Source organism: Lysobacter sp. SCRH-1R, from assembly GCF_057747855.1.
The window spans coordinates 2720057-2944103 of sequence record NZ_CM173227.1 but is presented as its reverse complement, the minus strand read 5'-3'; the positions used below and the strand labels follow the sequence as shown (position 1 = coordinate 2944103).

The following is a 224047-nucleotide window of genomic DNA, read 5'->3' as shown; positions in this document are numbered from 1 at the left end:
CCGGACGATTCGCTTTCCAGCTCGAACTCGTCGTAATCGCGATCGAGCTGGTCGGCGGCGTTGTCGAACTTGTGGAAGGCTTCGTCCTTGTTCGCATCGAGCAGGTTCGAGCCGGTCAGGCGCAGCGAGAGGTTGTCGCCGAAGCGCTTCTCGACGAACACTTCCAGGTCGCCGTCGTACGTCGTCGTCACTTCCTCGGCGAGCAGGCGCGCATACGCGTCGCCCTGGCGGCGATAGCTCGCACCGAACGACATGCCCCAGTCGCGCACGTCATGGATGAAGCCGACGTTGTAGACGTACTTCGCCTGGTTGTTGAAGCGGCGCTCGCCGAAATCGTCCTCGACGTCGCTGTCCAGCCACGAGTAATTCACGAACAGGCCCGTGTCCGGCAGGCCCAGCGCGGTGAGCGGCGTGGACAGGTCGAACTCGATGCCGTACACGCTGCCGTCGCCGACGTTGCGCGCGGTGTAGACGAAGCTGTCCGGATCGAACTCCGGATAGCCCGGCGTGGTCGGCGTCGCATCGGGATTTGCGTCGAGGAACTCCTCCACCTCGTCCTCGTAATCGCCCAGCGCGGTCGAACTCGGCTCGCCGGTGTTGACGATCTCGATCAGGTCCTTCACGTCGCGATAGAACACGTTCACGCCGAACACGCCGCGCGTGCCGAGGCGGCGCTCGTAGCCGAAATCCACGCCCCAGGCGCGCTCGGGATCGAGCGTGGGATTGCCGGTGAAGTCGTTGTCGCCGAACTCCTCCTCCAGCGTGAGCGGCAGGATCTGGTCGAAGTTCGGGCGACGCACCGTGCGGCCCACCGAGAACAGCAGGCGGTCGGCGCTGGTGAAATCCCACTTCAGGTGCGCCGACGGCAGCAGCGTGTTGTAGTCGTTGCTGGCCGCGTCGTCGTCGAAGGCGATGTCGACGTCGGTCGTCTCGTAACGCAGGCCCGCTTCCCATGCCAGCGCGCCGACCGTGCCGGTGAACATCAGGTACGGATCGACGCGGGTTTCGTCGATGCGGCTGTCGCTGCGGTCGAACTCGTCGTACGGCGGCAGCGCGGCGCCTTCCTCGTCGGTGTCGACCTCGCTGACCTGCAGCGTGGTCTCGCGGCGCTTGTCCATGAAATCCACGCCGAATTCCATCGTCGCACCGCCCACGCCGCGCTTGTGCGCGAGCTTGAACGTGCCTTCGCTGTCGCGCGTCCCGGTCAGCGTGCGCGTGCCTTCGCGTTCGTCGAACGAGGGCGGCGTGTCCTCGTCGTCGAAACCGCTTTCCTCCTCGGTCGAGCGCGTGTCGTCATCGAAGCGCGCGTAATCGATGTCGAATTCCGTACGGCCGCCGGCCATGTCGAACGCGTATTCCACGCCGAGCGACCAGTTGTCCTGCCTGATCGTCTCGACCTGGTCGTTGATCGACAGCAGGTTGTCGCGGCTGGTGCTGCCCGGATCGTTGTACTCGACCGAATGCTCGGTTTCGGTGCGGTCGGTGCGCACGTAGAAGCCATCCACCGAAAGCCGGCTGGTGCCGATGTCGCGCGTGTACGACAGGTTTGCGGAGTAATCGTCGCCGTCGCGCGTGTCGTCCTGGTCCTCGCGATCGACGAACCCGCCGCCGGGTTCCTCGAAACGGTCGCTGCGCTTGCGCTTGGGGTTGTAACGGCCCTGCACGTTGAAGCCGCCGAGCAGGCGCCCGCCGCCGAGTTCGCCGCTGGCGACCGCGCCGTAGGTCGGCTTGATCTCGCCGTCGTCGAAGCGCAGCGCGCCCACGCGCACGTACTTGCCGTCGAACTCGTAGGCGTCGCGCAGCACGATGTTCAGCGCGCCGGCGACGGCGTCGCCGGAACGGTTCGCGCTGGTGCTGCGCACGATCTCGATACGTTCGACCAGTTCGGCCGGGATGCGGTCGACGAAGAACGAGCGGTCGTTGCCCGCGCCGGGCACCTTCTTGCCGTTGATGAGGATCTGCGTGTAGCCCGGATCCAGGCCGCGCAGCTGCGCGCCGTCGTATTCGAGCACGTCGGACACGAACACCACGCTCGGCACGCGCTTGAGCATGTCGCCGACGGTGAGCGGTTCGAAGCGTTGGAAGTATTCCAGATCGTACGACAGCACCGGCGCGACCGAATCGGTGCGATTGCGGTAGGCGATGTCCGCCTGCACCACCACCGAGTCGAGCTGCTTCGGATCGGGCGAGGCATCGGCCGGCGCCTCGTTGGCCAGCGCGGTACCGAAGGAAGCGGCCAGGCCCACCGGTGCGACGAGCGCGCACCACAGCGCCCGCGACATCGTCGCGGCGAGCACGTTACGTTTCATCGAAGTTGCATCCCCATGCATGGCAAGCGAGTGCTTGAACGGCGCTTTGTACGCATGCGGCATGGCGGAAATATGACGACGCGTGCCTGGCGCCGTGACACGCGACGGTCACAATCGGTGCGTACAAACTCGCGCTTTGTCGAACCGACTCCAGGGGAATCCATGTCGCTGCGATTGGCCACGCTCGCTTTCGCGTCCTGCCTTGCCGCCTGCTCGGCCACCGGGAACGCACCGGTCGCACCTGCAACGCAGCACGATCGCGAGCCCGACGAAACGATGGAAGTCGATCCGCTGCTCGCGCAGGCGAACATCGCGCATCAGGTGGTGGCCGAGGCGTTCCTCACCGCCGCGACGCCGGAGGACAACGTCGATTCGCCCGCCAGCTGGCGCACGTCCGATGGCAAGCGCTGGCTGATCGCGACCGGCAAGGCGAGCGACCGGCTGATCGTGTACGACGGCGACACCGGCGCGACGCTGCGCACCGTCGGCGGCCCCGGCACCGCGCTCGGCCAGCTGCAGCGTCCCAACGGCATCGCCGTGATCGGCGATCACGTGCTGGTGGTCGAACGCGACAACCATCGCGTGCAGATGTTCCAGCTACCGGATTTCAAGCCGCTGCTCGTGTTCGGCGCGGAAGATCTGAAGCAGCCTTACGGTCTTTGGGTGCGTGCGCAGCGCGACAGTTATGAAGTGATCGTCAGCGACAACTACATGTCGCCGCAGAACGAGGACGTGCCGCCGCCGCTGGTCGAACTCGACAAGCGCTTCAAGCGTTACCAGCTGCGCCGGGCGGCGGAGGGCTGGGAAGCGCGCTTGATGGAAACCTTCGGCGACACCGGTGAGGCGGGCGCGATCCGCATCGCCGAGTCGGTGTTCGGCGATGTCGATCACGACCGGCTGCTGCTCGCCGAGGAAGACGTCGCCACCGGTACGCGCCTGCGGGAGTACGGCCTGGACGGCAGGTATCGCGGTCGCGACATCGGCGCCGACCTGTTCAAGGCGCAGGCCGAAGGCATGGCGCTGTACCGCTGCGAGGGCGGCGCGGGTTACTGGATCGCGACGGACCAGTACAAGGACCGCAGCCTGTTCCACGTGTTCGATCGCGCGACGCTGAAGCACCTGGGCGCGTTCGCCGGCAACAAGACGGCGAACACCGACGGCGTGTGGCTCGACCAGACGGCCGGCAAACGCTTCCCGAAGGGCGTGTTCTACGCGGTGGACGACGACCAGGCGGTGGCGGCGTTCGACTGGCGCGACGTGGCGCGTGCGTTGTCGTTGCCGGCGTGCGAGGGAAAGTAACGCGTTAGTGCCTTTGTGGCCCGGGTAAGCGAAGCGCACCCGGGATCACGCGTGATCGGCCGTCAACCCCGGGTGCGGCCTCCGGCCTTAGCCGGGCTACCAAGGCCATGCGCCGATCGACGCGACAAAAAAATCAGGGGAGTGGCGTTACAGAAGGCGAAGACGGCGGGTGTGGGGGCACCCGCCGTCTTCGCGGCGGCGTCGGGGGAGGATCAGGCCGCCGCTGCCTGCTGCGCGCGCGGACCTTCGCGCAGCGCACGCGCGATCATCGCGACGAGCAGGTCGATTTCCTCGCTCGCGATGGTGAAGGTCGGGGTGAAGCGCAGCGAGTTCACGCCGCCGTGGATCACGCCGATGCCGTGCTCGCGCAGCCATTCCTCGGTGGAATTGGCGCCATAGCACTTGAACTGCGGCGAGAGTTCGCACGAGAACAGCAGCCCCGTGCCCTGCACCTTGGTGATCAGACCGCCGAGTTCGCCCTTGAGCTTCTCCAGCTTCTGGATCGCCTCGGCGCCGCGCGCGCGGATGTTCTCGCGAAGCTGCGGCGTCACCTGCGACAGCACCGCGCACGCGACGTCGAGCGCGCGCGGGTTGGTCGTCATCGTGTTGCCGTACAGGCCCTTCTTGTAGAGCTGCGCGGCCTGCGCGCCGACGGCGAGCACCGACAGCGGGTACTGGCCGGCGTTGAGCGCCTTCGAATAGGTTTCCATGTCCGGCGGATCGAGCTGCTCGAAGCCGGGGTAGTCGATGATCGACAGCACGCCGTGCGCGCGCAGGCCGGCCTGGATCGAGTCCACCAGCAGCAGCGCGCCATGCGAACGCGTCAGTTCGCGCGCGGCGGCGTAGAACGCCGGCGGCACGCTGCGGCCCGGATCGCCTTCGCCCATCACCGGCTCCAGGAACATCGCCTCGATGAACCAGCCGTTCGCGTCGGCATCGACGAAGACCTGCTTCAGCGCGTCGACGTCGTAGGGCTCGACGGTGAGCAGCGAATCCTCGCCGCGGAAGCTCGCCAGGTGCTGCAGGTAGGTCTTGCGCGAGGAATCCGAATACAGCGCCGGGCGTTCGGTGCGGCCGTGGAAGCTGCCCTTCACCACCACGCGCTTGATCGTGCGGCCGGCGTGGCGACCGCCGGTGTCGGTCATCAGCTTGGTGTTCGCGTCGGCGATGCGCGCGGCGAGCGAGACCGATTCGGAACCCGAATTCAGGCAGAAGAACTTCTCGTACGGGCAGCCGCCGCGCTCGGCGCCGATCGCCGCGCGCAGGGCGCGGTCGAAGCGCAGTTGCGAGAGCGACGGGGTCATGATGTTGGCCATCGCCTGCGGGCGGGCCATCGCGGCGATCACGTGCTTGGGCGCGTGGCCGAAGCCGAGCATGCCGTAGCCGCCGGAATCGTGCAGCACGGCGCCCTTCAGCGTGACCACCCACGGGCCGCGCGCGGCGAGGGCGACGTACGGGTTCACCGCGTCGTCCGGATAGAAGTTCACGTAGCCGCCCTGCACGGCGTGCACCTGGGCGTCCTCGTCGAGGTCGAGCAGATCGGCGAATTCGTCCTTCACGCGCTGGTATTCCTGCTCGGCGGCCTCGATGGCCTCGATCAGTTCGGCATGCGTGTGGGCGAAGCGCGCGATGGTCGCGTCGTCCAGTCCATGGGTACGGCGGCGGCCTCCGTGGGCACGCAGGGGGGCGAGACGGTCGATGACGGCCATGGGGTCCTCCGGGGTCGAATCTGGCGACAACCCGTCCATTATCTGGATTAATTCGTCGATCGACAGTGCGGATTTGTACGAAATTATGGATAATTTCGTCGTTTCGACGAAATCGGAGGGCGGAACGTGAAGATCACCGACGCCGACCAGCAACTGCTCTCGGTCCTGCGCGAGAACGCCCGGGCCTCGACCGCCGACATCGCGCGACGCCTGAAGCTGTCGCGCACTACCGTGCACAGCCGGATCGAGCGCCTGGAGCGCGAGGGCGTGATCCAGGGCTACACGGTGCGCGTGCACGACGCCGCCGAACGCGGGCACATCCGCGCGCACATCATGATCACCGTGCTGCCGAAGCGGGCGCCGTCGGTCGCCGCCGCGCTGCACGCGATGCCGGAAGTGCGGGCGCTGCATTCGGTGAGCGGCCCGTTCGACCTGGTGGCGCTGGGCGTGGCGCCGTCCGTGGAGGCGATGGACGAGCTGACCGACCGCATCGGCGCCATCGACGGGGTGGAGCGGACGACGTCGGCGATTGTTCTTTCGGCGAAGTTCGAGCGGTGAGAGCCGGTTGAGCGCTCGTGCAGGAATGGCGTGGCGGTCGTGAGCCGGGCAGGGCGTGCGGCGTTGGCCCCTCTCCCGCCGGGAGTGGGGTGAGGGTCGGGATGCGCGGCGACGCCGGCGCCCGCGGTATCCGCTCCTGCAGCCCGGACAGGCGAAGCGTGGCGGCTGAGGGTTCCTTCTACAATGTCGAATCCCGCCCGCACTCCGACCGGCCTGTCTCGCCGGCCTCACGCCTTGAAGAAATCCGATTTCCACTACCACCTGCCGCCCGAGCTGATCGCCCAGGCGCCGCTGCCGGAGCGTTCGGCCAGCCGGCTGCTGGTGGTTCCGCCGGCGCATGGCGACGCCTTCGATCGCGGCTTCCAGGATCGCGTCTTCCGCGAACTTCCCGAGCTGCTGCAACCCGGCGACCTGCTGGTGTTCAACGACACCCGCGTGATCCCGGCGCGCCTGTACGGACAGAAAAGCACCGGCGGGCGGGTGGAGATCCTGATCGAACGCCTGCTCGGCGGCCATGAGGTGCGCGCGCAGCTGGGCGTGAGCAAGTCGCCGAAGGAAGGCGCGCGCATCGCGCTCGACGCCGGCGGCGAGGCCGAAGTGCTCGGCCGCGAGGGCGAGTTCTACCGCCTGCGCTTCCACGTCGCCGAATCGCTGGAGAAATACCTGCTGCACGCCGGCCGCCTGCCACTGCCGCCGTACATCCAGCGCGAAGCGGGCCACGACGACGACACGCGCTACCAGACCGTGTTCGCGCGCGAGGTCGGCGCCGTCGCCGCGCCCACCGCCGGGCTGCATTTCGACCAGGCGCTGCTGGATGCGTTGAAGGCGCGCGGCGTCGACTTCGGGCACGTGACGCTGCACGTCGGCGCCGGCACGTTCCAGCCGGTGCGCGTGGACGAACTGGACCAGCACGTCATGCACAGCGAATGGCTGAACGTGGGCGCCGCGCTGATCGAACAGATCGGCCGCACGCGCGCGGCCGGCGGGCGCGTGATCGCGGTCGGCACCACGGTCGTGCGCGCGCTGGAAAGCGCGATGCACGAAGGCGAACTCCATCCCTACGCCGGCGAAACCCGGCTGTTCATCCTGCCCGGTTACCGCATCCGTTCGGTGGACGCGCTGATCACCAACTTCCACCTGCCCGAGAGCACATTGCTGATGCTTGTTTCCGCCTTCGCCGGCAAGGCGCGCGTGTTCGCCGCCTACGACCACGCCATCGCGGAGCGCTACCGCTTCTTCTCCTACGGCGACGCGATGCTGCTGTTCCCGGCGAATCCAGGAGCGCACGCATGAGCCGCCTGTCCTTCGAACTGCTGCGCACCGACGGCGCCGCGCGCCGTGGCCGGCTGACCTTCCCGCGCGGCACGGTGGAAACGCCGACCTTCATGCCGGTGGGCACCTACGGCTCGGTGAAGGGCGCGTTGCCCGAGCAGGTCCGCGAACTCGGCGCGGAAATGATCCTGGGCAACACCTTCCACCTCTACCTGCGCCCGGGGCTGGACGTCATCGGCGACCACGGCGGCCTGCATGGTTTCACCCGGTGGAACGGGCCGATCCTCACCGACTCGGGCGGCTTCCAGGTGTTCTCGCTCGCGCACAAGCGCAAGATCACCGAGCAGGGCGTGACCTTCGCCGCGCCCACCGACGGCAGCAAGGTGTTCCTCGGCCCCGAGGAAAGCATGCGCATCCAGAAGGTGCTGGATTCGGACGTCGTCATGATCTTCGACGAATGCACGCCGTACCCGGCCACCGAGGAGGTCGCGCGGCGCTCGATGGAACTGAGCCTGCGCTGGGCCGAACGCAGCCGGCGCGCGCACGAGGGCAACGACGCGGCGCTGTTCGGCATCGTCCAGGGGGGCGTGTACCCGGAACTGCGCACGCGTTCGGCCGGCGCGCTGATGGACATCGGCTTCGACGGCTACGCCATCGGCGGCCTGGCCGTGGGCGAACCGGAGGCCGAGCGTAACCACATGCTCGAACACACCTGCCCGCAGCTGCCCGCCGACCGCCCGCGCTACCTGATGGGCGTGGGCCGGCCGGAGGACCTGGTGGAAGGCGTCGCGCGCGGCATCGACATGTTCGATTGCGTGATGCCGACCCGCAACGCGCGCAACGGGCATTACTTCACCTCATTCGGCACAGTGCGCGTGCGCAATGCCAAATACGAGCGCGACCTGCGCCCGATCGAGGAAGGCTGCGACTGCTACACCTGCCGCAACGGCTTCAGCCGCAGCTACCTGCGCCACCTGGACCGCTGCAACGAAATGCTCGGGCCGATCCTGGGCACCTTGCACAACCTGCGGTATTACCAGCGCCTGATGGCGCAGATGCGCGAGGCGATCGGGCAGGGAACCTTCGCCGCCTTCCGCGAGTCCTTCTACGCCGCGCGGGCGCCGGAATAGGCGATCCGCCCGGGCCCGGGCGGAGCGGCGCAGGGCAGGGGACGGGGCGGATCTGCCGGCCGGACCGGGCCCGGCTGCCGCCCCGTGGCATAATCCCCCGCTATTTTTCGATCAGGACGACCGTCATGAATCTGCTCGACCTCGTGATTTCCCCCGCCTACGCGCAGGCCGCCCCGCAACCCGGCGCCGGTGGCTTCGGCATGTCGCTGCTGTTCCCGATCCTGCTGATCGCGGTCATGTACTTCCTCATGATCCGCCCGCAGATGAAGCGCCAGAAGGAACACCGCGCGATGCTGGAGAAGCTCTCCAAGGGAGATGAAGTGATCACCAACGGCGGCATCGCCGGCGTGGTCAGCGACATCGGCGAGAACTTCATCACCGTGGAGATCGCCGACAACGTGCGCATCCGCGTGCAGAAGGGCGCCATCGCCAACGTGCTGCCCAAGGGCACCCTGAAGTCGGCCTGAGGCCGCTTTCCCGATCCCACCTGAGCGTGCGCCGGCCGGCGCGCGCGGAATGCCGCGATGCTTGAATTTCCTAAGTGGAAATATTTCCTGATCCTGCTCGTCCTGGGCTTGAGCGTGCTGTACGCACTGCCCAACGCCTACCAGAAGGATCCTTCCGTACAGATCACGGCCAACCGTAGCGGCCAGCTCGACGATGCCCTGCGCAGCCGCGTCAAGGCCGAGCTGGCCAAGGCCGGCGTCACGCCGCGCTCGGTGGAGATCGAGGGCGACAACCTGATGGTGCGCCTGACCTCGCTGGCCGAGCAGAGCAAGGCGAACAACGCCCTGCGCACCACGCTGGGCGAGAACTACACCGTCGCGCTGAACCTGGCCTCGACCGTGCCGGACTGGCTCGCCAACCTCGGCGGCAAGCCGATGGTGCTGGGCCTGGACCTGCAGGGCGGCGTGCACTTCGTCATGCAGGTCGACCAGCGCGCCGCGCTGGACAAGCGCATGGACGCCTACGCCGAGGACATGCGCGTCAGCCTGCGCGACGCGCGCATCGCCTACCAGTCGGTGGAGCGTCGCCCGAACAACACCATCGTCGCCACGCTGGCCGCCGAGGCCGGTGCGGACGCCGCCGGGCGCGCGCGCGACGAACTCGCCCGCCTGATGCCGACGCTCAGCTACGACGTCAGCGGCAACACGGTGGTGGTGACGATCCCGGAAGCCGAACTGCGCCTGATCGCCTCCAGCGCGATCGAGCAGAACATCACCACGCTGCGCAACCGCGTGAACGAGCTGGGCGTGGCCGAGCCGATCATCCAGCGCCAGGGCGAGGACCGCATCGTCGTGCAGCTGCCCGGCGTGCAGGACACCGCCGAGGCCAAGCGCCTGATCGGCGCCACCGCGACGCTGGAATTCCGCGCGGTCGTCGATGGCGACGCGATGGACGCCAAGGCCACCGGCCGCGTGCCGCCGGGCGCCAAGCTGTTCACCATCCGCGACACCGGCGCCCCGGTGCTGCTGAGCAAGCGCGTGCTGGCCTCCGGCGACCAGATGGTCAACGCCAAGGTCGGCGTCGACCAGAACGGCCTGCCGGCGGTGGACATCACGCTGAACAGCATCGCGGGCCAGCGCATGTTCGACTTCACCAGCGAGAACGTCGGCAAGCTGATGTCGGTGGTCTACATCGAGCGCATCCCCACCGTGACCATGGTCGACGGCAAGGAAGTGCGCGGCGTGCGCGTGCGCGAGGAAGCGCTGTCGCCCACGCGCATCGCCGGCGTGTTCGGCAAGAACTTCCAGACCACGGGCCTGGAGAAGACCGAAGCCGACAACCTCGCCAAGCTGCTGCGCGCCGGCTCGCTGGCCGCGCCGATGGACTTCGTCGAGGAGCGCATCATCGGCCCGAGCCTGGGCGCGGAGAACGTCGAGCGCGGCATCACCGCGGTCGTCTACGCGTTCGTGTTCACCCTGGCCTTCTTCACCATCTACTACCGCATGTTCGGCGTGATCACCTCGGTCGCGCTGCTGATGAACCTGCTGATCGTGGTGGCGGTGATGTCGATGTTCGGCGCGACGATGACGCTGCCGGGCTTCGCCGGCCTGGCGTTGTCGGTCGGTCTGTCGGTCGACGCCAACGTGCTGATCAACGAGCGAATCCGCGAAGAGCTGCGCCACGGCGTACCGCCGAAGGCGGCGATCGCGGCCGGTTACGAGAAGGCGGGCGGCACCATCATGGACGCCAACCTCACCGGCCTGATCGTGGGCGTGGCGCTGTACGTGTTCGGCACCGGCCCGCTGAAGGGCTTCGCGCTGACGATGATCATCGGCATCTTCGCCTCGATGTTCACCGCGATCACCGTGTCGCGCGCGCTGGCGCAGCTGATCTACGGCAACCGCAAGAAGCTCAAGTCCGTGGCCATCTGACCGGGTGAGAACGAAACAATGAAACTTTTCCCGCTTCATCTCATCCCGAACGACACCAGGATCGACTTCCTGCGTACGCGCTACGTGTCGATGGCGATCACGGTGCTGCTGTTCGTCGCATCGCTGGTGATCATCGCCACGTTCGGCTTCCGCAAGGAGGCCTACGCGCTGGAGTTCACCGGCGGCACGCTGGTGGAAACCACGTTCGAGCGTCCGGCCGACGTCGACAGCGTCCGCGAGCAGCTGGCCACCGCCGGCTTCGAGAACGCCCAGGTGCAGGCCTTCGGCGGCGGCAACGGCCTGATGATCCGCCTGCAGCCGCATGGCGAGAGCAACAACGCCACCGGCAGCAACTCGATCGCCAACCAGGTGGTCAAGGCCGTGTCCACCGCGGAGAACCCGGCGCGCGTGCTGCGCAGCGAGTTCGTCGGCCCGCAGGTCGGTGCCGACCTGGTGCGCGACGGCATCTACGCCACGCTGTTCATGCTGATCGGCTTCCTGATCTACATCGCGTTCCGCTTCGAATGGAAGTTCGCGGTGGTGGCGAGCCTGACGGCGTTCTTCGACCTGATCGTCACCGCCGCCTACGTCTACGGCACCGGCCGCGAGTTCGACCTGACCGTGCTGGCCGGCCTGCTGTCGGTGATGGGCTTCGCGATCAACGACATCATCGTGGTCTTCGACCGCGTGCGCGAGAACTTCCGCACGCTGCGCGTGGACTCGATGGAAGTGCTGAACCGTTCGATCAACCAGACGCTGTCGCGAACGGTGATCACGGCGGTGATGTTCTTCCTGTCGGCGTTCGCGCTGTACCTGTACGGCGGTTCGTCGATGGAAGGCCTGGCGCTGACGCACATGATCGGCGCGGTGGTCGTGGTGGTCTCCTCCATCTTCGTCGCGGTGCCAATGCTGTCGCTGGGGCCGTTCAAGGTCAGCAAGCAGGACCTCATGCCGAAGGCGAAGGACGAGGCGGCGCTGGCGCGCCGGCCGTAACGGATCCATCGCAACGTGGTTTTGGAAAGGGCCGCATCGCGGCCCTTTCTCTTTGGCGTGCCGGAGCCGGCTGGAAAGGCAAAGCGCGGCTGCGGGACAATCGGGCCATTCCCGCGAACGGAGCCCCCCGCATGGCCAACGACGACCTCGTCTTCTACGTGAAGCTGCACGTGAAGCCCGAATGCGTGGACGCATGGAGGCGCGCGTTCGACGACATCGCGCAGGCCATGGCGAAGGAGCCTGAATTCGTGTCCTGCCACCTGCACGTCGATGCGTCCGATCCGAACCAGTTCACGCTGTACGAGCGCTGGGCCGAGCCTGGTGTCGAGGCGTTCCTGCGCAACCAGATGAAGCCGTATCGCGTGCAGTACGACGCGCTCATCGAGCCGCTGCTGCAACGCCCGCGCGAGGCACAGGTGCTGGTGCCGCTGGGCGAATGGTTCGGCGCGCGCTCGTGACGCACGAAGCGAACGACGCGCTGTGAGCGGACCGCATCGCGACGTCCTGATCGACACGGGCGAAGGCCGCGTCTTCTGCCGTGGATGGGAACCCGAGACGGGCAGCGTCGAAGCGCGGCCGCCGATCGTGCTGCTGCACGATTCGTTGGGCTGCGTGGAGACCTGGCGCGATTTCCCGCGACGCCTGTGCGATGCCACGGGGCGGCGCGTGATCGCCTACGACCGCCTCGGTTTCGGGCGTTCGGATCCGCATCCGGGAACGCTCGCCGCCGACTTCATCGCGCGCGAGGCGACGGCCACCTTCGCGCGCGTGCGCGAGAGCCTGGGGCTCGACCGCTTCATCGCCTTCGGCCACAGCGTCGGCGGCGGCATGGCCGTGGCGTGCGCGGCGACGCATGCCTCGCACTGCGACGGTGTCGTCACCGAAACGGCACAGGCCTTCGTCGAGGACCGCACGGTGCAGGGCGTCGTTGCGGCGAAGGCGGATTTCGCGCAGCCCGGGCGCATCGAACGCCTGCGCCGTTACCACGGCGACAAGGCGGAGTGGGTGCTGCATGCGTGGACGGACACGTGGCTGGCGCCCGGCTTCGCGACATGGACGCTGGACGGGGAACTGCGTCGCGTGCGCTGCCCGCTGCTCGCATTGCACGGGGATCGCGACGAATTCGGTTCGATGCGACATCCGGAGCGCATCGTCGCGCTGTGCGGTGGGCCGTCGGAGATCGAAAAGCTCGAGGGCTGCGGCCATGTGCCGCACCGGGAACATGCCGATCGGGTCATCGCGCGGGTGCGGGAGTGGCTGGACGGAATCCGGCTTCGTGGCGTGCGGGTCGCCTCGTAACGCGTGCGCACTGCCCCTTGCATGGGGCATTCCGTCTCCGGCGCAGTACTTCACCTTCGCCGGGATGACGGTTAAGCGAAGCGCACGCGGGGAGGCTGCCGCGCGTCCCGGGTACGCTTCGCTTACCCGCGCTACAACAGCAAGGCGCGGGTGTCGCAGGACGCAACGCGGCCATTTCCCCCCCACGAAACAGAAAAGCCGCGCATCGCGCGGCTTCTCCGTGACGCATGCGACACCGAGCGGCGATCAGGCCTGATCGAACGCCGCCGCATACCCCGTGTTGACGATCTTCTGCTGCAGGGCGTCGCACACCTTCAGGTTCGCGGCGACGATCTGGCGCGTCGCCAGGCCGCGGTTGTCCATCGGGCCGGTGCTCCGGCCGCGGAAGTCGGTGACCTTGCCGCCGGCCTCACGCACCAGCAGCACGCCGGCGGCGATGTCCCACGGCTTCACGCCGGCTTCGAAATACGCATCGGCGCGACCGCAGGCGACGTAGGCCAGGTCCAGCGCCGCCGAACCCGTGCGGCGGATGTCCTCCGCCTCCAGCAGCAGGTTGTCGATGGTCTTCAGCTGCGCGGACACGCGCGCGCGCTCGCGCGGCGGGAAGCCGGTCAGCACCATCGCGCCATTGAGGTCCTTGCGCTCGGTCACGCGGATGCGGCGCTCGTTGAGCGTCGCGCCGCTGCCGCGGCTGGCGGTGAACAGGTCGTTGCGCAGCGGGTCGAAGATCACCGCGTGGATCGGCTCGCCGTTCTCCACCAGCGCGATCGACACGCAGAAATGCGGAATGCCGTGCAGGTAGTTGCTGGTGCCGTCGAGCGGGTCGATCACCCAGGTGAAGCGGTTGTGGCCGATCGAACCGCTTTCCTCGCCGAGGATCGCGTAGTCGGGCGTGGAGCGGCGGAATTCCCGGATGATCTCCTTCTCCGCCAGGCCGTCGACTTCGCTGGCGTAGTCCATCCGGTCCTTCTCGACGACGTTCAGCGCGTCGAGCTTGTTCATGTGGCGCAACAGGACGTTGCCGGCGGCACGGGCGGCCTTGACCATGAGGGTGACGGCGGGTTTCTGCATGGGCGAAGGGCCTCGTTCGGGGGACGGGGAGAGGATGGACTGGCGGGGGTGAAAGAGCGGCACCGGCGCTGCGGCCGGGGCGCGGAGTTTACCATTGCGCGCCATGAGTTCCGAATCCAGATCCGTGAATCCTTCCCATCCGGCCGCGCAGCGCCTGCGCATCGTCCTCGTCGGCACCCAGCACCCGGGCAACATGGGCTCGGCCGCCCGCGCCATGAAGACCATGGGCCTGGCGCGCCTGGTCCTGGTGGCGCCGGAAAAGCGCCCCAACGAGGAGTCCTACGCCCTGGCCGCGGGCGCCGACGACGTCCTGGGCGATGCCCTGATCTGCGAAACGCTGGCCGACGCCGTCGCCGATTGCCGCCTGGTCCTGGGCTGCACGGCACGCAGCCGGCGCGTCCAACTGGAGGAACTGCTGCCCCGCGATGCGGCGGCCCGCAGCGTGACCGAGGCCGCGGCCGGCGCCGAGGTGGCGCTGGTGTTCGGCCGCGAGCGCACTGGCCTGACCAACGACGAGCTGCAGCTGTGCCATGCGTCGGTGCACATTCCGGCCAACCCGGACTACAGCTCGTTGAACCTCGCCGCCGCCGTGCAGGTGCTCAGCTACGAGTTGCGCCTGGCGCTGCTGGACGCGTCGTCGGGCGATGCCATGGACGCAGCCGGCGAACGCCGCGATCCGCCCGCCTCGCACGCCGAGATGGAAGGCTTCTTCGCGCAACTGGCGCAGACGCTCGACGCGATCGATTTCCACAAGGGCCGCGCGCCCGAATCGGCGATGCGCAAGCTGCGCCGGCTCTACCTGCGCGCCGGGCTGGACGCGCGCGAGGTGCGGATCCTGCGCGGCATCCTCGCCGACGCCCAGCGCATGGCGATGCTCGCCGGATCAAAACGCTGATCTGCGTGACGCCCGTCGGTTTGCCGTTCCGGCCCGGCGGGCTTTCGATTACGCTGCCCGGCGGCATCCCGATGGATCGTCGTTCTTGATCGCCAGCCTGCGCCGTAACGTCCTGCTGATCCTGTGCTTGCTGGCCACCGCCGCCGTCGCGCTTCCGGCGAAGGCGGCCGACGACGCGGGCGTGCTCGTGCTCGGCCGCATCAGCGACGATCCCAAGAAACACTACGAGCAGCTCAAGCCGCTGCTGGACTACGTGGTGCCGCGCCTGGCCGACGTCGGCATCCGCGAGGGCCGCATCCTCATGGCCAAGGACTCGCAGCAGATGGCCAGTTATCTGCGTCGCGGCCGGGTCGACTGGGTGACCGAAACCACCGGCACCGCGATGCTGCTCCGCCAGCGCGGCGGCGCGCGGACGCTGGCGCTGACCGAACGCGATGGCGTCAGCCACTACCACAGCATCTTCTTCGCGCGGCGCGACAGCGGGCTGTCCTCGCTGGACGACCTGCGCGGCCACAGCATCGCCTTCCAGCGCCCCAGTTCCACCAGCGCCTACTTCGTACCGGCGGCCGAACTGCTGCGGCGCGGCTTCGCGCTGGAGATCCTGCTCTCCCCGGAAGACCGCATCGAGCGCGACGCGGTCGGCTACCTGTTCGCCTGGTCGGAGCTGAACATCTCGACCTGGGTGCACAAGGGGCTGGCCGACGTCGGCGTCATGAGCAATCTCGACTGGGCGAACCCGCAGCGCATGCCGCCCGCGTTCCGCGACGACCTGACCGTGATCGGCGCGACCGCCGACTACCCGCGCGCGGTGGAGATGGTGCGCGACGGCCTCGATCCGCGCGTGGAAGCGCGCCTGCGCGAAGTGCTGCTGGACGCGGCGGGCGATCCGGACGCCGGCGACGCGCTGATGCGCTTTTTCAACACCACGCGCTTCATGCCGGTGGATGCCGGATCGCGCAGGGCGCTCGACCGCATCTCCGACGGCGTGGCCCGCGTGCGCGCGGAGGTCGAATGAAACTGCGCATGGGCCTGCAGGCGCGCTTCCTCGTCCTGATGGGCGTGGCGCTGCTGGTCGTGTTCGCGCTGGTCGCGCTGCTGCTCAACCGGCAGGAACAGATGCGCCGCGAGGTCGAGGGCGTCAGCCGGCAGGCGATGCGCACGATGATCGGCGAGAACCTGCGTCGCCATGGCGAGGTCGCGGTCACGCAGCTCGCGAGCGCGCTGACCAATCCGCTGTATTACTCCGACCTGGACGCGGTCGGCGCGCTCGCGCGTTCCGCGCTGGCCGCGCCGGACGTGCGCTACGTCATCGTGTTCGACCGCGACGGCAAGGTCGTGCACGACGGCAGCGAGGACATCGCGCCGTACGGCCATCGCATGGACGATGCGATGGCGGACGAAGTCATCGCGTCGCGCGCGCTTCACACGCAGTTCGACGAACAGGTCATGGATGTCTCGATGCCGATCCTGATCGGCCAGCAGCGTGTCGGCGGCGTGCGCATCGGTTACGACATGCAGGCGATGCGGCGCCTGCACGACGATGCGGTCGGCACGCTGCGCGGGCGGCTGGACACGCTCGGCCAGCGGCACGTGATCTGGATCGGCCTGCTCGGCACCGGCCTGCTGGTGTTCGGCGCGCTGTCGCTGTGGCTGATCCAGCGTCTGCTGGTGCGGCCGATCCGCCGCCTGGCCGAATCGGCGCAGGAAATCGAAGCCGGCCACTTCGACACCACCACGCCCGCCGACGGCCGCAACGACGAAGTCGGCGACCTGATGCGCGCGTTCGACCGCATGAGCCGGAGCCTGGCGCGGCACGATCGCGAGATCCGCCGCATGGCCTACACCGATGCGTTGACCGGACTGGCGAACCGCCTCGCGTTCCGCGAAACGCTGGACGAACGCCTGGGCCAGAGCAACAACCGCCAACTGGCGTTGCTGTTCGCCGACATCGATGACTTCAAGCGCGTCAACGACACGCTCGGCCACGACGCCGGCGACGAGGTGCTGCTGCAATGCGCGCACCGCATCGAGGACGCGGTCGCGCGCGTGGGCGGCGAGGGCGCGCTGCTGGCGCGCTTCGGCGGCGACGAGTTCGTGATCCTCGTGCAGGCCGCGGACGATCCGCACGATGAGGTGCGCACGCTGGCGACGAAGCTCGCCGAGGCGCTGGTGGTCGATCTGGGCAAGCCGGTGGACGTGCAGGGGCGGCAGGTGTTCCTGGGCACGTCGATCGGCATCACGCTGTTCCCCGAGGACGCGGCCAGCGGCACCACGCTGATGAAGAACGGCGACATCGCGATGTACCAGGCGAAGGTCGCCGGCAAGAACTGCTTCCGCTTCTACAGTCGCGCGATGAACCAGGCGGTGGAACGGCGCGTGCACCTGGAGCAGGAACTGCGCGGCGCATGGGATCGCGGCGAACTGAGCCTGGTGTACCAGCCGGTGTTCCGCCTCGTCGACGGCGCGATGATCGGCGCCGAGGCGCTGCTGCGCTGGCGCCATCCGGAACTGGGCTTCGTCGCGCCGTCGGTGTTCATCGACGTGGCCGAGCAGAGCGGACTGATCGAAGCGCTCGGTCCGCAGGTGCTGCACGCCGCGTGCGCCGACGCGGTCGCGTGGCAGAAGACGCGCAGGGATCCGGAGCCGATGTTCGTCGCGGTGAACGTCTCACCGCGCCAGCTGCGCAGCGGCGACCTGCCGGAAGTGGTATCGGCCTGCCTGCGCGACACCGGCCTGGCCGCCGACCTGCTGCACCTGGAACTCACCGAGACGGCGGTGATCGGCGACGAGCTGCACGCGAGCGCGCTGCTGTCGGAACTGCGCGGCATGGGCGTGCGCGTGTGGCTGGACGATTTCGGCACCGGCTTTTCCGGCCTGAGTCATCTGCGCCGCGTGCCGGTGGACGGGGTGAAGATCGACCGCAGCTTCGTCGCCGACGTGCTGCGCGACCCGGACGACCTGGCGCTCACCACGGCGATCATCGCGATGGCGCATTCGCTGGGCATCCTGGTGGTGGCCGAGGGCGTGGAGAAGGAAGGCCAGTACGCGATCCTGCGCGAACGCGGGTGCGATTTCGCGCAGGGCTACTGGCTGGGCCATCCGGTGACGGCGGAGGAGTTCACGCAGCTGCGGGCGTGAGGTGCGCTCGCGTTTGTAGCGCAGCCGTTGTAGCCCGGGTAAGCGAAGCGCACCCGGGTCAGGCGTCATCGCAGCGTTGCCCCGGGTGCGCTTCGCTTACCCGGGCTGCAACGGCCAAGGCAACGGCATACGCGACCGCGACGCCTTGCGCCGCACCCGCTCAGAAATCGAACAACTCCCCAAGAAGGTTCTTCTTCTTGCGGTACTTGTAGTCCGACTTGTATTCGCCCTTGTAGCGATCGTCGTGATGGCCATGGCCGCGCGGGTCGTGCACCGGCGGCGGAGGCGGCGCGGCACGTGTTACCTGCGGAGCCGTATCGGCCGACGCACGCTCGATCAGCTTGTCGAGTTCGCCGCGATCCAGCCAGACGCCACGGCATTGCGGGCAGTAGTCGATCTCGATGCCCTGGCGATCGGTCATCGCCAGCTTCACGCCACGGCAGACGGGACAGTCCATGGTGGTTTCCTCGTTCGGGGGAAACCCATGTTCTCAGGGCGCCGGGCCGATGAGTCAAGTCGCTTCCGGAACGCCTCGTTCAGCATGGCGGGCGATGAAATCGCGCACCTGCGGGTACACCTGCGTGCGCCAGCGTCGGCCGCTGAAGATGCCGTAATGGCCGGCGCCCTGCACGGTGAGGTGTTCGCGATCAGCCTCGGCGATGCCCGTGCACAGTGTGTGCGCGGCGCGCGTCTGGCCCTGGCCGGAGATGTCGTCGAGTTCGCCCTCGATGGTGAGCAGCGCGGTCCGCCGGATCTTCGACGGGTCCACGCGCTCGCCGTCCACGTCCCACTCGCCGCGCGGCAGCAGGTGGTCCTGGAAGACCACGCGCACGGTCTGCAGGTAGTACTCGGCCGGCATGTCGAGCACGGCGTTGTATTCGTCGTAGAAGCGGCGGTGCGCGGCGGCGTCTTCCAGGTCGCCCTTCACCAGGTGCATGTAGAAGTCCCAGTGCGACTGGAAATGCCGCTCGGGGTTCATCGCGAGGAAGCCGCCGTGCTGCAGGAAACCCGGATACACGCGACGCCCGTGGCCCGGATAGTTCGCCGGCACTTGCTGGATCAGGTTGTCCTCGAACCACGACAGCGGTTCGTGCGTGGCCAGGTCGTTGACCTTGGTCGGATTCTGGCGCGTGTCGATCGGGCCGCCCATCATCACCATCGAACGCGGCGTGGTCTCGCCGCGCGCGGCCATCAGCGAGATCGCCGCGAGCACCGGCACCGTCGGCTGGCACACGCTCACCACGTGCAGCGTGTCGGCGCCGATCTGGCGGATGAAGTCCTGCACGTACGCGATGTAGTCGTCGAGCGAGAATTCGCCGTCGGCCACCGGGACCATGCGCGCGTCGATCCAGTCGGTGATGTAGACCTTGTGGTCGCGCAGCAGCGTGCGCACGGTGTCGCGCAGCAGCGTCGCGTGATGGCCCGACAGCGGCGCGACGACCAGCACCGGCGGCTGTTCCTTCAGGTCGCGCAGGTTGCCGGCATCGTCGGCGTAGCGCTTGAAGCGCAGCAGGCGGCAGAACGGCTTGCGCGCCATCTCGCGCTCGATCACCGGATACACGGTGCCGTCGATGTCGATGGAATGGATGCCGAACTCGGGCTTCTCGTAATCCTTGCCGATGCGGTACAGCAGCTCGCAGCCGGCCGCGGTCTGCGCGGCACCGGGCAGCGACGACAGCCAGCCGCCTTGCTGGCCGAACATCTTGGCGCAGGCTTCGGCCCAGTACGTCATCGGGGCCATCCACGCGCGGCCCAGTTCGTGCATCTGGTAGAGCATCGGTTCGAATCCGTGGCGGGCCCGGGCGGGCCGCATGCTGCGGCGCAGCATAGCGGAACCGCCGGAGCGGCGGGTTAACAGGCGGCGTCCGGCTCGGGCAGGGCGGTTCAGGCGGGTCGTTCCAGCGCGACCAGCCGGTCCGACAGCGCCGGGGAGAGCCACAGGTGCGACCCGAGCGGCACGAAGCCGGCCTTCGCGAAGCGCTGCCGGTAGAAGCGCGCCGGCCGGGGATGGAAGCCGACGTCGTCGCCGTCGGTCTCGTCCTCGCCGGTGAAGGTTTCCAGGAACGCGACGCCGCCACACAACTCGGCCACGCCCGGCAGGCCGCGATCGAGTTCGCGCGTGTCGAGGTAATGCATGACGTCGCTGCACACGAGCAGGTCGACCGGCGGGCAGGGGCGCAGCCGGGCGAAATCGGCGAAGCGCGCGAAATGCACGTTGCGCCGCGCACCGAAGCGACGCACCGCGTACTCGCTGCTGTCGAAGCCGAGGTAGGACGCCTTCGGCCGCAGTTTCAGCAGCGGCGCGCGCCATGCGCCTTCGCCGCAGCCGATGTCGAGGACGGTGCGGATCGGGCGTTCGAGATGGTATTCGGCGGTGGCCACGGCGAGCGCCACCTTGCGGGTGAGCCGCGCGGCGCTGCCGACGGCGTGGTCCTTCTTCGACGGATCGCGGTACCAGCGTTCGAAGTAGGCCTGGTCGTAGTGTTTGCTCATGGCCGGATTTTACCGTCCGACCACCGCGACGCCGGCGGCTCGAGCACCTCCACCCTGTGCAATCCTATGCGCCGTTCGCGAATCCGCTCCCGTCGAGGAACCCATGGCCTATTTCTGGATCAAGACCGCCCACCTCGTGTTCGTGATGGCCTGGATGGGCGGCGTGTTCTACCTCCCGCGCATCCTGGTCAACCTGGCCGAAGCCGGCGACGAACCGGCGGTGCGTGCGCGGCTGGTGCTGATGGGCCGGCGGCTGTACCGCTTCGGGCACATGATGTTCGGAATGGCCTTCGTGTTCGGCCTGGTGCTGTGGCTGGGCTACAGGGTGTTCCCGGGCTTCCCGACGATGGTCGGTCCCGGCGCCGGATGGCTGCACGCGAAGCTCGCGCTGGTGGTGCTGATGCTCGTGCATTTCACCGTCGCCGGGCGCTGGCTGAAGGGCGTCGACGCGGGCCGCGCGCTGCCGTCGTCCAGGGCGCTGCGCTGGTTCAACGAACTGCCGGTGCTGCTGCTGGTGGCGATCGTGTTCCTGGTGCTCGCCAAGCCGTTCTGACGGAAGGCCGCGGAAAAGCCCGCTTCTCACGCCCTCCACCCGCGCCTGCTACTGTTCGCCGCAATCCACCCGTAGACGTGGGAGCGCCATGGACGAGCGTTACTCGTTGATGCGCGGAGGGCTGCTGTACCGGCTCACGCATGCCGGCGGCGCGCCGTGGACCGAGCGCGCCTACGCGCCCTGGGTCGCGTTCGCGCTGCTGATGGTCGTGCTGGTGCCGGTCGCGGTGCTGTCGGCGCTCGACGGGCGCCTGCTCGCCGGTGCGACCGTGCCGCTGGGGCGCGACTACAACGTCTGGGCACGCTTCGCCATCGCGATGCCGGCGCTGGTGCTCGCCGCGCCGCTCGCCGACGAACGCATGTGGCGTGCGCTGGACCATCTGCGCAGCCTGGTGGAACCCGGCGACCAGGCGAAGTTCGAGCGCGCGCTGGAACGCCTGCGCCGCTGGCGCGATGCGGTGTGGCCCGAACTGCTCCTGTTCGCCATCGCCGTCTCGGGTGCGTTCATCGCGCCGACGTTGCCGCTGTACGAACAGGTCACCAGCTGGCGCAACGACGGCGCGCAGCTCACGCCGGCGGGGCTGTGGCTGACGTGGGTCGGCTTCCCGGTGTTCCGCTTCCTCGTGCTGCTGTGGCTGTGGCGTTTCACGCTGTGGGTGTGCCTGCTCGCGCGGTTCTCGCGGCTCGAACTGGCGCTGCACGCGGCACATCCCGACGGCTGCGGCGGCGTCGGTTTCCTCGGTTACGCGCACGCGTCGTTCCTGGTGCTTCCGTTCGCGGGCGGGCTGCTCGTCGCCGGCAGTTGCGCGGTGGAGATGGACTACCTCGGCGTGCGCCTGAGCGCGCTGCACGTCGTGCTCGGCGCCTACGTGGTGATGGCGATCGCGCTCCTGCTCGCGCCGCTGCTGTTGCTCACGCCGAAACTCGCCGCGCTCAAGCGCAACAGCCTGCTGGCGTACGGCGCGCTCGGCACCGACACGGCAGAGGAATTCGAGAACCGCTGGCTGGGACGCGCGCGGCGCGATGCGGCGCCGATCCTCAACGCGGGCGACTCCTCCGCGCTGGCCGATCTCACCGCCGTCTACGCGACCGCCAACCGCATGGGCACCGTGCCGGTGCAGCGCTGGATCCTGCTGCAGTTCGTCGGCGCGACGGCGCTGCCGCTGTTGCCGCTCGTGTTGCTGGTCATGCCGATGGACGAGCTGCTGCAGAAGCTGCTTTCGATGCTCGTGTGAGTGGAGCAGGAGCGAGTGTGGAGGAGCGGGAAGCGAGGAGGAACAACTCGCTCACTTCTCCCTTCTCGCTTCTCACGCCTGCACCACGCGGATTTCCACCTCGTCCACGACCACCACCTGGCCCGCGCGGATCTTGCAGGTCTTGCGCAGCTCGACTTCGCCGTCCACCGTCACCGCACCGCTGGCGACGATCGCCTTGCCCGCGCCGCCGCTGTCGCACAGGCCCACCAGCTTGAGCAGCTGGTTGAGTTCTACGTGGTCGCGGTCGAGTTCGAAATCGATGTGCTGCATGGAACGGGCCGGCGGGCGAGGGCGCTCAGGATACGCCGCTCATCCGCCCGCGCACAGCGCGCGCTTCTGCTCGGGCCGCAGCTGCTTGATCGCGTGTTCGGCGCGGCTGGCCGATGCGCGGTCCGGATGCGGGAACTGCCCCAGCAACCGCACCGGCGGACGCGATCGCGTGTATCGCGCGCCCTTGCCGGCCACGTGCTGCGCGTAGCGGCGCGCGACGTCGGTGGTGATGCCGGTGTACAGACTGCCATCGCGGCATTCCAGCAGGTAGACGAACCAGGGCGCGGCGATGTCGGTGGTCATGGCAGGTAATCGTACAGCCGGTAGATCCACGACAGCTCGTAGACGATCGCGAACGCCACGAACGCCCGGTGGAACCGTTCGTTCGACACCTTCATCGCGACCAGGCACAGCACCACGAGCAACCCGTTGCGGATCGGGTATTCGATGCCGAAGTGCTCGTAATACGGCTTGCCCTTGATCAGCGTGTCGATGAAGTCGATCACGTACAGCGCGGCCATGATCCCGAAGAACCAGCTGCGCCGGGACTGGAAGTAATCGCGCCAGCCGCTGTAGTCGGCCAGGTCGTCGGGAAACAGCAGCGTGCACAGCAGGAACAGCACGACCACGTAGAGGATCAGGAACGCGTACGAGGTGAAGCTCCACGGGTGCACGCGCACCAGGCCGAATTCCCACCACCAGAAGTGCACCAGCAGGATGAACATCGACAGCGCCCATGCCAGGTGCACGCCGTAGATGCGTTCGCGCCCGGGATGCTGCACGAACTTCGCCATGCCCTTGAGCAGCGTGGTGAGCGCCAGGCCCAGCACGATGCCCAGCACGATGCGGATGTGCGCGAACTGCGGGTCGTTGGCGACGGCGGTCGTGTCCATGGCGCGCCCCGGAGAGCCTTCTGGCCGATGCCGCGAGCATAGTCATCGCCGCGGCGTGGCGCATTCACGCCGGCAGCTGCGATCATGGCGGCATGACCGAGTCTCCCCATTCCGCGGCCTCCGACGCCGCGTTCGACCGCCTCCCGCTGACGCCCGCGCTGCTGCAGGGCGTGCAGGCGCTGGGCTACGCGAGGATGACGCCGGTGCAGGCGCATGCGCTGCCGGCGATCCTCGACGGCCGCGACCTCATCGCGCAGGCGCCCACCGGGAGCGGCAAGACCGCCGCGTTCGGCCTGGGGCTGCTGCACCGGCTCGATCCGGCCGCGAACGCCACCCAGGCGCTGGTGCTGTGCCCGACGCGCGAACTCGCCGACCAGGTCGGCCGCCAGCTGCGCAAGCTCGCCTTCGCGATCCCCAACCTGAAGCTGTCGATCCTGTGCGGCGGCATGCCGCTGCAGCCGCAGCTGGACTCGCTGGCGCAGCACGCGCCGCAGATCGTGGTCGGCACGCCGGGCCGGTTGCAGGAGCTGCTGCGCAAGCGCGCGCTGGACCTGTCCGCGCTGCGCACGCTGGTGTTCGACGAAGCCGACCGCATGCTCGACATGGGCTTCGAGGAGCCGATCCGCGAGATCGTGCGCGCCACGCCCGCCTCGCGCCAGGGCCTGCTGTTCTCGGCGACCTTCCCCGATTCCGTGCGCGAAATCAGCCGCGCGATGCTGCGCGATCCGGCGGAAGTCACCGTCGAAGGCGGCGAACGTCACGCCGCGATCGAGCAGCGGTTTTACGAAGTGGACCCTCCGCGCAAGACGCAGCTGCTGGCCGCGCTCCTGCTGCAGGAGAAGCCCGAATCGTGCGTGGTCTTCTGCAACATGCGCCGCGACGTGGACGAGGTGGCCGGCTCGCTCTCGCACTACGGCTTCACCGCGCTGGCGCTGCATGGCGACATGGAGCAGCGCGATCGCGACGAGGTGCTGGTGCGTTTCGCGAACCGCAGTTGCAACGTGCTCGTCGCCAGCGACGTCGCCGCGCGCGGGCTCGACGTGAAGGAGCTGGCGATGGTGGTGAACTTCGACGTCCCCAGCGACGCGGACACCTACGTGCATCGCATCGGCCGTACCGGTCGCGCCGGCCGCGACGGCCTCGCGCTGACGCTGGTGGGGCCGCGCGAGCAGGGACGCGTGTCCGCCATCGAGGAACGACAGGGCGCGCCGCTCGCCTGGTACAAGGCGACGCCGCTGTCGGGCAAGCCGTCGAACGTTCCTCCCGCGGCGATGGTGACGCTGCGCATCGACGCCGGCCGCACCGACAAGCTGCGCCCCGGCGACATCCTCGGCGCGCTGACCGGCGACGCCGGCTTGAAGGCCGATGCGGTCGGCAAGATCGATGTATTCCCGACGCGTTCGTACGTCGCGGTCGCACGCGCGCAGGCGGCGCAGGCGTTGACGCGCCTGCGCGAGGGGAAGATCAAGGGAAGGAAGTTCCGGGTGGGGCGGATGTAAGGCGAACCGCCGCCGTCATCCAGCTTTTGTAGCCCGGGTAAGCGAAGCGCACCCGGGTCGGGGAAGCCGCGAGCTCCCGGGTGCGCTTCGCTTACCCGGGCTACAAGAGCCCGGTGTTTTTCGGCCGACTATCGCGGTGCGATCACCGCTGGTTGAACGCCCACCTTCCCGGTCCCAGCAGCGCGATCGCCGCCGCGGTCGCCATGAACATCACCTGCAGTTCGATCGCCCAGCCGCCCTGTTCGTTGAGGTGGCCGATGCCGCCAGGCACACCAGGTACAGCTTTTGTAGCCCGGGTAAGCGAAGCGCACCCGGGTCGGTGAGGCGGCGAGCTCCCGGGTGCGCTTCGCTTACCCGGGCTACAAGAGCCCGGTGTTTTTGGGCCGACTATCGCGGTGCGATCACCGCTGGTTGAACGCCCACCTTCCCGGTCCCAGCAGCGCGATCGCCGCCGCGGTCGCCAGGAACATCACCTGCAGTTCGATCGCCCAGCCGCCCTGTTCGTTGAGGTGGCCGATGTCGCCAGGGCACCAGGTACAGCTTTTGTAGCCGGGTAAGCGAAGCGCACCCGGGTCGGGGAAGCCGCGAGCTCCCGGGTGCGCTTCGCTTACCCGGGCTACAAGAGCCCGATGTTTTCGGGCCGACTATCGCGGTGCGATCACCGCTGGTTGAACGCCCACCTTCCCGGTCCCAGCAGCGCGATGGCCGCCGCGGTCGCCAGGAACATCACCTGCAGTTCGATCGCCCAGCCGCCCTGTTCGTTGAGGTGGCCGATGTCGCCAGGCACACCAGGTACATCTTTTGTAGCCCGGGTAAGCGAAGCGCACCCGGGTCGGGGAAGCCGCGAGCTCCCGGGTGCGCTTCGCTTACCCGGGCTACAAGAGCCCGGTGTTTTTGGGCCGACTATCGCGGTGCGATCACCGCTGGTTGAACGCCCACCTTCCCGGTCCCAGCAGCGCGATCGCCGCCGCGGTCGCCAGGAACATCACCTGCAGTTCGATCGCCCAGCCGCCCTGTTCGTTGAGGTGGCCGATGTCGCCCAGGTGCACCAGGTACAGCGCGAACAGCATGTTGATGACGATCAGGATGCCACCGATGCGCGAGAAGAAACCGGTGATGACCAGCAGCGGTGCGATCACCTCGCCGATGATCACGCCGTAGGCGAAGAACGCGGGGAAGCCCTGCGTTTCGACCAGCTTGAAGATGCCGTCGAGACCGCCTTCGAGCTTGCTCAGCCCATGCAGGAAAACCAGTACGCCGAGCGCGATGCGGAGGATCAGCTTGCCGATGTCTTGCTGGGTGCTGCTGTTCATGGCGGTACCCCGGGTTGGTCGGACAGGCGGATGGTCCGCTGCCGCCGCGCCCGGCGCAACCGTCAGCGCAGGGGCAGGGACAGGCGGCGGCCGTGCCAGTTGAGGACCACGCCATCGGGCGCGATCTCCTCCACCACCGCTTCGCCGACACGATCGCCCACTCCCACGCGCGCCCCGTCGATGATCGCGAAGCGCTGCGCCGGCGTCGGGCCGAACATGTGCATGCTGATCTTCAGCGCCGGCAACTGCTCGCGTTCGCCGGGCGACAGGTCCGACAGACCGACCGGCGCACCGGTGGCGGGCGGCGGCATGGGCATCGGCTCGACCGGTGCCGGCACGGCTGCGGGCGCGCGCGCCGGTTGCGAGGCCGGCGTCGCATTCGCGATGGCCTGCTCGTAGCGATCCACGGTCCCCGCGGGTGCGACCGGTTCCGGCGTGGAGGGCGCGGTCGGTGCGGTGGTCTGCGGCGGCGTCGGGCGGACCGTCGCGATGTCGGACGCGCCGGCATACACGTCGCCTTCGACGGGCTGCACCGGTTCCGGCGGAGCGCCCGGCACCGGGCGTCTGGGAAGCGGCGCCGGCGCGGGCGCGTTCGTTGGCGGCAGGGTGGCGACTTCCGACGGCGCTACGTCCGTCATCGCCGTCGGCGCGGGCGCTTCGTCCTGCGTCACCGCGGGCGCGCTTTCGGGCGCGGACGCGGGGCGGTCCCACAACCACCACGCCACCGCGATCACCACGACAAGCGCCGCGATCCCGGCGAACCAGAACGGCCCGCGACCGCGCGGTCCACCTGGCGGCCGGCCCGGCGGCGGGAGTTCCGCGCGCAGGTCGGGGACTTCGCCGCGGCGGCGTTCGGCTTCGGATTTGCGCAGGGCATCGAGGATCAACGACATCGCGTCACTTCACTCCCTGCGCAGGCGTGGTGTCGAGCGAGCCCAGCCGCTGCGGCGCGTCGTCCCGCGCCGCCAGCGCCATCAGCGTGGCGGGGCCGACCACGCCATCGGCGACCAGGCCGGCGTCGTGCTGGAAACGCCGCACCGCGTCCTGCATCGCCGTGTCGAACACCGCCGGCGCGGTCGAGGCCGGCAGGTACGCGGGCCGCAGGCGGCGTGCGATCCACTCCACCATCACGCCCGTCGCGCCCTGCCGCAGGGGCGCGTCTCGCAGCGCGGCGGCGAAGGTTTCGGCGTCCAGGCGCATGGTGGTGTCCGCGGGCGTCGTCGCCGCGACCGTGACCGGCCTGGCGGGCGCGGGCGTGGGTTTCGCGACGGCGTCGGCGCGGACCGGCGCGCGCGTCCACCATCCGCCGGCGAAGGCGAACGCCGCCGCGGCCAGGACCGCCGCCGCCGGCAGCGCGAACATCCACGTCCGGCGCGTGCGCGGCTTCGATGCCGGCAACACTTCGGCCGCCGCGCGATCGACCCAGCGCGCATCCAGCATCGCCACGTCGTGCGCGTAACCGGCGAGCAGGCTGCGTTCGGCGATCACGTTGATCAGGCGCGGCACGCCGCCGGAATGCGCGTGGATGCGCTTCAGCGCCGAGCCGTCGAACGGAAACCGCGTGCCACCGGCGACGCGATAACGGTGGCGCAGGTAATCGCCGGTTTCCGACGCATCCAGCGGCGTGAGGTGGAAGCGCGCGGTGATGCGCTGCGCGAGTTGGCGCAGGTCCTCGCGCGCGAGCATGCGGCGCAGTTCCGGCTGCGCGAGCAGCACGATCTGCAGCAGCTTCTGCGTCGGGGTTTCCAGGTTGGTGAGCAGGCGCACCTGTTCGAGCGCCTCGACCGACAGGTTCTGTGCCTCGTCGATCACCAGCACCACGCGCAGCCCCTGCGCGTAGGCATCGAGCAGGTAGACGTTGAGCGCATCGACCAGCGCCTTCGTGCTGCCGCGCCGGCCGTCCAGGTCGATGTGCAGTTCCTCGCAGATCGATTCGAGCAGTTCCACCGGCGTGACGCGGGGATTGAGCACCAGCGCGACGCGCGCGTTCTCCGGCACCTGTTCCAGCAGCAACCGGCACAGCGTGGTCTTGCCGGTTCCGACCTCGCCGGTGAGTTGCACGAACCCGCCGCCGCCGCCCTGCGTGATGCCGAACAGCAGGTGCGCCAGCGCATCGCGGTGGCGTTCGCTGAGGAACACGAAGCGCGGGTCCGGCGTGATCGAGAACGGCGGCTCGGTCAGGCCGTAGTGCTCGAGGTACATGGGCGGCGGGCGACTGCGGAGTTCCGGGCAGGGTAAGCGAGAAACGGGCGGCGAGGAACGAGAAACGAGTTGCGGCCGGCGCCTTCACTCGTTTTTCGTTCCTGTTTCACTCGTGCCTAGCCCTTCGCCTCTGCCGTCCCCAGCACCTCCGGATCGACCGGGTGCGGCCGGCCCAGCAGCGGATGGATGAACACGGCGGCGAGGATGATCGCCACGCCCACGTAGAACAGCGTCGTGAGCTCGCGCTGTTCGCCCAGCAGCAGCGCGGCCAGGACGATGGCGTAGACCGGTTCCAGGTTCACCGCGAGCTGCTGCGCGAACGCGCTCATGTGGCGCAGCGCCACCAGCGACAGGCTGAACGGGAGCAGCGTGCACGCCAATGCGAGGCCGAGCAGCAGCGCGGCGTCGTGCGCGCCGGGCGTCACCAGCAGCGGGCCGGCGAAGGCCGGGAACAACAGTGGCATCAGCGGCGCGAGCAGGGTCAGCATGAGCACGCCGGCGCCGAGTTCCAGCGCGGTGACGGTGAGCGGGTCGCCATGTTCGACCATGCGCTTGTTGAGCGAACCGAACACCGCCACCAGCAACGCCGACACCGCACCCACCGCGATGCCCGCGCGCATGCCCGCCGGCACGCCGCCGACCACCAGTACCACGCCCGGCAACACCATCAGGCCCAGCGCGAGTTCGCGCTTGGAGAACCGAGTGCGCGTCAGCCAAGGTTCGATCATCGCCACGAACACGGTGCCCAGCGCCATGCAGGTCGCGCCGACGGAGGCGTTCGACAGCTTGATCGCGCCGTAGAAGGTGAGCCAGTGCAGCGCGACGAGTGCGCCGATGCCGGCGTAGGCGAGCATCGTGCGCGGCGACATCGCGCGCAGTCCGCGCCACACGCGCGGCACCAGCGCGAGCGCGGCGACCACCAGCAACATCCGCCACCACACCAGCGGCAGCAGCGGGCAGGGTGATGAGCTTGCCCAGGATCGCGGTGAACCCCCACAGCAGCACGCAGAAATGGATTTGCAGTTGCGCCTTGCGGGTCGGGGTCATGCGGTGCGGCGGCGGCGGCGGAGGGCCGGCCATTGTCGCCGGTGTCATGGGGCGGATGTCACGACGCGCGGTTGCCTTTGCAGCCCGGGTAAGCGACGCGCACCCGGGGCCCGTCGCGCATCCGGGCGCTTGTCCGGGCACCGCGCTCCGCAAAACGAAAAAACAAAATTGGCAAATTCTTAACATTTCGTTATAGGCTCAGGGCACGCCAACGCCGGGAGTGCCCATGAGCCAGCACCGCAGCCGTCTGTTCCGCGCAGTGACCACCGCACTCTGGCTGGGAGGCGGGCTGCTCGGCAGCAGCGCCGCGCTGGCCCAGCAGGCTCCGCCGGTCACCGGCGAGCCCGAAACCGCCGCCGAAGCGCGTGCCGAGGAAACCGGCCGCGCGACGACCCTCGAAACCGTCTCCGTCCTCGGCTCGCGCCGCGTGCAGCGCTCGTCCGACACGGCATCCATGTCGCCCGTGGACGTGTTGCCGATGGACCAGGCGGTCGAGGAAGGCGCGCAGTTCGACCTCGCGCAGACGCTGCAGTACGCCTCGCCCTCGTTCACCTCCACCCGCCAGACCGGCGCCGACGGCGCGGACCTGATCGACGGCGCCGCGCTGCGTGGCCTGGGCTCCGACCAGACCCTGGTGCTGGTGAACGGCAAGCGCCGCCATACCGTGTCGCTGGTGAACATCTACGGCGCGCGCAATCGCGGCAACACCGGCACCGACCTCAACTCGATCCCGCTGATGGCGGTCGATGCCGTCGAAGTCCTTCGCGATGGCGCCGCCGCGCAGTACGGTTCGGACGCCATCGCCGGCGTCATGAACATCTCGCTCAAGCGCGACAAGGGATGCGAAGCCGTCGCCGGCTACGGCGAATACACCCGGGGCGACGGCGAGAACTGGCTCGCAAGCGCGTACTGCGGCGCGGAACTCGCCACCGGCGGCATGTTCACCGTCACCGGCGAATGGCAGGACCGCGGCCGTTCCGACCGCTCCGTGCCCAAGGGCAGCCCGCGCATCATCGGCGACTCGGAAGTGACCAATCGCACGGTCTACCTCAACGGCGATTCGCCGCTCGGGGATGCGCCCGCCGAGGTGTACTTCACCGCCGGCATGCAGTCGCGCGATGCGTCCTCGGCCGCGTTCGCGCGCGAGGGCATCGGTTCGGAGGACATTCCCTCGCGCAACTCGGCGGCGATGTATCCCGACGGCTTCGTGCCCTTCATCGACGGCGAGCTGGAAGACCGCTACGGCATCATCGGCGCGCGCGGCGACATCGCGCAGTGGCATTGGGATCTGTCGCACACCTACGGCTACAACGAGCTGCGCTACACGATCAACAACACGTTGAACGCGTCGCTCGCGAACCTCGACCTGCTCAACGGCGGCGCCGGCATCAGCCCGGCGAGCTTCGACGCCGGCGGTTTCTCGTTCCAGCAGAACACCAGCAACTTCGACGTGTCGCGTTACTTCGACGGCCTGCTGGCCGGCGTCAACATCGCCTTCGGCCTGGAACAGCGCGAGGAACGTTACCGCATCCGCGAAGGCGAGGAAGGTTCGTACCTCGATTACGACGGCGCGGGCGAGGGCGGCAATCCGGGCAGCCAGGGTTTCCCGGGCTTCCAGCCGGGGGACGTCACCGACAAGTCGCGCGACAGCACTGCCGGTTACGTCGACGTGGAAGTGAACTACACCGACCGCTTCATGATGGGCTACGCGGTGCGCTACGAGGACTTCAGCGACTTCGGCAGCACGCTCGACGGCAAGATCGCCGCCGCCCTGCGCGCGACCGACACGGTGATGCTGCGCGGTTCGGTGAGCACCGGCTTCCGCGCGCCGTCGCTGCAGCAGAAGTACTTCTCCTCGACCATCACCGATTTCATCAGCGGCGAGCCGGTGGACGTGGTGATCGCCTCCAACGACAGCGAACTCGCGCGGCTTGCGGGCGTGCCGAACCTCACCGAGGAGACCTCGCAGAGCGCGACGCTCGGCCTGACCTGGACGCCGCGCGACAACGTGTCGATGACGCTGGACCTGTACCGCATCGACATCGACGACCGCGTCGTGCTCAGCGGCGATTTCGACACCAGCGACCCGTCGATCGGGCCGATCCTGGAAGCGATGGACGTGGGCCTGGCGCGCTTCTTCTTCAACGCGGTGGACACGCGCACCGAGGGCGCCGACCTCACGGTCAACTACGACTTCGACTGGGCCGACGCGAAGTGGAGCACGTACCTGGGCGCGAACTACAGCAAGACCGAGGTGACGCAGGTGAACACGCCGCCGGCGCTGGTGGGCCGCGAGGACGTGCTGCTGCCCGAACGCGACCGCCTGTTCATCGAGAACGGCGCGCCGCGCAGCAAGGCGGTGCTGGGCGTGGATTACGCGCGCGGCGCGTGGGAGGCGAGCGTGAAGGGCATCTACTTCGGCGAGCAGGAGCTGGGCACCTTCTCCGGCACCGCCGCCGGCGTGCCGAACCAGCATTACGCGAGCAAGGCCTCGGCCGACGTCAGCCTCACCTATGCCTTCGCCGGGAACACCAAGCTGACCGTCGGCGGCGCGAACGTGTTCGACAAGTTCCCCACGCGCCAGAACCCGGATGAAACCGACAACGGCCACATCTACGAGAGCGTGCAGTTCGGCCTCAATGGCGCCTCGTGGTACGTGCGCCTGTGGCATCGGTTCTAGAACGAGTGGACAGGAGCGGGAAACGGATGGGACGGCTCGTTTCTCACTCCTAATTCCCGGTTCCTCGTTTCTCGTTTCTCGTTCTTGGCAACTTCCATGGCCAACGCACTGCTCGCCCACCTCCACGACCTGCTCGATCCACTCGGCAGCGTGACCTCGCGTGCGATGTTCGGGGGACATGGCGTGTACCTCGACGGCGAGCTGATCGGCGTGGTGATGGAAGACGCGTTCTACCTGAAGGTGGATGCCGAGACGCGCCTGCATTTCGAAGCGGCCGGCAGCGAACCGTACGTCTACCTGGGGCAGGCGGAGCCGATCACGATGAGCTACTGGTCCGTGCCCGGGGAGGCGTTGGAATCCGCCGAGGCGATGCGCCCATGGGCGGAGCTGGCGCTCGCGGCGGCGCGCAGGGCGGGGCGGGGGAAATAGGCCGTAGCCTCGCGCTGCAACGACCGCCGTGCTTCGGGCGGCCATGTCGATTTCCCGATTCCTCATTCGTCGAACCCATGAAGGCCGCCAGACCGCCGCGGCCACGACGACCCCGAGGAGCCACCCGATGTCCACCCGCCGCCCCCCGTTCCCCCGCGCGCTGCTCGCCGCCGCGCTGTCGCTCACCGCCGCCGTGGCGACCGCCGCGCCGGCCGTGTACGAGATCGACCCGGCCCACACGTTCCCCAGCTTCGAAGCCGACCACATGGGCATTTCCGTGTGGCGCGGCAAGTTCAACCGCAGCAGCGGGCAGATCACCCTCGATCGCCAGGCGCAGACGGGCACGGTCGACGTCGTCATCGACACCACGAGCATCGACTACGGCCTGGACGCGATGAACGAGCACGCGCGCAACGACACGCTGCTCGATACGGCGAAGTTCCCGCAGGCCACGTACAAGGGCACGCTCGCCGATTTCCGCGATGGCGCGCCCACGCGCGTGAAGGGCGAGCTGACGCTGCACGGCGTGACGAAGCCGGTGGACCTGACGATCGGGCGCTTCAAGTGCATCCCGCATCCGCTGAACAAGCGCGAGCTGTGCGGCGCCGATGCGTACGGCGATTTCCAGCGCGATGCGTTCGGCATCGATGCCGGCAAGGACTACGGGTTCGACATGACGGTCTCGCTGCGCATCCAGGTCGAAGCCACGCGCACGCCGTGAGGCTCGCCGCTTCGCGGCTTCGTACCGCTCCCCGACCCTCCCCTGCGAGCCGGGGGAGGGAGCAGAAGCAGAAAAACCTTCCGCTAACACGCCATTCCCCATCCTGCGGCTTCCCGCCGCCACCACAGGAGTGAACGCATGGCCTTCTATGTCGATGGATTCGTCCTTCCCGTCCCGCGCGACAACGTGGACGCCTACAAGAAGCTCGCGCGCATGGCGGGCAAGATCTGGCTCGAATACGGCGCGCTGGAATACCACGAGTGCGTCGCCGACGACGTGCAGCCCGGCAAGACCACCTCGTTCCCGCAGGCGGTGAAGCTCAAGCCGGACGAGGTCGTGGTGTTCTCGTGGATCGTCTACAAGTCGCGCAAGGCGCGCGACAAGATCAACGCGCAGGTGATGAAGGATCCGCGCCTGGCCGGGATGGATCCCAAGTCCCTGCCGTTCGATGGCCGCCGCATGTTCTGGGGCGGATTCAAGCCGATCGTTTCGATGACGGCCGAGTAACCGCCGTCGCATCGTCCGCACCGGCCGCCGCCGCGCATTCGGCGGCGCGCCGGTGCAGCAGCGCCTGTTCGCGCGCGTTGCGGGTCATCTGCGCGGCGCGTTGGAACTCGTCGCGCGCCTCGCTCCAGCGTTCCAGCTTCCTCAGCAGATCGCCGCGCACCGCCGGCAGCAGGTGGTAGTCCTTCAGTGCGGGCTCGCCGGTCAGCGCGTCGACCACCGCCAGGCCCGATTCAGGACCGAACAGCATCGACAGCGCGACGGCGCGATTGAGTTCGACGACCGGCGACGGCGTGATGCGTGCGAGTGCGCCATACAGGCCGACGATCGCCGCCCAGTCGGTGTCCTCCGCCGTGGCCGCGCGTGCATGGCAGGCCGCGATCGCCGCCTGCAGCGCATACGGCCCGCCGGGCGCGGTGCCGCGTGCGGAGCCGAGTTTCTGCGCGCGTTCCAGCGCGCCAAGGCCGCGATGGATCAGCAACTGGTCCCACCGCGCGCGGTTCTGTTCGAGCAGCAGCACCGGGTCGCCGTCGGGCCCGATGCGCGCGGCCGAGCGCGACGCCTGGATTTCCATCAACGCGACCAGCCCGTGCACTTCCGGCTCGTTCGGCATGAGTTCGGCGAGCATGCGGCCCAGCCGCTGCGCGTCCTCGCACAGGCCAGGGCGCATCCAGTCGTCGCCGGCGGTGGCCGCGTAGCCTTCGTTGAAGATCAGGTAGATCACCGCGAGCACCGAGGAAAGCCGCTCGTTCAGCTCCTCGCCGCGCGGCATTTCGTACGGCACCTGCTTCTCGGCCAGGGTGCGCTTGGCGCGCACGATGCGCTGGGCGATGGTCGGTTCGGGCACGAGGAAGGCGCGCGCGATCTCGTCCGTGGTGAGGCCGCCGAGCAGTCGCAACGTCAGCGCGACCTGCGCGTGCGTCGGCAGCACGGGATGGCATGCGGTGAACACCAGGCGCAGCAGGTCGTCGTTGAACGGATTGTCGAGCGCGTCCAGGTGCGCGTCGTCGGCGTGCGCCTGTTCGTCCTCCAGCTCGCGCGCGATCTCCTCGTGCTTGCGCTGCTGCAGCTTGCTGCGGCGCAGGCGGTCGATCGCGCGGTGCTTGGCGGTGGCCATCAGCCACGCGCCGGGCTGGTCGGGAACGCCGCTTTCGGGCCATTTCTCCAGCGCCGCGACCAGCGCGTCCTGGGCCAGTTCCTCGGCCAGCCCCACGTCGCGCAGCATGCGCGCGAGCGCGGCGATGAGCCGGGCGGATTCGATGCGCCAGACGGCATCGATGGTGCGATGGATGTCGGTCGCCGTCATGGCGACGGATGAGAGCATCGGTGCGACGACGGTGCAAGTGCGAAAGGCGTCGTCTAGGTTGCCCGGAGGGCGGATGAAGAGCACCGGAGCGATGGCGCGGGACCGGCAGTGCGGCTGTGCACGGGCGGTTTCTATTGACGCTTCGTTGCCCCTCGCCCCACCCCTCTCCCGTCGGGAGAGGGGCTCGACAGCCCATCGCGGGCTCAGCCCTTGCCCTCGGCCACGCTCTTCAAACTCACCAGCCCCCGCTCGAAATCCTTCCCGAGCATCCGGTCCATGCTGAACACGAGCGACATCAGCTTGCCGATGTAGGGCTGCGGGCCGTGCATCGCCCAGGTCACGCGGCTGGCGCCGTCGCCTTCGGGGGCGATGAGGAATTCGGCCGTGTTGTGCGCTTCCATCGGGCGGGTGAAATCCAGGCGGATGCGCACCGCCGAGGCGGGCACCGATTCCACGATTTCCATGCGCCCCGCGCCCGCCTTGGAATTGCCGTCCCACGAGTACACCGCGCCGACGCCCTGCGGATTGCCCGCGATCTCGCGCTTCATCGCCGGATCCAGCGTCTCGAACGGCGACCACGCGCGCCAGCGGTTGAAGTCGTTCAACTGCTCGAACACGCGTTGCGGTGGCGCGTTCACCACGATGCTGCGCTCGACGCGGAAGGTGTCGGGGCGCGTGGTCGCGTACAGCAGCGCGGCCACGATGACGATCACTACGATCAGTCCGATGATCTTGAACATGGTCTTCCTCAGTGGTTGGGCTTGTTGCTTTGGGATTGCAGCATCTGTTCGAAGCCGGCGGCGGCTTCCTGCACGTCGGCGGGGAAGTCGTCGAATTCCTGCACCTGGCGCACTTCGATCACTTCGTTTTCCGAGGCCGGGCAGCGCGAGGCCCATGCGATGGCGTCCTCGCGCGACTTCACCTGGATCATCCAGTAGCCGCCGAGCACTTCCTTCGCTTCGGCGAACGGGCCGTCGGTGACGTGCGGCCGGCCACCCTCGAAGCTCACGCGCGCGCCCATCGACGGCGGGTGCAGGCCGTCGAGCGCGAGCAGCACGCCGGCCTTCTGCAGCGATTCGTTGTATTTCATCATCGCCGCCACGCGGTCGGCGGGCGGCATCGTGCCGGGCCTCGCGTCCTCGTAGCCCCTGGGGATCATCAGCATCATGAAACGCATGGCATGTCTCCTGTGCGGGTGGACGATCAGGCGGCGGCGTCGGGCATGCCGCTCATGTGCACGAATTCCCAATGGTGGCCGTCGAGGTCCTCGAACGCGCGCGAGTACATGAAGCCGTGGTCCTGCGCGTCGCCGGCGGATTTAGCGCCGGCCTTCACCGCCTTGTCGTGGATCGCATCGACGGCCTCGCGGCTGTCCAGCGACATGCAGTTGATGGCGCCGACGACCGCGCGCGTGTCGGCGACCGGCTTGCTGACGAACGTGCCGAAGAACTCGCGCGTCAGCAGCATGACGTGGATGCTGTCGTTGACCACCATGCAGGCGGCCTTGTCGTCGGTGAACTGCGGGTTGTTCTGGTAGCCGATGGCTTCGAAGAACGCCTTGGAGCGGGGGAGGTCGTGGCAGGGAAGGTTGACGAAGATCTGGGTCGACATGTCCGGGTTCCTGGTGGGGTTCACTGTGCGCGGGCTTCGAGGTGCTCGCGGATGCGTTCGTTGCGTGCGTGCGATTCGGCCGGGAGTTCGCCGCCGCAGGTGCCGTCCTCGTATACCTGGCGGATCTCGATCTGGCTGGGACCGCAGCCTGGATTCGGACAGCGCTTCACCCATTCGATCGCTTCCTGCAGCGATGCGGTGCGGAACAGCCAGAAGCCGGCGACCAGCTCCTTGGATTCGGTGAAGGGGCCGTCGATCACGCTGCGGCGGTCGCCGTCGAAGCGCACGCGCGCGCCCTTCGCGCTGGCGTACAGCCCGGCCGCATCGAGCAGCACGCCGGCCTTGGCCAGTTCCTCGTTATAGCGGCCCATCTGTTCGATCAGTTCCGCGCTCGGCGGGGCGCCCGCTTCGCTTTCGGGCGTGGCATGGACGATCACCATGAATTTCATCGTCGTCTCTCCATGTTCGCGCGCGGAATTGCGCGCTCTTGTGGAGACGACGAAGGAGCGCGGGGGAAATCGACACGGGGGCCGGAAAAATTTTTCCGGGATTCGGGATCGGCACGGCAACGCGCTCTTGTAGCCCGGGTAAGGCGAAGCCGCACCCGGGATGCTCCTGCGCATCCACGCGGATACGCCCACCCGGGTGCGCTTCGCTTACCCGGGCTGCAAAGGCCTTGGGCGACTCACCGCTGCAGGCTTCCCAGCAGCCAGTCCACGAACGCCCGCGCCGCCGGCCGCAATCGCCGGTGCGCCGGATACACCACGTAATACCCCCAGCGCGCCGGCATCGCCGGCACGGGCAGGCGGACCAGCTGGGCGCGTTCGAGGTACGGCACGGCGATGCGCGACCGCGCCAATGCGATGCCGAGCCCTTCGGCGGCGGCCTTCATCGCGTCGGTGGTGTCGCTGAAGGTGTAGCGCTCCTCGAACTTCGCGCCGTGCACGTGCGCGGCACGGAACCAGTCGTGCCATCCCTGGCGCGCGTGGTCGGCAATGAGCGGGTGCGCGGCGACGTCGCGCGCGGACGCGATCCCGGCCGCCGCCGCATACGCCGGCGAGGCCACGGGGAACAGCGATTCGTCCATCAGGAAATGCGCCGTCAGTCCGGGCCAGTGGCCGGGTCCGTGGCGGATGCCCAGGTCGGGGCCGCCGTCGTCGAAACGGGTCAGGGCGATTTCGGTGTCGACGTTGAGCCGGACGCCCGGGTGCGCGTGCGCGAAGTCCGGCAGGCGCGGCAGCAACCAGGTGTAGGCGAGCGAATGCAGCGTGGTGATGCGCACGCGGCCCTCGTCCTCGCGCGCGCCGCGCAGGCTGCGCAGCACGCCGTCCACGTCGGCCAGCGCGGTGCCGGCGGCGTCGGCGAGCTGGCGGCCTTCCACGGTCAACGAGACCCCGCGCGCATGGCGCTGGAACAACGCCACGCCCAGCCGCGCCTCGAGCTTGCGGACGTGGTGGCTGACCGCGCTCGCGGTGAGGTGCAGTTCCTCGGCGGCGTGGGCGAAGTTCTGGTGGCGGGCCGCCGATTCGAACGCCGTGAGGGCCGGCAGCCAGTCCGCGCGCAGGGCCATGTGAGCCTCAAATCCTGTTTTTGTCTGACCGCGAAAGTATGCGCTTGTAAGGCTTGGCGGCTGAACGAAAATAGCCGTTCCGGCAAAAGTCCTGCTTTCCCATCCGATCCCAGATCCCATCGCCCGCCCCCGCCCGGGCGATGCAGCGGAGCCCCCATGGACCGAAACGACATCGCCTTCGACGACACCGCGTATGAGGCCGAGGCCATCCAACGCGTCGCCGCGCCCGTGCCGATGCAGGCCTGGAACGTCGACGCGATCCCCGCGCTCGAAATAGGCGAAGGCTGCACGCGCCGCGACCTTCCCGCCGGCCCCGGCGTGCGCGTGTGGATCGTCGACATGGCGCCGGGCGCGCAGTGGCCGGTGTTCGACCACCACGAGACGGGCGAGTCGTATTACGTCATCGAAGGCGAGGTGATCGAAGGCGACGCGCGCTTCGGCCCGGGCACCTACGTGTACTTCGCGCCCGACAGCCGGCACCGCCCGCACACCGAAACCGGCGTGCGCCTGATCGGCCTGAACCTGGGCGACGCCGCGTTCCTGGCCGCCGGGGGCAGCCCGGAATCGATCGCGCACTGCTACCACCCCACGCAGGGTTGACCCCGCGTCCGACATCCTCACCCCACGAGGTTTTGCGATGAACACCGCTGTGACCGCTCCCGCACTGCCCGACTCGCGCGAACGCGGCTGGCTCACCCCGCTCGAACTGGCGCTGCTGGGCGCGATCTGGGGCGCCTCGTTCCTGTTCATGCGCGTGGCCGCCAAGGACTTCGGCGCGCTGGCGCTGGTGGAAGTGCGCCTGGCGCTGGGCTCGCTCGTGCTGCTGCCGTTCCTGTGGCGCGCACGCGCGCAGTTCCCGCTGCGGCTGTGGCCGAAGCTGGCGATCATCGGCGCGATCAACTCGGCCGTGCCGTTCCTGCTGTTCGCCTGGGCCGCGCAGCGTGCGCCGGCCGGCATCGGCGCGATCGCCAATGCGATGACCGTGCTGTTCACCGCGCTGGTGGGCTTCCTGTTCTTCCACGAGAAGATCGGCGCGCGTCGCGCGGTGGCGCTGGTGGCCGGTTTCCTCGGCGTAGTCGTGCTGGCCGGCGACAAGACCGCCGGCGGCGACCAGGTCGGCTGGGCGGTGGCGGCGGGCGCGACGGCGTCGTTCCTGTACGGCATCGGCATCAACCTGGTGCGGCGTCATCTGACCGGGCTGCCGCCGGCGGCGGTCGCGTCGGCGACGCTGGGCGCCTCGGCGCTGCTGACGCTGCCGTTCGCCATCGCGTACTGGCCGACGAACCCGATCCCGATGAAGTCATGGTTCTCCGCCGGCATGCTTGGCGTGGTCTGCACGGGATTGGCGTTCGTCATGTATTACCGGCTGATCGCCCGCATCGGCGCGAGCCGCGCGTCGACCGTGACGTACCTGATCCCGGTGTTCGGCGTCGCGTGGGCGTGGCTGCTGCTGGACGAGCCGCTGACGATCAAGATGGGCATCGCCGGGGCGATGATCCTGGGGAGCGTGGCGTTCAGCCAGCGTGCTTCCCGGTGAGCATGGTTCTGGCCCCTCTCCCGTCGGGAAAGGGGTTGGGTGAGGGTAGGGCGTGCGATGCAGCGATGCTGATGCTTGCGTCGAGGCACCCGCGCTGTGCATCCCTTCCCGGCCCCGCGGCCATCGGGCATGGTCCGATGGCCATCGTCGGGACGCGCGCCACTGGGGCGCAAACCTTCCTCCTCACCCCTGCATTCGCAGGAGTGGGAGTTCATTTCGCGGCGGTATGAGCCATGACCGAAAAACGCGTCGTCTTCGACTTCGAAATCGAGTTCACCAACGGCGGTGGCATCCAGGGGCAGGACTTCCGCCTGGACATCGACGGCGACGACATCGACGACGCCGCGCTCGTCGACTACATCGTGCGCGACCTGCGGCTGCTGATGGTCGGCCCCGCGCGCATCCTCAACAGGAAGATCATCGTCGAGCCGCACAAGCGCAAGGCGCAGGACGCGCCCGCGCGCCGTGGCTACTTCGAACTCAGCCACGTCATCGAGGATGGGCTGGTCACGTATCCCGGCCTGCCCGCGGCGCGCATCTGCGATTACCTCAGCCGCGGGAAGTCGCGTGAGGTGTACGAGGCGGGCACCGAATTCCAGATCGCCAGGATCGAGATGGTTGCCAACACCGGCACGTACCTGGATTGCCCGTTCCATCGTTACGAACATGGGCACGACCTGTCGCAGATCGGGCCGGAGGCGTTCTGCGATCTCGACGCGATCGTGATCCGCGCGGACCACCGGCAGGTGCGCGCGATCGACGCCTCCTGGTTCCGCGAGCGCGAGCTGCGCGGTCGCGCGGTGCTGGTGCACACCGGCTGGGACGCGTACTGGCGCCAGGCCTCGTACGCGGTGGAGCATCCGTTCCTCACGCAGGATGCGGCGGAGTACCTGCGCGATTGCGGCGTCCGGCTCGTCGGCATCGATTCGATGAACATCGACGACACCAGCGGCAAGTCGCGTCCGGTGCATTCGGTGCTGCTCGGCGCGGACATCCTGATCGTCGAGCATTTGTGCAACCTGGGCGCATTGCCCGACGAGGGCTTCGAGTTCAGCGCGATGCCGCCGAAGGTGCGCGGAGCGGGGACGTTTCCGGTGCGGGCGATGGCGCGGTTGCGGTGATGACGCGCGGGCACGCCCGTACCGGCCCGCTACCTCACCGTCTCTGCCTTTGTAGCCCTTGTAACCCGGGTAAGCGAAGCGCACCCGGGCAGGGGAGGCGACTGCGTTCCCGGGTGCGCTTCGCTTACCCGGGCTACAAAGGCGACAACGCAATCCTCAGCGCCGAATCCCCTCACCCGCCACATCGATCCCCTTCGGCAGCGCATCCTTCTCCGCAACGCGCGAATGCGCCCGCGCCAGCCCGGCACCCGTCAGCGCCCATGCCAGCGCGATCGCCGCACCCAGCAGCGCGGCGATCGCCGGCTGCTGCGCGAGCATGTCGATCAGCGCCTTCGCCCAGCCGCTCACCGCATCGGCGCCGCGATACACGACCGAATCGATGAAGTTCTTCGCCTTGTACTTCGCTTCGATCGGCACGACGGTGAACAGCATCTCGCGGCCCGGCCGCACGAAGGCGTATTCGCCGAATCGCCGCACCACCATCACCACCGCCAGCACCGCGAAGGTCGGCGCGAACGCCAGCCACACGAAGCCCAGCATCATCACCACCGGCACCATCACCAGCAGCGCCGCGAGGCCCAGGCGCTGCACCAGGCGGCCGGTGATGAACAACTGCGAGAGGATGGTCAGGCTCTGCACGATCGCGTCGATCGTGCCGAACACGCGCGTCTGGTCCTCGCGATCGGGGAACTTCAGCTCCACCAGCCGCGCCTGTTCGAAGTACAGGAACGTGGTCACGCTCGCCAGCAGCAGCACGAACAGCGAGAGGGCGAGCAGGTACGGCGAATGCAGCACCGTCGTGACGCCGGCGAAGGGATGCCCGCCCAGCGGCCGGGCGCGCGCCTGCGCGGTGAGTTCGTCGCGCACCGGCTGCGCGTCGCGCCAGCGTTGCAGGTGCCGTGCGATGCCGATGCCCACCAGCAGCAGCGCCGCCGCGAGCCACAGCAGGCCGGCGTGTCCGATCGGGCCGACCAGCGCGATGCCCAGCAGCGGCCCGACCAGTCCGCCCAGGCTCGCGCCGGCGGCCATCAGCGCGAACAGGCGCTTGGCCTGCGCGCTGGGGAACAGGTCGACGCACACGCTCCAGATCACCGAGATGGCGATCAGGTTGAACACCGAGATCCAGATGTAGAACGTGCGCGCGATCCACGCGTTCTCCGGATCGCGCTGGAACGCGATCGCGAACAGCGCCAGGTTCACCGCGAAGAAGCCGAACGTCCACGGCAGGATGCGCCGGCGCGGCACTTTCGACGCGATCCAGCCGAACAGCGGCATCGCCGCGAGCGTCGCCAGGAACGTACCGGTGAACAGCCATTGCAGGTTGTCCACGCCGCCGGCGACGCCCATCGTTTCGCGCACCGGCCGCAACATGAAATAGCCGGCGAACATCACGAAGAACAGCGTGGCGCCGGTCAGCACCGGCTGTGCTTCGCCCTCGGCGATGCCGAAGGTGCGTGCGATGCGCGCTCGCCAGTCCATGCCGCCGCCGCGCTCAGGCCAGCGCCGCGATCAGCGCCTGGCGCTGCTTCGCGTCCAGCAGCGCGCCCGTGCCCGCACGCAGGTTGTCGACCTGGTGCTTCACCTTCGACGTCGCGGGAATCACCACCGTCACCGCCGGATGGCTCAGCACGAACTTCAGGAACAGCTGCGCCCACGAATCCGCGCCAACCTCATTCGCCCACGGCGGCAGCGGTTTGTCGCGCACCTGCGAGATGAGCCGGCCGTCCTCGAAGGCGCGGTTGATCATCACCGCGCAGCCCAGCTCCTGCGCGAGCGGGAACACCGTCTGCTCGGCGCCGCGCGACACGGGCGAATAGTTGATCTGGATGAAATCGGGCTTGTGTTTGCGCATCTCGTCGGCGAGCTGCGCCTGGCCGTCCTCGCGGTAATGCGTGAGGCCGGTGTATTTCGTCTTTCCCTGCTGCTTGAGTTCGCGGATCAACGCCATCTGCGTCGCGGTGTCGCGCAGGTTGTGCACCTGCAGCAGCTCGACCTGGTCGGTGCGCAGGCGGCGCAGCGTGTCGTTGAACTGCGCGAGCCCTTCATCGCGCCCGGTGACGCCGGAAAGCTTGGTCGCGATGAACAGCTTCCCGCGCGTGTTCGTCTGCGCGATGAGATCGCCCAGCACGTCCTCGGCGGTGGAGTAGGTGGGTGCGGTGTCGATGAGTTTTCCGCCCGCGCCCACGAAGGCTTCCAGCACGTCGCGCAGCGGTGCGCGCTCGCCGGCGTCGGCGCCGACCTCGAAGCTTCCCGACGTGCCCATGCCGATGACGGGGATCTTCTCGCCGCTGGAGGGAATCGGCCGCGTAATCAGCGTGCCGCTGAACGGCTTCGCAGGCGCGGTGTTCGCGGCGGCCGGGGCGGCGCGCTCCTGGCTGCACGCGGCGAGCGGCGCCAGTGCGACGCCGGCGGCGGCCAGGGTGGCGGTGGAGATGAACTCGCGACGGCTGGTCATGGCGGTCTCTCTCTTCACGGCGAAGGGGAAGCACGATTCTGACGTTGATAGTGTCGAGAGCGCGCGCAGGGGAGTGCCATCCGACATGGTCCCCTGTCGGGGTTTGCGGTGAAGCGCGGGGTTTGTGCGGCGAAGCGTGGCGCGGGGCGATCCGCGTCCAGGCGTTACAGGAGCCGCAGGATCGTCACAGCCGCCCGATCAGCTCCATCGCCGCCGCCGGGTTGCGCTCCTTCGCCGCGCTGATGAAGAACACGTACACGTCGCGCCTGCGCTTCGGCGCGGCCTCCTTCGACAGCGTCGGCAGCGCATCCGGTTGCCCGCCCTCGGCCCATTCGTGCGCGCGCCTGGCCCACATCGACAGCTCGCTGTCCGTGTAGCCGGTCGGCACGTCGCTGCGCGAACGCATCAGCCGCGCATAGACGAAATCGGCGGTGACGTCGGCGAAGGACGGGTGTTCGTCCGAATCGGTGAACACCGTCGCCATGCCGTGCCTTCGCGCGAGCGCGACGTAATCGGCATCGACGAAGTCCGGATCGCGTACGTCCAGCACGTGGCGCAGCGGGCGGCCCTCGACGCTCGACGGCAGCAGCGAGAGGAACGCGGTGAAGCTCTCGCGCTGGATCCTCTGGTTGGCATCGAACTGCCACACGATCGGCCCGAGCCGGTCCCCGAGCGAGGCGATGCCGCCGAGGAAATCCTCGATCTGCGGGCCGGTCTTCGCGAGCGCGCGCGACTGCATGATCCGCATCGGCGCTTTTGCCGAGAACACGAATCCCTCCGGCGTTTCGGCGGCCCATTTGGCGTACGTCGCCGGCTTCTGCGCGCCGTAGTAGGTGCCGTTGACCTCGATGGCGGTGAGCTTGCGGCTGGCGTATTCCAGCTCGCGGCGCTGCACCAGGCCCTTGGGATAGAAGTTGTCGCGCCACGGCGCGAAGGTCCATCCGCCGATGCCGACGCGGATGCCATCGACGGGGCGCGGGTGCTCTTCGAACAGTTCCATGGATCGTCCAGGTGCAGATGCGGTGGCGAAGCATAGCGCCGACGGGTTAAGCCGATGTCGCCCCGCGCACGACGGACGGACGGGGAGTGGGGCACAATCGGCGCTTTCCGACGGAGGACAGCGCATGGCCCGTTACAGCGGAGGTTGTCATTGCGGCGCGATCGACTACGAGGTCGAAGGCGAGATCGAGCAGGTCCTGGACTGCAACTGCTCGCTGTGCGGCAAGCGCGGCGGCCTGCTGTGGTTCGTGCCGCGCACGGCGTTCGAGCTGAAGACGCCCGAGTCGAACTACCGCACCTACACCTTCAACACGCACAAACTGCAGCACCACTTCTGCCCGGAGTGCGGGATCTCGCCGTTCACCGAAGGGCAGATGCCGGATGGCACGCCGATGGTGGCGATCAATGCGCGTTGCCTGGAAGGCGTGGAGCCGGCGTCGCTGAAGGTGGTGCATTTCGATGGGCGGTCGCGCTGAGCTTTTGTAGCCCGATAAGCGAAGCGCATCCGGGGTTTGTCTCGCGATCCGGTCGCTGCGTCGTTGATCGCTGAAGGCTCCGGGTGCGGCTTCGCCTTGCCCGGGCTACAAGAGCGGCATGCGGGATTACGCGGACGACAGCATCGACTCGGATGCACCGTCGGCCTGGGTGCCGGCTTCGCCAATGACGCAATAAAGAGCCGCGACTGCAAGCAGCCGCGGCCCTGAACGCGATACGTCGAACGGTTGGATCCCCGCCTTCGCGGGGATGACGGTCCGGCAAAGGCGTGGCCGCAAGAGCGGCCACGCGCCGGCACGTCACTTGATCGGCTCGTCCAGCATCATCTCGCGCACGAACCGAACCGGCGGGGCGCCGTAGCTCAGCACCTGGTCGTGGTAGGCCTTGGCGTTGAACGTGTCGCCGAGCCTGGCTTCCACCGCCTTGCGCATGTCGAAGTGTTCCTGCGCGCCGACGAAGTACGTCGGCAGCTGCGCGCTGGTCAGCTGCGCGCGCACCCACTTGCCGGCCGCCTCGCGCTCCTGCTGGAACGCCTGCCTGGTCATCAGTTCCATCGCCTGCTCGCGGGTCCAGTTGTCCACGTGCACGCCCTGGTCGAGGATCGCGTTGGCGATCGTGCGCAGGTAGAACTTCAGCTGCACCAGGCGGAACAGCGGATCGTTATCGAGATATCCGGCGTCGGCGATCATGTCCTCGGTGTACACCGCCCAGCCCTCGGCGAACAGGCCCGAGCGCAGCACCGAGCGCAGCGTGGAATGCGACTTCACCGAATGCGCGCCTTCCAGGTAATGGCCCGGCATCGCCTCGTGGATCGACAGCAGGTGGATCATGCGGCTGTTGTATTCGCGCAGGAACGAATCGACCTGCTCGGCGCTCCAGTCGTCCGGGATCGGCGAGATCGCGTAGTAGGTGTCCAGGCCCTTGTCGAGCGGGCCCGGCGAATCGCAGTACGCCACCGCGACCCCGCGCTGGAATTCCGGCATCAGGATGATCTTCACCGGGTCGTTCGGCACGGTGACCAGGTCGTGCTTGCGCGTGAAATCGGTCGCCTGCTCAAGCGTCTTCTTCGCGAAATCCACCACCTGGTCGCGCGCGGGCTTGTCGGCGTAGGCCAGTTCGAGCGCGGCTTCGATCGCCTTCTGCTGCTGATCAGGCGACGGATTGGCCGGCATCTCCGGCGCGTTCGGCTTGTCCTTCAGCACCGTCTGCGCGATGGCGTACATCTCGCCGCGCACGCGGGTGAGTTCGGCTTCGGCGCGCTGCTTGATCTCCGCGCGCGACAGCGAGGAATTCAGCGAGAACTGCAGCTTCTCGTCGTACAGCTTCTGGCCGATGCGGAAGTCGCCCTTCGCGTTCGGCACCAGCGTCCTGTCGAGCCAGGTCTGCTGTTCGGCGACGGCCTTGCGCAGGTTCGCGACGGCGTCGTCGAGCGCCTTGCGGTCCTCGCCCTGCAGCTGGTCGGCGTTGGGGGTGATGAAGGTGTCGATCAGGCTGAGGATGCCGGCGTTCTGCTTGGCGACGGTTTCGGCGTGGATCTTCGGCACGCGCGCCGGATCGATGTTCTCGCGCATCTGCGCGTAGATCGCCGGGATCTTCTGCATGCGAGCGGTCGCCGACTTCAGGCGCTGCGGCATCGGCGCGAATTCGCGCGCCATCAGGTTGTAGATCGCGCCGCCGGCGAGGCCGCTGTACACCTGCGGATCCCACGCCCAGCTCTGCAGCGTCTCGATGTTCCAGATGTCGCCGCGCACCTGGTTGCGCAGGATCAGCGCGTCGATCTGGTTCTCGCGCGACAGCTTCGCGGTATCGATGCCGTCGAGCTGCGCCAGGATCTTCTTCGAGAAGTCCACCTGCGCCTGGCGGCCGGCGGCGCTCAGGTCGTCGACCTCGCCGTCGAAATCGTGCTTGCCGATCTGCGTGGCGGCCACCGGGTTCAGGCGCAGCCAGCCGTCGAGCCATTGCTGGGAAACTTCGGCGAAGCGCGCATCGAGCGCGGCATCGGAGGCCGGTGCGGCGGCCGTGGTCTTCGAATCGGCGGGCGCGGTCTGCGGCTGGCAGGCGGCGAGGCCGACGCTCAGGATGGCGGCGGCAAGCAGATAGGGACGCAACGAGGGCATGGACTTCTCTTCGGCTCGGATCAGGCGGCAGGACCGCGGTCGGCCGAGGATATCGCCTGCGCGGCCCGCTCCGCATGGGCCTTTGGGTGGGCGGCGGCTTGCCGGATCTGGCTGGTGGCCGGCCTAGCGCGAGGCCGCGATCCGTTCCGGATGCGCGTACACGTTCAATGAATCCCCGCGCGCGAACGCGGCCAGCGTCATCCCCGCCGCGTCGGCGGTGCGGATGGCCAGGTCCGTCGGTGCGGAGATCGCCACGACCAGGCCGATGCCGGCGGTCGCCGCCTTGTGCACGATCTCGTACGAGGCGCGCGAGGTGATGACCACGAATCCCGCATCGGGCGCGATCGCCTCGCGTGCCATCGCGCCAATGAGCTTGTCGAGCGCGTTGTGGCGGCCGACGTCCTCGCGCACCAGCAGGCCGCCGTCGTGCGCGAAGCCGGCCGCATGCACGCCGCCGCTGAGCGCGTTCAGCGGCTGCTGCATGGCGAGCGCATCGAGGACGAGGCGGATCGTCTGCACGTCCACGCGCTTCGTCGAGCTCACGCGCGGCACGGGACGCAGCGCCGCCTGCAGGCTTTCCACGCCGCACAGGCCGCAGCCGCTACGGCCTTCGAGCGCGCGGCGCCGTTCGCCGAGCGCATCGAAACGCGCCTGCGGAATGGCCGCGTGCAGCGCGATGCCCTGCGCGTGCCGCACCACGTCGACGAGGCGGAACTCCGAAGCGTTCGCGACGATGCCTTCGCCCAGCGCGAACCCCAGCGCGAAATCCTCCAGCGATCCCGGCGTCGCCATCATCACGGCGAACGGCTCGCCGTTGTAGAGCAGCGCGATGGGCGCTTCGACGATCACGCGATCCTCGTGCGGCGCGCGATCATCGGCGCGCAAACGCAAGGCCTGCACCGGTTGCAGCGGTTCGTTCATGCCGCGTCCACCAGCCGGCGGCCCTTCTGCGTGAGCCACAGCAACGTGCGTTCGCCGTCCTGCCGGCGTTCGACCAGATCGAGCCCGAAGCGCGGATCGTCGCCCAGCGCGGCGAGGACGCGCTGCAGCTCGCTCAATCCGAGCTGCAGCCGCTTGGCGACGCGATGGATCGACTGCCCGTCTTCCTCGCGCAGCAGGCGCAGCACCGCGAGCGCCGCGTCCTCGCTCATGCGGGCGCGCTCCGGTGCAGGCGCACGGGGATCGACTTCGACGCCGGCGTGCGCGCGCGTTCGGCGTGATGGTCGAGCGGGACGAGCGGGTTGGTCTCGGGAAAATACGCGGCGAGGCAGCCGGCCGGAATGTCGTACTCGACCAGCCTGAAATCGCGCACCACGCGATGGCTGCCGTCGTGCCAGACGGTACCGATGTCGACGTGTTCGCCGTCGCGAAGCCCGAGGCGCTCGAGGTCGGCGCGCGAGATGAACACCACGCGGCGCAGCCCGTGCACGCCGCGATAGCGGTCGTCGAGGCCGTATACCGTCGTGTTGTACTGATCGTGCGAACGCACGGTCATCAGCTGCAGCACGTCGCTGCGTTCGTCGCGTTCGTCCAGCGCGTGCGGATAAAAGCCGGCCTTGCCGCTGCTCGTCGGGAACACGCGCTCGCGTCCGGGATGGTGCAGGTGGAACCCGCCGTCGGTGCGCACGCGCGCGTTGAAGTCGGCGAAGCCGTCGATCACCTTCGCGATGCGGTCGCGGATGCGGTCGTAGTCCTCCACCAGCCACGGCCACGGCGTGCGGCTGCCGGGCAGGGTCGCGGCGGCGAGGTGCGCGACGATCGCCGGCTCCGACATCAGGCGGTCCGACGCGGGCGGATTCATGCCCGACGACAGATGCACCATGCTCATCGAATCCTCGACCGTCACCGCCTGCGGGCCCGCGGCCTGCAGGTCGATCTCGGTGCGGCCCAGGCACGGCAGGATCAGCGCATCGCGCCCGTGGACCAGGTGCGAGCGGTTGAGCTTGGTGCTCACGTGCACGGTGAGTTCGCAACGCCGCAGCGCCTCGTGCGTGCGCGCGGTGTCGGGCGTGGCCGCGGCGAAATTGCCGCCCATCGCGAAGAACACCTTCGCGCGACGCTCGAACATCGCCTCGATCGCGGCGACCGTGTCATAGCCGTGCGCGCGCGGCGGGGCGAAGTCGAACACGGCGCCGAGCCGGTCGAGGAACGCGGGCGAAGGTTGTTCGTAAATGCCCATCGTGCGGTCGCCCTGCACGTTGGAGTGCCCGCGCACCGGGCACGGCCCCGCGCCGGGCTTGCCGATGTTGCCGCGCAACAGCAGCAGGTTCGCCAGCATCTGGATCGTCGCCACGCTGCGCGGATGCTGGGTGATGCCCATGCCCCAGCAGACGATGGTCGCGTCGCTGTCGATGTAGGTGCGCGCGGCGTGTTCGAGATCGGCGCGCGACAGGCCCGATTCGCGTTCCAGCGCATCCCACGACGTCGCGAGTACGCTCCGCACGAAGTCGTCGTGGCCGTGCGTGTGCGAGGCGATGAAATCCCGATCCACCGCGCCGCTTTCGATGACCACCTTGCACAGTGCGGTGGCGACGGCGAGGTCGCCGCCGATGCGCGGCTGGTAGTACTCCGAGGCGAGCTGCGTGCTGCCGCCGGCGAGCATCTCCGTCGGCGATTGCGGGTTCGCGAAACGCTCGAGCCCGCGCTCGCGCAGCGGATTGAACGCGACGATGCGGCAGCCGCGCTTCGCCGCGGTGCGCAGTTCGCCGAGCATGCGCGGATGGTTGGTGCCGGGGTTCTGGCCGAAGATGAAGATCGCCTGCGCGTGTTCGAAATCGGCCAGCGTCACCGAACCCTTGCCGCTGCCGAGCTGCTCGGTGAGCGCGACGCCGGAGGCTTCGTGGCACATGTTCGAGCAGTCGGGCAGGTTGTTGGTGCCGTACTCGCGCACGAACAGCTGGTAAAGGAACGCCGCTTCGTTCGACGTGCGGCCGGAGGTGTAGAAAATCGCCTCGTCCGGCGAGGCCAACGCGTTCAGCGCCCGTGCGATCGTCGCGAACGCCTCGCTCCAGCCGATCGGGCGATAGCGGTCGCTCGTCGCGTCGTAGGCCATCGGCTCGGTCAGCCGGCCCTGCGCTTCGAGGAAACGGTCGTCCTGTTCGTCCAGCCACGCGACGGTGTGCTGTTCGAAGAACCCGCGCGTGACGCGCTTCGAGGTCGCCTCGTTGGCGACGGCCTTGACGCCGTTCTCGCAGAATTCGAAGGTCGAATGCGGATTGCGGTCGGGCCACGCGCAGCCGGGGCAGTCGAAGCCGTGCGGCTGGTTGGCGCGCAGCAGCGTGCCGGCGCCCTTCATCACGACCTGCTGCTCGCGAAGCGCCTGCCAGGAACTGCGCAGCGCGTCCCAGCCGCCGGCGGGCTTCACGTAGAGTTCGATGGATTTCTTTTCGGACATCGGGGAATTGCAGGTCGGCCGACGGCCGCGTGAGCGCATCATAGGCCCGCGCGGGTGCGACGGCGATGACGTTCGGCGGGTGCGGGCGGGCGCGGTGCGATGGCATAGTCGCAGGCCCCGGACGGTCGCACCGTCCGCGCGGATGCACCCCGCCACGGAACCCAAGCCATGCGCCTTTCGTCGCTGCGTTGCCTGACGCTGCTTTTCGCCCTTGCAACCACCGCGCCCGCGTTCGCGGCGCCCGCGTGCCCGCCGGACGGCTGGCCGGTCGAACGCCTGGATGCATTGCGCCAGGGCGGTTTCGTCGTGCCCGATGCGGGCGAGCGCGCGACGCTGGCGTATGCGCTGGGCAACTGCCTCGCCGCGGCCGATCCGCACCTGCGCGACGAACTGGCCTTCGAGGCGCTGGCGAACTGGATGCGCAAGGGCGAGCTCGCACCGGCCACGCTGCGCGCGGTGCGCGATCGCCTGTACGCCATGCTCGGCGAGCCGGATCCGCAAGGCTATGCGTGGCCGTTCGCGGCGCTGGCGCTGGCGGAAGTGGCGCGCACCGACCGCGTATCGCCCTGGATGACGCCCGCCGAGCGCACGGCGATGGTGCTGCGCGCGCTGACCTATCTGGAATCGGTGCGCGACTACCGCGGCTTCGAACCCGGCGAAGGCTGGCGGCATGGCGTCGCGCACGGCGCGGACTGGCTGATGCAGCTCACGCTGAATCCGGCGCTGGATGCGCCGCAGCTGCACCGCATCGTGGATGCGATCGCGACGCAGGCGGTGCCGGTCGCGGGCGTGGCCTACGTGTTCGGCGAGCCGCAGCGGCTGGCCGCGCCGGTGCTCAACGCCGCGCAGCGCGGTGTGCGCGACGAGGCCGGCTGGAAGGAATGGTTCACCGCGCTCGTGCCGCGACTGGGCGATCCGTCGCTGGCGTGGAAGGATCCGCAGTGGCTGGCGCGGCGGCACGATCTGGTCGCGTTCCTGCAGGCGGTGTACGTCGAGGCCGACCGCTCCAGCGACAAACGCATGCGCATGGTCCTGCCGGGCGTGGTCGCCGCGTTGGAGGCGATGCCCTGACGGAGCCGATCGGCACGGACGCCGCACAATTCGGACCCGTCCGATTCAAGCGCCCGCGCGTTCTGCCGACCATGCCTTCTTTTCCGACAGGGACGACGGCCGGCATGCGGTACACCCAACATCGCGAGTACTGTCCGCGCTGCGGCGCCTCCGTGCGCAGCCTGCGCCTTGCCGACACTCCGGTACGCCATCACCAGTGCACCGGCTGCGGCTATCGCTACGAGAACGTGCCCGAGGGCTACGACGAGAACGGGGAATTCGACGGCCTCGCCGGCCTGGACGCGTTGCCGGAGGACGACATCGAGCCGATGGAAGCGCTGGTGCTGCTGCTGCTCGGCGGCGGCACGATGATCGGCGGCGTCGAACTCACCTCGCGCACCATCGCCGAACTGGTCGCCGAGCATGGCGCGCCGCAATCGACCTCGCGCGCGTTCGCCTGGCCGACGCACCGGTGGCTGGTCCGGGAAGCGCGGCGGTTCTCGTCGTATTTCGTGGCGATCGACCAGGGGCAGTGGCGGGTGTGCTTCAACCTGCGGCGGCTGCGGCCGGTGCCCCTGGCCTGACGCGCGTGCGGTGGGGACGTGGCGGATGCGCCGGTTCAGGAAGCCGCGGCTTCAAGCTTCGTCGTTGTCGAATTCCACCAGCACGTCCAGGTCGAACGCGAGCGCTTCGACCGCATCGCGGATGCGGTTGGCGGTGGACTGGTTCGGCGCTTCGATCTCCAGCGCGTGTTGCCCCGGGCCCTGGTCGTCGGGCAGGCCCGCGGAGCTGGAATCGTCGTCGTCCATGTGCGGCATCAGGTCGTCGACTTCCTCGATGTGCTCCACGCCGTCGAGGCTGGTGAGCAGGTTGCTGATGGCGCGGACGTCGTCGTCGCTGCCGGTCACGCGCAGGCGCAGCAGGGGCATGGCATGGAACCTTCTATCACTGGACCGGTTGCAGGCAGGCTATTGAGCGGCCGGGCAAGGCCGTGTGATGGCGCGGCGTGCGGCCGTCATGTGCGTGGAGTAGGGTGGCGGTCATGAATGCGAAGCTCCCGGTGCCCGGCGTCACCCTTCGCCCGCTCGAGCGCGGCGACCTGCATTTCGTCCACGTGCTGAACAACAACCGCAGCGTGATGGGCTACTGGTTCGAGGAACCGTACGAGTCGTTCGTCGAACTGGAGGAGCTGTACCGCAAGCACATCCACGACCAGTCCGAGCGCCGTTTCATCGTCGAGGACGCGGCGCACGAACGGGTGGGGCTGGTGGAGCTGGTGGAGATCGACCACCTGCACCGGCGCGCGGAATTCCTGATCATGATATCGCCCGACCAGCAGGGTCGCGGTTATGCGCGCGCGGCGACGCGGCTGGCGATCAACTACGCGTTCCGCGTGCTCAATCTCTACAAGCTGTACCTGCTGGTGGACGTGGACAACACGCGGGCGATCCGCATCTACGAGGACGCGGGCTTCCGCCGCGAAGGCGTGCTGGCGGAGGAGTTCTTCAGCGATGGCCGCTACCACGACGTGGTGCGGATGTGCCTGTTCCAGCGCGATGCGCTGCGGGAGGGTGGGGAGCGCGTCGGGAGCGGGGAGGATGTGGTGGAGCGGACGGCGCCGCCTTGAGCGGTGGTGTGGATGATTGAGCGGTGTGGGTGAGTGGGGATGTGGAGTTGTCGGCGAGCCGATTCATCCTCGCCCGGCGAGGTCGAGATGCAAGCTCGTGACTCATGGGCACTCCCTCATCGGTGAACCACCCGTCATTCACGCGAAGGCGCGCGCCTTCGCCATCCATGGTTCAGTGCCACCGCCCGCACATTCTGTGTGGCGTGCTTTGGCGCTGGTGGCTGTTGGGCTGTTCGAAAGCAGCAGCAACAGACGTTGTGGCCCGGGTAAGCGAAGCGCATCCGGGTTGGAGAAGCGGCCGCGTCCCCGGGTGCGCTTCGCTTACCCGGGCTACAACGCCGACCGCAATCGCACGACAACCGCAATGGCGAACGACACCGCGAGGCCCTACGCCTTCCCGCCCCCACGCGCAGCCGAAGTCCGCGTCCTCTTCTTCGCCTTCGACTTCGCCTTCTTCTCCGCCACCGGCTTCGGCGGCGGCGCGCGGGTGGGCAAGGGGACGTTGCACAGGTCGATGTGGCCGGCCATGTGCTTGTACCACTCGTCGCGGCGGTTGCGACGCGCTTCGACGAGTTCGGCGAACAGCGGCGTGTCGGTGCGCAGGACTTCGATGCCGACGCGTTCCTTCTTCGGCACGTCCGACGCCAGGCGGATCGCCTTGATCGGCGTGCGCTGCGACGGCTGTTCGTAGAAACCGAGCGGACCGGTGCCGCGCGGCAGCACCGAGAGCAGTTCCATGCCCTGCAGCACGCGGCCGACGACGGTGATGTTGCGGTCGAGCTGGCGCGGCGACTGGCCGATCACGACGTACAGTTCGGTGCCGTTGCTGGAATCGGCGGCCATGTCGCGGCCGGCGCCGACGGTGCCGTAGCAGTGCGCCATCCATGCGGTGTCCGCGGTCTGATCGCGGCCGGCCGGGAAGCCGCCGGAAAAGCCGACTTCCGGCGCCCAGCCGTCCACGTCGGGCAGGCGGTCGAACGGCAGACCCTTGGCCTTGCGCGCGAATTCCGCCGGCAGCTTCGCCTTCGCGCCGCGGCCGAGCGGCTTGCGGTCCTTCTCCTCCTGCGCCGGATCGCCCCACTGCACGACGAAGTTGTCCTGCGAGCGGTTGATGCTCATGCCGCTCCAGTAGCCGTTCTTCGCGAGCGCGCGGATGTTCGCCACGTGCGCGGGCGCGAAGCCGGGAGCGAGTTCGATCAGGACGCGGCCGGATTCGAGTTCCAGGTACAGCAGGTTCTTGTTCTCGGGCGTGCGCCAGTCGGACGGCCGCGAGGCGTCGAGGATCTCCTGCATCGAGCGCGGCTTCGCCGGTGCCGCATCCTCGGCGGCGGCCTGCGCGAGGGGCAGGGCGGCGAGCAGGGCGCACAGCAACGTGCGGCGGAGGCGATTCGCGCCGGATTCGAACGCGGGCTTCGACAGGACGGACTTCGGCACGACGGACTCCCCATTGATCCGGATCGCTTGAGGCGCAGATTCTGGCCCACCGCGCGCGGGCGCGGCCAGCCCCATGCCGTGGGAACGTGATGGCGGTTGCGCGACCGGACACCGCGATCCGCCCGAAGGCGGGCCGCGGCGCCCTGTCAGGACGACGCGCTCAGCGCGAGGCGCTCACGGCGAGGCGCCATTGCCCGCGCGCTTGCGGGCGCGCGTGCGTGCGGCCTTCTTCGCCGCGGCGCTGCGCGAGGCCGAGGTGCGACCCGACTTCTTCGCGGCCTTCTTCGCGGTCTTGCGCCCGCCGGTGGATGTCTTCGTCGCCTTCTTCGTGGCCTTCCTTGCGGTCTTCTTCGCGGTCTTGCGGCCAGCGGTCTTCTTCGTGGCTTTCTTCGTGGCCTTCTTCGTCGTCTTGCGACCGGTCGTCTTCTTCGTGGCCTTCTTCGCCGCGCTCTTGCGGCCGCCCTTCTTCGCCGCTTTCTTCGTGGCCTTCTTCGCCGATTTCCTCGCGGTCTTCTTCGCGCTCTTGCGGCCCGAACCGCTGCGCTTGCCGCCGCCACTGTGCTTGTTCACCGTGGCCCAGGCGATGCGCTCGGCGGCCTCCTCGGAACGGCCCTGATCGCGTTCGCTTTCCTCGATGTGTTCGGCCTGGCGCTGCTGCTTGTCGGTGTACGCGGATTTGTCGCCTCTGGGCATCGCTGCACTCCTCGCCGCGGGACCCGTGCGGCGTCGAGGCCCGTGATAGCAGCCGCACGGTGGAGATGCCGGCAAGGCGCGTGACTAATGGCAGGTTCGGTATATGGAACTTCACAGTAGTGTTGAGTCCAGCCTACCGGCCCGACCGACATGACCGACATGACCGACCCCGACATCCAGCTGCGGAAATTCCAGAAGGAGCTCAGCGCAGGCACCGTGTCGCTGGCGCTGCTGGCGGTGCTCGCCTGCGCGGGCGAGCCGCTGTACGGATACCAGATCGCCAAGCAGCTCGAACGCATCGGCGGCGGCGTGCTCGCCGGCAAGCAGAGCGCGCTGTATCCGGTGCTGCGCAACCTCGAAGGGGCGGGGTTGCTGGACAGCCATGTCGAGCCGTCGATGACCGGCCCGCCGCGGCGTTATTACCGCATCACCGATGCCGGCCGCACGGTGCTGCACGAATGGGCCGCCGCCTGGCGCGCGACCCGCGACAGTGTCGATTCCGTCCTGGGGGGACTTGAGCCATGAACGCCTTCAATCCGAGCATCGATGCCCGTCCCGGCGGACTGCCGACGACGATTCCCGAATACCTCGAACACCTGCGCCGCTCGCTCGCCGGCGCCGATCCCGCGCTGGTGCAGGACGCGCTGTACGACGCCGAGGAATACCTGCGTTCGGAACTTGCGGAAAACCCCGGGAAAAGCGAGGCGGACGTGATCGTCGCCGTCGCCGGCAGCTACGGCGCGCCGGACGAAGTGGCCGACATCTACCGCGATACCGAAGTGAAGGTGCAGACCGCGCTGCGTCCGCCGGCGCCGAAGCCGCGCCGCTCGTGGATGGGCCATTTCTTCGGCGTGATCGCCGAACCGCGCACGTACGGCGCGCTGTTCTACATGCTGCTCTCGCTGGCGATCGGCATTTTCTATCTCACCTGGGTGGTGACCGGGCTGTCGCTGTCGGCGGGCCTGGCGGTGCTGATCATCGGCGTGCCGTTCGTGATCCTGTACTTCGGTTCGATCCGCGTGCTGTCGCTGGTGGAAGGCCGCATCGTCGAGGCGATGCTCGGCGAACGCATGCCGCGACGTCCGCTCTACAGCAGCCGCGGACAGCCGTTGCTCAAGCGCATCGGCGAGCTGTTCACCGATCCGCGCATCTGGGCGACGCAGTTGTATTTCCTGTTCATGCTGCCGCTGGGCATCGCGTACTTCACCATCGCGGTGACCTGCCTGGCCGTGTCGCTGTCGCTGATCGCCGCGCCGGTGGGGCTGATGCTCGGCTTGGGCAGCGACCTGGTGGTCGACAACTGGTATCTCGCCGTCGACGGCGAACCGTGGATGTGGCCCTTCGTAATGCTGGCCGGCGTGCTGCTGCTGTTCGTCACGCTGCACGTCGCGCGCGGCGTGGGCTACCTGCACGCGCTGCTCGCCAAGCACATGCTGGTGAAGACGGCGCAGTACGACTGAAAGCGCTTGCCATGTGAAGAAGCATTCACGCGCGGACTGCGGGCTGGTTAACAAAACCGGCCCGCGTCATCGCCTACGGTGCGCGGGCGGAACCTTGCCGCGACATCAAAGGAGATGAGCATGCGTCGTTTCAGGATCCTCGCGTTGGCTGCGCTGGTGGGCCTCACCTCGTTCGGCGCCAGCGCGAACTGGCAGGGCACATGGCTGTATTACGACGACGAGGGCGTCCTCGTCGGCTCATGGACCGCCGGCTGCCGCGAGATGGACGGCCGCTGGGGCATCGAGACGGACAACAAGGTGTTCGTGCAGGGCTGCCGCGTTTCGAGTTGAGTCGAAGACGAGCGACCTGCCGGTTCGATCGGAACACGAAGAAGCCCCGCGATGCGGGGCTTCTTCTTGCGCGCGTCACGCCTTCTTCCGCGCCCTCGGCCGACCGCCCTTCGACACATGCGGATCGGCCGCCACGTGCCATCGCCAAGGCTCGTCCACCGCCTTGCTGATCCCGATGCGCGGCGACGCCACCGGCTCGCGCGGCGGCGGCGTGCCATCGTCGCCGAACCACACCGGCGAGGAAACGTCGGTGATGTCCACGCCGTTATGCACGCCGCTCAGGCCCATCGCCTGCGCGAGGCGGCCGGGGCCGCTGGCGAGCAGGCGGACGTCGTCCATCCCGCGCGCGCGACGCATGCGGTCGACGCCTTCCAGCGGCGACAACGCACGGATCAGCACCGCATGCCCGACCGGGCCGCCGCAGACGGCGTTGATCGCCCAATGCATGCCGTAGATGAAATACACGTACAGATGCCCGGGCGGGCCGAACATCACCTGCGTGCGCTTCGTCGGGCCACGGAACGAATGCGCGGCCGGGTCCTCGCCGCCGCGGTAGGCCTCGACTTCGACGATGCGTCCGATGCGGCCGTCGGCGGTGACGATCACCTTGTTGAGCAGTTGCGGGGCGACATCGCGGGAGTCGTGGGCGTAGAAGCGGCGGGGCAGGGGTTCGATGGGCATGAGGGCATCGTAGCGGCGGTCGCGTCGCTGCCTGATCTCGGCGCGTTCTTGTAGCCCGGGCAAGGGCGAAGGCCCCCCGGGGACACGCGAGATCCCCCGGGTGCGCTTCGCTTACCCGGGCTACAACGGCCGGAGCGTCCTTACGGTAAACACACCGGTCGGCATACGGACTTCACGCCCGCCGCGCTATTCCTCCCGTGATGGCAGAAAACACCGAGAAGACCCCGGTCGAGACCACCGCCGAAAAGCTCGACCCCACCGCGCCGCGACGCACCGAGCCCGACCGCGGGCAGTCCTTCCGCCGGCCCGCGATGCAGGCGCTGGTGCGGCGCGCGCAGGGCAGCCTGCCGGCCGACCTCATCCGCCGATTCGTCGACACCGAACTGATGGCGCAGGCCGCCGCGCTCGCGTTGTACGCGATGCTGTCGCTGGCGCCGCTGCTGCTGATCCTGGTGTGGCTCACCAGCGCGCTGCTGCCGGGGGCGCAGGAATCGCTGATGCAGCAGATCGGCCTGCTCGCCGGCGGCGAGGCGGAGCGGGTGGCGCGCACCGTCGTCGACAACGCGCGCGATCGTCCCGACACCGGTTCGATCGCCGGCTGGTGGAGCGTCGCGTTGCTGTTCATCGGCGCGACCGCGGTGTTCGCGCAGTTGCAGGACGTGCTCAACAAGATCTTCCGCACCGATGCGACGCGGCTCGCCGGTGCGATGGCGTGGCTGCGCAAGCGCGTGTTCTCGATGGGCCTGGTGCTGGCGATGGGATTCCTGCTGCTGGTGTCGATGACGGTTTCGACGCTGGTGCAGCTGGCGTTCTCGCGGGTGGAGTGGGCGCTGCCGATCGTGATGAATGCGGCGACGTGGTGCGTCTACGCGCTCAGCTTCGCATTGATGTACCACTACCTGCCGGACCGCTCGGTCGGCTGGAAGCGCGCGTTCGGCGGCGGCGCGATCACCGCGCTGCTGTTCGTGTTCGGACGCTGGCTGATCGGCTGGTACCTGGAACGGTCGAACCCCGGTTCGGCCTACGGCTCTATGGGCGCGCTGGTGCTGGCGCTGGTGTGGGTGTACTACGCGGCGCTGATCGTGTTCGTGGGGGCGCTGATCACCGCGGTGATCGATGAACGGCGGAAGGGGAGGGTGAAGCCGAAGCCGCTCAACCAGCCTTCGTCGCCCTTGTAGAAGCGGATATCGTGAGCGCGAACGTGATCGCACGTCCCCTCTCAGCTCTGCACTCCCTCCGGTCGCCGGAGGGAGAGGGGCTGAAAGAGGGGCTCAACGCCCCGCCGCGGCGAACCGTGCCCCACCGCCGATGAGCCGTTCCCTCGCGCGCCCGCCGACCGGCTAGGATCGCCTGACGCGTCCCAAGTTCCTGCGGCACCCATGGCCATCACCGCGACCCATCCGCTGGACCTGCCCCGCCAGCACCTGTTCTGGATCTTCCACGGCGCCGGCTGGCTCGGTTATTTCGGCCAGAGCTGGCTGGCGGCGATCGCCTACGGGAAACCGTCCGGCTACTGGATCGTCCCCTTCACCGCCGCCTGCACCGGCTTCGTCGTCACGCTCGGCCTGCGCTACCTGCTGCGCGCGTGCTGGGGGCTGTCGCCGAGCAAGCTGCTGATGACGATGATCGTGCCGATCCTCGCCTGCTCGGCGGTGATGGACCTGACCACGCGCGCGATGCTGGTGCGCTTCTGCGACACCTGCGCGCCGACCAGCCGCGTCGCCTACATCGCCTATTCGCTGACCTACATCTACGTGGTGCTGGCGTGGGTCGGGCTGTACCTGGGCATCAAGTACTACCGCCAGCTGCAGGACGAAACGCAACGCGCGCTCGCCGCACGCACGATGGCGCACCAGGCGCAGCTGAAGATGCTGCGTTACCAGCTCAATCCGCATTTCCTGTTCAACACGCTCAACGCGATCTCCACGCTGGTGCTCGATCGCGACAACGCCACCGCGAACCGGATGGTGCAGGGGCTTTCGGCGTTCCTGCGGCATTCGCTCGACAACGATCCCATGCAGCGCGTCACCCTGCGACAGGAACTGGACGCGCTCACGCTCTACCTGGACATCGAGAAGATCCGCTTCGCCGAGCGCCTGCGCATCGAGACCGACATCGACGAGGACTGCTGGCGCGCGCTGCTTCCCAGTCTGCTGATGCAGCCGCTGGTGGAGAACGCGATCAAGTACGCCGTCGCCAAGCAGGTCGCCGGCGGGCTGCTTCGCATCGAGGCCGAACGCGATGGCGACCAGCTGGTGCTGCGCGTGATCGACGATGGCCCCGGGTGCTCCAGCCTGGAAGGCAACCAGCTGCCGCCCGGCAAGGGCGTCGGCCTGCGCAACACGCGCGAGCGTCTGAACGTGCTGTACGGCGACGCCAGCAGCTTCGCCGTGCGCAATCGCGAACGCGGCATCGAAGTCGAACTGCGGCTGCCGTTCGACACCCGCGAACTGGGCGGAGAATGAATATGGACCGGGCCGTTCATGGTCGTGCCGCAGGCGGTCGTGTCGCCGAACGCGAACACCCGCTCGATCCCGCGCAGCGCACGCCGCTGCGCGCCTTGATCGTCGACGACGAACCGCTGGCGCGACGCGGGCTGGAAATCCGCCTGCAGGCGCATCCGGAAGTGGAGATCGTCGGCCAGTACGGCGACGGCCACGCCGCGATCGCCGGCCTGCGCGAGCATCGTCCCGACCTCGTCTTCCTCGACGTGCAGATGCCGGGCATGGACGGCTTCGAGACGCTGCGCAGCATCCCGGCGCACGAGATGCCGCTGGTGGTGTTCGTCACCGCGTACGACCACTACGCGATCCGGGCGTTCGAGGCCTCGGCGACCGACTACCTGCTCAAGCCCGTCGAGGAAACGCGCCTGGCGCAGGCGCTGGCGCGCGTGCAGCAGGCGCGTTCGCAACGCGAGGCGAGCGGTCATTGCGCGCACCTGCTGGGATTGCTGGGCGAGTTGAGCGGCCGGCCGCTGCTCGACCTGGACGAAGCGCTGAAGCCCGATGCGCTGGAACAGCTGCGTCGCGACGACAAGCTCGCCGTGCGCGACGGCGGTCGCACGGTGCGCGTGGACCTGGCGAGCATCCGCTGGATCGACGCGGCCGGGGATTACATGTGCATCCACACCGACGCCCCGGCGGACCGCAACGCACAACAGGGCGAAACGCTGGTGCTGCGCGCGACGATGCGCGAGCTGGAGAAACAGCTGGACCCGCAGCGGTTCCCGCGCATCCATCGTTCGACCATCGTGAACGCACGCCGCGTGGTCGAGCTGCGACCGCATACGAACGGCGAGGGCTTCCTGCGGCTGGATTGCGGACAGGAGCTGAAGCTGTCGCGGACGCACCGGGACAAGCTGGCGTTGTTGATCTGAGCGGGGCTTGTGTTTCCGGCTCGCGTTGTTCGCCTGATGTTGTAGCCCGGGTAAGCGCAGCGCACCCGGGAACGCGGTTGCTTCTCCGCCCCGGGTGCGCTGCGCTTACCCGGGCTACGGAACCATCGCCATCGTCGCGAGAAGATCGTCATCCGGGCCTCCGCCGGGATGACGACGAGCGTGGGGTGCCGCCATGGACTACCCACGCGCAGCGCACCGTGCCATTGGTTGGGTTCCCCCCAACGCACGCACGTTGCACCAACGAAACGCCCCACCGCACGCCCAACGCTTCACCGCGACCACTCAACCACTGATCGCAAACCTCCCGCACGCGTGACTTCCGGACCATCCCGGCAAAGTCCGGCGGGCGCATCGTGCGGCGGCATTCGACTGGAGCCGCGCCATGAACCTCACGCAAGCCTCGCTGCGCAATCCCGCCGCCGTCGCGGTGGCGGTCGCGATGGTCTGCGCGTTCGGGCTCATGAGCCTGCTCAAGCTGCCGTTGCAACTGTTTCCCGACATCGAACGCCCGCAGATGTCGATCCAGACCGGCTGGCGCGCCGCGTCGCCGCAGGAGATGGAATCGGAAATCGTCGAGCCCATCGAAGCGGTGATGCAGGGCCTGCCGGGGCTGGAGGAAATCGAGTCGAACATCAACGCCGGCAACAGTTTCATCAACCTGACCTTCGCCGTCGGCAGCGACATGGACGCGATGCTGGTGGAAGTGCTCTCGCGCATGAACCGCCTGCAGCCGCTGCCGCGCGACGCCACGCCGCCGGTCGTGCAGGCCGGCGCAGACAACGCGAACAACTCGCTCACCTATTTCTTCGTGCAGAAACTGCCGGACACGCCCGGCGACATCCTCGATCGACGGCAGATGATCGAAGACCGCATCGTGCCGCGCCTGTCCGCGGTGGAAGGCGTCGCCGGCGTGGAGATCAACGGCGGCGCGCCGGAAGAACTCACCATCACCATGAACCTGGAACGCGCCGCCGCGCTGGGCATCCAGGTGCCGCAGGTCGCCGACGTCGCCGCGCGCGCGACCGACGTCTCCGGCGGCGTCGTCGAGGCCGGCCGTCGCGAATACGTTCTGAGGTTCGCCGGGCGCTATTCCCCCGAAGCGCTCGGCAACCTCATCCTCGCCTGGCGCGACGGCCGGCCGGTGCGGCTGGGCGATGTCGCCACCGTCGAAGTGAAACGCCCCGAGCAGCGTTTCTTCGCCTACCAGAACGGCAATCCCGCGATCGGCCTGCGCATCCTGCGCGAGAGCGGCGCGAACGTGCTCGACACGCTCGATCGCGTGAAGGCCGTGGTCGAGGAAATCCGCGTGAAGGAACTCGCGCCGCAGGGCCTGGACATCCGCCAGAGCTTCGACGCGTCGGTGTTCATCAATCGCGCGATCGGCCTGTTGTCGGGCAGCCTCGGTGCCGGCGTGATGCTCGCGGTGGGCTGCCTGTGGTGGTTCCTGCGCGACGTGCGCGCCACCGCGCTGATCGCGTGCGCCATTCCCATCTCGCTGCTCGCCACGTTCATCGTGCTGCAGCTCACCGGCCGCAGCCTCAACGTGATCTCGCTCGCGGGCCTCGCGTTCGCGGTGGGCATGGTGATGGACGCGGCCGTTGTCGTCGCCGAGAACATCGTGCGATTGCGCGAGGAGGGCATGTCCGCCACGCAGGCGGCGCTGGAAGGCACGCGCCAGGTCGGCGGTGCGCTGGTCGCCTCCACGCTCACCACCATCGCCGTGTTCCTGCCGGTGATCTTCATGGACGACGTCGAAGGCCAGCTGTTCGCCGACCTGGCGCTGACGATCTCGATCGCGGTCGGCATCTCGCTGCTCATCGCGATCACCGTGCTGCCGGCCGCCGCGAGCTCGTGGCTGCGCAAGCGCGAGGACGCGCACGAGCAACAGCAGCACCGTTTCTGGGTCGGCGTCAGCGACTGGGCGATGCGCGTGACGAGCGGGCGCCGCAACCAGCTGGCGTGGATCGGCGCGCTGGTCGTCGCGCCCATCGTGCTCACCCTCGTGTTGATGCCGAAGATCGACTACCTGCCGCCGGTGAAGCGCGCGGCGGTGGACGCGTTCTTCAATTTCCCGCCCGGCATGAGTCCCGAGCGCGTCAACGCCGAGATCGCGCCGACGCTGCTCGCGCGCATGCGGCCGTACATGGACGGCGAGAAGGGCCCGCAACTGAGCAACTGGTACCTCAACCTGTGGCCCGGCGGCGGCACGCTCGGCGCGCGCGTGGTCGATCCGGACGACATCGGCGAACTCGAACGCATCGTGCGCGACGAAGTGTCCGTCGGCTTTCCCGACACGCGCGCGTTCGCCAGCGAAGGCGAGCTGTTCGGCAGCTTCGGCGGTTCGGCGCGCGCGATCGCGATCCACCTGCAGCACGCCGATGGCGACGCGCTCACGCGCGCGGCCGAAACCGGACGCAAGCTTCTGACCGAAAAGTTCGCCGGCGCGAACGTGCAGGCGTGGCCGAACGCCGACGCCGGCACGCCGGAGCTGCGCATCAATCCCGACGATCGCCGCCTCGCCGAGGTGGGCTGGCGCCGGCCGGATCTCGCCACCGTCGTGCGCGCGCTCGGCGATGGCCAATGGCTGGGCGAATACTTCGATGGCGATCGTCGTCTTGCGATCATCCTTCGCAGCGATCGCGAGGACGACGTGGAGCGCCTCGGCGCCGCGCCGCTGGCCACGCCGAACGGCGGCGTGCTCAGCCTCGCCGAACTCGCGCAGGTCGACACCGTGCTCGCGCCGAACCAGGTGCGGCGTGTCGATCGCCGCCGCACGGTGACGCTCACCGTCGATCCGCCGCCGGCGATGTCGCTGGAGGAAGCGCTCGGCATCGTCGAGGACGACGTCGTGCCGGTGCTGCGCGACGCATTGCCGGACGATGCGGCGATCCGCGTGTCGGGCAGCGCCGACCGCCTCGGCGAAGTCGTGCGCAGCATGGGCACCAACTTCGCGATGGCGCTGGTGGTGCTGTTCCTGCTGATGGCGGCGATGTTCAAGTCGCTGCGCGATTCGGCCTACGTGATGGCGACGTTGCCGATGGCGGTGCTCGGCGGCGTGATCGGCCTGCGCGTGCTGGACCTGTTCGCGGGACAGACGCTCGACCTGTTGTCGATGATCGGTTTCATCATGCTGCTGGGCATGGTGATCAACAACGCGATCCTGCTGGTCGCGCAGGCACGCGAAGGACAGGCGGCGGGCGCGACGCTCGAGGATGCGCTGAAGCAGGCGCTCGACCAGCGGCTTCGGCCGATCCTCATCGGCGCGCTCACCGGCGTGCTCGGCGCGCTGCCGATGGCGATCAACCCCGGCCCCGGCGCGGTGATCTATCGCGGCCTCGCGGCGGTGTCGGTCGGCGGCGTCGCGTTGAGTCTGGTGTTCATCGTCGTGCTGGTGCCGGCGCTGCTGCGGTTGCTCGAAGGCGCGGTGCGAGGCACGAGCGCAGAGGAACCGGAAACGGGTGACGCTGCGGCGTCCCGGTCCGCGCCTCCGCTTACCCGCTCCTGACGCCCCGCTTCTTCTCCTTCCTCTCCACTCGTTCCTCGTCCTTCCCCCGGAGGCATGCAATGAAGACCCCGTCCCGACTGCCCGGCAGGATCATCCTGCTGCTCGCGCTGGTTCCCGTGCTGCTCGTGCCGCTGATCCGGTGGGACGCCGACGCGACGCCGCCGGAAAAGCCCGACGAACCGCCCGCCGTGGTCGGCGTGGCGAACGCGGTAACCACCGAGCTCGCGCCGGTGCACTGGGCGCCGGGCAGCGTGATCAGCCGGCGCGACGCGAAGGTCGCCAGCGAACAGGACGGCCGCGTCGTGCGCGTGGTCGAAGTCGGGCAGAAGGTGCGTGCGGGCGAGCCGCTGGCGGTGCTCGACGACACCGCGCTGCGCCTGCAGGAGCAGCAGGGCGAGGCGGACCTGGCGCGCATCCAGGCGCAGCTGGACCTGGCTGCGCGGCAGGAGCAGCGTTACGCGCAGCTCGCCGCGCAGCAGAACATCGCGCGTGCGCAGTACGAACAACTCCGCGCCGACCGCGACATGCTGGCGCAGGAACGCGCGCGTGCGCAGGCGCTGCTCGCGCAGACGCGCCACAAGCGCACGCAGATGGTGGTGCGCGCGCCGTTCGACGGCGTGGTCGCCGAGCGTTCGGTGCAGCTGGGCGAATACGTCGAGACCGGCGCCGCCGTCGCGCGCCTCGTCGACACCGGCGCGCAGGAGGTGCGCGTGCGTGCGCCGGTCGATCTGGCCGAGCACCTCGCCGTCGGCACGCCGGTGCAGGTGCGCGCCGGTGCGAAGACGCGCGACGCCGACGTCCGCACGCATCCGGTGAGCGCGCTGGTGCCGGTCGGCGACGAGGCTTCGCGCCAGTTGGAACTGCGCATCGCGATGGACGTCGGCGAGCTTCCCGTCGGCAGCGCGGTGGACGTCGGCATGCCGGGCGCGCGCAAGCGCTCGGTCGTCGCGGTGCCGCGCGATGCGGTGATCCTGCGTCGCGAAGGCGATTACGTGCTGCGCGTGGCGGCCGACAACAAGGCCGAACGTCTGCCGGTGTCCACCGGGACCGAAGTCGATGGCCTGGTCGAAGTGGCCGGCGCGGTGAAGCCGGGCGACCGGCTGATCGTGCGCGGCGGCGAGCGGATCGAGGCGGGACAGGCGGTGACGGTGCAGCAGGATCTGTCGCGGGCGACGGCGTTGCGGTGAGTCTGCACGCACGGCTCCTGTAGCCCGGGTAAGCGCAGCGCACCCGGGTTGCCTGTGCTCGCATTCGCGAAGGGTCGATGCAAGGATTCGCTGCGCTCATCCCCGGGTGCGCTGCGCTTACCCGGGCTACAACGGCAGGGGGGATTACCGCTCCGTTGCCGACGCCACCCAGGGTCCGTCCAGCCACTCGCGCATCTGGCGCAACTGCTCGATCGTCTGCACCAGCGGCGCCGGACGGTGGATGCCGAAACCCTGCACCTGGTTGCAGCCGTGCATGGCGAGCCATTCGTATTGCGCCTGGGTTTCCACGCCTTCGCCCACGACCTTCAGGCCCAGGCCGTGACCCAGCGCCAGCAGCGCCTGGCAGATCGACGCGCTGCGTTCGTCGCGATGCACGTCGTGCACGAAGGACTGGTCGATCTTGATCGCGTCCAGCGGCAGCTGCTTGAGGTACGACATGCTCGAATACCCCGTTCCGAAGTCGTCCAGCGACAGGCACACGCCGAACGATCGCAGCCGCCGCAGCGTGTCCAGCGCCTGCTCCGGGCGCGTCATCAGCACGCTTTCGGTCAGCTCGATGTGCAGCGCACCGCGCGGCAGTGCGTATTCGCGCAGCACGTCCTCGATGTCGTGCGCGATGTCGCCGTCGAGGAACTGCATCAGCGACACGTTCACCGCCACCGGCAGGCCGGCGAAGCCCGCGCGTTCGAGCAGGCGCTGCGCGGCGGCGGCCTCGCGCAGGGCCCAGCGGCCCAGCGGCACGATCAGGCCGGTGTCCTCGCAAAGACCGATGAACTGCGACGGCGGCAGGTAGTCGCCGGCGCCCTGCGGCCAGCGGATCAGCGTTTCCAGCCCGGCCGGACGCGAATACGCCACGTCCCACAGGATCTGGAAGTGCAGCTCGAATTCGCCCGCGTCGATCGCGCGATGGATGCGTCCGGCCAGGCGCAGGCGGTCGCTCGCGTGGCGCGCCATGCCCGGTTCGAACACCACCAGCGGACGATGCTCGGTGCGCGCCACGTGCGCGGCGAGTCCGGCGTTGGCGATGGCCTGCGAGGCGTCGCCTTCGCCGATGCGCAGGTCGGCCACGCCGATCCACGATTCCAGCCGGTGCAGCGTGTCCTCGCCGGGGATCGGGCGCACCAGTTCCTGCAGCAGGCATTCCAGCGCTTCGTCCCATGACGACGCCGGGCATACGACGAGCGCGAACTCGTCGCCGCGCACGTGGCCGGCGGCGCCGAAGCGTTCGCCCAGCCGCGCGATGCGCGTGGCCATCACGCGCAGCGTGTCGTGGCCCGCTTCGCGGCCGAGGCTGTCCTCGATCAGCTCCAGCCCGCGCAACTGCACGCACGCGATGCGGCAGGGACCGGCGGGCATGGCGCCGACGCGACCGGCCAGCGCCTCGGCATTGAGCAGGCCGCTGGTCATGTCGTGGCTGGCGCGGTAGGCCAGTTCGCGCTGCTGCGCCATGCGGTCGGTGACGTCCTCCGACAGCACCAGGCGGCAGGGCCGCCCGCGAAAATCGATGTCGCTGGCGTGCACGCGCACTTCCAGCAGGCGGCCGTCCTTGCGCCGGTGCACCCACAGCCGCACTTCGTCGCGCTCGCCGGCGTGGTGGCGGGCGAGGTCGGCGACGACTTCCTGGCGATGCTCCTCGGGACGGATGTCGAAGATGGTCATGGCGAGGAATTCCTCGCGCGTGTAGCCGTACTGCTCGATCGCCGCCTGGTTCACCTCGACGAAGCGCAGCGTCTGCACGTCGAACACCCAGAACGGTAGCGGGTTGCGCTGGAACAGCATGCGGAACTGGCGTTCGGTCTCGGCCAGCGCCGCCTGCGCCTCGATGCGGTCGGTGACGTCGGCGACGGTGCCGGCCATCTCCAACGTGCCGTCGGCATCGAGGGTGGCCGCGCCGCGCGCCGACATCCAGCGCACCCGGCCGTCGTCGGCGCGGATGATGCGGTAATCCAGCGAATACGGCTGGCCGTCGCGCCAGGCCCGGTTGAACTGCTCGCGCACGTGCTCGCGGTCGTCGGGATGCACGATCCGGTAGAACTCCTCGACCGTCGCCGCCGATTGCCCCGCCGGCAGGCCGAGCAGGTCGGCGATGGCTTCGGACCAGCACACCGTGCCGCTGCGATCGGCGATCCACGTGCCGGTGCGGCCGAGCTGCTGCGCGCGGCGCAGGCCCTCGGCGGCTTCGGTCAGGCGCTGCACCATCTGCGCGTTGGCGCGCGCGTTCCGCCGGACCATGCGGACCAGGTAGACGAGCCCGACCAGGTACAGCGCGTACAGCACGACGCCCGTCGCGACCAGCCACCACCACGGCGCGAGCACGCGGGCGCGCGCGATCGCCACGTCCACGTGCAGCGGATAGTCCGGCACCGCGCCGGCGACGGTGATGCGTTCGATGCCGTCGCGACGGTCGTCGTCGTCGACTTCCATCGGCATCGGCTCGACCTGCGTCGGCACGGCGGTGTCGTCGGGCTCGCCGATGTAACGATCGCCGCGGCTGTCGGCGACCAGCCGGCCATCGTTGCCGGCGACCTGGATCAGGCGCGTGCGGTCGGTGTCCAGCAGCAGGATCATCCGCTGCAGCTCGCTGGTGCGCAGGCGCGCGACGATCCAGCGGTCCTGGTCCATCGGCACGGCCAGCGGCAGCAGCCACTGCCCGCCGCGTCGTTCCAGGGGACCGACGAACATCGTCTGCGGATGGGGCTGCGCGTTGCGGCGATCGGGCCACCGCGGCAGGCCGGGCTCGCCGCGGCCGCCGCTGAGCGGACGGCCCTGCGCGTCGGTGAGCTCCAGGCTTTCCAGTTCCCGCTGGCGCTGCGCGACGCCTTCGAAGAACGGGCCGATCAGTTCCGGCACGTGCTCCGGCGCCGCCTCGCTCACGCGTGCAACGTCGCCGGCGATGCCGCGCATGGCGCGTTCGAGGTTGCGCAGTTGCAGCCATACCAGCCGTTCGGCGCCGGAGGCGAGGGCGACGTTCTGCCGCTGCGCGGCTTCGAGCCGGTGGCCGCGATCGGCCACGACCACCGCGAACAGCGTCGCGGCGAGCACCACGGCCAGGCCGAGTCCGAAGGCCAGCACGGCCGCGGCGGACTGCGTGCGGCGACGGGCGGGACGGGAACGTTCGCTTGTGGGCATCGCGTCGCGGTCGGCGTGTCCGGAATCGATCCTATTCAGTGCGCCCCCCGGTGACAACGTTGTGAGCGCACGGCGCAGGCGACGTCCGCGCCCTGTTCCGGTATCGGCCGCGACGGCCCGACCTTCAGCTTCCGGCCAATGCCGCCTCGTCGCCCGATGCGGCGCGCTGCGGAAGCAGCGCCAGCAGTTGCGGGATGCGGTAGGGCTTGGGCAGGAAGATCACGTTCGAGGGCAGCACCGGCAACTGCGCGCGGGCGAAACCGGACGCGAGGATCACCCGCGCGTGCGGCTGCAGGCGCGCGGCATGGCCGGACAGTTCGATCCCCGACATGCCCCTGGGCATGCTCACGTCGCTGACCACCACGTCGAAGCGCTCGCGCTCCATCGCCTCGACCGCTTCCGGTCCGTCGGCCGCGGTGCTCACGCTGTAGCCGGTGATGCGCAGCGCCTCGCCGACGAGCAGGCGCAGGTCGGCCTCGTCGTCCACCAGCAGGACGCGCACGTCACACATCGCCGCGATCCCCGCCATCGGCGTTGCGTGCCGCACGGGCGGGCAGGTGGATGGCCACCTTCGTGCCCACGCCGGGCTCGCTGTGCAACTGCACGAAGCCGCCCGACTGCGCGGCGAAACCGAACACCTGGCTCAGGCCGAGGCCGCTGCCCTTGCCGACTTCCTTGGTGGTGAAGAACGGCTCGGCGGCGCGCTCGACGACCTCCGCGCTCATCCCCGATCCCTGGTCGACCACTTCCACCACCACGTAATCATGCTCGCCCTCGTCCAGCGCTTCCGGCACCGGACAGCGCGCCCGGCGCGTGCGCACGGTGATCGTACCGCCGGCGGGCATGGCGTCGCGGCTGTTGGCGACGAGGTTCAGCACCGCCGCCTCGAACTGGGTGGCGTCCACGTCCAGCATCGGCGCGTCGCCGAGTTCGAATTCCACCTGGATCGTCGCGCCGCACGCGCGGCGGTAGATCTCCGCCGAGCGCCCCAGCAGCGTATTGATGTCGTGCGGTTCCGGCACGACGTGCTGCCCGCGCGCGAAGGTCAGCAGCTGGCGGGTGAGCAGCGTGCCGCGATCGGCGGCGCGCTGCGCGGCCTCGATCCATTCCAGCGTGCGCGTGTCCTGCGCGCTGGTCAGGCCGATCAGGTCCAGGCTGTTGACGATCACGGTGAGCAGGTTGTTGAAGTCGTGGGCCAGGCCGAGGGTCAGCTTGCCGATCGCCTCCAGCTTCTGCGACTGCGCCAGCGCCTTCTGCGCGGCCTGCAGGCGCACCTGCGCCTCGTAGCGCTCGGTCACGTCGCGCGTGATCTTGGCGTAGCCGATCAGTTCGCCGTCCTGCCAGATCGGATCGATCACCACGCTGGCGCGGAAACGCGTGCCGTCCTTGCGCAGCCGCCAGCCCTCGGCTTCGAACTTGCCCTGCGTGCGCGCGCATTGCAGGCCGCGCTGCGGTTCGCCGCGGACCACGTCCTCGGGCGTGTAGAAGCGCGAGAAATGCTGGCCGACGATCTCCAGGTCCGTGTAGCCCTTGATCCGCTCGCCGCCGGGATTCCAGCTGCGGATGAAGCCGTTGGCATCGAGCATGTAGATCGCGTAATCGGTGACGCTGCCGATGAGCAGCGCCAGCTGGCGGGCCTCGTCATCGAGCCTGCGCACGGTCGGATCGTCCGCCGGACCACCCATGCCGCCTTGCCGCGGCGGGCGCGCGGGAATTGCGTCAACCAATGTCACTCCCCCTTTCGGCCGACGAGCCTAGTGGGCCCGCCGTTAAGTTAGCGTGCAACGCGGCGCCGTGGGGTTCAGCGCGGCGCCTGCGTATCGGGCGATTCATGGCCCGCATCGCGTGCGGTGTCGCGCAGCGGCGGCGTCAGGTCCGCGCCCTGGCCGGGCTGGTCGTCGCGGTCGTCGGGCTTGCGCAGCTCGCCCTTGCGGGTGTCGGCCTCGTCCAGGCCGGGGTGGTCGCGATGGAGTTTGCTCATGGCGTGCGTCCACGGTGTGCAGGGAGGAAGGGGACCACACGTCGCGGCCACGAAAAGTGAAGCACCGGCGTCCCGACCTGCGATCGGCCTGATCGCGCCGGTTCCGCAAGATCCCGTCGCCTTCACCCGACGCACGCAAACCCATCGGGTAGCATCGGCCGCTGTCGCCGGCCCGCACCGCCGGCACCGGGGACGAATGGAACCAGACACGACTCGCTTCAGGTGGGGACGATGGGGGCTGGCGCCGGTGGCGTCCGGCCCATCCGGTCACGGGCCCGTGGACGCGGCGGGACCGCGGTCCGTCGCCGCTGTCGGGGAGATCGCCTGACATGCAGCCCAACGGCGCGGCCTCGCTGGGGCCCTTGAACGTGCTCATGGTCGAGGACTCCCCCGACGATGCGGAGCTGCTCCGCGAGCACCTGCTGGCGTCCGGGCTGGAAGCGCGGTTCCAGCGCGTCGACAGCGAGCACGGCCTGCTCGAGGCGCTCGAACGCGAGCGATTCGACCTGGTGCTGTCCGACCTGTCGCTGCCGGGGTTCTCGGGCATGGAGGCGCTGCGCATCCTGCGCGAGCGCGACGCGGAGCTCCCCTTCATCCTCGTGTCCGGCACGATCGGCGAGGAAACCGCGGTGGATGCGCTGCATCGCGGCGCGAACGACTGCGTCCTCAAGCAGAACCCCGCGCGCCTGCCCAACGCGGTGGTGCGCGCCGTGCGCGAGGCCCGCAACGCGCGCGAGCGCGAACGCGCCGAGCAGGAACTGATGCGCTCGCAGCGGCTCGACTGCCTGGCGATGCTCGCCGCCGGACTCAGCCACGACCTGCGCAACGTGCTGCAGCCGCTGCTGATCGTGCCGGACCTGCTCAACGCCTACAGCGACGATCCGAACGTCCGCCGGCTGTCGTCGCTCATCGCCGAGAGCGGCCGGCGCGGGCACGAGATGGCCGAATCGATGCTCGCGTTCGTGCGCGGCACGCATCGCGCGAGCGAGGACGTGCCGGTGGCGCAGCTGTTCCAGGCGGTCGCGCTGCTGTTGCAGGGCACCCTGCCGCGCAACGTCGTGCTGGTGTGCGAGCAGCTGGAGGAGGAACTCGTCGTCCACTGCAACCACATCGAGTTCCAGCAGTGCCTGGTCAACCTCGCGCTCAACGGCGTGCAGGCGATGGACGAGCGCGGCGGCGAGCTGCGCCTGTCCGCGCGCCGCATCGCGCACGACGACGGCGACCGGGTGTGCGTGCGCGTGTCCGACGACGGCTGCGGCATGGACGAGCACACGCGCGCGCAGCTGTTCACGCCGTTCTTCACCACCAAGCCCGAAGGCACCGGGCTGGGCCTGCTGTCGTGCAGGCGCTTCGTCGACGGCCTGCACGGGCACATCGTGGTGGAAAGCGAGCCGGGGCAGGGCACCACGTTCGAACTGCACCTGCCGCTGAGCACCGCGGTCGAGCCAGGCGATGCGCCGGGCGAGCGTTTCGCGGTGGGCAATGGGCAGCGCATCCTGCTGGTGGACGGCGATGGCACGCGCTTGTCGCTGCTGGCGAACGCGCTCGACAGCCAGGGCTTCGATCCGCGCGTCGCCGTGGACGGCGCCGCCGCGCTGCGCCTGATCGCGCGCGAGGGGCTGCCGAAGCTCGCGATCATCGACAGCGAGATCCTGATGCTGTCGGCGGTGAGCCTGTTGCTGGCGCTGCGCGATGCGGGCTTCGATGGGCCGGTGATCACCCTGGGCGACCCGACCGACCCGCTGCGCCACGACGCCCTGCCGCCCGACGCGGTGGCGGCGGTGTTGCGCAAGCCGTTGCAGATGAGTGCGGTGTTCCGGGCGGTGGAGGGGGCGTTGGGGATTGGGGGATAGTCGCGCGTGCGGTGAGTCGCAGCGGTTGCAGCTCTTGTAGCCGTTGTAGCCCGGGTAAGCGCAGCGCACGGGTGACGCCGCTGGGCCCACGAACGCTGCGGAGCACTCCAGCGCAAACCCCGGGTGCGCTGCACTTACCCGGGCTACAGAAGCGGCGGATTTGCCGTTCGCGAGAAGCGACAGCCTGCTTCCGACGCGATACCGCCGCCCTCCACGGCGCAGCCTACGCGACAGTGTCGCGTGAGCAGGCTGCCTTGCCTCACCCCCTGACCCTGGCCACCACCCCTTCCGAATCCGGCCCCTCCACGAACACCGCCACCCGCTCGCCCAGCCGCTTGAGCACCAGGTGCGCGCGTCGCTCGCCAAGGGCGAGGTTGCGGATCGACAGCTCCTCCACGCCGATCGGCAGGCGCGGATGGTCCAGCACGATCTCCGCCGCCGGGCCGTCGATGTCGATGCCCAGGCACGCCTGCAGCGACATGAACGCCGAACCCGCCGCCCAGGCTTGCGGCAGGCACGCGACCGGATACGCCACCGGTGCGCCGCCGGGCACGCGCGGGAAGCCGCAGAACAGCTCCGGCAGGCGCATGTCGAACGCGACCGCCGCTTCGAACGCGCTGCGCAGCAGGCGCATCGATGCCTGGCGATGGCCATAGCGTGCCAACCCGGCCGCGCACAGCGCGCTGTCGTGCGGCCACACCGAACCGTTGTGGTACGACATCGGGTTGTAGCGCGCCTCGCCGACGGCGAGCGTGCGGATGCCCCAGCCGCTGAAGAAATCCTGCGACATCAGCTGTTCGGCGACGGCCTGCGCGCGCGGATGCTTCGGCAAGCCCATGTAGAGCAGGTGGCCGGGATTGCTCGCGCGCACCGCGCACAACGCGTTCTCGCCATCCACGGCGATGCCGTAGAAGCCCGATTCCATCCAGAAGTGCGTCTCCACCGCTTCGGCGATGCGCTCCGAACGCAACAGCCATTGCCGCGAGGAATCGTCCTCGCCCAGCGCCAGCGCGAGCCGCGCCATGCCGCGCATCGCGGCGAACACATAACCCTGCACTTCGACCAGCGCGATCGGTCCCTGCGGCGAACGCCCGTCGGCATGGAACACCGAATCGAAGCTGTCCTTCCAGCCCTGGTTCGCTAGCCCCGTCGCTTCGCCGCGCGCGTAGTCGAGCAGGCCGAGCGGATTGGCGTCGCACACGCGTTCGATCCACGCCGCCGCGGCCTTCAGCTCGGGCCAGATGCGGCGGATGAACTCGACATCGCCGGTGCGCCGCGCGTACTCGGCGGCGAGGACCAGGAACAGCGGCGTCGTGTCCACGCCGCCGTAATACAGGCCGAACGGAAGCTCGCGCAGGCGCGCCATCTCGCCCTTGCGCGTCTCGTGCATGATCTTGCCCGGCGATGCGTCCATGAAGGACGACTCTTCCTTCGCCTGGTTGCGCGCGAGGAAGGCGAGCACGCCGCGCGCGAGCGCCGGATCGAGCCACAGCGTCTGCAACGCGGTGATCACCGCATCGCGACCGAACGGCGTGGAGAACCATGGAATGCCCGCATACGGATACGGCCCCGTGTCGAGTTCGCTGGTCAGGAGCGCGAGGTCCGCGCGCGAGCGTTCCATCCACGAATTGAACAGCGGCGCCTCGCTGCGCACGCGCGAAAGCCGCCGCTGCCGGCGGCGCATGCGTGTGCGCGCGACGCTCGCCGCGGCGCGATAACGCGAGCGCGTGGCCGGCGGCGGATCGTCGTCGGCGCTGACTTCCAGGTGCATCTCTTCGCGCGCACGCGGTTCCAGTGCGATGTCGAATGCGAGGCGTCCGTCGTCCATCCTGCGCGGCGCGCGCGAGAACACGATCGATGCGCGGCACGGCGCGCCATCCAGGCTGACGTAGCCGAAGGTGAGGCCGTCCTCGCGCGGATGCGGCGGCAACTGCTGCCCGCGCGCCGCGCGATGCGTTCCGCGCACTTCGAACATGTCGCGGAAGTCCGCGTCGCAATCGAACACCAGCGTCAGGCGGACCGCTTCGGTGCCGTAGTTGGTCAGCGCCACGCGCTCGAACAGCCGGTCCGCGCACAGGAAGCGCGTGCGCTTCACATGCACCAGCCCGTGCGGCGTGGCGTCGCCACCGAGCGGCGGGAGCGCGCGGTTGGTCAGGTGCGCGACGAAGAACACGTTGTCGCGCGAGACCATCGAACTGAGCAGCGCGGGCGTGGAATCGCCCAGCGTCATGCGGTAACGCGAGAGGATCCGCGTGTCGTTGTGGAACTGGCCATCGCCCTCGCCGACGATGTCACCGGAACCGTTGGCGATGAGGAAAGTGTCGCCGTCCTTGAGGACGTAGCTGGAGAACAGCGTCGCGGCAGCAGCCGGATCCATGTGTCAACGCCCGGTGGTGGAAGGCTTCAAGCGGTGAGGCGGATGCGCGTGCCTCCCTGTTCCAGCACGCGCCAGTACAACTCGACGTAACGGCGCGCCATGGCGCTGGCGGAGAAACGCTGCTCGAAGCGCGCGCGGATGCGGCCACGGTCGTAGCGCGCCACCGACTGCACGGCCTGTACCGCCTCGTCCATGCCGTCGACGATGAGGCCCGTCGCGCCATGGTCGAGCACTTCCGGCACCGAGCCGCAGTTCCATGCGATCACCGGCGTGCCGCAGGCCATCGCCTCGATCATCACCAGCCCGAACGGCTCGGGCCAGTCGATCGGGAACAGCAGCGCGACCGCGCCGCCGAGGAACTCGCTCTTCTGTTCGTCGTTGATCTCGCCGATGTATTCCACGCCGGGGCCTTGCAGGAGCGGTTCGATCTCGTCGTGGAAGTACGCACGGTCGACCGTGTCGATCTTCGCCGCGATGCGCAGCGGCAGGCCGGCGCGGCGCGCGATCTCGATGGCGCGATCCACGCGTTTTTCGGGCGATATCCGCCCCAGGAAGGCGAGGTACCCGCCACGTGGCGTCGGGCTGAACTGGTACAGGTCCGACGGCAGCCCGTGATGGACCGTGCCGGCCCAGTTCGCCGACGGCAGCGGCCGGCGCTGGTGGTCGGAGATCGACGCCAGCGGGAACTGCGGCCAGCACGCGTAGGCCTGCGGCAGGTCCTTCAGGTCGAGCCGTCCGTGCAGCGTGGTCAGCGTGCGCCACGGCATGTCCTGGAAGAACGGGAAATGCAGCAGGTCGATGTGGAAGTGGATGATGTCGAACTCGTCCGCGCGCTGGCGCACTTCGTCGAGCATCGCCAGGTGCGCGGCGAGGTCGCTCTTCAGCGGCGCCGGATCCAGGCGGATGGCCTGGTCGCGCATCGGCGCGAGCGTGGCGGTGGTCTGCGCGTCGCCGCTGGCGAACAGCGTGACGTCGTGGCCGGCCTGCACCAGCGCATCGCACAGGTGCGCGACGACGCGTTCGGTTCCCCCGTACAGCTTCGGCGGAACCGCTTCATACAGCGGGGAAATCTGGGCGATTTTCATGCGTGCGGGTTTTCTTCGGGGACGCCTCGAGCGGGCGGGGCGCGCATGAACGGGCGCTCCGGCCACCGGCTCCAGCTGGCGATGGATCGACCTTATGGCAGGGTTCTTCAAGGCGGCGTGATGCGTGCGCGGGCACGGCGCGGAGCGCCGACGAGGCGATCACGCGCGGCTGGCGAGGATCGGCGCATGAAGGAAGCAGCGGGCACGGACAGGCGTGGCGGGGCGGCGTTCGCCAGCGGCGTTTCGCCGGTGGAAGCGCGCGTGGAATCGCTGCGCCTGCCGGTCGCGGACGACCATTTCTGCGCGACGTTCGCCACGCCCTTGCCGGCATTGCCCGCGGTCATCTTCGTGCACGGATGGAACGGGACGCAGGAATTCGACCTGGGCCATCTGCGCGATGCAGTGGCGGTGGGCTGCGCGGTGCTCACGGTGGACCTGCGCGGCCATGATCGCGACGACCCGCGCCATGACCACGTCAGTCGTGAAGACAACCTGCGCGACCTGCTCGCCGCGTACGACTGGCTGGTCGCCCGCGACGACGTGGACGAGCGCGCGATCGCGGTGGTCGGCTTCAGTTATGGCGCGTACCTGGCGACGCTGCTGACGGAGCGGCGTCGCGTGCAGTGGCTCGCGCTGCGTTCGCCGGCGCTGTATCCGGACGAGGGCTGGGACGTTTCCAAGCACGCGCTCGAAGAACGGGTCGAACTGGCCGAATACCGCCGCCACGTGCAGGCGCCCGGTGGCAATCGCGCGCTGACCGCGCTGGCGGAATTCCGCGGCGACGTGCTGCTGGTGTGCTCGCAGGACGACCAGGTCCTGCCCGCTGCGGTCGCCGAAAGCTTCCGCGGCGCGCTGGTGCGTGCGTCGTCGATCACGACGCGCACGATTTCAGGCGCGGACCATGAACTGTCGCATCCCGACGCGAAGCGCGCGTGGGCCGACCTGCTGCAGGACTGGCTCGCCGCGATGATCGGCGGCGCGCGCCGGCAGGCGGTGGTGTCGGCGCTGGAGGCGCGGCATGAGGAGGTGGATGGCGCGGGGGATCCGCATGAGCGGGCTTGACGGGGCGTGGGCTCCTGGTGCGCTTCCTGGGACCATTTCACCGTCATCCGTCATCCGGCCTTCGCCGGGATGCCGGCCTTTCTGGTGAGATGACGATCCTTTCGGAAGCCATGCTGCTCTTGTAGCCCGGGTAAGCGAAGCGCACCCGGGTCGGAGAAGCGACCGCGCCCCGGGTGCGCTTCGCTTACCCGGGCTACAAAAACGCCGGAACATCCCAAAAATCCGACGCGCCCACCCGCATCACGGCATCTCAAACCCCACCGCATCCATCTCCATCGCACTCAACCGGGACAGATGCAGCAGCAGTTCCGCCAGCGTGGCCACGTCGCGATCGTTGTGCGCGAGCACGCGGCGCAGGTTGAACGCCGATCCGCCGCGCAGGTACGACAACCATGCCGCCGGCGCTTCCGAACCTGGCAGGTCGTCCTCGCGCACGACGTTCAACGCGCGGCGCTCGATCGTCGCCAGCCGGCAGTTCTCCCAACGCCCGCGATAACGCCGCCGCGTGGGATACAGCAGGTCCACGTGCACCAGGTCCGCCAGCGGCGTGCCCATGCGGTTGAGGCGGTAGCGTGTCGCGAGCAGCGGCGCGTCGTAGCACTTGCCGTTGTAGCTGACCAGCACCGTGTCCGGGCGCAGCCACTGGCGGAACACGTCGAGCATCGCCGCTTCGCCCGACATCGTGGTGATCAGCAACTGCCGCACGCGCAGCGCACCCTCGAACCAGTCGGCGGCGCCGATCATGAAGGCGCGCGTGCCGCTGCCGCCGGCCAGGCCCGTGGTTTCCGTATCGAAGAACATCAGCCGTTGCGCATCCAGCGCATCGCGGCGATCGAAACGCCCATCGATCCATGCCTGCGGCGGCGCGAACGGCAATCGTGCTTCGACCAGGCGCAGACCGCGTGCGATCTCCACGCCCGGCACGTGGCGATCGTCGGATGCGATGCGCAATACCGGATCCGGCGCACGCCGCCGCAGATGACGTCGCAGGTCGTCGATGCTCGGCGTGCGCGCAACCTCGACCGGTTTGGAAGGCACCGCCGCGCCGGCCTGGCGCTTGAGCTGTTGCAGACGCGCGAGGGTCAGGCTCATGCGGGCGCCAACGCCTTGAGCACGCGCAACGCGAGCGCGCGTGGCGCGATGCTGGCATCTTCATCGATCGCCAGCACCGGCCCCACGCACGCCGGGCAACCGGCCTTGCAGTCGCAACGTTCGACCAGTTCCACCGCGCGCTGCACGAGTTCGCGCTGGCGGAAATGCAGCGGCTCGCTCAGGCCGACGCCGCCGGGATAGTTGTCGTAGAGGTAGACGGTTGGTACGAAACGTTCGCCGTCTTCCAGCGACACGGCGTCGTCGCCCGCGCCGCGCAACTGCCCGCGCCCGCGCCCGTCCGCGCTGGCGAACCATGCGCCGTTGCCATCGCCGACGGCCTTCTGCAGATCGACGCCTTCGGCCATCACCGCGAGCTTGGCGACGACATGCAGCGCGTAACCGGCACCGAGGAAGCCGTCGAGCGCTTCCTGCCGCGATGCGAATTCCGACTCCAGCACCGCCGGCGGCAACTGCCACCACACGCTGGTCGTATGCAGTTCCTGGTCGGGCAAGGTCACCGGGCCGTAGCCGATGTTCTCGTGCGTGTAGTAGCGGATCTTCTTGTAGCCGGCGACGCGCCGCACCACGTGCACCTCGCCGTGGTGGCAGGTGCCGCGGCCGGCGGGCGAACCGTCGAAACGTTCGAGCACCTTCAGCTTGGTGTAGTCGATCGCGTCGGTGTAGTAATCCACGTGCGTGCGCGTGACAAACGCCTTGCGGCCGTCCCAGTCGAGTTTCTCCACCTGGTAGGGCGTGGCCTGCACCATGTAGATCGCGCCTTCGTACAGCGTGAGCGGCGCGGAGGAGAAATCGACTTCGGCGATGATCGTCTGCCGGCCTTCGGTGCGATCGACCACGACGAAGTTACCGTCGGCCACCGAACGCAGGCTTACGGCATTGGCCGGATAGCTGTCGGCGATCCACTCCCAGCGGTCGTTCTCGTTGTGGACCACGCCGTCTTCGGAAAGCAGTTGCAGGTAGACCTGCGGATCGACCGGGCCGAACAGCTCGCGCGCCTGAAACGGTAGCTCGAACGCCGCGCAGCGGATGTGGTCGAGCAGGATCACCGGCTGGTCGGCGTGGATGCGCGCGTGCTCCGGCGATGCGTTGGCGAAGAATTCCGGATGCCGGATGACGTATTGATCGAGCGGATCGGAACTGGCGACCAGCACGCCGACCGACGCCTGCTTGCGCCGACCGGCGCGGCCGAAGCGCTGCCATGTCGCGGCGATCGATCCGGGGTAGCCGTTGAGCACCACCGCATCGAGCGCGCCGATGTCCACGCCGAGTTCCAGTGCGGAGGTCGAGACGATGCCGTCGATGGTGCCGGCGCGCATGGCGCGTTCGGTCTCGCGGCGTTCGGTCGGCAGATAGCCACCGCGATAGCTGCGGATGCGCGCGGGCTTGCGCGGATCGCTGTCGAAGACGTCCTTGAGGTACTTGGTCAGCACTTCGACCATCAATCGCGACTGCGCGAACACCAGCGTCTTCAACCCGGCCTTGATGGTCAGGCGCGCGATGAGGTTGCTCTGCGACCGCGCAGAGGCGCGCAGGCCGAGGTCGGGGTTGACCACCGGCGGATTCCACAGCAGCACGTGCTTGTCGCCGCTGGGCGCGCCGGATTCGGTGACGGCGGTGACGTCGCGCTCGGTCAGCGCTTCGGCGTGCGCCTTCGGATTGCCGATCGTCGCCGAGCACAGGATGAACTGCGGCTTCGACCCGTAGAACGCGCAGATGCGCTGCAGGCGGCGGATGACGTTCGCCACGTGCGAGCCGAACACGCCGCGGTAGCTATGCACTTCGTCGATCACCACATAGCGCAGGTTCTCGAAGAACTGCGCCCATTTGGTGTGGTGCGGCAGGATGCCCTGGTGGAGCATGTCGGGATTGCTCACCACGATGTCGCCATGCAGGCGGATCGCCTGTCGCGCATCGCCCGGGGTGTCGCCGTCGAAGGTGAAGGTGCGCACGCCGAGGTTGCCGGCGGCGTTGAGTTCCAGCAGTTCGGCGACCTGGTCCTGCGCGAGCGCCTTGGTCGGGAACAGGAACAACGCCTTCGAACGCTGCGTCGATGCGGCGGCCAGCACCGGCAGCAGGTAGCACAGGCTCTTGCCCGACGCGGTGGCGGTGGCGATCACCACGTCCTCGCCGCGCCGCACCGCGTGCCACGCCTCGGCCTGGTGCGAATAGAGGCGGTCGATGCCGCGCGCGGCGAGCGCCTGCACGACGCCGGCAGGGACGTCGTCGGGCATCGGCACGCTGCGCTCGGGGCGCCCGGGCACGGTGTGCACGCCGGTGATGCGCGAGAGGTACTTGTTCTCCAGCCGCTGCGCGAGCGCGCGGCCATCGGCGGCGGGCCGCGGTCGTGCGACCTCGGGAAAGACGGAGAGGTCGGTCGGACTGCGCGCCGGCTGGCTCATGCGGGTTCGTTTGGCGGGAGGGCAGGGCGTTGTAGGGGAGGGGCGTCTCAGGGTTTGAGATTGGGGATGCGGATTCGGCAAAGGCAGAACCTTCATCCCGGCGAAGGCCGGGCTCCAGGCCCGCAGTGCACGGGCACTCGTTCCGGCGAACCACACGCCTTCGCGCGAGTGACGGGCAGGCGCAGAAAGGCGAAGGAGAACGGCAATGCCAAACCAGTCGCAACCACAGCCGCCACCACACACCATCCCAACCGTTGTCCTCCCGCGCGTCATCCGTCGCGCGCTAAGCTCTCGCGCGCCAGCGTGGTCGCCGGTCCTTCCACTGGAGTACGCCATGACCCGCAGTCCTCTCGCCCTTGCGGTTTCCCTGCTGCTCGCCGGCACGATGCTCGCCGGTTGCGCGAAGAAGCCCGCTTCCGAAGAACAGGCGGCAGCGCCGGCGGCTCCGGCCCCGGCGGCACCCGCGCCCGCATCGCAGGAGCAGGCCGATATCCACCGCTTCCGCATCGGCACGCTCGACGCGGTCGCGTTGCGCGACGGCACCATCGACACGCCCAACGACGGCAAGACCTTCGGCGTCGGCCAGAAGACCGAAGACGTCGCCGCGCTGCTGTCCGCCAACGGGCAGCCGACCGACACGCTGCAGTTGAGCATCCAGCCGCTGCTGCTGCGCGATGGCGACCGCACGGTGCTGTTCGATACGGGCGCGGGCGGCGAGACGTGGGCGAAGGCCGGAAAGCTGCAGGCTTCGCTGCGCGCGGCGGGCGTGGAGCCCGCGCAGGTCACCGACGTGCTGCTTTCGCATGGGCATCCCGACCACGTCGCCGGCCTGCTCGCGAAGGACGGCACGCTCGCGTTCCCGAATGCCACCGTGCGCATGTCCGCGCCGGAGTGGGCGGCGATGCAGGAGAATCCGAATGCGGCGAAGCTGGTGGCTGCGATCGGCCGGAAGGTCGCGACCTTCGAGCCGGGTGCTCCGGTGCTGCCGGGCGTCACCGCTGTCGCGCTGGAAGGTCACACGCCGGGTCACAGCGCCTACGAGATCGCGTCCGGCGACGAGCGACTGCTGTACATCGGCGATGCGGCGCACCATTACATCGTGTCGGTGCAGCGTCCCGACTGGACCGTCGAGTACGACCAGGATGCACCCAGGGCGCAGGCGGCGCGTCGCGCGCTGCTCAAGCGAGCGGCCGATGGAAACCTGCGGGTGTATGCGGTGCACTTTCCGTTCCCGGGGCTCGGTCACGTGAAGGCACAGGGAGATGCGTACGTGTGGGTGCCGGAGGGGTGACGGCTGCGGCGGTTTGCGTTGGCGGGACGTAGCAAACGCGGGCTGGTTTCGGACGCGGTGATGCTGCGATTTGCTCGTCAGCGTTACGGCGCTGTGCACGGTCACCTGCCCAACCCGCGCAGCCATCGGGCATGGCCCGATGGCGTTCGTCGGGACGCGCGACAGTGGCGCGCAAGCGTCCCGCCTCACCCCCGCAAGCAGGGAGAGGCTTTCAGAGGAGAGGGCTTTCAGGCCCCTCTTCCTCAGGGAGAGGGGTGGGGGTGAAGGTCGGGACGAGCGATGCAGTGATGCGGCGATGGTGCATTGCTTTGGTCGACGCTACGGCGCCATGCGCGTGGGCTCCCGTAAGCAGGAGGGAGGTCAACCGTCGCTCCGCGCCGGCCAGCGCCACAAACACCGCCGCGCCGTCCCGTGATTGCCGATCTGATACACGCCTACCGCCACCGGCGCGAAGGCAAAAGCGGTGAACGCAGCCGCGTCCAGTTCGCGCAGGAATCCCGCGCGCGCATGCCCCAGCGTCAGGTGCGGCGAGAAGTTCGCGCCGCTGTGATCGGGAACGAAACGTTCGACGTACCCGATCGTGGATTCGCGGATCGGCGAGCCGTCGTCGTCCGGAACGAACGCCACCGCCGTGCCGCCAGCCACTGCCAGCGCCTGCGCAGTGCCGAGGCAGTCGTCGGCCAGCGCCTGCAACGCAGGCGAATCGGCGATGCGCCATGACGCGCTGCCGGTGTCGCCGTCGATGCGAACCTGCACGCCGGTCACCTCCAGCGACAGCGCGAGCGGATTGTGCGCGGCGGCGACGCGGCCGATCGCGGCCAGCAGCGCAGGCAGATCGTGTTCGTAGAGGTAGCGCTGGACCAGCGTGACGTGGGGCAGGTGGGTGTCGTCGAAGGCGAATCCCGCCGGATGGTCGCGGCGCAGCGCGGCGTTGGTACGACGCGCACGTTCCTGCGTGGCTTCGTCGGGTTCGAGCAGGATGTCGATGGCGATCATGGGACTCGGGATTCGGGGCTGGAGATTCGGGATTCGCTGGAGCCGTCGCAGGCGCCTGGGGAGTTTCGCTCCATCGCCGTCATCCGGGCGAAAAGCAGGACGACGGAGAAGGCCTCCCGCTCCCGAGTCCCGAGTCCCGAATCCACGGACGCCGTCTCAGGAATCCCCACCCTCCGCCGATAGAATGCGCGACAAACCCGGTGCGGCGCGTCGCCGTGCCGCCACCATCACGGCAGGGAAGCCACACGCGCGTCGCGACGCGCCGGACGTCTGTCTACCCGATGATTTCCCGCCGATTCTCGGCGCTGCGTGTGTTCCTGGCGGCCACGGCGATCCTGGTCGCGCTGGGCCTGTACGTGGTCGCCAACGCCAGCCAGTTCGCCTCCGACTACCGTGCGGTGACGCACACCTACACCGTGCTGCGGCATGTGGACCGGATCGAATCGCTCCGACACCAGGCGGTGGCCGAGGCCCGGGGTTTCCTGCTCGGCGGGCGCGCGGAGAACCGCGACAGCTTCTGGCGCGTCGGCGGCGAACTCCAGCGCGAGGCCGACGTGCTGGTCGAACTGGTCGGCGAGGACGCGGCGCAGGGCGCGCGCGCGGCCGAACTGGGCCGCGCGCTCGAGGCGCGCCTGCGCATGAGTGCCGAAGCGATGCAGTCCACGCGTACCGGTGCGCGCGCCGGCGCGGATGCATCGCTGCTCGCCAGAACGCGCGCCATCGACCTCGACGTGACGCGGCGCATCGGCGAACTGCGCGCATCCGGGACCACGCACCTGGCCACGCACGCGCGGCGCGCCGAACGTTCGGCGTGGATGACGCTGCTCGCCGCCGGCATCGGCATTCCGCTGAGCCTGCTGCTGATCGGCCACGCGCAGCGCCTGCTTTCGCGCGAGAACCGCGTGCGCGAGCAGGCCGAAGCGGCGGCGTCGGCCTCGAACGCAGAACTCAACGCGACCGTCCAGCAGCTCGCGCGCCTGTCCGACAGCATGGCCGCGCTCAGCCAGTACTCGGGCATGCTGCAGGGCGCGTCCGATGCGCAGGAGCTCTACGAGATCACCGCGGCGACCTTCCGCCGCCTGCTGCCGGGGCTGGCGGGGCTGCTGTACGTGATCCGCGCGTCGCGCGATCACGCCGAACTCGTCGCGCAATGGGGCGGAGCGGTCGCGCCGAACGATCACGCGCCGGCGTCGCAGGCGTGCTGGTCGGTGCGCCGCTATGCGCCGTTCGCGATGGAGGATCTGCGCCACGGGCTGCGCTGCTCGCACATCGGCCGGCCGCACGGCGCGGAGGACGTGCATGGCCTGTGCGTGCCGCTGAGCGCGCACGGCGAAGTGGTCGGCTGGCTGTCGTTGCAGGGCGAAGGACGCGGCCGCATCCCGGACGAATCGCTGGCGATCCGCCTGTGCGAACAGCTGTCGCTCGCGCTCGCCAACATCCGCCTGCGCGAAAGCCTGCGCCACCAGGCGGTGCGCGATCCGCTCACCGGCTTGTTCAACCGCCGCTACCTGGAGGAATCGCTGGCGCGCGAGATCGCCCACTGCCAGCGCCGCGCGCAGCCGCTGGCGGTGCTGATGCTGGACATCGACCACTTCAAGAGCTTCAACGACCGCCACGGCCACGCGATGGGCGATGCGGCGCTGTCGGCGTTCGCGCGCATGCTCAAGACACGCTGCCGCCCGGAGGACATCGCCTGCCGGTACGGCGGCGAGGAATTCACCCTGATCCTGCCCGAAACCGACCTGCCGACCGCGCTGGAACGCGCCGAGGACATCCGCGCCGGCGCCGCGCTGCTGCGCATCGGCGAGCCGGGCGGGGCGATGCTGCGCATCACCGTGTCGATCGGCGTGGCGCTGATGCCGGAGCACGGCGACGTCGGCCTGGAGCTGATGCGGGCGGGCGATCGCGCGCTGTATCGCGCCAAGCACGAGGGGCGCGACCGGGTGGCGGTGGCGGACGGGCGCGTGGAGGAAGCGATGGAGATGGCGCGAGGGTAACCATCGCCCGCAAAGCAGAACCCCTCTCCCGGTGGAAGAGGGGTTCGGTCTTTCAGGCCATGCCGGGGGAGTCACTCCCCGCGATCCGCCGTACGCATCTCCTTCTCGTGCCCCGCCTTCATCTCGGCGGCGCTGAGGTTGCCATCGCGGTTGGTGTCCATCTTGGTGAACATCTGCGCCGAACCGGCGTCGTGCTCGGCGGCCGAGACCACGCCGTCGCCGTTGGTGTCGATCTTCCGGATCTTGTCGGCCGACGACATCTTCATCTTGCCGCCCTTGTCGGCCTTCGCGGCACGATGGGCGTCCATCTCGGTGGCGGTGACGTTGCCGTCGCTGTCGGTGTCCATCTTCGTGAACATCTGCTTGGCGCCCGCCGCATGTTCGGCCGAGCTGACCATGCCATCGTTGTTGGTGTCCATCATTTTGGCCTTGTCGTCGCCGGCCATGACCGCCGCCGGCGCGGCGAGCAGGATGCCCAGCCACAAGGCCCTAGAGGTACCTGATTTCATCGCGCCCTCCCAGGGTTGTTGTCAGGTAGCGCGAGGGTGCGCGCGGCGCCGTTCCGTGCCCGTCAACGCCGCGCGAAATCTTCCGGCGACGTTGAACTACGTGAACGCGAACGCCGGCGGCAAGTCTTTACTGCCGGCGGAAAACCCTGCGCGCCTCGCACGACGCGTCGAGCCCGCCGCGCGGTGGACCGCCGCCCGCACGGGTGGCACGTCTCTTGCGGCACTCCTTCCATGGAGGCCGCCGCCGGGCGCCTTGTCGCGGGGGCGCAGCGATGCGTTCCCGGCCCGGTGAGGCGGCCTCCTTCCTTCCCCATCCACTCGCGACCTGTGATCCCCGCCGCATCCGCAGCGGGCAGGACCGGCACACTGCGCCTCTGGCACTGTGCCTTTCTCCACGATCACGAGGTTGTCGAACGATGCGCCGTACCCTGGTAACCGCCGTCGCGCTGGCCCTGACCACCGCGTGTGCCGCCGCGAACGCGGCGCCCGCCGCACCGGACGCTCCCATGGCCCGAAGCCAGACCACGACGCAGCTTCCGCGCAATGTGCTCCCGACGCACTACGACGTGTCGATCACGCCCAACGCGGCGGACCTGACCCTCGCCGGCACGGCGACGATCGCGCTGCAGGTGACGCAGTCCACGCCCGGCATCACGCTCAACGCGCTCGACATGACCTTCACTTCGGCGACGCTCACGCCCGCCGACGGCAAGGGGCGCGCGCTCACCCCGAAGATCGCCGTCGACACCGCCGCGCAGACCGCGACCTTCACCTTCGACCGGCCGCTCGCGCCGGGCGCGTATCGTCTTGCGCTGGAATACACCGGGAAGATCGGCACGCAGGCCAATGGCCTGTTCGCCATCGACTACGACACGAAGGACGGCCGCAAGCGCGCACTGTTCACGCAGTTCGAGAACTCCGATGCGCGCCGCATGATCCCGTCGTGGGACGAGCCCGCGCACAAGGCGACCTTCACCCTGACCGCGACCGTGCCGACCGGGCAGATGGCGGTGAGCAACATGCCGGCCACGTCCACGAAGGACCTCGGCAACGGCACCACGCGCGTGGAATTCGCGCCGTCGCCGAAGATGTCGACGTACCTGCTGTTCCTGTCGGTCGGCGATTTCGAACGCGCCACCACGCAGGCCGAAGGCGTGGAGATCGGCGTGGTCACGCAGCGCGGCTCGCTCGACCAGGCGCGGTTCGCGCTGGATTCCTCGGCCGACGTGCTGCGCGAATACAACCAGTACTTCGGAACGAAGTATCCGCTGCCCAAGCTCGACAACGTGGCCTCGCCCGGCGCGAGCCAGTTCTTCAGCGCGATGGAGAACTGGGGCGCGATCTTCACCTTTGAGCACACGCTGCTGCTGGACCCGAGCATTTCCACGCAGTCCGACAAGCAGCGCGTGTTCGCCGTGGCCGCGCACGAAATCGCGCACCAGTGGTTCGGCGACCTGGTGACGATGAGCTGGTGGGACGACCTGTGGCTCAACGAAGGCTTCGCGACGTGGATGGCGTCGCGCACCACGCAGAAGCTGCATCCGGAATGGAACACGCAGCTGGAAGCGGTCGGTTCGCGCGAATCGGCGATGGCGCTGGATGCGGTCGCGTCGACGCATCCGGTGGTGCAGCACGTGGAGACCGTCGAACAGGCGAGCCAGGCGTTCGATTCCATCACGTACGAGAAGGGCAGCGCGGTGATCCGCATGCTCGAAGGCTACGTCGGCGGTGACGCGTGGCGCGAAGGCGTGCGCCGCTACATGAAGAAGCATGCGTACGCGAACACGGTGTCCGACGATCTGTGGCGCGAGATCCAGGCCGCCGCGGGCAAGCCGGTGCTCGACATCGCGCATGACTTCACGTTGCAACCGGGCATCCCGATGCTGCGCGTGGCGGCCGGTGCGTGCGAAGGCGGCAAGACGACGCTGACCCTCGCGCAGGACGAGTTCACGCGCGATCGCCCCGGCAAGGCGCCGTTGCGCTGGCGCGTGCCGGTGATCGCCAAGTCGGCCGGCGGCGAGCCCGTGCGCACGGTGGTCGAAGGCGGGCACGCGCGGCTCGACGTGCCCGGTTGCGGCCCGGTGATCGTCAATGCCGGGCAGACCGGCTACTACCGCACGTTGTACGCGCCGGCGCAGTTCGCGGGCGTGCGCGAGGGCTTCGCGAAGCTCGAGGCGATCGACCAGCTCGGCGTGATGAACGATGTGTGGGCACTGGGCATGGCGGGCCTGCAATCGCCGTCGGATTACCTGGACCTCGTGACGGCGACGCCGCGCGACGCCGACCCGCAGATCTGGGGCGACATCGCCGGCACGCTGCGCGCGCTGGATGCGTACTACCGTGGCGACGCCGCGCGCCAGGCGAAGTTCCGCGCGTTCGCCGTCGCGCAGCTGGCGCCGGTGTTCGCGCGCGTGGGCTGGGACGCGAAGCCGGACGAGGCCGATCCGGTGAAGGTGCTGCGCACGGACCTGATCGAAGCGCTGGGCGCGCTGGGCGATCGCATGGTGGTGGAGGAAGCGCGCCATCGCTACGCCGCCGGTGAACTGCCGGGCGAGCTGCGTCGCAGCGTGCTCGCCGTGATCGCGCGCCACGCCGACGCGGAAACGTGGGAGCGCCTGCACGCCGCCGCGAAGGCCGAGAAGACGCCGCTGGTGAAGGACGAGCTGTACATGCTGCTGTCGTCCACGCAGGACGCGGCGCTCGCGCAGCGTGCGCTGGACCTCGCGCTCACCGACGAGCCGGGCGCGACCAACAGCGCGGGCATGATCCGCACCGTCGCCGGCCTGCATCCGGACCTCGCGTTCGACTTCGCCGTCGCGCATCGCGAGCAGATCGACACGAAGGTCGATTCCACCTCGCGCTCGCGCTACTACCCGCGCCTGGCGAACAATTCGCTGGACCCGGCGATGGCCGGCAAGGTGCACGCGTACGCGCAGGCGTACGTCGCGCCGGGTTCGCGTCGCGCGTCGGAGAATGCGATCGCGAACATCAAGTATCGCGTGGGGGTGAAGAAGGATCGTTTGCCGGCGATCGATGCGTGGTTGGCTGGGTGGGGTGGGTGAGCTTGTGCGATTGAGTCCGGGCGAGTGAGTTAGAGCGGCAATCCCCTCTCGTCCGCCCCCGTCCGTCCCATCCCGTCATCCCAGCGAACGCCGGGCTCCGGGCCATTGGCGTTCGGGCACTCCTTCGAGAAGCAAGGACTCACCGGACAAGCTTCCGATCGCCCGCGGCGCCCGGGTTCACTTCTCTTTGCTCGCACAAGAAAAATAACCAAAGCAACAGCAACTGCTTTCGTAGCCCGGGTAAGCGAAGCGCACCCGGGATGCGCGTCAGAAGCAACAGCAAATGGGTTCCAGCTTTCGCTGGAATGGCGGTGATGTCGGTTCGCCGCTAACGGAGTGCCCGCACGTTGCAGGCCTGGATTCCGGCCTTCGCCGGGGTGACGATCCTCTCGGGATCACGGTGTTCCCGGACGACGATGTCTTCTGTAGCCCGGGTAAGCGCACCCGGGGAGGAGAGGCGGCCGCGCCCCGGGTGCGCTTCGCTTACCCGGGCTACAAGGCCACAAGGCGACGAGGCTACCAAGGCTGCAATGACGGTGAGAGTGGTCCACCGACGAGGAGACGTGCGTTGCCAGCATCGCCCCGCCTCAATGCGGTCGCGCCCGCTCCACCATCGACTCCACCGCCTCGATGATGCGCTCCGAGGTATACGGCTTGCGCACGAGTTCGCAGTCGTGGAAATCCTGCGGGAGCTTGTCCTTCGAATACGCGGTGGCGAACGCAAACGGAACGCCGCACTCGCGCAGGCGGTTCGCCAGCGGATACACCGCCTCGCCATGCAGGTTCACATCGAGCAGCGCGACGTCGACGCGTTCGTGGTCGGCGATCTCCAGCGCATCGGACAGCCGCGCGGCACCGAGGACGCGGTAGCCGGCGTCGGTGAGCAGGTCCTCCAGCGCCATCGCCAGGTACGCCTCGTCCTCGACCATCAACACACTGGGTTTCATGAACGCGGGCGCCGAGCCGGACCAGCGCGCATCGTGCCGCACGACGGCGTAACGGCAGTGTCATTTTTTGATGTCGCTGCGCGTTGGAAGGCGCCACGGTTCATCGCGAGGTCACCCGGCGCGCGGCGCCGCACGCGGAAAACGATCAAGCCGCTCTATGGCGCCGCGCGATCCGCAGCGCGATGTTCCACGAGCACATCGTTCACGATGTGCGACAGCTGCCCGTGGTCGATCGGCTTGCGCAGCACGGTGCGCAGCATGTTCGCGGGCAGCGAGGTTTCGCGGATGCGATCGGCCAGCCCCGTGTACAGCAGCACGGGAAGACGCGGCGCGACCGGCTCCAGCGCCTGCGCGAGCTGCACGCCCGTCATCGACGGCATCGAATGATCGGTGATGAGCAGGCGGTAGTGCTGCGGCGATTCGCGTACGCGGGCGAGCGCGAGTTCGGGCGTCGATACGAAGTCCGCTTCCAGGCCCCAGTTCGACAGCAGTTCGCACATGAACTCGCCGACGCTGTGCTCGTCGTCGACCACCAGCACGCGTCCTTCGCGTCGCGTCGCGCCGGGGCGGTCCGAACGCCGCCGCGACGGCGTCGGCCGCGCCGCTTCCGCGCAGGCGGGCAACAGCACGCGGAACGACGTGCCGCGTCCGGGCGCCGTGTCCACCAGCAGATGGCCACCGTGCTCGTGCACGATGCCGTGCACCGTCGCCAGGCCCATGCCGGCGCCTTTTCCGGGCGGTTTCGTGGAGAAGAACGGGTCGAACATGCGTTCGAGCACCGCCGGCTCGATCCCCGGCCCGGTGTCGGCGATGCGCAGTTCCACGAACGCGCCGTCCACCGGCTGCCGGCAGGCGGCGCATTCAGCCGCGTCGATGCGCGTCTCGCGCAGCGCAAGACGAAGACGACCTTCGCCCTGCATCGCGTCGCACGCATTCACGCAGAGGTTCAGCAGCACCTGTCCGAGTTGCACCGGATCGAACTGCACCGCGCACGTGCCGGCCTGAACCTCCTGTTCGATGGCGACGCCGTCGGCGAGCGTCGGGCGCAGCACCGCGAGGTTCTGCTCGATGCAGGCGGCCACGTCGATCGCCTGCGCCTGGCCCTTCTGGCCCCGGCTGAACATCAGCATCTGCTGGATGAGATCGCGCGCGCGCTCGCACGATTGCAGTGCCTGGTCGAGATAGCCGGACAGACGCTCGTCGCCACCGTCGTCGCTGCGCTCATGCGCGAGCGCGACGTAGCCCATGATGCTCGCCAGCAGGTTGTTGAAGTCGTGCGCGATGCCGCCGGTCAGATGGCCCAGCGCCTCCATCTTCTTCGCCTGCAGCAGTTGCGCTTCCAGGCGCCGGCGGCGCTGCTCGGCTTCGGTGCGCTCGGTGATGTCGCGCAGGTAGCCGATGAAGACCTTGCCGGACGGACTGTCGTCCACGCCGACGGCGAGCTCGGCCGGGAATTCGGTGCCGTCGGCGCGCTGCGCGGTGACTTCGAGCCGCTTCTTCAGCACGGGGCCCGGGCCGCCTTCGAGGTACAGCTTCAACCCGAACTGATGCCGCTCGCGGAAACGTTCGGGGATGATCGTGTCGGCGAGCGATCGTCCGAGCGCATCGCCTTCGCGAATGCCGAAGCAGGCTTCCGCGGCCGGGTTGAACTTCACGATGGTGCCGTGTTCGTCCATCGCGATGATGCAGTCCAGCGCCGCGTTCACGGTCGCGCGCAGGTGCTCGGCGTTGCGATGCGCGGCGTCCTCGGCGCGCTGGCGTTCGATCTCGGCGGCGGCGCGCACGGCGAAGATCTTCATCACCGACTCGATGAATTCCGGCTGCTCCAGCGGACGGCGCGAGACGATCGAGATGATCCCCAGCGGACGGCCCTGCGCATCGTTGAGCGGAAAGCCGGCGTAGCTTTCGGCGCCCATCTCGATGAAGTCGTCGTCCAGCGGGAACAGCGAGCTCAGGCCGGCGGGATACAGGCGGAAGCCATGTCCCACCACGGTGTCGCAGGCGGTGTTGGCGATCGCGTAATCGAAATGCTCGCGCGGTTTGTCGTCGGCGACGAAGGCGAGGATGTGCATCATCGTAGGCTGGTCCTCGCGGATCTGCGCGATGAACGCGACGTCCACGTCGAGGATGGCCGCCAGGTAACGCGACAGTTCGACGAACAGATCGCGGCCGTACGCGCGCGACACGGCGAGCGCGGAGCTGCTCAGCGCGGTTTCCACCTGCTTGCGCAGCGTGATGTCGGTGGCGATGCCGCACACCGCGTAGGGCACCTGGTCGATGTCGAGCAGCGGGAACTTCGCCGACAGGAACGTGCGTTGTTCGCCGGCGAAGACGCCGCTCTCCTCGAACTCCATCGCGCGCGCCTCCAGCAGCACGCGCATGTCGTTGCGGCGCAGCGCGGCGGCCATGTCGGGCGGGAAGATGTCGCGGTCGTTGCGGCCGATGAGCGCGTCGGCGTCGCGGCCGGTGAGGCGTTCGAACTCGCGGTTGACGAACAGGTAGCGCCCGGCCCGGTCCTTCGCGAACACCGCCGCGGAGGTGTTGTCCAGCACCTGTTGCAGGCGAAGTTCGCTTTCGCGCAGTGCGCGCTCGCGGTCGTCGACGGGGGAGGGGTCGACCTGCGGCGTGGCGTTGCCGGTGTTCATCGGCGAATCCCGTGGGGGCGGGTGGGGCGAGTATAGGTGGGCGTTTCGCGGTGGGGAGGCGGTGTTACAGGGTTGAAACAAAAAGGTCGGGAACGTCGGAACTCGTGCTCCTCTTCCTGCGCTTTGCGCCCCTCTCCGGAAGGAGAGGGGCTTGAATGCTTCGCTGCCTTCAAGGCACGAACATGTATCCCACGCCCCGCACCGTCCTGATCGCCCGCGGATTGTCCGGGTCCGCTTCCACCTTCCGCCGCAACCGCGCGATGCGGATGTCGATCGAGCGGTCGAACGGCTCCCACTCACGGTTCTTCGTCAACGTGAGGATCTGGTCGCGCGAGAGCGCCTTCCCCGCGTGTTCGTGCAGCACGCGCAGCAGGTCGAATTCCATGTGCGTGACCATCACTTCGGTGCCGTCGGCGTCGAACAGCTGGTGCGCGTCGAGGTCGAGCGTGCAGCGTCCGAACGGAACCCGTCGCGCATTGCGCTCGCCCGTCGGCGCGGCGTCCGGACGCGCCTGGATGCGGCGCAGCACGCTTTTCACGCGTGCCAGCAGTTCGCGTGGATCGAACGGTTTGGCGACGTAATCGTCGGCGCCGATCTCCAGGCCGACGATGCGGTCGATCACATCGCCCGAGCCGGTCACCATGATGATGCCGACGTCGTAGCGTTCGCGCAGGTAACGCGCCAGGGTGAGGCCGTCCTCGCCGGGAAGGCGCAGGTCGAGCAGCACCAGGTCCGGCGCCTCGCGCTGGAGTTCGCGGCGCATGTCCTCGCCGTCGGCGGCCTCGAGCGCGCGGAAGCCGTGCGTGGCGAGCGCCTCCAGCAGCATCTCCCGCGTGGAACGGTCGTCGTCGACCACCAGGACACAGGGCGTGTGGGCCATGGCTTCACCTCCGGAAACGAGGGGGGAGCGTGGGCGCGCGACGCGGCCATGGCTCCCCTCCGGTAGTTTCCCGCGCTGTTACCAACCGATACAAATCCATCATCACGCGACATCGGGCCGTTACCGGCCGTCATTAGATTGGCCCCATGCCGGCGGTGCGCCGGCGAAGAGAGGCCAAGATGAGCCGTTGCCCGCTCGTGCTGGACACGATCCACCTGAACCGGCAGGTGCGTGCGACGTACGAGCGCGTCGCGAGGGCGCCTGCGAGCGGTTTCCACTTCCGCACCGGCGCGGCCTACGCGGTCGAACAGCTCCGTTACGACGCGGCTGAACTCGCGGCGCTGCCCGCCGCGTGCACCGAGCGTTTCTCGGGCGTGGGCAATCCGCTGCGCATCGGCACGATTCCTGCCGGGGCGGTGATCCTGGACCACGCCTGCGGCGCCGGCATGGACCTGCTGCTGGCGGCGAAGGCCGCCGGTCCGCAGGGCCGGGCGACCGGCGTCGACCTCACGCCCGGCATGCGCGCCAGCGCGCTGCGTGCCGCCGCGCAGGCGGGCCTGCTCGATCGCGTGCGCCTGCACGAAGGCACGTTCGAGGACCTGCCGGCGGACGACGCCAGCGTCGACGTGGTGATCTCCAACGGCGTGCTGAACCTCGCGCCCGACAAGCCGCGCGTGATCGGCGAGATCGTCCGCGTGCTGCGGCCCGGCGGCCGCCTGTTCCTGGCCGACGTGGTGCTCGATCGCGAACTGGCGCAGGCCGCGCGCGCGAGCGCCGACCTGTGGGCCTCGTGCATCGGCGGTGCGCTGACCGAAGGCGCGCTGGTCGACCTGCTCACCGGTTGTGGCCTGCACGAAGCGCGGATCACCGAACGCTTCGAGTGCTTCGCGGGCACCGACCTGGCCCGCAAGTTCCACGGCCAGCTGCATGCCTACGGCGCGAACGTGCTCGCGTCGAGGCCCTGAGTTTCGCCGGCATCGCGCCGGCATCCCGCGCCCGCGAACGGGCGCACGCAACGGAGGGAATCGTCATGTTCAAGAAATACGTGATCGAACGCGAGATCCAGGGCATCGGTGCGCAACCGGTGGAGGCGCTGTGCGGCGTGGCGCTGCAATCCAACGGCGTGCTCGACGAACTCGGCACCGACATCCAGTGGCTGCATTCCTACGTCACCGCCGACAAGACCTACTGCGTGTACCTGGCGCGCGACGAATCGCTCATCCATGAACACGCGAAGCGTTCCGGCTTCCCCGCCAACCGCGTCGCCGAAGTGAAGTCGGTCCTCGATCCCACCATGGCGCCGGCGTGACGCCGCCATGACGCATCACCGGAGTCCTGCATGAACCTCGCAACTGCCCCGAGCCGAGCCCCGCAATGGAATGCCGACGTCGCGTCCGGCGAAAGCGCCCGCTACGCGCGCTGCGTCGAAGTGTCCAGGCGCGTGCGCTGGGAGATCGACGCCGACGTGATCCGCGGTCGCGAGTTCGATTTCGACCGCACGTTCCTGCCGGCCGGGTTGTCGCTCGTCGAACGCATCGGCTTCCTCGACGAGGCCGAACGCCGGCTCTTCAGCCAGGTGCAGGGACGCACGTATGCGTGGATGTTCGGCCTGTGCGAGCGCTTCATCGGCGCGAAGATGCTGCAGACCTCGGGGCAGCACTGGCTCGGCGACCAGAACGCGCTGGAAGCGCTGGTGCGCTTCTCGGACGAGGAGATCAAGCACCAGGAACTGTTCCGTCGACTGGAAGCGATGCTCGACGCGCGCATGCCGGCCGGCCACGCGAAGATGGCCGAGGCGAACGCGGTGGCGATGTTCGTGCTGGAACGCCGCAGCTGGGCGGTGCTGGCGCTGATCTTCATGATCGAGCTGTTCGTGCAGCGCCATTACGAGGAAAGCATCGCGCCCAGCCAGGAGCTGTGCCCGTTGTGGAAGGACGTGTTCCTGTTCCACTTCCGCGAAGAGTGCCAGCACTCCGTCGTCGACGAGCTGGAGTGGCGCGCGGAGAACGCACGCGTCGATGCCGGCGAACGCGACGCGGCGGTGGACGACGTGATCGCGCTGCTGGGCGCGGTGGACGACATCCTGCGCGCGCAGGCCGATGCGGACGCGGCGTACTTCGTCGCCGCGTGCGGACGTCCGTTCGGGATGCGCCAGCAGCGGGTCGTGCTCGATGTGCTGCGGCGCGCGTACCGCTGGCAGTACATCGCGTCCGGCGCGCGGCATCCGCGCTTCGTGCAGGTGCTGTCCGAACTGGCGACGCCGGCGCAACGGATGCGCTTCGATGCCGCGCTGATGTCGATCGTGCCCGACGACTGATTCGAGAGCCCCATTCCCCGATTGATCCGAATGCCCCACACGGCGACCGCATGCGGCCCGCCGCACTACAGGACTTGCCCAGATGAGAACGATGACCCTGATGGCCGCGCTGGCGATGGTCGCGGCGACCCATTCCATCGCCACGCGTACCGCCGCTGCGAGCGACGCGACGATCACGACCGCACCCGCGATCCGCACCTTCGACCTGCCCACCGTGCGCGTGTACGCCACGGTCGAACGCGACGACGGCGATGCCGTCGCGATGCAGGCGCCGCGCATCCACGACCTCCCCCCGGTGCGCGTGCATGCGGTTCGCGACGAGCGCGACGTGGCCGACGCCCGCGACACGGCGATCGCGATGCGCACGCCGGCCGCGCGGCGTGCCTCGCTGGCCATCCCGCGCGGTTCCTCGCGGCGCGGCATCTCGCCGGAACGCGGCGCGGCATCGCACGCGGAAGCGCGGTTCGACCGCTGGATCGCCCTGGGTTGCGTGATCCGCATGCGCCTGGCGCGCGTGTGGCCGATGCAGCACTGCAACGACGGCGCGCAAGGGGCCGGTGCCATGTCGGGCGCAGGTGCATCGCTGCCGGTGTCGCTGGTGGAACGACGACGATGACGCGACCGTTCCGGTGGGTTCGTCGAAAAGCCGCGCAACGCGCGGCTTTTTGATGCGTACGCGCCGGTGGAACGCCCACTTCGTTAACCGGCCCTATTTATTCAGAAGAATCTCATGGTTCGTGGGTAGGGGCGCACCTACATTCGCCCGCCGGCTCCGCAAAACCGAGTTGCACCATCGGTCGCGCGCTTCCGGGAACCGCGGCCGGGCCGCGGATCATCCGCCCGGAAACTGCCCGGCATCGAACGATGCCGGGTTGCAACACCCCACAAAGTAAAGAGAGTTCGCATGAACCAATTCGAAGCACGATACGAAGCCGGCACCCTGTCGGCGTCGCAACAGGCGCTGCGCGTCCTCAAGCCGACCGTCCTCGCCGTGGCGATGGGCTGCGTCGGCAGCGCATGGGCCGCGGACGGCGGCGTCGTCGTCAACGGCACCGGCCGCATCGCCACCTCCGGCGCCGCGACCACCGTCACCCAGTCCAGCGACAAGATGGTCGTGAACTGGAACAACTTCGACATCGCCCAGGGCCAGTCGGTCACCTTCAACCAGCCGACCGCTTCGTCGGCCGTGCTCAACCGCGTCGTCGGCCCGGTCAAGGCCACCGACATCCAGGGCGCGCTGAACGCCAACGGCCGCGTGTACGTCGTCAACCCGGCGGGCGTGATGTTCGGTTCCTCGGCCGTCGTCAACGCCGACAGCCTGGTCGCCTCCACGCTCGACATCAACGCGCAGCAGTTCATGGCCGGCGGTCGTCTGGCCGGCACGCAGCGCGTGCTGGACCTGACCTCGAACGCGGCGAACGCCTCGGTCGTCAACCAGGGCAAGATCAACGCCCGCCAGGTCGCCCTGCTGGGCAGCCAGGTGCTGAACAAGGGCACGATCAACGCCACCGGCGACGTGACGCTCGGCGCCGCCGACACCGCCACCGTCACGCTGACCAACTCCGGCTTCTCGGTCGCCCTGGGCGCACCGGAAGTGAACGCGCTGGTCGACAACGGCGGCGTGATCGTCTCCAGGGGCGGCGACGTCCGCCTGACCGCCGCCGCGACGGGCGACGTCCTGCGCAACGCCGTGCGCAGCACGGGCACCATCGAAGCGCGTCGCGCCACCACGGGCGCCGGCGGTTCGATCGAGCTGCGTTCGGATGCCGACGGCCAGGTCAGCCTGGGCGGCAAGATGACCGCCGACAACCGCATCAACATCGAGACCATGCCGCGCATCTCGGGCAGCAAGGGCGGCAACATCGTCGTCGAGCCGCTGACCCAGCTGCAGGCCTCGGACGTCGCGCTCAACGCGGTCGGCAAGACCGTCACCTCCAACGCCGCCTACACCGCCAACACGGTCACGCTGGCCGGCGACAAGGTCGTGGTGAACGCGCCGGTCGTCGCCGCGCGCGACGTCAACGTGTACGGCAACAGCAGCGTCGTGCAGAACGCGAACGTGTCCGGCACCGGCCGCGTGTCCATCAACGGTGCCAGCATCCAGCAGGCCGCCGGCGTGGTCACCAGCGGTGGCGCGGTCGAACTGACGGCGAACCAGGACACCGGTTCGGTCGCCGCTTCGACGATCGATGCCCAGCAGGTCCGCATCGCGGGCAAGACCGTCGCGCTGAACGGCGACGTCAAGGGCAAGTACGGCGTCGACGTGACCACCGGTCGCGGTGGCGCCATTACCGCTGCCAAGTCGGTCGCTTCCGAAGCCGGCGCCGTCAACCTCACGGCCACCGGCGCTGCCTACGGCAGCACCGGCGCGTCGAGGGTCGTCACGCGCGGTGCGGTCAACGGCAACAGCGTCACCTTCAGCGCCGATGCGGTCGAAGTCTACGCGCCGGTCACCGGCAAGTACGACGTCGTGCTGGGCGGTGGCAAGACCGGCGTCCGCCAGGAAGCCAACGTCGCCAGCCAGATGGGCAACGTGATGGAAACCGGCGGCGCGATCTACCACGCCGCCGGCGTCGGCACGACGGCCGCGCAGCGCGCCGAGTTCCGCGCTCCGGCGCAGGGCGTGCCGCTCGCGTTCAACCTGGGCGACATCAAGGCCTCGCAGGTCGTCGTCGACAACGCCGCGGGCAGCGTGAACCTCAACGGTGCGGTCTCGGGCGACGGCCTGGTCCAGGTCAACGTGGGCAAGGGCAACCTGACCACGTCGAAGCTGGTGCAGTCGAAGTACGGCACGGTCGACCTCAACGCGACCAACGTCACCGCCAACGGCGCCATCGACGCACACTCCGTGCGCGTGAACGCCAACGGCGGCGCCGTCACGCTGGCCGCTCCGGTGACCTCGGTCGGCAACATCGACGCGCAGGCCACCACCACGCTGACGCAGAAGGGCAACCTGTCCAGCACGCAGGGCAGCGTCACGCTGAACGCCGCGACCATCGACCAGACCACGTCGGCCACGACGGCGGCGGGCGACGTGCGCATGTCCGGCACGACGATCAAGTCGGCCACCAACACGGCCGGCAACGAGATCGTGCTCAACGGCGGCGACGTCACCCTGAACGGCAAGCTGACCGCGCGTCGCGTCAGCGTTCCGGCCAATGCGAAGAACACGGCTGGCAACATCGTGATGACGCAGCCGGAGCCGGTCTACCCGCAGCCGCAGCCCGCTCCGCAGCCGGCCCCGCAGCCGGCCCCGCAGCCGGCTCCGCAGCCGACCGGCGAGTACGTGACGCTGGCGCAGATGGTGCCGGGCGTGCCGTACACGAGCGTGTGGGTCAACGGCGAAATGATGTTCGTCGCCGTGAAGTAATGCGCATCCGCCGGCGGTTCATCGCCAGCGTTTGCGTGACGCCCGCGCTTCGTGCGTGGGCCGATGGGAGGAGGGCGTTCGCGCCTTCCTCCCTTTTTTCGTGTCATGGGCCGGCCTCGTGCCGCGCCAACTCCCCCACTTTTTCGCGGCCCGGCGCATCGCGCCCGGGCTGAAGGTTCGATCCAGTCGTGAATAGTTCCTCCGCTTCCGCGTTCCCGCGTCCGGCCATTTCCTGTCTGTCGTTGCTGACCCTCGCCGTGCTGCACTCGCATGCGCAGGCTGCCGAACATGGCGTCACCTCGGGCGGACTGCTGCGCCAGAATCCCGGCCTCACGCGCACGTTCGGAACGTCCGGGAAGAACGCGCCGCCCAGCACGACGAACAGCGAAGCCGGGCAGGCGGACGATGAGGGCGAACTGCGTTTCCCGGTGCGCGACTTCGAGTTCGACGGCGGGATGACGCCAGAGGAACGCGCGCGCGTGGACGCGTACATCGCGCCGCTGCGCGGTCGCGAGACGACCATGAGCGCGCTGCAGGTCATGCGCGCCGAGCTGACCGAGCTGCTGTATCACGACGGCGAATCGCTGGTACGCGTGCTGCTTCCGCAACAGACGATCGAGAAGAACGGCGTCGTGCGATTCCAGATCGTGCGCGGCCGCGTGGAACGCGTCGTCGTCGAGAACGCTTCGCAGGTGGATACCGCGCGCATCGAGGCGATCCTGCGCGGCACGGGCGTGGCCGATCCCAGGCTGCGCGACATCGACGCGCGCATTCGCCTGCTACGCGAGCTGCCGGGCGTCGGTCGCGTCGATGCGACGCTCGCGCCGGGCAAGTATCCCGGCGGCACGCTCGTCACCGTGACCGTCGCGGGCGGACCGTCGCTCTACGGCATGGTCACCGGCGACAACGCCGGGTCGGTCGAAGCGGGCGAGCGCCGCATCGGGCTGGTCGGCGGCATCAACAACCCGTTCGGTCGCGGCGATCGTCTCGAGGCGATGGTCTACGTCACGCCCACGGCATTGCAGACGCATGCGTCCGACGGCGGCCAGACGCGGCTTGCGCGCGTGTCGTACGACACTCCGGTCGGAGATGGCGCGACACGCGTCGGTGCCTCGGTATCGCACGTCGCGTATCGGCTCGGCGGCGCGTTCGACGGGCTCGGCAAGGGTTCGGCGGACGTCGCCAGCCTGTACGCGACCCGCCCCGTGTGGCGCACGCGCGACGCAAGCCTGGACGTCAGTGCGTCGATCGACCGCAAGCAGTTGCGTGACGACCGCTTCGACGGCCTGCTCGAAAGCCGTCGCAACAGCAACGTCGCCAGCGTGCGTGCCGATGGGTCGGGCGTGGCGGGGCAGGGGCGTTGGCGGCGCTGGTATCGCTATGGGCTCGGCGTGTCGTACGGCAGCATGGACCTCACCGACCTGGACCGCACGAGCGGCAACGACGCCACGCGCAGACACGCGACGTTCGTGAAGGCCGAGCCCGTCGCGAGCATCGCCGTGGCACCGGTGTCGAGCCTGCGACTGAGCGCGCAGGTGCGCGGCCAGTGGGCCAGCCGGAGCCTCGACGGTTCCGAACGCATGAGCCTCGGCGGCCCCGGCGCCGTGCGTGCCTACGACCTCAGCGCGGCGGCGGTCGACGACGGCGCCGTGGTGTCGCTGGAAGCCAGCCACGACTTCATTCTTCCGAACACGCGCATCAGCGCGTTCTACGACGGCGCGGCCGGTCGCTATCGTTCGGCGATGGGCTATCCGTCGCGCCCGGTCAACCTGCAGGGCGCCGGCATCGGCGTGAACTGGAACTGGAAGGGCGTGCAGGGGCAGGTGAGCGTTGCGCGCGCGATCGGTCACGCGGACGACAAGCCGAAGGACGACCAGGTGTGGGTGACGGTGGGGAAGTCGTTCTGAGCGACACCGCGAGCGCAACGGTGGCGTCTGATGACGTAGCAGGTGATCCGTGCCGGCGCCGGACGGCGTGTCCTTGACATGAGTCGCTCCGTGGACTGCGTGATACCTGCGCCGGAATACCGCAAGGGTGTCAGGAGACTCAAAAAAAAACCGCACGCAGACGGTGGGCAACTTTCCCCGTGGGGTGTTGCATGGCTGCCCTCCCGACGCGAAACGCTTGCGTCGAGGTTGTGCCCGATGGAATCCGGGCACGAAGAACCCACCCGTGGTACGGCGCTGGGAGCCGCTGTGTGAGAGGAGTTTTTGAGTCTCCGGCGACGAGTGTTCCCAGGCAAACCGGGCATCAATGCGACGAAGTCGCGAACCGTAGCTGCGTCTCACATTCGCGAGGAAGCCGCTCTTGTAGCCCGGGTAAGGCCAAAGGCCGCACCCGGGGACACTCAAGCGATCCGTCGCCGAGCTTCGAGTTCGGCACGCGGAGCAAATAGGTCGGCACGTGGAGCTCAGAACTCGGAATGCCGAGCTCAAAGCTCGGCACGCGGAGCAAAGAGCTCGGCCATCCGGGTTCACAGCTCGGAATGCCGGGCGGCGAACTCGACGCGCGGAGCAAACAGCACGGCCATCCGAGCTCAGAGCTCGAACCGCGAAGCTCCGAGCTCGACGCGTGGAGCAGACAGCACGGCCTTCCGAGTTCAGAGCTCGGAACTTGGCGCTCCGGGCTCGGCGCCTGGAGCAAATGGCTCGGCGAACGGAGCTCAGAACTCGAAAGGTCAAGCTCCGAGCCCCGCGCGCGCATGGAACTCCCTCAACCTCGACGACCGCACCACGGCCAACACCGATGCGCTGAACGACATCATCGATGGCGGCGCGGGCATCAAGTACTTCCACGCCAACTCCACGCTGGCCGATTCCCAGGCCAAGGGCGTCGAGTCGGTGGCCATCGGCGGCAACGCCATCGCCAACGCGAAGTACTCGGTGGCGATCGGTGCGAACACGACGGCCAACCGTGAGAACACGGTGTCGGTGGGTTCGGACACCATCAAGCGCCAGATCGTGAACGTGAAGGCCGGTACGGAGCAGACCGACGCGGTCAACGTGTCGCAGCTGAAGGGCATCGCCGACGCGACCTACGACAACGCCGAGAAGACCAGCATCACGATGGGGGGTGAAGGCGCTTCGAAGCCGGTGGCGATCCACAACGTCGCCGACGGCGTCGCCGATCACGACGCGGTGAACGTCTCGCAGCTGAACCAGCGTCTGGCCACGAACAACACCGAAGTGCTGAACCAGGCGAACTCGTACACCGACCAGCGCGTCAACGATGCGTGGCAGAACCTGGGCGACGCGATCAACGAGGTCAACCAGCAGGCCAACCGTGGTATCGCAGCAGCCTCTGCCCTGGTCAACGTGACGCCGTACCTGCCGGGCCGCACGGCCGTCAACGCCGGTGTTGCCAGCTATCGCGGCGAAGCGGCGCTGGGCGTGGGCGTGTCGCGCTGGAGCGACAACGGTCGCGTGAACTTCAACGCGGGCGTGTCCGCGGCGAAGGGCGACGAGCCGGTGTTCCGCGTCGGTATCGGCTACATCTTCTGACGAGAGCGGAGGGGAAAGGACGCTGCGGGACTTCGGGTCCCGCCGCGTCCCGACCGCTCGTCCGTCATTCATTCAAGCCCACGGCTCCGGGCCGTGGAGGTAAGAGGTCCACGATGTTCAATTTCAAACCGTTGCCGGGATTCCTCCTGGCGCTCGCCGCGGCGGCGACGTTGTCCGCCTGCGGCACCACCTCGCTGAGCCAGGTCAAGGACGGTCATACCGACGCCCCTGTCTGGCCGGCGCCCGAGAAGGCCCACCCGCTGATCGAGTCGAAGATCCACGTCGACATCGATGCCCTGAGCAAGGTGCAGCTGGGCGATTCCAAGCTGGAGATCTACCGCCTGCTGGGTTCGCCGATGTACCGCGAAGGCATCGCCGGCGTGCACGAATGGGATTACCTGTTCAAGCTGCCGACCGCGCAGGGCGAAGTGCAGTGCCAGTACAAGGTGCTGTTCGACAACGACATGCGCGCGAGCCAGACGCTGTGGAACCCGGCCGCGTGCGCGGACCTCCTCGGCGGCATGCCGGCGCAGGCTGCTCCTGCCCCGGCGGCGGGCGAGCCGCACGTCGCGCAGTCGTTCGAGGTCGAAGCCGACGCGCTGTTCGCGTTCGACAGCGCCAAGCTGGCCGACGAAGGCGCCGCCGCGCTGCAGAGCCGCATCATGACGGCGCTGAACAAGGCCGAACATGTGGATTCGCTGCGCGTGATCGGCTACACCGACCGCCTCGGCAGCGCGAGCTACAACCAGGCGCTGTCCGAGCGTCGTGCGCAGTCCGTGAAGTCGTACCTGGTCGCGCACGGCGTGCCGGGCGAAGCGATCCAGGCGGAAGGTCGCGGCGCGGCCGACCCGGTGGTCAACTGCCCGGGCGCGAAGAGCGCGAAGGTGATCGCGTGCCTCAAGCCGAACCGCCGCGTGCGGATCGAGGTCATCGCGCGTTGATGCGGGGCGTTTGACACGGGCTCCTGCAGATCCGTGTCGTACAACTTGACGCAGGTGGAAGCGCCCCGCGATTGCGGGGCGCTTTTTTTGCGAGGTGTCGCGGGAGCGGTGGCGCTGCGTGCGTCAGTACAACCCTTGCCGTCATGCCCGCGAGGGCCGGGATGCAGGCTGTCACGCGATCGGCTTTGTCACGTCTTTCCGCTGGTGTAACCCGGGTAAGCGAAGCGCACCCGGGACTGGTCGCGTCCCCGGGTGCGCTTCGCTTACCCGGGCTACAAAGGCGGGCTGGTCACCGGACCTGCACTCACGCCGGTCGCCGTCGGGAGAGGGGCTAACCGGCGCCGGCGAAAACCATCACGCCAAACGCGCGCCCAAACAAAACGCCCCGCACAAGGCGGGGCGTTCCGTAACCCATCACGACGAAAACAACAGAAGCCTGATCAGGCCTCCACCGCCTCATCGTCCTTGTACGCATCCACCGGGATGCATGCGCACATGACGTTCTTGTCGCCGTAGACGTTGTCCACGCGCGCGACCGGCGGCCAGTACTTCTGCAGGCGCAGGCTCGGCAGCGGGAAGGCGGCCAGCTCGCGCGGGTACGCGTGCGTCCACTCGCTCGCCGACACGGCCGTCGCGGTGTGCGGCGCGTTCTTGAGCGGGTTGTCCTCGCGATCGAGCTTGCCTTCTTCCACCGCGCGGATCTCGTCGCGGATCTGGATCATCGCGTCGATGAAGCGGTCGAGTTCGTGCAGCGACTCGGACTCGGTCGGCTCCACCATCAGCGTGCCGGCGACCGGGAAGCTCAGCGTCGGCGCATGGAAGCCGAAGTCGATCAGGCGCTTGGCGACGTCCTCGGCCGACACGCCGGTCGAATCCTTCAGCGGGCGCAGGTCGAGGATGCACTCGTGCGCGACCAGGTCGTTACGGCCGGTGTAGAGGGTCTCGTAGTGCGGAGCGAGGCGGCGAGCGATGTAGTTCGCGTTGAGCAGCGCGACCTGCGTCGCGCGGCGCAGGCCGGCGGCGCCCATCATCGTCACGTACATCCAGCTGATCGGCAGGATCGAGGCCGAACCGAAGCTCGCCGCCGACACCATGCCAACATCGCCGTTGCCGACGCCGTCCGTCTTCACGCCGTCGGCGTTCAGCGCACCGGGCAGGAACGGCGCCAGGTGCGACTTCACCGCGCACGGGCCGACGCCCGGGCCGCCGCCGCCGTGCGGGATGCAGAAGGTCTTGTGCAGGTTGAGGTGCGAGACGTCCGAACCCCACTTGCCCGGCTTGGCGACGCCGACGAGGGCGTTCATGTTCGCGCCGTCGGTGTACACCTGGCCGCCGTGCTTGTGGATGATCTCGCAGATCTCCACGACCTCTTCCTCGAACACGCCGTGCGTGGACGGGTAGGTCATCATGATCGCGGCAAGACGATTGCTGTACTTCTCGGCGTTGCGGCGGATGTCCTCGACGTCGACGTTGCCGTTGCCATCGGTCTTGGTCACCACGACCTGCATGCCGCACATCTGTGCGGAGGCCGGGTTGGTGCCGTGCGCCGAATCCGGGATCAGGCAGATGTCGCGATGCGCTTCGCCGCGCGAGCGGTGGTAGGCGCGGATCGCCAGCAGGCCGGCGTATTCGCCCTGCGCGCCGGAGTTCGGCTGCAGGCTGACGGCGTCGTAGCCGGTGCATTCGACCAGCATCGCTTCCAGTTCGCCGATGAGCTGCTGGTAGCCGGCGGCCTGCGCGCCCGGGGCGAGCGGATGCAGGTTGCCGAACTCCGGCCACGTCACCGGGATCATCTCGGCGGTGGCGTTGAGCTTCATCGTGCACGAGCCCAGCGGGATCATCGTGCGATCCATCGCCAGGTCCTTGTCGGCCAGCGAGCGCATGTAGCGCAGCAGCTCGTGCTCGCTGTGGTGCGTGTTGAACACCGGGTGCGTCAGGAACGCGCTGGTGCGCAGCAGGCCGTTCGGCAGCGCGTCCTCGACGGTCGCATCCAGCGCATCGACATCGACCTTCGCGCCGAACAGCGCGGCCAGCGCGACGACGTCCGCACGCGTGGTCGTTTCATCGAGCGAAATGCCGAGGCTGCGGCCGTCGATGCGGCGCAGGTTGATGCGGGCTTCGACGGCCTTGGCGTGGATCGCGTCGGCATCGACGTCGACCACGTGCAACGTGTCGAAGAAGTCCGTGCCGACGGTGATGCCGGCGTTGCGCAGTGCGGTGGCGAGGATGGACGCCAGGCGGTGCGTGCGGCGCGCGATGCGCTGCAGGCCGTCCGGGCCGTGGTAGACGGCGTACATCGACGCCATCACCGCCAGCAGCACCTGTGCGGTGCAGATGTTGGACGTCGCCTTCTCGCGACGGATGTGCTGCTCGCGCGTCTGCAGCGTGAGGCGGTACGCCGCCTTGCCTTCGGCGTCGATCGACACGCCGATCAGGCGACCCGGCATCGAACGCTTGTAGGCATCGCGGCACGCCATGAACGCCGCGTGCGGACCGCCGAAGCCGAACGGCACGCCGAACCGCTGCGTGTTGCCCACGACGATGTCCGCGCCCCATTCGCCCGGCGCGGCGATCAGCGTCAGCGCGAGCAGGTCGGTCGCCACGGCGACGAGGCCGCCGCGCGCGTGCACGGCGTCGGCGAGCGCCTTGTAATCGTGGATCTGGCCGAAGGTGTTCGGGTACTGCAGCAGCACGCCAAAGCTGTCGATGCTGGCGGCCTCGCTGTCATCGGCGACGACGAGCTCGATCTCGAGCGGTTCGGCGCGCGTGCGCAGCACTTCCAGCGTCTGCGGGTGCACGCCGTTTGATACGAAGAAGGTGTTGGACTTCGACTTGGCCGAACGCTTGGCCAGCGTCATCGCCTCGGCCGCCGCGGTGGCTTCGTCGAGCAGGGACGCGTTGGCGATCTCCATGCCCGTCAGTTCGGCGCACATCGTCTGGAAGTTGATGAGCGCTTCCATGCGGCCCTGCGAGATCTCGGCCTGGTACGGCGTGTAGGCCGTGTACCACGCGGGGTTCTCGAGGATGTTGCGCAGGATGACGTTCGGCGTGTGCGTGCCGTAGTAGCCCTGGCCGATGAAGCTCCTGAAGACCTGGTTCTTGTCGGCGATCGCGCGGATCTTGGCGATGGCCTCGACTTCCGTGATCGGCGCCGGCAGGTCCAGCGGCTTCGGGGACTTGATCGATGCCGGGACGATGGCGTCGGTCATCGCATCCAGCGAATCGAACCCGACCACGCCCAGCATCTGCGCGATTTCGGCATCGTTGGGGCCGATGTGGCGTTCGAGGAAGGCGTCGTGGTGCTCGAGGGCGCGCAGGGAGGTCTTCTGGCTCATGTGACGAGGGGCATCCAGGTTTGGCTCGAAAGCCGGGGCGTGCGCGGTCGCGCACGTGGAGTGCCCCTCTGTCCTTTTGCCTGAGAGTTTCAAAGCGCGGGGCGGGGGAGGAGACCCCGCTGGCTTCTTGCCCCTTCGGCGCCGGTTCCGGCCGAAGCGTTCGGCGCGGGCGGTCTCTCCAGAGTGTGAGCCGACGGCGGTAATGGGGCCTGAGCGATTCCGGGCGTTTGCGCCTTCGGCAGCGGCTCCGACCTGTTCAGGTTGGGCCGCTTCTCCCACCGTCTGCTGGGTGCGAATCATACCGGTCGCGGGGCGATCCTGCTCTGATCGCGGCCTTCGGGCCGCGCGCCAGGGGCCGCCCTGACCGGGCCGTGCGCGGATCCAACCGCCGCGCCCTGCGAGGGGGGGGGGCGACGTGACGGAGTGTGATTGAGCCGGGCGCCCGCCGGCGGTCGCAGGTGTCCGCACGCCTTTCGATCCCCGCTCGTCACTCCGGGAACACGGGATGCGCAGCATCGCGTTCCGTTCGCCACGCGAACCGGGTCACGTGATGCGCTCGCGTTTCTGTCCGTTGTGCAGGTGCATGCAGTCTTCTGTGTTTGCAGAAAGTGTCCAACCTCTTCAACGCATGCCGAGCGTCAAACCTGATTTCACCGTCGCGCCAAACGAGTCGCGCAACTCCTGATTTGGATGTGCCGAGTTGTTGGCCATAACGGCGCAGCGCATTTCCTGTCTTTGTCCTTCGCAATGGCATTTCTTTGCGACTTCAAAAGGTTCCCGGATTTTCGGACGAATCTGATTTGACGGAAGCGTTCCGTTCATAGGATCGCGCCGCGTTGAGAGTTTTCTCAGGGATTTATCTCAACTAATCGCGCGCATTCTCAAAAGAGACAGGTGATCCTTTGAACAAGATCTATCGGGTGGTTTGGAACGTTGAGCTCGGCCAATGGGTGGTCGCGTCGGAAGTGGCTAAGGGACGCAAGAAGAAGGCCTCCGTTGGAACAGGCGGCGCGGCCATGCTCGTCCTTGCGACGGCAATGGGCGGAGTGGGATTGTCCGGGCAGGCATCGGCAGCTATTGCCAACAGCGGTGAGCACCGCCGAGACGAACATCTCCACGCTCAACACGAACGTCAGCAACCTCGACGGCCGCGTGACGAACGTCGAGGGCTCGGTGTCCACGATCACCAACCAGCTGAACTCCGGTGAGATCGGCCTGGTGCAGTACGACGACACGGCCGGCATCGTGACCGTGGCGAAGGACAAGGCCGGGACGGCGGTGGACTTCCGCGGCTCGGCGGGCGCGCGTCGCCTGAAGGGCGTCGCCGCCGGTGGCGAGGACGAGGACGCGGTCAACGTGTCGCAGCTGAAGAAGATGGCCGATGCCATCGGTGGCGGCGCGAAGGTCAACGCCGACGGCTCGATCACCGGCCCGACGTACTACGTGACCAACGCCGACGGTTCGAAGTCGTCCGTCACCAACATGGGCGATGCGATCACCAACCTCGACGGCCGCGTGTACAACAACACCACGCAGATCCAGTCGATCAGCACGCAGATCAGCAGCGGCACCATCGGCATGGTGCAGCAGGCCGGGGCCGGCCAGAAGCTGACCGTGGGCAAGGACACCGACGGCAGCGAGGTCGACTTCGCCGACAACGCCGGCAACGCCCGCAAGCTCACCAACGTGGCCGACGGCAAGGTCGAAGCGGGCAGCAAGGAGGCCGTGAATGGCGGCCAGCTGCACGCGGTGAGCCAGTCGATGGCGAGCGCGCTGGGTGGCGGTTCTGTGGTCAATGCCGACGGCACGGTCACCGCGCCGACGTACACGGTGACCAACGCCGACGGTTCGTCCTCGCAGGTGAGCGGCGTGGAAGGCGCCATCAGCAACATCGACAACCGCGTCTATCAGAACACCACCGCGATCACCAACAACACCACCGCCATCAACAACCTTTCCACGCAGATCAGCAACGGCGAAGTGGGCCTGGTGAAGCAGGACGCAGCGACGCGCCAGATCACGGTGGCGAAGGACAGCGACGGCACGTCGGTGAGCATGGCCGGCACGGCGGGCGACCGCGTGGTGACGGGTGTCGCGGCGGCCAAGGCCGACAACGACGCGGTGAACCTGGGCCAGTTGAAGTCGGCCGGTGTGATCGGTGCGAACGGCGAGACGAAGTCGGTGGTGACCTACGACGACGCCGGCAAGTCGAGCATGACCATGGGCGGCGAAGGCGCGACCACGGCGGTGACGATCCACAACGTCGCCGACGGCGTGGCCGATCACGACGCGGTCAACGTCGGCCAGCTCAACCAGCGCCTGCAGCAGAACACGACCGAAGTGCTGGTCCAGGCCAACAGCTACACCGACCAGAAGCTGGGCGACGTGTGGACGGGCATGGACAAGCTCGCGACGGAGATGGCGAAGCAGGACAGCCGCATCAGCCAGCATGGCGCGATGTCGATGGCCGAAGCGCAGATGGCGTCCGGTGCCGCCGCGGCGGCGGTGGGCAACCCGAACGGCGCGTGGTCGGTCGGCCTGGGTTCCGAGCAGGGGCACGGCGCGATCTCCGCCGGCTACGCCAAGCCGATCGGGGCGAAGAGCCAGATCAGCTTCGGCGCGGCCTTCAGCGGCGACGACCACTCGATCGGCGTGGGGTTCGCACACCGGCTCTAATCGACACGGAAGCACGGGCGCCTCAGGGACGAGGGCACGCGAAGGACGGAGCAGGCGACTGCTTCGTCCTTTCGTGCGTGCGGTCGCACGAACAGGCGCGTCGCGCAAACGGGGGCAGTTGTATCCTGTGCGCCCGTTCGCAGGATGCCGTCGATGCCGACACCGCCCTTCCAGTTGCAGCAGATCGACCACGTCGTGCTGCGGGTCCGCGACGTCGCCGGGATGGTGGCGTTCTACTGCGACGTGCTGGGCTGCACGGTCGAACGCCGGCAGGAGGCCATCGGCCTGATCCAGCTCCGCGCCGGCGCCAGCCTGATCGACCTGGTCGACGTGGACGGCACGCTGGGCCGCAAGGGCGGTGCCGCGCCGGGACGCGAAGGCCACAACATGGACCACCTCTGCCTGCGTGCCGAACCGTTCGACGTGGATGCGATCGTCGCGCACCTCACCGCGCACGGCGTGCGCGTCGCGGAGTTCGGCTCGCGCTACGGCGCGCAAGGCGAGGGCCCGTCGCAATACCTGTACGACCCCGAAGGCAACCTCGTGGAGCTGAAAGGTCCGCCCGACGCCTGACGATCAATCGCGCCGGGCGCAGGCGCGTCCGTGTTCGCAGAATCGAAACCAACCCGAGCCGATGCCCGCACAACCCGCCACGCTGTCCATCCCCGTCCGCCGCCTCGCCCTGCTGCTCGGTGGGCTGGCGATGTTCGGGCCGTTCTCGATCGACACGATCTTTCCTGCGTTTCCGGCCATCGGCGCGCAGTTCGGCGCCGACAAGCTGGCGATGCAGCAGACGATCAGCGTCTACCTCATCGCCTACGCGGTGATGAGCATCGTGCACGGACCGCTGTCGGACGCGATCGGTCGCCGGCGCGTGATCCTCGGCGGATTGATCGTGTTCGCCATCGCTTCGGTCGGCTGCGCGCTGTCGAAGGATCTGCCGACACTGCTGGCGTTCCGCGCGTTGCAGGGGCTCTCGTCCGGCGTCGGCCTGATCGTCGGCCGCGCGGTGATCCGCGACGTGCTGCACGGCGACGACGCGCAACGCCTGATGAGCCAGGTGTCGATGATCTTCGGTGTCGCGCCCGCGCTGGCGCCGGTGATCGGCGGCTGGATCCTCGGCGTCGCGCACTGGCCGGCGATCTTCTGGTTCCTGGTGGCGTTCTCGGTCGTGCTGCTGGTGGCGACCTGGCGCATGCTGCCGGAAACGCATCCGGCCGACGCGCGCCTGCCGCTCGGCCCGCGCCGCCTGCTGCGCGATTACGCGGCCATCGTGATCAACCCGCGCTTCCAGCGCCTGGCCGCGGCCAGCGCGTTCAACTTCGCCGCGTTGTGGGTGTACATCGCCTCGGCGCCGGCGTTCGTGCTGGACATCCTCAAGCTCAACGAACGCCAGTTCGGCTGGTTCTTCGTGCCGATGATCAGCGGCATGATCCTGGGCGCGTTCGTGTCCGGACGCAGCGCGGGGAAGATCAGCGGCGCGAAGCTGGTGTCGATAGGTTTCGCGTGCTCGGCCATCGCGATGGCGCTGAACCTCGCCTACAACCTGTGGACCGACGTGCCCGTCGTGCCGTGGGCGGTGCTGCCGATGATGCTCAACGCGTTCGGCATCGCGCTGGTGTTCCCGATCGTCACGCTCGCGATCCTCGACATGTACCCGCGCCAGCGCGGCTCGGCGTCGTCGTTGCAGGCGTTCACGAGCCTGGTGCTCAACGCGGTGATCGCCGGCGTGCTATCGCCGTGGATCAGCGACCACACGCTGTGGCTGGTCGCGACCTCCATCGCGTTCCTGGCCATCGCGTACGGCTTCTGGCGCTGGGAAGCGCGCGTGTCGCGGATGCGCGACGGCAGCGGTGCGGCGTCGGCCGTGCCCGGGGAAACGCTGTAGTCAGGGCTGCGTCGCGACGCGGCGATGCCGCATCCACGCATACAGCGGCAGGCCCGAAAGGATCAGCACCGCGCCCCACGCGAGCGCTTCGGTGCCGATGCCGGACAGCGCGTAGAGGCTGTACGCCAGCGCGAGCGCGGCGATGGCGCGGCTCGCCGCACCGGTGCCACGCACCAGCCACGCGGCGCTGCTCACCACGTACGGCAACAGCGTGGCGGCGGTGGAGAGCAGGATCGAGAAGGTGAATACCTGCACCAGCGAGCGGCTGTAGTTCGCCGCGACCAGCGCGCTGGCGAGCAGGCTGCTGACGATCACGCCGACCACCGGCGTGCCGCCCTTGTCGAGTTTCGTGAACGGCGTCGGGAACATGCCGTCGCGCGCCGCGGCGAGCGGCAGCTGCGCCGACAGCAGGATCCAGCCGTTGAGCGCGCCGAAGCAGGAGATCGCCATGACCACCGCGAGCGTCACGCCCGCCGCCGGGCCCCACAGCGCACGCGCGGCTTCGGCCATCGGCGCCTGCGACTGCGCCAGCACGTCGCGCGGCAGCAGCCCGAGCACGGCGGTGCAGGCGAGGATCGTCGCCACGCCGGCCAGCAATGTGCCCAGCACCGTCGCGCGCGGCACCGTGGATTGCGCGTTCTCGGTGGAGCCGGCGGGCACGGTCGCCGCTTCCAGCCCGAGCATCGCCCACAGCGTGAGCGCCACGGCCGCGTTGGCGACCTTCGGCAGCGAATCGGCGGTCGGGTTGAACGGCGTGTAGTACTTCGCATCGACGAACCACAGCGCGACCAGCCCGAACAGCAGCAGCGGCAGCAGCTTCAGCGCGGTGGTGACCAGCTGCAGCCGGCCCGCTTCGCGCAGGCCGATCAGGTTCACGCCGCTGCATAGCCACAACGCGCCCAGCGCGCACGCCGCCGTGCGCAGCGGCGTGGCGGTGAGCGCGGGGAAGATCGCGCCGACGCTGCCGGCGAAGGCGACCGCGATCGCCGCCGTGGCGCACCAGATCGAGATCCAGTAGCTCCACGCGATCACGAACCCCGGCACGTCGCCGAACGCATTGCGCGCGAACACGTACGGCCCGCCGGTCTGGGGCCAGCGCGTCGCCAGTCGCGCAAAGGTGATCGCCAGCAGCATCGCGCCGGCCAGCGTGATGCCCCAGCCAAGCAGGCTCGCCGCACCGAACGGCGCCAGCGCCGCCGGCAACAGGAACGCGCCGGAGCCGATCATGCTGCCGACCACGAGCGCGGTGGCGGACCAGAAGCCAAGGGGGCGGTTGGGCGTCATTGGGTGGGATCGTTGTCGAGGGTGCGGAGATTACCGGTGCGGGCGTCGCTCTTGAGCCGTCGTCGCCGCGAAGGCGGGGATCCATCTGTCCGGGATGATCCTGCCTTCCGGAGAGCGTGATGCACTCACGGCTGGATTCCGCCTTCGCGGGAATGACGGCTAGGAAGCATCGGCCCGATACACCGCCCGCAGCAGCTCATGGAAATGATGCACCGCGTTCTCGCGCAGCGGATTCAGCCGCCCCGGTTCGTACGAGCCCGACGCCAGCCCGCGCTGCACGTCCTCGCAGATCGTCAGGTCTTCCAGCTGCACTTCGTCGCTGAAATCGCGATCGGCTTCGCGGCGCTGGTGTGCTTCGTCGCTTTCGTCCACCGCGTAATAGAAGTCGAACTCCACGCGGCACCGGTCCACGCCCTTGGGCACGACGCGGTTGGTCTGCAAGCGGCCGGGCAGGATGTTGAGCATCGTGTTCGGCCACAGCCAGTAGTACAGCGCGTCGCCGTCGCCGTAGAGACCGTCGCCGCTCTCGAGCGGGCTGAACTGGTACGAGTACCACTGCGCGGTCTCGGTGATGTAGCTGCGGTAATCGAGCAGCTTGTTCAATCCCGGATGGATGTGTGGGACGTGGTAGCCCTCGAGGTAGTTGTCGACGTAGACCTTCCAGTTGCACGCGACGTCGTAGCCGACGCGGCGATGGTGGCCGTAGCGTTCCAGGTGGCGGTTCGCGCCGAGGCGCGCGTCGATGCCCTCGACGAACGCATCGAAGTCCGGCGCGCGCGCTTCGTCGACGGCCGCGAACACCATCCCCTGCCACACGCGCACGGCGAGCTGCGGAAGGCGGATGTCGCCGGGCACGAAATCGGGCGCGGTGCCCATCTCGGGTGCGGAGCGCAGCACGCCGTCGAGCGTGTACGTCCAGCCGTGATAGCGGCAACGCAGCGATCTGGCGGCGAGGCCGTCGCAGCTGGCGATCGGACCGGCGCGATGGCGGCAGACGTTGTGGAACACGCGGATCGCGCCATCCGCACCGCGCACGGCGATCACCGGCAGGCCGGCGAAGTCGCCGACCACGTGATCGCCTGCGTCCTTCAACTGGCACACGTGCGCGAGCAACTGCCAGCCCGCGTCGAAGATCGCCCGCCGATCCAGCGCCGCCATCGCCGCATCCGCGTAGAAGCGGGCGGGCAGGGCGGTGGCGCGATCGAGCGGTTGGCTGGAAAGCGCGGCGGGGTCGAGCAGGTCCGGACGATTCATCAGGGCAGCCTACCGCGCGTGCAGGGCAAAGTCGCGGTTCGGGTGGGTTGCCAGATGTTCCGACGAACCCGCCTGGCACGACCTTTTCCCGCGAATGGTTTCATTTGTAACATTGGCCTTGCCGGGCTGAAGGCTGGCGGCTCGCTCCGGAAGTCGTCGTTCCGGCGAACACGGAGAACAGGGAAGGCAACATCCGCATCACGCTCTGATCGGGCGTGTCGCGCGGCGCGTCGATCGCCGCGTGTCGCGCAGCAAAAAGAAAGGCCGGCATTCGCCGGCCTTTCCTTCATCCACAAACCAGGCGAGCGCGTATCAGCCCTGCGTCGCCGGCTTTGGCGTTTCCGCCGCCGGCGTCGCCGGAGCGGCGGGCGCCGGCGTGGCGTCGGCCTGCCAGCCGCAGGTCTTGCCTTCGTTCTGCTGCTTCAACCACGTCTGCAGCGGGCCGAAGTATTCCAGCACCGCCGAGGCGTCCATCTTCTCGCCGCCGGTGAGTTCCTTCAGCGTCTTCTGCCACGGCTGGCTCGCACCCTTGCTCAGCATCGCCTGGAAGCGCGCGCCGGCTTCCTTGCTGCCGTAGAAGCTGCACTCGTACAGCGGACCCTGGTGGCCCGACGCGTCGCACAGCGCCTTGTAGAACTGGAACTGCAGCACGTGCGAGAGGAAGTAACGCGTGTACGGCGTGTTGCCCGGCACGTGGTACTTCGCGCCCGGATCGAAGAACTCCTCGCCGCGCGCTGTGGACGGCGCGACGCCCTGGTACTTCGCCTTCAGTTCCCACCACGCCTTGTTGTAGTCGGCCGGCTTGATCGAGCCGTCGAACACGCCCCAGCGCCAGCGGTCGATCATCAGGCCGAACGGCAGGAACGCCACCTTCGCCAGCGCCATGCGCATCTGCGCGTTCACCAGCGCTTCCTCGCTGACCTGCTGCTCGCCGGCCAGGCCGATCGACTGCAGGTACTTGGGCGTCATCGCCAGCACGATCGTGTCGCCGATGGCCTCGTGGAAGCCGTCGTGCGCGCCTTGCTGGAACAGCGGCGGCAGCTTGTTGTAGGCCAGGTAGTAATAGACGTGGCCGAGCTCGTGGTAGATCGTGGTGAAATCTTCCTCGTTCGGCTTGATGCACATCTTCGTGCGCACGTCGCCGGACATGTTCATGTCCCACGCACTGGCGTGGCAGACCACGTCGCGATCGCGCGGCTTGATGAACTGCGTGCGGCCCCAGTAGCTCTCCGGCAGCTTCTGCATGCCCAGCGAGGTGTAGAAGTCCTGCGCGCGCTCGGTCATCAGCTTGGCCGAGGCGAGGCGGGCGTCCTGTTCGATCTGCGCCAGTTCGGCGGTCGAACGCTTGCCCGGGTTCTTCGCCAGTTGCGCTTCCTGGGTGGCGCGGTACTGCGATTCCAGTGCGCTGGTGATTTCCGGAACGCTGGCGTTCGGATACGGCGCCAGGATGTCCCACAGGTTGCCCCAGTCCTGCTGCCACATGTTGCCCATCAGGTGCGCGGGCAGCATGTTGCCGGCGACGTGGCCGCGATCGGCGCCGTACTTCGCCTCGAGGCGCGTGCGCGCGTAGCAGTGCAACTGTTCGTACAGCGGCTTGACCTGGCCCCACAGGCGGTCGGTTTCGGTGGCCATTTCGGCCGGCGTCATGTCGTAGCCGGAACGCCACATCTCGCCGGTGTCGGCGAAGCCCATGTCGCGCGCGCCCTGGTTCACCAGTTCGACGAAGCGCGTGTAGTCCTGGCGCATCGGCTTGGAAATCGTGTGCCAGCCCTGCCAGGCCTGCAGCTGTTCGTCGTAGTCGCGGCTGTTGCGCAGCACGTCTTCCAGGTCGCCCAGCTGGCGGCACTGCTTCGCGTCGCCTTCGCCGGTGCAGTACGTGCCGGCGCCGTACATGCCTTCCATGCGCGTGGCGATCTTGGTGAGTTCCTCGAGCTTGGCCGGATCCTTCGGCGGCGGCATCGCGGTGCCGAGCTTGAGCAGCTGGATCGCGCGCGCGGTCTCGGGCGACATCTGCTGGCCTTCGAAGCGCTTGGCCTGTTCGATCCAGGCGTTGAGCTGGGCGAGGTAGCGCTCGTTGGCCTTGGCCGACAGCAGCTGGCTGTCGTCGTTGATGTAGGTGGACGACAGCCACTGCGCGGCGGTCATCTCCGGATACATCTTCCGGTACTCATCGTTCACCCGGGCGATGAACTGGTCGGCGGTCTCGCCGGCCGGCGCGGCAGGCGCTCCGGTGCTCGTGGTGGCGGGGGTCGGTTCCTTCTTGCAACCGCCCAGGCCGAGCACGGCCGCGGTGATGCTGAGCGCGAGCAGCGCGCGTACGTGTTTCATGATGGCTCTCTCCGGGATTGAACTGCCCGCCATGGATGGCGGCTCCGGAAGGCTAGAGGCCACGCAGGATGCGCGCAAGGGAAGGAAGTTTGGTGCGGTGCAGCGCGGCGCTGTTTCGCGGCGTCACCGTGCTCTTGTACCCCGGGTAAGCGAAGCGCACCCGGGTCGAGCGTGACAGATCCCGGCGCGCTTCGCTTACCCTGGCTACAACACCGGGGCGGGATCAGGCATTGCCAGGGAGCGCGACGCCGAATCCGCCAGACCGCGCACATGCAGCCATTCCCACGCGCTGTCCGAATCCCGCTCGAAATACGCCTTCGCCGAGCCCAGCCGGAACGTGTAGCCCCAGCCGTCCATGTCCGCGAGCACGCGTTCGCGTCCGACGCCCGGCAGGGCATCGCCGAGCAGCGCCTGCAGCACGCACACGGCGTCTTCTTCCTCGATGGAATCGGTCGCGTCGGTGTGCACCTGCTCGCGACGTTCCGGCGGCAGGACGATCAGGTGCGCGGCCTCGTGCAGCAGCGAATGCACCGGCGTGTCGCCACGCGCGTAGACGTTGGTGCCGATCAGTCCCGCTTCGCATTCGCCCCAGTAGCTGCCGGGGATCGGCTCGCCGTCCGCCACGCGATGCAGTGCCAGGCCGTAGCGGGCGAGGAGTGCGGCGGTGGTGGCGAAGTCGATGTCGGCGAGCGTGAGCATGGAGCTGGGAACGAGGAACGAATGGAAGCAGGAACGACAACCTGGAGAAAGCAGGCGCGAGAAACGACGACTCGTTTCTCGCGCCTCGCCCCTCGTTCCTCGTCTTCACGCCTGCGCCGGGTTCTCCGGCAACGCGACCGAAATATCCAGCACCTTGCTGTCGCCTTCGCCGATCAGGTCGACCTTGACCGCTTCGGCGTCGACATTGATGTACTTGCGGATCACCTCGAGCAGTTCGCGCTGCAGCATCGGCAGGTAGTCCGGGCTGCTGCCGCCGCGGCCGGCGCGCTCGTGCGCGACGATGATGCGCAGGCGGTCCTTGGCGATCGTGGCGGTCTGCTTCTTGGCGAGCAGGAAATCGAACAGGCCCATTCCTCAACCTCCGAAGATCTTGCTGAAGAATCCCTTCTTCTCTGCGGTGATGAAACGCATCGGCCGGGTATCGCCCAGCAGGCGCGCGACGGCGTCGTCATAGGCCTGGGCCGCGTTGGACTCGGTTTCCAGGATGACCGGTTCGCCCTTGTTCGACGCATTGAGCACGTCGGGCGATTCGGGGATCACGCCGATGGTCTTGAGGCCGAGGATCTCCTCGACGTCGCCGACCGACAGCATCTCGCCCGTTTCCACGCGGTTCGGGCTGTAGCGGGTGAGCAGCAGGTGTTCCTTGATGCGCTCGCCGTTCTCGGCGCGGCGCGTCTTGGACGACAGCAGGCCGAGGATGCGGTCGGAGTCGCGCACCGACGACACCTCCGGGTTCACCACGACCAGCGCCTGGTCGGCGAAGTACATGGCCAGGTAGGCGCCCTTCTCGATGCCGGCCGGCGAGTCGCACACGATGTAGTCGAAGCCGTCGGCGACGAGGTCGTCGAGCACCTTCTGCACGCCTTCCTTGGTCAGCGCGTCCTTGTCGCGCGTCTGCGAGGCGGCGAGCACGTACAGGTTCTCGAAACGCTTGTCCTTGATCAGCGCCTGCTTCAGGTTCGCCTCGCCGTTGACGACGTTGACGAAGTCGTACACCACGCGACGCTCGCAGCCCATGATCAGGTCGAGGTTGCGCAGGCCCACGTCGAAGTCGATGACCGCCACCTTGTGGCCGCGGCGCGCGAGGCCGCACGCGAGGCTGGCGCTGGTCGTGGTCTTGCCGACGCCGCCCTTGCCCGAGGTGACTACGATGATTTCGGCCACTAAACAATCCTCCGGTAATGCGGTCTCAATCCAGAGCCGCGATCTTTAGTTGTTGGTCTTCGAGCCAGATCTGCACGGCCTTGCCGCGCAGTTCCTTCGGAATTTCTTCCATCACTTTGTAGTGGCCCGCGACGGCGACGAGTTCGGCATGGAACTCGCGGCAGAAGATGCGGGCCTGTTCGTTGCCCTTCGCGCCTGCGAGCGCGCGACCACGCAACGGCCCGTAAATATGCACCGAGCCGTCGGAGATCACCTCCGCGCCGGCGCCCACCGTTGTAAGAACGGTCAGGTCGCGGTTCTCGGCGTAGATCTGCTGGCCCGAACGCACGGGGGCGGACTGGATCATGCCTGGCGCGACGTTCGCGGCGGGCGTCGGCGAAGGCGCCGGCGCGGGCGCGCTCTTCGCGGCCTTCGGTGCGGGCTCCGGCTCGCGGCGCGCCGGGGCCGGCGCGTCCGGCTGCGGCGCCTGCTCGTCGCGCTCGTACGAGGCGCGGAACTTCGCCAGCAGCGGCAGGCCCAGCGCTTCGGACAGGCGCTCGATCTCGCTGGTGCCGTACGCGAGCGCCACCGGCAGCACGCCGGCCGCGCGCAGGCCTTCGATCAGCGCACGCGCGGTGGCTTCGTCGGGCGTGCGCGTGAGGCCGCCGAAATCGATCACCACCGCCGCGCGGGCGAACAGCTTCGGCGCGCGCTGCACCCGGCCGCGCATCTCTTCGACGAGCTTGGCCACGTCGAGGGTGCGGATGCGCAGGTTCGCGATGCCGACCTGGCCGATCTTGAGCTCGCCGGCCAGTTCGAAGTCCATCGCGGCGCTCACAGGGCGGTACCCGTCGGGCGGTGCTTGGCCACCGGCGTGCGCGGACGGGTGATCCACGGCACCTGCGGCAGCGCGTCGCCGTAGGTCTCGCGAACCCAGCCGAAGCTGCACAGCGGCTTCATGAGCATCGCCGCGCGTACGTCGGCTTCGTCCATCACGTGCTGGCCGACTTCGTGGAAACCGAAACTGCCGTGGAAGAGCAGGGCGGGGTCGTTGGAACCTTCCAGGAACACCTCGCACGCCATCTGCGGGTAGCGCAGTTCGGCATAGCTCTGCGCATCGGCGTAGAACGCGCGGCCGACGCCGCCGCCGCGACGGCGGCTGGCCACCACGATGCGGTCGATGTAGAAGAAATCCGGGTAACGCTCGCGGAACCAGCGGAAATTGCTGCTGTCGTGGTCCGCATGGCTGCTCACGCCGATCAGGAAGCCGGCGATGGCCCCGTCGCGCTCGGCGACGCGGAAGTACTCGGCGGTATCGAAGAAGTGACGCAGTCTGGCCGCATCCAGCGGCAGGATCGCAGGGCCGGCGGCGTTGTTGAGGGCAAGGACGGAATCCAGCTCGTGCTCACGCACGTCGCGGACGACGATCGACATTCCAGGCTCCAGCTGATGCATCGGGCCGGGCGCGAGGGCACGGCGGGCCGGGCGATTATCGCATGGCTGCCTCCCCCGGGCGACCCGTCACGGCAGCGATTCCGAAGGCGTGCGAGGATGCGCGTAGCCGCTCAGACATGACTTTCGGACGGCTCCCCAGGCCCTTGATGCGTTTAGCATGCCGGCATGTTGGCCCGCCTCAATCACACCCGACTGCTGCGCTACACGGGCCTGTTCACCTGGGGCGCGGTGGGCCTGTGGCTGCTCAGCGTCTGGTTCGACCCGACCATCCTGAGTCCCGACACCGAGGGCCCGCCGGCGCTGCAGATCCTGCGCTGGCTGGTGGTTTACCTCGCGTTCGGGCTGATCTACTGGTGGATCAGCCGCCAGCTCGGCCGCACCAGCGGGGCGCTCGACAAGGTCCTGTTGCTGGTGCTCACCGGCTGCGCGATCGGCGTGGGCTACTTCTCGCGCACCGGCCTGGGCTCGATCCTGCTGATGGTGGTCGCCGGCCTGCTGCCGTGGCTCATGCCGGTGCGCTGGGGCCTGGCGCTGCTGGTCGGCGGCAACGTGGCGATCATCCCGCTGTTCGTCGAAGCGCTGGATTTCCCGCCGATGGTGGCGGTGCTGCAGTCGGTGACCTACATGGGCTTCTCCAGCCTGGTCTTCGTCACCGCGCTGGTGGCGCGCCAGCAGGCCGAAGCCCGCGAGGAGCAGCGCCGCCTCAACGCCGAACTGCGCGCCACGCGCGCGCTGCTGGGCGAGAGCGTGCGCGTGAACGAACGCACGCGCATCTCGCGCGAACTGCACGACCTGCTCGGCCACCACCTCACCGCGCTGAGCCTCAACCTGGAAGTCGCCGGGCATCTGTCCGAGGGCCGGGTGAAGGAGCACGTCCAGCAGGCGCACACGCTCGCGCGCCTGCTGCTGACCGACGTGCGCGAAGCGGTCAGCCAGCTGCGCGAGGGTGGGGCGATCGACCTCTCCGCCGCGCTGTTGCCGCTGGCCGAGAACGTGCCGGCGCTGGAGATCCACATGGACATCCAGGCGCCGCTGACCCTGGACGACCCCGAGCGCGCGCACGTGCTGCTGCGCTGCACGCAGGAAATCATCACCAACGCCGTGCGCCACGCCGGCGCGCGCAACCTGTGGATCAACGCCGGAAGGCGTTCGGACTGCATCGTCATGAGCGCGCGCGACGACGGCCACGGAAGCGACAATCTCGTCGCCGGCAACGGCCTGCGCGGCATGCGCGAGCGCCTGCAGGCCCACGGCGGGGACCTCAAGATCGAAACCCGGCTGGGAGCGGGCTTCTGCCTGCATCTGACGCTGCCGGCCTCGGCGGCTGCTGCCGCTGCCTGCGAAGGAGCCATCGCATGATCCGTGTGTTGATAGTCGACGACCAGACGCTGGTCCGGCAGGGTGTCCGCTCCCTGCTGGCGCTGGCCGAAGGCATCGAGGTAATCGGCGAAGCCGGCGACGGCCGCCAGGCGGTGGAACTGGTCCCGCAGCTCAATCCCGACGTGGTGCTGATGGACATGCGCATGCCGGTGATGTCGGGGCTGGAAGCGCTGCAGACGATGGCGCGCAACAACACGTTGCCGCCGACGATCATCCTGACCACCTTCGACGACGACCAGCTGGTGCTGGCCGGCCTGAAGGCGGGCGCGAAGGGCTACCTGCTCAAGGACGTCACGCTGGAGAAGCTGGTCAGCGCGATCCAGGCCGTCGCCGAAGGCGGCTCGCTGGTGCAGCCGGCGGTGACCCAGCGCCTGCTCTCGGGCCTGGAAAACGTGCGCAACGAGTTCGTCAGCCTCGATCGCCCCGACCCGCTGACCGAGCGCGAAACCGAGATCCTGCGCCTGATGGCCGGCGGCTTTTCCAACAAGGAAATCGCCAATTCGCTGGGCGTGGCCGAGGGCACGATCAAGAACCACGTGTCGAACATCCTGTCCAAGCTGGGCGTGCGCGATCGCACCCGCGCGGTGCTGAAGGCGTTCGAATTGCAACTGGTCTGACCTCGCCCCGATGCATCCACGAGGCGCCTTCTCCCGCGATGGGAGAAGGCGCCTTCGCAGGTGAGCGGGCATTGCCGCAGGGAAACCGGCTCCCGGCTCAAGCGTCGGGCACCGGCCCACGGGAACGGGAACGAATACCGGGTCGATGTGGTCCGACAGGCCGGCACGAACCCTGTGCCGATCCTGCTCTCCCATGTCTCGCGACCCCACTTTTCTTGCCCAGGACAGCTGCCCCGGCCGCGGCTTCCTTGATACGATTGCCGGTCTGTGTCCCGGTCCGACCGGGTCCCGGCCCTCGGAGAAACCTGAATGACCCGCCTGATCGAGATTTTGATTTCCCTGGCCATCGTGGCCGCGCTTTTCCTCATCGTAGGCATCGCGCTGCCGTCGAGCCGTCACCTCGAGCACTCGGTTGAAACCAACCGCAAGCTCACCATCGTGTTCGACAGCCTCAACAGCCTCAAGCGCTTCAAGGACTGGAACCCGCTCGTCCTGCGCGATCCGCGCATCCAGCTGAAGCTCTCCGGTCCGGAATCCGGCGTCGGCGCCCGCCTGGATTACGACTCCCAGGAAAAGGGCCTGCGCCAGGGCAGCTGGGAAATCACCGCCAGCGAACCGGGCAAGCGCGTCGCCTATGCGCTGACCGACATCGAGCCGGGTCGCAACAAGCGCACCGAATTCACCCTGAAGCCGACCGGCCGCGGTGGTCGTAACGTCGAGATCACCCAGACCTACGACGTCGACTACGGCTGGAACCTGATCGGCCGCTACGCCGGCCTGTACGTCAGCAGCAACGTGGGCGAGGACATGAAGCTCGGTCTGTCGCGCCTGAGCAACATGCTGGCCGCCGTGCCGAACTACGACTACGCGGAGCTGAGCAAGGACGATCCGGCCAAGGCGCCGAAGATCGTCGAGCGTCCGGCCGAGAACCTGCTGGTCGTCACCGCCGCGGTGGAGCGCACCAACGACAAGGTCATGGGCCAGATCAACTCCAACATGGAGTGGATCAAGAAGGTCATGGCCGCCAACGGCCTGGAGCCGGCCGGTCCGGTCCGCATCGTGACCAACGAGTTCGGTTCGGAAATGTATTCGTTCGACGTCGCCCAGCCGGTCAAGAAGACGGGCGCCGCCGACGGCGCGCAGAAGCTGGACATCAAGGTCGAGGGCCCGGTGCAGGCCGTGTTCGTCGAGCCGGCGCGCGTGGCGATGGTGCCGGGCTTCAAGGGCCACATGGCCAACCTGCCGAAGGTGCGCGATGCACTGCGCGGCTGGGCGCTGACCCACGGCTACGAGACGGTCGACCGTCCGTACGAAGCCTGGACCGGCGGCATCCCGGCGGGCTTCACCGAGGAAGGAACCTACGACGTGTTCTGGGCCGTCAAGTAAGACGCCCGGCCCACGCCGAAGACGTTTCACCGAACGCGCCGCGGACTCCGCGGCGCGTTTGTGTTTGGGCCGATGCATCGCTCCTGCGAAAAGCGTCGAGGCCGCCGAAACACGGATGACGCCACGACGAAGCGGCGGTTCGAATACGCCCGCCTTGCGCGTGTCGATCCGCGTTGTTCATCCGCAGCACCGTGTCGTTCGCGGGCACGACCGTTTGGCGATGCCACGATCAGGCGCTATCGTGCTCCCTTCGCGCAGCGCCATCGACGCAAAGGGACGATCCGCATGGGCCTCTACCCGAGCACGCACCACCTGCCGCTGTCGGCGCGGCTGATCGCCGCGGCCGGCGCGCTGCTCGCTGCGGCGGCTGTCGCGTTGTCGGCGTATGCCTCGCATGCCGCGCAGGCGGAAGACGTGCAACGGCTGCACAGCGCCGCGCTGTTCGCCTTCGGCCACGGCATCGCGCTCGCCGCGCTGGTGCCGCGACGGCCGCGTGCGTTCCGCACCGTCGCGCTCGTGCTGTTGCTGCTGGGCACGCTGGTGTTTTCCGGCAGTCTCGCCGGCGCCGTGCTCGCCGGCCTGCCGACGCGGTTCGCGCCCATCGGCGGTAGCATGATGATCCTGGCGTGGGTGCTCTACGCCGTCGATGCGCTGAGGCGCTGACGTGCCGCGTTTCTCGCGAGGATTCGACACCGGCGCCGCGCACGCGCACCTGGTCAGACGCGACCGCAGGCTCGCGCGCTGGATGAAGAAGATCGGCCCGATCGAACCCGATCCGCGTTGGCGCAAGCCATTCGATCCGGTCGATGCGCTCGCGCGCGCGATCCTCTACCAGCAGCTCAGCGGCAAGGCGGCGGCGACGATCGTCGGCCGCGTCGAAACGGCGATCGGCGCCACGCGTTTCCACGCCGACACGCTCGCGCGCATCGACGACGCGGGCCTGCGCGCGTGTGGTGTGTCCGGCAACAAGACGCTCGCGCTGCGCGACCTCGCCGCGCGCGAGGCGAGGGGCGAGATCCCCGACCTTCGCCGCATGAGCGTCATGGACAACGACGCCATCGTGCAGGCGCTGGTGCCGGTGCGGGGCATCGGCCGCTGGACGGTCGAGATGATGCTGATGTTCCGCCTCGGCCGGCCCGACGTGCTGCCCACCGACGACCTCGGCATCCGCAAGGGCGCCCAGCGCGTGGACGCCCTGGAGGACATGCCCACCCCCAGGGCGCTGGCCGAAGCCGGCGAGCGCTGGGGCCCGTACCGGACCTACGCCAGCCTGTACCTGTGGCGAATCGCGGACTTCGCGGCGGCGGCGAAGGAGCCGACGAAGCGTTCCCAGGACTGACGTCCGGCCGGCCGCGACGCCGGCGTGACGCGCCCCGTGCCTAGATTCGCGACGTGGACGGCCGCCGCGCCGTCGCTCCGAGGAGGTTCGTCATGCGATCGCTCCAACGCTCCGGCTTCATCCGCGCCCTGTCGCTCGCCGTGTTGATCCTGGCGTGCCCCGCGCTCGCGCTGGCGGCACCGTCGAACAAGTGGCGCATCCAGGTCAGCAGCGACGCCGACAGCGACGGCGTCGTGGTCTTCCGCGTCGCACCGACCGACGCCGCGCCGGTCGACATCGCCGTGCAGGTGCCCAAGGACGCCCGCGAGAACCACATCGCCCGCCTGATCCGCGACACCCTGCGCGCGCGCCTCGGCGACAGATACAGGATCGAGATCGACGACGGCGAGGACGTGCTGCTGAAGAAGCACTACGGTGGCGCCGACTTCGACCTGACGATCACGCAGAAGACCGCCGCGGGCGTGCGCATCACGCTGGATCGCGAATAGCGGTGTGGGCCGCGCGCAGGCGCCGGAAAACGATCAGCGTCCGCGATACGCCCAATGCCACGGCTCGTACACGATGCCGTGCGGGTTGTCGCGCGGATAGCTCATGACGAAGCCGTAGCCGGCGGCGTTGTCGCGCAGCCAGGCGAAGGCGTGCGTGCGTTCGAAGGACTCCTCGGCGGGCGGTTCGTCCGGCGCGCCGATGTCGAGCGCGAGGCCGGAATGGTGCTCGCTGTAGCCAGGGGCGGCGTTGACGGTGAGGATCTCCTCCACCCCCAGTCCGCGCGCGCGCTTGCGTTCGAAAATGCCGAGCTGGTAATCGTGGCTGCGATAACCGGAGATCGCCTCCAGCACCACGCCGTCGCGCAGCGCGCCTTCGCGCAGGTGCGACCACGCGCGCGCCGCATCCACGTGCAGCCACAGCGGACGGCCGTAGCGATCGAAGCCGGCGAAGGCGAGCCAGTCGGGCTCGGCGACGAGCGACAGGCCGGTGCGCTTGGCGTAGGCGTGGTCGAGGCCGAGCTGCTCGAGCCGTTCCTCGAGCCGGTCGAGCGGGAGTTCGTGGACGTGTTCGAGCCCGGCGCGGCGATGCGCCGGCGCGGCGTCGAGACGGTCGAGGGCGTCGTCCAGGCCCGGCTCGCCGCGCAGCCTGGGCACCAGCGCGAGCAGGCCTTCGGGCAGATCCGCGGCGAGGTATTGGCCGTCGCGCTTGCGCCGCAGCACGTGGCGGGCGCGCGCGAGCGCGCGTGCGTCGAAGTTGCTGCGTGCGCGCAGCAGGCCGCCCGGCCAGATCTCGATCCGGGAGGTGTTGATCAACGCCGTTTTGTGGGGGACGAGGCCGCGCATGCGGGACAGGTTAGCCGGGAGGCGGCGGCGATGCAGCCGCGCCGATCACGCCGGCCGCTTCAGCACCGCGCGCAGATGGTCGAACGGCGTTATCGGCATCACGCTGACCAGCTCCCAGCCCTCCTCGCCGAGGCGGTTGAGTTCCTCCTGCAGCCGTTCGCTGACGGCCGGGCCGATCATGCGCGGCACGATTTCCAACACCTGGTACGTCCACTGGGTCACGTCGATTCCTCGTCGGATGCGGGATGTGGAGTATGCCCCGGCAACCGCCCGGCCTTGCGCAGCGCGTCGCGCAGCACGTATTCGATCTGCGCGTTGAGGCTGCGCAGTTCGTCGTCGGCCCAGCGCTGCGCGGCGGACAGCACCTCGGCGTTGATGCGCAGCGGATAGCCTTTCTTCTCGCTCACCCGGCCTCCGTCAGCGCGGCCCGGGGCGACCGCGGCCGAGCTTGAACAGCAGCACCAGCCCGAGCCCGTTGACGGCCACCACCATCGCCACGATCACCGCCAGTCGCCGCGTTTCGTTGTCGCCCGCCCACACCAGGCCGAGCGCGCCGGCGAGGATCGCCACGCCGACCAGGCGCATCACCCGCGCCAGCGGCGGCGCCGGCGCGCCGCGCGGACGGCCGCGCGACATGAGTGCGGCGGCGACGAACGCGGGCAGGCTGCTGATCGCGAGGATCACCGCAATGACGTAATCGCCCATCGTCGCCTCAGTACAGCGTGCCGGCGTTGACGATCGGCTGGGTCGAGCGCTCGCCGCACAGCACCACCAGCAGGTTGCTGACCATGTGCGCCTTGCGCTCCTCGTCCAGGTTCACCACGCCGTTCTTCTGCAGTTCCGCCAACGCCATCTCGACCATGCCGACCGCACCGGCGACGATCCGCGTGCGCGCGGCGATGATCGCATTCGCCTGCTGGCGCTGCAGCATCGCCTGGGCGATTTCCGGTGCGTAGGCGAGATGGCTGATGCGCGCGTCGATCACGCGCACGCCGGCGTCGGCGAGGCGTTCGGCCAGTTCGTCCTGCAGGTGCTGGCTGATTTCCGCCGCATGGCTGCGCAGCGCGAGCTGGCCTTCCTCGTGCTGGTCGTACGGATAGCTGGTGGCCATCGCCCGCAGCGCCGATTCGGACTGGATGTGCACGAAGCTTTCGTAATCGTCGACGTTGTAGACGGCCTCGGCGCTGTCCACGACCTGCCAGACGATGACCGCGGCGATTTCGATCGGGCTGCCGTCGAGCTCGTTGACCTTCAGCTTGCCGCTTTCGAAGTTGCGCACGCGCTGGCTCACCTTCTTCTTGGCGAGAAAGGGGTTGTTCCAGCGCAGGCCGTTCTCCTTGACCGTGCCGACGTACTTGCCGAACAGGCTCAGCACCGCGGCCTTGTTCGGCTCGACCATGTACAGGCCGAACAGCGCGACGAAGCTCGCCAGTCCCAGCGCGAGCGCGCCGGCAACGCGCGCGCCCGAACCGTCGCCGCTGGCGACGCCCAGGCCGGACAGCAGCAACCAGCCGGCGACCAGGATCAGTGCGAGCAGCACCAGCAGGATCGGGATCCCGGGCAGGGAGTGGAGCGGATTCTCTTTCATCGCGGCGACCTCCATTCGTCGGTGGAGGTTTGATATCAGAAAGATATCAGGTTGCGCAATCGGGACGCGGAGCCGGCCGATGAGCGGCCTGAAAGAAGAGGAACTTGGAGAGAGGAACGGGAAACCAGTCCGCGGAATCCGGCCTCCAGGCGCTGCCGGAGGGGCGGCGACAGGGAAGAGGGTTGCTCCCGCTCGTTTCCCGTTCCGCCCGACGCGTTCCTCGCTTCAGGGCACGATCCGGTAAAGCGGCGCCGGAATGAATTCGCCCGTGGCGTACAGCGCGGTGCCGTCGGCGCTCCAGCCGAGCGCCTCGGCCTGCGGCAACCAGGGCAGGGGGGCGAAGCGCGGCGCGCGCGACACGGCGTCGCCCCAGCCTTCCTCGCCCAGGCGCGGGTAGAGCAGCAGCCAGCGGTAGGTCATGACGGCCATCGTGCGATGGTCGGGCGAGATGTCGGCCGCCGTGACCTGGCTGTCCAGCCGCGCGCGCTGCGGATTGCGGCGCAGTGCTTCGGGCGATGCGCGCGGCACGCCGGCCAGCGCGCCGAGCCGCTGCGCCGTCTGCAACGCGGTGCCGGACGGTTGCAGCGGCAGCGAGAACAGCTCCGGCGGCTGGCGCTTCTTCGACACCAGCAGCACCTGCCCGCGTTCGGCATCGACGGCGACGGCCTCGCAGTCGCGCGGGCCGTCGGGCCAGCGGAAGGCGATCGACCACGCCGGGCGCAGGCGCGCGTTCTCGAGCTTCTCCGGCTCCTCGATCACGTGCAGTTGCAGGCTGCGCCGCAGACCGCCGTTGTCGCCGGTGTCGGCGATCAGCAGGTACGCCTTGCCGTCCAGTTCGAAGGCGGCGATGTCTTCCCAGTCGGTCTTGGTGACGCCTTCCACGCGCAACGTCGCCAGGCGCGTGCCGTTGGTGCTGACCGCGAACAGGCGTTCGGGGTTGCCGCCGTCGTCGTGCATCCACAGCACGTCGCGATGGCGGCGCGAGGCGGCCAGGCCGCTGATCTCGTCCATCTGCGGGTCGAGGAGCACACCGGCCAGGCGCGTGCCGTGTTCGGGTGCGGGCGGCGGCTGCGCTTCGCGCGAACACGCCGAAACGGCCATCGCGAGCGCGACGACCATCCATTGGATCAGCAGGCGCGGGTGGGGGCCGGGCATCGGGGCAAGGATCGCATGCCGATACCGCGCGCCGACAGCCCGCATCGGTCGCATCGGCCCGCACAATGTGCGGCCCGCAGGCCGGCGACGAGCCGCCGCCGGTACACTGGCGGTCTTCTTCCCCACGTTCCAGGATCGCGCATGGTCACGCTCGGCACGCCCTTGTCCCCGCACGGTTTCCGCGTGCTCCTGCTCGGCTCGGGCGAACTGGGCAAGGAAGTGGCGATCGAGCTGCAGCGCTTCGGCGCCGAGGTCATCGCCGCCGACCGTTACGCCGACGCGCCGGCGATGCAGGTCGCGCATCGCAGCCACGTGCTGGACATGCTCGACGGCGCCGCCGTGCGCGCGCTGGTCGCGCTGGAACGCCCGCACCTGATCGTGCCGGAGATCGAGGCGATCCACACGCAGACGCTGGTCGAGCTGGAACGCGAATTCGAAGCGCGCGGCAGCGACGTGCGCGTGATTCCGACCGCCCGCGCGGCGCGCCTCACGATGGACCGCGAGGGCATCCGCCGCCTCGCCGCCGAAACGCTGGGCCTGCCGACGTCGAAGTACCGCTTCGTCGACACGCTGGAGGACTACCGCGCCGCCGTGGCCGACGTCGGCATTCCCTGCGTGGTGAAGCCGGTGATGTCGTCCTCCGGCAAGGGCCAGAGCCTGGTGCGTTCGGAGGCCGACATCGATGCTGCATGGAACTACGCGCAGACCGGCGGTCGCGCCGGCGCGGGGCGCGTGATCGTGGAAGGTTTCATCGACTTCGATTACGAAATCACCCTGCTGACCGTGCGCCACGCCGGCGGCACCACGTTCTGCGCGCCGATCGGCCACCTGCAGCGCGACGGCGACTATCGCGAAAGCTGGCAGCCGCAGGCGATGTCGCCGCGCGCGCTGGAGCGTTCGCAGGAGATCGCGCGTGCGATCACCGAGGACCTCGGCGGCTGGGGCGTGTTCGGCGTCGAACTGTTCGTGAAGGGCGACGAGGTGTGGTTCAGCGAAGTCTCGCCGCGACCGCACGACACCGGGCTGGTCACGCTGATCTCGCAGGACCTGAGCGAATTCGCGCTGCACGCGCGCGCGATCCTCGGCCTGCCGATCCCGTCGGTCCGGCAGTACGGGCCGGCCGCGTCGTGCGCGGTGCTCGCGCAGGGGCATGGCGTGCCGGTGTTCTCCGGCGTGGATGCCGCGCTGGCGCAGGCCGACACGCAGCTTCGCCTGTTCGGCAAGCCGCGCGTGGAAGGACATCGCCGGGTCGCCGTGACGCTCGCGCTGGGCGGGGACATCGACGCGGCGCGCGAACGCGCCCGCGATGCCGCCGCCGCGCTCACCATCGAACTGCGCTGAGGTCGCCATGGTCGAGGACGCCAAGCACGATCGTTTCCTGGGTTACGCGGTGTTCCTGTACCCGCAGGCGCTGGAGATCCTGGGCGAAGCCATTCGCCCCTACCTGCACGACGGCCCGCACGGCCCGCACGTGTTGTGCGGCGCGATCGACACCGGCGGCGCGCTGATCGAGATGACGCTGCAGGGCCGCACCGCGGAGGGCCAGGATGTCGAGATCGAGCTGATGATTCCGACAGGCATGGTCCGCATGATCGTGTCGGCGCGCAGCGATGCGGTGTTCGGTTTCGGTCCGCGCGTGTACGCACCGGAGCCGGGCACGTCCGCGCTGCCACCCGCGCCGCTGGCATCGGCGCAGCCGGTGTCGATGCCGGTGGAGTTCGCCAGGCCGGTGGCGGATGCGGTGCCGCCGGTGACCGGGAAGCTGCCGGGGACGCCGGAAGGGTGAGGTTGTTGCTCGTCATCGCGACGATGGCGATGCTCTTGTAGCCCGGGTAAGCGAAGCGCAGCCGGGTTCCGACGCGACCAAGCCAAAAGGAAGGTTGCAGTTTGAGGATGCAGCGCGCTGCGGCGCGTTCATCGTAATCGGACGCCGATTGCACCGGGGCGCGGTGCGCTTCGCTTACCCGGGCTACAACAGCCGGGCCAGCAACACCCGCGCGAACCAACGAACAGATCGCGTGATTACTCCGCCGCCCGCGACGCCGCCAGATCCACCCACACCAGGTGATGGTCGCTGCCATCGGCGATCGCCGCGTCCGCCGACGAAGATGCCGGCCAGAACACGCCGCTGTCCTTCCACGCGAAGCCCACCGACGGCAGCACGTAATCCAGCCGCATCGTGCCCGCCTTCGGGCCGAAGTCGCCGGTCGCGTGCGCGGGCGCGCCGCGATGCGCGAGGCCGGATGCGGTGTACTTCGCCGTCGTCTCCACCGCGCCGTCGCTGCGCGGCGTCGGATGGCGCAGCACGCGCGGGTGCTCGAGCAGTTCGACGATCGCTTCATGACGACCGTCGCCGTCGACCGGGTCGTTGTTCAGATCGCCCGCGATCACGAAGCGCGCATCCCCGGCGAGACCGCCGCAACGGCCGCGGTCGTCGCACAGCCAGGGCTTGTCGCCGGGCGAAAGGTATTCCGACCACAACCGGATTTCGTCCGCATTGCGCGCACCGTTGCGATCCTCGGGGCCGTCGAACACCGGCGGCGTCGGATGCGAGACGAGGAAGTGCACCACGCCCGCCGGCGTGCGCACCGGCACGTCCCAGTGCGATTTCGACGAGAGCCGCAACTGCGACCAGATCTCCGCCGGATACCACGGCGCGTTCGTCCGCGGATCGATCGGCTGGCGCGCGCCGGGCAGGGCGCTCCACTTGAGCAACTGGAACGTGCGCACCTGCCCGGCGTCGATCGGGAACTTCGACAGCACCAGCATCCCGTACTGGCCGGGATGCAGGCCATAACCCCACGCGTCGTTGCCGCGATCGCGGCCGTCGCCGCCGGCCGTGCCGTTGCGGTCGAGGTCCAGGCCGCTCGGCACCCCGGTGTTCACCGGCGCGAAGTAGCGATACGGATAGCGCAGCGGATCGCCGCCGCCGGGCTGCGCGATTTCCAGGTAATGCCGCTGGAACAGATCGGCCGCGCGGCCGTCGGGATCGAAATCGAATTCGTTGAGCAGCACCAGGTCCGGACGCACGCGCTGCAGCACGGCGGCGATCTTGCGCGCGCCGCCGTCGCCCGATTCGAGGCGGCGGACGAGTCCGCCGGTGTCGTCGTCGTAGAGCGAGGTGTTGTACGTCGCCACGCGCAGCGTCGCGTCGTCGCTCATCGCACGCGCCCACGCATCGGGATCGCCCTTGACGTTGACCTGCACGCAGGCGGTGAGGAGAAGCGCCAGCGGCGCGGCGAGGAAGAGGGGGAGTCTGGACATCGCGCGATTCTGTCACGCGTGCGCGCCAGCCGGATGACAGCGCGTGGCGACGCGATGCGGGCGATCGGGTGCGTGGCGCTCAGGGCAGGTCGTGCCATTGGCGGCCGTCGAAGGCTTCCAGCGGACGGAAGCGCCGCTTGTAGTCCATCTTCGGGTGGCCGTCGATCCAGTAGCCCAGGTACACGTGGCGGCGGCGTTCGCGGCGCGCCCATTCGATCTGCCGGAGGATCGCCAGCGTGCCCAGCCCGCGCCCGGCTTCGTCGGGATCGTAGAAGGTGTAGACGGCCGACAGCGACACATCGGTGCAATCGGTGACCGCGACCGCGAGCAGCTTGCCGGGGCCCTGCTGCGAGGGATCGCGCAGTTCGAGGAAACGGCCTTCGCTCCAGCTGCCGATCAGGAACTGGTCGAACTCCGCCGCGCCGTGGCCGTCCATGCCGCCGCCGGCGTGGCGCGAGGCGAGGTAACGCCGGTACAGCGCGAGCTGTTCACCGGTGCGATGCGCCGGCAGCACGCGCATTTCGACCGATGCGTTGCGCGCCAGGCAGCGGCGCTGGCTGCGGTCGGGCACGAAGCGGTCCACCGGGATGCGCACCGCCACGCAGGCGCGGCAGCCGGCGCAATGCGGGCGGTAGACGATGTCGCCGGAGCGGCGGAAGCCCCAGCTCAGCGCGTGCGGATACCAGTGGCGCAGGCGCGGATCGCGCGGGTCGAGCACCAGGTCGCGCGCGGCACGCTCCGGCCAGTAGCCGCATGCGTGTTCGCCCGTGTGGAACAGGCGCAGGTCGTCGCTGTCCTGCGGTTCGGTGCCCATGCACGCAGCATAGCGCTGCCGCACGTGAGGGCAACGCTGTCGCCCGACTGAACGCGGCCGGCACGACGTCAACCGGGCGATGCGGTGCGCGTTGACTGGACATCGGCGCCGCCCGGTGCCGCTCCCAGGAGCCATTCCATGACTCGCACCACCCTGTCCGTCCTGCTCGCCACCGCCGTCGCCGCGACCGTCGCCGGCGCTGCCATCGCCGCACCGCAGGGCGGCGCCACGCGCGTGAAGATCGACGCCAACAACGATGGCGTCATCGACCGCACCGAAGCCGCCGCGCATCCGCGCCTGGCGTCGTCCTTCGACCAGCTCGACAAGAACCGCGACGGCAAGCTCGACCAATCCGAACGCCCGCATCGCAAGGGCCATGGCGGCCGTCATGGCGGCCACGGCGGCGGTTACGGCCACATCGTGAAGGCCGACGCCGATGGCGACGGCCGCATCAGCCGCACCGAAGCGGGCTCGCTGCGCTTCATCAACGAGAAGTTCGCCGACATCGACGCGAACCGCGACGGCTACATCGTCCGCAGCGAGCTGACGAAGTACCACGAGCGCATGCGTCCGCAGCACGAAGCCGAACGCGCCAAGCGCGCGGAAGAGCGTTTCGCGAGCGCCGACCTCAACAAGGACGGCAAGCTCAGCCGCGTGGAAGTCAGCGAGAAGATGCCGCGCCTGGAGAAGGCGTTCGCCTTCATGGACGAGGATCGCGACGGCTTCCTGACCCGTGCGGATCTGGCGCCGCGCAAGCGCTGAGTCGTTCTGTTGCAGGCGGCGCGAGCGACCACGCTGCGTCCGCAATGCGTTTATGCCTTTGTAGCCCGGGTAAGCGAAGCGCACCCGGGTTGAGCGTGACAGATCCCGGGTGCGCTTCGCTTACCCGGGCTACAAACGCCGAGAACAGCCAACTCCCGCGTTCGCCGAAGCATCACATGGCCACGTGCTTCAACGTCCGCGCCACCTGCCACCCGCTTTCCGCCTGCTTCACTTCCAGCGTCTTGTACGACCCCGACAGCCGGTGGTGGTACGCCGTGAATTCCAGCACGCCGGTCACGCGGCCCTGGTCGTCGCGCGACTGCGGGCGGAACGCGTGCACGTCCGCGAGCAGCGCGGGCTTGCCGCTCGCACGGTGGCTGCTGCCGATCTCGTCATCCGGATTGCGCACGCATTGCGAAGCCGGCACCAGTTCGCGCCGCTGCGGTTCCAGCACCAGCGGCTGCATCGCCTGGATCAGTTCCGGCGACGCATCCTGGCCGTCGATCGACAGGCACACCACGCCGATGCGCGTCTTCGGCAGTTCCTGCGCGAACACCGCCGCCGCCAGCGGCTGCGGGATCTGCGCGGGCGTGCCGTCGAGCGGATGCGTCTTCAGCGCTTCGGTCGGAATGTCGGTCTTCAGCGCGTTCATGATCGCCAGCCCGCCGACGACCACGATGCCCGCCATCAGCACCAGCTTGATGCGCAGCGCGCGCGACTGGGCCTTCCTGCGTGCCGGCGTCTCGTCGGAACTCAGGCGGAAACTCGGCCCGGCGAAACTCTCGCGCGTGGTTTCCAGCAGCCCGGCCTCGCGCAGGATCTCGCGCGCCTTGACCGTGTCGTCCGAGCGCACCACCCACACCGCCGGCTTCGGACCGCCTTCGTCGCTGTAGCTGAAGGTGCCGCGGCGTCCGCCCTTGTACGAACGCCCGTTGGTGATGCGCACCTCGATGTCCGCATCGCGCAGCATCTGCGCGACGGATTCGACGTTTTCGAGGCGCTGGCTGGAGAAGACCTGTCTCATGGGCGCGGGATTCGGGATTCGGGATGGGGGATTCGCAAGAGCATGGCGTGGGTCCTACGTGCGTTGTCGCCGGTGCGGAAGCGAGGCGTCGTGGCGTTCACGAATCCCGGCGCCGATCACTCCTTCGCCGGCACGTGCCCCGCCGCGGCCGCGTCCTTCACCACGCGGATCAGGCCTTCCTGCGCGGTGCTGGCGACCAGGTGCCCGGCGCGGTCGAAGATCTGCCCGCGCGCCAGGCCGCGGCTGCCCTGCACGCTGGGGCTGTCGATGGAGTAGAGCAGCCAGTCGTCGGCGCGGAAGGGACGATGGAACCACAGCGCATGGTCCAGCGAAGCCATCTGCACGTTCGGCTGGTAATAGCTGATGCCGTGCGGGAAGGTCGCCGTGCCCAGCAGGTGGAAATCCGACGCGTAGGCGAGCAGGGCACGGTGCAGTTCCGGTGCATCGCCGACGCGTTCGGTCAGGCGGAACCAGAACTGCTGGTACGGCGGGCGCTTGGGCGGGTTGAGTTCGTCGCGCGGGTAGACGTGGCGGAACTCGAACGGCCCCCTGCGCGAAAGCCAGCGCTGGATCTTGATCGGCAGCGTCGCCATCACGTGCTCCGGCACGGCCGGCGCGGGATCGATGTCCTCGGGCTTGGGCACCTCGGGCATGGAGAGCTGGTGCTCGCCGCCGTCCTCGTCCTGCTGGAACGAGGCGGCCATGAAGAAGATCACCTCGCCGTGCTGGATCGCGGTGATGCGCCGCACCGAGAAGCTGCCGCCGTCGCGGGTGCGGTCGATCTGGTAGACGATCGGCGCGGCGATGTCGCCGGCGCGCAGGAAATAGGCGTGCAGCGAATGCGCCGCGCGCGGGACCTGCATCGTCGCCTGCGCGGCCGAGAGCGCCTGCCCGAGCACCTGCCCGCCGAACACGTACTTGGTGCCGATGTCGCGGCTCTGCCCGCGGAAGAGGTTGTCCTCCAGCCGCTCCAGCGAGAGCAGTTCGACCAGTTCGTGAACGACTTGCTCGTTGGCGGGCGAGGTCATGCGCAGGCTTTGTCGGAGGCGGGACGGAAGTATACCCGGGGGGTTGGTCGGCTTTTTTGCGGGTGCCTGGGCCCCTCTCCCCCGCGAGAGAGGCTGGGGTGAGGGCGGGGCGTGCGATCACGCGCGCACCCGCGGTGGCTTGACGACTCGCGCGCAGGGGGAAAGCCAAAACGGGTTCCAGCCCCCGCTGCAATGACGGCGAACGCCAGCGGGTTGTCGCCGGGGTAAGCGAAGCACGCCCGGGAGGCGCTGCGGTTCCCCGGGTGCGCTTCGCTTACCCGGGCTACAACGGCTGCTTACCCGGGCTACAAAGGCTCCGTCATTCGCAGCGAAGGATCGCTACGGCACCCGTCGCAACCCCACCGCCCCCATCACCCGCTCCCACGGAAACATCGGCCCCGGATCGCGCTTGCGATGCACCAGCACATCCGGATCGTCGGTCGCGCGCACCTGCGTCGTATCCAGGTCCTCGTGCCCCGCGATCGAGCGCAGCGACGGCAGCTCGCCTTCCAGCCAACGCAGCAGCGCGATCAGCGCTTCGATCTGCGCGGCCGTATACGCCTCGTCCATCGCCTGGCGCGATGCCGCCAGCCAGTCCGGATACCGCCCGCGGTTCACCAGCTCGATGCCGACCGCCCGCGTGTTGTGCCCGCGCACGTGATGGGCGATGCGGTCGAGCGCGACGTACTGGTGCACGCTGCCGTCGCGATCGATGTAGTAGTGGCCGCTGTTGCCGGTGCGCGAACCTTCGTACAGCTCTTCCTCGCCGAAGCGCCGCGCCATCGCGAGGTCGGGAAGTTCCGTGCAGTGGATGACGACGAGGTCGATCTGGTCCAGCGATCGCGCCTCCAGCCGTTCCTGGTAGGGCAGCGGATCGAAGGCGATGGGCGGGGCCGAAGGGGCGGGCGACATGGGGCCGGATGCTACCATTCGCCTCCCGCGCGCCATGCGCGGCGCCCCAGCCTCCGCTGGGCAACTTCCCGCCCGCGCCCGTCGCGGTCCGACCCCCGGACGGAACCGCCCATGAAACTCCCGCCGCCCGACTCCGAGCTGGGCAAGCTGATGGCCACGCTGCCGCAAACCGGCGCGGTGGAATGGATCGGCCTGCGACCGAAACGCGACGTCGAGATGGACGAAGTGGCGGAAGCGGTGGCCGAAACCGGCGCCGGCCTCGTCGGCGACCGCTACGCCGGCGGCAGCGGCAAGCGCGGCATCACGCTGATCCAGGCCGAACACCTGCCGGTGATCGCCGCGTTGTCGGGCCACACGTCCGTGCCGCCGGCGATGCTGCGCCGGAACCTTGTCGTCTCCGGCATTCCGCTGGTGGCGTTGAAGGGCCGGCGGTTCCGCGTCGGCGAGGTCATGCTGGAAGGCACCGACCCATGCGATCCATGCTCGCGCATGGAAGCCGCGCTCGGCCCTGGCGGTTTCAATGCGATGCGTGGGCACGGTGGCCTGTGCGCGCGCATCCTGCAGGGCGGCACGATCCGCCGCGGCGACGCGGTCGTCGCGATCCACGAACCAGACTCCAACGAATGAACGCACCCGGACACTGCATCCTTTCCCACGGCTTCGAGAGCGGCCCGGACGCCACCAAGGTCGCCGCGCTCGCCGACGCGGCGCAGCGGCTGGGCTGGACCCACGAGCGCCCCGACTACACCGACCTGGATGCGAAGCGCGACGTGAGCGAACTCGGCGACGTGCCCGCGCGCGTCGAACGCCTCCTCCGCCTGGCGCAGGCCGCCGCGACGCGTGGGCCGGTGGTGCTGGCCGGTTCGAGCCTGGGCGCGTACATCTCCGGCCTCGTGTCGCTGAAGGTGCCCACGCTCGGACTGTTCCTGATGGCACCGCCGGTGCGCATGGGCGAGGCGCCGCGCCTGACCGCCGCGAACGTGCCGACCTCGATCATCCACGGCTGGAACGACGAACTCATCGCGCCGGCCGAAGTCGTCGCCTGGGCGTACGCGCGCAGTGCGCGGCTGCTGCTGGTGGACGACAGTCACCGCCTTTCCAACCATGTCGAAGCGAGCGCCGAGGCCTTCGCCGCGCTGCTCGCCTCGCTCTGAGCAACATGCACATGAAGTTCTTCGCCAGCTGCGGCAAAGGCCTGGAATACCTGCTCGCCGACGAGCTGGCCGCGCTCGGCTGCGCGCGCGCCACCGCGGCCATCGCCGGCGTCAACGCCGAAGGCACGCTCGCCGACGCGCAGCGCGCCGTGCTGTGGTCGCGCCTGGCCAGCCGCGTGCTGTGGCCCATCGGCGAGTTCGACTGCCCCGACGAACACGCGCTCTACGCCGGCGTCGCCGCGATCGACTGGACGCGGCACCTCGCGCAGGGCGACACGGTCGCGGTGGACGCGCACGTCTCGGGCGAGGCGATCACGCACGCACGCTACGCCGCGCAGCGCGTCAAGGACGCCATCGTCGACGTGATGCGCGGCAAGACCGGCACGCGTCCGGACGTCGACGTCGAATCGCCCGGCCTGCGCGTGAACCTCGTGCTGCGCAAGGGTCGCGCGATCGTGTCGATCGACCTGTCCGGCGGTCCGATGCACCGTCGTGGCTGGCGCACGAAGCAGGGCGAGGCACCGCTGAAGGAGAACCTCGCCGCCGCCGTGCTGATGCGCGGGCAGTGGACGAAGGTGTACGCAGAAGGTGGATCGCTGCTGGATCCGATGTGCGGCAGCGGCACGCTGCTGATCGAAGGCGCGCTGATGGCCGCCGACGTCGCACCGGGATTGCAGCGACACGGCCACGATGCGCCGACGCGCTGGCCAGGTTTCGACACCGCTGCGTGGAGCACGATGCTGGACGACGCGCGCAAGCGCGAAGCGGCCGGCATGAATTCGCTGCGCGGGGCGTTCTTCGGCCGCGACACCGACCCGCACGCGATCCGCGCGGCACAGGACAACGCGGTGCTGGCCGGTCTGGCCGGGCTCATCGATTTCCACGTCGGCGACATCCGTTCGCTGGACCATGCGCCGGGCGCGCAAGGCGAAGACGCACGCAACGGCCTGGTCGTCTGCAATCCGCCTTACGACGCGCGCCTCGCCGCCGATCCCGCGCTGTATCGGGCGCTCGGCGATGCCCTGAAGCGCGCGACGCCGCAGTGGCGCGCGAGCCTGTTGTGCGGCGATGCGGAACTCGCGTTCGCCACCGGGCTGCGCGCGCAGAAGAAGTACCAGGTGTTCAACGGCGCGATCGAATGCACGCTGATCGTGTGCGATCCCATCGCGCCGGCGCAGCGTCGTCGTACCGACGACACCGGCGCGGAAGTGGCGCCCACGCTGTCGGAAGGCGCACAGATGGTCGCCAACCGCCTGCGCAAGAACCTGCACAAGCTCAAGCGCTGGCGCGAACGCGAAGGCGTCACGTGCTATCGCGCGTACGACGCCGATATTCCCGAATACGCTGCGGCGATCGACGTCTACACGACCCACGAGCAGACCCCGCGCACCTTCCTGCACGTGCAGGAATACGCCGCGCCGCAGGAGATTCCGGAGAACGTCCAGCGTCGTCGCCTCAACGAACTGCTGGCCGCCGCGCGCGACGTATTCAACGTGCCGCGCGAGAACGTGGCGCTGAAGACGCGCGCGCGAGGCAAGGGCGGCAGCAAGTACGGTGCGATGGATTCGCGTGGCGAATTCGTCACCGTGCGCGAAGGCGACGTCCTGCTGCGCGTGAACCTGTTCGATTACCTCGACACCGGCCTGTTCCTCGACCATCGCCCGATGCGCCTGCGCATCGCGGAGGAAGCGCACGACACGCGTTTCCTCAACCTGTTCGGCTACACGGGCGCGGCGACGGTGCACGCGGCCGTCGGCGGCGCGCGACTGACCACGACGGTCGACCTGTCGGCCACGTACCTGGAATGGTGCGCCGACAACCTGCGCGAGAACGACATCGGCGGCACGCGCCATCGGCTCGTGCAGGCCGACGCGCTGACGTGGCTGGAAGCGGACACGCACCAGTACGACCTGATCTTCTGCGACCCGCCGACGTTCTCCAACTCCAAGCGCGCGCAGGACTTCGACGTGCAGGCGCAGCACGTGCGCCTGCTGCGCGCGGCGGTGGAGCGCCTGGCCGACGGCGGCGTGCTGTATTTCTCGAACAACTTCCGCCGCTTCCGCCTGGACGAGGCGAGCGTTGAAACCTTTGCGAAGGTCGAGGACATCAGCGCCCGCACGATCCCGCCGGATTTCGAACGCGACGCGCGCATTCATCGTTGCTGGCGCATTACCCGTAGATAAGCTGACCCACGAACGGGCTCGCATCGCGGCGATGACACGAGCTGGGCGAGCGTCCTTCATCGGCATTGAACGGGCGCAGGCGTAAAGCTCAGCCCGCTCGAACGTCAGGCGCGTGATCGCGTGGTGATGCGCGCGCGCAGGGGTTCGGCGACGCCGCCATCCGTCGGCGCCGATTGCCTCGGGAGCGCGCCATGATCCGCCTTCGAACCGCATCGCCGCGTCCACTGCGACCGGCCGTGAAGTGCCTCGTCCTGCTTGCGGCCTGCTCCGGAACCTGCCTCCCGGACCGCGTCCGGGCGCAGGAAGCGTGCAACGGTCCTACCGGACAGACGGTGATTGCCGTCGGCACCGGCGCGTTCGTCTGCGGCACCGGCGCGACCGCCGGCGCGGACAACGCCGTGGCGCTCGGCACGCAGGCGCAGGCGCTGGCGACGCTCTCGCTTGCCGCGGGTTTCAACGCCATCGCCAACGCGGACGGCGCGAGCGCGCTGGGGGCGAACACGCTGGCCTCCGGCGCCAGTTCCGTCGCAGTGGGGCACGTGGCGATCGCCAACGGCGACGACAGCGTCGTCATGGGACACGAGGCGATCGCCGTGGCGGACCAGGGCATCGCCATCGGCCTGCGTTCGCGCGTCGGCCTGGACGCCTTCGCTGGCGTGGCGATCGGGCGCGATGCCTTCGCGGACCAGGAATCGGCGATCGCCCTGGGATCTGCCGCGCAGGCGTTGGGCATCGGCAGCCTGGCGCTCGGCGCGAGCGCGCAGGTCGTGCACGACGGATCGGTCGCGCTCGGACTGGCGTCGATGACCAGCGTCGGCGCGCAGACCGGATACGCCGCGTTCGCACTGGCCGCGCCGCAGACCTCCGTCGGTGAAGTGTCGATCGGCAATCCGTCGGGCAGTCGCAAGCTGACGCACGTCGCCGCCGGCAGTGCGGACACCGATGCGGTCAACGTCGCGCAACTTCGTGCGGTGCAGGTGTCCGCGGGCGATGCGTTGCTGTGGGACGCGGGCGCCGGAGCGTTCAGTGCGAACCATCTGGGCGCGGGACCAAACCGCATCGTGAACCTGGGCGCCGGGCTTGTCGCCGCGGGCAGCACCGAGGCGATCAACGGCGGCCAGCTGTACGGCGCACTTTCCAGCGTGAGCGGCGCGCTCGTCGGCGACAGTTCGCTGGTGAACGGCGGCGTCCTGCTGGCGCCTCAGTTCGTGCTCGGCGGCAACGTGTTCAACGACGTCGCATCGGCCCTGCAGTTCCTCGACGCGCAGGGTGGCGCCAGTGATGCGCGCTTCACCGCGCAGGACGCCGCGCCGGCGAGCGCGAGCGGCAGCAATTCGGTAGCCGCCGGCAGCAACGCGCAGGCGAATGCGCCCAACAGCGTCGCGCTCGGTGCCAACTCGGTGGCCGATCGCGCGAACACGGTGTCCGTCGGCGCGGCCGGTGCGGAGCGCCAGGTGGCGAACGTCGCCGATGGCGCGTCCGGCACCGACGCGGTGAACGTGCGGCAGATGCAGGAGCAGTCCGTGACCACGCTCAACCAGGCAAACGCCTACACCGACCAGCGCGTCAGCGAAATCGTCGCGGTGCCGATGCAGGCCATCGAGGACCTGCGCGGGCAGGTGGACGACCAGTTCCGCCAGACCGACCGCCGCATCAACCGCCACGGCGCGATGAACGCTGCGATGGTCCACATGGCGTCCAGCGCGGCGAACATCCAGACGACGAACCGCGTGTCCGTGGGCGCCGGCTATGCGGAGGGGCAGGAGGCGCTCACGGTCGGCTACCAGCGCCAGCTGAAGCCGAACGTGTCGGTCTCGCTGGGCGCGGCGTTCAGCGGGAGCGAGCAGTCGGCCGGCGCGGGCATCGGCATCGGGTGGTGATGGATGACGTCGCTTCCTTCTCCCTCCCCTGCGCGCAGGGGAGGGTTGGGGAGGGTGAAGCTGCGAAGCAGCGAGCTCGGCGCGTCGAGCAAAAAGCCTTGCGTCCCGAGCTCCGAGTTCGGCGCTTCGATCAAAAAGCTCCGCGTTCCGAGCTCCGGGCTCGGCGTGCCGAGCAAGAAGCTCCGCGTCCCGAGCTGCGAGCTCGGCGTTTCGAGCAAAAAGCTCCACGTCCCGATCTCCTAGCTCGGCGTTTCAAGCAAAAAGCTCCACGTCCCGAGCTCTTGGCTCGGCGCTTCGAGCAAAAAGCCTCGCGGCCCGAGCTCCGGGCTCGGCGTGTTGAGCAAGAAACCTCGGGCCCCGAGCTCCGAGCTCCGCCTGTCGGGCACGGCGCTCGGAACATGGACCGTTCCACCCACGGCACTGGCCGCGGGGCGCCTGCGGCACGACATTGTGGTGAGCAGTTACCGGAGGTTCCCCATGAATAGCCCCGACTTCGCCCACATCGGCCGCACCCTGCGCGGCATGCCCGCCTCCGACGGCGCCGGCGTGCGCCTGACGCGCGTGATCGGCACGCCGCAGCTGGAGATGCTCGATCCGTTCCTGATGCTGGACGAGTTCGGCACCGACCAGCCCGAGGACTACCTCGCCGGCTTCCCGGACCATCCGCATCGCGGCTTCGAGACCGTCACGTACATGCTCGACGGCCGCATGCGCCACAAGGACAACCACGGCAACGAAGGCGTGCTCGTCCCGGGCAGCGTGCAGTGGATGACCGCCGGCCGTGGCCTGGTGCATTCGGAAATGCCCGAACAGCAGGAAGGCCGCATGCGCGGTTTCCAGCTGTGGGTGAACCTGCCCGCGGCGGAGAAGATGAGCCAGCCGCAGTACCAGGAATTCGCGCCCGACCGCATTCCGCAGCTGCAGCCAGCCGACGGCGTGCGCGTGAAGGTGATCGCCGGGCGCGTCGGCGACGTGGCCGGGCCGATCCGCCAGCCGGCGACCGATCCGGTGTACCTCGACATCGAACTCGCACCCGGCGTGGAGTGGGACGTCGATCTGCCCGAAGGCCACAACGCCTTCGCGTACGCCTTCGAAGGCGCCGGTTCCATCGGCGAGGGCGATGCGACGCGGGCGATCGTGTCGCAGGAGATCGCCGTGCTCGTCGGTGGGCGCACGGTGCGCTTTCGTGCGGGCGAGGGCGGACTTCGCGCGATCCTCGTCGCCGGGCGTCCGCTGCGCGAACCGGTCGCGCGTTACGGTCCGTTCGTGATGAACACGAAGGAGCAGATCATGCAGGCCTTCGTCGATTTCCAGGAAGGCCGCTTCTAGGCAGCCCGTTCAAGTAGCACGCAGTTGGGAGTACATGACCGATGGCAGTACGCGAACACCGTTACCGCATCACCGTCGAGCACCTCGCCGCGCCGCGCGAGGACCAGCCGCTGCGCGGCACGCTGACGTTCGAGGACGGCAACCACGACGACCTGTTCCGCATCGTCGAGCTGCAGCGCGCCAGCGGCCGTTTCGGCAGCGACGACGAGGCGGCGGCGTTCGCCATCGGCCTGAAGCTGCTGAGCGAGGCGGTGCTGCGCGATCGCGACGATCCGTTGCTGCAGCAGTTGAAGCGGCCGATCGGCGATTTCATCAGGCAGTTGAAGGCGGAGAACGCGGCGCGTTCGAATCCGGAGCCCTGACATCGGCCTTCGCGTTTGTAGCCCGGGTAAGCGAAACGCACCCGGGAACGCGTGATGTGGACGGTGAACCCGGGTGCGGCCTGCGGCCTTACCCGGGCTACAAACGCCGGACAGCTTTTGTAGCCCGGGTAAGCGAAGCGCACCCGGGGAACGCGTGACGTGGACGGTGAACCCGGGTGCGGCCTGCGGCCTTACCCGGGCTACAAACGCCGGAAGTGGAACGACCAATGAAAAGGCCACGCATTGCGTGGCCTTTTCTCGTTGCGACCAACGCGACGATCAGCGCGGCGTGCCCGTCACATCCGGGCCGTACTGGCCGAGCCAGCGGTAGATCACGCCACCGAGCAGGCCGCCGGCGATCGGCGCGACCCAGAACAGCCACAGCTGCGACATCGCCACTTGGCCCGCGAACAGGCCCACGCCGGTGGAACGCGCCGGGTTCACCGAGGTGTTCGTCACCGGGATGCTGATGAGGTGGATCAGGGTGAGCGCCAGGCCGATCGCGATCGGCGCGAAGCCGACCGGTGCGCGTGCGTGCGTGGCGCCGAGGATCACGATCAGGAACATCGCGGTCATCACGATTTCCGTCAGGAACGCCGCGTTGACCCCGTAGCCGCCCGGCGAATGCGCGCCGTAGCCGTTGCTGGCGAACGCGCCCGCCGCATTGGGATCGATCGCGAAGCCCGGCGCGCCGTGGGCGATCATGGACAGGATGAAGCCGGCGAAGATGCCGCCGAGCACCTGCGCGACGATGTACGGCACCAGCTCGCGCGCCGGGAAACGGCCGCCGGCCCACAGGCCGAAGCTCACCGCCGGATTGAAGTGGCCGCCGGAAATATGGCCCAGCGCGTACGCGCCGGTCAGCACGGTCAGGCCGAAGGCGAGCGAGACGCCGAGCAGACCGATGCCGAGTGGATTGCCGTCGCCGCCGAAGTTGGCCGCCAGCACCGCACTGCCGCAGCCGCCGAGGACCAACCAGAACGTGCCGATGAACTCGGCCGCAAGCTTCCTGATCATGTTGTTCTCCTGCCCAGGGATTGAGGGATACCGTTTGCCCGGCGACTTCCGCAGGCAAAACGGGCACGGATCTTAGGTGCGGCAGGAGCGACGGTAACTGCGAAAGAAGCTGATTGCACGCGCAAGCCGATCAAAGGCCGGCCGGCGGCCGATCGGGATCGGAGCGCGGGATGGGCGTGCCACGGCGATCCGCCCGGACTTGCGGGCGGATTCGGACGTGCCGCGTGCGGGATCAGTTGCTGCTCAGGCGCGTGGCGGGGAAGCGGATCGACTGCACCTGGCCGAGCATCGGCGCGAGTTGCGGCGCCTGCGCCTGGAGCCAGATGTGGGCGACGCGCCCGTCCGGCAGTTCGACCAGTGTCTCGCGGACTTCCACGTCCGGCTTCGTCGCCAGCTCGCCCTTGTACCAGTAGACGTTCTGCCCATCGATCACGCCTTCCTCGGCGCGGTTGCCGCGCTTGGGCTCGAAATTCGCCTTGCGCGAGATGTACAGGCCGAACGCTTCCGAACCGTCCGCGCGCAGTGCGCGGCAGAAGTCGGAACCGCCGGTGGCCTTGTACTCCCACGTCAGCTCCGAGCCCGTGGGCAGCTGCGGGCAGTTGCCCCCGTCCTGAGAATCCTGCGCGTGCGCGTTCGCCATGCCGAACCCGGCGAGCACGAGCAGGGCCGACATACGCCATGCCGTCGTCTTCACGACTAACCCCCTGTGGTCGTAACCCCTAGCAACGAAACAGCCCATCACCCCCGGGCTGCAGGCGATCGTCGAACCGTGACCGGTTCGGCCGAACCGGGTCGAACATAGTCCAGAAAGCGGCACTTGACAAATAACCAGACTTAATAGGCGGTGCGTCCGGCTTATGGGTCGGCGTCGGGGACGGTTGGGGGCCTCATCCAACGCATCGATGCAGGCATGGTGGTTTCGCGCGAAACCAATCGATCGTGCCGCGAGCGAGCAACGGCTTGCGAAGCCCGGACGCTCACCGCTCCGGCAACGGAATGAACTCGTCGTCCCCCGGCACGCGGCCGAAGCGTCCTTCCAGCCAGTCCTGCTTCGCCTGTTCGATGCGCTCCTTCGAACTGGACACGAAGTTCCACCACAGGTGTCGCGGGCCGTCGAGCGGTTCGCCACCCAGCAGCATCGCCTTCACCGGCGTGCGCGCGCGGAGCTTCGGGCGGGTGCCGGGGTCCAGCACCACCAGGTGCATCGCCGGAATGTCCGCGCCGTCCAACTGCGCGTCGCCTTCCAGAATGTAGAGCGCTCGTTGCGGATGGCTGTCGTCGATCGCGAGCTCCGCGTCGGCGTCGAGGTCGATCGCGACGTACAGCGTGTCGGCGTACACGCGCACCGGCGATTCCTCGCCGTAGCCGCGGCCGGCGACCACGCGCAGCCAGCTGCCGTCGCGCCGCTGCTGCGGCAGGCTCGCGGCGGGATGGTGGAAGAAGCCCGGTTCGGCTTCCTCGGCGCTGCGCGGCAGCGCGACCCAGGTCTGCATGCCGTGCAGCGGATGCTCGTGCTCGCGCAGCGTCGTCGGCGTGCGCTCGGAATGCGCGATGCCGCGGCCGGCGGTCATCCAGTTCACGTCGCCCGGGTTGATGTCCTGCAGGCTGCCGAGCGTGTCGCGATGCGTGATCGTGCCCGACCACAGGAAGGTCACCGTCGCCAGGCCGATGTGCGGATGCGGGCGCACGTCGATGCCGCGGCCGATCTCGAACACCGCCGGCCCCATGTGGTCGACGAACACGAACGGGCCGACCGAGCGCGCCTGGAGACTCGGCACGGCGCGACGCACCTGGAAACCGCCGAGGTCGTGCACGCGCGGGGAAACGAGGAGGGTCATGGCCGGGCTCCGGAAAGGGCGTCCACCGAGCGTGTCACATCCGCCGGGCGACGGCACGTCCGGCCGTGGCACGGTCCGTTCGGCTCAGCGGTCGGCGCCGTCCACGCGCAGTGTCGCCGGCGGGCGCGGTCCGGGGCCCAGACCCAGCAGCGTGACGTGCCAGGCGCCGATCGGGCGCGGCGTGCCCTGTTCGGACGCCTTGAGCACCACGTCGAGCATCGCGCCGGGCTTGTGGAAGCGCAGCCGCACGTCGGCATCGCCGGCGTGGACGCATGTAACCTCCGGCGGGCAGCGCGAATCGTTGGCGGTTTCGACGTAGACCAGCCGCGCGCCCTCGGGCAGCGACATGCGCTGGCCCGGATGCAGGCGCGCTTCGACCGGCAGCGCCACCTTCGGCGCGCTGGCGCAGCCGGCGAGGATCAGCACCGAAAGGAGCGGGACGGACAGGACGGGCGCGGGACGGAACGGCATCGAATCGGATTCGTCGGCGACGGGACCGGCGCGAGTCTAGCCGCTGCGTGCATCGATGCGGTGATCGCCGGGCGTGAATGAGTCGTTGCGGCGCCCGTCGCTAGAATCGATGCAATGCACAACGCGGGATCCACATGACCCGGAAGCTGCGGTGGATTGGCCTGGCCGTGCTGCTGCTGGCGACGGCGTCGCTGCTGTCGGTCTACAGCTACGGGCGTTTCGCCCAGCGTGCGCGCGGCGCGCCCTCGCAGGCGATTCCCGCCGCCGTGGTGGAGACGCCGCTGGACCGCTCCATCGCACCGATGGAGCAGGCGCATCCCGGCCAGGCCGGGCTGTCGCTGATCGCCGACAACCTCGACGCCTTCACCGTGCGCGCGCTGACCGCACGCGAGGCCGGGCGCAGCCTCGACCTGCAGTACTACATCTGGAAGCCCGACCTCACCGGCAGCCTGATCGTGCACGAGGTGGTGCGCGCGGCCGATCGCGGCGTGCGCGTGCGCTTGCTGCTGGACGACCTGAACTCGCACGCGAAAGATTCCGTGCTCGCCGCGCTGGCGCGTCATCCGAACATCGAGGTGCGCCTGTTCAATCCCTCGCGCGCGCGGCAATCGTATTTCCTGCGCGGCGTGGAACTGCTGCTGCGGGTGTTCAGCCTCAACCGGCGCATGCACAACAAGGCGTGGATCGCCGACGGCCGCATCGCGGTGGTCGGCGGACGCAACATCGGCGACGAGTATTTCGGCGCGGCGGAGGCGTCGAACTTCCTCGACGCCGATCTCGCCGTTATCGGCGAACCGGTGCGCGAAACCGCGCGCATCTTCGACGCGTACTGGAACAGCCCGGCGGCGATTCCGCTGGACCAGCTGGTCGACGCGGACGAGCTCTCGCTGCCGCGTCTGCGGCGCGTGGGTGCGCTGGAATACCGCTCGGAAGACGCCAGACCCTACGTCGAACAGCTGCGCCGTTCGCCCAGCGTGCAGGCGCTGCTGCGCGGCAGCCGCGGGCTGCGCTGGACGCCGGACGCGCACGTGGTGTCCGATCCGCCGCAGAAGGCCGAAGGTGCACCGCGTCGCGGCGACTGGCTGATCGATGCGATCACGCCGGCGTTCGTCGACACCCGACGCGAGATGTTCATCAGTTCGCCGTACTTCGTGCCGGGCGACGACGGCGTGGCGTCGCTGCTGCGCATGCGCGATCGAGGCGTGCGCATCGGCATCCTGACCAATTCGCTGGCCGCCACGGACGTCGCGGCGGTGCATGGCGGTTATGCGCCGTATCGCGTGCCGCTGCTGCGGGGCGGCATCGAACTGTACGAACTGAAGGCGCGTGGGTCGCCGAGCGGAGGCGGCAGCGGGCTGCTCGGTTCCTCGTCGAGCGAGGCGAGCCTGCACACCAAGGCGTTCATGTCCGACGGCGACGTGGGGTTCGTCGGTTCGGTGAACTTCGATCCGCGCTCGATCAATCTCAACACCGAGATGGGCATCCTGTTCACCGACACGCAGCTCACACGCGATCTGCTGCGCCTGTACGAATGGAAGGTCGGCCACGAGAACAGTTACCGGCTGTGGCTGGAAAACGGCGAACTGCGCTGGGAAGACGCGGGCGCCGATCCCCCGCGCATGTGGACGCGCGAGCCGGACGCCGACTGGAAGCGCCGCGCGATGGCGGCGGTGGTGCGGTGGTTGCCGGTGGAGTCGCAGCTGTGAGGTGGGCGCTTCGCTGAAACACGGCCGCATGGCGCCAGCGCTTGAGCCCCTCTCCCTCCCGGCGAGGGGGTGGGGTGAGGGGTGACGGTAGAGCGAGGGGAGAGGAGTGAGCAGTGAGTAAAAGCGTCAGTGCGGCGCGGTTTGGGTCGGCGCGGAGGGAAGGGGCCGGCCCCGCCTGGTTGCTCCGTTGCCCCTCATCCGCCCTGCGGGCGCCTTCTCCCGAAAGGGGGAAGGGAGCGGCACCGCCGCCCGGCCTATCGCCGCCGCAAGGCTACTGCCGCCCAACTTCAAACGAAGCACGCCCCGACCCATCGACCCGCACCGTCATGAGCCGGTCGTACTCCGCCTCGCTCATCGGCGCGACTTCGCACGAACACAGCGCCGACGCGATATCCGGCACGGTGTTGCTATGACCCACGACCAGCACCGTCTGTCCCGCGTGCCGTTGCCGCAACCGCGTGGCGAAATCGGCGGCCGGCAGCTTCGCGTCGTAGGTGATCAGGGGCAGTCCATGTTCCTGCGCGGTCGGCGTCGCGGTCTGGCGGGTGCGCTGCAGCGGCGTGGTGTACACCGCGATCACCGGCACCGATGACAACCGCTGCGCCAGGGCCTGCGCGCGTGCGCGTCCCGCTTCGGTCAGCGGCGGATCCTTCGAACCGTCCGCGACCTTCTCCGCGTGGCGCACGATCACGAACGTCATCGACGCATGGTTGGGCGTCGCGGGCCCATCGCGATGCGCGCTCGCATCCGGAGCGGACGCACAGCCGGACAGCAGCGACAGGCACGAGGAAAGAACCAGGGCGGTGAGCGGCATCTTCATGCCGCCCACCATAGCCGACCTCACGCGGCCGGCTGAAGTGCCGTCAGGATGCCCTTGGCCGCCAGCACGCGCGACGAACCGTCCGGCAGGTCGAGCGTCATGCGCAGCTTGTCCGGCCCTTCCATCTTGTAGAGCTTCGGCTGGCCCTGGATCAGGCGGATGATCGCCATCGGATCGACGTTGGGCTTCTCGACGAAATGCACGCGACCACCGGCCTCGCCCAGGTCGAGCTTGCGGATGCCCAGTTCGGTCGCGCGCAGCTTCAGTTCGGCGACCGCGAACATGAACTTCGCCGCGTCCGGCAACAGGCCGAAGCGGTCGATCATCTCCACCTGCAACTCGCGCAGTTCGTCCGCATCGCGCGCGCCGCTGATGCGCTTGTAGAGCGTCAGGCGCGTGTGCACGTCGGGCAGGTAATCGTCGGGGATGAGCGCCGGCACGCGCAGCTCCACTTCCGCGCCGCGCGCTTCCACCGCGTCCACGTCCGGCAGCTTGCCCTGGCGGATCGAACGCACCGCGCGTTCCAGCAATTCGGTGTAGAGGCTGAAGCCGACTTCCGCCATCTGGCCGCTTTGTTCCTCGCCGAGCAGTTCGCCGGCGCCGCGGATTTCCAGGTCGTGCGTGGCCAGGGTGAAGCCCGCGCCGAGTTCGTCCATCGCCGCGATCGCATCGAGGCGCTTGCGCGCATCGTCGGTCATCGCCTTGCGATCGGGCACGACGAGATAGGCGTAGGCGCGGTGATGCGAACGACCGACGCGCCCGCGCAGCTGGTGCAGCTGCGCCAGGCCGAAGCGGTCGGCGCGGTGGATGATGATGGTGTTCGCGTTGGGGATGTCGATGCCCGATTCGATGATCGTCGTCGACAGCAGCACGTTGTAGCGCTGCTTGTGGAAGTCGAGCATCACGCGCTCCAGCTCGCGCTCCGGCATCTGGCCGTGCGCGACGCCAATGCGCGCCTCGGGCACCAGTTCGACCAGCTGGCGCTGCATGCGCCCGATGCTCTCCACGTCGTTGTGCAGGAAATACACCTGGCCGCCGCGCGACAGCTCGCGCTGGAACGCCTCGCGCAGCTGCATGTCGTCCCACGGCACGACGAAGGTCTGCACGGCGAGGCGATGCGCCGGCGGAGTCGCGATGATCGACAGATCGCGCAGGCCCGCCATCGCCATGTTGAGCGTGCGCGGAATCGGCGTGGCCGTCAGCGTGAGCAGGTGCACGTTCGCGCGCAGCGCCTTCAGCGCTTCCTTCTGGCGCACGCCGAAACGCTGTTCCTCGTCGACGATCACCGCGCCCAGGTCCTTGAAGCGCACGTCCTTCTGCAGCAGGCGGTGCGTGCCGACGATCACGTCGATGGTGCCTTCGGCGACCTTGGCCAGTTCCGTCTCGATCTCCTTCTTGGTCTTGAAGCGCGACAGCACTTCGACCCTGATCGGCCAATCGGCGAAACGGTCGCGGAAATTACGGTAGTGCTGTTCGGCCAGCAGCGTCGTCGGCACCAGCACCGCGACCTGCTTGCCGCCCATGGCGGTGGCGAACGCGGCGCGCACGGCGACCTCGGTCTTGCCGAAACCGACGTCGCCGCAGACCACGCGGTCCATCGGCTGGCTCGATGAAAGATCGCGCAGCACCGCTTCGATGGCCGCGTGCTGGTCGGGCGTTTCCTCGAACGGGAACGCCGCCGCGAACGGCTCGTACACCGCGCGGTCCACGTCGATCGCCAGTCCCGCGCGCGCCTGCCGCTTGGCCTGGATTTCCAGCAGTTCGGCGGCGACGTCGCGCACCTTTTCGGCAGCCTTGCGCTTGGCCTTCGTCCACTGCTCGCCGCCGAGCGAATGCAGCGGCGCGGTTTCTTCCGACGCGCCGGAATAGCGGTTGATCAGGTGCAGCTGCGCGACCGGCACGTACAACCGGTCGCCCTTCGCGTATTCGATTTCCAGGTATTCGGCGGGCATGCCGCCGGCTTCCAGCGTCACCAGGCCGCGATAACGGCCGACGCCGTGGTCTTCGTGGACGATCGGCGCGCCTTCGGTGAGTTCACCCAGGTCCTTGATGATCGCTTCCGGCTCGCGGCCGACGCGACGTCGGCGACGCGGCTGGCTCGCGCGTTCGGGGAACAGCTGGCGTTCGGTGAGGACGACGAAGGCGGGATCGGTGATCGCGAAGCCGTCCTCGAGCGGCGCGACCGCGATGGCGAACTTGGCGCCGTCCTCACGCTGGAATGCCGCGAAATCGGCGACGACGTCCGGCTTCAATGCGCCCGACTGCAGTATTTCCAGCAGCGCCTCGCGCCGGCCCGGCGAATCCGCCGCGATCAGCACGCGGCCGGGATAGCTCGACAGGAACGATTTGAGCGCATCGGCCGGCGCGTGATCGCGCGCGGCGACGGGCAATGCCGGTGCGGGCTGGTCGCCGAGCGCGCTCGCGCGTTCGCGCTGCGCATGGCCTTCGCCGCAGACCTCCACGCGTGCGCCGGCGTTGAGGCGCTCGCGCAGCGTGTCCGGCGGCAGGTACAGCGCGTCGGGCGGGAGCAGCGGGCGTTCCAGATCGTGACGACGCTGTTCGTAGCGCTCGCCGGTGTGCGTCCAGAACTGGCCGGCCGCCTCCATCGCGCCATCGGCGATCACCGGGAGCGTGTTCGCGTCGAGGTAATCGAACAGCGTGGACGTCGTATCGAAGAACAGCGGCAGGTAGTACTCGATGCCCGGAGGCGCCAGGCCGGCCTTCAGGTCCTGGTAGAGCGCGCTCCGGCGCGTATCGAGGTCGAACCGGTCGCGCAACGCATCGAGCGCGCGCTTGAGCGCGACATCGCTCAGCGGCACTTCGCGGCCGGGCAGCAGGTGCACCGCGTCGATTTTCTCCAGGGAACGCTGCGATTCTGGATCGAACGCGCGGATCGTCTCGATCTCGTCGTCCAGCAGCTCGACGCGGAACGGCTGGTCGGCGCCCATCGGATACACATCGAGCAACCCGCCGCGCACGGCGAAATCGCCTGGATCGAGCACCTGCGGCACGTGGCGGTAGCCGGCGGATTCCAGACGGCGTTTTTCCGCGTCGAGGTTCAGCCGCTGGCCGGTCTTCACGTCGAAACTGCCGCCGACCACGTGCTTGAGCGGTGCCAGGCGCTGCAGCAGCGTCTGCACGGGCACGATCACGATGCCGCGCTTGAGCGTGGGCAGGCGGTGCAGCGCGGCCAGTCGCTGGCTGACGATGTCCGGATGCGGGCTGAAGACGTCGTAGGGCAGGGTTTCCCAGTCGGGGAAACCGATCACCGGCAGGTCCGACTGCTGCGCGCCGAGCAGCGTGTGCAGGTCGGATTCGAGCTGGTGCGCTCCGTGGTTGTCGCGCGCGACCACCAGCAGCGGGGCGTCGTGCGCGGCAGCGGCGGCGGCGATGTGGAAGGCCAGCGCGGACGGCGAGGCCGGGGCGCGCCACCAGGCGCGCTGCTGGCCGGCGCGGGGCAGGGGGGGCGTCGGGAGTGCGGACTTCGGCATCGGAAGGATGTGGGGCGCGTGGGGCGGTGAAAACAAGGGCAGCGCCGGAAGCCGTCGCTCCCAGCGCAAAGAGCCCGCATTTTACGGAATCCCCCAATGAAGGCCGTGCCGCTGGAGGCGGTTGTGGCCCAGCTCCTGCGAGCAGGTCGCGAATAGAAGCGCGCCGCGGACATTCCGCCCGCGGCGCGCGTGCCCCCTCGCTACTGGAAAAACGAGTGATCGGGAACGGGAAACGAGCAGGCGTAGCCACTCGTTTCCCGTTCCTCTTCCCTCGTTCCTGGCCTCAAGGCCTGGCCTCGAACACCAGGTTGAACGGCGTCTGCGTCGCCCGCCGGAACCGCGTGAAGCCCGCGTCCAGCATCACCTGCCGCAGCCGCGCCTCGCCGGCCTGCGCACCGAGCGCCGGGCCGTTGCGCGCGAGCGACACCGGCACGCAGATCTGCGAGGACGCACCGTAATACACGCGACCGACCGGATTGAGGTTCTCCGCCACGCTGTCGCCGGCGAAGGGTTCGACCAGCATGCACGTGCCATCGGGCTTGAGCGCCTGCAACGCGTGCCGCGCCGCGCCGACGGGGTCGGCCATGTCGTGCAGGCAATCGAAGAAGCAGATCAGGTCGAAGTCCTTCTCCATGTAGCCGGTCGCGTCGGCCGCTTCGAACCGCGCGTTCTCCACGCCGGCCTGCCGCGCGCGCTCGCGGGCGACGTCGATCGACGGGCCGTGGTAGTCGAAGCCGTAGAACGTCGATTGCGGAAACGCACGCGCCATCAGCGAGGTGCTCGCGCCGTGGCCGCAGCCGACGTCGGCGGCCTTGGCGCCCGCGCGCAGCTTGTCGACCACGCCCTCCAGCGCGGGCAGCCACTCGGTCACCAGGTGCGCGTTGTAGCCGGCGCGGAAGAAGCGTTCGGTGCCATGGAACAGGCAGGGATGGTGCTCGCCCCATTCCATGCCCTGGCCGGTGCGGAAGTTGTCCTTGGTCTTTTCCAGCGCGTGGAAGGTCGCCTCGACGATCGAATACGCGCCGGGCAGGTCGACCGGCCCGCCGGGATCGGCCAGGCACAGCGCCTGTTCGGCGCTGAGCGAGTAGGTGTCGCTGGCGCGGTCGTACTCGACGTAGCCGCCGGCGGCCTGGTTGCCCAGCCATTCGCGGATGTAGCGCTCGTTGGTGCCGGTACGGCGGGCGAGGTCGGCCGCGCCCATCGGCTCGTCGGCGAGCGCGCGGTACAGGCCGAGCTGGTCGCCCACCAGCATGAGGGTGGCGCTGATCGCCGCGCCGAGGTCGCCCACGGCATGGCCGAGGAACTGGTTGAGGCGCTCTTCGTTGATGTTCATGGCGGGGATGTCCGGAAGCTGTCCGTTCGTGGACGCGCGCGGCTGTGCCTGCCGCGAGGCCCCCTGTCATCCCGTTCCAACGCGGCGGCCCTACGCGGCCGGCCACCCGGGGTCGCTCAGGCGGCCCTGGGCTTCAGATCGAGCCGCACGCGCACCAGCCCGGTGGCGTCCTGCCGGTTGCTGCGCTCGAAGCCCAGCGATTCGGCCAGCGACAGCATCGCCTGGTTGTGCTCGAACACGTCGCCGTAGACGCAGTCCAGCTTCTTGCCGCGCGCCCATTTCACCAGCCGGGTCATCAGGTACCGGCCCAAGCCCATGTTGGCGACGTAGTGGCTGACCAGGATGGCGAATTCGGCGTCGCGGCCGTTGTCGTCCACCGCGATGCGCGCGACCGCGCCGACCAGCGCCTCGCCCGGCGGCAGCGGCTCGGCCGCGACCAGCGCGAATTCGTTCTTGGGGTTGATGCGGGTCATCCGCTCGGCGGCTTCGGGCGTCATCTCCGACAACGCGTCGCGCTGGATGTCGGAAGAAAAGCGCTGTCGCACCTCCTCCGGCTGGAGCAGGGAAAAGCTGGCGCGGATCGGTTCTGCGTCTTCGGGGCGGATCGGACGAATCAATACTTCGCGTCCGTTGGGAAGACGCATCCGTTCGTGCCAGGGCGGGAGTCGTTCGCGCGCGGCCATGGGCGGATATTGGCACACTGCCCGTATTCACATTCTTCACGGGGCGGGCAGGCGATGGACGGCGCGAAGTTGCGGGAATGGGTGGGCGGCTGGCCGGGCGTGGAGTCCTCGATCAAGTGGGGCGAGGACCTGGTGTTCTCGGTCGCCGGGAAGATGTTCTGCGTCACCCGCGTGCACGGCACCGGCAGCCTGAGCTTCAAGGTCGAGGACGAGCGCTTCCTGGAACTGACCGGCCGCCCCGGCTTCGAACCGGCCCCGTACCTGGCGCGTGCGCACTGGGTGATGGTGGCCGATCCCGGGCGCGTGCCGGCGAAGGAACTGCAGGCGCTGCTGCGCCGCAGCTACGAGCTGGTCCGCGCGAAACTGCCGAAGAAGACGCAGCGCGAACTCGCCGATTGACGCCACCGGAAGCCGCCCGCGCGTGCCGGTTTGACGCAACCCACACGCGACGCCCGCATCGGCGCTACATGGGGCGATGCTAGACTCGCGCCGCTTTCGCAAATACCACGGCGCCACTCCCGGCGCGGCAAGGCTGGCCGGTTCAGCCCTGGTCTCACCCAACTCTTTAAGGACGACGCATGGCTGGTGGTGGTGATTCGACCCGCGCGATCTTGTTCGCGCTCGGTGCCAATTTCGCGATCGCGGTGGCCAAGGGCCTGGCCGCGTTCTTCACCGGCTCCAGCGCGATGCTGGCCGAGACCGTGCACTCGCTGGCCGACTGCGGCAACCAGTTGCTGTTGCTGCTGGGCATGCGCCAGGCCAAGGCACCGCCGTCGCCGGAATACCCGCTGGGATACGGTAAGGCGATCTACTTCTGGTCGTTCCTGGTGGCGGTGATGCTGTTCACCGTCGGCGGCATGTTCTCGCTGTACGAAGGCATCCACAAACTCCAGCATCCCGAGCAGTTGCAGGACTGGTGGTGGGCGGTCGGCGTGCTGGTGTTCGCCATCGCGGCCGAATCGGTATCGATGCGCGCATGCCTGCAGGAGGTCAACAAGGCGCGCGGCGACCGCAACCTGTGGCAGTGGTTCCGCGAAAGCCGCCAGGCCGAGCTGGTCGTCATCTTCGGCGAGGACCTCGCCGCGCTGCTGGGCCTGGTGTTCGCGCTGATCGCGGTGGTCATGGCGGTGGTCACCGGCAATCCGCTGTGGGATGCGGTGGGCACCATCGCCATCGGCGCGCTGCTGATCGTGGTGGCGGTGTTCGTCGCGATCGAAGTGAAGGCGATGCTGATCGGCCAGAGCGTGGATCCGGCGCGGCAGAAGCAGATGCGCGAATTCCTGGAGGCGCGCCCGGAAGTGCAGCGCGTGATCAGCCTGATCACGCTGCAGCTGGGCAACGAGGTGCTGGTGTCGGTGCAGGCGCAACTGCACGAGCGGCGCGACGTGGAGACGCTGGTGGACCAGATCAACGTGATCGAGCGCGCGCTGAAGCAGAGTTTCCCGGAAGTGCGCTGGAGTTTCTTCGAACCGGATTGCAAGGCGGTTTGAGGGTTCGAGGCGGGGGGCGGTTGGAGTAGTCGTCCCCAGGCATTCGCCGCATGACGGAGTTCTTCGTCCCCCGGGTAAGCGAAGCGCACCCGGGGACGCGGTCGCCTCTCCAACCCGGGTGCGCTTCGCTTACCCGGGCTGCAAAGCCGACATGAACGCAACCTACGCCGCGCGCACCAGCCACTCCAGCCGGCTTTCCGCCTGCGCGCCTTCGCCCAGTACCTTCGCCAGCAGCGGCAACACGCCGGCGAGCGTCTGGTCGAGCTGCCACGGCGGGTTGAGGATCAGCAGCCCGCTGCCGTTCATGCGCAGCGGGGAATCGTCGGCGCGCACCAGCAGTTCGGCGACGAACGAGGACTTCGCCGGCAGCGTCGCCGCACGGCGGTAGAACGGCTGCAGCGAGCGCCGCAGCTTGATCGGATACCACAGCGCGTAGATGCCCTGCGGCCAGCGCGTCAGCGCGTCGCGCAGCGCGGCCAGTGCGGTGTCGAACTCCTCCAGCTGCGCCTCGAACGGCGGATCGATCAGCACCAGCCCACGGTTGTAGCGCGTGGCACCGATGCGCGGCGGCAGCAGCGCCTTCATCGCCGCGTAGCCGTCGCGTTCGTGCACGGCGACGCGCGGGTCGCGCTCGAACACATGCCGAAGCTGTCCCGCTTCCTCCGGATGGAGTTCGCAGGCGGCGATACGGTCCTGCTCGCGCAGCGCGTGCGTGAGCAGCCAGGGGGAACCGGGGTAGGCCGTCGGCCCGTGCTCGTGACGGCACGCGCGCACCGCGGCCAGGTAGCGCGCGATGGCCGGGTGCTTCGGCGCCTCGGCCACCAGCCGCCCGATTCCACCCTCGGCCTCGCCGGTGCGCTGGGCCGAATTGCTGTCCAGCGCGTAAAGCCCGCGCCCGGCGTGCGTGTCCAGTGCGAACGCCGCCGCGGGCTTGGCGGTCAGGGTGTCGCACAGCGCGAGCACGGCGATGTGCTTGAGCACGTCGGCGTGGTTGCCGGCATGGAAGGCGTGGCGGTAGTTCATCGGGGATCGGGATTCGGGATTCGAAAGAGCCAGTATGCTCTTGCCTTCGATTTTACGAATCCCCGATACCGAATCCCCAATCCCGGCCCATGCGCATCCTCCTGGTGGAAGACGAACCCGCCATCGCCCAGGTCGTGCTGCACGCGTTGCGCGCGGACGGCTTCGAGGCGGTGCACTGCCTGACCGGCGGCGAGGCGCTGGCCGCGGCGCGCGGGCAGGCGTTCGACCTGGCGGTGCTCGACGTGGGGCTGCCGGACATCGGCGGCTTCGCGCTGTGCCGCGAATTGCGCCGCGAGCGCGACCTGCCCGTGATCTTCCTCACCGCGCAGGACGCCGAGGCCGACCGCATCCTCGGCCTGGAAATCGGCGCGGACGACTACGTGACCAAGCCGTTCTCGCCGCGCGAGCTGGTCGCGCGCGTGCGCGTCGTGCTGCGCCGGTTGCATGCGCCAGCGGCGCACGAGGATGGCGGTTTCGTGCACGACGCGGACGGTCATCGCATCCGCTACCGGGGCCGCACGCTCGACCTCACGCGCTACGAATACGGCCTGCTCGCCGCGCTGCTGCAACGCCCGGGCGCGGTGCTGTCGCGTGCGCAGTTGATGGACCGCGTGTGGGGCGATGCGCTGGAGAGCGGCGACCGCACCGTGGACACGCACATCAAGACCCTGCGCGCGAAGCTGCGCGAGGTCGCGCCCGACGCCGATCCGATCCGCACGCATCGCGGCCTGGGCTATTCGCTGGACGGTGGCGCATGAAGATCGGGCTGCGCATCTTCCTGGGCTATTTCCTGATCGTCGCGATCACCGGATTCCTGCTGGCGCAGGTGTTCGTCGCGCAGGTGAAGCCCGGCGTGCGCCAGGCGATGGAGGACACGCTGGTCGATACGGCGAACGTGCTCGCCGAACTGGCCACCGACGACTTTCTCGCCGGCCGCATCGACGACGGCGCCTTCGCCCGGCGCGTGCGCGCGATGGCCGGGCGCGATTACGGCGCGCAGATCTGGGGCTTCGGAAAGCGCACCTCGCAATATCGCATCTACGTCACCGACGCGCGCGGCATCGTCGTGTTCGACAGCGCCGGGCGCGACGTCGGGCGCGACTATTCGCGCTGGAACGACGTGTACCTGACGCTGCGCGGCCGTTACGGTGCGCGCTCCACGCGCAGCGAATACGCCGATCCGAATTCGACCGTCATGCACGTGGCGGCGCCGATCCGCGACGCGGGCGGGCGCATCGCCGGCGTGCTGACCGTTGCCAAGCCGAACCGCGCCATCGCGCCGTTCATCGAACGCAGCCAGCGCGCCGTGTGGCGCTGGGGCGCGCTGCTGCTGGGCGTGTCGCTGGCGACCGGGTTGCTCGCGGCGTGGTGGCTGTCGCGCCAGCTCGGCGCGCTGCGTCGCTATGCGAACGCGGTGACCGCGGGCGAACGCGCGCCATTGCCGCGCACGACCGGCGAGTTCGGCGAGCTCGGCCACGCGCTCGAAACCATGCGCACGCAGCTGGAAGGCAAGCAGTACGTCGAGCAGTACGTGCACACGCTCACGCACGAGATGAAGAGCCCGCTGGCGGCGATCCGCGGCAGCGCGGAGCTGCTGGAAGGTCCGCTGGACGAGGCCGATCGCACGCGTTTCGCCGCGACGATCCGCGCGCAGAGCGAGCGGCTGGCGCAGATGATCGACAAGATGCTGGCGCTGGCGGCGGTGGAGCATCGGCGCCGGCTCGAGCATCCCGAAGCGTTGTCGCTCGCGGAGGTCGTCGCCGATGCGGCGGCGCAGTGCGATACGCGCCTGTCGCAGGCGGGATTGCGCCTGTCGCTCGATCTGGCGCCGGGATTGCCGCCGGTGCAGGGCGATCGCTTCCTGTTGCGGCAGGCGGTGGTCAACCTGATCGGGAACGCGATGGATTTCTCGCCGCCCGGCGAGGCGATCGAAGTCGTGCTGCACGCGCAGGACGGCCGCCAGCGCGTGGAAGTGCGCGATCGCGGGCCGGGTGTTCCGGAGTACGCGCTGGGCCGCGTGTTCGAGCGGTTCTATTCGTTGCCGCGACCGGGGAATGGAAGCCGCAGCAGCGGGCTCGGGTTGCCCTTCGTGGCGGAAGTGGCCGCGCTGCATGGAGGCGAGGCGTCGCTGGTCAATCGCGACGGGGGCGGGGCGGTGGCGGTGCTGGTGGTGCGGGGCTGAAGCCAACAGCCTTGTGGCTTTTGTAGCCCGGGTAAGCGAAGCGCACCCGGGTTGGAGAGGCGACCGCGCCCCGGGTGCGCTTCGCTTACCCGGGCTACAAGGACTGCAAGAGCCCTGCGGCGTGACCGCATGTCCCGACCCTCACCCCAACCCCTCTCCCGGTGGGAGAGGGCTCAAACGCCGGCCACCCAGGACTTCACCCCCGCTTCACCGTCCCGCCATCGTCGCCCCACGCATTGCGCCCAAGCTCCCTGCGTCACATTCCACGGAGCTGGACCATGCGGTTGTTCCTGAAGATCGGTTTCGTCGTCGCGATGACCCTCGCGATCCTCATTCCCCTGCTGATGATCCGCGGTGTCATCCAGGACCGGCAGATGTACCGCGCGCAGGCGGTGTCCGACATCGCGCGCAGTTACGCCGGGGCGCAGTCGTTCGCCGGGCCGGTGCTGGTGGTGCCGTATACCGAAGAGGTCGAAGTCGAGGAGCCCGACCGCTTCAACGTCATCCGCAAGGTGCGCCGCGCCAAGACCTCGCAGTGGATCTTCTTCCCGACCGCGCTCGACGTGCGCGGGACGCTCGCGCCGGACACGCGCAAGCGCGGGCTGCACGAGGTGCGCGTGTACGAGTGGAAGGGCAAGGCGACGGCGAGCTTCAACGCGGTGATCCCCAGCGACGGCGATCCGGCCGCGCGCCGCATCGGCCGGCCGTGGCTGAGCTACGGCATCGCCGACGTGCGCGGCCTGCGTTCGACGCCGGTGCTGCGCGTGGACGGCCGCGACGTGCCGCTGCTGGAAGGGCAGGGCGCGCGCGACGGTTCCGGCCTGCACGCGCGGCTCGACGTGCCGCGACCGGGCGAGACGCTCGCGCTGTCCACCGAACTGGACCTGGTGCTGGGCGGTACCGAAACACTCTCGCTGGTGCCGCTGGGACGCAAGAACCGCTTCGCGCTGGATTCCAAGTGGCCGCATCCGAGCTTCGCCGGCACCTCGCCGCGCCAGGAGACCGACGCGTCCGGCTTCCGCGCCGACTGGGACATCGCGTCCGTCGCCAGCAACGCGCAGGGCCGGTTCCTGGGTGGCGCGGCGCTGGGCGAACTCGCGCGGGAGGAAGGCGTGAGCGTGTCGCTGATCGACCCGGTCGACATCTACACCCAGGCCGATCGCGCGACGAAGTACGGATTGCTGTTCGTCGTGCTCACCTTCGTCGGGTTCTTCCTGTTCGAACTCATCAAGCAGCTGCCGATCCACCCGATCCAGTACGGCCTGGTGGGCCTCGCGCTGGCGATCTTCTTCCTGCTGCTGGTGAGCCTGAGCGAACACATCCGCTTCCCGATCGCCTACCTCGTCGCCAGCGTGGCCTGCATCGGGCTGCTCGGCTTCTACCTGAGCGCCGTGCTGCGCAGCACCGCGCGCGGCATGGGCTTCGCCGCGATGCTCGCCACGCTGTACGCCGCGCTGTACGGATTGCTGGTGTCGGAGGACAACGCGCTCGTGCTCGGCGCGGGCCTGCTGTTCCTCGTGCTGGCGACGGTGATGGTGGTGACGCGCAAGGTCGACTGGTACCAACTGGCCGGTGCGCGCCCGGCGGTGCGTCAGGCATGAGTGAACGCGACCGTGGAGCGGGCAGCTCCGCGGTCGCTTTCGTCGCGCCTGCTTCCGTCCTTCGCCCAACCACCGGGGTCGCCTAACATGTACGTCATGGACGCAAAACCTGTCGAAACGCAGCGCCCGCTGCAGGTCCGCTGCTACAACGGCCTGGCGATCGAGCCCTGGCTGGGCCACCTGGCCGCGCTGCGCATCGCGGTGTTCCGCGACTGGCCGTACCTCTACGACGGCGACGAGGACTACGAAGCGGAGTACCTGCACACCTACCTGCGCTCGCCGCGCAGCGTGGCGGTGCTCGCGTTCGACGGCGATCTCGTCGTCGGCGCCTCCACCGGGCTTCCGCTGGCGGACGAATCGGAGGCCTTCACGGCGGCCTTCGCGAACATTTCGATCCCGCCGACGGACGTGTTCTATTGCGGCGAATCGGTGCTGCTGCCGCAGTATCGCGGGCGCGGCATCGGCCACCGTTTCTTCGACGAGCGCGAGGCGCACGCGCGCAGCTACGGCGAGTACGGCTGGACGGCGTTCTGTTCGGTGGACCGCGAAGCGACGCATCCGCGCAGGCCGGCCTTCCATCGCGGCAACGAGGCCTTCTGGCAAAAACGCGGCTATCGCCCGCGCCCGGAGCTGCGCGCGCACCTGCCGTGGCGCGAAGTCGGGCAGCGCGACGAGATCGACCACACCCTCACGTTCTGGCTGCGACCCCTGGAGCGCACCCGATGACCCAATCGCACGAACGCCCGGCCGCGCTGAAGGTGGCGGTGGCGAAGTACACGATCGACGCGCCGGCGGATTTCGACGCCTTCGCGCGCAAGCAGGCGCAGTGGCTGGACGAGGCGCAGGCGCTCGGCGCGCGCATCGCGGTGCTGCCCGAATATCTGTCGCTGGAACTTGCGGCGACCTTCGACGATGCGATCCGCGCCGACCTGCACGCCTCGCTCGCGGCGACGCAGCGGTATCACGGCGCGTTCGTCGAGCTGTTCTCGCGCCTGGCACGTGAGCGTGCGATGCACGTGGTCGCGGGCACCTTCCTGCTCGACACCGGGCGCGGGCGGTATCGCAACCGCAGTTACGCCTTCGCGCCCGACGGCGCGCACGTGTGGCAGGACAAGCTGCGCCTGACCGGCTTCGAGAAGCATACGGGCGTGATCGAATCGGGCGACGAGCTGAAGGTGTTCGAGACCGACGGCGTGCGCGGCGCCATCGCGGTCTGCTACGACAGCGAATTCCCGCTGCCGGTGCGCGCGCAATGCGAGGCGGGCGCGCGGTTGCTGATCGTGCCCAGTTGCACGGACACCGATGCGGGCGCGACGCGCGTGCGCGTGGGCTGCCTGGCGCGGGCGCTGGAGAACCGGTGTTTCGTCGCGCAGTCGGTGACCGCCGGCGAGGCGCCGTGGAGTCCGGCGCTGGACGTCAACACGGGCGAGGCGGCGCTGATCGCACCGATGGACGTGGGCCTGCCGCACGACGGGATGGTCGTGCAGACGCGCGGCGAACAGCATTGGGCGGTGGCGACGCTGGATTTCGGCGCGCTCGAAGCCAGTCGCGCGCACGCGCAGGTGTCCAACGATCGCGACTGGGCGGCGCAGTATTTCCCGAGCGTGGCGCGGGCGAAGGTGGTGCGCGCGGCGGCTTAGGGGCTTCGCTCTTGTAGCTTTTGTAGCCCGGGTGAGCGAAGCGCACCCGGGGCACGGTCGCCTCTCCAACCCGGGTACGCTTCGCTCACCCGGGCTACGAACGCCGCGCATCAGAACAGCGAAACGCCCGGCACCAGCCACAGCGAGAAGCCCGCCAGCGTCGTGCCGATCGCCGTCGCGGCCAGCACGTCGCTGGGGTAATGCAGGCCGAGCACCACGCGCGAGGCCGCCACGCTCGCGGTGAACGGCACCAGCACCCACGCCAGCACCGGGTAATGCGCCATGCCGACGAGGCTGAAGGCCACCGCATGCAGCGTGTGACCCGAAGGGAAGGAGAACTCGTCCAGCGGCGCGACCCACGCGTGGATGCGGCGGTCGGACGCGAACGGGCGCGGCCGGCGGGTCCAGCGCTTGAGCAGCTTGTAGAGCGTCAGCGCGATCACGCCCGTGGCCGCCAGGTGCGCCGACGCCGCCAGACCGTCCAGGCCGTCCACGACGATCAGCACGCCCATCAGCACGTACCAGAACACGCCGTCGCCCAGGCGGCTCACCGCCGCGAAGTACGAACGCGAACGGCCGCGTTCGCCCCAGCGGTTCGCGCGCAGGCACCAGCCGGAATCGCCGGCAGCGAAACGCTTCTGCAGGGACTGACGGTTCATGACGCCTCCCGTTCGGCCGTCGTGGTCATCGTGTCGGTCGCACCGCTGCGGCGCGCTTCGGACAGTTGCTGGAGCAGCGCGTCGAAGTCGGCGCTCACCTGTTCCGGGCGCAGCAGGCTCACTGCCTGCCGCGCGGCATCGCGCATCGATTCGCGGACCGTGTCGTCCGCGGCGATGCGCACGCATTGCGCGATGAATCCGCCTTCCTCGTTCGGCGCGATCGCCGCGCCATGCACGCCGTCGCGAAGGTATTCGCGCGCGGCGCCGTAATCGAACGCGACGGTCGGCACGCCGCTGGCGAGCGCTTCCAGGGTCACGTTGCCGAAGGTTTCGCTCAGGCTCGGGAAGACGAACAGGTCGCCGCTGGCGAAGTGACGCGCCAGCGCCTCCCCGCGCTGCACGCCGCAGAAGATGAAGTCGGGGTTGTCGTGCTCGAGTTTCGCGCGAGCCGGACCATCGCCGACCCAGACGAAGCGCGCGTCCGGACGCACATGCCGGATCTGCCGGAACGCGCGCACCGCGAGATCGAGGTTTTTCTCGGCAGCGATGCGGCCGACGTAGATCGCCACCAGCGTCTTCGGTCCGACGCCCCATTGCGCGCGCAACGCGTCGTCGCGGCGCGCCGGATCGAACAGCGCGGTGTCGACCGCGCGCGGCAGGCGCACGACATTCGCGAATCGCCGCGACTGCAGGAAATCCGCCAGCTCGCGCGTGGGCACCAGCGTGGCATCGGCATGGTTGTGGAAGCGTCGCATCCACGCCAGCGCGGTCCCGGTGAGGAAGGGCAGGCCGTAGTCGCGCATGTATTCGTCGAAACGGGTGTGGAAGCCGCTCGCCGCGGGAATGCCCAGCCGTCGGGCCGCGCGCAGCGCCGACCAGCCGAGCGGGCCTTCGGTGGCGACGTAGACGGCGTCCGGCCGCGCCTGCTTCCAGGCGTCGACCAGGCGCGAGGTGGCCGGCAGGCCCAGTCGCAGTCCCGGATAGCGTGGCAACGGCGCGCCACGGACCAGCATTTCGTGCGGGGCGGCCGTGTCCTGCGCGGACTGCCGGGGACGGACCAGCTGGACCTCGTGCCCACGCGAGCGCAGGCCCTGCTCCAGTCCCTGCACGGTCAGGGCGACGCCGTTGATTTCCGGCGGATAGGTTTCGCTGACGATCGCGTAGCGCATGCGCCGGTCCCCGGCCTGGGCAAGCCCGTTGCGCAATCGTGGTCGGCGGCGGTGAACCGGCGATGGCAGCGGCATGACGCGTGGATGACGCGAGGTTCGAAAAACCGCGACTGAAAACGGTTACCCGTTGCGATGCACGTGAAAGGTCCGTGTCGCCTACCACGCATGTCGATCCGATTAACAAATCCCTGCCTAGAATTAACCGCTTTGACATCCCCGAGGAGAGCGCGTGCACCGACGCGAAGTGTTGCTGGCCGGCCTGTCCTGGCCCGTCTGGGAATTGTTGGGGAGCGCGCCCGCGCGCGCATGGGCGCCGGCTGGCGCTCCCGTGGCATTCGATGCGGAATCCGTGGCGAAGATGGCCCAGGCGCTGGCCGCCAGGCCGTTCATGCCGCAGAACAAACAACTGCCGGCCTCGCTGGAACGCATCGGCTACGACGAGTACCGCAGCATCCGCTTCAATCCGGCGCAGGCCTTGTGGCGCGCCGAAGGGCTGCCGTTCCAGGCGCAGTTCTTCCACCGCGGCTTTTTCTTCCGCGATCGCGTGGACATCTACCAGGTGAGCGAGGGCAAGGCGACGCCGGTCGTCTACAAGCCGTCGCAGTTCACCTTCCAGGGCGTGAAGGCGCCCACCGAAACCGACCTGGGCTATGCCGGCTTCCGCCTGCACGCGCCGATCAACACGCCCGAGTACTTCGACGAGGTCGCCGCGTTCCTCGGCGCCAGCTACTTCCGCGCCGTCGCGAAGGGCCAGGCGTACGGGTTGTCCGCGCGCGGGCTGGCGCTGAAGACCGGCGGCCCGCAGGAGGAATTCCCGGTGTTCCGCGCGTTCTGGCTGGAGCGTCCGGCCAAGGGCGCGAAGCAGATCACCGTGCATGCGCTGCTCGACAGCCCCAGCGTGGCGGGCGCGTATCGCTTCACGATCACGCCGGGCGTGGAGACCGTGTTCGATGCGTCGGCACGGCTGTTCCCGCGCGTGGCGCTCGACCAGGTCGGCATCGCGCCGCTGACGAGCATGTTCCAGTTCGATTCCAACGATCGCGTCGGCATCGACGACTATCGCCCCGCCGTGCACGATTCCGACGGCCTGGGCATGGTCAACGGCCGCGGCGAGCAGATCTGGCGTCCGCTTTCGAATCCTTCGACGATCCAGGAAAGCGGCTTCGAGGACACCAACCCGCGCGGCTTCGGCCTGATGCAGCGCAAGCGCGCGTTCGCCGACTACGCCGACAGCGAGGCGCATTACGAGAAGCGCCCGAGCCTGTGGATCGAACCGCAGGGCGAGTGGGGCGAGGGCGCGGTGCACCTGTTCGAACTGCCGACGGCCGATGAATTCCACGACAACATCGTCGCCTTCTGGCGACCGAAGCAGCCGCTGGCCGCCGGCCGCGAGCACCGCTTCGACTACCGCATGCACTGGTGCGACCGGCACAGCTGGAAGCCGGAGCTTGCGATCGTCGCGCGCACGCGCATCGGCGGGCTGACCTTCGGCGAGAACGCGGGCAAGGCACGGCTGGTGGTGATCGATTTCGACGGCGGGCGCCTGGAGGGGCTGGGCGACAACGCGAAGGTCAAGGCCGACGTGTCCGCATCGAAGGGACGCATCGCCAACGTCACCGCGCATCCGAATCCCGGCGCGGGCGGCTGGCGCCTGGGCTTCGAACTCGTGCCCGGCAACGAACGCAGCATCGAACTGCGCGCGGTGCTCGGCGACGAGCGCGGGCCGCTCACCGAAACCTGGCTCTACCGGTGGACGCTGTGACCGAAGTGCGCGTGCCGACGATGGTGGACCTTCCGATGGGCGAGGCCGCGCCGCTGCTTCCGCCCGAATCCCCGCTGGCGATGCCGGTGCAGACCCTGCGCGAAGGCGCGCTGCGCAACGGAAGGCTCCCGACCACGCCGCGCGGCATGGCGATGCGGCGGCTGGCCGTGATCGGCGGCGCCGCGCTGCTGACGCTGATCGCCACCTACCAGATCTGGTGGGTGCTGCGCGGCGGCGGCATCGACGTGCTCGAAGGCGTCCTGCTGGTGCTCTTCGTCGGGCTGTTCGCGTGGATCGCGCAGGCGTTCGTGGGCTCGCTCGCGGGCTTCGTGCTGATCGTCGGACGGCATCGCGCGCGTCTCGGGCTGGATTCGGCGACCGAGCTGCCGCAGCTGGAATCGCGCACGGCCCTGCTGATGCCGACCTACAACGAAGATCCCGAGCGCCTGCTCGCGGGCCTGCAGGCGATCTTCGAATCGCTGCAGGCCACCGGGCAGATGGAGCGTTTCGACTTCTTCGTGCTCAGCGACACGACCCGGCCCGCCATCCAGGCGCATGAGGAGCGCGCGTTCCACAAACTGCGCGAGCGCACCGGCGGGCAGGCGAACCTGTTCTACCGTCATCGCAAGGACAATCGCGAACGCAAGGCCGGCAACGTCGCCGAATGGGTGCGGCGTTTCGGCGGCGCATACCCGCAGATGCTGATCCTGGACGCCGACAGCCTGATGACCGGCGACACCATCGTGCGCCTCGTCGGCGCGATGGAGCGCAACCCCGACGTCGCGCTGGTGCAGACGCTGCCGATGATCGTCAACGGCAACACGCTGTTCGCGCGCATGCAGCAGTTCGCCGGGCGCGTGTACGGGCCGGTGATCGCGCACGGCATCGCGTGGTGGCACGGCGCGGAAAGCAATTACTGGGGCCACAACGCGATCATCCGCACGCGCGCGTTCGCGGAAGAGGGCGGCCTGCCCGAGCTGCGCGGGCCCAAGCCGTTCCGCGGCACGGTGCTGAGCCACGACTTCGTCGAAGCGGCGCTGATGCGTCGCGGCGGCTGGGCGCTGCACATGGTGCCCAACCTCGGTGGCAGCTACGAGGAAGGCCCGCCGTCGCTCACCGACATGCTGGTGCGCGACCGCCGCTGGTGCCAGGGCAACCTGCAGCACGGCGCGGTGCTGCCGGCGAAGGGACTGCACTGGGTGAGCCGCTGGCACCTGATGATGGGCATCGGCCATTACTTCACCTCGCCGATGTGGGCGATGCTGATGCTGGTCGGCCTGGCGATCCCGCTGGTCAACGCGGGGCTGGGAAGCGATGCGTTCTCGCTGCCGGGCTTCTCGCCTTCGACCTACTGGCGCGAACAGGACCCGGAGCGGTTCCTGTGGGTGTTCATCCTGACGATGTCGGTGCTGCTGGCGCCGAAGTTCATGGGCTGGCTCACGCTGTTCTTCGACCGCGAAACGCGGCGCGGCTGCGGCGGGATCGTGCGGTCGTTCCTGAGCATGCTGCTGGAAACGCTGCTGGCTGCGTTGATGGCGCCGGTGACGATGTACGTGCAGTCGCGCGGCGTCGCCGAAGTGCTGGCCGGCAAGGACTCGGGCTGGGACGCGCAGCGTCGCGACGACGGCACGCTGCCGCTGTCCGGACTGGTGCGCAGCTACGGCGGCGTCACGTTGCTCGGCGTGATCGCCGGCGTGGGCGCGTACCTCGTCTCGCCGTCGCTGGCGGCGTGGATGGCGCCGGTGATCCTGGGTTTGCTGCTGTCGATTCCCATCGTGGCGTTCACCTCGTCGCGCGGACCGGGCATGTTCCTGCGGCGCATGAAGATCTTCTCGATCCCGGAAGAGCACACGCCGCCGACGGTGCTGGTGCGCGCGGCCGAGCTGCGCGCGCAGGTGGCCGAACATGTGGAGCCGCCCGAGCCGCACCTGTAGTTGATGTCGGCCCCTCTTCCGTCGGAAGAGGGGGGGGTGGTCGGTAGAGAGTCAACGCACGCGATCGCGGTGCGCGCGGCGCCTTCGGCAAAAGCGAAATGGGTTCCAGCTTTCGCTGGAATGACGAGATGAGGCGGATGGCGTGGCAGCCTGGATCCCGGCCTTCGCCGCGATGACGGCCAGGCTTTTGTAGCCCGGGTAAGCGCAGCGCACCCGGGTGAACGTGACAGCTCCCGGGTGCGCTGCGCTTACCCGGGCTACAAGAGCAACAGCGGATGAGGCGGAATCACACCGCTTCGAGCTTCAAGATGATCCCCAGCCCCGCGATATCGTCCGGCTCGCCTTCCAGGTCCGCGCGCACGAGCGGGCGCGCGTCGAGCCAGCGGCGCGAGACGCACAGGGTCAGCGTGTTGCCGTCGGCCTTCGCATCCAGTTGCGGGATCGGATCGGCCTCGTGCGCGCGATGCAGCAACACGGCCAGGCGCAGCAGGCAGGCGAGGCGTCGCGCCGACATCAACAGGCGGTCTGGCAGGGCGTCGAAGGCGGATTTCGGAATGTTGCGCCGATGCGTGCGCACCAGTGCGGCGAGGAACTGCTGCTGCTGGCGCGAGAAACCGGCGATATCGGAATGCTCGACGATGTACGCGCCATGCACGTGGTATTGGCTGTGCGCGATGGCGAGGCCGAGTTCGTGCAGGCGCGCGGCGCGTTGCAGCATCAGGCTGTCGTCCGCGTCCAGCGACCACGCCTGCGCGACCTGTTCGAACAGCCGCAGCGCGGTGCCGACCACGCGCCTCGCCTGGCCGTCGTCGACGCCGTAACGCTGCATCAGCGCGGCCACCGATGCATCGCGCGGATCGTCCGCGCCACCGCGGCCGAGCATGTCGTACAGCACGCCTTCGCGCATCGCCGCCTTGCTCACGGCCATGCGCTTGAGGCCGAGCGCGTCGAACGCGGCCTCCAGGATCAGCACGCCGCCGGCGATCACCGGGCGACGATCGGACGACAGGCCGGGCAGGTCGATGGCGTCGATGCGATCGGCCTGCAAAAGCCTGTCCCGCAACACGGGCAGCGCTTCGGCGGTCACCGCGCCCTTGGTCAGCTTCATCGCCGCGCAGATGTCGCCGATGGCCTTGTTGGTGCCGGACGCGCCCAGCGCCTCGTTCCAGCCGAGCGCGCGATAGGTGCCGGCGAACTGCTGGAACTCGGCGGTGACTTCGGTCAGCGCGTCCTTCCATTTCCTGCGCGAGAGCTTGCCGCTCTCGAAGAAACGCCGGGTGGTGGCGATGCAGCCCAGCTGCAGGCTCTCGCGTTCGATCGCCTCGAAGCCGGAGCCGATGATGCATTCGGTCGAACCGCCGCCGATGTCGATCACCAGGCGCAGCTCGCCCGGGCGCGCGGGCTGCGCGTGGGCGACGCCAAGGTAGATCAGGCGCGCCTCCTCGCGGCCGGCGACGACTTCGATGGCGTGGCCCAGCGCGGTTTCGGCCGGCATCAGGAACGCCTGCGGCATGGCGAGCCGACGCACGGTGTTGGTGGCGATGGCACGAACGCGCTGCGGCGGGATGTCGCGGATGCGCTGGCCGAAGCGGGCCAGGCATTCCAGCGCGCGCTGGCGCACGTCGGGCGACAGGCCGCCTTTGCGATCGAGGCCTTCGGCCAGGCGGACGGTCTCGCGCAGGCGGTCGACGATGCGCAGCTGGCCGAGCACGTAACGCGCGACGACCATGTGGAAGCTGTTGGATCCAAGGTCGACGGCGGCGAGGAGGTCGCCATCGACGAGCGGCAGTTTGCTGGTGGGGAAGGCGTCGCTCATGCGCACATGATCCCCGGTCGGCCCCGCAGCCGTAAATGGGGACGAAGTTCACGCATTGGCGCGCGCCGCCGGTCCATGGCCGCGGTGCGTCAGGCGCCCACGTTCCCGAGCAGCGACAGCTGGGCCGAATGCGGCGTCTCGCCCGGTGCGGGCGACAGGCGCACGTAGCTGCCGTCGGACTGCAGCGTCCACGCGCTGCAGTTGTCGGCGAGGTAGTTCGCCAGCGCTTCCTCGTACACGCGCTGCGCCAGTTCCGGCGCGAGGACCGGGAAACCGGTCTCGATGCGGCGGAGCAGGTTGCGTTCGAGCCAGTCGGCGCTTGAGCAGAACAGGTCCGGATCGCCGTCGTTGGCGAACCAGTAGACGCGATGGTGTTCGAGGAAGCGCCCGATGATCGAACGCACGCGGATGTTCTCCGAAATGCCGGGCAAACCCGGCCGCAGCGTGCACGCGCCGCGCACGATCAGGTCGATCTGCACGCCCGCCTGCGAGGCCATGTACAACGCGCGCACGACCTGCGGCTCGTTGAGGGCGTTCATCTTGGCGATGATGCGCGCCGGCTTGCCGGCCTTCGCGTGGCGGGTTTCGCGATCGATCCGCTTGAGCACGCCCGCGTGCAGCGTGAAGGGCGATTGCAGCAGGCGCTTGAGCTTGATCGTCGGCGCCAGGCCCGACAGCTGCTGGAAGATCAGGTGCACGTCGTTGCCGATGTCCGGATCGGCGGTGAACAGGCCGAAGTCGGTGTAAACGCGCGCCGTGCCGCTGTGGTAATTGCCGGTGCCCAGGTGCACGTAACGGCGCAGCTTGCGGCCTTCGCGACGCACGATGAGCATCATCTTCGCGTGCGTCTTGTAGCCGACGACGCCATACACGACCTGCACGCCCGCGTCCTGCAGACGGTCGGCGAGGCCGAGGTTGGCTTCTTCGTCGAAACGCGCGCGCAATTCGACCACCACCGTCACGTCCTTGCCGTTGCGCGCGGCCTGCACGAGGCTGTCGACGATCGGCGAATCCTTGCCCGTGCGGTACAGCGTCTGCTTGATCGCCAGCACGTTGGGATCTTCCGACGCCTGCTTGAGCAGTTCCAGCACCGGCGTGAAGGCATCGAAGGGATGGTGCAGCAGCACGTCGCCTTCGGCGATCTTGTCGAACATCGCTTCCACGCCACCGAGCAGGCGCGGCTGGAACGGCATGAACTTCAGGTCCGGACGCTGCACCAGGTCGTACACCTGGATCACGCGGTTGAGGTTCACCGGACCGTTGATCCGGTAGACGGCGTTCTCGGTGAGGTCGAAGTTCTCCAGCAGCGTGCGCACGATGTCGTCGGGGCACTGCTCGGCGATCTCCAGCCGCACCGCGCGCAGGTAGCCGCGACCGACGAGTTCGTCGCGCAGCGCGAGTGCGAGGTTCTCGACCTCGTCCTCGTCGACGATGAGCTCGGAATTTCGCGTGACGCGGAACTGGTACGCGCCCTTCACCTGCATCCCGGGGAAGAGTTCGTCGACGAACGCCGACAGCACGGCGGACAGGAACACGAAATCGTGCTTGCCGCCGGAGACTTCGTCGGGAATCTGGATGATGCGCGGCAGCGAACGCGGCGCGCGCACGATGGCCAGGTGGCCCTCGCGGCCGAACGCGTCCTTGCCCTTGAGCACGACGACGATGTTCAGCGACTTGTTGAGGATCTTCGGAAACGGATGCGCCGGGTCCAGGCCGAGCGGCGACAGCACCGGCATGATCTCGTCGCGGAAGTACTCGCGCAGCCACTGCGTCTGCTGCTCGCTCCAGCCGTCGCGATGCATCACGCGCACGCCGGCCTCGGCCAGCGCCGGGCGCAGTACGTGGTTCCAGCATTCGTACTGCGACTGCACCAGTTCCGCGGCGCGATCGTGGATGCGCGCGAGCACGGTCGCCGGCGAGAGTCCGTCCGGGCCCGGCGGCACGCCCAGGTCCTGCGCGTGGCGCAGGGTGCCGGCGCGGATCTCGAAGAATTCGTCGAGGTTGGTGCAGGAAATGCACAGGTAGCGCAGCCGTTCGAGCAGCGGGACCTGCGGGTCCTGCGCCTGCGCCAGCACGCGGAAATTGAAGTCCAGCGCGGACAGTTCGCGGTTGAAGTACAGCTCGCTGTCGCGCAGCGGATCGGTGTCGAGCGGGCTGGTGTCGACCGCGGCGATGTTCATGGCACAACCTCCGACAGCGCGAATTCATCGCGCGGGCGCACGCGTTCGGCGCCGAAATGGCAGGAGAACGTGCTGCCGCGCCCGACTTCGCTGGCGATTTCCAGCCGCGCCTGGTGCAGGTTCAGCACGTGCTTGACGATGGAAAGCCCGAGCCCCGTGCCGCCGCTTTCGCGCGAGCGGCTGGTGGAGACGCGGTAGAAGCGTTCGGTGATGCGCGGCAGGTGCGCGGCGGGAATGCCGTAGCCGCTGTCGATCACCTCCAGCACCGCGCCCTTGTCCTCGCGGCGGAACTGGATGCGGATCGCGCCGCCGGCCGGCGTGTAGCGCACCGCATTGCTGACCAGGTTGGAGAACGCGCTGTGCAGTTCCTTGTTCGAACCCCACAGGTCCACGCCCGCGCTGTCCTCGACGATGACCTCGTGGCGGCCCTGGCTCAGCGCCGCGGCTTCGCGCCGCAACGTCGCCAGCATCGGCGCCATCGACACGGTTTCCTCGCCCGGCAGGCTGTCCTGCGATTCAAGGCGCGAGAGCATCAGCAGGTCCTCGACCAGCTGGGTCATGCGCTGCGACTGGCGCTGCATCTCGGCGAGCATCGGCGCCCAGTCGGGATGTTCGTCCGGATCGAGCATGTCGAGGTAGCCGTGCACGACGGTGAGCGGCGTGCGCAGTTCGTGCGAGACGTTGGCGACGAAATCGCGGCGCATCTGTTCCAGTTGCAGCAGGCGGCTGACGTCGCGCGCGACCAGCATCCACAGGTCGTCGGAGTAGGGGATCAGGCGCAGGCTGAGCGTGACGGCCGGATTCCACGGCGAGGCGATTTCCAGCGTCTCGGCGTTGCGGCCCGAGGCCAGCCAGTGCGACAGCTGCAACGGTTGCAGGCGGTTCGCGAGCGGCGCGCCGATGTCGCGCGGATAGCGCAGCTGCAGCAGGCTGTTGGCCGAATGGTTGAACCACTGGATGCGCTGGCTGTTGCGTTCGACCACGACGATGGCGTCGGGCATCGCGGCCGCGGCGGCGCGATAGGCGCGCAGCATTTCGATCAGGCGTTTCTTGCGTGCGCGCATTTCGGACTGGCTGCGGTGCAGCAGGCGGTCGAGTTCGTTCCAGATGCCATCGCCCGTGGGCGGCTTCAGGCGCTGGCGAGCGGTCAGGCGCAGCAGCACGCCGCGGAGGCGCCAGTAATGCCAGGCGACCACGCCGAGCGCGGCGATGGTGATCACCGGCCAGGGATGTCCGATCAGCAATCCCGCCACCGCCGCGCCCGCCAGGATCAGGGCGAGCTGGCCGAGGGTGCGTAGCCAGGCGGAGTGGGATCGGGGAGGCATGGTCGAGAAGTGAGTCTAGAGGAGTGAGCAGTGAGCCGGGCGTTTGTTACGGAACGACGATGGCAGGCCTTTCCTCACTTCCCACTCCTTCCTCCCCACTCCTGCGCCTCAAGCTTCCACCGACGCCGAGAACCGGTACCCCGCGCCGCGCACCGTCTGCACCATGCCGTCGAGCTGGTGCGGTTCCAGCGTCTTGCGCAGGCGGCGGATGTGCACGTCGACCGTGCGTTCCTCCACGTACACGCTGCCGCCCCAGACGTGGTCCAGCAGCTGCGTTCGGGTGTACACGCGCTCGGGGTGGGTCATGAAGAAGTGCAGCAGGCGGTATTCGGTCGGGCCGATCTGCACCGGCTGGTCGCCGTCGCCGCCGTGGGCGAAGACGCGGTGCGCGGCGCCGTCGATGCGCAGCGGGCCGACGGCCACGCTGCCGTCCTCGTCGTCTTCGCGGGAACGCCGCAGCACCGCACGGATGCGGGCCAGCAGTTCGCGCGCGGAGAAGGGTTTGACGACGTAGTCGTCGACGCCGGCTTCGAGCCCGCCGACGCGGTCGTTCTCCTCGCCGCGGGCGGTGAGCATGATGATCGGGATCTCGCGCGTCAGCTGGTCCTTGCGCCAGCGGCGGGCGAGTTCCAGGCCGCTGGTGCCGGGCAGCATCCAGTCCAGCAGGATCAGGTCGGGCACCCGGTCGGCGATCGCGGCCTGCGCTTCGCGCGCGTCGCCGGCGTGGACCGGTTCGTATTCGCCCTTGCGCAGGGCGAAGGACACCATGTCGCGGATGGCGGGTTCGTCTTCGACGATCAGGATGCGCTTCTGCACGCGGTCACCGGGGGAGCGTAGGGGGCTTAAGCAAGCCGCGTCAGTACACTACCGTTTTATGACGGGCGCATGACACCGTCATCCGGGCCGCTCCGGCAAAGGGTTACTGCCGTCGCAGATCCTCGTCGCGGATGCCCTGGCGTTTCAATTCCAGCACCGTGGGCGTGATCGCCGCGATGCGGGCTTCGATCCGCGCACGCGCGTAATAATCCAGGTCGGAGCGGCGCTTGAGCGTGTTCAGCTGCACCAGCGCCTGTTCGGGCCGGCCGTTCAGATACGCCGCTTCCGCGTAGGCTTCGCCGGCGCGGACCGGATCGCCGGCCATCTCGCAGGCCCGCGCGAACACGCGCTGGAAGGTCGCGTCGTTGGCCGAGTTGCCCAGCAGCGGACGCAGGATCTCCTGGGCCCGCTTGCCCGCCTCGGCGTTGCCGCGCTCGGCGAGCACGTCGGCGTAGCTCAGCACGACGGCGCGATTGCGCGGCGTCTGGCGCAGCAGGGCTTCGAAGCGCGCGTCGGCGGACGCGGTCTTGCCGGTCTTCGATTCGGCTTCGGCCAGGGCGAGGGTGATCCAGACGTCGCCCGGGTTCTTCTGCAGCAGCGCGCCCAGCGTCGTGGCCGCCGCGGCGGGCTGGTTGGCGCGCAGCTGCGCGAACGCCAGACCGTAGCGCTGCGCGTCGGTGCGCTTGCCGGCGTCGCCCAATTGCTCGTATTCGCGGATCGCATCGCGCGGCGTGTTCGCGCTGAGCACACGCAGGCGTTCGCGCGCGTAATCGAAGCGGCCGGTGCCGCCGGCGCCGAACGCGGTGCCGAGATTGGCCTGCAGCGTCGGCGGCAACAGCGGATTGACCGCACCATCGCTGGGGAACTGCGGGCGCGGCGCGGTTTCCTTCTCGCACTGCGCCGGGCCGTCGGGATCGCGCACGCACACCTCGCTGGTGCCGCGCTCGCGACGGATGCGCGCGGCGCGATCCTTGGCCTCGGTGATGCGGGTGATGGTGACCGGGTGGGTCATCAGCCAGTCCGGCGATTCGCCCCAGTAATTGGCGCCGTTGCTGCGCGAGCGCGCCTGCATGATCGCGAAGAAATCCGCCATGGCCTCGGGGTCGTAGTCGCTGCGGGCGAGGGTCTGGATGCCCAGGCGGTCGGCTTCGGATTCGTTGGCGCGCGTGTAGTTGATCTGGCGCTGCTGCATCAGGCCCATCGCGCCGGCCATCGCGGCCTGCGCGGCGTCGTCGGAGGAATTGCCGTTGGACGCCTGCGCGGCGACGATCGCGCCGAGCATCGCCAGCAGGATCGGCAACTGGTCGCGCTGCGCACGCTCGGCGCCGCGCAGCACGTGCTGCTGGGTGACGTGGGCGATTTCGTGGGAGAGCACGCCGGCGACCTCGTCTTCCTTGTCGGCGGCGAGGATCAGGCCGGAGTTGACGCCGATGTAGCCGCCCAGCGTGGCGAAGGCGTTGATCTGCCGCTCGCGCAGCATGAAAAAGGTGAAAGGCTGCTTCGGCTGGTCGCTGTTGGCGGCCAGGCGCGTACCTAGGGTGTCGAGCCAGCTGTCGATCAGCGGGTCTTCGAGCAGGTAGTCGTAATGGCGCAGCTGCGCCAGCATCATCGCGCCGTATTCCTCCTGCTGGCGCGGGCTCAGCAGTTCGCCCGCCGACGAGCCGATGTCGGGCAGGTTCGATTCCTGCGCCGGCGCGCACAGGCTGGCGACGGCGAAGGTCAGGGCGGCGACGGGCAGGACGATGCGGCGCAATGGGGTTCCCTCTGGACCGGCGGTTCGTGGGCTCGGGGTCGTCGACTCAGGATCGCCGGACCGGTCGCCCGCAGGATGCGGCGGCGCCACGACACCGGGATGAATCGCCAGTTAATCCTTTCACATGGCTGTCCGGATGCATGCTCCGGGCGTCAGTGTTCCGTACGTGGGGTGGAAATGCCTCCGGGCCAAGCCCATATTCGACCACAGCCCCCTCCGCGAGTTCACTGGAGATTGTCTTGACCGCTTCAAACGTTGCGTCCGGCACCGCCAAGGCCCCCGAAATCGTCATCTACACCACCGCGATCTGCCCGTACTGCGTGGCGGCCAAGAACTTCCTGAAGAGCCGCGGCCAGTCGTGGACCGAGATCCGCATCGACCTGGACCCGGCGCAGCGCGACACCATGCTGGCCCGCGCGCGCCGCACCAGCGTGCCGCAGATCTTCATCGGCGACACCCACGTGGGTGGGTACGACGACATGATCGCGCTGCATCGCGCCGGCGGCCTGGAGCCGCTGCTCTCCCCGCAGTAAACCGGTCCGCACCGCGACGTCCGGCCACGACCGCCTGGCGCCCTGCCTGGCGGGCGTGGCCGTCCCGTTCCAGACTTCATCCATCCGTCCGAACCTTCGATTCCGGGATCCACATGAGCAACGACAGCAGCACCCAGGACCGCGTCGCCGAATTCACCGCGTTCCGCAAGCGCATGAACGAGCGCATCCTCGCCGAGCCGAACCAGGTCGTGCGCCGCTTCTTCGCGCTGGACACGCAGACCTACCAGGCCGGCGCGCTGGACGTGAAGACGAAGGAGCTGCTGGGACTGGTCGCCTCGCTCGTGCTGCGTTGCGACGACTGCATCAGCTACCACGTCGCGCAGTGCAAGGAAGCCGGCGTGAGCCGGGACGAGATGTTCGAGACCTTCTCGGTCGGGCTGGTCGTCGGCGGTTCCATCGTGATTCCGCACCTGCGTCGCGCCGTGGACTTCCTCGACCGCCTGGAGCAGGGCGAGGCCGCCGCGCCGGCCGGGCACGACCACGGCTGAACGGGTCCGCGGCATCCGCCGCCTCGGCTCCACGCACCGCAAAAGCCCGCTCCGGCGGGCTTTTTGCCGTTTCGGGCTGTCGGTCCCGGACCATGGTCGAATTCGTCCCGCCTGCAGGGGCGGGCCGCTTCCGGCATAATTCCGGGGCTCACCATCCGGCGCCGTACTTCCCCGTCGCGCGCCCATAAGTCGGAAGAAATCCCCTATGACGCAGACTATTACGGTCATCCGTGGCGACGGCATCGGCCCGGAGATCATGGACGCCACCTTGCACGTGCTCGACTCGATGAACCTCGGGTTGCAGTACGAATTCGCCGATGCCGGCCTGGTCGCGCTCGAAAAGCACGGCGAGCTGCTGCCGCAGGCGACGCTGGACTCCATCCGCAAGAACCGCATTGCGCTCAAGTCGCCGCTGACCACGCCGGTCGGCGAGGGCTTCAGCTCGATCAACGTCGAGCTGCGCAAGCGCTTCGACCTGTACGCCAACGTGCGTCCGGCGAAGTCGTTCCCGAACACCAAGTCGCGCTTCGCTTCGGGCGTGGACCTGATCACGGTGCGCGAGAACACCGAAGGCGCGTACATCGGCGAAGGCCAGGCGCTGTCGGAAGACGGCGAGACCGCCGTGCTCACGCAGAAGGTCACCCGCCGCGGCTCAGAGCGCATCGTGCGCTACGCCTTCGAACTGGCCCGTCGCACCGGCCGCAAGAAGGTCACCGTGGTGCACAAGGCCAACATCCTGAAGTCGACCTCGGGCCTGTTCCTCAAGACCGCGCGTGCGGTCGCCGCGGAATACCCGGACATCGAGTGCAACGAGATGATCGTGGACAACACCTGCATGCAGCTGGTGATGCGTCCGGAGCAGTTCGACATCATCGTGACCACCAACCTGTTCGGCGACATCATCTCCGACCTGTGCGCCGGCCTCGTCGGCGGCCTGGGCCTGGCGCCGGGCGCGAACATCGGCACCGACGCCGCGATCTTCGAAGCCGTGCACGGCACCGCGCCGGACATCGCGGGGCAGGGCAAGGCCAACCCGTGCGCGCTGCTGCTGGGCGCCGCGCAGATGCTCGACCACCTGGGCGAATGCGAGAAGGCCGAGCGCCTCCGCGCGGCGATCATCGCCACGCTGGAAGCCAAGGATTCGCTGACCCCGGACCTGGGCGGCACCGGCAACACGATGTCGTTCGCGAAGGCGATCGCCAGCCGGATCTGATCCGGTTGGACACATCGGCCGCGCGGTTGCCGGCCTTCGACGAGGCGCCTCCGGGCGCCTCGTTGCGTTTGGGCAGATCGTCGGCGGGAGCCTCTCCTGGGCGTTTGTAGCCGGGGTAAGCGAAGCGCACCGGGGAGGTTATCGACGCGGCGACGCACAACCCGGGTGCGCTTCGCTTACCCGGGCTACAACGGCTTGATCCTGCTCCATACGTCTTTCGGGCGTCCCGTTGTGTTCTGTAGCCGGGATGACGGCGCAGGTCGCACACAACGGCCCCGCTTCCGCGCATGCTGGCGCAGTGTTCCGCCGGTGCACTCGACACCGCCCGCCGCCGGCCTCAGAATGCGCCGCCTTTTCGCTCCATTCGGATAAAGAGATGAACGAGCCCGTCCGGCCAAGCGCCCTGGCGCTGACGCCGCTGCTGGTGTTCCTCGCGCTGTTCTTCGGCGCCGGGCTGTATTACACCAGCCACGGCGAGGCCATGGGCTTCTACCAGCTGCGCGCGCCGGTGGCGATCCTGCCGGCGCTGGCGCTGGCGGCGTTCATCGCGTGGCGGCGCGGGCTGAAGCCGCTGGAGACGCTGCTGTCGGGCATGGGCGACCACAACGTCGTGCTGATGTGCCTGATCTTCCTGCTGGCCGGCGGCTTCGTGGAGGTGTCCAAGGCCATCGGCGCGGTCGATGCGATCGTCGCGCTCGGCATCGGCCACCTGCACCCGGCGCTGCTGCTGCCGGGGCTGTTCGTCGTGGCGGGCTTCATCTCGCTCTCGCTGGGGACCTCGATGGGGACCATCGCAGCGGTGGCGCCGATCGCGCTGGGCGTGTCGGACGCATCCGGCCTGGATCGCGCGCTGGTGCTCGGCGCGGTGATCGGCGGCGCGACCTTCGGCGACAACCTGTCGGTGATCTCCGACACCGCGATCGTCGCCAGCCGCACGCAGGGCTGCACGATGCGCGAGAAATTCCACGCGAACCTCAAGCTCGCGCTGCCTGCCGCGCTGCTCACCGTGGTGCTGCTGGGCTTCATCGGCGATACCGCGCCGGCGCAAACGCTGGAACCGGTCTCGCCGTGGCTGATCGTGCCCTACGTGATCGTGCTCGGCCTGGCGATGGCGGGCGTGGACGTGATCATCGTGCTGAGCCTCGGCCTGGTGATCGCCGGCCTGTTCGGCGCGTTCTTCGCCGACGAGTTCGGCGTCGCCGCCTACGCCACGCACATATGGGAAGGCTTCGAAAGCATGGTGGAAATCACCCTGCTGTCGCTGCTCGTGGGCGGCCTGGGCGCGCTGATGAAGGCGACCGGCGGACTGGCGTGGCTGGCGCAGGCGATCGGCCGCTTTGCGCGCGGGCATCGCAGCCGTCGCGCGGGCGAGGTGAGCATCGCCACGCTGTCCGCCGCGACCGATGTGTTCACCGCGAACAACACCGTCGCGATCCTGATCAGCGGCGGGCTCGCGCGCGACATCGCGCAGGAACACGGCGTGCCGCCGGCGCGCGCGGCGAGCGTGCTCGACATCTTCGCGTGCGTGACGCAGGGCGTGCTGCCGTACGGCGCGCAGATCCTGCTGGCCGCTTCGCTCGGCGCGGTGTCGCCGCTGGCGCTCGCGGGCAACGTGCATTACAGCTGGCTGCTGGGCGCCATCACCATCGGCGCGATGCTGTGGCCGGTACGCAGGACCGCGCCGCAGCCGGCCTGAGCGAACCACCACAAAAGCGAAGGGCGCGGATCGCTCCGCGCCCTTCGCGTTTCCGGCTCGTGGGAACCGTCGCGTCAGTCGCGCGACTGCAGCTTCGACAGCAGGCGCAGGAATTCCACGTACAGCCACACCAGCGTGACCATCAGGCCGAACGCGCCGTACCACTCCATGTACTTCGGCGCGTTCTGCTCGACGCCGCTTTCGATGAAGTCGAAATCCAGTACCAGGTTCAGCGCCGCGATCACCACCACGAACAGGCTGAAGCCGATGCCGATCAGGCCGGATTCGTGGATGAACGGAACGCGCACGTCGAAGAACGACAGCACGAACGAGGCGAGGTACACCAGCGCGATGCCGCCGGTCGCGGCGACCACGCCGAGCTTGAAGTTCTCCGTCGCGCGGATCAGCCCCGAGCGGTACGCGAACAGCAGCGCGAACAGCGTGCCGAAGGTCAGCATCACCGCCTGCATCACGATGCCGGGGAAGCGGTGCTCGAAGATCGCGGAGATCGCGCCGAGGAAGAAGCCCTCGGTCAGCGCGTACATCGGCGCGGTGACCGGCGCCCACTCCTTCTTGAAGATGGTGGCGATGGCGAACACCAGGCCGCCGATCGCGCCGCCGATGACGTAGGGCATCGCGCCGACCGGGCCGGCTTCGGTGAACGTGACCTGGCTCCATGCGAAGGCCGCGGTGAACACGCAAAACAGCAGCAGCATGCCGGTCTTGTGGACTGTGCCGTTGAGCGTCATCGCGTCGCTGTCGCGCTGGACCACCGCGCCGCTGGAAAGATCGAGGAAGGTGCCTTCCTTCAATGCGGGATTGCCGCTGCGTCCGATCATGGGGTGCCCCTGTTCCGTGGTGAATGGATGAGCGGGAGCATACAACGCCCGCCCGCGTGGCCCGGGATCCGTTGACAGCGGCAGTCGCGCCAGCCAGACTATCCGGCCTTTCGCGGCGTTGGCGCGCAACGGAAGTCCCGGCCTCGGGGTATAGCTCAGCCTGGTAGAGCGCCAGCTTTGGGAGCTGGATGTCGTGGGTTCGAATCCCTCTGCCCCGACCATCCAGGACCGAGTGGGAAGTTCGACCGGCGGTTGCGGTTGCAGTGTCAGTTAAGATGCAAGGCTGGCGCCCGTAGCTCAACCGGATAGAGCACCGGCCTTCTAAGCCGGTGGTTGTGGGTTCGAGTCCCGCCGGGCGCGCCACGCAATGCGGTGAATGCCGCGAAAACAAGCTTTATGGTGGCTGTAGCTCAGTTGGTTAGAGTACTGGATTGTGATTCCAGTTGTCGGGGGTTCGAGTCCCCTCAGCCACCCCAGATCGTGTGACAGGCTGTTGGCGAAACCGGTTTTTGTTGTTATAGTTTCGCTTCTGGTTTTTCCGGGCCGTTAGCTCAGTTGGTAGAGCAGTTGACTCTTAATCAATAGGTCCAAGGTTCGAATCCTTGACGGCCCACCAATCCGGACAAGCACTTAGGCGCAAGCCTAGGTGCTTTTTCTTTTTCCCGGTCCGGGAAAACGGAGCGCGCAGCGCAAGGCGCGACTGACGCGCGCCGGGGGTCTGCGGGGAGAAGGGCAGTTGATCGAGGGTGCTGGCGACCAGGTGGCCACGTCAGCTGTGGGCGGTGCTAATGTCCGCTTTCGACCCAAAGCGGACGTTGAGGAGACGCAGTGCGCTGGATGATCGCCGTCAGAAATGCGCTGTGCATGGTGGTCATAGGTTTCGTCATCGGCGTCCTCGAAAGCCTTCCTCCGGGTGGGTCTCTGTCGGAGGCCCTCCGCATCTGGGTTGTAGGCAATGTCGCTTACACGTTGGCGGTGGCGATCCTCGTCTACGCAGTCGCAACGCACAGTCTCTCGGAATCCCTTCGGCTGGCCTTCATGACAATCAGCGTGTACACGCTCTTCTCGGTTCTGATCGGGCTTGCCTTGTCGGCATGGGGTGGGGCGCCGCCGCTCATGGTGCTGATCGAATGGCTATTGGTCGTGGTCGCTGCGTTTGTTGGAACCGCCGTCGGAGCGTGGGTGCGTACGGTGAGGTCACGTCAACAGGAAACGCCCCTCCTGGCCGATAGCAGCCTAGCCGGCTTTGACGATGCTAATGTCCGCTTTCGACCCGGAGCGGACGCAGGGCGGCGCCGATCTCCTGTTCGATCGAAGTCGGCAAGCCTCACTCACTGACCGTCAGAGGACAGACATGGTCGCAACGCTTCTGTTCTCGCTTTTGCTTGGAGGTAGCACGCCCGAGCCGGCTGCTGAACCACCGGCACTCCAATGCAACATCGGTCCGACGGCAATGCAGCTTGGGGGGAACGACTGGGTGGTATACGGGTGCGTGGATGGCCGCTCAGTGATCGTGGTCGCGAGCTCACCCAATCCCGCCGCTCCCTTCGTCTTCATCATTACGCCAGACGATAGCGGCGGCATTGAACTGCACGGCGAGGGCACCGGCGCAAAGAGTGCTACCAAGCCCGCGTACGACGTCCTCAGCACCATGTCCAGTTCGGACTTGGCAGTTCTCTTTCAGCGGGCGCGTCAGGCAGATCGACCTTGAGTTCCGCGTGATCGGCCCGGCCCGCGCGACAAATGTCAGCTTCTGGCCGAAAGCGGACGTTCGGGCAGGACGGCCGGCAGCCGGACTGTTAATGTCCGCTTTCGACCCGAAGCGGACATTCATTGAGGAAGCATGAAGACGTGCGCCGCGCAGATCGATCACGCGTTTCGCGATGTACCGAAGCGGCCTTCCATCACCCTTCGGGCAGGTAATACGCTGGACGATTACGAGAACCCGCCTGACTTTGATCCTGCCGTTGACAGCGTTTCACCTGAGTATTTCGAAACGTACTTCTGGGGCATCTCGTACCTTGACCCGCAATCGTGGCTGTTCTACTTGCCGCACTTCCTTAAGCGCTCGCTGGCATGCCGCGTTGATGGGCGCTCCAATCTGGTCAATGCATTTCTCGGGTCGTTACGTCCGCCAGACCGGAATCCGCCGCGTTTCGGGTTGCTCACGGCAGAACAGGAACGAGCAGTAGTTGCGGTACTGGACGAGCTTGCGTTCTCGTCGGAATCAATGTGGCGGGACGAAGCGATGACCGCTCTGGAGGAATACTGGGCGCCCGGGGCGACTTACAGGTGAACAGGGTTCCATCTCGAGTGTCCGCTTCTGGCCGATAGCGGACACCGGGAAAATGGCTGGTAAGATGCTGATCTGGCGGCGTTGCAGGTGAGCGCCATCGGGAAATTGAAACGGCTTAAGCCATTGATTTAAGAGCAAAGTTGCCCAAACTCTTAATCAATAGGTCCAAGGTTCGAATCCTTGACGGCCCACCAAAAACGGGACTTGGCGGCGACGCCAGGTCCCTTTTTCTTTGCCCCGGAGCGGCTTCAGGGCGTTCGCGTTGGCATCCGCCCGCTGCGATTCCATGCGACGCGCCCGGACAGAAGTCGCGATGAACCTCTGTCCGATCAATGCAGGGCGCACCTTCGCGCATCTCGTGGTTCATGACGCACTAATCAGGGGCGCTTGATCAGCGGCGGCGGGAAGTAGCTGCCGTCGGCCACGCCGCCCGACGGGCCGTAGAAGCGGAAGGTCAACCGATAGTCCTGGCCGGCCGGAGTCGGCAGCCAGTTGTTCGCGGGCGCATCGGCCGGCTTCTCCGGGCCGAAGAACAGGGTCAGCGAACCATCCGGGTTGTACTGGAGGTTGGACTCGCGGTTGAGCAGGAACCGGTTCTGCGCATTGGGGAGCACGCGCATGTGGCGCGTGTCCACCGCGATCACCGACCAGAAGTACTTGGCGTACTTCGAAGGAAGGTCGTCCTTCGGGAACGTCACCGTGTACGTGTGCGTGCCGTTGACCTGCGTTCCGGTGCTGTCCAGGTTGCCCTTGTAGTAGACGACCTCGTCCATCGTGTTCGCCCAGATGCCGGCGAAGTTCACCAGCGTGCGTCCCAGCCAGTCGTCGCGATAGGCGCCGGAGACCGCCGGACGCGCCCAACCCTGCTTCAGGGTGCCGTGGCCGATGGTGGGCGACGCCTTGGCGAAATCGGTCAGCGCCTTCTCGCGGATCACCTGATCCACGCGTGCGCGTTCGGCCGGATCGCGTATTCCTTCGGCGATCGCGCGCACCTTGGCCGCAACGGCCTCCATCCCGGGATTGATGTCGGCTTCGCTGTCCAGCACGGCCGGCGCGACCTCGAACGCTTTCGCGTCCGGCAGCGAATCCATGTCGAACGCGGGAATGGCGGGCAGCTGCGGAAGCGCCGGATTCGCCGTGGCCTTCAGCGCGAACCTGCGTTGCAGCGCGACGGCGTCGTCCCAGTTGTCGCCGAGTTCGACGCGCGTGAGCACGCGGGTGTACTTCACCGGCAGGTCGATACGCGTGACGCCGGCGGGAAGCTCCACGTTCGCGCCTTTCAGGCACACGGCGAACTCGCCCGACGGCTGGTCCGGATGCGTGCGCTCGTTGATGTTGGCCAGCGTCTCGCCCCAACCGTTGAGGAACTGCACGGTGTAGTAGCGACCGGTGACCCTGGGCACGGTTACCTGGGTGCAACTGTTCTCATCGGTGGCCACCCACGCCTCGGAGTAGGCGACATCGAGGTTCGGATTGGGCCAGTCCACGGCGCCGGGCTTGCGGTGCACAAGCTCGTTCCACTTGAAGCCTTCCTCGAAGTCGAGTTGCTGCTGCCGCAGCACCAGCAGCCGCGCGAGCAGGTAGATGTACGCGTCGCTGATGTCCTGATCGGTGTACGGCCGGCTGTTGGCCTGGGGTGCGGGGGCGGGCCCCGGTTCCGTGTCGGGCGCCTGCGTCGAGGGACGGTTGCAGCCGGCCAGGGCAGCCAGCGCGACGGACGTCAGAAGCGCTAACGCAGTACGCATGGCTCACCTCCGTTTCACCGGATCGGGTCTTTGACAGCGCGGCTGTGAGGCCGGCGTGAATGTCCGGCTGTGGCCGCTTCGGGGCCCACGCCGCCGCCGATCGATCAGGCATGGCAGGGCGGGATACCCGCAGGGCTGGGCAGCTCAAGTGACTGATTGGATGGCAAATTCCAGCTCCTGGAGCGGCGAGCTCAAGGCTCGACTCCCTGAAGGCCCGTCCATCCAGAACGCCCCCGGCTTTCCCCCGGTGTCTTTTTCTCTTCCGACCCGGGAAATCCCGAAGAACATTTCCCCTCGCCGGAGCCGCGGCCTAGAATGCCGCCGCGCCGGCATCCGCCGGCCGGCAAGCGAAAGTGGCGGAATTGGTAGACGCCCTGGATTTAGGTTCCAGTGCCGCAAGGCGTGCGGGTTCGAGTCCCGCCTTTCGCACCAACCTCCTCGGTATGCGGCGGTCGGCAAGCCCGAGCGAGCGTTCGCGAGTGATGCATTCGGCGGCCGGACTGTGCTTCCGCACGGGCCCCCTGCCCGAGCGAGCGCTGCTCCCGACGCCCGGGCAGAGCCCCCCGGGCGCCCCATCCGCGCCAAGGCTCGGAAACAACGCCATCATGGCCCCGCAGCCCCGTCCAGCGCTGGCACGACGGCCCGCAATCGGCCAAACTACCGCGTTCCGCCGGCCGCGAAGCATTCCGCCCGGGCCGCGGGCAGGATCAGGACCATCAACATCGTGCCGCGGCAGATCGCCGCGGTGGCAGGAGTGGATATGCAAGTTTCGGTCGAATCGCTCGGCAGCCTCGAACGCCGCATGACTTTCAGCCTTCCGGCGGACCGGCTGGAAGCCCAGGTCGGCGGTCGCCTGCGCGAGATCTCGCGCGGCGCCAAGATCAAGGGTTTCCGCCCCGGCAAGGTGCCCGCCAAGGTGATCGAGCAGCGCTTCGGCGCGCAGGTCCGCGCCGACGTCCTCAACGACCTCTTGCGCGAGGGCTTCAGCAACGCGGTGCGCGAGCAGTCGCTGCAGATCGCCGGCAGCCCGCAGATCGTGCCGGCCGGTGCCGAGGACCAGCTCTCGTACGTGGCGACGTTCGAAGTCGTGCCGGATTTCGGCGACATCGACGTGGCCAAGCTCAACGTCGTGCGCCACACCGCTGAAGTGACCGACGCCGACATCGACGCGATGATCGAGAACCTGCGCCTGCAGCGCCGCACCTGGAACCCGGTGGAGCGCGAAGCCGCCGCCGGCGACGCGGTCGAGATCGAAACCTACTCGCAGGTGGGCGATGAGCGCCTGCCGGCCGAGGGCGTCGAGCGCGGCGCGACCATCATCGGTTCGGCCGCCATGTTCCCGGCGATCGAATCGGCACTTGTCGGCATGAAGGCCGGCGACGAGAAGGATGTCGACGTCGACTTCCCGGCCGACTGGCGCGTGCCGGCCTTCGCCGGCAAGACTGTCAAGGTCCACCTGAAGGCGACCAAGGTGTCCGAGCCGGTGCTGCCGGACGTCGATGCCGCCTTCATCAAGAGCTTCGGCGTGCGCAGCGGCGATGCCGAGCAGTTCCGCATGGACATCCGCAGCAACCTGGAGCGCGAGCTCAAGGGTGCGCTGATGACCCGCCTGCGTCGCGAAGTCGGCGAGCAGCTGATCGCGTCGTACTCGCACGTCGAGATGCCGCCGAAGCTGGTCGAGGCGGAGGCCCGCGACATGGCCCGCCAGACCATCGAGGCCGCGCGCCGCCAGGGTCGCGCCATCGGCGAGATCCCGGCCGACGCGCACGTGGGCTTCATGGACGCTGCGCGCAAGCGCGTGCTGGTCGGCCTGCTGGTGGGCGAGATCGCCCGTCGCAACGAGCTGCGCCTGGAGCCCAAGCGCGTGACCGAGACGTTGAACCTGATCGCCTCGACCTACGAGGAGCCGCAGCAGGTCATCGAGCTGTACCGCAACGACGCGCAGCTCATGAACGGCCTGCAGGCCCGCGTGATGGAAGAGCAGGTGATCGACTGGATCGCCGAACGCGCGCAGCACACCGAGCAGGCGCTCTCGTTCAACGAGGCGATCCGCCAGTAAGCATGCGTGACGGTCGCGGCGTCGTGCCGCGGCCGGTTCCGTAGAAAGGACGCGCCCCTTGCGCTCTGGTCCGGTTGGCCCCAAGTTGACCGGACCGCGCTTCCGCAAGCGCCCCATATCCGATCCAAGGTGCCGTCGAACATGGACAACCTGACCAAAGCCCTGAATCTCGTGCCGATGGTGGTCGAACAGACCAGCCGGGGCGAGCGCGCCTACGACATCTATTCGCGCCTGCTCAAGGAGCGCGTGATCTTCCTGGTCGGCGGCGTGGACGACCACGTGGCGAACGTGATCGTCGCCCAGATGCTCTTCCTCGAGGCCGAGAACCCCGAGAAGGACATCAGCCTGTACATCAACTCGCCCGGTGGCGTGGTCACGGCGGGCCTGGCGATCTACGACACCATGCAGTACATCAAGCCGGACGTGAGCACGATCTGCGTCGGCCAGGCGGCCTCGATGGGCGCGCTGCTGCTGGCGGCCGGTGCGAAGGGCAAGCGTTACGCGCTGCCGAACTCGCGCGTGATGATCCACCAGCCGCTGGGCGGGTTCCAGGGGCAGGCGACGGACATCGACATCCACGCCCGCGAGATCCTGACGTTGCGCCAGCGCCTGAACGAAATCCTGGCCAAGCACACGGGCCAGGCGCTGGAGACCATCGCCCGCGACACCGAGCGCGACAACTTCAAGAGCGCCGAGGCGGCCCGCGAGTACGGCCTGGTCGACCAGGTCCTGGAGCGCCGCCCGGAAGAGTCGATCCAGGCAGGCTGACCGCCGTCACGGCATTGATCCAACCTTTTTTCCGGCCCGTGATCCGGCCCGCGAGGCGGGCCGGAGCGCTGTGTTATCCTCGGGCCGCAGCACCTGAACGCGTCATGCCACGGCGAGCTTTCGGCCGGCGCGTTCGAGACACCAGCACCATTTGGGCACAGGCATGAGCGACGACCGACAGGGCCGCAGCACCGGCGACAGCAACAAGATCCTTTACTGCTCGTTCTGCGGGAAAAGCCAGCACGAGGTCCGCAAGCTCATCGCGGGCCCGAGCGTGTTCATCTGCGACGAATGCGTCGAGCTGTGCAACGACATCATCCGCGAGGAGCTCGAGGAAAAGGCCCAGTCGGCCCGCAGCCACCTGCCCAAGCCGCGCGAGATCCTCGAGGTCCTGGACCAGTACGTGATCGGCCAGCAGCGCGCCAAGCGCACGCTCGCGGTGGCCGTGTACAACCATTACAAGCGCATCGAGAGCCGCCAGAAGAACGACGACGTCGAACTGGCGAAGTCGAACATCCTGCTGGTCGGGCCGACGGGTTCGGGCAAGACGCTGCTGGCCGAAACGCTGGCGCGCCTGCTCAATGTGCCGTTCACCATTGCCGATGCCACCACGCTGACCGAAGCCGGCTACGTCGGCGAGGACGTGGAAAACATCATCCAGAAGCTGCTGCAGAAGTGCGACTACGACGTCGAGAAGGCGCAGCAGGGCATCGTCTACATCGACGAAATCGACAAGATCTCGCGCAAGAGCGACAACCCGTCGATCACGCGCGACGTGTCGGGCGAGGGCGTGCAGCAGGCGCTGCTGAAGCTCATCGAAGGCACCGTCGCCAGCGTCCCGCCGCAGGGCGGCCGCAAGCACCCGCAGCAGGAATTCCTGCAGGTGGACACGCGCAACATCCTGTTCGTCGTCGGCGGCGCGTTCGCCGGCCTGGACAAGATCATCCAGCAGCGAAGCACCGAGGCCGGCGGCATCGGCTTCGGCGCGAAGGTGAAGAGCAGCGAGCGCAAGAACGACGTCGGCAAGCTGCTGGCGGACGTGGAGCCGGAAGACCTGATCAAGTTCGGCCTGATCCCGGAGTTCGTCGGCCGCCTGCCGGTCGTCGCGACGCTGGAGGAGCTGGACGAGGCCGCGCTGGTCAAGATCCTGACCGAGCCGAAGAACGCGATCACCAAGCAGTTCAAGAAGCTGTTCGAGATGGAGAGCGTCGAGCTGGAGTTCCGCCCGGACGCCCTGGCGGCGATCGCCCGCAAGGCGCTCAAGCGCAAGACCGGTGCGCGCGGCCTGCGCACCATCGTCGAGTCGGTCCTGCTGGACACGATGTACGAGCTGCCGTCGCTGGAGAACGTCTCCAAGGTGGTCGTGGACGAGTCGGTCATCGATCACAAGACCGAGCCGTACCTGATCTACCAGACCCCGCCGGCCGCCCCCAAGGTCGCCTCCGCCGACTGACGGCGACGTGACCGGCGTCCCGCCTCCGACATCTCGGAGGCCGGGCTAAACGTCTGATTCGCAACGGATAAATGCTCCCGGCCCGCAGCATAGCCTGCGGGCCGCTTGCATCCGTTCGCGCCGGACCCCATAACCGTCGCCATGGGCGAAGCGCGCCCACGAAGTCCCCGGGCGGCTCTCGCCCGCACCCGTATTCCGGAGTCCCTCCATGGCCGTATCAACCGAGCACGAGACGCTCACCCTCCCGGTCCTGCCGCTGCGCGACGTCGTCGTGTTCCCGCACATGGTGATCCCGCTGTTCGTCGGTCGGGACAAGTCGATCCACGCGCTCGACCTCGCCATGGAGAGCGACAAGCGCATCCTGCTGGTCGCCCAGAAGTCCGCCGAGACCGACGATCCGGGCGCCGAGGACCTCTACCAGGTCGGCACGCTCGCCCAGGTCCTGCAACTGCTGAAGCTCCCCGACGGCACCATCAAGGTGCTGGTCGAGGGCGTGTCGCGCGTGAACGTCCATGACGTCACCGAGCGCGGCGGCGCCCTGAGCGGCCAGGCAGAAGTCGTCGAGCCCGAGAGCGATCGCGAGGAGCGCGAGATCGAGGCAATCGCGCGCTCGCTGATGGGCCTGTTCGAGCAGTACGTGAAGACCAACCGCAAGCTTCCGCCGGAGCTGATGCAGACGCTGTCGGGCATCGACGAGCCCGGCCGCCTCGCCGACACCATCGCCGCGCACCTGGGCGTGCGCATCGGCGACAAGCAGAAGCTGCTGGAGACGCATGGCGTCGGTTCGCGCCTGGAACTGCTCGTCGGCCTGGTCGACGGCGAAATCGACGTGCAGCAGCTGGAAAAGCGCATCCGCGGCCGCGTGAAGTCGCAGATGGAGAAGAGCCAGCGCGAGTACTACCTCAACGAGCAGATGAAGGCGATCCAGAAGGAGCTCGGCGAGATCGACGATGCGCCCAACGACATCGACGAGCTGACCCGCAAGATCGCCGAGGCCGGCATGCCCAAGCCGGTCGAAGCCAAGGCCAAGGCCGAGCTCAACAAGCTCAAGCAGATGTCGCCGATGTCGGCCGAAGCGGCGGTCGTGCGAAATTATCTCGACTGGCTGCTGGGCGTGCCGTGGAAGAAGCGCACCAAGGTGCGCAAGGACCTCAAGGCCGCGCAGGACGTGCTCGATGCCGACCACTTCGGCCTGGAGAAGGTCAAGGACCGCATCCTCGAATACCTCGCCGTGCAGTCGCGCGTGAAGCAGATGAAGGGCCCGATCCTGTGCCTGGTCGGACCGCCGGGCGTGGGCAAGACCTCGCTGGGCCAGTCGATCGCCAAGGCGACGAATCGCAAGTTCGTTCGCATGTCGCTGGGCGGCGTGCGCGACGAGGCCGAGATCCGGGGCCATCGCCGCACCTACGTCGGTTCGATGCCGGGTCGCATCGTGCAGAACCTCAACAAGGTCGGCAGCAAGAACCCGCTGTTCGTGCTCGACGAGATCGACAAGATGTCGATGGACTTCCGCGGCGATCCGTCCTCGGCGCTGCTGGAAGTGCTCGACCCCGAGCAGAACAACGCCTTCAACGACCATTACCTGGAGGTCGACCTCGACCTGTCCGAAGTGATGTTCGTCGCGACCTCCAACTCGCTCAACATCCCCGGCCCGCTGCTGGACCGCATGGAAGTGATCCGCATCCCGGGTTACACCGAGGAGGAGAAGCTCAACATCGCGATGCGTTACCTGCTGCCCAAGCAGATCAAGGGCAACGGCCTGAAGCCGGAAGAGCTGAAGGTCGCCGAGAGCGCCGTGCGCGACATCGTTCGCTATTACACGCGCGAGTCGGGCGTGCGTTCGCTCGAGCGCGAGATCGCCAAGATCTGCCGCAAGGTGGTGAAGGAAATCGCGCTGGCCGGCCCGTCGAAGAAGGGCGCGAAGAAGAACGTCGTCAACGTCACCTCCAAGAACCTCGACAAGTACCTGGGCGTGCGTCGTTACGACTTCGGCCGTGCCGAAGAGCAGAACGAAGTCGGCCTCGTCACGGGCCTGGCGTGGACGGAAGTCGGCGGCGACCTGCTGCAGATCGAATCCACGCTGGTGCCGGGCAAGGGCCAGCTGCTGCTCACCGGCCAGCTGGGCGACGTGATGAAGGAATCGGCATCGGCCGCGCTGTCGGTCGTGCGTGCGCGCACGGAGCAGCTCGGCATCGACCTCGACTTCCTGCAGAAGCACGACGTGCACGTGCACGTGCCCGAAGGCGCCACGCCGAAGGATGGCCCGAGCGCCGGCATCGCGATGGCGACCGCGCTGGTGTCGATGCTCACGCGCAACCCGGTGAAGGCCGACGTGGCGATGACGGGCGAGATCACCCTGCGTGGCCGCGTCCTGCCGATCGGCGGCCTGAAGGAAAAGCTGCTGGCGGCGCTGCGTGGCGGCATCCGCACCGTGATCATCCCGGAGGAGAACCGCAAGGATCTCGCCGACCTTCCGAAGACCGTGACGCAGGGATTGAAGATCATCCCGGTGAAGTGGATCGACGAAGTGCTCGGCCTCGCGCTCGAACGCGCACCGACGCCGGCGCCCGCATCGGCGCCGAGCGAAGGCGAAGTGGCGGTGCGCGATGGTTCGAAAACGATCGCGCAGACCGACGTCAAGCACTGATCCGCACCGCTCATCGGACGATGCGTAAAACCGCTGGAAGCCGCGCCACGCTTGGCTTTCACGCTTGCGACCCCAAAATGCCGCTGGTATAACGGCTGCGGACCGCGCACGCCATTGCGATGCAATGGCGGTGCGGCGAAAGACGATCGGGGGAATCGCCTTCGATTACATGCTGCTCTTACAACATGCGGCATTCATCCGCAGAGGGAGTCAATCCGAATGAACAAGGCTGAGTTTGTCGGCGCCGTCGCCGAAGCTGCCGAGCTGTCCAAGACCGACGCCGCGAACGCCGTCGACGCCATGATCAACGTGGTCACCAAGGCGCTGAAGAAGGGCGACACGGTGACGCTGGTCGGCTTCGGCACCTTCCAGGTCCGCAAGCGCGCCGCCCGCCAGGGCCGCAATCCGAAGACCGGCGAGACCATCAAGATCAAGGCGTCGAAGAATCCTTCGTTCAAGGCTGGCAAGGCGCTGAAGGATGCCGTAAACTAATCAACTCGCCGCCGATGTCTGAACGAATCGGTTAGCACCGCCGGGGTTTCGGCCCTCAGGCAGCAGTGCAAACGGGTGCTTAGCTCAGCGGTAGAGCGTCTCCTTTACACGGAGAGGGTCGGGGGTTCGAAACCCTCAGCACCCACCATCAAGCATCCAGCGGTGGTTGTAACGAGTTTTGAAGCATGCGGAGTGGTAGTTCAGTCGGTTAGAATGCTGGCCTGTCACGCCGGAGGTCGCGGGTTCGAGTCCCGTCCACTCCGCCAGTCTTCACAAGGGCGCCGGAAACGGCGCCTTTGTTTTATAATTAGTGAGAGGATCGAAAACGCGGCTCGCCGCGTCAGGATCCGGGGGCGAAAGCCCGAAGGTTCAAGGAAGCGGAGTGGTAGTTCAGTCGGTTAGAATGCTGGCCTGTCACGCCGGAGGTCGCGGGTTCGAGTCCCGTCCACTCCGCCAGTTTTGAGTCGAAAGGCGCCGGAAACGGCGCCTTTTGTTTTTTCTCCGCCTCCGCGTTTGCTCCTCCCCTTCGGGCAGGGAGGCTGGAGGGCGCCGCTTCCGGTAGCCATCGAATTTCCGCGCCCCCGCCCCGAGAAGCCCCCGGGCCGCGCTAAACTGTCCGGCTTACGACTGAACGCGTCCCGGACATGCTGCAGAAACTTCGCGAAAAGACCTCGGGCTGGATCGCCACCGTGATCCTGGGCCTGTTGATCATTCCCTTCGCCTTCGTCGGCATCGAGCAGTACCTCGGCCAGCGCACCGACAACTCGGTCGCGCGCATCGACGCACCGCCGACCTGGTGGCCGTCCGCGCCGGCGTGGTGGCCGGTGTCGGTGTTCTGGACGCACGAGAAGATCACCTCCGACGAGTTCCGCGCCCGTTTCGAACAGGAACGCATGCAGCGCCGCGCGCAGCAGGGCGAAGCCTTCGACGCGCGCGCCTTCGAGAGCGTGGACAACAAGCGCGCCGTGCTGGAAACGCTGATCGACGCGCGCGTGCAGCAGATCGCCGCGCAGCGCCACGGCCTCGCGGTGAGCGATGCGATGGTGCAGAAGGCGCTCATGGAAGTGCCCGGCTTCCAGGTGGACGGCAAGTTCAACTACGACCGTTACAAGCTCGCGCTCGCCTCGCTGACGCCGCCGCAGAGCGAGCGCCAGTTCGAAGCGACCGTGCGCGACGACCTGCAGCGTTCGATGCTCGCGGTGGGCGTGGGCAGCAGCAACTTCGTCACCAGCGCCGAGATGGATCGCCTGCTGCGCCTGATGGGCGAACGCCGCGACGTGTCGCTGGTGCTGCTCCCGCCGCCAGCGCCGGACACCGCCGAGGTGAGCGCCGCCGAAATCCAGAAGTGGTACGACGAACACGCCGCGCAGTTCCGCGCGCCGGAGACGGTCGAGATCGAATACGTCGAAGTCGACGCGAGCAAGCTCCCCGCCGCCGCACCGGCCGACGACGCCACGCTTCGCCAGCGCTACGAGCAGGAAAAGAACCGCTTCGTCGAAGCCGAGCAGCGCCTGGCTTCGCACATCCTGGTGCGCGTGGCCGAGAACGCCGACGCCGCCACGCAGAAGGCCGCCGAAGACAAGGCCAAGCGTCTGGCCGAACAGGCCAAGGCACCGGGCGCCGATTTCGCCGCGCTGGCCCGCGCCAACAGTGACGACACCGGTTCGCAGGCCACCGGCGGCGACCTGGGCTGGGTGGCGAAGGGCATGATGGTCGCGCCGTTCGAGGACGCGCTGTTCGCGATGAAGGCCGGTGACGTCAGCGGCCCGGTGAAGAGCGAGTTCGGCTGGCACGTGATCCAGCTGCGCGAAGTGCAGTCGGGTGCGCAACAGACCTTCGAGCAGGTGCGCGATGCGCTCGCCGCAGAGCAGGCCGAAGTCGATCGCGAGCGCACGGTGAGCGATTTCACCAGCCGCCTGGTCGACCTGACCCTGAAGAATCCGTCCTCGCTTGCGCCGGCCGCGCGCGAGATGAACCTGCCGCTGCAGAAGCTCGGCCCGTTCGCGCGCACCAACGCGCAGGGCATCGGCGCCAACCCGGCCGTGCAGCGCGTGGCGTTCTCGGAAGAAGCGATCCAGAGCGGCGCCATCAGCGATCCGATCGAACTCGAGCCCGGCCACACCGTGCTGATCCGCGTCACCGCGCATGCGCCGGAACGCGCCCAGCCGCTGGCGCAGGTGCGCGATCAGGTCATCGCCGCCGTGCGCGCCGATCGTGCCGCCAAGGCCGCCCGCAAGGAAGCCGAAGCGCTGGTCGCCCGCGTGAACAAGGGCGAGACGCTGGAAGCGATCGCCGCGTCGAAGCAGCTGCCGCCGCCGCAGGTCCTGCCGGGTGTGCCGCGCGGCGCGCCGGTACCGGAAGCTGCGGTGTCCGACGCGATCTTCGCCGTGCCGGCGCCGGGCGAGGGCAAGCTGTCGGCCGGCCAGGCCACGCTGTCGAACGGCGGCATCGCGTTGTTCGCGGTCAGCAAGGTCACGCCGGGCGACATCGCCAGCCTGCCGGCCGAACAGCGCACGATGCTGCAGCAGCAGGTCGCGCAGATCGGCGGCGGCGACGACGTGCGCGCGCTGGTCGACGCGCTGCGCAAGCGCGTGCGGATCAATGTGGTGGAACAGAATCTTTGAAGCTCGGGAACGAGCGAGAGGAGTGAGGAACGAGTAACGGTGTGAAGCGCTGGTTGTTCCTCCAACGAAAAAGCCCGGCGATTGCCGGGCTTTTTCGTTGCCGTTGAGGCGTCGTCTACCACAACGTCATCCGCCTTTGTAGCCCGGGTAAGCGAAGCGCACCCGGGTTGGAGAGGTGACCGCGTCCCCGGGTGCGCTTCGCTTACCCGGGCTACAACAACGGTGGTGTTTGACGTTCGAAACGTGCGAGTCCTTCGCCGTGCCTCAGGCCGCTTTCGGATCAACAACCACCGTCGCCAATGCATCGTCCACATAAGCGGCCGTGCGTTCGAACAGCCCGGACAACGCACCGGGGTGGACGTAGACGTGCTCGGGCGATTCGCTTCGTGCCCTTGCGAGCCGCGCCAGCAATCGAAGCTGATCGCGCGTGTGGATCAGGGATTCGTGCGCGGAACGGGGCAGCAGGTAGCCGCGGAACACGCGGGGATGGAGCGAGCATCTGTAGCCCGGGTAAGCGAAGCGCACCCGGGAACGCGACGGGCTCCCGGGTGCGCCTCGCTTACCCGGACTACAACCGTTGGGACCTGTTCGATCAGCAGGATGTGCTCAGGGACGGCGGTAATCCGTTCGACCAGCGGAAGGCGTTCACAGCATGCATCGCATGCGCGAGCGTAATCGCACGCCCCGACCTTCAACCACGCGACAATGACACGGCTCAGCAGCGTGCCTGCCCAAAAGGAAAAGCCCGGCGCGTGCCGGGCTTTCTCAGTCTCAACGGCGCGAACACATCACTCGCCGTGAATCCCCGTCATGCCGAGAATGTTGTAGCCCGCATCGACATACGTCACTTCACCCGTCACGCCCGCAGCCAGATCCGAGCACAGGAACGCCGCGACGTTGCCCACGTCCTCGATCGTGACCGTGCGGCGCAGCGGGGCGTTCTCTTCGACGTGGCCGAGGATCTTGCGGAAGCCCGCGATGCCGGCCGCAGCCAACGTCTTGATCGGGCCGGCGGAGATCGCGTTGACGCGCGTGCCTTCCGGGCCGAGGTTCAGCGCGAGGTAGCGCACCGACGCTTCCAGGCTCGCCTTCGCCACGCCCATGAGGTTGTAGTTGGCGAGCGCGCGCTCGGCGCCGAGGTAGCTCAGCGTGACGATCGAACCGTTGCGGCCCTTCATCATCGGGCGCGCGGCCTTGGCGAGCGCCGACAGCGAATACGCCGACACGTCGTGCGCGATGGCGAAGTTCTCGCGCGTCATGCCGTCGAGGAATTCACCGGCGATCGCTTCCCGCGGCGCGAAGGCGATGGCGTGCACGAGGATGTCGAAACCGTCGTTCCAGCGCTGGCCGAGCTGTTCGAAGCAGGCGGCGATCTGCGCGTCGTCGCTCACGTCCAGCGGGATCACGATGTCGCTGCCGTACTCGGCCGCCGCCGACTGCACGCGCGATTTCAGCTTCTCGTTCTGGTAGGTGAACGCCAGTTCCGCGCCCTCGCGGTGCATGGCCTCGGCGATGCCGCTGGCGATCGAGCGCTCGCTGGCGATGCCGGTGATCAGTGCACGCTTGCCTTGCAGAAAACCCATGAGCCGATTCCTTCTGTGATGCCGATACGGTGGGGACGACCGGTGTGCGGTCGCGCAAAGACGCAGTTTAGCCGCAGCCGGCGCCGCGTTGCCGCGATGCGGCGGCGTATGTCAGGGCGAGCCGGCCGCGGCTGGAAGCGCGGCGGACGTGCCGTCCAGCGCGTCGACGATCAGCGACTGGCCCGGGCGCAGTACCGACTTGAGCCCCAGGCCGTTGCGCTGCATCAGGTCGGCGACGGTGATGCGGTAACGACGCGCGATCGTCCACGCGCTCTCGCCCTTGGCCACGGTGTGGCGGCGCGGCGATGCGGCCGGCTTGGCTGCGGGCGCGGATTCGGTCTGCGTGGATTCGGCTGCAGCGATGGACTCGGCGTCGTCGCGCTCCATCGCGGATGACTGCGAAGCGGGCGAATCGACCTCGGCCACGCGTGCGTCGCCCACGTCGGCCACCGCGAGCAGGCGCGCCGGACGTCCCGCAGCCGCGCCGATGCGGCCGTCCGCGTACACCGGATTCCAGCGGCGGATCTGCTCGGCGCTCACGCCGGTGCGCGCCGCCCACTGATCCAGACGCTGCACGTCCTTCGGCAACGTCACCGCCTGCAGGCGCGGCACGGGGCGGTCGATCGCGCGCATCCATTCCTCGCGATCGTCGGCCTGCTCGATCAGGCACGACAGCGCATGCAGCTTGCGGACGTAGGCGGTGGTGATGTCGGACAGGCCGACGAGTTTCTCCGGCCGGGCGTTGCGGGCGGTCTGCCCGCTGCGCTTGAGCGCGCCCAGCACGCGGTATTCGCCCGCGTTGTAGGCCATCACCGCCAGTCGCCAGTCGCCGGCGAACATGCCGTGCAGCGTTTTCAGGTAGCGAACGGCGGCTTGCGTGGAATCGACGGGCGACAAGCGCCCGTCGTAGCCCTTGCGGATGGGCACGCCGTGGTTGCGCGCGGTGATCGCGATCATCTGCCACAGGCCGGCCGGACCGGCGGGGCTGCGCGCGCCCGGGCGATAGCCGCTTTCCACGAACGGGATCAGCGCGAATTCGGTCGGGATGTGGCTCTCGCGCAGCGCATCGACCACGTAGCCGAACAGCGGGAGCACGTCGTCGTCGCGGGAGGCGAGCCTCCGCGGCACGTGGGCGAAGTGCTGGCGCCAGCGCGGCGAGGTCGCATCGGCGTCGCATTCGGGTTCGGCCAGGCCGTCGCGGAAGCTGCGGTAGATCTCCAGGCCGTTGCGGACCGTCGGATCGGCCGGCGCGTCCTGCGGTTCGGGCGCCTTCGGGCCGGCGGAGGTTTCCTGCCCGGAAGCGGGCAGGGCGGTGATCAGGGCCAGGCAGCACAGGCCCAGCCGGCGGCGCCATCGATGGGCGGCCGTCACGCGACGAATCCGTCCTTCCAGCGCCGCAATGCGGCGAATGCGTCCACGTCGTCGGCCGGGTCGCGGCCGATCTCGCGCGCCAGCGAGGCGCGCACCTCCGGGCTGGCGACCCGCAGGAACGGATTGGCGGCGGTTTCCTCGGCCAGGGTACTGGGCAAGGTCGGGCGTCCGGTCGCGCGCATGGCCTGGGCCTCCTCAAAGCGGCGCCGCAGCGCCGGGTTGCCGGGTTCTACCACGCGGGCGAAGGCGGCGTTTGCGAGCGTGTACTCATGTCCGCAACAGACCCGGGTCCCGGGGGGGAGGCCGGCCAATCGGGACAAGGAGGCGTGCATCTGCTCCGGCGTGCCTTCGAACATCCGTCCGCAGCCCAGGCTGAACAGGGTGTCGCCGCAGAACAGCAGGTCGTGCCCGTGGTAGGCGACGTGGCTGCGGGTGTGGCCCGGCACGGCGAGGACGTCGAAGCGCCAGCCGGCCAGTTCGACCACTTCGCCATCGGCCACGCGCCGATAGCCGGAAGGAATGCGCTCGTCGTCCGGCGCGAACACCGGCAGCCCCGGCCAGCGCGCCAACAGGTCGGGCACGCCGCCGATGTGGTCGCCGTGGTGATGGGTGAGCAGGATGCCGGCCGGCTGCAGGCCGGCGTCGGCCGCCGCCAGGACCGGGCCGGCCTCGCTCGGATCGACGATCAGCGCTCGCGAGCCGTCGTCCGCGGCGAGGGTCCAGATGTAGTTGTCGCTCAGCGCGGGCAGTGGGGTGAGTTGCATGGTCTGTCCGGGGATGCACCCGAATGGCGAAGCGCTGTCGCACAATCGGGGTGTCGGCGCCCTCGGGGGCGCCCAGGAAACCGGCCCGACCATGCCCGCCGCCCACCCCCCGCGTCAATCAGAGATGTCCGGATCTGCGCTCGGCTGGTTCAGCAGCGAGGCAGGGCAGGGACTGCTCGCCGTGGAGGAAGCGGCGATGCTGCGCGTCCTCGCCGGCTGCCCGGCGGCGCCCTGGGCCTGGCTCGGCGTGGACGGCGCGCCCGCGCCGGAAGTCGGCGGACGCGGCCTTTTGTTGCGGCGGTTCGGCCTCGGGTTCCACGGTGCGGTGCGTTGCCGCCTGCCGCTGCCGGTGGCGAGCGAGGCGCTGGGCGCGGTGCTGCTCCAGCATGCGCTGGACGACGAGGTGCCGATCGACCCGCTGCTCGACGAATGCGCGCGCGTCCTCGCGCCGGGCGGAACGTTGTGGCTGGCGGTGCTCAACCCGTGGAGTCCGTACCGCCTGCGCTGGGCGCGCACCGGCCTGCGCGCGCGCGATCCGGGCGTGTGGCAGTCGGCGCTGCGGCGCGTGGGATTCGCGGCCGACACGGTGAGCCTGCAATGGCTCGGCCCGCACTGGCGCGTGGCGCATGGCGAAGTCGGCGTCGGTGCGTCCGATCGGTTGCGCGCCGGCGTGGCGCTCACGGTCAACAAGCGCGTGCATGCGTTGATCCCGCCCAAGCCGCTGCGCGGGTTGCGTTGGCAGGCGGGCAGCACGCGATCCCACCTCGTGCGACGGCAGCCGGCGATAATGGATGTATGAATCGCGCCGATCCGACGTCTTCCGAACCTTCCCGCAAACAGATCGAAGCCCACACCGACGGCGCCTGCCTGGGCAATCCCGGTCCGGGCGGCTGGGCCGCGCTGCTGCGCTATCGCGGCCACGAGCGCGAACTCGCCGGCGGCGAGGCCGACACCACCAACAACCGCATGGAGCTGATGGCCGCGATCATGGCGCTGGAAGCGCTGAGCGAGCCGTGCACCGTCGTGCTGCACACCGACTCGCAGTACGTGCGCCAGGGCATCACCGAGTGGATCAACAACTGGGTGCGCCGCGGCTGGAAGACCGCCGGCGGCGACCCGGTGAAGAACCGCGACCTGTGGGAGCGCCTGCACAAGGCGACGCTCCGCCATAGCATCGAGTGGAAGTGGGTGAAGGGCCATTCCGGCGATCCCGACAACGAACGCGTCGACGTCCTCGCTCGCGCCCAGGCGCAACTGCTGCGCGCGGCGGCGGCCGTACGCTGACCTCCACGGACGAACATGTGAGAATGCAGCCGATGCGGCAGATCATCCTCGACACCGAAACCACCGGCCTGAGTTGGGAACGCGGCAACCGCGTGGTCGAAATCGGCTGCGTCGAATACATCGAACGCCGTCCCAGCGGTCGCACCTTCCACGTCTACCTCAAGCCCGACTGCGATTTCGAGCAGGGCGCGCAGGAAGTGACGGGGCTGACGCTGGAATTCCTCGCCGACAAGCCGGAGTTCGCGCAGGTCGCCGAGGAATTCCTCGCCTTCATCGACGGCGCCGAGCTGATCATCCACAACGCGGCGTTCGACCTGGGCTTCCTCGACAACGAACTGCGCCTGCTGGGCGAGCAGTACGGCCGCATCACCGACCGCTGTCGCGTCGAGGACACGCTGCTGCTCGCGCGCCAGCGGTTCCCCGGCCAGCGCAATTCGCTCGACGCGCTGTGCAAGCGCCTGGGCGTGGACAACTCTCACCGCCAGCTGCACGGCGCACTGCTCGACGCGCAGATCCTGGGCGACGTGTACCTGGCGCTGACCTCGGGTCAGGAGGAAATCGGCTTCGCGGTCGAGGCGTCGGCGAGCGCGGTGCAGACCGTGCATTTCCGCACCGATCCGGCCGCCGCGCGCCCGCGCGTGCAGGTCGGCGCGGAGGAACTTGCCGCCCACGAGGCGCGGCTGGAGAAGCTGCGCAAGAAGGCCGGCAAGGCGGTGTGGGATCAGTTCAACGTGGTCGAAGCGGTGGCGGAGCAGGAGCTGGCGACGGCGTAGCAAGCCCCGTCATTCCAGCGAAAGCTGGAACCCGTTTTGACTCTGGTATCGCCATCGATCCGCAGCGCGCGAGTGCATCGCGAACGCCGGCCGCATCGCACGCCCCGACCCTCACCCCAACCCTCTTCCGTAGGGAGGGCGGGTCGAAGCAGGGCTCAACGGCCTCAGTGATTCCGAACCAGGATCACCGTGACGTTGTCCGACCCGCCACCATCCAGCGCGGCGGCGACCAGCGTGTCGACGCATTCCTGCGCGCTGCAGTCGGACTGGCCGAGCACGCGCGCGATGCCGCGATCGTCGACTTCCTCGGTCAGCCCATCGCTGCACAGCAGCAGCTGCATGCCCGGCTTGAGTTCGCCGGTCATGGTTTCGACGTTGAGGTTGCGCGGATCGGTCACACCCAGCGCCTGGGTGACGACATTGCGATGGGGATGGCTGCGCGCCTGTTCCTGCGTGATCGCGCCATTGGCGATCAGCTCCTGCACGTAGCTGTGATCCTGCGACAGTTGCGCCAGATGGCCGTCGCGCCACAGATAGACGCGGCTGTCGCCCACCCAGGCCACTTCGAACCGGTTGCCGGTGATTCGCGCGGCGACCACGGTCGTGCCCATCGGCAGCGCGTCGTTGCGGCGCTTGGACGTGCGGATGATTTCCTCGTCGGCGATGCGGATCGCCTGCGCGAGCGGCGTGCCGTCGCGGATCTCGCGGACGATGGTTTCGCGGGCCAGCGCGCTGGCGACCTCGCCGTATTCGTGCCCCCCCATGCCATCGGCCACCAGCCATAGGCCGAGCTCGCCGTCACCGTAGTAGGTGTCTTCATTCAGCTCGCGGCGCAGGCCGACGTGCGTGAGGTGTCCGAATTCGATCATGCGTCCGTGGATTCGGTCGTCGGGGGTCTTTCAGGCGGTAACGGAATGATCGGGGCGCGGCGGCCGGGTGGCAAGGCGCGCGGTTAAGGTTCTCGTTGTGGCGGGAACAGGCAAAGCCGGAAGCGCCGGCGGATTTTCTTCGTGCGGTGGGACCGCTTGCCGGCCGCACCTCGCCCCCGTAGAATGACCGGCTCACTGCACCCGGAGAGGTGGCAGAGTGGTTGAATGTACCTGACTCGAAATCAGGCGTACGTTTATAGCGTACCGAGGGTTCGAATCCCTCCCTCTCCGCCAGATACGAAGACGACGCCCCCGCAAGGGGGCGTTTTCTTTTGTGCGTCGCGAAGGACGGCGAGTCGCATGGACAGGCCGGCTACACTGTAGGCCCCTGAATGAACGGCCTCGTCATGTCCGAAATCCTCGTCCCGGTCTCTTTTGGCGAACTGCTCGACAAGATCGCGATCCTGCAGATCAAGTCCGAGCGGATGACCGATCCGGTCAAGCTGGAGAACGTCCGCAACGAGTTGTCCGCGCTGGAGAAGACGTGGATGGCGCATCCGGCCGCCGGCAACGACATCGCCCGCCTGCGCGCCGACCTGAAGGCCGTCAACGAGCGTCTGTGGGTGATCGAGGACGACATCCGCATCAAGGAGAAGGCGCAGGCCTTCGACGAGGAATTCGTCCGACTGGCGCGCAGCGTGTACTTCGAGAACGACGAGCGCGCGCGCATCAAGAAGGAAATCAACCTGGCGCTGGGCTCGGCGTATGTCGAGGAGAAGTCGTACCAGGATTACAGGACGGGCAATACGCCGTAAGACGGCGTCGTCGCATCTCCGATCGGTCTCCCGGCGTTCGCCGGGATGACGGACACGAGGCGGCAGCGCCGCTCAAACTTGCCGAAGCGGGTCGCGCGGACGAGGTTCGAACCTGCGTCTCGCTTACCTCGTCAACGCGTAAACCGCCACCGCGAACCCCAGCGCCGCCGCCGTCGCCGCCACGCCCGCCACCCACTGCATCACGTGCAGGCGTCGCTCGTGTTCGGCCTGCTGCCGTCGCAGTTCGACCAGCGTGGACTCCAGCTGCGCGGACGCCTGCTTCAGCGCCGACAGCGTCTGCTCCATCTCGCCGGCGAGCGTCTTGATCGCCTGGTCGTTGTGATCGACCGCGTCCTGCAGTTCGCGGATCTGCTGCGGGATCTGCGACGGCTCGCGACTGCGGGTGAACATGGGGCGCGCGGCGCGGATGAGTTCCGGCAGCAGCGGCGCGACGACGGTGAACCAGGCGGCCATCAAACGTTCTCCTGCGACGACGGTGTCGGGTGATCGGCGCAGTAACGCTCGAACGCGGCGATGGCGTCGTCGACGGTGATCAGGTCCATCACGCCGGCATGCTCGATCTTCGTGCCCCAGCGCAATTCGGATGCGGGTTTCCCCAGGTATTTGCGCGCGGCATCGTCGTAGCGGTCCACGCAGTAGCGGCGATCGCTGTACGGACCGCTGCGCGCGGGATTGCTCGCCGCGTGCAGCCCCAGCACCTTGGTGCCCATCGCATTGGCGATGTGCATCGGGCCGGAGTCGGGCGTCATCAGCAGTTGTCCGCGTTCGAGCAGCGCGGGCAGTTGCTTGAGCGTGTCCTTGCCGATGAGGTCCAGCGCCGGATGCGTCATCGAAGCGAGGATCGCATCGCCGGTGGCGCGTTCGAGTTCGCTGCGACCGCCGCACAACACGACGCGCCAGCCGCGCCCGGCGGCGTGATCGGCAAGCACCGCGAGCCGCTCGGCCGGCCAGTTGCGCAGCTCATGGCTCGAACACGGGGAAATGAGCAAAGTCGGCACAGCGGCCTGCGGCCACTGGGCACGTGCCCATTCGCGGGCGTCGTCGGGCACCGGAAGATCCCATCGCACATTGTCCTGACGCAGGCCCAGCGGCTCGCAGAAGCTGCCGATGGCATCGAGCACGTGGATGCCCGGACGATCGGGAATGCGCTCGTTGACGAACACCCCGTGCAGATCCTTCGAACGTGAGCGGTCGTAGCCTACGCGCCGGCGCGCCGGGATGAAGGCCGACAGCAGGTTCGCGCGCGCGGCGACCTGCATCTGCAGCAGCACGTCGAAGCGGCGTGCCACGCCCAGGCGTTCGCGCAATTCGCCGCGCAGCGCGCGCATGCCGGCCAGGCCGGTCTTCTTGTCGTACTCGACGAACTCCACGCCGGGCAGGCCGGCGAGCAGGCGGTGCTCGCCCTTGCCGATCACCCAGGTCAGGGACACCTGCGGCCACGCGGCCTGCAGCGTGCGCACCAGGGGCACGACGTGGGTCACGTCGCCCAGGGCGGACAGGCGCAGCAGGCAGATCGAAGCGGGCGCCGGGGGCGCGTTGGAGGAGGCAGCGGACACGTGAATTGCTAGACTCGCGCGAATGACGGGGTTCGATGCTGCCGAAGAGTTGACGCCGTTCCGCGACGACAGCGGGTACGGAGCCATTCTGTTCGACCGAAACCGGGTGCGGCAAGCGAGCCCGGAATGGTTCATGCCGTCGTTCTGGCAGCAACGCGCACGCCCGGTGGAAAGCGGCGGCCGGGGCGGCGCATGGTTCGTCGACGCCCCGTTCGGCCCGGCCCTGTTGCGCCGCTACCTGCGCGGCGGGCTGGTGGCGAAGGTCAGCCGCGACCGCTACTGGTGGCGCGGCGCGGCCAGCACGCGCAGCTTCGCCGAGTTCCGCCTGACCCGCGCCATGGCCGACAAGGGCGTGCCCGTGCCCCGGCCCATCGCGGCCTGCTACCGGCGCGATGGCCTGTTCTATCGCTGCGCGATCCTGCTCGAACGCCTCGACGACGTGCGCTCGCTCGCCGATCGCGCCGCCGTGGCCGGCGACGGCGCGCCCTGGGAAGAGGCCGGCCGGCTGATCGCCCGCGCCCATCGCGCGGGGCTGGATCACGCCGACCTCAACGCCCACAACCTGTTGTTCACCACGACCGGGCGAGGCTGGATCATCGACCTCGACCGCGGTCGCGTCCGCATCCCCGCCACCGGCTGGCGCGAGCGCAATCTCGCGCGACTCAAGCGCTCGCTGCTGAAGCTGCGCGGGAAGCGCGCCACCGCGGACGTCGAGCGCGATTACGCCCGCCTGCGCGCGGCGTACGATCGGGCCTGGGAACGAGGCTACTGAGATGACGTGGCAACTGCGTCTGCATGGCGTCGGCAATGCGTCGGCGGTCGAGCTCGGTTCGGCGATGGCGACCATCGAGCGCGACGGCACGCCGTGGCTGACCATCGACTGCGGCGGCGAAGGCCTCACCGCGTACCAGGCGTATTACGGCGACATGCCGCACGCGCTGTTCGTCACGCATACGCACCTGGACCATGTGGCGGGGTTCGAGCGTCTGTTCGTGTCCAGCTATTTCGACGATGCTCGCCGTGGCCGCGTGCGTCTGTACGTGCCGGCGCCCGTGGTGCCGCTGCTGCACCAGCGCGTGGGCGATTACCCGAACGCGCTGGCCGAAGGCGGGGTGAATTTCTGGGACGCCTTCCAGGTGATCCCGGTCGGCGGCTCGTTCTGGCACGACGGCGTGCGGCTGGAAGTATTCCCCACGCGGCACCACTGGCCCGAAACCGCGTTCGGCCTGCGCCTGCACGGCAGCATGGTATGGACCGGCGACACGCGGCCGATCCCCGAGATGCTCGCGCGCTACGCCGACGCCGGCGAGCTCATCGCGCACGACTGCGCGCTGCACGGCAATCCGTCGCACAGCGGCATCGACGACCTGGAGCGCGAATACGCCGCCGCGCTGCTCGACCGCTGCCTGCTGTACCACTACGGCAACCGCGAAGAAGGCGAGATCCTTGCCGCGCGCGGTTATCGCGTGGCCCATCCGGGCCAGCTGGTCACGCTGCGCGAACCTTCGGCGGTACGCCCGGAAACGGCATGAACGCTGCCGCGCCAAGCCGCATCGAGCCCGCCGCGCACCCGCTGGACGTACGCGGCAGGCCCCTGCGCGACCTGCGGCTGTCGGTGATCGAAGCCTGCAATTTCCGCTGTCCGTACTGCATGCCGGCCGATCGCGTGGCGGACGATTACGGCTTTGATTCCGCCACGCGCCTGTCGTTCGATGAAATCGAGACACTGGTGCGCGGGTTTGCACAACTCGGCGTGCACAAGTTGCGCCTCACCGGCGGCGAACCGCTGCTGCGCAAGGGATTGCCGCAGCTGATCGAACGGCTGGCGCGCATTCCCGGGCTGGACGACATCGCGTTGACGACGAATGGATCGCTGCTCGCCTCGCAGGCGCGCGCGCTTCGCGAGGCGGGGCTTGGACGCATCACGGTGAGCCTGGACGCGATGGACCCGGCGCGGTTCCGCGACATGACCGGCGGCCGCGGCGAACTCGCCGACGTCCTGGCTGGGCTGGAAGCGGCTCGCGCGGCCGGCTTCGAATCGATCAAGATCAACTGCGTCGTCGAGCGGGGCATCAACGACGACCAGGTGCTGCCGCTGGTTTCGCATTTCCGCGGCACGGGCCACGTCGTGCGCTTCATCGAATTCATGGACGTGGGCACCTGCAACGACTGGTCGCGCGAGCGCGTCGTACCGTCGGCCGAACTGCGCGATCGCATCGCCGCACGCTGGCCGCTGCGCGCGCTGGAGGCGAATTACCGGGGCGAAGTCGCGTCGCGTTACGCGTTCGAGGACGGGCAGGGCGAGGTGGGCTTCGTCAGCTCGGTAAGCGAGCCGTTCTGCGGCGACTGCCACCGCGCGCGCGTGTCCGCCGACGGGCGCCTGTACACGTGCCTGTTCGCGGGCGACGGGCAGGATCTGCGGCCCGCGCTGTCGCAGGGCGTGGATGCGTTGCGCGACCGTGTCGCGAACGTATGGACGCGCCGCGGCGACCGGTACAGCGAGATGCGGGGCGGTGCGGGGGCGTCGCGCAGGCATGTCGAGATGTTCCTCATCGGCGGGTGATCGAACGCGCTTGCGGACCATCGGTCCGCGCGGTCGCGAACGCGCGGCCACGGAGGGTCGGGCAGGGCGATCCGGAGCGGGGAGGTGTCGCCCTGGATGGCCTCTGCCCGCCATGCGAGGTCGTCAGTGACGGCACCGGCGTGCATCCCGCCGCTCCGGCCGCCACAATGCCCGCATGAAGAAGTCGGCGAAAACCCTTACGCACATCGACCCCAGGGGGCGCCCCGCGATGGTCGACGTCTCGGCCAAAGCGGTCACCGAACGCGAGGCGCGGGCCGAATGCCGCGTCCGCTTTCCGGCCGACGTCGCGCGGCAGCTGCGCGCGAGCGGCCTGAAGAGCGCGAAGGGCGGCATCGTCGAGACCGCGATCGTCGCCGGCACGATGGCGGTGAAGCGCACGCATGAACTGATTCCGTTCTGCCATCCGCTGCCCATCGACGGCTGTCGCATCGCCATCGACTGGGACGGCGACGCATCACTGCGCATCGAATGCGCGGTGAAGACGACGCATCGCACCGGCGTGGAAATGGAAGCGCTGACCGGCGCCACCGTCGCCGCGCTCACCGTCTACGACATGTGCAAGGCGCTGTCGCACCGCATCGTGCTGGGCCCGGCGAAACTGCTCGGAAAGCGCGGCGGCAAACACGATTTCGGAGCGATGTGATGGCGAAGGTGACCGTGCTGTATTTCGCCAGCCTGCGCGATGCGGCGGGCATGTCGTCGGAAGTCGTCGATTGCGAGGGCGACCTGCGCGCGCTCTATGGCGAACTGCGCGAACGCCACGGCTTCGCGCTGCCGGTCGAACGCCTGCGCGTCGCGGTGGACGGCGCGTTCGCGCGCTGGAGCGATGAGGCGCGCGACGGCAGCGAAGTCGCCTTCATTCCCCCGGTAAGCGGCGGGTGAGCGCACGTTCGCATCCGTCCCGCTGCAACGTGCAGCGCCTGCACACTCCAAGTGCCACACTCCCGACATGACCCGTTTTTTACTCGCGCAAACCCCCATCGACACCGCGACGCTGCGTGCCGAACTGCTCGACGATCGCGTCGGCGGTTACGCCAGCTTCGAAGGCTGGGTGCGCAACCACAACGAAGGGCGCGACGTGCTCGGCCTTCGCTACGAAGCCTATGCATCGCTCGCGCAGGCGGAAGGCGAGAAGGTGCTCGACGAGGCCTGCGCGAAGTTCGACATCCTCGACGTGCGCTGCGTGCATCGCGTCGGCGACCTCGTCATCGGCGAGATGGCCGTCTGGGTGGGCGTGAGCGCCGCCCATCGCGATGCCGCCTTCGCCGCCTGCCGCTACGTCATCGATGAAGTGAAGGCGCGCGTGCCGATCTGGAAACACGAGCGCTACGCCGAAGGCGACGCCGGCTGGCTGCATCCCGACACGAAACCCTGATCCCATTCTGGAGACCACCGTGATCCGCGATCTCGTGCTCCCGCTTGCCATTGCCGCCACGTTCGTCATGGCGCCCGCATCCGCCACCGATCTGCTGGTGGGCAACAAATCCGCTGACAACGTCTGGCGCCTGTCGACGAAGGACGGCGAGCGCGTGGCCGAGTTCGCGACGGGCCAGGGCCCGCACGAGATCGTCGTCAGCGGCGACAACCGCTTCGCGCTCGTCAGCAATTACGGCGGCGCGACGCCGGGCCACAGCATCACCGTGCTCGAGCTCGGAACCCCCGGCGGCACGCGCACGATCGATCTGGGCGGAAACGCCAAGCCGCACGGCATGCGCCTGCTGCCCGACGGCAAGCGCGCGGTCGTGACGACCGAAGGCTCGCGCAAGTTGCTGCTGGTCGACGTGGCGAACGGGCGTGTCGAACACGCGATCGACCTGGGCGACGGCCGCGGCCACATGGTCGCGCTGTCGCGCGATGGCGCGACTGCATTCGTCACCAAGATCGACACTGGCACCGTGAGCCGCGTCGATCTGTCCACGCGCGCGAAGACGCACGAAGTCCCCGCCGGCGCGGGCGCGGAAGGCGTGGCCGTGCATCCGTCGACCGGCGAGGTGTGGGTGAGCAATCGCGAAGCCGGCACGGTGACCGTGCATGATCCGAAGACGCTTGCGATCCAGCGCACGATCAAGAGCGAGGGTTTCCCGATCCGCGTCGTCTTCACGGCCGATGGCCGTCACGCGCTGGTGACGAATGCACGCGCGGCGACGCTGTCGGTGATCGATACGGACAAGTACGAAGTCGTGCACACCGTCGCCCTGTCGCGCCCTGGCGTCGAGTATCGCGAAACCATGCTGGGTAGCGCCGCGTTGCCGATCGGCGTCATCGCCGACCCGAAGCAACCGCGTGTCTATGCGGCGATCAGTGGCGGCGACGAGATTGCGGTGATCGATACGAAGCAGTGGAAGGTGGTCGACCACTGGAAGACCGGGCGTGAGCCGGATGCGTTGGGGATCGTCGAGTAAGGGCGTTCGCGCGCTCGCAATTACGTCCACCGTCGCGAACATAAAAATGGGTTCCAGCTTTCGCTGGAATGACGGCTGCTTTCCGGACGGCGTTTTACCGAGGCGTGGTCAGCCTGGATCCCGGCCTTCGCCGGGATGACGGCTCCATGGAGTCGCCGTGCAGCCCACTGGAGCACCAGCCCCCTTGATATGGGGGCGCGCGGCAGCGCGGGGATCGGAAGCACATAGCCGGACCCCAGGATTTTGCGAAGGCAAAATCCTGGGGTCGCAGATGCGCAGCATCCAGACGGGCGATGACCCCGCCGGCTGACCTCGGCGCCCGCATCAGTCGATACCGTTGCTGCCTTCCGGCCCTGGCGGGGTTTTCGACCTAGCGTCGCGAGGGGCCGACGGGGCCACCATAGAGACGTTTCATTCAAAAGCCCCGCGATCGGCGGGGCTTTCGGGAATCTGGCGGAGAGAGGGGGATTCGAACCCCCGAAGCGCGGTTTAGACGCTTACACACTTTCCAGGCGTGCTCCTTCAACCACTCGGACACCTCTCCGTTTTTCCGGGAGAGGCCTGAACGCGGCGCGGGGCCAGGTCAGGGGTGCACTCCAGGGCCGTGAATTCTAGCTGCCAGGCCCGGCATGGACAAGCGACGCCGTCGCGGTCGCAGCCGGCGCGATGCGGCATGGCAGAATGAGGGCATGTCCTATCTTGTCCTCGCCCGTAAGTGGCGTCCGAAGCGCTTCGCCGAGCTGGTCGGGCAGGAGCACGTGGTCCGCGCGCTCAGCAACGCGCTCGACACGGGCCGCGTCCACCACGCCTTCCTGTTCACCGGAACGCGCGGCGTCGGCAAGACCACCATCGCCCGCATCTTCGCCAAGTCGCTCAACTGCGAGCGCGGCACCTCGGCCGAGCCCTGCGGTGAATGCGCGGCCTGCCGTGACATTGACGCCGGCCGGTTCATCGACCTGCTCGAGATCGACGCGGCCAGCAACACCGGCGTGGACGACGTGCGCGAGGTGATCGACAACGCGCAGTACATGCCCAGCCGCGGCCGGGTGAAGGTCTACCTGATCGACGAAGTCCACATGCTGTCCAAGTCGGCGTTCAACGCGCTGCTGAAGACGCTGGAGGAACCGCCGGGCCATGTGAAGTTCCTGCTCGCCACGACCGACCCGCAGAAACTGCCGGTGACCGTGCTGTCGCGCTGCCTGCAGTTCAACCTGAAGCGGCTCGACGAGCAGCAGATCAACGGCCAGATGACGCGGATCCTCGAAGCCGAGGGCATTCCCGCCGAGCCCGGCGCGATCCGCCAGCTCGCCAAGGCCGCCGACGGCAGCCTGCGTGACGGCCTGTCGCTGCTGGATCAAGCCATCGCCTACACGGGCGCGAGCGCGGGCGCCGACGGCGGCGTGCTCGCCGACGCCGGCGTGGCGGCGATGCTGGGCACGGTCGATCGCACCCGTGTCGGCGCGCTGCTCTCGGCGCTGGCCGAAGGCGACGGCGAGCGCCTGCTGGCCGAAGTCGCGACGCTCGCCGAATTCTCGCCCGACTGGGGCAGCGTGCTGGATGCGTTCAGCGACGCGCTGCACCGCGTGCAGGTGCGCCAGCTGGTGCCGGAAGCGCAGGTCGAGGCCGACGGTGTCGATCTCGATGCGCTGGCGGGCCGACTGCGCCCGGAGGTCGTGCAGCTGTGGTACCAGATGGCCCTCAACGGCCGGCGCGACCTGCCGCTGGCGCCGAGCCCGCGTGCCGGCTTCGAGATGAGCCTGCTGCGCATGCTGGCGTTCCGTCCGACCGACGGCGAGGGTGCCCGTGCGGCCGCGCTGTCCTCGGGCGCCGCCCGCGAGCCGGTGCGCAGTGCGGCGTCGGCCGCGTCGCCGGCCACGCCGCGCATGCCACCGCCGAATCCCTTCGCCGATGCGGCTCCGCCTGCGCGCACCGCGCCGCCGCAGCGCGAAGCGCCGCGTCCCGCGCTGCAGCCGCAGTCGCAGCCGCAGCCGGCGGACGACTCACCGCCGTGGGAGGTCCCGCGCGAATCCGCACCGCGCGACATCCCGCGCGAGCCGGTCCGCGAACCCGTCCGCACTCCCGCTCCCGTCGCCGCACTGTCGCCGGCCGCGCCCATCGCGGTCAGCGCGCCACCACCGTCGCGCCCCGGCTTCGTCCACGACGCGGGCATCGCCGACGCGGATGCGTGGCATTCGCTGGTGGCCAACTCCACCTTGCGCGGCCCGGCGCGCGTGCTCGCCGAACACGCCGGCTTCGTCGGTTACGCGGACGGTGTGCTGAGCCTGTCGCTGTCGGCCGACGACGACCTGCTGCGCAGCAACCAGATGACCGTGAATCTGGTTGCCGAGGCGCTCGCGCCGGCGCTGGGCGTCACGCCGCAGATCCGTTTCGTCGAGGCCGCGCGCCCGGCCGAGTCGCTGCGCGAGCGCAACGAGCGCGCGCGCGATGAGCGCCAGGCCAATGCCGAAACCGCCTTCATGAACGATCCCGACGTGCAGCGGTTGATTTCACAGCACGGCGCGAAGGTCGTGCCGGACTCGATCCGTCCCTACGACGAGAACTGACCCGCCGCGCCCGCTCGCGCGGGCCGCGGCCATAACGCCCCCACAGGAACACGAGAACGAACATGCGTGGAAACATCGCCCAACTGATGCAGCAGGCGCAGCGGATGCAGGAAAACGTGCAGCGCGCGCAGGAAGAACTCGCCAAGCTGGAAGTCACCGGCAACGCCGGCGGCGGCATGGTCAGCGTGACCATCTCCGGGCGCATGGAGTGCCGCAAGGTGCGCATCGATCCCAGCGTGCTGGGCGACCAGGAAATGGTCGAGGACCTCATCGCCGCCGCGTTCAACGACGCGGTCAACAAGGTCAACCAGGAATCGCAGGCGAAGATGTCGGCCGCCACCGCCGGCATGCCGATCCCGCCCGGCATGAAGATGCCGTTCTGATGATCGCGACCGCCGCCGCGCCGGCCCAAGCCGGCGCGAACGGTCGCGTGCGCACCGCATGACGTCCTCCCTGCTCGAACAACTGATCGACGCCCTGCGCGTGCTGCCCGGCGTCGGCCAGAAATCCGCGCAGCGCATGGCCTACCACCTGCTCGAACGCGAACGCGCCGGCGGCCAGCGCTTGGCCGCCGCGCTCGCCGACGCGGTGGAGAAGATCGGCCATTGCGCGCGCTGCCGCGACTTCAGCGAAACGCCGGTGTGCGCCACCTGCGCCAGCGCCGCGCGCGACGCGCACCAGCTGTGCGCGGTGGAATCGCCGGCGGACCGGCTGGCGATCGAGCAGGCCACGGGCTATCGCGGCCTGTATTTCGTGCTGCAGGGGCGGTTGTCGCCGCTGGATGGCATCGGCCCGCGCGAACTCGGCCTGGACACGCTCGCCGCGCGACTGGCCGAAGGCGAGGTGCAGGAACTGATCATCGCCACCAATCCGACGGTCGAAGGCGAGGCGACCGCGCATTACCTCGCGCAGCTCGCGCGCAAGCACGACGTGCGGCCGAGTCGCCTCGCGCACGGCGTGCCGCTGGGCGGGGAGCTGGAGTATGTCGATCGCGGCACGTTGTCGCATGCGTTCGGCAGCCGCAGCGAGATGGAGTAGGGCGTTCGGGGCCGGGGTTCGAGCAGGCGGTGCGTCGGGCGTATGCTGCGCATCGAACCCCGAACATTCATTGCGAACGCCCATGTCCGAGACCATCTTCCACAAGATCATCCGCCGCGAGATTCCGGCCGACGTCGTCTTCGAAGACGACCACCTCATCGCGTTCCGCGACATCGCGCCGCAGGCGCCGGTGCACGTGCTGTTCGTGCCGAAGACCGACATCGCCACGCTCAACGACCTGAAGGAAGACCAGGCCGCGGTCGTTGGCCGCCTCGCGCACGCTGCGGCGGAATACGCGAAGCGCGAAGGCTTTGCCGAAGACGGGTACCGCATCGTCATGAACTGCAATGGGCATGGCGGGCAGACGGTGTTCCAGATCCACTTGCATCTGCTGGCAGGCGCGCCTTTGGGGCGGTTCGGGACGTCGCGGTAAGCGGTCGGGGTCGCGCCCGAGACTCCCTACGCTGCGAATGCAGGGGTGGGGAGGGATGTTTGCGAGACACCGGCGCGCATCCCGACGAACGCTATCGGGCTAGCCCCGATGGCCGCGGGGGAGGGTGAAGTGGCGCGTTGCTCTCGCCTGATTCGAGCGTGACAGCTCCCGGGTGCGCTTCGCTTACCCGGGCTACAAGAACTGCGGGGTTCGTGTGGCGAAATCACGCATTGCAAGCGTCGACGTGGCCGCACGTTCCGACCTCAACCCAACTCGCCGCAAATCCGGGTTGTAACGAGCACAGAGAAGGCCCGCTTTGGCGGGCCTTCCTGTGTATGCAACCGGGTTCCAGCTTTCGCTGGAATGACGGCGGTGTAGTTCGATGCGCCGCGGATGGCGGCCTCACCGGGATCACGCTTTTTCTCGACTCCCGAATCAACTCACCACCAACCCCACCACGGCCACGGCGCCGGGTACTGCACCACGTCCACGGTCTCGCGCACAGGCCACAGGTAGACCACGTCGGCTTCCACGCGCGGGAAGCGGTAGTCGTATTCGCCGATGCGGCGGTTCTCGTAGCCGGCGATGCGGCCGACGAAGGTCACTTCGCGGTTCTTCTCGAACACCGCCGGATCGTAGAACCCGGTGCGGCAGGCGAGGAAGCGGCCGCCGGTGTCGTCGCTGCCCCAGTACGGACGCGCCGAGTCGTTGAGGAGCGTGGAGATCATCTCGAAGCAGGTGCGGTTCGGCTGCGGCTCGACGCTGACGATGCGCCCGCCCCAGCGCACCGTCGCGCCGGTGCTGTCGGTCGCCGCCGCTTCGCGCGGGGTGATCGGGTTATAGGCGCCTTGCAGCGGCTGCGGCGCCGACACGCACGCGGTCAGCAGCGTGGCGCCAAGGGCGAGTAGGGCGAGACGGACGTTCATCGGCGTTCTCCTGGAGAATTCGCGGGCGGTCGATGCGCGCGCAACGCCTTGGCCAAGGCGCGGGCCGAACGTCCCCCCGGTTCGGCATCAGCGTACCGCCAATCGCTGAAACGTTGGCTGAGCATGCCCAGTTCCGCGGCAAGGTCCGGACGCGCGCCGGCCACGCGGGACACCCACGCCGACGCCGGCTCGCTCGGCTCGCGCTCCAGCCCGAAGCGGCGATAGCGGCGGCCCAGTCGATGCCACGCGCGCAACACCGGGTCGCGTTCGCGCTCGCTGCGCCGGCTGAACCACACCATCCACAACACGCCCAGCACCATCGTGCCGACCAGCAGGGCGGTGAGCGTTCCCCAGTCCAGCCGATCCACGCCGAGCGGGCTGAGCAGGCGTTGCTGGCGCTGTGCGTCGAAGGAGACGACGAACTCGTTCCAGCCGCGCCGCACCCAGTCGCTCACGTCGAACAGCGAACGCACTCCCTGCAATCCGGTGCCGCCGAGCGCGCGCGAATCCAGGGTGTCGTAGATGCGTTCCGGCGCGACCGCCGCGGTCGGATCCACCCGCACCCAGCCGCGACCGCGCAGCCACACCTCGGCCCAGGCGTGCGCGTCGGAGCGACGCACGAGCCAGTAGTCGCCGAGCGGATTCCGATATCCGCCGGTATAGCCGGTGACCACGCGCGCCGGAATTCCCGCCGCGCGCATCAGCACGACGAAGGACGAACTGAAGTGCTCGCAGAAACCGGCCTTCTGGTCGAACAGGAATTCGTCCACCGAATGCCGGCCGAGCAGCGGCGTTTCCAGCGTGTAGGCGAAGTCGCGACGGATCCACGACAGGGCGCGTTCGACGATCGCCGCGTCGTTGCCGCCGCCCGCCTCGGTGCGCCATTGGCGGGCGAGGGCGAGCGTGCGCGGGTTGAAGCCCGCCGGCAGGCCCAGCGCGAACTGGCGCACGGCGGGCGAGAGGTCGGCCTCGTACCGCGCGGGCGGCGCCGACTGCACGCGCCAGCGGCTGATCGCGCCGAGTGGCCGGAAGGTCTGCAGCGCGTGGTCGGGATTGAGGTAGGAGCCCGACGGCGCATCCAGCGGCAGGTCGAGCGCGACGAGCTGCCGGTTGTCGGTGGGCTCGACTTCCATCTCGTAGTCCCAGCGCTCGCGGCCCGGCTCGGCGAGCGTTTGCGGCTGGCCGGGGCGCCAACGCGGCTGCGTCCAGGTGCGTCCGTCGAATTCCCACAGCACCGGCCCGCGCCAGTACATCTGCGAGGTCGGCGGCGTCGAGCCGAAGAAACGCACGCGCAGCGCGGGCGTGTCGTCGGTCATCAGATCGATCCACTCGCCCGGGCTCATCCGGTCCGACAAACCGGTGCGCGCCATGGCGCGCTCGGGGATGCCCCACATCGGAGACGACACGCGCGGGAACAGCCAGAACGCCGCCAGCGCGATCGGCAGGCCGAGGCCGACCAGTCGCCCGATGCCCGCGAGACGCCGGCGGGGACCCACGGGCGCGAGATCGCCGGATTCCAGTTCAGCCATGCGTTGCAGCGTCGCCAGCACCAGCAGCGCGGCGACGAGACCGAATGTCAGCGACAACGGCCCCTGGTCGAGCAGGAAGGTCGCGAACGGCGCGAACAGCGCGAAGCCCATGAGGCTGCGGCCATCGCGCAGGGTGAAGGTTTCCGCCGGCTTGATCGCGAGCATCGCCGCGAGCAGCGCGCAGCCGGTGTCGCGACCGATCGAGAAACGGCTGAGCGTGATGACCAGCGCGATCAGCGCGAGCGCTATCAGCAACCGCAGCAATCCCGGGAGTGGTCGACGCCAGGACAGCGCGGCCACGCCCACCGCGCTTGCGGCGATGCCGCCGGCCAGCTGCGGTGGCAGTTGCAGCAAGAGCGGCAGCAGGCAGACACCGGTGGTCCACAGCGCCCAGCGCCGCGTGCGGTCGTCCAGCGGGAGCGGTGCGTGTCTAGGCATGCGGCATCAGCGCGAGCGCGCGCAGGCAGGCGTGGCGATGGAGCGGCCCGCGATCCGGGCCGAGCGGCGACTGGCCCGGCAGGCGCAGCCGGTAACGACGACCTTCGCGTTCGGCCTCGTCGATCCAGCGTGCCAGCCGCGAGATGCGCGCCTCGTACGCGATGCCGGTCGTCGCCTGCCAGTCGAGCACGATTTCGGCGCCGAGCGGTTGTTCGAACTCGCGCACCATCAGCGCGTCGCGGCGTGCGGAGGACTTCCATGCGATCGCGCGCGGCGCGTCGCCCGCGCGATAGGCGCGCAGGTGATGCACGTCGTCGCCGGCGGGATGCAGCCGCGCCTGCGCGCTTTCGCCGCGACCGCCGGGCAGCGGCGGGCCGTGCGGTTCTGGCGTGGGATAGACCAGCAGCGGCGTTTCCGGCCACACATAGGCCCATGCGCGCGCAAGACCCAGCGGACGCGTGGTGGACAACCGCAGCTTGGGCACGTCGAACCAGCCGCGGCGCTCGGTCGGCAGCAGCAGTTGCGCTTCGCCCGCGCCCTTGTCGAGGTTGAGCACGGCCGGCTCCGCGTCGAACAGGCCGTCGTCGTCCACGCGCAGGCCGCGTCGCGTGCGGCCGGGATCGGCACGCGCATGCAGGCGCAATTCCAGCGGCGAGCCGGCGGCGACCGGTTCGGCATCGGCGGCGACGAGTTGCAGGTCCGACAGTTGCATCTGCGCGCCGACCAGGCTCGCCAGGCCCGCGCCGCCCAGCAGCAGGCCGAGCAGCAGCGCCGGGTTGTTGTTGTAGTTGAGCGCGCCCAGCAGCATCGTCATCAGCGCGACCCCGTAGAACAGGCCGAACGACGTGGGCAGCACGTAGATGCGACGCCGGTGCAGGCGCGCGGGCAGGGCTTCGGGATCGCGCGGTCGCGTGAACACCATCGCGATCGCGTGGGCGCGCAGGTACAGGCGCCGTGCAGCGGCGATGGGCACGGATCAGTCCACCGGCACCGCGTGCAGGATCGCCTTCGCCAGCGCCGCGTCCTTGCCGGCATCGACCTCGGCCACCAGGCGATGCGCCGCCACCGCCGGGAACAGCGCCTGCACGTCTTCCGGCAGCACGTGCGCGCGGCCGAGCAGCAACGCATACGCGCGCGCCGCACGCAGCAGCGCGAGTCCCGCGCGCGGCGAAAGCCCCACGCGCACGCCCGGATGGCGCCGGCTGCGCGCGAGCAGCGCCTGCACGTAATGGATGAGCGCATCGCTGGCGTGCACGTCCTGCACGGCGCGACGCGCGGCGAGCACGTCTTCCGCGCGCAGTTGCGGCGCCGCACGCGCGATGAGGTCGCGACGGTCGGTGCCGGCGAGCAGGTCGCGTTCGGCGGCTTCGCCCGGGTAACCCAGGCTCAGGCGCAGCAGGAAGCGGTCGAGCTGCGAGTCCGGCAGCGGATACGTGCCCGACAGATCCACCGGATTCTGCGTGGCGATCACGAAGAACGGCTCGGGCAGCGCGTGCGTCGTGCCGTCGACGGTGACCTGGTACTCGGCCATCGCTTCCAGCAGCGCGCTCTGCGTGCGCGGCGGCGCGCGGTTGATCTCATCCGCCAGCAGCACCTGGGCGAACACCGGGCCGGGGTGGAACTGGAACTGGCGCGATTGCGGATCGAACACCGACACGCCGACCACATCCGCCGGCAGCAGGTCGGAGGTGAACTGCACGCGCTGGAATTCCAGCCCCAGCGTCGCGGCGAGCGCGTGCGCCAGCGTGGTCTTGCCCAGGCCGGGCAGGTCCTCGATCAGCACGTGCCCGCCGGCGAGCAGCGCGACGAACGCCAGGCGTACTTCGTGCGGTTTGCCCAGCACGAGCTCGTTGACCTGTGTCTGCGCGCGGTCGAGGGATGCGCGGAGGCCATCGGTTAGCATGGCCGCCGTCGAAAGGGATACCGCCATCGTGCGTGTCTCCTGGAATGTTTCAGTGGTGCGCCGCGCGGGCCGGCGGATCGCCGGCGGACTCCCCTCCGCGTGGCGGCCGGCCATCGAATCCTGCCGGCCCACCGATCTCCCCCGAGTGTAGCGAGGTCACGAACGGATGCGGGATGCAGTGCAGGCGCGACGTGCCTTTTGGGTGCTGTGGGTCTCGGTTCTGGCGGTGAAGCTGCTCATCGCCGCGCGTCTGCCGCTGTTCGTCGACGAAGCCTTCTACTGGCAGGAAGGCCAGCACCTGGCCGCCGCGTACTCGGACCTGCCGGGCCTGACGGCGTGGTTGACCCGCCTGGGCATGGCCTTCGGCGAGGGCACCTTCGCGCTGCGTTTGCCGTTTGTGCTGATTGGCGCGTGCGTGCCGCTGCTGATGGTGCACGTGACATCGCGCGAGTTCGGCGCGAAGGCCGGCTGGGAGGCGGGCACGCTGACGCTGTTGCTGCCGCTGGCGGGCGCGCTCGGCCTGATGGCGCTGCCCGATGCCGCGATGGCGCTGGCGACGCTGTTGTGCATGGACGCCGGCGCGCGCCTGCTGCGCCAGGTCACGCCGCAGGCGGCGCTCGAACTGGCGGCCGGACTCGCGCTCGGCGCGCTGTGCCATTACCGGTTCATCGCGGTGATCGTGGTCGGCTTCGTCGCGTTGCTGATGCTGGCCGATGGCCGCCGCGCGCTGCGCGACGTGCGCGTGATGGTCGCCATCGCCTTCGGCGCATCGGCGTGGGCGCCGCTGGTGGCCTGGAATCTCGACAACGCCGATGCCGGCCTGCGCTTCCAGCTCGTCGATCGCCACCCGTGGGCGTTCCACGCGGACGGCATCGCGTTCATCGGCATCCAGGCGCTGCTGGTCACGCCACTGCTGTTCGCGGCGATGGCGGTGGCGGCGCGGCGCGGGCTGGTCTGCGGGTCCACGGTGTCGCGCTACTTCGCGCTGCTGGGCACGGGCGTGGTGGCCGGTTTCTTCGCGCTGGGATTCTTCGCCGACACCGAGCGCGTCAGCTTCCACTGGCCCCTGCCGGGCTACCTCGCGCTGCTGCCGCTGGTGCCGGCGGTGCTGGCCTCCTGGCCGCGCGCGTGGCGCCTGGCGACGATGGCGCTGGCGGGCATCGGTCTGATGGCGAACCTGGGCTACTACGTCGCCGTATCGAGCGCGCACTCGCGCGAGGCGAGCGCGGCGGAGAAGTGGTATCCCTCGAACTTCGCCGGCTGGGAAACGCTGGCCGACGCCGTGCGCGGGAAGTTGCGCGCCATGCCCGAGGGCACGCGCGTGGTCGCCGACAACTTCAAGATCGGCGCCGAGCTCGGCTTCGCGATGGGCGATCCGCGCATCCCGGTGCTCGATCATCCGATCAACCTCAAGCATGGCCGCGCGCCGCAGTTGCGCCTGTGGGGCCTGCATACGCCGGGACGTGCCGAATGGGGCGCCGCGCCCGTGCTGCTGGTGGTCGGCGCCACCGAAGTGAAGTACCGCGATCTCCCCGATCGCTACCACGCGCTGTGCCGGATGGTCGGCCCGCTGCCGCCGCCGGAGGTGCTCAACATCGATCACGGGCGCCAGCGTTTCATGCTGTTCGCGCTGACCGGCAAACCCGCCGCGGGCCCGTGCGTCACGCCGTCGATGGCATGGATCGACGCGCCCGCCGCCGACGCGCGCGTGGGCCGGCGCTTCGACGTGCAGGGCTGGGCGTTCAAGGACGGCGTGGGGCTGTCCGCGGTGGACGTCACCCTCGACGGCGAGGTCGTCGCGCGGGCGCGATACGGGCGAGCGTTCCCCGGCCTGCAGCGCGTGTGGAAGGTGTCGAACGATCCGCAGCATCCGAAGGTGGGTTTCGATGCGACGGTCGACCTGAGCGATCGCGACATCGCGCCCGGCACGCACTGGCTCGGCCTGCGCCTGCACGGCCACGACGGCAGCGTCGAGACCTGGGCGGAGCAGCCGGTTGAAGTGACGCGCTGAGACGCGTCAGGGCAGGCGGAAGCCGGCCTGGCGCAGCAGGCGGGCGGTGGCGATCAGCGGCAAACCGATGAGCGCGGTCGGATCGCGGTTCTCGATGGCCTCGAACAGGCCGATCCCGAGCCCTTCGGATTTGAAGCTGCCGGCGCAATCGTAGGGCTGCTCGGCGCGCAGGTAGCGTTCGATCTCGTCCGGCCCGAGTGCGCGGAACCGCACGACGGTGCAGTCCATCGCTTCCAGCGGCGGCTCGCCGTCGCGCGCCAGGCACAAGCCCGTGTGGAAGCGCACGGCCTGGCCGGACATCGAGGCCAGCTGCACCGCGGCGGCCTCGTGCCCGCCGGGCTTGCCGAGCGCCCGGCCGCCGCATTCGGCGACCTGGTCGGAGCCGATCACCCACGCGCCCGGGTGCCGGGCCGCCACGTCGGCGGCCTTTGACCGCGCGAGCCGACGGGCCAGCGCTTCCGGCGCTTCGCCGGGCAGCGGGGTTTCGTCGGTGCCCGGACGTTCGGTGTCGAACGGCAGGCGCAGCCGGCCGAGGAGTTCGCGCCGGTACATCGAAGTGGAGGCCAGGATCAGCCGCGTCGGCGCGTTCATGCGAGGGGGGCGCGGGCCTGGGCGATCCGCGACAATTGCTGGTCGATGCGGCCACGTGCGGCATCGATCGAGCTTCGCACCTCGTCCAGCTGGGCCAGGCTGGCGTCCGGGCCATGGTCGCGCAGCCACAGTCGCTGGCGCAGCATCTCGCGCATGGCCTCGCCGACCGGATCGTCGCCGTCGCCGCCGGTGACCGCCTCGATTTCGGCGCGGGCCACGCGGAGCTGGGCCTCCAGCGCGTCGGCGGCGTCCAGGACGTCGCGCATGGCGCGCTCGCGCCGGCTCGGGCGGGAGCGGGAGTAGGCCAGCGCCGCGACCGCCAGGGCGGACAGCAGCAGGAGCAGGGCGATGGTCACGATCGTCGGCGCGGGAGGCGTGAATGGAAGGCTTCCAGTCTGAAGCCCCGCCCGGCGACCAGCAAATCCGGCGCGGCGAAACCGTGAACTGCACCGCTCCGGAAGACATGTTCAGGTTTGACAGAATGGCGCGCGATCCCTAACATTCCGCAGCTTATGTCAGCGGACCTGCCCGAGATTCTTGATGCTTGGCGCATGGTGGCGGCACGGCGCGGCGTAGAAGGCCGGCTGCCGTTGTCGGCGCTGACGCGGCTGCGGGACAGCCTGGTCGACACCCAGGGCGAGGTGCGGTTCGCGCTCGATTTCGATCGCGATTCGCTGAAGGTGCCTTATGTCGAACTGCGTATCGATGCCGAGCTGCCGCTGACCTGTCAGCGCAGCCTGCAGCGGTTCCTGTTGCCGGTGAACATCGTGCAGCGGCTCGGCCTCATTCGCGACGAAGCGGACGAAGCCGCGCTGCCGCCCGGATACGAGCCGCTGCTGGTGCCCGAAAACGGCCAGCTGCGGACCGTCGAACTGGTCGAGGACGAACTCATCCTCGCCGTTCCGGTCGTGCCGATCATGCCCGGCACGGAGGCGGTGGAAGGCGACTGGCCCGCACCCGAAGAAGGTCCGGAGCCGGAACGCGCGAACCCATTCGCTGCGTTGTCGGCATTGAAGAAACATTCGAACTAGTTTTTTTGGAGCAAGACCATGGCTGTCCAGAAGTCCCGCGTTTCCCCGTCCAAGCGTGGCATGCGTCGTTCGCACGATGCGCTGTCCGCCAAGCAGCTGGCCACCGACCCGACCACGGGCGAGACCCACCTGCGTCACCACGTCACCGCGGACGGCTACTACCGCGGCAAGAAGGTGATCGACACCAAGTCCAAGGTCGTCGACGAAGAGTAATCTCTTCGCCCACCGCCGCTCCGCGCCCGTGATCCACGTGCGCGGATGCCGCCGGGCCGACTGTCCGCCGCCGCAAGGCCCCGCGAGGCAGCGGTGGCCCGTGGCAGCGACCCCGATGCATTAGGGTAGCGGCGGTACGCTTCCGTCGGCTCCGCCGACGGTCCCCGGCAAGTGCCCGACAGGGCCATCACGGCTGTGCAGCGGAGTGGCGATGACGCAACAGATTTATTCCCGCATCGCGGGAACCGGCAGCTACCTTCCCGAGAAGGTGCTGACCAACGACGACCTGGCGAAGATCGTCGACACCAGCGACGAGTGGATCGCGGCCCGTACCGGCATCCGCGAGCGCCACATCGCCGCGGAAGGCGAGACCACGAGCGATCTGGCCTATCACGCCGCCACGCGCGCGCTGGAAGCGGCCGGCATCGATGCGACCGAGCTCGACCTGATCGTCGTCGGCACCACCACGCCCGACCTCATTTTTCCGTCCACCGCCTGTCTGCTGCAGCATCGCCTCGGGGCGAACGGCTGCCCGGCGTTCGACGTCAACGCCGCCTGCACGGGCTTCGTCTACGCGCTGACGGTGGCCGACAAGTTCATCCGTTCCGGCGCGGCGAAGACCGTGCTCGTGGTCGGTTCGGAAACGCTCACCCGCATGCTCGACTGGAGCGACCGCTCCACCTGCGTGCTGTTCGGCGACGGCGCCGGCGCGGTGGTGCTCAAGGCCGACACCGAAACCGGCATCCTCAGCACCCACATGCACGCCGATGGCGGCAAGAAGGAACTGCTGTGGAATCCGGTCGGCGTCTCGGTCGGCTTCAAGCCGGAAGAGCACAACGCCGGCGTGCGCGTGCTGATGACCGGCAACGAAGTCTTCAAGCATGCGGTGAAGGCGCTGGATTCGGTCGTGGAGGAAACGCTCGAGGCCAACGGCCTGGATCGTCACGACATCGACTGGCTGATTCCGCACCAGGCCAACCTGCGCATCATCGAAGCCACGGCCAAGCGCCTGGACATGCCGATGGAGCGCGTGATCGTCACCGTCGACAAGCACGGCAACACCTCGTCGGGCTCGGTGCCGCTGGCGCTGGACGAAGCGGTGCGCTCGGGCAAGGTGCAGCGCGGCCAGCTGGTGCTGCTGGAAGCCTTCGGTGGCGGCTTCACCTGGGGCTCGGCGCTGCTGCGCTACTGAGTTTCCGCGTTCGCGAAGAACATGGCGCCTCCGCTTGATGCGGAGGCGTTTTCGTTTGGGGGTCGCGTATCGCGTTCCTGACGTTGACGACGTGGCGCGATCTGTCACGGAACAACGTCGGCTGGCGCATGCCGTGTGCGGACGCGTAGCGTCTGACTGCGCGTCGGGAGAAATCCCTACTTCAGATCGAGTGTTGACGCGATTCGGCTGCGCCGGCTCGCGCGTCATGCTGTGTGCCGTAGCAAGGGACGGGGGAGGGCAGACGCGTGGCATCAACGAGAACAGGAGCAGCGCCGCGTGCCCGTGAACAGCGCCGCCAGCCTTCACGGGGCGAAACCGCCATGCCATGCAAACCGCGCGCCTTCACAGTTCCGGCACGTGGCCGGGTTCAGTACGACCCGGTACAGACGCACTAGAGCAAAGGCTCGTATCATGCGCACTCTTTTCGCAGGGACCCCCGCCGAGTGACCGATTCCAACGCCCACGACGCTTCGCTCGCCTTCGTCTTCCCGGGCCAGGGCTCGCAGTCGGTCGGCATGCTTGCCGAGCTGTCCGAACTGCACCCGGTCGTGCGCGAGACGTTCGCGGAAGCCAGCGAGGGCGCGGACGCGGATCTGTGGGCGCTGAGCCAGGGCGGCCCCGAGGAAATGCTCAGCCGCACCGAATACACCCAGCCGGCGCTGCTCGCCGCAGGCGTGGCGGTGTGGCGTGCGTGGCAGCAGCAGGGCGGTCGCTCGCCGGCGTTCCTCGCCGGCCACAGCCTGGGCGAGTACACGGCGCTGGTCGCCGCCGGCGCGTTGTCGCTGAAGGACGGCGCCCACCTGGTGCGCCTGCGCGGGCAGCTGATGCAGGACGCCGCCCCGGCAGGGGTCGGCGCAATGGCGGCCGTGCTCGGCGCCGAGGACGCGCTGGTGCAGGAGGTCTGCGACGCCGTCTCCGGGAGCGAGGTCGTCGTTCCGGCCAATTTCAATTCGCCCGGCCAGATCGTCATCGGCGGCCATGCGGGCGCGGTAGACAAGGCGCTGGCGATGCTCGGCGAACGCGGAGTGCGCAAGGCGGTGAAGCTGGCCGTCAGCGTGCCCTCCCATACGCCGCTGATGCGCGAGGCCGCCAACCGTCTGGCCGAAGCGATGACGGGCCTGTCCTGGCGCATGCCCGACCGCCCGGTCGTACAGAACGTCGATGCACGCGTGCACGAAAGCGTGGACGACATTCGCGACGCGCTCGTGCGCCAGCTCTACCTGCCGGTGCAGTGGACCGGTTGCGTGCAGGCGCTGGCAGGCAAGGGCGTCACGCGCATGGCCGAATGCGGCCCGGGCAAAGTGCTTGCCGGACTCGTCAAGCGCATCGACAAGGGCATCGACGCACGTGCGATCGGGGCGGTGGGCGAGCTCGAATCCGCGCGTGGCGACTGGGCCTGATGCGTGACGCGGATGGTGCGGCCGAAAACGGATCGACCCTGATCGACCGGTCCGCGCTTCCGTGCGATCGGTGTCGAAAGAACTGGAGAATTTCATGACCGAACTGTTGAAAGGTGAAATCGCCCTCGTGACCGGTGCCAGCCGTGGCATCGGCGCGGCGATCGCCGACGAACTGGCCGCGCAGGGCGCGACGGTGATCGGCACGGC

206 protein-coding genes, 11 tRNA genes, 1 other RNA gene, 2 pseudogenes and 2 riboswitches (2 of these 222 cut by a window edge) are annotated in these 224047 nt (G+C 68.6%); of the genes and pseudogenes, 120 read left to right on the top strand and 100 right to left on the bottom strand.

All coding sequences use genetic code 11. The features are described from left to right. Positions 1 to 2309 carry the 5' portion of a TonB-dependent receptor plug domain-containing protein gene (locus AC3ANK_RS13420; RefSeq protein ID WP_484171416.1) on the bottom strand. 37 nt of this gene lie to the left of the window's left edge, so the window shows 2309 of its 2346 coding nt (coding positions 1–2309); its start codon is at positions 2307 to 2309; its stop codon lies beyond the left edge, outside the window. A gap of 162 nt (positions 2310 to 2471) precedes the next feature. On the opposite strand from AC3ANK_RS13420, the gene AC3ANK_RS13415 reads away from it, so the two are divergent. Next, positions 2472 to 3608 carry a phytase gene (locus AC3ANK_RS13415; protein ID WP_484171415.1) on the top strand — a complete coding sequence of 379 codons (1137 nt, stop codon included), beginning with the start codon at positions 2472 to 2474 and terminating at the stop codon, positions 3606 to 3608. A 212-nt stretch (positions 3609 to 3820) separates the two neighbouring features. Here the strand turns inward: AC3ANK_RS13415 and AC3ANK_RS13410 are convergent, their stop codons facing one another. Beyond that, on the bottom strand, positions 3821 to 5317 hold the full coding sequence (locus AC3ANK_RS13410; RefSeq protein ID WP_484171414.1) for an aminotransferase class III-fold pyridoxal phosphate-dependent enzyme: 1497 nt from the start codon (positions 5315 to 5317) through the stop codon (positions 3821 to 3823). A 126-nt stretch (positions 5318 to 5443) separates the two neighbouring features. Between AC3ANK_RS13410 and AC3ANK_RS13405 the strand changes: the two genes are divergently transcribed. From AC3ANK_RS13405 to AC3ANK_RS13370, 8 genes are all read left to right on the top strand, one after another. Next, positions 5444 to 5875 carry an Lrp/AsnC ligand binding domain-containing protein gene (locus AC3ANK_RS13405; protein ID WP_206861254.1) on the top strand — a complete coding sequence of 144 codons (432 nt, stop codon included), beginning with the start codon at positions 5444 to 5446 and terminating at the stop codon, positions 5873 to 5875. A gap of 183 nt (positions 5876 to 6058) precedes the next feature. Further along, the gene (gene queA / locus AC3ANK_RS13400) at positions 6059 to 7168 is read left to right on the top strand and encodes a tRNA preQ1(34) S-adenosylmethionine ribosyltransferase-isomerase QueA (RefSeq protein ID WP_484171413.1); all 1110 of its coding nucleotides are present in this window, start codon (positions 6059 to 6061) and stop codon (positions 7166 to 7168) included. Beyond that, on the top strand, positions 7165 to 8277 hold the full coding sequence (tgt, locus tag AC3ANK_RS13395; RefSeq protein ID WP_484171412.1) for a tRNA guanosine(34) transglycosylase Tgt: 1113 nt from the start codon (positions 7165 to 7167) through the stop codon (positions 8275 to 8277). The genes queA and tgt overlap by 4 nt, the downstream gene beginning before the upstream one ends. Before the next feature lie 125 nt (positions 8278 to 8402). Next, entirely contained in the window at positions 8403 to 8744 is a 342-nt protein-coding gene (yajC, locus tag AC3ANK_RS13390) for a preprotein translocase subunit YajC (RefSeq protein WP_206861251.1), read from the top strand. A 57-nt stretch (positions 8745 to 8801) separates the two neighbouring features. Continuing rightward, a complete protein-coding gene (gene secD, locus AC3ANK_RS13385) occupies positions 8802 to 10655 on the top strand; it encodes a protein translocase subunit SecD (RefSeq protein WP_484171411.1) in 1854 nt (617 codons plus the stop codon). A gap of 18 nt (positions 10656 to 10673) precedes the next feature. After that, the gene (gene secF / locus AC3ANK_RS13380) at positions 10674 to 11648 is read left to right on the top strand and encodes a protein translocase subunit SecF (RefSeq protein WP_484171410.1); all 975 of its coding nucleotides are present in this window, start codon (positions 10674 to 10676) and stop codon (positions 11646 to 11648) included. Positions 11649 to 11779: 131 nt separating this feature from the next. Continuing rightward, entirely contained in the window at positions 11780 to 12106 is a 327-nt protein-coding gene (locus AC3ANK_RS13375; RefSeq protein WP_206861248.1) for a putative quinol monooxygenase, read from the top strand. A gap of 22 nt (positions 12107 to 12128) precedes the next feature. Further along, on the top strand, positions 12129 to 12947 hold the full coding sequence (locus AC3ANK_RS13370; RefSeq protein ID WP_484171409.1) for an alpha/beta fold hydrolase: 819 nt from the start codon (positions 12129 to 12131) through the stop codon (positions 12945 to 12947). 246 nt (positions 12948 to 13193) lie between these two features. On the opposite strand, the gene AC3ANK_RS13365 is transcribed toward AC3ANK_RS13370, so the two are convergent. Then, positions 13194 to 14018 (bottom strand): inositol monophosphatase family protein, encoded by an 825-nt coding sequence (locus AC3ANK_RS13365; protein WP_206861246.1) that lies wholly within the window; start codon positions 14016 to 14018, stop codon positions 13194 to 13196. A 103-nt stretch (positions 14019 to 14121) separates the two neighbouring features. On the opposite strand from AC3ANK_RS13365, the gene AC3ANK_RS13360 reads away from it, so the two are divergent. From AC3ANK_RS13360 to AC3ANK_RS13350, 3 genes are all read left to right on the top strand, one after another. Next, on the top strand, positions 14122 to 14913 hold the full coding sequence (locus AC3ANK_RS13360) for an RNA methyltransferase (RefSeq protein WP_484171408.1): 792 nt from the start codon (positions 14122 to 14124) through the stop codon (positions 14911 to 14913). Between the two features lie 88 nt (positions 14914 to 15001). Then, the gene (locus AC3ANK_RS13355; RefSeq protein ID WP_484172884.1) at positions 15002 to 15928 is read left to right on the top strand and encodes a phosphate/phosphite/phosphonate ABC transporter substrate-binding protein; all 927 of its coding nucleotides are present in this window, start codon (positions 15002 to 15004) and stop codon (positions 15926 to 15928) included. Continuing rightward, positions 15925 to 18051: a putative bifunctional diguanylate cyclase/phosphodiesterase gene (locus AC3ANK_RS13350; protein WP_484171407.1), complete on the top strand. Its 2127-nt coding sequence runs from the start codon at positions 15925 to 15927 to the stop codon at positions 18049 to 18051. Before AC3ANK_RS13355 ends, AC3ANK_RS13350 begins: the two co-directional genes overlap by 4 nt. 160 nt (positions 18052 to 18211) lie before the next feature. On the opposite strand, the gene AC3ANK_RS13345 is transcribed toward AC3ANK_RS13350, so the two are convergent. The 3 genes from AC3ANK_RS13345 to AC3ANK_RS13335 form a co-directional block, all read right to left on the bottom strand. Beyond that, complete coding sequence (locus AC3ANK_RS13345; protein ID WP_484171406.1) at positions 18212 to 18508, bottom strand: TFIIB-type zinc ribbon-containing protein; 297 nt, start codon at positions 18506 to 18508, stop codon at positions 18212 to 18214. A gap of 54 nt (positions 18509 to 18562) precedes the next feature. Beyond that, entirely contained in the window at positions 18563 to 19828 is a 1266-nt protein-coding gene (locus AC3ANK_RS13340; RefSeq protein WP_484171405.1) for a polyhydroxyalkanoate depolymerase, read from the bottom strand. Between the two features lie 107 nt (positions 19829 to 19935). Continuing rightward, positions 19936 to 20544 (bottom strand): class I SAM-dependent DNA methyltransferase, encoded by a 609-nt coding sequence (locus AC3ANK_RS13335; RefSeq protein ID WP_206861241.1) that lies wholly within the window; start codon positions 20542 to 20544, stop codon positions 19936 to 19938. Positions 20545 to 20647: 103 nt separating this feature from the next. Between AC3ANK_RS13335 and AC3ANK_RS13330 the strand changes: the two genes are divergently transcribed. Then, positions 20648 to 21097 carry a CopD family protein gene (locus tag AC3ANK_RS13330; protein ID WP_206861240.1) on the top strand — a complete coding sequence of 150 codons (450 nt, stop codon included), beginning with the start codon at positions 20648 to 20650 and terminating at the stop codon, positions 21095 to 21097. Positions 21098 to 21185: 88 nt separating this feature from the next. Beyond that, on the top strand, positions 21186 to 22331 hold the full coding sequence (locus AC3ANK_RS13325) for a hypothetical protein (protein ID WP_484171404.1): 1146 nt from the start codon (positions 21186 to 21188) through the stop codon (positions 22329 to 22331). Between the two features lie 72 nt (positions 22332 to 22403). Here AC3ANK_RS13325 and AC3ANK_RS13320 read toward each other — a convergent pair whose 3' ends face one another. From AC3ANK_RS13320 to AC3ANK_RS13310, 3 genes are read right to left on the bottom strand one after another with little or no spacing between them, the layout of a single operon-like run. Further along, positions 22404 to 22622, bottom strand: coding sequence for an RNA-binding S4 domain-containing protein (locus AC3ANK_RS13320; protein ID WP_206861238.1), 219 nt, complete (start codon positions 22620 to 22622; stop codon positions 22404 to 22406). A gap of 39 nt (positions 22623 to 22661) precedes the next feature. Beyond that, positions 22662 to 22925, bottom strand: coding sequence for a GIY-YIG nuclease family protein (locus AC3ANK_RS13315; protein ID WP_484171403.1), 264 nt, complete (start codon positions 22923 to 22925; stop codon positions 22662 to 22664). Beyond that, the gene (locus AC3ANK_RS13310; RefSeq protein ID WP_484171402.1) at positions 22922 to 23515 is read right to left on the bottom strand and encodes a hypothetical protein; all 594 of its coding nucleotides are present in this window, start codon (positions 23513 to 23515) and stop codon (positions 22922 to 22924) included. The genes AC3ANK_RS13315 and AC3ANK_RS13310 overlap by 4 nt, the downstream gene beginning before the upstream one ends. A 92-nt stretch (positions 23516 to 23607) precedes the next feature. On the opposite strand from AC3ANK_RS13310, the gene dbpA reads away from it, so the two are divergent. Further along, positions 23608 to 25014 carry an ATP-dependent RNA helicase DbpA gene (dbpA, locus tag AC3ANK_RS13305; protein WP_484171401.1) on the top strand — a complete coding sequence of 469 codons (1407 nt, stop codon included), beginning with the start codon at positions 23608 to 23610 and terminating at the stop codon, positions 25012 to 25014. Between the two features lie 142 nt (positions 25015 to 25156). On the opposite strand, the gene AC3ANK_RS13300 is transcribed toward dbpA, so the two are convergent. From AC3ANK_RS13300 to AC3ANK_RS13275, 6 genes and pseudogenes are all read right to left on the bottom strand, one after another. Next, positions 25157 to 25285, bottom strand: coding sequence for a hypothetical protein (locus tag AC3ANK_RS13300; protein ID WP_484171400.1), 129 nt, complete (start codon positions 25283 to 25285; stop codon positions 25157 to 25159). A 387-nt stretch (positions 25286 to 25672) separates the two neighbouring features. After that, positions 25673 to 25801 carry a hypothetical protein gene (locus AC3ANK_RS13295; protein ID WP_484171399.1) on the bottom strand — a complete coding sequence of 43 codons (129 nt, stop codon included), beginning with the start codon at positions 25799 to 25801 and terminating at the stop codon, positions 25673 to 25675. A gap of 130 nt (positions 25802 to 25931) precedes the next feature. Continuing rightward, positions 25932 to 26327, bottom strand: coding sequence for a DoxX family protein (locus AC3ANK_RS13290; protein WP_206861234.1), 396 nt, complete (start codon positions 26325 to 26327; stop codon positions 25932 to 25934). A 62-nt stretch (positions 26328 to 26389) separates the two neighbouring features. Then, the gene (locus AC3ANK_RS13285; protein WP_484171398.1) at positions 26390 to 27220 is read right to left on the bottom strand and encodes a general secretion pathway protein GspB; all 831 of its coding nucleotides are present in this window, start codon (positions 27218 to 27220) and stop codon (positions 26390 to 26392) included. A gap of 4 nt (positions 27221 to 27224) precedes the next feature. Next, positions 27225 to 28529: an ExeA family protein gene (locus AC3ANK_RS13280; RefSeq protein ID WP_484171397.1), complete on the bottom strand. Its 1305-nt coding sequence runs from the start codon at positions 28527 to 28529 to the stop codon at positions 27225 to 27227. A 116-nt stretch (positions 28530 to 28645) separates the two neighbouring features. Next, a pseudogene (locus tag AC3ANK_RS13275) lies at positions 28646 to 29576 on the bottom strand (DMT family transporter). A gap of 226 nt (positions 29577 to 29802) precedes the next feature. On the opposite strand from AC3ANK_RS13275, the gene AC3ANK_RS13270 reads away from it, so the two are divergent. The 4 genes from AC3ANK_RS13270 (at position 29803) to AC3ANK_RS13255 (ending at position 33913) form a co-directional block, all read left to right on the top strand. Continuing rightward, positions 29803 to 32256, top strand: a complete 2454-nt coding sequence (locus AC3ANK_RS13270; protein WP_484171396.1) for a TonB-dependent receptor plug domain-containing protein — start codon at positions 29803 to 29805, stop codon at positions 32254 to 32256. A 96-nt stretch (positions 32257 to 32352) separates the two neighbouring features. After that, positions 32353 to 32685 carry a TfoX/Sxy family protein gene (locus AC3ANK_RS13265; RefSeq protein ID WP_484171395.1) on the top strand — a complete coding sequence of 111 codons (333 nt, stop codon included), beginning with the start codon at positions 32353 to 32355 and terminating at the stop codon, positions 32683 to 32685. A 127-nt stretch (positions 32686 to 32812) separates the two neighbouring features. Next, positions 32813 to 33406: a YceI family protein gene (locus tag AC3ANK_RS13260; RefSeq protein WP_206861228.1), complete on the top strand. Its 594-nt coding sequence runs from the start codon at positions 32813 to 32815 to the stop codon at positions 33404 to 33406. 138 nt (positions 33407 to 33544) lie between these two features. After that, positions 33545 to 33913 (top strand): DUF1428 domain-containing protein, encoded by a 369-nt coding sequence (locus AC3ANK_RS13255; RefSeq protein WP_206861227.1) that lies wholly within the window; start codon positions 33545 to 33547, stop codon positions 33911 to 33913. Here the strand turns inward: AC3ANK_RS13255 and AC3ANK_RS13250 are convergent. From AC3ANK_RS13250 to AC3ANK_RS13225, 6 genes are all read right to left on the bottom strand, one after another. Then, positions 33882 to 35216 carry an RNA polymerase sigma factor gene (locus tag AC3ANK_RS13250; protein WP_484172883.1) on the bottom strand — a complete coding sequence of 445 codons (1335 nt, stop codon included), beginning with the start codon at positions 35214 to 35216 and terminating at the stop codon, positions 33882 to 33884. The two genes, AC3ANK_RS13255 and AC3ANK_RS13250, sit on opposite strands and share 32 nt — an antisense overlap. Before the next feature lie 203 nt (positions 35217 to 35419). Beyond that, a complete protein-coding gene (locus AC3ANK_RS13245; protein WP_206861226.1) occupies positions 35420 to 35956 on the bottom strand; it encodes an SRPBCC family protein in 537 nt (178 codons plus the stop codon). An 8-nt stretch (positions 35957 to 35964) separates the two neighbouring features. Continuing rightward, positions 35965 to 36393: a YciI family protein gene (locus AC3ANK_RS13240; protein WP_484171394.1), complete on the bottom strand. Its 429-nt coding sequence runs from the start codon at positions 36391 to 36393 to the stop codon at positions 35965 to 35967. Between the two features lie 26 nt (positions 36394 to 36419). Continuing rightward, the gene (locus tag AC3ANK_RS13235) at positions 36420 to 36827 is read right to left on the bottom strand and encodes a VOC family protein (RefSeq protein ID WP_206861224.1); all 408 of its coding nucleotides are present in this window, start codon (positions 36825 to 36827) and stop codon (positions 36420 to 36422) included. Between the two features lie 20 nt (positions 36828 to 36847). Continuing rightward, positions 36848 to 37276, bottom strand: coding sequence for a YciI family protein (locus AC3ANK_RS13230; RefSeq protein WP_206861223.1), 429 nt, complete (start codon positions 37274 to 37276; stop codon positions 36848 to 36850). Positions 37277 to 37512: 236 nt separating this feature from the next. After that, a complete protein-coding gene (locus AC3ANK_RS13225; protein WP_484171393.1) occupies positions 37513 to 38397 on the bottom strand; it encodes a LysR substrate-binding domain-containing protein in 885 nt (294 codons plus the stop codon). Between the two features lie 156 nt (positions 38398 to 38553). On the opposite strand from AC3ANK_RS13225, the gene AC3ANK_RS13220 reads away from it, so the two are divergent. The 3 genes from AC3ANK_RS13220 (at position 38554) to AC3ANK_RS13210 (ending at position 41055) form a co-directional block, all read left to right on the top strand. After that, complete coding sequence (locus AC3ANK_RS13220) at positions 38554 to 38997, top strand: cupin domain-containing protein (RefSeq protein ID WP_206861221.1); 444 nt, start codon at positions 38554 to 38556, stop codon at positions 38995 to 38997. Positions 38998 to 39034: 37 nt separating this feature from the next. After that, positions 39035 to 39934, top strand: a complete 900-nt coding sequence (locus AC3ANK_RS13215; RefSeq protein ID WP_206861220.1) for a DMT family transporter — start codon at positions 39035 to 39037, stop codon at positions 39932 to 39934. Between the two features lie 233 nt (positions 39935 to 40167). Next, positions 40168 to 41055 carry a cyclase family protein gene (locus AC3ANK_RS13210; protein WP_484171392.1) on the top strand — a complete coding sequence of 296 codons (888 nt, stop codon included), beginning with the start codon at positions 40168 to 40170 and terminating at the stop codon, positions 41053 to 41055. A gap of 156 nt (positions 41056 to 41211) precedes the next feature. Here the strand turns inward: AC3ANK_RS13210 and AC3ANK_RS13205 are convergent, their stop codons facing one another. The 3 genes from AC3ANK_RS13205 to AC3ANK_RS13195 form a co-directional block, all read right to left on the bottom strand. After that, positions 41212 to 42534 (bottom strand): NTP/NDP exchange transporter, encoded by a 1323-nt coding sequence (locus AC3ANK_RS13205; RefSeq protein WP_206861218.1) that lies wholly within the window; start codon positions 42532 to 42534, stop codon positions 41212 to 41214. A gap of 13 nt (positions 42535 to 42547) precedes the next feature. Next, positions 42548 to 43510: an aldo/keto reductase gene (locus AC3ANK_RS13200; RefSeq protein ID WP_484171391.1), complete on the bottom strand. Its 963-nt coding sequence runs from the start codon at positions 43508 to 43510 to the stop codon at positions 42548 to 42550. Positions 43511 to 43694: 184 nt separating this feature from the next. Further along, complete coding sequence (locus tag AC3ANK_RS13195; protein WP_484171390.1) at positions 43695 to 44510, bottom strand: DUF72 domain-containing protein; 816 nt, start codon at positions 44508 to 44510, stop codon at positions 43695 to 43697. A gap of 124 nt (positions 44511 to 44634) precedes the next feature. Between AC3ANK_RS13195 and AC3ANK_RS13190 the strand changes: the two genes are divergently transcribed. Then, positions 44635 to 44985: a GFA family protein gene (locus AC3ANK_RS13190; protein WP_206861215.1), complete on the top strand. Its 351-nt coding sequence runs from the start codon at positions 44635 to 44637 to the stop codon at positions 44983 to 44985. A gap of 318 nt (positions 44986 to 45303) precedes the next feature. Here AC3ANK_RS13190 and AC3ANK_RS13185 read toward each other — a convergent pair whose 3' ends face one another. The 4 genes from AC3ANK_RS13185 to AC3ANK_RS13170 form a co-directional block, all read right to left on the bottom strand. Beyond that, on the bottom strand, positions 45304 to 47112 hold the full coding sequence (locus AC3ANK_RS13185; protein ID WP_484172882.1) for a DUF885 domain-containing protein: 1809 nt from the start codon (positions 47110 to 47112) through the stop codon (positions 45304 to 45306). Positions 47113 to 47244: 132 nt separating this feature from the next. Beyond that, positions 47245 to 48042, bottom strand: a complete 798-nt coding sequence (gene fdhD, locus AC3ANK_RS13180) for a formate dehydrogenase accessory sulfurtransferase FdhD (protein WP_206861214.1) — start codon at positions 48040 to 48042, stop codon at positions 47245 to 47247. Further along, on the bottom strand, positions 48039 to 48272 hold the full coding sequence (locus AC3ANK_RS13175) for a hypothetical protein (protein WP_206861213.1): 234 nt from the start codon (positions 48270 to 48272) through the stop codon (positions 48039 to 48041). The genes fdhD and AC3ANK_RS13175 overlap by 4 nt, the downstream gene beginning before the upstream one ends. Next, positions 48269 to 50515: an FdhF/YdeP family oxidoreductase gene (locus tag AC3ANK_RS13170; protein WP_484171389.1), complete on the bottom strand. Its 2247-nt coding sequence runs from the start codon at positions 50513 to 50515 to the stop codon at positions 48269 to 48271. The genes AC3ANK_RS13175 and AC3ANK_RS13170 overlap by 4 nt, the downstream gene beginning before the upstream one ends. A gap of 168 nt (positions 50516 to 50683) precedes the next feature. On the opposite strand from AC3ANK_RS13170, the gene AC3ANK_RS13165 reads away from it, so the two are divergent. Both AC3ANK_RS13165 and AC3ANK_RS13160 read left to right on the top strand, forming a co-directional pair. Then, on the top strand, positions 50684 to 51586 hold the full coding sequence (locus tag AC3ANK_RS13165; protein WP_484171388.1) for a DUF2785 domain-containing protein: 903 nt from the start codon (positions 50684 to 50686) through the stop codon (positions 51584 to 51586). A gap of 104 nt (positions 51587 to 51690) precedes the next feature. Then, the gene (locus AC3ANK_RS13160) at positions 51691 to 52149 is read left to right on the top strand and encodes a hypothetical protein (protein ID WP_206861210.1); all 459 of its coding nucleotides are present in this window, start codon (positions 51691 to 51693) and stop codon (positions 52147 to 52149) included. A 51-nt stretch (positions 52150 to 52200) separates the two neighbouring features. Here AC3ANK_RS13160 and AC3ANK_RS13155 read toward each other — a convergent pair whose 3' ends face one another. Beyond that, positions 52201 to 52494 carry a hypothetical protein gene (locus tag AC3ANK_RS13155; RefSeq protein ID WP_206861209.1) on the bottom strand — a complete coding sequence of 98 codons (294 nt, stop codon included), beginning with the start codon at positions 52492 to 52494 and terminating at the stop codon, positions 52201 to 52203. Positions 52495 to 52607: 113 nt separating this feature from the next. Here AC3ANK_RS13155 and speG point away from each other — a divergent pair, with 113 nt between their 5' ends. Then, positions 52608 to 53192 (top strand): spermidine N1-acetyltransferase, encoded by a 585-nt coding sequence (gene speG / locus AC3ANK_RS13150; protein ID WP_242525124.1) that lies wholly within the window; start codon positions 52608 to 52610, stop codon positions 53190 to 53192. A 474-nt stretch (positions 53193 to 53666) separates the two neighbouring features. On the opposite strand, the pseudogene AC3ANK_RS13145 reads toward speG, so the two are convergent. Continuing rightward, positions 53667 to 54626 (bottom strand): annotated as a pseudogene (locus tag AC3ANK_RS13145) (peptidylprolyl isomerase); the annotation flags it as partial. A gap of 174 nt (positions 54627 to 54800) precedes the next feature. Beyond that, positions 54801 to 55319, bottom strand: a complete 519-nt coding sequence (locus AC3ANK_RS13140) for a hypothetical protein (RefSeq protein WP_206861207.1) — start codon at positions 55317 to 55319, stop codon at positions 54801 to 54803. 159 nt (positions 55320 to 55478) lie between these two features. On the opposite strand from AC3ANK_RS13140, the gene AC3ANK_RS13135 reads away from it, so the two are divergent. The 3 genes from AC3ANK_RS13135 (at position 55479) to AC3ANK_RS13125 (ending at position 57109) form a co-directional block, all read left to right on the top strand. Next, the gene (locus AC3ANK_RS13135; RefSeq protein ID WP_484172881.1) at positions 55479 to 55844 is read left to right on the top strand and encodes a PadR family transcriptional regulator; all 366 of its coding nucleotides are present in this window, start codon (positions 55479 to 55481) and stop codon (positions 55842 to 55844) included. Continuing rightward, positions 55841 to 56779, top strand: a complete 939-nt coding sequence (locus AC3ANK_RS13130) for a sensor domain-containing protein (RefSeq protein WP_484171387.1) — start codon at positions 55841 to 55843, stop codon at positions 56777 to 56779. The genes AC3ANK_RS13135 and AC3ANK_RS13130 overlap by 4 nt, the downstream gene beginning before the upstream one ends. 120 nt (positions 56780 to 56899) lie before the next feature. After that, entirely contained in the window at positions 56900 to 57109 is a 210-nt protein-coding gene (locus tag AC3ANK_RS13125) for a DUF6289 family protein (RefSeq protein ID WP_206861204.1), read from the top strand. A gap of 75 nt (positions 57110 to 57184) precedes the next feature. Here AC3ANK_RS13125 and AC3ANK_RS13120 read toward each other — a convergent pair whose 3' ends face one another. After that, a complete protein-coding gene (locus AC3ANK_RS13120; protein WP_484171386.1) occupies positions 57185 to 57790 on the bottom strand; it encodes a DNA-3-methyladenine glycosylase in 606 nt (201 codons plus the stop codon). A 200-nt stretch (positions 57791 to 57990) separates the two neighbouring features. Between AC3ANK_RS13120 and AC3ANK_RS13115 the strand changes: the two genes are divergently transcribed. The 5 genes from AC3ANK_RS13115 to AC3ANK_RS13095 all read left to right on the top strand — a co-directional run bounded on the left by AC3ANK_RS13115 (position 57991) and on the right by AC3ANK_RS13095 (position 65879). Next, positions 57991 to 58968, top strand: a complete 978-nt coding sequence (locus AC3ANK_RS13115) for a YihY/virulence factor BrkB family protein (RefSeq protein WP_484171385.1) — start codon at positions 57991 to 57993, stop codon at positions 58966 to 58968. 201 nt (positions 58969 to 59169) lie between these two features. Further along, a complete protein-coding gene (locus AC3ANK_RS13110; RefSeq protein ID WP_206861202.1) occupies positions 59170 to 60255 on the top strand; it encodes a sensor histidine kinase in 1086 nt (361 codons plus the stop codon). Between the two features lie 2 nt (positions 60256 to 60257). Next, positions 60258 to 61166: a LytR/AlgR family response regulator transcription factor gene (locus tag AC3ANK_RS13105; protein WP_206861201.1), complete on the top strand. Its 909-nt coding sequence runs from the start codon at positions 60258 to 60260 to the stop codon at positions 61164 to 61166. A gap of 403 nt (positions 61167 to 61569) precedes the next feature. Then, the gene (locus AC3ANK_RS13100; RefSeq protein ID WP_206861200.1) at positions 61570 to 64692 is read left to right on the top strand and encodes an efflux RND transporter permease subunit; all 3123 of its coding nucleotides are present in this window, start codon (positions 61570 to 61572) and stop codon (positions 64690 to 64692) included. Between the two features lie 59 nt (positions 64693 to 64751). Continuing rightward, positions 64752 to 65879 (top strand): efflux RND transporter periplasmic adaptor subunit, encoded by a 1128-nt coding sequence (locus AC3ANK_RS13095; RefSeq protein WP_206861199.1) that lies wholly within the window; start codon positions 64752 to 64754, stop codon positions 65877 to 65879. A 144-nt stretch (positions 65880 to 66023) separates the two neighbouring features. Here AC3ANK_RS13095 and AC3ANK_RS13090 read toward each other — a convergent pair whose 3' ends face one another. The 4 genes from AC3ANK_RS13090 to AC3ANK_RS13075 all read right to left on the bottom strand — a co-directional run bounded on the left by AC3ANK_RS13090 (position 66024) and on the right by AC3ANK_RS13075 (position 71010). After that, complete coding sequence (locus tag AC3ANK_RS13090; protein ID WP_206861198.1) at positions 66024 to 69029, bottom strand: bifunctional diguanylate cyclase/phosphodiesterase; 3006 nt, start codon at positions 69027 to 69029, stop codon at positions 66024 to 66026. A gap of 124 nt (positions 69030 to 69153) precedes the next feature. After that, positions 69154 to 69540, bottom strand: a complete 387-nt coding sequence (locus AC3ANK_RS13085) for a response regulator (RefSeq protein WP_206861197.1) — start codon at positions 69538 to 69540, stop codon at positions 69154 to 69156. Then, entirely contained in the window at positions 69533 to 70714 is a 1182-nt protein-coding gene (locus tag AC3ANK_RS13080; RefSeq protein WP_484171384.1) for a two-component system sensor histidine kinase NtrB, read from the bottom strand. The genes AC3ANK_RS13085 and AC3ANK_RS13080 overlap by 8 nt, the downstream gene beginning before the upstream one ends. A 116-nt stretch (positions 70715 to 70830) precedes the next feature. Further along, entirely contained in the window at positions 70831 to 71010 is a 180-nt protein-coding gene (locus AC3ANK_RS13075) for a hypothetical protein (RefSeq protein WP_206861195.1), read from the bottom strand. A gap of 329 nt (positions 71011 to 71339) precedes the next feature. Between AC3ANK_RS13075 and AC3ANK_RS13070 the strand changes: the two genes are divergently transcribed. Then, the gene (locus tag AC3ANK_RS13070) at positions 71340 to 72863 is read left to right on the top strand and encodes a response regulator (protein ID WP_242525123.1); all 1524 of its coding nucleotides are present in this window, start codon (positions 71340 to 71342) and stop codon (positions 72861 to 72863) included. Between the two features lie 259 nt (positions 72864 to 73122). Here the strand turns inward: AC3ANK_RS13070 and AC3ANK_RS13065 are convergent, their stop codons facing one another. Together AC3ANK_RS13065 and AC3ANK_RS13060 are read right to left on the bottom strand one after the other, a co-directional pair. Next, on the bottom strand, positions 73123 to 75240 hold the full coding sequence (locus AC3ANK_RS13065) for an amylo-alpha-1,6-glucosidase (RefSeq protein ID WP_484171383.1): 2118 nt from the start codon (positions 75238 to 75240) through the stop codon (positions 73123 to 73125). A 26-nt stretch (positions 75241 to 75266) separates the two neighbouring features. Next, the gene (locus AC3ANK_RS13060; protein WP_206861193.1) at positions 75267 to 76325 is read right to left on the bottom strand and encodes a glycosyltransferase family 4 protein; all 1059 of its coding nucleotides are present in this window, start codon (positions 76323 to 76325) and stop codon (positions 75267 to 75269) included. Positions 76326 to 76511: 186 nt separating this feature from the next. Here AC3ANK_RS13060 and AC3ANK_RS13055 point away from each other — a divergent pair, with 186 nt between their 5' ends. Next, positions 76512 to 77387: an alpha/beta hydrolase family protein gene (locus tag AC3ANK_RS13055; protein WP_206861192.1), complete on the top strand. Its 876-nt coding sequence runs from the start codon at positions 76512 to 76514 to the stop codon at positions 77385 to 77387. Between the two features lie 240 nt (positions 77388 to 77627). On the opposite strand, the gene AC3ANK_RS13050 is transcribed toward AC3ANK_RS13055, so the two are convergent. Together AC3ANK_RS13050 and AC3ANK_RS13045 are read right to left on the bottom strand one after the other, a co-directional pair. Beyond that, on the bottom strand, positions 77628 to 78479 hold the full coding sequence (locus AC3ANK_RS13050; protein WP_206861191.1) for a ribonuclease H-like domain-containing protein: 852 nt from the start codon (positions 78477 to 78479) through the stop codon (positions 77628 to 77630). Next, the gene (locus tag AC3ANK_RS13045; RefSeq protein WP_484171382.1) at positions 78476 to 80899 is read right to left on the bottom strand and encodes a DEAD/DEAH box helicase; all 2424 of its coding nucleotides are present in this window, start codon (positions 80897 to 80899) and stop codon (positions 78476 to 78478) included. The genes AC3ANK_RS13050 and AC3ANK_RS13045 overlap by 4 nt, the downstream gene beginning before the upstream one ends. A gap of 334 nt (positions 80900 to 81233) precedes the next feature. Here AC3ANK_RS13045 and AC3ANK_RS13040 point away from each other — a divergent pair, with 334 nt between their 5' ends. Further along, positions 81234 to 82190, top strand: coding sequence for an MBL fold metallo-hydrolase (locus tag AC3ANK_RS13040; RefSeq protein WP_206861189.1), 957 nt, complete (start codon positions 81234 to 81236; stop codon positions 82188 to 82190). A gap of 360 nt (positions 82191 to 82550) precedes the next feature. Here AC3ANK_RS13040 and AC3ANK_RS13035 read toward each other — a convergent pair whose 3' ends face one another. Next, positions 82551 to 83186, bottom strand: coding sequence for a hypothetical protein (locus AC3ANK_RS13035; protein ID WP_484171381.1), 636 nt, complete (start codon positions 83184 to 83186; stop codon positions 82551 to 82553). Between the two features lie 281 nt (positions 83187 to 83467). Between AC3ANK_RS13035 and AC3ANK_RS13030 the strand changes: the two genes are divergently transcribed. Next, on the top strand, positions 83468 to 85183 hold the full coding sequence (locus AC3ANK_RS13030) for a sensor domain-containing diguanylate cyclase (RefSeq protein ID WP_484171380.1): 1716 nt from the start codon (positions 83468 to 83470) through the stop codon (positions 85181 to 85183). A 71-nt stretch (positions 85184 to 85254) separates the two neighbouring features. On the opposite strand, the gene AC3ANK_RS13025 is transcribed toward AC3ANK_RS13030, so the two are convergent. Next, positions 85255 to 85692: an EF-hand domain-containing protein gene (locus AC3ANK_RS13025; RefSeq protein WP_206861630.1), complete on the bottom strand. Its 438-nt coding sequence runs from the start codon at positions 85690 to 85692 to the stop codon at positions 85255 to 85257. 416 nt (positions 85693 to 86108) lie between these two features. Here AC3ANK_RS13025 and AC3ANK_RS13020 point away from each other — a divergent pair, with 416 nt between their 5' ends. After that, positions 86109 to 88754, top strand: coding sequence for a M1 family metallopeptidase (locus AC3ANK_RS13020; RefSeq protein WP_484171379.1), 2646 nt, complete (start codon positions 86109 to 86111; stop codon positions 88752 to 88754). Positions 88755 to 89341: 587 nt separating this feature from the next. On the opposite strand, the gene AC3ANK_RS13015 is transcribed toward AC3ANK_RS13020, so the two are convergent. The 3 genes from AC3ANK_RS13015 to AC3ANK_RS13005 all read right to left on the bottom strand — a co-directional run bounded on the left by AC3ANK_RS13015 (position 89342) and on the right by AC3ANK_RS13005 (position 93226). Continuing rightward, positions 89342 to 89701 (bottom strand): response regulator, encoded by a 360-nt coding sequence (locus AC3ANK_RS13015; protein ID WP_206861185.1) that lies wholly within the window; start codon positions 89699 to 89701, stop codon positions 89342 to 89344. A gap of 155 nt (positions 89702 to 89856) precedes the next feature. After that, on the bottom strand, positions 89857 to 92346 hold the full coding sequence (locus tag AC3ANK_RS13010; RefSeq protein ID WP_484171378.1) for a PAS domain S-box protein: 2490 nt from the start codon (positions 92344 to 92346) through the stop codon (positions 89857 to 89859). 169 nt (positions 92347 to 92515) lie between these two features. After that, the gene (locus AC3ANK_RS13005; RefSeq protein WP_206861183.1) at positions 92516 to 93226 is read right to left on the bottom strand and encodes a response regulator; all 711 of its coding nucleotides are present in this window, start codon (positions 93224 to 93226) and stop codon (positions 92516 to 92518) included. Between the two features lie 179 nt (positions 93227 to 93405). On the opposite strand from AC3ANK_RS13005, the gene AC3ANK_RS13000 reads away from it, so the two are divergent. The 8 genes from AC3ANK_RS13000 (at position 93406) to AC3ANK_RS12965 (ending at position 103354) form a co-directional block, all read left to right on the top strand. Beyond that, complete coding sequence (locus AC3ANK_RS13000) at positions 93406 to 94191, top strand: methyltransferase domain-containing protein (protein WP_484171377.1); 786 nt, start codon at positions 93406 to 93408, stop codon at positions 94189 to 94191. A gap of 65 nt (positions 94192 to 94256) precedes the next feature. Beyond that, positions 94257 to 94535: a DUF4242 domain-containing protein gene (locus AC3ANK_RS12995; RefSeq protein WP_206861181.1), complete on the top strand. Its 279-nt coding sequence runs from the start codon at positions 94257 to 94259 to the stop codon at positions 94533 to 94535. Positions 94536 to 94565: 30 nt separating this feature from the next. Further along, the gene (locus AC3ANK_RS12990; protein WP_484171376.1) at positions 94566 to 95543 is read left to right on the top strand and encodes a hypothetical protein; all 978 of its coding nucleotides are present in this window, start codon (positions 94566 to 94568) and stop codon (positions 95541 to 95543) included. Between the two features lie 82 nt (positions 95544 to 95625). Next, a complete protein-coding gene (locus tag AC3ANK_RS12985) occupies positions 95626 to 96159 on the top strand; it encodes a hypothetical protein (RefSeq protein WP_484171375.1) in 534 nt (177 codons plus the stop codon). Positions 96160 to 96447: 288 nt separating this feature from the next. Next, positions 96448 to 98913, top strand: coding sequence for a two-partner secretion domain-containing protein (locus tag AC3ANK_RS12980; protein WP_484171374.1), 2466 nt, complete (start codon positions 96448 to 96450; stop codon positions 98911 to 98913). 188 nt (positions 98914 to 99101) lie between these two features. Continuing rightward, complete coding sequence (locus AC3ANK_RS12975; protein ID WP_484171373.1) at positions 99102 to 100820, top strand: ShlB/FhaC/HecB family hemolysin secretion/activation protein; 1719 nt, start codon at positions 99102 to 99104, stop codon at positions 100818 to 100820. A gap of 933 nt (positions 100821 to 101753) precedes the next feature. Then, positions 101754 to 102413 carry a YadA-like family protein gene (locus tag AC3ANK_RS12970; RefSeq protein WP_484171372.1) on the top strand — a complete coding sequence of 220 codons (660 nt, stop codon included), beginning with the start codon at positions 101754 to 101756 and terminating at the stop codon, positions 102411 to 102413. Positions 102414 to 102526: 113 nt separating this feature from the next. Then, positions 102527 to 103354 (top strand): OmpA family protein, encoded by an 828-nt coding sequence (locus AC3ANK_RS12965; RefSeq protein ID WP_484171371.1) that lies wholly within the window; start codon positions 102527 to 102529, stop codon positions 103352 to 103354. Positions 103355 to 103794: 440 nt separating this feature from the next. Here the strand turns inward: AC3ANK_RS12965 and gcvP are convergent, their stop codons facing one another. Both gcvP and AC3ANK_RS12955 read right to left on the bottom strand, forming a co-directional pair. Then, a complete protein-coding gene (gcvP, locus tag AC3ANK_RS12960) occupies positions 103795 to 106689 on the bottom strand; it encodes an aminomethyl-transferring glycine dehydrogenase (protein WP_484171370.1) in 2895 nt (964 codons plus the stop codon). 64 nt (positions 106690 to 106753) lie between these two features. Further along, positions 106754 to 106875, bottom strand: a riboswitch (glycine riboswitch). 1 nt (position 106876) lies between these two features. After that, positions 106877 to 106977: riboswitch (glycine riboswitch) on the bottom strand. A gap of 333 nt (positions 106978 to 107310) precedes the next feature. Further along, positions 107311 to 107511, bottom strand: a complete 201-nt coding sequence (locus AC3ANK_RS12955; RefSeq protein ID WP_484171369.1) for a hypothetical protein — start codon at positions 107509 to 107511, stop codon at positions 107311 to 107313. A gap of 98 nt (positions 107512 to 107609) precedes the next feature. Between AC3ANK_RS12955 and AC3ANK_RS12950 the strand changes: the two genes are divergently transcribed. The 4 genes from AC3ANK_RS12950 to AC3ANK_RS12935 all read left to right on the top strand — a co-directional run bounded on the left by AC3ANK_RS12950 (position 107610) and on the right by AC3ANK_RS12935 (position 111253). Then, on the top strand, positions 107610 to 107897 hold the full coding sequence (locus AC3ANK_RS12950) for an ESPR domain-containing protein (protein ID WP_484172880.1): 288 nt from the start codon (positions 107610 to 107612) through the stop codon (positions 107895 to 107897). Next, a complete protein-coding gene (locus AC3ANK_RS12945; RefSeq protein WP_484171368.1) occupies positions 107779 to 109365 on the top strand; it encodes a hypothetical protein in 1587 nt (528 codons plus the stop codon). Before AC3ANK_RS12950 ends, AC3ANK_RS12945 begins: the two co-directional genes overlap by 119 nt. Positions 109366 to 109518: 153 nt before the next feature. Further along, positions 109519 to 109938, top strand: coding sequence for a VOC family protein (locus AC3ANK_RS12940; RefSeq protein ID WP_206861177.1), 420 nt, complete (start codon positions 109519 to 109521; stop codon positions 109936 to 109938). Positions 109939 to 109999: 61 nt separating this feature from the next. Next, a complete protein-coding gene (locus AC3ANK_RS12935) occupies positions 110000 to 111253 on the top strand; it encodes a multidrug effflux MFS transporter (RefSeq protein ID WP_484171367.1) in 1254 nt (417 codons plus the stop codon). On the opposite strand, the gene AC3ANK_RS12930 is transcribed toward AC3ANK_RS12935, so the two are convergent. The 9 genes from AC3ANK_RS12930 to AC3ANK_RS12890 all read right to left on the bottom strand — a co-directional run bounded on the left by AC3ANK_RS12930 (position 111254) and on the right by AC3ANK_RS12890 (position 119416). Next, positions 111254 to 112537: an amino acid permease gene (locus AC3ANK_RS12930; protein ID WP_484171366.1), complete on the bottom strand. Its 1284-nt coding sequence runs from the start codon at positions 112535 to 112537 to the stop codon at positions 111254 to 111256. 159 nt (positions 112538 to 112696) lie between these two features. Further along, positions 112697 to 113791, bottom strand: coding sequence for an aromatic ring-hydroxylating oxygenase subunit alpha (locus tag AC3ANK_RS12925; protein ID WP_484171365.1), 1095 nt, complete (start codon positions 113789 to 113791; stop codon positions 112697 to 112699). Between the two features lie 100 nt (positions 113792 to 113891). Then, positions 113892 to 114062, bottom strand: coding sequence for a hypothetical protein (locus AC3ANK_RS12920; RefSeq protein WP_484171364.1), 171 nt, complete (start codon positions 114060 to 114062; stop codon positions 113892 to 113894). A 41-nt stretch (positions 114063 to 114103) separates the two neighbouring features. Then, entirely contained in the window at positions 114104 to 116119 is a 2016-nt protein-coding gene (locus AC3ANK_RS12915) for a M2 family metallopeptidase (protein ID WP_484171363.1), read from the bottom strand. Between the two features lie 204 nt (positions 116120 to 116323). Then, a complete protein-coding gene (locus tag AC3ANK_RS12910; RefSeq protein WP_484171362.1) occupies positions 116324 to 116818 on the bottom strand; it encodes a hypothetical protein in 495 nt (164 codons plus the stop codon). Positions 116819 to 116923: 105 nt separating this feature from the next. Next, a complete protein-coding gene (gene minE / locus AC3ANK_RS12905; protein WP_206861171.1) occupies positions 116924 to 117190 on the bottom strand; it encodes a cell division topological specificity factor MinE in 267 nt (88 codons plus the stop codon). A gap of 3 nt (positions 117191 to 117193) precedes the next feature. Continuing rightward, positions 117194 to 118003: a septum site-determining protein MinD gene (minD, locus tag AC3ANK_RS12900; RefSeq protein ID WP_206861170.1), complete on the bottom strand. Its 810-nt coding sequence runs from the start codon at positions 118001 to 118003 to the stop codon at positions 117194 to 117196. A 25-nt stretch (positions 118004 to 118028) separates the two neighbouring features. Beyond that, positions 118029 to 118808 (bottom strand): septum site-determining protein MinC, encoded by a 780-nt coding sequence (gene minC / locus AC3ANK_RS12895; RefSeq protein WP_484172879.1) that lies wholly within the window; start codon positions 118806 to 118808, stop codon positions 118029 to 118031. Positions 118809 to 118816: 8 nt separating this feature from the next. Further along, complete coding sequence (locus AC3ANK_RS12890) at positions 118817 to 119416, bottom strand: GNAT family N-acetyltransferase (protein WP_206861169.1); 600 nt, start codon at positions 119414 to 119416, stop codon at positions 118817 to 118819. A 186-nt stretch (positions 119417 to 119602) separates the two neighbouring features. On the opposite strand from AC3ANK_RS12890, the gene AC3ANK_RS12885 reads away from it, so the two are divergent. The 6 genes from AC3ANK_RS12885 (at position 119603) to AC3ANK_RS12860 (ending at position 124647) form a co-directional block, all read left to right on the top strand. Beyond that, positions 119603 to 120796 (top strand): sensor histidine kinase, encoded by a 1194-nt coding sequence (locus AC3ANK_RS12885; protein ID WP_206861168.1) that lies wholly within the window; start codon positions 119603 to 119605, stop codon positions 120794 to 120796. Further along, positions 120793 to 121434, top strand: a complete 642-nt coding sequence (locus AC3ANK_RS12880) for a response regulator (protein WP_206861167.1) — start codon at positions 120793 to 120795, stop codon at positions 121432 to 121434. Before AC3ANK_RS12885 ends, AC3ANK_RS12880 begins: the two co-directional genes overlap by 4 nt. 309 nt (positions 121435 to 121743) lie before the next feature. Then, a complete protein-coding gene (locus AC3ANK_RS12875) occupies positions 121744 to 122820 on the top strand; it encodes a polyketide cyclase (RefSeq protein ID WP_206861166.1) in 1077 nt (358 codons plus the stop codon). Between the two features lie 285 nt (positions 122821 to 123105). After that, a complete protein-coding gene (locus tag AC3ANK_RS12870) occupies positions 123106 to 123483 on the top strand; it encodes a DUF423 domain-containing protein (protein WP_206861165.1) in 378 nt (125 codons plus the stop codon). A gap of 1 nt (position 123484) precedes the next feature. After that, the gene (locus AC3ANK_RS12865) at positions 123485 to 124159 is read left to right on the top strand and encodes a DNA-3-methyladenine glycosylase family protein (RefSeq protein ID WP_484171361.1); all 675 of its coding nucleotides are present in this window, start codon (positions 123485 to 123487) and stop codon (positions 124157 to 124159) included. 92 nt (positions 124160 to 124251) lie between these two features. Continuing rightward, positions 124252 to 124647, top strand: a complete 396-nt coding sequence (locus AC3ANK_RS12860) for a hypothetical protein (RefSeq protein WP_206861163.1) — start codon at positions 124252 to 124254, stop codon at positions 124645 to 124647. 33 nt (positions 124648 to 124680) lie between these two features. On the opposite strand, the gene AC3ANK_RS12855 is transcribed toward AC3ANK_RS12860, so the two are convergent. The 6 genes from AC3ANK_RS12855 to AC3ANK_RS12830 form a co-directional block, all read right to left on the bottom strand. Next, complete coding sequence (locus AC3ANK_RS12855) at positions 124681 to 125490, bottom strand: M15 family metallopeptidase (protein ID WP_206861162.1); 810 nt, start codon at positions 125488 to 125490, stop codon at positions 124681 to 124683. Positions 125491 to 125535: 45 nt separating this feature from the next. Next, entirely contained in the window at positions 125536 to 125712 is a 177-nt protein-coding gene (locus AC3ANK_RS12850) for a DUF4177 domain-containing protein (RefSeq protein ID WP_320415179.1), read from the bottom strand. Beyond that, positions 125709 to 125897, bottom strand: coding sequence for an Arc family DNA binding domain-containing protein (locus tag AC3ANK_RS12845; RefSeq protein WP_206861161.1), 189 nt, complete (start codon positions 125895 to 125897; stop codon positions 125709 to 125711). Before AC3ANK_RS12845 ends, AC3ANK_RS12850 begins: the two co-directional genes overlap by 4 nt. Before the next feature lie 10 nt (positions 125898 to 125907). Then, entirely contained in the window at positions 125908 to 126195 is a 288-nt protein-coding gene (locus AC3ANK_RS12840) for a hypothetical protein (protein ID WP_206861160.1), read from the bottom strand. 7 nt (positions 126196 to 126202) lie between these two features. Beyond that, entirely contained in the window at positions 126203 to 127078 is an 876-nt protein-coding gene (locus AC3ANK_RS12835; protein WP_206861159.1) for an SPFH domain-containing protein, read from the bottom strand. Positions 127079 to 127303: 225 nt separating this feature from the next. Beyond that, positions 127304 to 128233, bottom strand: a complete 930-nt coding sequence (locus AC3ANK_RS12830; protein WP_206861158.1) for an SdiA-regulated/phytase-like domain-containing protein — start codon at positions 128231 to 128233, stop codon at positions 127304 to 127306. 141 nt (positions 128234 to 128374) lie between these two features. On the opposite strand from AC3ANK_RS12830, the gene purT reads away from it, so the two are divergent. After that, positions 128375 to 129574, top strand: coding sequence for a formate-dependent phosphoribosylglycinamide formyltransferase (gene purT / locus AC3ANK_RS12825; protein ID WP_206861157.1), 1200 nt, complete (start codon positions 128375 to 128377; stop codon positions 129572 to 129574). A gap of 7 nt (positions 129575 to 129581) precedes the next feature. Next, a complete protein-coding gene (locus AC3ANK_RS12820; protein ID WP_206861156.1) occupies positions 129582 to 130019 on the top strand; it encodes a hypothetical protein in 438 nt (145 codons plus the stop codon). 236 nt (positions 130020 to 130255) lie between these two features. Here AC3ANK_RS12820 and AC3ANK_RS12815 read toward each other — a convergent pair whose 3' ends face one another. Beyond that, positions 130256 to 131497 carry an endonuclease/exonuclease/phosphatase family protein gene (locus tag AC3ANK_RS12815; RefSeq protein ID WP_206861155.1) on the bottom strand — a complete coding sequence of 414 codons (1242 nt, stop codon included), beginning with the start codon at positions 131495 to 131497 and terminating at the stop codon, positions 130256 to 130258. Between the two features lie 79 nt (positions 131498 to 131576). Further along, complete coding sequence (locus AC3ANK_RS12810) at positions 131577 to 132311, bottom strand: arginyltransferase (protein WP_242525122.1); 735 nt, start codon at positions 132309 to 132311, stop codon at positions 131577 to 131579. 138 nt (positions 132312 to 132449) lie between these two features. Between AC3ANK_RS12810 and AC3ANK_RS12805 the strand changes: the two genes are divergently transcribed. Further along, positions 132450 to 133073, top strand: a complete 624-nt coding sequence (locus AC3ANK_RS12805; protein ID WP_206861153.1) for an EF-hand domain-containing protein — start codon at positions 132450 to 132452, stop codon at positions 133071 to 133073. A 172-nt stretch (positions 133074 to 133245) separates the two neighbouring features. On the opposite strand, the gene AC3ANK_RS12800 is transcribed toward AC3ANK_RS12805, so the two are convergent. The 3 genes from AC3ANK_RS12800 to AC3ANK_RS12790 all read right to left on the bottom strand — a co-directional run bounded on the left by AC3ANK_RS12800 (position 133246) and on the right by AC3ANK_RS12790 (position 136037). After that, positions 133246 to 134097: a hypothetical protein gene (locus AC3ANK_RS12800; protein ID WP_484171360.1), complete on the bottom strand. Its 852-nt coding sequence runs from the start codon at positions 134095 to 134097 to the stop codon at positions 133246 to 133248. 116 nt (positions 134098 to 134213) lie between these two features. Beyond that, positions 134214 to 135125, bottom strand: a complete 912-nt coding sequence (gene tesB, locus AC3ANK_RS12795; protein WP_206861151.1) for an acyl-CoA thioesterase II — start codon at positions 135123 to 135125, stop codon at positions 134214 to 134216. Positions 135126 to 135464: 339 nt separating this feature from the next. Further along, positions 135465 to 136037, bottom strand: coding sequence for an N-acetylmuramoyl-L-alanine amidase (locus AC3ANK_RS12790; protein ID WP_206861150.1), 573 nt, complete (start codon positions 136035 to 136037; stop codon positions 135465 to 135467). 111 nt (positions 136038 to 136148) lie between these two features. On the opposite strand from AC3ANK_RS12790, the gene AC3ANK_RS12785 reads away from it, so the two are divergent. From AC3ANK_RS12785 to AC3ANK_RS12760, 6 genes are all read left to right on the top strand, one after another. Then, the gene (locus AC3ANK_RS12785) at positions 136149 to 136664 is read left to right on the top strand and encodes an MOSC domain-containing protein (protein ID WP_484171359.1); all 516 of its coding nucleotides are present in this window, start codon (positions 136149 to 136151) and stop codon (positions 136662 to 136664) included. Next, positions 136661 to 137191 (top strand): hypothetical protein, encoded by a 531-nt coding sequence (locus tag AC3ANK_RS12780; RefSeq protein ID WP_484171358.1) that lies wholly within the window; start codon positions 136661 to 136663, stop codon positions 137189 to 137191. The genes AC3ANK_RS12785 and AC3ANK_RS12780 overlap by 4 nt, the downstream gene beginning before the upstream one ends. Positions 137192 to 137202: 11 nt before the next feature. After that, the gene (gene rlmKL / locus AC3ANK_RS12775) at positions 137203 to 139374 is read left to right on the top strand and encodes a bifunctional 23S rRNA (guanine(2069)-N(7))-methyltransferase RlmK/23S rRNA (guanine(2445)-N(2))-methyltransferase RlmL (protein ID WP_484171357.1); all 2172 of its coding nucleotides are present in this window, start codon (positions 137203 to 137205) and stop codon (positions 139372 to 139374) included. Between the two features lie 332 nt (positions 139375 to 139706). Continuing rightward, on the top strand, positions 139707 to 141254 hold the full coding sequence (locus tag AC3ANK_RS12770) for a YadA family autotransporter adhesin (RefSeq protein WP_484171356.1): 1548 nt from the start codon (positions 139707 to 139709) through the stop codon (positions 141252 to 141254). 477 nt (positions 141255 to 141731) lie between these two features. Next, entirely contained in the window at positions 141732 to 142583 is an 852-nt protein-coding gene (locus AC3ANK_RS12765; RefSeq protein WP_206861145.1) for a pirin family protein, read from the top strand. A 41-nt stretch (positions 142584 to 142624) separates the two neighbouring features. Further along, on the top strand, positions 142625 to 142945 hold the full coding sequence (locus AC3ANK_RS12760) for a DUF3861 domain-containing protein (RefSeq protein WP_484171355.1): 321 nt from the start codon (positions 142625 to 142627) through the stop codon (positions 142943 to 142945). A 279-nt stretch (positions 142946 to 143224) separates the two neighbouring features. On the opposite strand, the gene aqpZ is transcribed toward AC3ANK_RS12760, so the two are convergent. The 4 genes from aqpZ to AC3ANK_RS12740 all read right to left on the bottom strand — a co-directional run bounded on the left by aqpZ (position 143225) and on the right by AC3ANK_RS12740 (position 146271). Next, positions 143225 to 143962 carry an aquaporin Z gene (gene aqpZ / locus AC3ANK_RS12755; RefSeq protein ID WP_206861143.1) on the bottom strand — a complete coding sequence of 246 codons (738 nt, stop codon included), beginning with the start codon at positions 143960 to 143962 and terminating at the stop codon, positions 143225 to 143227. Between the two features lie 232 nt (positions 143963 to 144194). Continuing rightward, positions 144195 to 144635 carry a hypothetical protein gene (locus tag AC3ANK_RS12750; RefSeq protein WP_206861142.1) on the bottom strand — a complete coding sequence of 147 codons (441 nt, stop codon included), beginning with the start codon at positions 144633 to 144635 and terminating at the stop codon, positions 144195 to 144197. A 304-nt stretch (positions 144636 to 144939) separates the two neighbouring features. Further along, positions 144940 to 145800 carry a pirin family protein gene (locus AC3ANK_RS12745; RefSeq protein WP_484171354.1) on the bottom strand — a complete coding sequence of 287 codons (861 nt, stop codon included), beginning with the start codon at positions 145798 to 145800 and terminating at the stop codon, positions 144940 to 144942. A gap of 84 nt (positions 145801 to 145884) precedes the next feature. Continuing rightward, a complete protein-coding gene (locus AC3ANK_RS12740) occupies positions 145885 to 146271 on the bottom strand; it encodes a hypothetical protein (RefSeq protein ID WP_206861140.1) in 387 nt (128 codons plus the stop codon). Between the two features lie 134 nt (positions 146272 to 146405). Here AC3ANK_RS12740 and AC3ANK_RS12735 point away from each other — a divergent pair, with 134 nt between their 5' ends. Beyond that, the gene (locus AC3ANK_RS12735; RefSeq protein ID WP_206861139.1) at positions 146406 to 147977 is read left to right on the top strand and encodes a phospholipase D family protein; all 1572 of its coding nucleotides are present in this window, start codon (positions 146406 to 146408) and stop codon (positions 147975 to 147977) included. Between the two features lie 271 nt (positions 147978 to 148248). Here the strand turns inward: AC3ANK_RS12735 and AC3ANK_RS12730 are convergent, their stop codons facing one another. The 4 genes from AC3ANK_RS12730 to AC3ANK_RS12715 form a co-directional block, all read right to left on the bottom strand. After that, a complete protein-coding gene (locus AC3ANK_RS12730) occupies positions 148249 to 148797 on the bottom strand; it encodes a phosphoglycerate mutase family protein (protein WP_484171353.1) in 549 nt (182 codons plus the stop codon). Positions 148798 to 148817: 20 nt separating this feature from the next. Then, positions 148818 to 152288 (bottom strand): transcription-repair coupling factor, encoded by a 3471-nt coding sequence (mfd, locus tag AC3ANK_RS12725; protein ID WP_484171352.1) that lies wholly within the window; start codon positions 152286 to 152288, stop codon positions 148818 to 148820. Positions 152289 to 152571: 283 nt separating this feature from the next. Next, on the bottom strand, positions 152572 to 153621 hold the full coding sequence (locus AC3ANK_RS12720) for a class I SAM-dependent methyltransferase (protein WP_206861136.1): 1050 nt from the start codon (positions 153619 to 153621) through the stop codon (positions 152572 to 152574). Between the two features lie 116 nt (positions 153622 to 153737). Further along, on the bottom strand, positions 153738 to 154304 hold the full coding sequence (locus AC3ANK_RS12715; protein ID WP_206861135.1) for a GNAT family N-acetyltransferase: 567 nt from the start codon (positions 154302 to 154304) through the stop codon (positions 153738 to 153740). A 54-nt stretch (positions 154305 to 154358) separates the two neighbouring features. Between AC3ANK_RS12715 and AC3ANK_RS12710 the strand changes: the two genes are divergently transcribed. Together AC3ANK_RS12710 and AC3ANK_RS12705 are read left to right on the top strand one after the other, a co-directional pair. Further along, positions 154359 to 154703, top strand: a complete 345-nt coding sequence (locus tag AC3ANK_RS12710; protein WP_206861134.1) for an MmcQ/YjbR family DNA-binding protein — start codon at positions 154359 to 154361, stop codon at positions 154701 to 154703. A 179-nt stretch (positions 154704 to 154882) separates the two neighbouring features. Then, a complete protein-coding gene (locus tag AC3ANK_RS12705) occupies positions 154883 to 155794 on the top strand; it encodes a cation diffusion facilitator family transporter (RefSeq protein WP_206861133.1) in 912 nt (303 codons plus the stop codon). Positions 155795 to 155956: 162 nt separating this feature from the next. Here AC3ANK_RS12705 and AC3ANK_RS12700 read toward each other — a convergent pair whose 3' ends face one another. After that, positions 155957 to 156817 carry a 23S rRNA (adenine(2030)-N(6))-methyltransferase RlmJ gene (locus AC3ANK_RS12700; protein WP_484171351.1) on the bottom strand — a complete coding sequence of 287 codons (861 nt, stop codon included), beginning with the start codon at positions 156815 to 156817 and terminating at the stop codon, positions 155957 to 155959. An 89-nt stretch (positions 156818 to 156906) separates the two neighbouring features. Between AC3ANK_RS12700 and creB the strand changes: the two genes are divergently transcribed. The 5 genes from creB to AC3ANK_RS12675 all read left to right on the top strand — a co-directional run bounded on the left by creB (position 156907) and on the right by AC3ANK_RS12675 (position 162240). After that, positions 156907 to 157575 (top strand): two-component system response regulator CreB, encoded by a 669-nt coding sequence (creB, locus tag AC3ANK_RS12695; protein ID WP_484171350.1) that lies wholly within the window; start codon positions 156907 to 156909, stop codon positions 157573 to 157575. Next, positions 157572 to 158999 (top strand): two-component system sensor histidine kinase CreC, encoded by a 1428-nt coding sequence (gene creC / locus AC3ANK_RS12690; RefSeq protein WP_484171349.1) that lies wholly within the window; start codon positions 157572 to 157574, stop codon positions 158997 to 158999. The genes creB and creC overlap by 4 nt, the downstream gene beginning before the upstream one ends. 278 nt (positions 159000 to 159277) lie before the next feature. Then, a complete protein-coding gene (gene creD, locus AC3ANK_RS12685; protein ID WP_206861129.1) occupies positions 159278 to 160600 on the top strand; it encodes a cell envelope integrity protein CreD in 1323 nt (440 codons plus the stop codon). 96 nt (positions 160601 to 160696) lie between these two features. Beyond that, a complete protein-coding gene (locus AC3ANK_RS12680; RefSeq protein WP_206861128.1) occupies positions 160697 to 161326 on the top strand; it encodes a GNAT family N-acetyltransferase in 630 nt (209 codons plus the stop codon). Between the two features lie 26 nt (positions 161327 to 161352). Further along, the gene (locus tag AC3ANK_RS12675; protein ID WP_484172878.1) at positions 161353 to 162240 is read left to right on the top strand and encodes a carbon-nitrogen hydrolase family protein; all 888 of its coding nucleotides are present in this window, start codon (positions 161353 to 161355) and stop codon (positions 162238 to 162240) included. A gap of 110 nt (positions 162241 to 162350) precedes the next feature. Here AC3ANK_RS12675 and AC3ANK_RS12670 read toward each other — a convergent pair whose 3' ends face one another. Together AC3ANK_RS12670 and AC3ANK_RS12665 are read right to left on the bottom strand one after the other, a co-directional pair. After that, entirely contained in the window at positions 162351 to 162899 is a 549-nt protein-coding gene (locus AC3ANK_RS12670; protein ID WP_206861127.1) for a phosphatase PAP2 family protein, read from the bottom strand. Then, a complete protein-coding gene (locus AC3ANK_RS12665; protein ID WP_484171348.1) occupies positions 162896 to 164068 on the bottom strand; it encodes a glycosyltransferase family 4 protein in 1173 nt (390 codons plus the stop codon). Before AC3ANK_RS12665 ends, AC3ANK_RS12670 begins: the two co-directional genes overlap by 4 nt. A 229-nt stretch (positions 164069 to 164297) precedes the next feature. Here AC3ANK_RS12665 and AC3ANK_RS12660 point away from each other — a divergent pair, with 229 nt between their 5' ends. Both AC3ANK_RS12660 and mdoH read left to right on the top strand, forming a co-directional pair. Beyond that, positions 164298 to 165830: an OpgD/OpgG family glucan biosynthesis protein gene (locus AC3ANK_RS12660; RefSeq protein ID WP_484171347.1), complete on the top strand. Its 1533-nt coding sequence runs from the start codon at positions 164298 to 164300 to the stop codon at positions 165828 to 165830. 11 nt (positions 165831 to 165841) lie between these two features. Further along, the gene (gene mdoH, locus AC3ANK_RS12655) at positions 165842 to 167764 is read left to right on the top strand and encodes a glucans biosynthesis glucosyltransferase MdoH (RefSeq protein ID WP_425492575.1); all 1923 of its coding nucleotides are present in this window, start codon (positions 165842 to 165844) and stop codon (positions 167762 to 167764) included. Positions 167765 to 168050: 286 nt separating this feature from the next. Here mdoH and ppx read toward each other — a convergent pair whose 3' ends face one another. The 5 genes from ppx to AC3ANK_RS12630 form a co-directional block, all read right to left on the bottom strand. Then, a complete protein-coding gene (gene ppx, locus AC3ANK_RS12650) occupies positions 168051 to 169580 on the bottom strand; it encodes an exopolyphosphatase (RefSeq protein WP_206861124.1) in 1530 nt (509 codons plus the stop codon). An 89-nt stretch (positions 169581 to 169669) separates the two neighbouring features. Further along, positions 169670 to 171760, bottom strand: coding sequence for a polyphosphate kinase 1 (gene ppk1, locus AC3ANK_RS12645; RefSeq protein WP_206861123.1), 2091 nt, complete (start codon positions 171758 to 171760; stop codon positions 169670 to 169672). Next, the gene (gene phoR, locus AC3ANK_RS12640) at positions 171757 to 173085 is read right to left on the bottom strand and encodes a phosphate regulon sensor histidine kinase PhoR (protein ID WP_206861122.1); all 1329 of its coding nucleotides are present in this window, start codon (positions 173083 to 173085) and stop codon (positions 171757 to 171759) included. The genes ppk1 and phoR overlap by 4 nt, the downstream gene beginning before the upstream one ends. A 108-nt stretch (positions 173086 to 173193) precedes the next feature. Continuing rightward, positions 173194 to 173901 carry a phosphate regulon transcriptional regulator PhoB gene (gene phoB / locus AC3ANK_RS12635; RefSeq protein ID WP_206861121.1) on the bottom strand — a complete coding sequence of 236 codons (708 nt, stop codon included), beginning with the start codon at positions 173899 to 173901 and terminating at the stop codon, positions 173194 to 173196. 103 nt (positions 173902 to 174004) lie between these two features. After that, positions 174005 to 175654, bottom strand: a complete 1650-nt coding sequence (locus tag AC3ANK_RS12630; protein ID WP_206861120.1) for a M48 family metalloprotease — start codon at positions 175652 to 175654, stop codon at positions 174005 to 174007. Positions 175655 to 175893: 239 nt separating this feature from the next. Here AC3ANK_RS12630 and grxC point away from each other — a divergent pair, with 239 nt between their 5' ends. The 4 genes from grxC to AC3ANK_RS12610 all read left to right on the top strand — a co-directional run bounded on the left by grxC (position 175894) and on the right by AC3ANK_RS12610 (position 179605). After that, positions 175894 to 176187 (top strand): glutaredoxin 3, encoded by a 294-nt coding sequence (gene grxC / locus AC3ANK_RS12625; RefSeq protein WP_242525121.1) that lies wholly within the window; start codon positions 175894 to 175896, stop codon positions 176185 to 176187. 113 nt (positions 176188 to 176300) lie between these two features. Then, on the top strand, positions 176301 to 176696 hold the full coding sequence (locus AC3ANK_RS12620; protein WP_206861118.1) for a carboxymuconolactone decarboxylase family protein: 396 nt from the start codon (positions 176301 to 176303) through the stop codon (positions 176694 to 176696). Positions 176697 to 176901: 205 nt separating this feature from the next. Then, positions 176902 to 177909: an isocitrate dehydrogenase gene (locus tag AC3ANK_RS12615; RefSeq protein ID WP_206861117.1), complete on the top strand. Its 1008-nt coding sequence runs from the start codon at positions 176902 to 176904 to the stop codon at positions 177907 to 177909. Between the two features lie 376 nt (positions 177910 to 178285). Then, complete coding sequence (locus AC3ANK_RS12610) at positions 178286 to 179605, top strand: Na+/H+ antiporter NhaC family protein (protein ID WP_484171346.1); 1320 nt, start codon at positions 178286 to 178288, stop codon at positions 179603 to 179605. Positions 179606 to 179679: 74 nt separating this feature from the next. Here the strand turns inward: AC3ANK_RS12610 and AC3ANK_RS12605 are convergent, their stop codons facing one another. Further along, a complete protein-coding gene (locus AC3ANK_RS12605) occupies positions 179680 to 180444 on the bottom strand; it encodes a Bax inhibitor-1/YccA family protein (protein WP_484171345.1) in 765 nt (254 codons plus the stop codon). Positions 180445 to 180588: 144 nt separating this feature from the next. Between AC3ANK_RS12605 and AC3ANK_RS12600 the strand changes: the two genes are divergently transcribed. The 8 genes from AC3ANK_RS12600 (at position 180589) to AC3ANK_RS12565 (ending at position 182934) form a co-directional block, all read left to right on the top strand. Beyond that, positions 180589 to 180665: transfer RNA gene (locus AC3ANK_RS12600), tRNA-Pro, on the top strand. Positions 180666 to 180730: 65 nt separating this feature from the next. Then, positions 180731 to 180807 (top strand) — tRNA-Arg (locus tag AC3ANK_RS12595). Between the two features lie 36 nt (positions 180808 to 180843). Then, positions 180844 to 180920 (top strand) — tRNA-His (locus tag AC3ANK_RS12590). Positions 180921 to 180984: 64 nt separating this feature from the next. After that, positions 180985 to 181060 (top strand) — tRNA-Lys (locus AC3ANK_RS12585). 212 nt (positions 181061 to 181272) lie between these two features. Beyond that, positions 181273 to 181782: a hypothetical protein gene (locus AC3ANK_RS12580; RefSeq protein WP_484171344.1), complete on the top strand. Its 510-nt coding sequence runs from the start codon at positions 181273 to 181275 to the stop codon at positions 181780 to 181782. Positions 181783 to 181798: 16 nt separating this feature from the next. Continuing rightward, positions 181799 to 182155, top strand: a complete 357-nt coding sequence (locus AC3ANK_RS12575) for a hypothetical protein (RefSeq protein WP_484171343.1) — start codon at positions 181799 to 181801, stop codon at positions 182153 to 182155. Between the two features lie 132 nt (positions 182156 to 182287). After that, on the top strand, positions 182288 to 182740 hold the full coding sequence (locus AC3ANK_RS12570; protein ID WP_484171342.1) for a DUF6714 family protein: 453 nt from the start codon (positions 182288 to 182290) through the stop codon (positions 182738 to 182740). Positions 182741 to 182839: 99 nt separating this feature from the next. After that, positions 182840 to 182934, top strand: a tRNA-Ser gene (locus tag AC3ANK_RS12565). A gap of 183 nt (positions 182935 to 183117) precedes the next feature. Here the strand turns inward: AC3ANK_RS12565 and AC3ANK_RS12560 are convergent. Then, the gene (locus tag AC3ANK_RS12560) at positions 183118 to 184485 is read right to left on the bottom strand and encodes a DUF1214 domain-containing protein (RefSeq protein ID WP_484171341.1); all 1368 of its coding nucleotides are present in this window, start codon (positions 184483 to 184485) and stop codon (positions 183118 to 183120) included. Between the two features lie 347 nt (positions 184486 to 184832). Between AC3ANK_RS12560 and AC3ANK_RS12555 the strand changes: the two genes are divergently transcribed. The 10 genes from AC3ANK_RS12555 (at position 184833) to AC3ANK_RS12510 (ending at position 194528) form a co-directional block, all read left to right on the top strand. Further along, positions 184833 to 184917 (top strand) — tRNA-Leu (locus tag AC3ANK_RS12555). Positions 184918 to 185245: 328 nt separating this feature from the next. Continuing rightward, entirely contained in the window at positions 185246 to 186544 is a 1299-nt protein-coding gene (gene tig, locus AC3ANK_RS12550; RefSeq protein WP_484171340.1) for a trigger factor, read from the top strand. 141 nt (positions 186545 to 186685) lie between these two features. Further along, on the top strand, positions 186686 to 187312 hold the full coding sequence (gene clpP / locus AC3ANK_RS12545; RefSeq protein WP_206861112.1) for an ATP-dependent Clp endopeptidase proteolytic subunit ClpP: 627 nt from the start codon (positions 186686 to 186688) through the stop codon (positions 187310 to 187312). A 163-nt stretch (positions 187313 to 187475) separates the two neighbouring features. Then, complete coding sequence (gene clpX, locus AC3ANK_RS12540; protein ID WP_484171339.1) at positions 187476 to 188765, top strand: ATP-dependent Clp protease ATP-binding subunit ClpX; 1290 nt, start codon at positions 187476 to 187478, stop codon at positions 188763 to 188765. A gap of 208 nt (positions 188766 to 188973) precedes the next feature. After that, a complete protein-coding gene (gene lon, locus AC3ANK_RS12535; protein ID WP_206861110.1) occupies positions 188974 to 191412 on the top strand; it encodes an endopeptidase La in 2439 nt (812 codons plus the stop codon). A 219-nt stretch (positions 191413 to 191631) separates the two neighbouring features. Continuing rightward, positions 191632 to 191904, top strand: a complete 273-nt coding sequence (locus tag AC3ANK_RS12530) for an HU family DNA-binding protein (RefSeq protein ID WP_115842926.1) — start codon at positions 191632 to 191634, stop codon at positions 191902 to 191904. Between the two features lie 73 nt (positions 191905 to 191977). Next, positions 191978 to 192052 (top strand) — tRNA-Val (locus AC3ANK_RS12525). 41 nt (positions 192053 to 192093) lie between these two features. After that, positions 192094 to 192170 (top strand) — tRNA-Asp (locus tag AC3ANK_RS12520). 113 nt (positions 192171 to 192283) lie between these two features. Continuing rightward, a tRNA-Asp gene (locus AC3ANK_RS12515) sits at positions 192284 to 192360 on the top strand. A gap of 188 nt (positions 192361 to 192548) precedes the next feature. Continuing rightward, the gene (locus tag AC3ANK_RS12510; protein WP_206861109.1) at positions 192549 to 194528 is read left to right on the top strand and encodes a peptidyl-prolyl cis-trans isomerase; all 1980 of its coding nucleotides are present in this window, start codon (positions 192549 to 192551) and stop codon (positions 194526 to 194528) included. Positions 194529 to 194792: 264 nt separating this feature from the next. Here the strand turns inward: AC3ANK_RS12510 and AC3ANK_RS12505 are convergent, their stop codons facing one another. The 4 genes from AC3ANK_RS12505 to gloB all read right to left on the bottom strand — a co-directional run bounded on the left by AC3ANK_RS12505 (position 194793) and on the right by gloB (position 198246). After that, positions 194793 to 195008 carry an XAC0095 family protein gene (locus AC3ANK_RS12505; RefSeq protein WP_484171338.1) on the bottom strand — a complete coding sequence of 72 codons (216 nt, stop codon included), beginning with the start codon at positions 195006 to 195008 and terminating at the stop codon, positions 194793 to 194795. A gap of 308 nt (positions 195009 to 195316) precedes the next feature. Then, positions 195317 to 196111, bottom strand: a complete 795-nt coding sequence (locus tag AC3ANK_RS12500; RefSeq protein WP_206861107.1) for an enoyl-ACP reductase FabI — start codon at positions 196109 to 196111, stop codon at positions 195317 to 195319. Between the two features lie 111 nt (positions 196112 to 196222). Beyond that, positions 196223 to 197482, bottom strand: coding sequence for a lytic transglycosylase domain-containing protein (locus AC3ANK_RS12495; protein WP_484171337.1), 1260 nt, complete (start codon positions 197480 to 197482; stop codon positions 196223 to 196225). Then, positions 197479 to 198246: a hydroxyacylglutathione hydrolase gene (gene gloB / locus AC3ANK_RS12490; RefSeq protein ID WP_484171336.1), complete on the bottom strand. Its 768-nt coding sequence runs from the start codon at positions 198244 to 198246 to the stop codon at positions 197479 to 197481. The genes AC3ANK_RS12495 and gloB overlap by 4 nt, the downstream gene beginning before the upstream one ends. Before the next feature lie 124 nt (positions 198247 to 198370). Between gloB and AC3ANK_RS12485 the strand changes: the two genes are divergently transcribed. The 3 genes from AC3ANK_RS12485 to dnaQ are packed head-to-tail and all read left to right on the top strand — an operon-like array spanning position 198371 to position 200303. Next, positions 198371 to 199045, top strand: a complete 675-nt coding sequence (locus AC3ANK_RS12485) for a class I SAM-dependent methyltransferase (protein WP_206861105.1) — start codon at positions 198371 to 198373, stop codon at positions 199043 to 199045. Continuing rightward, on the top strand, positions 199042 to 199530 hold the full coding sequence (rnhA, locus tag AC3ANK_RS12480) for a ribonuclease HI (RefSeq protein WP_206861104.1): 489 nt from the start codon (positions 199042 to 199044) through the stop codon (positions 199528 to 199530). The genes AC3ANK_RS12485 and rnhA overlap by 4 nt, the downstream gene beginning before the upstream one ends. Before the next feature lie 32 nt (positions 199531 to 199562). Next, the gene (gene dnaQ / locus AC3ANK_RS12475; protein WP_484171335.1) at positions 199563 to 200303 is read left to right on the top strand and encodes a DNA polymerase III subunit epsilon; all 741 of its coding nucleotides are present in this window, start codon (positions 199563 to 199565) and stop codon (positions 200301 to 200303) included. A 164-nt stretch (positions 200304 to 200467) separates the two neighbouring features. Here the strand turns inward: dnaQ and AC3ANK_RS12470 are convergent, their stop codons facing one another. Beyond that, complete coding sequence (locus AC3ANK_RS12470) at positions 200468 to 201172, bottom strand: PP2C family protein-serine/threonine phosphatase (protein ID WP_206861102.1); 705 nt, start codon at positions 201170 to 201172, stop codon at positions 200468 to 200470. A gap of 203 nt (positions 201173 to 201375) precedes the next feature. Between AC3ANK_RS12470 and AC3ANK_RS12465 the strand changes: the two genes are divergently transcribed. Next, a tRNA-Ser gene (locus tag AC3ANK_RS12465) sits at positions 201376 to 201466 on the top strand. A gap of 113 nt (positions 201467 to 201579) precedes the next feature. Next, complete coding sequence (locus AC3ANK_RS12460; RefSeq protein ID WP_484171334.1) at positions 201580 to 201987, top strand: DUF6165 family protein; 408 nt, start codon at positions 201580 to 201582, stop codon at positions 201985 to 201987. Positions 201988 to 202110: 123 nt separating this feature from the next. On the opposite strand, the gene AC3ANK_RS12455 is transcribed toward AC3ANK_RS12460, so the two are convergent. Together AC3ANK_RS12455 and AC3ANK_RS12450 are read right to left on the bottom strand one after the other, a co-directional pair. Next, positions 202111 to 202461 carry a hypothetical protein gene (locus tag AC3ANK_RS12455; protein ID WP_484171333.1) on the bottom strand — a complete coding sequence of 117 codons (351 nt, stop codon included), beginning with the start codon at positions 202459 to 202461 and terminating at the stop codon, positions 202111 to 202113. Next, the gene (locus tag AC3ANK_RS12450) at positions 202461 to 203564 is read right to left on the bottom strand and encodes a glycosyltransferase family 9 protein (RefSeq protein ID WP_484171332.1); all 1104 of its coding nucleotides are present in this window, start codon (positions 203562 to 203564) and stop codon (positions 202461 to 202463) included. Before AC3ANK_RS12450 ends, AC3ANK_RS12455 begins: the two co-directional genes overlap by 1 nt. A gap of 22 nt (positions 203565 to 203586) precedes the next feature. Here AC3ANK_RS12450 and AC3ANK_RS12445 point away from each other — a divergent pair, with 22 nt between their 5' ends. From AC3ANK_RS12445 to AC3ANK_RS12415, 7 genes are all read left to right on the top strand, one after another. Continuing rightward, on the top strand, positions 203587 to 204336 hold the full coding sequence (locus AC3ANK_RS12445; RefSeq protein ID WP_484171331.1) for a 3-deoxy-D-manno-octulosonic acid kinase: 750 nt from the start codon (positions 203587 to 203589) through the stop codon (positions 204334 to 204336). A 1-nt stretch (position 204337) separates the two neighbouring features. Next, the gene (locus AC3ANK_RS12440) at positions 204338 to 205096 is read left to right on the top strand and encodes an MBL fold metallo-hydrolase (RefSeq protein ID WP_484171330.1); all 759 of its coding nucleotides are present in this window, start codon (positions 204338 to 204340) and stop codon (positions 205094 to 205096) included. Next, complete coding sequence (gene moaA, locus AC3ANK_RS12435) at positions 205093 to 206127, top strand: GTP 3',8-cyclase MoaA (protein WP_206861096.1); 1035 nt, start codon at positions 205093 to 205095, stop codon at positions 206125 to 206127. Before AC3ANK_RS12440 ends, moaA begins: the two co-directional genes overlap by 4 nt. A gap of 175 nt (positions 206128 to 206302) precedes the next feature. After that, complete coding sequence (gene moaC, locus AC3ANK_RS12430; protein WP_206861095.1) at positions 206303 to 206791, top strand: cyclic pyranopterin monophosphate synthase MoaC; 489 nt, start codon at positions 206303 to 206305, stop codon at positions 206789 to 206791. Beyond that, positions 206788 to 207030, top strand: a complete 243-nt coding sequence (locus AC3ANK_RS12425; RefSeq protein ID WP_206861094.1) for a MoaD/ThiS family protein — start codon at positions 206788 to 206790, stop codon at positions 207028 to 207030. The genes moaC and AC3ANK_RS12425 overlap by 4 nt, the downstream gene beginning before the upstream one ends. 67 nt (positions 207031 to 207097) lie before the next feature. Beyond that, positions 207098 to 207523, top strand: coding sequence for a molybdenum cofactor biosynthesis protein MoaE (locus AC3ANK_RS12420; RefSeq protein ID WP_206861093.1), 426 nt, complete (start codon positions 207098 to 207100; stop codon positions 207521 to 207523). A 19-nt stretch (positions 207524 to 207542) separates the two neighbouring features. Then, positions 207543 to 208550: a YVTN family beta-propeller repeat protein gene (locus tag AC3ANK_RS12415; RefSeq protein WP_484171329.1), complete on the top strand. Its 1008-nt coding sequence runs from the start codon at positions 207543 to 207545 to the stop codon at positions 208548 to 208550. Between the two features lie 296 nt (positions 208551 to 208846). On the opposite strand, the gene ffs is transcribed toward AC3ANK_RS12415, so the two are convergent. Beyond that, positions 208847 to 208943: signal recognition particle sRNA small type (gene ffs / locus AC3ANK_RS12410), an RNA gene on the bottom strand. Between the two features lie 58 nt (positions 208944 to 209001). Continuing rightward, positions 209002 to 209094: transfer RNA gene (locus tag AC3ANK_RS12405), tRNA-Ser, on the bottom strand. Positions 209095 to 209239: 145 nt separating this feature from the next. On the opposite strand from AC3ANK_RS12405, the gene dnaX reads away from it, so the two are divergent. The 4 genes from dnaX to AC3ANK_RS12385 all read left to right on the top strand — a co-directional run bounded on the left by dnaX (position 209240) and on the right by AC3ANK_RS12385 (position 212585). Then, complete coding sequence (gene dnaX / locus AC3ANK_RS12400; RefSeq protein WP_484171328.1) at positions 209240 to 211114, top strand: DNA polymerase III subunit gamma/tau; 1875 nt, start codon at positions 209240 to 209242, stop codon at positions 211112 to 211114. Positions 211115 to 211176: 62 nt separating this feature from the next. Then, positions 211177 to 211497: a YbaB/EbfC family nucleoid-associated protein gene (locus AC3ANK_RS12395; RefSeq protein WP_206861091.1), complete on the top strand. Its 321-nt coding sequence runs from the start codon at positions 211177 to 211179 to the stop codon at positions 211495 to 211497. A 58-nt stretch (positions 211498 to 211555) separates the two neighbouring features. Then, positions 211556 to 212152, top strand: a complete 597-nt coding sequence (gene recR, locus AC3ANK_RS12390) for a recombination mediator RecR (protein WP_206861090.1) — start codon at positions 211556 to 211558, stop codon at positions 212150 to 212152. 82 nt (positions 212153 to 212234) lie between these two features. After that, positions 212235 to 212585 carry a histidine triad nucleotide-binding protein gene (locus tag AC3ANK_RS12385; RefSeq protein WP_206861089.1) on the top strand — a complete coding sequence of 117 codons (351 nt, stop codon included), beginning with the start codon at positions 212235 to 212237 and terminating at the stop codon, positions 212583 to 212585. A 440-nt stretch (positions 212586 to 213025) separates the two neighbouring features. Here the strand turns inward: AC3ANK_RS12385 and AC3ANK_RS12380 are convergent, their stop codons facing one another. Genes AC3ANK_RS12380 through AC3ANK_RS12365 form a run of 4 tightly spaced genes read right to left on the bottom strand, consistent with a single transcriptional unit; the run spans position 213026 to position 217408 of the window. Beyond that, entirely contained in the window at positions 213026 to 213511 is a 486-nt protein-coding gene (locus AC3ANK_RS12380; protein ID WP_206861088.1) for a Slp family lipoprotein, read from the bottom strand. Then, the gene (locus tag AC3ANK_RS12375; RefSeq protein ID WP_484171327.1) at positions 213508 to 215478 is read right to left on the bottom strand and encodes a transglutaminase TgpA family protein; all 1971 of its coding nucleotides are present in this window, start codon (positions 215476 to 215478) and stop codon (positions 213508 to 213510) included. The genes AC3ANK_RS12380 and AC3ANK_RS12375 overlap by 4 nt, the downstream gene beginning before the upstream one ends. After that, on the bottom strand, positions 215471 to 216421 hold the full coding sequence (locus AC3ANK_RS12370) for a DUF58 domain-containing protein (RefSeq protein WP_425492574.1): 951 nt from the start codon (positions 216419 to 216421) through the stop codon (positions 215471 to 215473). The genes AC3ANK_RS12375 and AC3ANK_RS12370 overlap by 8 nt, the downstream gene beginning before the upstream one ends. Before the next feature lie 33 nt (positions 216422 to 216454). Beyond that, positions 216455 to 217408, bottom strand: a complete 954-nt coding sequence (locus tag AC3ANK_RS12365) for an AAA family ATPase (protein WP_320415175.1) — start codon at positions 217406 to 217408, stop codon at positions 216455 to 216457. A gap of 139 nt (positions 217409 to 217547) precedes the next feature. On the opposite strand from AC3ANK_RS12365, the gene AC3ANK_RS12360 reads away from it, so the two are divergent. Next, a complete protein-coding gene (locus AC3ANK_RS12360) occupies positions 217548 to 219392 on the top strand; it encodes an ArnT family glycosyltransferase (protein ID WP_484171326.1) in 1845 nt (614 codons plus the stop codon). A 6-nt stretch (positions 219393 to 219398) separates the two neighbouring features. On the opposite strand, the gene AC3ANK_RS12355 is transcribed toward AC3ANK_RS12360, so the two are convergent. After that, positions 219399 to 219983 (bottom strand): Maf family protein, encoded by a 585-nt coding sequence (locus AC3ANK_RS12355; RefSeq protein WP_206861085.1) that lies wholly within the window; start codon positions 219981 to 219983, stop codon positions 219399 to 219401. Beyond that, positions 219980 to 220339 carry a hypothetical protein gene (locus AC3ANK_RS12350; RefSeq protein ID WP_206861084.1) on the bottom strand — a complete coding sequence of 120 codons (360 nt, stop codon included), beginning with the start codon at positions 220337 to 220339 and terminating at the stop codon, positions 219980 to 219982. The genes AC3ANK_RS12355 and AC3ANK_RS12350 overlap by 4 nt, the downstream gene beginning before the upstream one ends. 156 nt (positions 220340 to 220495) lie before the next feature. On the opposite strand from AC3ANK_RS12350, the gene AC3ANK_RS12345 reads away from it, so the two are divergent. The 5 genes from AC3ANK_RS12345 to fabG form a co-directional block, all read left to right on the top strand. Further along, a complete protein-coding gene (locus AC3ANK_RS12345; protein ID WP_206861620.1) occupies positions 220496 to 221014 on the top strand; it encodes a YceD family protein in 519 nt (172 codons plus the stop codon). 18 nt (positions 221015 to 221032) lie between these two features. Next, on the top strand, positions 221033 to 221227 hold the full coding sequence (rpmF, locus tag AC3ANK_RS12340; RefSeq protein WP_206861083.1) for a 50S ribosomal protein L32: 195 nt from the start codon (positions 221033 to 221035) through the stop codon (positions 221225 to 221227). 211 nt (positions 221228 to 221438) lie between these two features. Further along, positions 221439 to 222419 (top strand): beta-ketoacyl-ACP synthase III, encoded by a 981-nt coding sequence (locus AC3ANK_RS12335; RefSeq protein WP_484171325.1) that lies wholly within the window; start codon positions 221439 to 221441, stop codon positions 222417 to 222419. Positions 222420 to 222955: 536 nt separating this feature from the next. Next, a complete protein-coding gene (fabD, locus tag AC3ANK_RS12330; RefSeq protein ID WP_484172877.1) occupies positions 222956 to 223840 on the top strand; it encodes an ACP S-malonyltransferase in 885 nt (294 codons plus the stop codon). Between the two features lie 94 nt (positions 223841 to 223934). Continuing rightward, positions 223935 to 224047: the 5' end (the start) of a 3-oxoacyl-ACP reductase FabG gene (gene fabG, locus AC3ANK_RS12325; RefSeq protein ID WP_206861080.1), read on the top strand. The gene runs 631 nt beyond the window's last position; the window shows 113 of its 744 coding nt (coding positions 1–113); the start codon lies at positions 223935 to 223937; its stop codon lies beyond the right edge, outside the window.

Bases quoted from the DNA above. Each gene is read 5' to 3' on its own strand.
- AC3ANK_RS13415 (WP_484171415.1), top strand. From the start codon at position 2,472: ATGTCGCTGCGATTGGCCACGCTCGCTTTCGCGTCCTGCCTTGCCGCC.
- AC3ANK_RS13410 (WP_484171414.1), bottom strand. From the start codon at position 5,317: ATGGCCGTCATCGACCGTCTCGCCCCCCTGCGTGCCCACGGAGGCCGC.
- queA (WP_484171413.1), top strand. From the start codon at position 6,059: ATGTCGAATCCCGCCCGCACTCCGACCGGCCTGTCTCGCCGGCCTCAC.
- tgt (WP_484171412.1), top strand. From the start codon at position 7,165: ATGAGCCGCCTGTCCTTCGAACTGCTGCGCACCGACGGCGCCGCGCGC.
- yajC (WP_206861251.1), top strand. From the start codon at position 8,403: ATGAATCTGCTCGACCTCGTGATTTCCCCCGCCTACGCGCAGGCCGCC.
- secD (WP_484171411.1), top strand. From the start codon at position 8,802: ATGCTTGAATTTCCTAAGTGGAAATATTTCCTGATCCTGCTCGTCCTG.
- secF (WP_484171410.1), top strand. From the start codon at position 10,674: ATGAAACTTTTCCCGCTTCATCTCATCCCGAACGACACCAGGATCGAC.
- AC3ANK_RS13375 (WP_206861248.1), top strand. From the start codon at position 11,780: ATGGCCAACGACGACCTCGTCTTCTACGTGAAGCTGCACGTGAAGCCC.
- AC3ANK_RS13365 (WP_206861246.1), bottom strand. From the start codon at position 14,018: ATGCAGAAACCCGCCGTCACCCTCATGGTCAAGGCCGCCCGTGCCGCC.
- AC3ANK_RS13360 (WP_484171408.1), top strand. From the start codon at position 14,122: ATGAGTTCCGAATCCAGATCCGTGAATCCTTCCCATCCGGCCGCGCAG.
- AC3ANK_RS13350 (WP_484171407.1), top strand. From the start codon at position 15,925: ATGAAACTGCGCATGGGCCTGCAGGCGCGCTTCCTCGTCCTGATGGGC.
- AC3ANK_RS13345 (WP_484171406.1), bottom strand. From the start codon at position 18,508: ATGGACTGTCCCGTCTGCCGTGGCGTGAAGCTGGCGATGACCGATCGC.
- AC3ANK_RS13340 (WP_484171405.1), bottom strand. From the start codon at position 19,828: ATGCTCTACCAGATGCACGAACTGGGCCGCGCGTGGATGGCCCCGATG.
- AC3ANK_RS13335 (WP_206861241.1), bottom strand. From the start codon at position 20,544: ATGAGCAAACACTACGACCAGGCCTACTTCGAACGCTGGTACCGCGAT.
- AC3ANK_RS13330 (WP_206861240.1), top strand. From the start codon at position 20,648: ATGGCCTATTTCTGGATCAAGACCGCCCACCTCGTGTTCGTGATGGCC.
- AC3ANK_RS13325 (WP_484171404.1), top strand. From the start codon at position 21,186: ATGGACGAGCGTTACTCGTTGATGCGCGGAGGGCTGCTGTACCGGCTC.
- AC3ANK_RS13320 (WP_206861238.1), bottom strand. From the start codon at position 22,622: ATGCAGCACATCGATTTCGAACTCGACCGCGACCACGTAGAACTCAAC.
- AC3ANK_RS13315 (WP_484171403.1), bottom strand. From the start codon at position 22,925: ATGACCACCGACATCGCCGCGCCCTGGTTCGTCTACCTGCTGGAATGC.
- AC3ANK_RS13310 (WP_484171402.1), bottom strand. From the start codon at position 23,515: ATGGACACGACCGCCGTCGCCAACGACCCGCAGTTCGCGCACATCCGC.
- dbpA (WP_484171401.1), top strand. From the start codon at position 23,608: ATGACCGAGTCTCCCCATTCCGCGGCCTCCGACGCCGCGTTCGACCGC.
- AC3ANK_RS13290 (WP_206861234.1), bottom strand. From the start codon at position 26,327: ATGAACAGCAGCACCCAGCAAGACATCGGCAAGCTGATCCTCCGCATC.
- AC3ANK_RS13285 (WP_484171398.1), bottom strand. From the start codon at position 27,220: ATGTCGTTGATCCTCGATGCCCTGCGCAAATCCGAAGCCGAACGCCGC.
- AC3ANK_RS13280 (WP_484171397.1), bottom strand. From the start codon at position 28,529: ATGTACCTCGAGCACTACGGCCTGACCGAGCCGCCGTTCTCGATCACG.
- AC3ANK_RS13270 (WP_484171396.1), top strand. From the start codon at position 29,803: ATGAGCCAGCACCGCAGCCGTCTGTTCCGCGCAGTGACCACCGCACTC.
- AC3ANK_RS13265 (WP_484171395.1), top strand. From the start codon at position 32,353: ATGGCCAACGCACTGCTCGCCCACCTCCACGACCTGCTCGATCCACTC.
- AC3ANK_RS13260 (WP_206861228.1), top strand. From the start codon at position 32,813: ATGTCCACCCGCCGCCCCCCGTTCCCCCGCGCGCTGCTCGCCGCCGCG.
- AC3ANK_RS13255 (WP_206861227.1), top strand. From the start codon at position 33,545: ATGGCCTTCTATGTCGATGGATTCGTCCTTCCCGTCCCGCGCGACAAC.
- AC3ANK_RS13250 (WP_484172883.1), bottom strand. From the start codon at position 35,216: ATGACGGCGACCGACATCCATCGCACCATCGATGCCGTCTGGCGCATC.
- AC3ANK_RS13245 (WP_206861226.1), bottom strand. From the start codon at position 35,956: ATGTTCAAGATCATCGGACTGATCGTAGTGATCGTCATCGTGGCCGCG.
- AC3ANK_RS13240 (WP_484171394.1), bottom strand. From the start codon at position 36,393: ATGCGTTTCATGATGCTGATGATCCCCAGGGGCTACGAGGACGCGAGG.
- AC3ANK_RS13235 (WP_206861224.1), bottom strand. From the start codon at position 36,827: ATGTCGACCCAGATCTTCGTCAACCTTCCCTGCCACGACCTCCCCCGC.
- AC3ANK_RS13230 (WP_206861223.1), bottom strand. From the start codon at position 37,276: ATGAAATTCATGGTGATCGTCCATGCCACGCCCGAAAGCGAAGCGGGC.
- AC3ANK_RS13225 (WP_484171393.1), bottom strand. From the start codon at position 38,397: ATGGCCCTGCGCGCGGACTGGCTGCCGGCCCTCACGGCGTTCGAATCG.
- AC3ANK_RS13220 (WP_206861221.1), top strand. From the start codon at position 38,554: ATGGACCGAAACGACATCGCCTTCGACGACACCGCGTATGAGGCCGAG.
- AC3ANK_RS13215 (WP_206861220.1), top strand. From the start codon at position 39,035: ATGAACACCGCTGTGACCGCTCCCGCACTGCCCGACTCGCGCGAACGC.
- AC3ANK_RS13210 (WP_484171392.1), top strand. From the start codon at position 40,168: ATGACCGAAAAACGCGTCGTCTTCGACTTCGAAATCGAGTTCACCAAC.
- AC3ANK_RS13205 (WP_206861218.1), bottom strand. From the start codon at position 42,534: ATGGACTGGCGAGCGCGCATCGCACGCACCTTCGGCATCGCCGAGGGC.
- AC3ANK_RS13200 (WP_484171391.1), bottom strand. From the start codon at position 43,510: ATGACCAGCCGTCGCGAGTTCATCTCCACCGCCACCCTGGCCGCCGCC.
- AC3ANK_RS13195 (WP_484171390.1), bottom strand. From the start codon at position 44,510: ATGGAACTGTTCGAAGAGCACCCGCGCCCCGTCGATGGCATCCGCGTC.
- AC3ANK_RS13190 (WP_206861215.1), top strand. From the start codon at position 44,635: ATGGCCCGTTACAGCGGAGGTTGTCATTGCGGCGCGATCGACTACGAG.
- fdhD (WP_206861214.1), bottom strand. From the start codon at position 48,042: ATGAACGAACCGCTGCAACCGGTGCAGGCCTTGCGTTTGCGCGCCGAT.
- AC3ANK_RS13175 (WP_206861213.1), bottom strand. From the start codon at position 48,272: ATGAGCGAGGACGCGGCGCTCGCGGTGCTGCGCCTGCTGCGCGAGGAA.
- AC3ANK_RS13170 (WP_484171389.1), bottom strand. From the start codon at position 50,515: ATGTCCGAAAAGAAATCCATCGAACTCTACGTGAAGCCCGCCGGCGGC.
- AC3ANK_RS13165 (WP_484171388.1), top strand. From the start codon at position 50,684: ATGCGCCTTTCGTCGCTGCGTTGCCTGACGCTGCTTTTCGCCCTTGCA.
- AC3ANK_RS13160 (WP_206861210.1), top strand. From the start codon at position 51,691: ATGCGGTACACCCAACATCGCGAGTACTGTCCGCGCTGCGGCGCCTCC.
- AC3ANK_RS13155 (WP_206861209.1), bottom strand. From the start codon at position 52,494: ATGCCCCTGCTGCGCCTGCGCGTGACCGGCAGCGACGACGACGTCCGC.
- speG (WP_242525124.1), top strand. From the start codon at position 52,608: ATGAATGCGAAGCTCCCGGTGCCCGGCGTCACCCTTCGCCCGCTCGAG.
- AC3ANK_RS13140 (WP_206861207.1), bottom strand. From the start codon at position 55,319: ATGCCCAGAGGCGACAAATCCGCGTACACCGACAAGCAGCAGCGCCAG.
- AC3ANK_RS13135 (WP_484172881.1), top strand. From the start codon at position 55,479: ATGACCGACCCCGACATCCAGCTGCGGAAATTCCAGAAGGAGCTCAGC.
- AC3ANK_RS13130 (WP_484171387.1), top strand. From the start codon at position 55,841: ATGAACGCCTTCAATCCGAGCATCGATGCCCGTCCCGGCGGACTGCCG.
- AC3ANK_RS13125 (WP_206861204.1), top strand. From the start codon at position 56,900: ATGCGTCGTTTCAGGATCCTCGCGTTGGCTGCGCTGGTGGGCCTCACC.
- AC3ANK_RS13120 (WP_484171386.1), bottom strand. From the start codon at position 57,790: ATGCCCATCGAACCCCTGCCCCGCCGCTTCTACGCCCACGACTCCCGC.
- AC3ANK_RS13115 (WP_484171385.1), top strand. From the start codon at position 57,991: ATGGCAGAAAACACCGAGAAGACCCCGGTCGAGACCACCGCCGAAAAG.
- AC3ANK_RS13110 (WP_206861202.1), top strand. From the start codon at position 59,170: ATGGCCATCACCGCGACCCATCCGCTGGACCTGCCCCGCCAGCACCTG.
- AC3ANK_RS13105 (WP_206861201.1), top strand. From the start codon at position 60,258: ATGGACCGGGCCGTTCATGGTCGTGCCGCAGGCGGTCGTGTCGCCGAA.
- AC3ANK_RS13100 (WP_206861200.1), top strand. From the start codon at position 61,570: ATGAACCTCACGCAAGCCTCGCTGCGCAATCCCGCCGCCGTCGCGGTG.
- AC3ANK_RS13095 (WP_206861199.1), top strand. From the start codon at position 64,752: ATGAAGACCCCGTCCCGACTGCCCGGCAGGATCATCCTGCTGCTCGCG.
- AC3ANK_RS13090 (WP_206861198.1), bottom strand. From the start codon at position 69,029: ATGCCCACAAGCGAACGTTCCCGTCCCGCCCGTCGCCGCACGCAGTCC.
- AC3ANK_RS13085 (WP_206861197.1), bottom strand. From the start codon at position 69,540: ATGTGTGACGTGCGCGTCCTGCTGGTGGACGACGAGGCCGACCTGCGC.
- AC3ANK_RS13080 (WP_484171384.1), bottom strand. From the start codon at position 70,714: ATGGGTGGTCCGGCGGACGATCCGACCGTGCGCAGGCTCGATGACGAG.
- AC3ANK_RS13075 (WP_206861195.1), bottom strand. From the start codon at position 71,010: ATGAGCAAACTCCATCGCGACCACCCCGGCCTGGACGAGGCCGACACC.
- AC3ANK_RS13070 (WP_242525123.1), top strand. From the start codon at position 71,340: ATGCAGCCCAACGGCGCGGCCTCGCTGGGGCCCTTGAACGTGCTCATG.
- AC3ANK_RS13065 (WP_484171383.1), bottom strand. From the start codon at position 75,240: ATGGATCCGGCTGCTGCCGCGACGCTGTTCTCCAGCTACGTCCTCAAG.
- AC3ANK_RS13060 (WP_206861193.1), bottom strand. From the start codon at position 76,325: ATGAAAATCGCCCAGATTTCCCCGCTGTATGAAGCGGTTCCGCCGAAG.
- AC3ANK_RS13055 (WP_206861192.1), top strand. From the start codon at position 76,512: ATGAAGGAAGCAGCGGGCACGGACAGGCGTGGCGGGGCGGCGTTCGCC.
- AC3ANK_RS13050 (WP_206861191.1), bottom strand. From the start codon at position 78,479: ATGAGCCTGACCCTCGCGCGTCTGCAACAGCTCAAGCGCCAGGCCGGC.
- AC3ANK_RS13045 (WP_484171382.1), bottom strand. From the start codon at position 80,899: ATGAGCCAGCCGGCGCGCAGTCCGACCGACCTCTCCGTCTTTCCCGAG.
- AC3ANK_RS13040 (WP_206861189.1), top strand. From the start codon at position 81,234: ATGACCCGCAGTCCTCTCGCCCTTGCGGTTTCCCTGCTGCTCGCCGGC.
- AC3ANK_RS13035 (WP_484171381.1), bottom strand. From the start codon at position 83,186: ATGATCGCCATCGACATCCTGCTCGAACCCGACGAAGCCACGCAGGAA.
- AC3ANK_RS13030 (WP_484171380.1), top strand. From the start codon at position 83,468: ATGATTTCCCGCCGATTCTCGGCGCTGCGTGTGTTCCTGGCGGCCACG.
- AC3ANK_RS13025 (WP_206861630.1), bottom strand. From the start codon at position 85,692: ATGAAATCAGGTACCTCTAGGGCCTTGTGGCTGGGCATCCTGCTCGCC.
- AC3ANK_RS13020 (WP_484171379.1), top strand. From the start codon at position 86,109: ATGCGCCGTACCCTGGTAACCGCCGTCGCGCTGGCCCTGACCACCGCG.
- AC3ANK_RS13015 (WP_206861185.1), bottom strand. From the start codon at position 89,701: ATGAAACCCAGTGTGTTGATGGTCGAGGACGAGGCGTACCTGGCGATG.
- AC3ANK_RS13010 (WP_484171378.1), bottom strand. From the start codon at position 92,346: ATGAACACCGGCAACGCCACGCCGCAGGTCGACCCCTCCCCCGTCGAC.
- AC3ANK_RS13005 (WP_206861183.1), bottom strand. From the start codon at position 93,226: ATGGCCCACACGCCCTGTGTCCTGGTGGTCGACGACGACCGTTCCACG.
- AC3ANK_RS13000 (WP_484171377.1), top strand. From the start codon at position 93,406: ATGAGCCGTTGCCCGCTCGTGCTGGACACGATCCACCTGAACCGGCAG.
- AC3ANK_RS12995 (WP_206861181.1), top strand. From the start codon at position 94,257: ATGTTCAAGAAATACGTGATCGAACGCGAGATCCAGGGCATCGGTGCG.
- AC3ANK_RS12990 (WP_484171376.1), top strand. From the start codon at position 94,566: ATGAACCTCGCAACTGCCCCGAGCCGAGCCCCGCAATGGAATGCCGAC.
- AC3ANK_RS12985 (WP_484171375.1), top strand. From the start codon at position 95,626: ATGAGAACGATGACCCTGATGGCCGCGCTGGCGATGGTCGCGGCGACC.
- AC3ANK_RS12980 (WP_484171374.1), top strand. From the start codon at position 96,448: ATGAACCAATTCGAAGCACGATACGAAGCCGGCACCCTGTCGGCGTCG.
- AC3ANK_RS12965 (WP_484171371.1), top strand. From the start codon at position 102,527: ATGTTCAATTTCAAACCGTTGCCGGGATTCCTCCTGGCGCTCGCCGCG.
- gcvP (WP_484171370.1), bottom strand. From the start codon at position 106,689: ATGAGCCAGAAGACCTCCCTGCGCGCCCTCGAGCACCACGACGCCTTC.
- AC3ANK_RS12955 (WP_484171369.1), bottom strand. From the start codon at position 107,511: ATGAACGGAACGCTTCCGTCAAATCAGATTCGTCCGAAAATCCGGGAA.
- AC3ANK_RS12940 (WP_206861177.1), top strand. From the start codon at position 109,519: ATGCCGACACCGCCCTTCCAGTTGCAGCAGATCGACCACGTCGTGCTG.
- AC3ANK_RS12935 (WP_484171367.1), top strand. From the start codon at position 110,000: ATGCCCGCACAACCCGCCACGCTGTCCATCCCCGTCCGCCGCCTCGCC.
- AC3ANK_RS12930 (WP_484171366.1), bottom strand. From the start codon at position 112,537: ATGACGCCCAACCGCCCCCTTGGCTTCTGGTCCGCCACCGCGCTCGTG.
- AC3ANK_RS12925 (WP_484171365.1), bottom strand. From the start codon at position 113,791: ATGAATCGTCCGGACCTGCTCGACCCCGCCGCGCTTTCCAGCCAACCG.
- AC3ANK_RS12920 (WP_484171364.1), bottom strand. From the start codon at position 114,062: ATGCCGGCCTTTCTTTTTGCTGCGCGACACGCGGCGATCGACGCGCCG.
- AC3ANK_RS12915 (WP_484171363.1), bottom strand. From the start codon at position 116,119: ATGAAACACGTACGCGCGCTGCTCGCGCTCAGCATCACCGCGGCCGTG.
- AC3ANK_RS12910 (WP_484171362.1), bottom strand. From the start codon at position 116,818: ATGCTCACGCTCGCCGACATCGACTTCGCCACCACCGCCGCACTCCTC.
- minE (WP_206861171.1), bottom strand. From the start codon at position 117,190: ATGGGCCTGTTCGATTTCCTGCTCGCCAAGAAGCAGACCGCCACGATC.
- minC (WP_484172879.1), bottom strand. From the start codon at position 118,808: ATGGACTTCGAACTGGCCGGCGAGCTCAAGATCGGCCAGGTCGGCATC.
- AC3ANK_RS12890 (WP_206861169.1), bottom strand. From the start codon at position 119,416: ATGTCGATCGTCGTCCGCGACGTGCGTGAGCACGAGCTGGATTCCGTC.
- AC3ANK_RS12885 (WP_206861168.1), top strand. From the start codon at position 119,603: ATGTTGGCCCGCCTCAATCACACCCGACTGCTGCGCTACACGGGCCTG.
- AC3ANK_RS12880 (WP_206861167.1), top strand. From the start codon at position 120,793: ATGATCCGTGTGTTGATAGTCGACGACCAGACGCTGGTCCGGCAGGGT.
- AC3ANK_RS12875 (WP_206861166.1), top strand. From the start codon at position 121,744: ATGACCCGCCTGATCGAGATTTTGATTTCCCTGGCCATCGTGGCCGCG.
- AC3ANK_RS12870 (WP_206861165.1), top strand. From the start codon at position 123,106: ATGGGCCTCTACCCGAGCACGCACCACCTGCCGCTGTCGGCGCGGCTG.
- AC3ANK_RS12860 (WP_206861163.1), top strand. From the start codon at position 124,252: ATGCGATCGCTCCAACGCTCCGGCTTCATCCGCGCCCTGTCGCTCGCC.
- AC3ANK_RS12855 (WP_206861162.1), bottom strand. From the start codon at position 125,490: ATGCGCGGCCTCGTCCCCCACAAAACGGCGTTGATCAACACCTCCCGG.
- AC3ANK_RS12840 (WP_206861160.1), bottom strand. From the start codon at position 126,195: ATGGGCGATTACGTCATTGCGGTGATCCTCGCGATCAGCAGCCTGCCC.
- AC3ANK_RS12835 (WP_206861159.1), bottom strand. From the start codon at position 127,078: ATGAAAGAGAATCCGCTCCACTCCCTGCCCGGGATCCCGATCCTGCTG.
- AC3ANK_RS12830 (WP_206861158.1), bottom strand. From the start codon at position 128,233: ATGCCCGGCCCCCACCCGCGCCTGCTGATCCAATGGATGGTCGTCGCG.
- purT (WP_206861157.1), top strand. From the start codon at position 128,375: ATGGTCACGCTCGGCACGCCCTTGTCCCCGCACGGTTTCCGCGTGCTC.
- AC3ANK_RS12820 (WP_206861156.1), top strand. From the start codon at position 129,582: ATGGTCGAGGACGCCAAGCACGATCGTTTCCTGGGTTACGCGGTGTTC.
- AC3ANK_RS12815 (WP_206861155.1), bottom strand. From the start codon at position 131,497: ATGTCCAGACTCCCCCTCTTCCTCGCCGCGCCGCTGGCGCTTCTCCTC.
- AC3ANK_RS12810 (WP_242525122.1), bottom strand. From the start codon at position 132,311: ATGGGCACCGAACCGCAGGACAGCGACGACCTGCGCCTGTTCCACACG.
- AC3ANK_RS12805 (WP_206861153.1), top strand. From the start codon at position 132,450: ATGACTCGCACCACCCTGTCCGTCCTGCTCGCCACCGCCGTCGCCGCG.
- AC3ANK_RS12800 (WP_484171360.1), bottom strand. From the start codon at position 134,097: ATGAGACAGGTCTTCTCCAGCCAGCGCCTCGAAAACGTCGAATCCGTC.
- tesB (WP_206861151.1), bottom strand. From the start codon at position 135,125: ATGACCTCGCCCGCCAACGAGCAAGTCGTTCACGAACTGGTCGAACTG.
- AC3ANK_RS12790 (WP_206861150.1), bottom strand. From the start codon at position 136,037: ATGTCGCCCGCCCCTTCGGCCCCGCCCATCGCCTTCGATCCGCTGCCC.
- AC3ANK_RS12785 (WP_484171359.1), top strand. From the start codon at position 136,149: ATGAAACTCCCGCCGCCCGACTCCGAGCTGGGCAAGCTGATGGCCACG.
- AC3ANK_RS12780 (WP_484171358.1), top strand. From the start codon at position 136,661: ATGAACGCACCCGGACACTGCATCCTTTCCCACGGCTTCGAGAGCGGC.
- rlmKL (WP_484171357.1), top strand. From the start codon at position 137,203: ATGAAGTTCTTCGCCAGCTGCGGCAAAGGCCTGGAATACCTGCTCGCC.
- AC3ANK_RS12765 (WP_206861145.1), top strand. From the start codon at position 141,732: ATGAATAGCCCCGACTTCGCCCACATCGGCCGCACCCTGCGCGGCATG.
- AC3ANK_RS12760 (WP_484171355.1), top strand. From the start codon at position 142,625: ATGGCAGTACGCGAACACCGTTACCGCATCACCGTCGAGCACCTCGCC.
- aqpZ (WP_206861143.1), bottom strand. From the start codon at position 143,962: ATGATCAGGAAGCTTGCGGCCGAGTTCATCGGCACGTTCTGGTTGGTC.
- AC3ANK_RS12750 (WP_206861142.1), bottom strand. From the start codon at position 144,635: ATGTCGGCCCTGCTCGTGCTCGCCGGGTTCGGCATGGCGAACGCGCAC.
- AC3ANK_RS12745 (WP_484171354.1), bottom strand. From the start codon at position 145,800: ATGACCCTCCTCGTTTCCCCGCGCGTGCACGACCTCGGCGGTTTCCAG.
- AC3ANK_RS12740 (WP_206861140.1), bottom strand. From the start codon at position 146,271: ATGCCGTTCCGTCCCGCGCCCGTCCTGTCCGTCCCGCTCCTTTCGGTG.
- AC3ANK_RS12735 (WP_206861139.1), top strand. From the start codon at position 146,406: ATGACCCGGAAGCTGCGGTGGATTGGCCTGGCCGTGCTGCTGCTGGCG.
- AC3ANK_RS12730 (WP_484171353.1), bottom strand. From the start codon at position 148,797: ATGAAGATGCCGCTCACCGCCCTGGTTCTTTCCTCGTGCCTGTCGCTG.
- mfd (WP_484171352.1), bottom strand. From the start codon at position 152,288: ATGCCGAAGTCCGCACTCCCGACGCCCCCCCTGCCCCGCGCCGGCCAG.
- AC3ANK_RS12720 (WP_206861136.1), bottom strand. From the start codon at position 153,621: ATGAACATCAACGAAGAGCGCCTCAACCAGTTCCTCGGCCATGCCGTG.
- AC3ANK_RS12715 (WP_206861135.1), bottom strand. From the start codon at position 154,304: ATGGCCGCGCGCGAACGACTCCCGCCCTGGCACGAACGGATGCGTCTT.
- AC3ANK_RS12710 (WP_206861134.1), top strand. From the start codon at position 154,359: ATGGACGGCGCGAAGTTGCGGGAATGGGTGGGCGGCTGGCCGGGCGTG.
- AC3ANK_RS12705 (WP_206861133.1), top strand. From the start codon at position 154,883: ATGGCTGGTGGTGGTGATTCGACCCGCGCGATCTTGTTCGCGCTCGGT.
- AC3ANK_RS12700 (WP_484171351.1), bottom strand. From the start codon at position 156,817: ATGAACTACCGCCACGCCTTCCATGCCGGCAACCACGCCGACGTGCTC.
- creB (WP_484171350.1), top strand. From the start codon at position 156,907: ATGCGCATCCTCCTGGTGGAAGACGAACCCGCCATCGCCCAGGTCGTG.
- creC (WP_484171349.1), top strand. From the start codon at position 157,572: ATGAAGATCGGGCTGCGCATCTTCCTGGGCTATTTCCTGATCGTCGCG.
- creD (WP_206861129.1), top strand. From the start codon at position 159,278: ATGCGGTTGTTCCTGAAGATCGGTTTCGTCGTCGCGATGACCCTCGCG.
- AC3ANK_RS12680 (WP_206861128.1), top strand. From the start codon at position 160,697: ATGGACGCAAAACCTGTCGAAACGCAGCGCCCGCTGCAGGTCCGCTGC.
- AC3ANK_RS12670 (WP_206861127.1), bottom strand. From the start codon at position 162,899: ATGAACCGTCAGTCCCTGCAGAAGCGTTTCGCTGCCGGCGATTCCGGC.
- AC3ANK_RS12665 (WP_484171348.1), bottom strand. From the start codon at position 164,068: ATGCGCTACGCGATCGTCAGCGAAACCTATCCGCCGGAAATCAACGGC.
- ppx (WP_206861124.1), bottom strand. From the start codon at position 169,580: ATGAGCGACGCCTTCCCCACCAGCAAACTGCCGCTCGTCGATGGCGAC.
- ppk1 (WP_206861123.1), bottom strand. From the start codon at position 171,760: ATGAACATCGCCGCGGTCGACACCAGCCCGCTCGACACCGATCCGCTG.
- phoR (WP_206861122.1), bottom strand. From the start codon at position 173,085: ATGCCTCCCCGATCCCACTCCGCCTGGCTACGCACCCTCGGCCAGCTC.
- AC3ANK_RS12620 (WP_206861118.1), top strand. From the start codon at position 176,301: ATGAGCAACGACAGCAGCACCCAGGACCGCGTCGCCGAATTCACCGCG.
- AC3ANK_RS12615 (WP_206861117.1), top strand. From the start codon at position 176,902: ATGACGCAGACTATTACGGTCATCCGTGGCGACGGCATCGGCCCGGAG.
- AC3ANK_RS12610 (WP_484171346.1), top strand. From the start codon at position 178,286: ATGAACGAGCCCGTCCGGCCAAGCGCCCTGGCGCTGACGCCGCTGCTG.
- AC3ANK_RS12605 (WP_484171345.1), bottom strand. From the start codon at position 180,444: ATGATCGGACGCAGCGGCAATCCCGCATTGAAGGAAGGCACCTTCCTC.
- AC3ANK_RS12575 (WP_484171343.1), top strand. From the start codon at position 181,799: ATGGTCGCAACGCTTCTGTTCTCGCTTTTGCTTGGAGGTAGCACGCCC.
- AC3ANK_RS12570 (WP_484171342.1), top strand. From the start codon at position 182,288: ATGAAGACGTGCGCCGCGCAGATCGATCACGCGTTTCGCGATGTACCG.
- AC3ANK_RS12560 (WP_484171341.1), bottom strand. From the start codon at position 184,485: ATGCGTACTGCGTTAGCGCTTCTGACGTCCGTCGCGCTGGCTGCCCTG.
- tig (WP_484171340.1), top strand. From the start codon at position 185,246: ATGCAAGTTTCGGTCGAATCGCTCGGCAGCCTCGAACGCCGCATGACT.
- clpP (WP_206861112.1), top strand. From the start codon at position 186,686: ATGGACAACCTGACCAAAGCCCTGAATCTCGTGCCGATGGTGGTCGAA.
- clpX (WP_484171339.1), top strand. From the start codon at position 187,476: ATGAGCGACGACCGACAGGGCCGCAGCACCGGCGACAGCAACAAGATC.
- lon (WP_206861110.1), top strand. From the start codon at position 188,974: ATGGCCGTATCAACCGAGCACGAGACGCTCACCCTCCCGGTCCTGCCG.
- AC3ANK_RS12530 (WP_115842926.1), top strand. From the start codon at position 191,632: ATGAACAAGGCTGAGTTTGTCGGCGCCGTCGCCGAAGCTGCCGAGCTG.
- AC3ANK_RS12510 (WP_206861109.1), top strand. From the start codon at position 192,549: ATGCTGCAGAAACTTCGCGAAAAGACCTCGGGCTGGATCGCCACCGTG.
- AC3ANK_RS12500 (WP_206861107.1), bottom strand. From the start codon at position 196,111: ATGGGTTTTCTGCAAGGCAAGCGTGCACTGATCACCGGCATCGCCAGC.
- gloB (WP_484171336.1), bottom strand. From the start codon at position 198,246: ATGCAACTCACCCCACTGCCCGCGCTGAGCGACAACTACATCTGGACC.
- AC3ANK_RS12485 (WP_206861105.1), top strand. From the start codon at position 198,371: ATGTCCGGATCTGCGCTCGGCTGGTTCAGCAGCGAGGCAGGGCAGGGA.
- rnhA (WP_206861104.1), top strand. From the start codon at position 199,042: ATGAATCGCGCCGATCCGACGTCTTCCGAACCTTCCCGCAAACAGATC.
- dnaQ (WP_484171335.1), top strand. From the start codon at position 199,563: ATGCGGCAGATCATCCTCGACACCGAAACCACCGGCCTGAGTTGGGAA.
- AC3ANK_RS12470 (WP_206861102.1), bottom strand. From the start codon at position 201,172: ATGATCGAATTCGGACACCTCACGCACGTCGGCCTGCGCCGCGAGCTG.
- AC3ANK_RS12460 (WP_484171334.1), top strand. From the start codon at position 201,580: ATGTCCGAAATCCTCGTCCCGGTCTCTTTTGGCGAACTGCTCGACAAG.
- AC3ANK_RS12455 (WP_484171333.1), bottom strand. From the start codon at position 202,461: ATGGCCGCCTGGTTCACCGTCGTCGCGCCGCTGCTGCCGGAACTCATC.
- AC3ANK_RS12445 (WP_484171331.1), top strand. From the start codon at position 203,587: ATGACGGGGTTCGATGCTGCCGAAGAGTTGACGCCGTTCCGCGACGAC.
- AC3ANK_RS12440 (WP_484171330.1), top strand. From the start codon at position 204,338: ATGACGTGGCAACTGCGTCTGCATGGCGTCGGCAATGCGTCGGCGGTC.
- moaA (WP_206861096.1), top strand. From the start codon at position 205,093: ATGAACGCTGCCGCGCCAAGCCGCATCGAGCCCGCCGCGCACCCGCTG.
- moaC (WP_206861095.1), top strand. From the start codon at position 206,303: ATGAAGAAGTCGGCGAAAACCCTTACGCACATCGACCCCAGGGGGCGC.
- AC3ANK_RS12420 (WP_206861093.1), top strand. From the start codon at position 207,098: ATGACCCGTTTTTTACTCGCGCAAACCCCCATCGACACCGCGACGCTG.
- dnaX (WP_484171328.1), top strand. From the start codon at position 209,240: ATGTCCTATCTTGTCCTCGCCCGTAAGTGGCGTCCGAAGCGCTTCGCC.
- AC3ANK_RS12395 (WP_206861091.1), top strand. From the start codon at position 211,177: ATGCGTGGAAACATCGCCCAACTGATGCAGCAGGCGCAGCGGATGCAG.
- recR (WP_206861090.1), top strand. From the start codon at position 211,556: ATGACGTCCTCCCTGCTCGAACAACTGATCGACGCCCTGCGCGTGCTG.
- AC3ANK_RS12385 (WP_206861089.1), top strand. From the start codon at position 212,235: ATGTCCGAGACCATCTTCCACAAGATCATCCGCCGCGAGATTCCGGCC.
- AC3ANK_RS12380 (WP_206861088.1), bottom strand. From the start codon at position 213,511: ATGAACGTCCGTCTCGCCCTACTCGCCCTTGGCGCCACGCTGCTGACC.
- AC3ANK_RS12375 (WP_484171327.1), bottom strand. From the start codon at position 215,478: ATGCCTAGACACGCACCGCTCCCGCTGGACGACCGCACGCGGCGCTGG.
- AC3ANK_RS12365 (WP_320415175.1), bottom strand. From the start codon at position 217,408: ATGGCGGTATCCCTTTCGACGGCGGCCATGCTAACCGATGGCCTCCGC.
- AC3ANK_RS12360 (WP_484171326.1), top strand. From the start codon at position 217,548: ATGCGGGATGCAGTGCAGGCGCGACGTGCCTTTTGGGTGCTGTGGGTC.
- AC3ANK_RS12355 (WP_206861085.1), bottom strand. From the start codon at position 219,983: ATGAACGCGCCGACGCGGCTGATCCTGGCCTCCACTTCGATGTACCGG.
- AC3ANK_RS12345 (WP_206861620.1), top strand. From the start codon at position 220,496: ATGTCAGCGGACCTGCCCGAGATTCTTGATGCTTGGCGCATGGTGGCG.
- rpmF (WP_206861083.1), top strand. From the start codon at position 221,033: ATGGCTGTCCAGAAGTCCCGCGTTTCCCCGTCCAAGCGTGGCATGCGT.
- AC3ANK_RS12335 (WP_484171325.1), top strand. From the start codon at position 221,439: ATGACGCAACAGATTTATTCCCGCATCGCGGGAACCGGCAGCTACCTT.
- fabD (WP_484172877.1), top strand. From the start codon at position 222,956: ATGCTTGCCGAGCTGTCCGAACTGCACCCGGTCGTGCGCGAGACGTTC.